Source organism: Amycolatopsis sp. PSD-21 (genome assembly GCF_055561455.1).
In genome coordinates this window covers 947,341-1,168,345 of sequence record NZ_CM145712.1, presented here as the reverse complement: position 1 = coordinate 1,168,345, position 221,005 = coordinate 947,341, and the positions used below count along the sequence as shown (strand labels likewise).

Annotated in this window: 237 protein-coding genes (2 of these 237 running past the window's edge); 127 read left to right on the top strand and 110 right to left on the bottom strand. The window is 68.8% G+C overall.

The window, feature by feature from the left end:
* The 3 genes in view from ACZ1DY_RS06080 to ACZ1DY_RS06070 are tightly spaced (at most 51 nt apart) and all read right to left on the bottom strand, a layout consistent with a single transcriptional unit that may run on beyond the window.
* On the bottom strand, positions 1–442 hold the 5' portion of the coding sequence (locus ACZ1DY_RS06080) for a PHP domain-containing protein (protein WP_126736336.1). Its footprint begins 422 nt before the window's first position; the window shows 442 of its 864 coding nt (coding positions 1–442); it begins with the start codon at positions 440–442; its stop codon lies beyond the left edge, outside the window.
* A gap of 51 nt (positions 443–493) precedes the next feature.
* On the bottom strand, positions 494–1,054 hold the full coding sequence (locus ACZ1DY_RS06075; RefSeq protein WP_034313292.1) for a PH domain-containing protein: 561 nt from the start codon (positions 1,052–1,054) through the stop codon (positions 494–496).
* Between the two features lie 24 nt (positions 1,055–1,078).
* On the bottom strand, positions 1,079–1,240 hold the full coding sequence (locus tag ACZ1DY_RS06070; protein WP_005167589.1) for a hypothetical protein: 162 nt from the start codon (positions 1,238–1,240) through the stop codon (positions 1,079–1,081).
* A 186-nt stretch (positions 1,241–1,426) separates the two neighbouring features.
* On the opposite strand from ACZ1DY_RS06070, the gene ACZ1DY_RS06065 reads away from it, so the two are divergent.
* On the top strand, positions 1,427–1,855 hold the full coding sequence (locus ACZ1DY_RS06065) for an NUDIX hydrolase (protein ID WP_465483823.1): 429 nt from the start codon (positions 1,427–1,429) through the stop codon (positions 1,853–1,855).
* A 125-nt stretch (positions 1,856–1,980) separates the two neighbouring features.
* Here the strand turns inward: ACZ1DY_RS06065 and ACZ1DY_RS06060 are convergent, their stop codons facing one another.
* Both ACZ1DY_RS06060 and ACZ1DY_RS06055 read right to left on the bottom strand, forming a co-directional pair.
* Entirely contained in the window at positions 1,981–3,084 is a 1,104-nt protein-coding gene (locus ACZ1DY_RS06060; RefSeq protein WP_465483822.1) for a DUF2332 domain-containing protein, read from the bottom strand.
* Between the two features lie 33 nt (positions 3,085–3,117).
* Entirely contained in the window at positions 3,118–3,696 is a 579-nt protein-coding gene (locus tag ACZ1DY_RS06055; protein ID WP_225949972.1) for a MaoC family dehydratase, read from the bottom strand.
* Positions 3,697–3,945: 249 nt separating this feature from the next.
* On the opposite strand from ACZ1DY_RS06055, the gene corA reads away from it, so the two are divergent.
* The 3 genes from corA (at position 3,946) to ACZ1DY_RS06040 (ending at position 6,701) form a co-directional block, all read left to right on the top strand.
* Positions 3,946–5,034, top strand: coding sequence for a magnesium/cobalt transporter CorA (gene corA / locus ACZ1DY_RS06050; protein ID WP_034313298.1), 1,089 nt, complete (start codon positions 3,946–3,948; stop codon positions 5,032–5,034).
* Between the two features lie 177 nt (positions 5,035–5,211).
* Entirely contained in the window at positions 5,212–5,859 is a 648-nt protein-coding gene (locus tag ACZ1DY_RS06045) for a metallophosphoesterase family protein (RefSeq protein WP_465483821.1), read from the top strand.
* Positions 5,856–6,701 carry a ParB N-terminal domain-containing protein gene (locus tag ACZ1DY_RS06040; protein ID WP_126736340.1) on the top strand — a complete coding sequence of 282 codons (846 nt, stop codon included), beginning with the start codon at positions 5,856–5,858 and terminating at the stop codon, positions 6,699–6,701. The genes ACZ1DY_RS06045 and ACZ1DY_RS06040 overlap by 4 nt, the downstream gene beginning before the upstream one ends.
* A 59-nt stretch (positions 6,702–6,760) precedes the next feature.
* On the opposite strand, the gene ACZ1DY_RS06035 is transcribed toward ACZ1DY_RS06040, so the two are convergent.
* Positions 6,761–8,287, bottom strand: coding sequence for an MFS transporter (locus tag ACZ1DY_RS06035; protein WP_257489037.1), 1,527 nt, complete (start codon positions 8,285–8,287; stop codon positions 6,761–6,763).
* A 122-nt stretch (positions 8,288–8,409) separates the two neighbouring features.
* Here ACZ1DY_RS06035 and ACZ1DY_RS06030 point away from each other — a divergent pair, with 122 nt between their 5' ends.
* Positions 8,410–9,087: a TetR/AcrR family transcriptional regulator gene (locus tag ACZ1DY_RS06030; RefSeq protein WP_257489038.1), complete on the top strand. Its 678-nt coding sequence runs from the start codon at positions 8,410–8,412 to the stop codon at positions 9,085–9,087.
* Between the two features lie 298 nt (positions 9,088–9,385).
* On the opposite strand, the gene ACZ1DY_RS06025 is transcribed toward ACZ1DY_RS06030, so the two are convergent.
* A complete protein-coding gene (locus ACZ1DY_RS06025) occupies positions 9,386–10,309 on the bottom strand; it encodes a hypothetical protein (protein ID WP_465483820.1) in 924 nt (307 codons plus the stop codon).
* A 199-nt stretch (positions 10,310–10,508) separates the two neighbouring features.
* Between ACZ1DY_RS06025 and ACZ1DY_RS06020 the strand changes: the two genes are divergently transcribed.
* Positions 10,509–10,709 (top strand): PspC domain-containing protein, encoded by a 201-nt coding sequence (locus ACZ1DY_RS06020; RefSeq protein WP_034313416.1) that lies wholly within the window; start codon positions 10,509–10,511, stop codon positions 10,707–10,709.
* A gap of 6 nt (positions 10,710–10,715) precedes the next feature.
* Here ACZ1DY_RS06020 and ACZ1DY_RS06015 read toward each other — a convergent pair whose 3' ends face one another.
* The 7 genes from ACZ1DY_RS06015 to ACZ1DY_RS05985 all read right to left on the bottom strand — a co-directional run bounded on the left by ACZ1DY_RS06015 (position 10,716) and on the right by ACZ1DY_RS05985 (position 18,133).
* On the bottom strand, positions 10,716–11,477 hold the full coding sequence (locus ACZ1DY_RS06015; RefSeq protein ID WP_465483819.1) for an NPP1 family protein: 762 nt from the start codon (positions 11,475–11,477) through the stop codon (positions 10,716–10,718).
* A 319-nt stretch (positions 11,478–11,796) separates the two neighbouring features.
* Complete coding sequence (locus ACZ1DY_RS06010; RefSeq protein WP_192746581.1) at positions 11,797–12,975, bottom strand: ABC transporter ATP-binding protein; 1,179 nt, start codon at positions 12,973–12,975, stop codon at positions 11,797–11,799.
* A gap of 3 nt (positions 12,976–12,978) precedes the next feature.
* On the bottom strand, positions 12,979–13,821 hold the full coding sequence (locus ACZ1DY_RS06005; protein WP_126736347.1) for a carbohydrate ABC transporter permease: 843 nt from the start codon (positions 13,819–13,821) through the stop codon (positions 12,979–12,981).
* The gene (locus tag ACZ1DY_RS06000) at positions 13,821–14,771 is read right to left on the bottom strand and encodes a carbohydrate ABC transporter permease (protein ID WP_257489041.1); all 951 of its coding nucleotides are present in this window, start codon (positions 14,769–14,771) and stop codon (positions 13,821–13,823) included. The genes ACZ1DY_RS06005 and ACZ1DY_RS06000 overlap by 1 nt, the downstream gene beginning before the upstream one ends.
* On the bottom strand, positions 14,768–16,090 hold the full coding sequence (locus tag ACZ1DY_RS05995; RefSeq protein WP_465483818.1) for an ABC transporter substrate-binding protein: 1,323 nt from the start codon (positions 16,088–16,090) through the stop codon (positions 14,768–14,770). The genes ACZ1DY_RS06000 and ACZ1DY_RS05995 overlap by 4 nt, the downstream gene beginning before the upstream one ends.
* Before the next feature lie 245 nt (positions 16,091–16,335).
* Entirely contained in the window at positions 16,336–16,851 is a 516-nt protein-coding gene (locus ACZ1DY_RS05990) for a YflT domain-containing protein (RefSeq protein ID WP_016331463.1), read from the bottom strand.
* A gap of 85 nt (positions 16,852–16,936) precedes the next feature.
* Positions 16,937–18,133, bottom strand: a complete 1,197-nt coding sequence (locus ACZ1DY_RS05985) for an acyl-CoA dehydrogenase family protein (protein WP_465483817.1) — start codon at positions 18,131–18,133, stop codon at positions 16,937–16,939.
* A 158-nt stretch (positions 18,134–18,291) separates the two neighbouring features.
* Between ACZ1DY_RS05985 and ACZ1DY_RS05980 the strand changes: the two genes are divergently transcribed.
* From ACZ1DY_RS05980 to ACZ1DY_RS05970, 3 genes are read left to right on the top strand one after another with little or no spacing between them, the layout of a single operon-like run.
* Positions 18,292–18,609 carry a DUF4190 domain-containing protein gene (locus tag ACZ1DY_RS05980; protein ID WP_465483816.1) on the top strand — a complete coding sequence of 106 codons (318 nt, stop codon included), beginning with the start codon at positions 18,292–18,294 and terminating at the stop codon, positions 18,607–18,609.
* Positions 18,610–18,640: 31 nt separating this feature from the next.
* Complete coding sequence (locus ACZ1DY_RS05975) at positions 18,641–19,015, top strand: DUF4190 domain-containing protein (protein WP_126736351.1); 375 nt, start codon at positions 18,641–18,643, stop codon at positions 19,013–19,015.
* 49 nt (positions 19,016–19,064) lie between these two features.
* Positions 19,065–19,715, top strand: coding sequence for a DUF4190 domain-containing protein (locus tag ACZ1DY_RS05970; protein WP_465483815.1), 651 nt, complete (start codon positions 19,065–19,067; stop codon positions 19,713–19,715).
* A gap of 18 nt (positions 19,716–19,733) precedes the next feature.
* On the opposite strand, the gene ACZ1DY_RS05965 is transcribed toward ACZ1DY_RS05970, so the two are convergent.
* The gene (locus ACZ1DY_RS05965) at positions 19,734–20,822 is read right to left on the bottom strand and encodes a hypothetical protein (RefSeq protein WP_465483814.1); all 1,089 of its coding nucleotides are present in this window, start codon (positions 20,820–20,822) and stop codon (positions 19,734–19,736) included.
* Positions 20,823–20,896: 74 nt separating this feature from the next.
* Entirely contained in the window at positions 20,897–21,727 is an 831-nt protein-coding gene (locus tag ACZ1DY_RS05960) for a slipin family protein (RefSeq protein WP_465483813.1), read from the bottom strand.
* 88 nt (positions 21,728–21,815) lie between these two features.
* On the opposite strand from ACZ1DY_RS05960, the gene ACZ1DY_RS05955 reads away from it, so the two are divergent.
* The 4 genes from ACZ1DY_RS05955 (at position 21,816) to ACZ1DY_RS05940 (ending at position 25,841) form a co-directional block, all read left to right on the top strand.
* Positions 21,816–22,727, top strand: a complete 912-nt coding sequence (locus ACZ1DY_RS05955) for an aminoglycoside phosphotransferase family protein (protein WP_465483812.1) — start codon at positions 21,816–21,818, stop codon at positions 22,725–22,727.
* A gap of 44 nt (positions 22,728–22,771) precedes the next feature.
* Positions 22,772–24,070, top strand: a complete 1,299-nt coding sequence (locus tag ACZ1DY_RS05950; RefSeq protein ID WP_126736355.1) for a magnesium transporter MgtE N-terminal domain-containing protein — start codon at positions 22,772–22,774, stop codon at positions 24,068–24,070.
* Entirely contained in the window at positions 24,063–24,572 is a 510-nt protein-coding gene (locus ACZ1DY_RS05945; RefSeq protein ID WP_465483811.1) for a DUF1003 domain-containing protein, read from the top strand. Before ACZ1DY_RS05950 ends, ACZ1DY_RS05945 begins: the two co-directional genes overlap by 8 nt.
* Positions 24,573–24,695: 123 nt before the next feature.
* Positions 24,696–25,841 carry an Mrp/NBP35 family ATP-binding protein gene (locus ACZ1DY_RS05940; RefSeq protein ID WP_257489049.1) on the top strand — a complete coding sequence of 382 codons (1,146 nt, stop codon included), beginning with the start codon at positions 24,696–24,698 and terminating at the stop codon, positions 25,839–25,841.
* 85 nt (positions 25,842–25,926) lie between these two features.
* Here the strand turns inward: ACZ1DY_RS05940 and tatB are convergent, their stop codons facing one another.
* Together tatB and ACZ1DY_RS05930 are read right to left on the bottom strand one after the other, a co-directional pair.
* Entirely contained in the window at positions 25,927–26,346 is a 420-nt protein-coding gene (gene tatB, locus ACZ1DY_RS05935; protein WP_126736358.1) for a Sec-independent protein translocase protein TatB, read from the bottom strand.
* 55 nt (positions 26,347–26,401) lie between these two features.
* Complete coding sequence (locus tag ACZ1DY_RS05930) at positions 26,402–27,931, bottom strand: S1C family serine protease (RefSeq protein WP_257489050.1); 1,530 nt, start codon at positions 27,929–27,931, stop codon at positions 26,402–26,404.
* A gap of 161 nt (positions 27,932–28,092) precedes the next feature.
* Here ACZ1DY_RS05930 and ACZ1DY_RS05925 point away from each other — a divergent pair, with 161 nt between their 5' ends.
* A complete protein-coding gene (locus tag ACZ1DY_RS05925) occupies positions 28,093–28,659 on the top strand; it encodes an LppU/SCO3897 family protein (RefSeq protein WP_465483810.1) in 567 nt (188 codons plus the stop codon).
* 9 nt (positions 28,660–28,668) lie between these two features.
* Here the strand turns inward: ACZ1DY_RS05925 and ACZ1DY_RS05920 are convergent, their stop codons facing one another.
* On the bottom strand, positions 28,669–29,343 hold the full coding sequence (locus tag ACZ1DY_RS05920; protein WP_126736361.1) for an anti-sigma factor family protein: 675 nt from the start codon (positions 29,341–29,343) through the stop codon (positions 28,669–28,671).
* Entirely contained in the window at positions 29,340–29,960 is a 621-nt protein-coding gene (gene sigE / locus ACZ1DY_RS05915) for an RNA polymerase sigma factor SigE (protein ID WP_034313360.1), read from the bottom strand. Before sigE ends, ACZ1DY_RS05920 begins: the two co-directional genes overlap by 4 nt.
* A 178-nt stretch (positions 29,961–30,138) precedes the next feature.
* On the opposite strand from sigE, the gene ACZ1DY_RS05910 reads away from it, so the two are divergent.
* Positions 30,139–30,789, top strand: coding sequence for an O-methyltransferase (locus ACZ1DY_RS05910; RefSeq protein WP_192746594.1), 651 nt, complete (start codon positions 30,139–30,141; stop codon positions 30,787–30,789).
* Positions 30,790–30,811: 22 nt separating this feature from the next.
* On the opposite strand, the gene ACZ1DY_RS05905 is transcribed toward ACZ1DY_RS05910, so the two are convergent.
* The gene (locus ACZ1DY_RS05905; protein WP_465485833.1) at positions 30,812–32,065 is read right to left on the bottom strand and encodes an MFS transporter; all 1,254 of its coding nucleotides are present in this window, start codon (positions 32,063–32,065) and stop codon (positions 30,812–30,814) included.
* 87 nt (positions 32,066–32,152) lie between these two features.
* Here ACZ1DY_RS05905 and ACZ1DY_RS05900 point away from each other — a divergent pair, with 87 nt between their 5' ends.
* Positions 32,153–33,037 carry a LysR family transcriptional regulator gene (locus ACZ1DY_RS05900; RefSeq protein WP_465485832.1) on the top strand — a complete coding sequence of 295 codons (885 nt, stop codon included), beginning with the start codon at positions 32,153–32,155 and terminating at the stop codon, positions 33,035–33,037.
* 69 nt (positions 33,038–33,106) lie between these two features.
* Complete coding sequence (locus ACZ1DY_RS05895; RefSeq protein WP_465483809.1) at positions 33,107–33,718, top strand: phosphatase PAP2 family protein; 612 nt, start codon at positions 33,107–33,109, stop codon at positions 33,716–33,718.
* A 7-nt stretch (positions 33,719–33,725) separates the two neighbouring features.
* Here ACZ1DY_RS05895 and ACZ1DY_RS05890 read toward each other — a convergent pair whose 3' ends face one another.
* Positions 33,726–35,180, bottom strand: coding sequence for a leucyl aminopeptidase family protein (locus tag ACZ1DY_RS05890; protein WP_465483808.1), 1,455 nt, complete (start codon positions 35,178–35,180; stop codon positions 33,726–33,728).
* A gap of 90 nt (positions 35,181–35,270) precedes the next feature.
* Positions 35,271–35,438, bottom strand: a complete 168-nt coding sequence (locus ACZ1DY_RS05885) for a DUF3117 domain-containing protein (RefSeq protein ID WP_005155393.1) — start codon at positions 35,436–35,438, stop codon at positions 35,271–35,273.
* 195 nt (positions 35,439–35,633) lie between these two features.
* Between ACZ1DY_RS05885 and ACZ1DY_RS05880 the strand changes: the two genes are divergently transcribed.
* Positions 35,634–36,428, top strand: a complete 795-nt coding sequence (locus ACZ1DY_RS05880) for an enoyl-CoA hydratase/isomerase family protein (protein WP_034324062.1) — start codon at positions 35,634–35,636, stop codon at positions 36,426–36,428.
* A gap of 258 nt (positions 36,429–36,686) precedes the next feature.
* On the opposite strand, the gene ACZ1DY_RS05875 is transcribed toward ACZ1DY_RS05880, so the two are convergent.
* Genes ACZ1DY_RS05875 through ACZ1DY_RS05845 form a run of 7 tightly spaced genes read right to left on the bottom strand, consistent with a single transcriptional unit; the run spans position 36,687 to position 40,300 of the window.
* On the bottom strand, positions 36,687–37,259 hold the full coding sequence (locus ACZ1DY_RS05875; RefSeq protein WP_465483807.1) for a DNA-3-methyladenine glycosylase I: 573 nt from the start codon (positions 37,257–37,259) through the stop codon (positions 36,687–36,689).
* Positions 37,252–37,701, bottom strand: a complete 450-nt coding sequence (locus tag ACZ1DY_RS05870; RefSeq protein WP_034324054.1) for an SRPBCC family protein — start codon at positions 37,699–37,701, stop codon at positions 37,252–37,254. The genes ACZ1DY_RS05875 and ACZ1DY_RS05870 overlap by 8 nt, the downstream gene beginning before the upstream one ends.
* Positions 37,698–38,000 (bottom strand): DivIVA domain-containing protein, encoded by a 303-nt coding sequence (locus ACZ1DY_RS05865; protein ID WP_039917099.1) that lies wholly within the window; start codon positions 37,998–38,000, stop codon positions 37,698–37,700. The genes ACZ1DY_RS05870 and ACZ1DY_RS05865 overlap by 4 nt, the downstream gene beginning before the upstream one ends.
* The gene (locus ACZ1DY_RS05860) at positions 37,997–38,668 is read right to left on the bottom strand and encodes a permease prefix domain 1-containing protein (protein ID WP_126736369.1); all 672 of its coding nucleotides are present in this window, start codon (positions 38,666–38,668) and stop codon (positions 37,997–37,999) included. The genes ACZ1DY_RS05865 and ACZ1DY_RS05860 overlap by 4 nt, the downstream gene beginning before the upstream one ends.
* Positions 38,665–39,315, bottom strand: a complete 651-nt coding sequence (locus ACZ1DY_RS05855; RefSeq protein WP_465483806.1) for a permease prefix domain 1-containing protein — start codon at positions 39,313–39,315, stop codon at positions 38,665–38,667. The genes ACZ1DY_RS05860 and ACZ1DY_RS05855 overlap by 4 nt, the downstream gene beginning before the upstream one ends.
* Positions 39,312–39,977, bottom strand: coding sequence for a permease prefix domain 1-containing protein (locus ACZ1DY_RS05850; RefSeq protein WP_257489055.1), 666 nt, complete (start codon positions 39,975–39,977; stop codon positions 39,312–39,314). The genes ACZ1DY_RS05855 and ACZ1DY_RS05850 overlap by 4 nt, the downstream gene beginning before the upstream one ends.
* Positions 39,974–40,300, bottom strand: a complete 327-nt coding sequence (locus ACZ1DY_RS05845; RefSeq protein WP_005155407.1) for a helix-turn-helix transcriptional regulator — start codon at positions 40,298–40,300, stop codon at positions 39,974–39,976. The genes ACZ1DY_RS05850 and ACZ1DY_RS05845 overlap by 4 nt, the downstream gene beginning before the upstream one ends.
* Before the next feature lie 140 nt (positions 40,301–40,440).
* Between ACZ1DY_RS05845 and ACZ1DY_RS05840 the strand changes: the two genes are divergently transcribed.
* From ACZ1DY_RS05840 to cydC, 4 genes are all read left to right on the top strand, one after another.
* Entirely contained in the window at positions 40,441–41,619 is a 1,179-nt protein-coding gene (locus tag ACZ1DY_RS05840; RefSeq protein WP_465483805.1) for a cytochrome ubiquinol oxidase subunit I, read from the top strand.
* 3 nt (positions 41,620–41,622) lie between these two features.
* A complete protein-coding gene (locus ACZ1DY_RS05835; RefSeq protein WP_465483804.1) occupies positions 41,623–42,615 on the top strand; it encodes a cytochrome d ubiquinol oxidase subunit II in 993 nt (330 codons plus the stop codon).
* Positions 42,616–42,624: 9 nt separating this feature from the next.
* Positions 42,625–44,250, top strand: coding sequence for a thiol reductant ABC exporter subunit CydD (gene cydD, locus ACZ1DY_RS05830; RefSeq protein ID WP_465483803.1), 1,626 nt, complete (start codon positions 42,625–42,627; stop codon positions 44,248–44,250).
* A 91-nt stretch (positions 44,251–44,341) separates the two neighbouring features.
* Positions 44,342–45,877, top strand: coding sequence for a thiol reductant ABC exporter subunit CydC (cydC, locus tag ACZ1DY_RS05825; protein WP_465483802.1), 1,536 nt, complete (start codon positions 44,342–44,344; stop codon positions 45,875–45,877).
* Here the strand turns inward: cydC and ACZ1DY_RS05820 are convergent.
* The gene (locus ACZ1DY_RS05820) at positions 45,866–46,768 is read right to left on the bottom strand and encodes a glucosyl-3-phosphoglycerate synthase (protein WP_465483801.1); all 903 of its coding nucleotides are present in this window, start codon (positions 46,766–46,768) and stop codon (positions 45,866–45,868) included. The genes cydC and ACZ1DY_RS05820 overlap by 12 nt on opposite strands.
* Before the next feature lie 51 nt (positions 46,769–46,819).
* On the opposite strand from ACZ1DY_RS05820, the gene ACZ1DY_RS05815 reads away from it, so the two are divergent.
* Positions 46,820–47,494, top strand: coding sequence for a lysophospholipid acyltransferase family protein (locus tag ACZ1DY_RS05815; RefSeq protein WP_037332183.1), 675 nt, complete (start codon positions 46,820–46,822; stop codon positions 47,492–47,494).
* Between the two features lie 452 nt (positions 47,495–47,946).
* Here ACZ1DY_RS05815 and ACZ1DY_RS05810 read toward each other — a convergent pair whose 3' ends face one another.
* The 3 genes from ACZ1DY_RS05810 to ACZ1DY_RS05800 form a co-directional block, all read right to left on the bottom strand.
* Complete coding sequence (locus ACZ1DY_RS05810; protein ID WP_126736402.1) at positions 47,947–48,525, bottom strand: LOG family protein; 579 nt, start codon at positions 48,523–48,525, stop codon at positions 47,947–47,949.
* Positions 48,525–49,310: an LOG family protein gene (locus ACZ1DY_RS05805; RefSeq protein WP_126736377.1), complete on the bottom strand. Its 786-nt coding sequence runs from the start codon at positions 49,308–49,310 to the stop codon at positions 48,525–48,527. Before ACZ1DY_RS05805 ends, ACZ1DY_RS05810 begins: the two co-directional genes overlap by 1 nt.
* A gap of 112 nt (positions 49,311–49,422) precedes the next feature.
* Positions 49,423–51,285, bottom strand: coding sequence for a glycoside hydrolase family 9 protein (locus ACZ1DY_RS05800; RefSeq protein ID WP_465483800.1), 1,863 nt, complete (start codon positions 51,283–51,285; stop codon positions 49,423–49,425).
* Positions 51,286–51,476: 191 nt separating this feature from the next.
* On the opposite strand from ACZ1DY_RS05800, the gene ACZ1DY_RS05795 reads away from it, so the two are divergent.
* From ACZ1DY_RS05795 to ACZ1DY_RS05780, 4 genes are all read left to right on the top strand, one after another.
* Positions 51,477–52,781: a helix-turn-helix domain-containing protein gene (locus tag ACZ1DY_RS05795; protein WP_465483799.1), complete on the top strand. Its 1,305-nt coding sequence runs from the start codon at positions 51,477–51,479 to the stop codon at positions 52,779–52,781.
* Positions 52,782–53,058: 277 nt separating this feature from the next.
* Positions 53,059–55,326 carry a M4 family metallopeptidase gene (locus ACZ1DY_RS05790; RefSeq protein ID WP_465483798.1) on the top strand — a complete coding sequence of 756 codons (2,268 nt, stop codon included), beginning with the start codon at positions 53,059–53,061 and terminating at the stop codon, positions 55,324–55,326.
* A gap of 88 nt (positions 55,327–55,414) precedes the next feature.
* Positions 55,415–57,004: a M28 family peptidase gene (locus ACZ1DY_RS05785; RefSeq protein ID WP_465483797.1), complete on the top strand. Its 1,590-nt coding sequence runs from the start codon at positions 55,415–55,417 to the stop codon at positions 57,002–57,004.
* A gap of 203 nt (positions 57,005–57,207) precedes the next feature.
* Positions 57,208–58,263 carry a chitinase gene (locus ACZ1DY_RS05780; protein ID WP_465483796.1) on the top strand — a complete coding sequence of 352 codons (1,056 nt, stop codon included), beginning with the start codon at positions 57,208–57,210 and terminating at the stop codon, positions 58,261–58,263.
* Positions 58,264–58,420: 157 nt separating this feature from the next.
* On the opposite strand, the gene ACZ1DY_RS05775 is transcribed toward ACZ1DY_RS05780, so the two are convergent.
* Complete coding sequence (locus ACZ1DY_RS05775) at positions 58,421–59,179, bottom strand: DUF3152 domain-containing protein (protein ID WP_465483795.1); 759 nt, start codon at positions 59,177–59,179, stop codon at positions 58,421–58,423.
* Between the two features lie 111 nt (positions 59,180–59,290).
* Between ACZ1DY_RS05775 and ACZ1DY_RS05770 the strand changes: the two genes are divergently transcribed.
* Together ACZ1DY_RS05770 and ACZ1DY_RS05765 are read left to right on the top strand one after the other, a co-directional pair.
* On the top strand, positions 59,291–60,544 hold the full coding sequence (locus ACZ1DY_RS05770) for a helix-turn-helix domain-containing protein (protein ID WP_465483794.1): 1,254 nt from the start codon (positions 59,291–59,293) through the stop codon (positions 60,542–60,544).
* The gene (locus ACZ1DY_RS05765) at positions 60,541–61,428 is read left to right on the top strand and encodes an aminoglycoside phosphotransferase family protein (RefSeq protein WP_465483793.1); all 888 of its coding nucleotides are present in this window, start codon (positions 60,541–60,543) and stop codon (positions 61,426–61,428) included. Before ACZ1DY_RS05770 ends, ACZ1DY_RS05765 begins: the two co-directional genes overlap by 4 nt.
* Here the strand turns inward: ACZ1DY_RS05765 and dapE are convergent.
* Positions 61,421–62,494, bottom strand: coding sequence for a succinyl-diaminopimelate desuccinylase (dapE, locus tag ACZ1DY_RS05760; RefSeq protein WP_465483792.1), 1,074 nt, complete (start codon positions 62,492–62,494; stop codon positions 61,421–61,423). The genes ACZ1DY_RS05765 and dapE overlap by 8 nt on opposite strands.
* A 48-nt stretch (positions 62,495–62,542) precedes the next feature.
* On the opposite strand from dapE, the gene ACZ1DY_RS05755 reads away from it, so the two are divergent.
* The 3 genes from ACZ1DY_RS05755 (at position 62,543) to ACZ1DY_RS05745 (ending at position 65,298) form a co-directional block, all read left to right on the top strand.
* Positions 62,543–62,932 carry a hypothetical protein gene (locus tag ACZ1DY_RS05755; protein WP_257489069.1) on the top strand — a complete coding sequence of 130 codons (390 nt, stop codon included), beginning with the start codon at positions 62,543–62,545 and terminating at the stop codon, positions 62,930–62,932.
* Between the two features lie 28 nt (positions 62,933–62,960).
* Positions 62,961–63,947 carry a 2,3,4,5-tetrahydropyridine-2,6-dicarboxylate N-succinyltransferase gene (gene dapD, locus ACZ1DY_RS05750; RefSeq protein ID WP_126736387.1) on the top strand — a complete coding sequence of 329 codons (987 nt, stop codon included), beginning with the start codon at positions 62,961–62,963 and terminating at the stop codon, positions 63,945–63,947.
* Positions 63,948–64,329: 382 nt separating this feature from the next.
* Positions 64,330–65,298 (top strand): CHAD domain-containing protein, encoded by a 969-nt coding sequence (locus tag ACZ1DY_RS05745; protein ID WP_257489070.1) that lies wholly within the window; start codon positions 64,330–64,332, stop codon positions 65,296–65,298.
* On the opposite strand, the gene ACZ1DY_RS05740 is transcribed toward ACZ1DY_RS05745, so the two are convergent.
* Entirely contained in the window at positions 65,274–66,677 is a 1,404-nt protein-coding gene (locus tag ACZ1DY_RS05740) for an FAD-dependent monooxygenase (protein WP_465483791.1), read from the bottom strand. The two genes, ACZ1DY_RS05745 and ACZ1DY_RS05740, sit on opposite strands and share 25 nt — an antisense overlap.
* 80 nt (positions 66,678–66,757) lie before the next feature.
* On the opposite strand from ACZ1DY_RS05740, the gene ACZ1DY_RS05735 reads away from it, so the two are divergent.
* Positions 66,758–67,366 (top strand): TetR/AcrR family transcriptional regulator, encoded by a 609-nt coding sequence (locus tag ACZ1DY_RS05735; protein ID WP_257489072.1) that lies wholly within the window; start codon positions 66,758–66,760, stop codon positions 67,364–67,366.
* Here the strand turns inward: ACZ1DY_RS05735 and dapC are convergent, their stop codons facing one another.
* The 3 genes from dapC to ACZ1DY_RS05720 all read right to left on the bottom strand — a co-directional run bounded on the left by dapC (position 67,367) and on the right by ACZ1DY_RS05720 (position 69,077).
* A complete protein-coding gene (gene dapC, locus ACZ1DY_RS05730) occupies positions 67,367–68,458 on the bottom strand; it encodes a succinyldiaminopimelate transaminase (RefSeq protein ID WP_465483790.1) in 1,092 nt (363 codons plus the stop codon).
* Positions 68,455–68,775 carry a ferredoxin gene (fdxA, locus tag ACZ1DY_RS05725; protein ID WP_016331413.1) on the bottom strand — a complete coding sequence of 107 codons (321 nt, stop codon included), beginning with the start codon at positions 68,773–68,775 and terminating at the stop codon, positions 68,455–68,457. The genes dapC and fdxA overlap by 4 nt, the downstream gene beginning before the upstream one ends.
* Before the next feature lie 110 nt (positions 68,776–68,885).
* Positions 68,886–69,077, bottom strand: coding sequence for a hypothetical protein (locus ACZ1DY_RS05720; protein WP_192746619.1), 192 nt, complete (start codon positions 69,075–69,077; stop codon positions 68,886–68,888).
* 53 nt (positions 69,078–69,130) lie between these two features.
* Between ACZ1DY_RS05720 and ACZ1DY_RS05715 the strand changes: the two genes are divergently transcribed.
* The 8 genes from ACZ1DY_RS05715 (at position 69,131) to ACZ1DY_RS05680 (ending at position 74,966) form a co-directional block, all read left to right on the top strand.
* Positions 69,131–69,865, top strand: coding sequence for a GNAT family N-acetyltransferase (locus ACZ1DY_RS05715; RefSeq protein WP_465485831.1), 735 nt, complete (start codon positions 69,131–69,133; stop codon positions 69,863–69,865).
* Positions 69,862–70,857, top strand: coding sequence for a 2-phospho-L-lactate transferase (gene cofD / locus ACZ1DY_RS05710; protein ID WP_126736393.1), 996 nt, complete (start codon positions 69,862–69,864; stop codon positions 70,855–70,857). Before ACZ1DY_RS05715 ends, cofD begins: the two co-directional genes overlap by 4 nt.
* Positions 70,850–72,187: a coenzyme F420-0:L-glutamate ligase gene (locus tag ACZ1DY_RS05705; protein ID WP_257489075.1), complete on the top strand. Its 1,338-nt coding sequence runs from the start codon at positions 70,850–70,852 to the stop codon at positions 72,185–72,187. Before cofD ends, ACZ1DY_RS05705 begins: the two co-directional genes overlap by 8 nt.
* Positions 72,184–72,729, top strand: a complete 546-nt coding sequence (locus ACZ1DY_RS05700) for an NUDIX hydrolase (RefSeq protein WP_465483789.1) — start codon at positions 72,184–72,186, stop codon at positions 72,727–72,729. Before ACZ1DY_RS05705 ends, ACZ1DY_RS05700 begins: the two co-directional genes overlap by 4 nt.
* A 30-nt stretch (positions 72,730–72,759) precedes the next feature.
* Positions 72,760–73,428 (top strand): hypothetical protein, encoded by a 669-nt coding sequence (locus tag ACZ1DY_RS05695; RefSeq protein ID WP_465483788.1) that lies wholly within the window; start codon positions 72,760–72,762, stop codon positions 73,426–73,428.
* A 64-nt stretch (positions 73,429–73,492) separates the two neighbouring features.
* Positions 73,493–74,287: a hypothetical protein gene (locus tag ACZ1DY_RS05690; protein WP_465483787.1), complete on the top strand. Its 795-nt coding sequence runs from the start codon at positions 73,493–73,495 to the stop codon at positions 74,285–74,287.
* A gap of 30 nt (positions 74,288–74,317) precedes the next feature.
* Entirely contained in the window at positions 74,318–74,725 is a 408-nt protein-coding gene (locus ACZ1DY_RS05685) for a GntR family transcriptional regulator (RefSeq protein ID WP_257489077.1), read from the top strand.
* A 52-nt stretch (positions 74,726–74,777) separates the two neighbouring features.
* Complete coding sequence (locus ACZ1DY_RS05680; RefSeq protein ID WP_126735153.1) at positions 74,778–74,966, top strand: hypothetical protein; 189 nt, start codon at positions 74,778–74,780, stop codon at positions 74,964–74,966.
* 38 nt (positions 74,967–75,004) lie between these two features.
* On the opposite strand, the gene ACZ1DY_RS05675 is transcribed toward ACZ1DY_RS05680, so the two are convergent.
* Positions 75,005–75,901 (bottom strand): DNA-3-methyladenine glycosylase family protein, encoded by an 897-nt coding sequence (locus tag ACZ1DY_RS05675; protein ID WP_465483786.1) that lies wholly within the window; start codon positions 75,899–75,901, stop codon positions 75,005–75,007.
* Positions 75,902–75,975: 74 nt separating this feature from the next.
* Here ACZ1DY_RS05675 and ACZ1DY_RS05670 point away from each other — a divergent pair, with 74 nt between their 5' ends.
* Both ACZ1DY_RS05670 and ACZ1DY_RS05665 read left to right on the top strand, forming a co-directional pair.
* Complete coding sequence (locus ACZ1DY_RS05670) at positions 75,976–76,428, top strand: adenylyltransferase/cytidyltransferase family protein (RefSeq protein WP_257489078.1); 453 nt, start codon at positions 75,976–75,978, stop codon at positions 76,426–76,428.
* A gap of 137 nt (positions 76,429–76,565) precedes the next feature.
* On the top strand, positions 76,566–77,066 hold the full coding sequence (locus tag ACZ1DY_RS05665; protein WP_185927248.1) for a hypothetical protein: 501 nt from the start codon (positions 76,566–76,568) through the stop codon (positions 77,064–77,066).
* A gap of 16 nt (positions 77,067–77,082) precedes the next feature.
* Here the strand turns inward: ACZ1DY_RS05665 and ACZ1DY_RS05660 are convergent, their stop codons facing one another.
* Both ACZ1DY_RS05660 and ACZ1DY_RS05655 read right to left on the bottom strand, forming a co-directional pair.
* Positions 77,083–78,123: a serine hydrolase domain-containing protein gene (locus tag ACZ1DY_RS05660; protein ID WP_465483785.1), complete on the bottom strand. Its 1,041-nt coding sequence runs from the start codon at positions 78,121–78,123 to the stop codon at positions 77,083–77,085.
* A gap of 58 nt (positions 78,124–78,181) precedes the next feature.
* On the bottom strand, positions 78,182–79,048 hold the full coding sequence (locus ACZ1DY_RS05655) for a glycosyltransferase family 2 protein (protein WP_257489080.1): 867 nt from the start codon (positions 79,046–79,048) through the stop codon (positions 78,182–78,184).
* Between the two features lie 128 nt (positions 79,049–79,176).
* Between ACZ1DY_RS05655 and ACZ1DY_RS05650 the strand changes: the two genes are divergently transcribed.
* Entirely contained in the window at positions 79,177–79,710 is a 534-nt protein-coding gene (locus tag ACZ1DY_RS05650; RefSeq protein WP_257489081.1) for a hypothetical protein, read from the top strand.
* Positions 79,711–79,914: 204 nt separating this feature from the next.
* Here ACZ1DY_RS05650 and ACZ1DY_RS05645 read toward each other — a convergent pair whose 3' ends face one another.
* The gene (locus ACZ1DY_RS05645) at positions 79,915–81,051 is read right to left on the bottom strand and encodes a glycosyltransferase family 4 protein (protein ID WP_126735334.1); all 1,137 of its coding nucleotides are present in this window, start codon (positions 81,049–81,051) and stop codon (positions 79,915–79,917) included.
* 103 nt (positions 81,052–81,154) lie between these two features.
* Complete coding sequence (locus tag ACZ1DY_RS05640) at positions 81,155–82,222, bottom strand: glycosyltransferase family 4 protein (protein WP_465485830.1); 1,068 nt, start codon at positions 82,220–82,222, stop codon at positions 81,155–81,157.
* A 19-nt stretch (positions 82,223–82,241) separates the two neighbouring features.
* On the opposite strand from ACZ1DY_RS05640, the gene ACZ1DY_RS05635 reads away from it, so the two are divergent.
* The 3 genes from ACZ1DY_RS05635 to ACZ1DY_RS05625 are packed head-to-tail and all read left to right on the top strand — an operon-like array spanning position 82,242 to position 86,780.
* On the top strand, positions 82,242–83,153 hold the full coding sequence (locus ACZ1DY_RS05635; protein ID WP_465483784.1) for a glycosyltransferase family 2 protein: 912 nt from the start codon (positions 82,242–82,244) through the stop codon (positions 83,151–83,153).
* 32 nt (positions 83,154–83,185) lie between these two features.
* Positions 83,186–85,699 (top strand): glycosyltransferase, encoded by a 2,514-nt coding sequence (locus ACZ1DY_RS05630; protein ID WP_465483783.1) that lies wholly within the window; start codon positions 83,186–83,188, stop codon positions 85,697–85,699.
* Complete coding sequence (locus ACZ1DY_RS05625; protein ID WP_126735159.1) at positions 85,692–86,780, top strand: glycosyltransferase family 4 protein; 1,089 nt, start codon at positions 85,692–85,694, stop codon at positions 86,778–86,780. The genes ACZ1DY_RS05630 and ACZ1DY_RS05625 overlap by 8 nt, the downstream gene beginning before the upstream one ends.
* A 19-nt stretch (positions 86,781–86,799) precedes the next feature.
* Here ACZ1DY_RS05625 and rfbD read toward each other — a convergent pair whose 3' ends face one another.
* Both rfbD and rfbB read right to left on the bottom strand, forming a co-directional pair.
* Positions 86,800–87,681, bottom strand: a complete 882-nt coding sequence (gene rfbD, locus ACZ1DY_RS05620; RefSeq protein ID WP_257489084.1) for a dTDP-4-dehydrorhamnose reductase — start codon at positions 87,679–87,681, stop codon at positions 86,800–86,802.
* Positions 87,682–87,685: 4 nt separating this feature from the next.
* Positions 87,686–88,669: a dTDP-glucose 4,6-dehydratase gene (rfbB, locus tag ACZ1DY_RS05615; protein WP_465483782.1), complete on the bottom strand. Its 984-nt coding sequence runs from the start codon at positions 88,667–88,669 to the stop codon at positions 87,686–87,688.
* A 150-nt stretch (positions 88,670–88,819) separates the two neighbouring features.
* Here rfbB and ACZ1DY_RS05610 point away from each other — a divergent pair, with 150 nt between their 5' ends.
* The 3 genes from ACZ1DY_RS05610 (at position 88,820) to ACZ1DY_RS05600 (ending at position 92,479) form a co-directional block, all read left to right on the top strand.
* Positions 88,820–90,355 (top strand): LCP family protein, encoded by a 1,536-nt coding sequence (locus tag ACZ1DY_RS05610; RefSeq protein WP_257489086.1) that lies wholly within the window; start codon positions 88,820–88,822, stop codon positions 90,353–90,355.
* A gap of 87 nt (positions 90,356–90,442) precedes the next feature.
* Positions 90,443–91,762 (top strand): LCP family protein, encoded by a 1,320-nt coding sequence (locus ACZ1DY_RS05605; protein ID WP_257489087.1) that lies wholly within the window; start codon positions 90,443–90,445, stop codon positions 91,760–91,762.
* A gap of 9 nt (positions 91,763–91,771) precedes the next feature.
* Positions 91,772–92,479 carry a TIGR03089 family protein gene (locus tag ACZ1DY_RS05600; protein ID WP_465483781.1) on the top strand — a complete coding sequence of 236 codons (708 nt, stop codon included), beginning with the start codon at positions 91,772–91,774 and terminating at the stop codon, positions 92,477–92,479.
* A 44-nt stretch (positions 92,480–92,523) separates the two neighbouring features.
* Here the strand turns inward: ACZ1DY_RS05600 and ACZ1DY_RS05595 are convergent, their stop codons facing one another.
* Positions 92,524–92,949: a DoxX family protein gene (locus tag ACZ1DY_RS05595; RefSeq protein ID WP_465483780.1), complete on the bottom strand. Its 426-nt coding sequence runs from the start codon at positions 92,947–92,949 to the stop codon at positions 92,524–92,526.
* Between the two features lie 134 nt (positions 92,950–93,083).
* Between ACZ1DY_RS05595 and ACZ1DY_RS05590 the strand changes: the two genes are divergently transcribed.
* Complete coding sequence (locus tag ACZ1DY_RS05590; RefSeq protein WP_465483779.1) at positions 93,084–93,536, top strand: hypothetical protein; 453 nt, start codon at positions 93,084–93,086, stop codon at positions 93,534–93,536.
* Here ACZ1DY_RS05590 and ACZ1DY_RS05585 read toward each other — a convergent pair.
* The gene (locus tag ACZ1DY_RS05585) at positions 93,484–93,912 is read right to left on the bottom strand and encodes a hypothetical protein (RefSeq protein ID WP_126735164.1); all 429 of its coding nucleotides are present in this window, start codon (positions 93,910–93,912) and stop codon (positions 93,484–93,486) included. The genes ACZ1DY_RS05590 and ACZ1DY_RS05585 overlap by 53 nt on opposite strands.
* Before the next feature lie 114 nt (positions 93,913–94,026).
* Here ACZ1DY_RS05585 and ACZ1DY_RS05580 point away from each other — a divergent pair, with 114 nt between their 5' ends.
* The 14 genes from ACZ1DY_RS05580 (at position 94,027) to ACZ1DY_RS05515 (ending at position 105,329) form a co-directional block, all read left to right on the top strand.
* A complete protein-coding gene (locus tag ACZ1DY_RS05580) occupies positions 94,027–94,278 on the top strand; it encodes a DUF3027 domain-containing protein (protein WP_465485829.1) in 252 nt (83 codons plus the stop codon).
* 752 nt (positions 94,279–95,030) lie between these two features.
* Entirely contained in the window at positions 95,031–95,564 is a 534-nt protein-coding gene (locus ACZ1DY_RS05575; RefSeq protein ID WP_465483778.1) for an SLATT domain-containing protein, read from the top strand.
* A 15-nt stretch (positions 95,565–95,579) separates the two neighbouring features.
* The gene (locus ACZ1DY_RS05570) at positions 95,580–96,452 is read left to right on the top strand and encodes an SMODS domain-containing nucleotidyltransferase (protein ID WP_465483777.1); all 873 of its coding nucleotides are present in this window, start codon (positions 95,580–95,582) and stop codon (positions 96,450–96,452) included.
* Positions 96,453–96,530: 78 nt separating this feature from the next.
* Positions 96,531–97,769 carry a helix-turn-helix domain-containing protein gene (locus ACZ1DY_RS05565; protein ID WP_465483776.1) on the top strand — a complete coding sequence of 413 codons (1,239 nt, stop codon included), beginning with the start codon at positions 96,531–96,533 and terminating at the stop codon, positions 97,767–97,769.
* A gap of 5 nt (positions 97,770–97,774) precedes the next feature.
* A complete protein-coding gene (locus ACZ1DY_RS05560; protein ID WP_465483775.1) occupies positions 97,775–98,335 on the top strand; it encodes a flavoprotein in 561 nt (186 codons plus the stop codon).
* Between the two features lie 105 nt (positions 98,336–98,440).
* The gene (locus tag ACZ1DY_RS05555; protein WP_093935085.1) at positions 98,441–98,737 is read left to right on the top strand and encodes a hypothetical protein; all 297 of its coding nucleotides are present in this window, start codon (positions 98,441–98,443) and stop codon (positions 98,735–98,737) included.
* Between the two features lie 20 nt (positions 98,738–98,757).
* Positions 98,758–99,219: a hypothetical protein gene (locus ACZ1DY_RS05550; RefSeq protein WP_465483774.1), complete on the top strand. Its 462-nt coding sequence runs from the start codon at positions 98,758–98,760 to the stop codon at positions 99,217–99,219.
* Positions 99,220–99,526: 307 nt separating this feature from the next.
* Complete coding sequence (locus tag ACZ1DY_RS05545) at positions 99,527–99,775, top strand: hypothetical protein (protein ID WP_276366786.1); 249 nt, start codon at positions 99,527–99,529, stop codon at positions 99,773–99,775.
* Positions 99,753–100,007 (top strand): AMED_5909 family protein, encoded by a 255-nt coding sequence (locus ACZ1DY_RS05540; RefSeq protein ID WP_465483773.1) that lies wholly within the window; start codon positions 99,753–99,755, stop codon positions 100,005–100,007. Before ACZ1DY_RS05545 ends, ACZ1DY_RS05540 begins: the two co-directional genes overlap by 23 nt.
* A 308-nt stretch (positions 100,008–100,315) precedes the next feature.
* Entirely contained in the window at positions 100,316–101,884 is a 1,569-nt protein-coding gene (locus ACZ1DY_RS05535; RefSeq protein WP_465483772.1) for an FtsK/SpoIIIE domain-containing protein, read from the top strand.
* Positions 101,881–102,267 carry a hypothetical protein gene (locus ACZ1DY_RS05530; protein ID WP_465483771.1) on the top strand — a complete coding sequence of 129 codons (387 nt, stop codon included), beginning with the start codon at positions 101,881–101,883 and terminating at the stop codon, positions 102,265–102,267. Before ACZ1DY_RS05535 ends, ACZ1DY_RS05530 begins: the two co-directional genes overlap by 4 nt.
* Positions 102,267–103,877, top strand: a complete 1,611-nt coding sequence (locus ACZ1DY_RS05525) for a replication initiator (RefSeq protein ID WP_465483770.1) — start codon at positions 102,267–102,269, stop codon at positions 103,875–103,877. The genes ACZ1DY_RS05530 and ACZ1DY_RS05525 overlap by 1 nt, the downstream gene beginning before the upstream one ends.
* A 10-nt stretch (positions 103,878–103,887) precedes the next feature.
* Positions 103,888–104,079 (top strand): helix-turn-helix transcriptional regulator, encoded by a 192-nt coding sequence (locus ACZ1DY_RS05520; protein ID WP_125789909.1) that lies wholly within the window; start codon positions 103,888–103,890, stop codon positions 104,077–104,079.
* Between the two features lie 83 nt (positions 104,080–104,162).
* Entirely contained in the window at positions 104,163–105,329 is a 1,167-nt protein-coding gene (locus tag ACZ1DY_RS05515; protein WP_465483769.1) for a tyrosine-type recombinase/integrase, read from the top strand.
* A 44-nt stretch (positions 105,330–105,373) separates the two neighbouring features.
* On the opposite strand, the gene ACZ1DY_RS05510 is transcribed toward ACZ1DY_RS05515, so the two are convergent.
* Positions 105,374–106,546 carry an acyl-CoA dehydrogenase family protein gene (locus ACZ1DY_RS05510; protein WP_185927251.1) on the bottom strand — a complete coding sequence of 391 codons (1,173 nt, stop codon included), beginning with the start codon at positions 106,544–106,546 and terminating at the stop codon, positions 105,374–105,376.
* Positions 106,547–106,651: 105 nt separating this feature from the next.
* On the opposite strand from ACZ1DY_RS05510, the gene ACZ1DY_RS05505 reads away from it, so the two are divergent.
* Positions 106,652–108,301, top strand: coding sequence for a class I adenylate-forming enzyme family protein (locus ACZ1DY_RS05505; RefSeq protein WP_465483768.1), 1,650 nt, complete (start codon positions 106,652–106,654; stop codon positions 108,299–108,301).
* Between the two features lie 3 nt (positions 108,302–108,304).
* Here the strand turns inward: ACZ1DY_RS05505 and ACZ1DY_RS05500 are convergent, their stop codons facing one another.
* The 10 genes from ACZ1DY_RS05500 to ACZ1DY_RS05455 form a co-directional block, all read right to left on the bottom strand.
* A complete protein-coding gene (locus ACZ1DY_RS05500; RefSeq protein WP_465485828.1) occupies positions 108,305–108,937 on the bottom strand; it encodes a DUF3558 domain-containing protein in 633 nt (210 codons plus the stop codon).
* The gene (locus tag ACZ1DY_RS05495; protein WP_465483767.1) at positions 108,921–109,634 is read right to left on the bottom strand and encodes a WXG100 family type VII secretion target; all 714 of its coding nucleotides are present in this window, start codon (positions 109,632–109,634) and stop codon (positions 108,921–108,923) included. The genes ACZ1DY_RS05500 and ACZ1DY_RS05495 overlap by 17 nt, the downstream gene beginning before the upstream one ends.
* A 2-nt stretch (positions 109,635–109,636) precedes the next feature.
* The gene (locus ACZ1DY_RS05490) at positions 109,637–109,990 is read right to left on the bottom strand and encodes a hypothetical protein (RefSeq protein WP_126735168.1); all 354 of its coding nucleotides are present in this window, start codon (positions 109,988–109,990) and stop codon (positions 109,637–109,639) included.
* Positions 109,987–110,295 (bottom strand): YbaB/EbfC family nucleoid-associated protein, encoded by a 309-nt coding sequence (locus ACZ1DY_RS05485; protein ID WP_465483766.1) that lies wholly within the window; start codon positions 110,293–110,295, stop codon positions 109,987–109,989. The genes ACZ1DY_RS05490 and ACZ1DY_RS05485 overlap by 4 nt, the downstream gene beginning before the upstream one ends.
* The gene (locus ACZ1DY_RS05480) at positions 110,292–110,714 is read right to left on the bottom strand and encodes a YbaB/EbfC family nucleoid-associated protein (RefSeq protein ID WP_465483765.1); all 423 of its coding nucleotides are present in this window, start codon (positions 110,712–110,714) and stop codon (positions 110,292–110,294) included. The genes ACZ1DY_RS05485 and ACZ1DY_RS05480 overlap by 4 nt, the downstream gene beginning before the upstream one ends.
* A 165-nt stretch (positions 110,715–110,879) precedes the next feature.
* On the bottom strand, positions 110,880–111,377 hold the full coding sequence (purE, locus tag ACZ1DY_RS05475) for a 5-(carboxyamino)imidazole ribonucleotide mutase (protein ID WP_126735171.1): 498 nt from the start codon (positions 111,375–111,377) through the stop codon (positions 110,880–110,882).
* A 13-nt stretch (positions 111,378–111,390) separates the two neighbouring features.
* Positions 111,391–112,575 (bottom strand): 5-(carboxyamino)imidazole ribonucleotide synthase, encoded by a 1,185-nt coding sequence (locus tag ACZ1DY_RS05470; RefSeq protein WP_457958046.1) that lies wholly within the window; start codon positions 112,573–112,575, stop codon positions 111,391–111,393.
* A 13-nt stretch (positions 112,576–112,588) separates the two neighbouring features.
* A complete protein-coding gene (locus ACZ1DY_RS05465) occupies positions 112,589–113,794 on the bottom strand; it encodes a glycosyltransferase 87 family protein (protein WP_465483764.1) in 1,206 nt (401 codons plus the stop codon).
* Entirely contained in the window at positions 113,769–115,121 is a 1,353-nt protein-coding gene (locus tag ACZ1DY_RS05460; RefSeq protein ID WP_126735174.1) for a glycosyltransferase 87 family protein, read from the bottom strand. The genes ACZ1DY_RS05465 and ACZ1DY_RS05460 overlap by 26 nt, the downstream gene beginning before the upstream one ends.
* An 81-nt stretch (positions 115,122–115,202) precedes the next feature.
* A complete protein-coding gene (locus ACZ1DY_RS05455) occupies positions 115,203–116,075 on the bottom strand; it encodes a PleD family two-component system response regulator (RefSeq protein WP_126735175.1) in 873 nt (290 codons plus the stop codon).
* 257 nt (positions 116,076–116,332) lie between these two features.
* Between ACZ1DY_RS05455 and ACZ1DY_RS05450 the strand changes: the two genes are divergently transcribed.
* The 8 genes from ACZ1DY_RS05450 (at position 116,333) to ACZ1DY_RS05415 (ending at position 124,439) form a co-directional block, all read left to right on the top strand.
* Positions 116,333–118,579 (top strand): sigma-70 family RNA polymerase sigma factor, encoded by a 2,247-nt coding sequence (locus ACZ1DY_RS05450; protein ID WP_465483763.1) that lies wholly within the window; start codon positions 116,333–116,335, stop codon positions 118,577–118,579.
* Between the two features lie 10 nt (positions 118,580–118,589).
* Positions 118,590–119,090, top strand: coding sequence for a GtrA family protein (locus tag ACZ1DY_RS05445; RefSeq protein ID WP_126735177.1), 501 nt, complete (start codon positions 118,590–118,592; stop codon positions 119,088–119,090).
* Positions 119,091–119,342: 252 nt separating this feature from the next.
* On the top strand, positions 119,343–119,882 hold the full coding sequence (locus ACZ1DY_RS05440; RefSeq protein ID WP_465483762.1) for a GtrA family protein: 540 nt from the start codon (positions 119,343–119,345) through the stop codon (positions 119,880–119,882).
* A gap of 247 nt (positions 119,883–120,129) precedes the next feature.
* Positions 120,130–121,488 (top strand): MDR family MFS transporter, encoded by a 1,359-nt coding sequence (locus tag ACZ1DY_RS05435; protein WP_465483761.1) that lies wholly within the window; start codon positions 120,130–120,132, stop codon positions 121,486–121,488.
* 11 nt (positions 121,489–121,499) lie between these two features.
* On the top strand, positions 121,500–122,336 hold the full coding sequence (locus tag ACZ1DY_RS05430; RefSeq protein WP_465483760.1) for an SDR family oxidoreductase: 837 nt from the start codon (positions 121,500–121,502) through the stop codon (positions 122,334–122,336).
* Between the two features lie 269 nt (positions 122,337–122,605).
* On the top strand, positions 122,606–123,253 hold the full coding sequence (locus ACZ1DY_RS05425; protein WP_126735181.1) for a response regulator: 648 nt from the start codon (positions 122,606–122,608) through the stop codon (positions 123,251–123,253).
* Between the two features lie 135 nt (positions 123,254–123,388).
* Positions 123,389–124,021 (top strand): helix-turn-helix transcriptional regulator, encoded by a 633-nt coding sequence (locus ACZ1DY_RS05420; protein ID WP_034304824.1) that lies wholly within the window; start codon positions 123,389–123,391, stop codon positions 124,019–124,021.
* Positions 124,022–124,025: 4 nt separating this feature from the next.
* Positions 124,026–124,439 (top strand): hypothetical protein, encoded by a 414-nt coding sequence (locus ACZ1DY_RS05415; RefSeq protein WP_465483759.1) that lies wholly within the window; start codon positions 124,026–124,028, stop codon positions 124,437–124,439.
* On the opposite strand, the gene ACZ1DY_RS05410 is transcribed toward ACZ1DY_RS05415, so the two are convergent.
* The 3 genes from ACZ1DY_RS05410 to ACZ1DY_RS05400 all read right to left on the bottom strand — a co-directional run bounded on the left by ACZ1DY_RS05410 (position 124,417) and on the right by ACZ1DY_RS05400 (position 126,982).
* On the bottom strand, positions 124,417–124,929 hold the full coding sequence (locus ACZ1DY_RS05410) for a hypothetical protein (RefSeq protein ID WP_321183683.1): 513 nt from the start codon (positions 124,927–124,929) through the stop codon (positions 124,417–124,419). The genes ACZ1DY_RS05415 and ACZ1DY_RS05410 overlap by 23 nt on opposite strands.
* Before the next feature lie 63 nt (positions 124,930–124,992).
* Positions 124,993–126,276 (bottom strand): ATP-binding protein, encoded by a 1,284-nt coding sequence (locus ACZ1DY_RS05405; RefSeq protein ID WP_126735183.1) that lies wholly within the window; start codon positions 126,274–126,276, stop codon positions 124,993–124,995.
* A 1-nt stretch (position 126,277) separates the two neighbouring features.
* Positions 126,278–126,982 carry a response regulator transcription factor gene (locus ACZ1DY_RS05400; protein ID WP_034304815.1) on the bottom strand — a complete coding sequence of 235 codons (705 nt, stop codon included), beginning with the start codon at positions 126,980–126,982 and terminating at the stop codon, positions 126,278–126,280.
* Between the two features lie 39 nt (positions 126,983–127,021).
* On the opposite strand from ACZ1DY_RS05400, the gene hisN reads away from it, so the two are divergent.
* A complete protein-coding gene (hisN, locus tag ACZ1DY_RS05395; protein ID WP_126735184.1) occupies positions 127,022–127,810 on the top strand; it encodes a histidinol-phosphatase in 789 nt (262 codons plus the stop codon).
* Between the two features lie 181 nt (positions 127,811–127,991).
* Here hisN and ACZ1DY_RS05390 read toward each other — a convergent pair whose 3' ends face one another.
* The 6 genes from ACZ1DY_RS05390 to ACZ1DY_RS05365 form a co-directional block, all read right to left on the bottom strand.
* On the bottom strand, positions 127,992–128,267 hold the full coding sequence (locus ACZ1DY_RS05390; RefSeq protein ID WP_037316053.1) for a hypothetical protein: 276 nt from the start codon (positions 128,265–128,267) through the stop codon (positions 127,992–127,994).
* On the bottom strand, positions 128,264–129,067 hold the full coding sequence (locus ACZ1DY_RS05385) for a TNT domain-containing protein (RefSeq protein WP_465483758.1): 804 nt from the start codon (positions 129,065–129,067) through the stop codon (positions 128,264–128,266). The genes ACZ1DY_RS05390 and ACZ1DY_RS05385 overlap by 4 nt, the downstream gene beginning before the upstream one ends.
* Positions 129,068–129,136: 69 nt before the next feature.
* Positions 129,137–129,718 (bottom strand): GNAT family N-acetyltransferase, encoded by a 582-nt coding sequence (locus ACZ1DY_RS05380; RefSeq protein ID WP_465483757.1) that lies wholly within the window; start codon positions 129,716–129,718, stop codon positions 129,137–129,139.
* Positions 129,715–130,647 (bottom strand): hydroxymethylglutaryl-CoA lyase, encoded by a 933-nt coding sequence (locus ACZ1DY_RS05375; protein WP_126735187.1) that lies wholly within the window; start codon positions 130,645–130,647, stop codon positions 129,715–129,717. The genes ACZ1DY_RS05380 and ACZ1DY_RS05375 overlap by 4 nt, the downstream gene beginning before the upstream one ends.
* Positions 130,647–131,222 (bottom strand): PH domain-containing protein, encoded by a 576-nt coding sequence (locus ACZ1DY_RS05370; RefSeq protein ID WP_126735188.1) that lies wholly within the window; start codon positions 131,220–131,222, stop codon positions 130,647–130,649. The genes ACZ1DY_RS05375 and ACZ1DY_RS05370 overlap by 1 nt, the downstream gene beginning before the upstream one ends.
* A gap of 97 nt (positions 131,223–131,319) precedes the next feature.
* Positions 131,320–132,144 (bottom strand): biotin--[acetyl-CoA-carboxylase] ligase, encoded by an 825-nt coding sequence (locus ACZ1DY_RS05365; protein WP_192746656.1) that lies wholly within the window; start codon positions 132,142–132,144, stop codon positions 131,320–131,322.
* Between the two features lie 80 nt (positions 132,145–132,224).
* On the opposite strand from ACZ1DY_RS05365, the gene ACZ1DY_RS05360 reads away from it, so the two are divergent.
* From ACZ1DY_RS05360 to ACZ1DY_RS05350, 3 genes are all read left to right on the top strand, one after another.
* Entirely contained in the window at positions 132,225–133,340 is a 1,116-nt protein-coding gene (locus ACZ1DY_RS05360) for a C40 family peptidase (protein WP_257489110.1), read from the top strand.
* A 65-nt stretch (positions 133,341–133,405) separates the two neighbouring features.
* Positions 133,406–134,017, top strand: a complete 612-nt coding sequence (locus ACZ1DY_RS05355) for a gamma carbonic anhydrase family protein (protein ID WP_465483756.1) — start codon at positions 133,406–133,408, stop codon at positions 134,015–134,017.
* A gap of 54 nt (positions 134,018–134,071) precedes the next feature.
* Positions 134,072–134,542: a hypothetical protein gene (locus ACZ1DY_RS05350; protein WP_465483755.1), complete on the top strand. Its 471-nt coding sequence runs from the start codon at positions 134,072–134,074 to the stop codon at positions 134,540–134,542.
* A 2-nt stretch (positions 134,543–134,544) separates the two neighbouring features.
* Here ACZ1DY_RS05350 and ACZ1DY_RS05345 read toward each other — a convergent pair whose 3' ends face one another.
* Positions 134,545–135,096 (bottom strand): histidine phosphatase family protein, encoded by a 552-nt coding sequence (locus tag ACZ1DY_RS05345; protein ID WP_465483754.1) that lies wholly within the window; start codon positions 135,094–135,096, stop codon positions 134,545–134,547.
* On the bottom strand, positions 135,075–135,905 hold the full coding sequence (locus ACZ1DY_RS05340; RefSeq protein ID WP_465483753.1) for an alpha/beta fold hydrolase: 831 nt from the start codon (positions 135,903–135,905) through the stop codon (positions 135,075–135,077). Before ACZ1DY_RS05340 ends, ACZ1DY_RS05345 begins: the two co-directional genes overlap by 22 nt.
* A 27-nt stretch (positions 135,906–135,932) precedes the next feature.
* Here ACZ1DY_RS05340 and ACZ1DY_RS05335 point away from each other — a divergent pair, with 27 nt between their 5' ends.
* The 5 genes from ACZ1DY_RS05335 (at position 135,933) to ACZ1DY_RS05315 (ending at position 138,546) form a co-directional block, all read left to right on the top strand.
* Positions 135,933–136,328 carry a nitroreductase/quinone reductase family protein gene (locus ACZ1DY_RS05335; RefSeq protein ID WP_465483752.1) on the top strand — a complete coding sequence of 132 codons (396 nt, stop codon included), beginning with the start codon at positions 135,933–135,935 and terminating at the stop codon, positions 136,326–136,328.
* A 42-nt stretch (positions 136,329–136,370) separates the two neighbouring features.
* A complete protein-coding gene (locus ACZ1DY_RS05330; protein WP_192746662.1) occupies positions 136,371–136,766 on the top strand; it encodes a MerR family transcriptional regulator in 396 nt (131 codons plus the stop codon).
* Positions 136,767–137,102, top strand: coding sequence for a thioredoxin (gene trxA / locus ACZ1DY_RS05325; RefSeq protein WP_126735194.1), 336 nt, complete (start codon positions 136,767–136,769; stop codon positions 137,100–137,102). It abuts the gene before it with no gap.
* Between the two features lie 338 nt (positions 137,103–137,440).
* Positions 137,441–138,064, top strand: a complete 624-nt coding sequence (locus ACZ1DY_RS05320; protein ID WP_465483751.1) for a LysE/ArgO family amino acid transporter — start codon at positions 137,441–137,443, stop codon at positions 138,062–138,064.
* 56 nt (positions 138,065–138,120) lie between these two features.
* On the top strand, positions 138,121–138,546 hold the full coding sequence (locus ACZ1DY_RS05315) for a VOC family protein (RefSeq protein ID WP_465483750.1): 426 nt from the start codon (positions 138,121–138,123) through the stop codon (positions 138,544–138,546).
* Here the strand turns inward: ACZ1DY_RS05315 and ACZ1DY_RS05310 are convergent.
* Genes ACZ1DY_RS05310 through ACZ1DY_RS05290 form a run of 5 tightly spaced genes read right to left on the bottom strand, consistent with a single transcriptional unit; the run spans position 138,543 to position 142,882 of the window.
* Positions 138,543–140,306, bottom strand: coding sequence for a S9 family peptidase (locus tag ACZ1DY_RS05310; protein WP_465483749.1), 1,764 nt, complete (start codon positions 140,304–140,306; stop codon positions 138,543–138,545). The genes ACZ1DY_RS05315 and ACZ1DY_RS05310 overlap by 4 nt on opposite strands.
* 4 nt (positions 140,307–140,310) lie before the next feature.
* Positions 140,311–140,748 (bottom strand): SRPBCC family protein, encoded by a 438-nt coding sequence (locus tag ACZ1DY_RS05305; RefSeq protein ID WP_457958083.1) that lies wholly within the window; start codon positions 140,746–140,748, stop codon positions 140,311–140,313.
* Entirely contained in the window at positions 140,745–141,062 is a 318-nt protein-coding gene (locus tag ACZ1DY_RS05300; RefSeq protein ID WP_126735347.1) for an ArsR/SmtB family transcription factor, read from the bottom strand. Before ACZ1DY_RS05300 ends, ACZ1DY_RS05305 begins: the two co-directional genes overlap by 4 nt.
* Positions 141,063–141,121: 59 nt before the next feature.
* On the bottom strand, positions 141,122–141,826 hold the full coding sequence (locus ACZ1DY_RS05295; protein WP_465483748.1) for a lysoplasmalogenase family protein: 705 nt from the start codon (positions 141,824–141,826) through the stop codon (positions 141,122–141,124).
* Between the two features lie 45 nt (positions 141,827–141,871).
* Positions 141,872–142,882 carry a GlxA family transcriptional regulator gene (locus tag ACZ1DY_RS05290; RefSeq protein WP_465483747.1) on the bottom strand — a complete coding sequence of 337 codons (1,011 nt, stop codon included), beginning with the start codon at positions 142,880–142,882 and terminating at the stop codon, positions 141,872–141,874.
* A 43-nt stretch (positions 142,883–142,925) separates the two neighbouring features.
* On the opposite strand from ACZ1DY_RS05290, the gene ACZ1DY_RS05285 reads away from it, so the two are divergent.
* From ACZ1DY_RS05285 to ACZ1DY_RS05250, 8 genes are all read left to right on the top strand, one after another.
* The gene (locus ACZ1DY_RS05285) at positions 142,926–143,696 is read left to right on the top strand and encodes an NAD(P)H-dependent oxidoreductase (protein ID WP_465483746.1); all 771 of its coding nucleotides are present in this window, start codon (positions 142,926–142,928) and stop codon (positions 143,694–143,696) included.
* A 68-nt stretch (positions 143,697–143,764) separates the two neighbouring features.
* Complete coding sequence (locus ACZ1DY_RS05280) at positions 143,765–144,916, top strand: sensor histidine kinase (RefSeq protein WP_465483745.1); 1,152 nt, start codon at positions 143,765–143,767, stop codon at positions 144,914–144,916.
* The gene (locus ACZ1DY_RS05275; protein WP_257489123.1) at positions 144,913–145,578 is read left to right on the top strand and encodes a response regulator; all 666 of its coding nucleotides are present in this window, start codon (positions 144,913–144,915) and stop codon (positions 145,576–145,578) included. Before ACZ1DY_RS05280 ends, ACZ1DY_RS05275 begins: the two co-directional genes overlap by 4 nt.
* A 179-nt stretch (positions 145,579–145,757) precedes the next feature.
* Positions 145,758–147,395 carry an acyl-CoA carboxylase subunit beta gene (locus ACZ1DY_RS05270; protein WP_126735203.1) on the top strand — a complete coding sequence of 546 codons (1,638 nt, stop codon included), beginning with the start codon at positions 145,758–145,760 and terminating at the stop codon, positions 147,393–147,395.
* Positions 147,392–147,610 carry an acyl-CoA carboxylase subunit epsilon gene (locus tag ACZ1DY_RS05265; RefSeq protein ID WP_016331339.1) on the top strand — a complete coding sequence of 73 codons (219 nt, stop codon included), beginning with the start codon at positions 147,392–147,394 and terminating at the stop codon, positions 147,608–147,610. The genes ACZ1DY_RS05270 and ACZ1DY_RS05265 overlap by 4 nt, the downstream gene beginning before the upstream one ends.
* A gap of 63 nt (positions 147,611–147,673) precedes the next feature.
* On the top strand, positions 147,674–148,507 hold the full coding sequence (locus ACZ1DY_RS05260) for a helix-turn-helix domain-containing protein (RefSeq protein ID WP_257489124.1): 834 nt from the start codon (positions 147,674–147,676) through the stop codon (positions 148,505–148,507).
* A gap of 197 nt (positions 148,508–148,704) precedes the next feature.
* Entirely contained in the window at positions 148,705–148,911 is a 207-nt protein-coding gene (locus ACZ1DY_RS05255; RefSeq protein ID WP_126735206.1) for a DUF397 domain-containing protein, read from the top strand.
* Positions 148,908–149,231: a hypothetical protein gene (locus ACZ1DY_RS05250; RefSeq protein WP_192746675.1), complete on the top strand. Its 324-nt coding sequence runs from the start codon at positions 148,908–148,910 to the stop codon at positions 149,229–149,231. The genes ACZ1DY_RS05255 and ACZ1DY_RS05250 overlap by 4 nt, the downstream gene beginning before the upstream one ends.
* A gap of 41 nt (positions 149,232–149,272) precedes the next feature.
* On the opposite strand, the gene ACZ1DY_RS05245 is transcribed toward ACZ1DY_RS05250, so the two are convergent.
* Positions 149,273–151,078, bottom strand: a complete 1,806-nt coding sequence (locus tag ACZ1DY_RS05245) for a glycoside hydrolase family 3 protein (protein WP_465483744.1) — start codon at positions 151,076–151,078, stop codon at positions 149,273–149,275.
* 167 nt (positions 151,079–151,245) lie between these two features.
* On the opposite strand from ACZ1DY_RS05245, the gene ACZ1DY_RS05240 reads away from it, so the two are divergent.
* Positions 151,246–151,872, top strand: coding sequence for a Maf family protein (locus ACZ1DY_RS05240; protein ID WP_465483743.1), 627 nt, complete (start codon positions 151,246–151,248; stop codon positions 151,870–151,872).
* Positions 151,873–151,972: 100 nt separating this feature from the next.
* Positions 151,973–153,334 (top strand): dicarboxylate/amino acid:cation symporter, encoded by a 1,362-nt coding sequence (locus ACZ1DY_RS05235; RefSeq protein ID WP_465483742.1) that lies wholly within the window; start codon positions 151,973–151,975, stop codon positions 153,332–153,334.
* Between the two features lie 145 nt (positions 153,335–153,479).
* On the opposite strand, the gene ACZ1DY_RS05230 is transcribed toward ACZ1DY_RS05235, so the two are convergent.
* Positions 153,480–154,163, bottom strand: coding sequence for a hypothetical protein (locus tag ACZ1DY_RS05230; RefSeq protein ID WP_465485827.1), 684 nt, complete (start codon positions 154,161–154,163; stop codon positions 153,480–153,482).
* Between the two features lie 83 nt (positions 154,164–154,246).
* Between ACZ1DY_RS05230 and ACZ1DY_RS05225 the strand changes: the two genes are divergently transcribed.
* The 6 genes from ACZ1DY_RS05225 to ACZ1DY_RS05200 all read left to right on the top strand — a co-directional run bounded on the left by ACZ1DY_RS05225 (position 154,247) and on the right by ACZ1DY_RS05200 (position 158,522).
* Positions 154,247–154,531 carry an SAV_915 family protein gene (locus ACZ1DY_RS05225; protein WP_126735211.1) on the top strand — a complete coding sequence of 95 codons (285 nt, stop codon included), beginning with the start codon at positions 154,247–154,249 and terminating at the stop codon, positions 154,529–154,531.
* A 108-nt stretch (positions 154,532–154,639) separates the two neighbouring features.
* On the top strand, positions 154,640–156,430 hold the full coding sequence (locus ACZ1DY_RS05220) for an acetyl/propionyl/methylcrotonyl-CoA carboxylase subunit alpha (RefSeq protein WP_465483741.1): 1,791 nt from the start codon (positions 154,640–154,642) through the stop codon (positions 156,428–156,430).
* Positions 156,431–156,747: 317 nt separating this feature from the next.
* The gene (locus tag ACZ1DY_RS05215) at positions 156,748–157,212 is read left to right on the top strand and encodes a DUF1707 SHOCT-like domain-containing protein (protein WP_126735213.1); all 465 of its coding nucleotides are present in this window, start codon (positions 156,748–156,750) and stop codon (positions 157,210–157,212) included.
* Between the two features lie 41 nt (positions 157,213–157,253).
* Positions 157,254–157,628 carry a DUF1707 SHOCT-like domain-containing protein gene (locus ACZ1DY_RS05210; RefSeq protein WP_465485826.1) on the top strand — a complete coding sequence of 125 codons (375 nt, stop codon included), beginning with the start codon at positions 157,254–157,256 and terminating at the stop codon, positions 157,626–157,628.
* A 37-nt stretch (positions 157,629–157,665) separates the two neighbouring features.
* The gene (locus tag ACZ1DY_RS05205) at positions 157,666–157,962 is read left to right on the top strand and encodes a cold-shock protein (protein ID WP_257489129.1); all 297 of its coding nucleotides are present in this window, start codon (positions 157,666–157,668) and stop codon (positions 157,960–157,962) included.
* Between the two features lie 29 nt (positions 157,963–157,991).
* Positions 157,992–158,522: a GNAT family N-acetyltransferase gene (locus ACZ1DY_RS05200; protein ID WP_126735215.1), complete on the top strand. Its 531-nt coding sequence runs from the start codon at positions 157,992–157,994 to the stop codon at positions 158,520–158,522.
* A 33-nt stretch (positions 158,523–158,555) separates the two neighbouring features.
* Here the strand turns inward: ACZ1DY_RS05200 and ACZ1DY_RS05195 are convergent, their stop codons facing one another.
* Complete coding sequence (locus ACZ1DY_RS05195; RefSeq protein WP_257489130.1) at positions 158,556–160,019, bottom strand: benzaldehyde dehydrogenase; 1,464 nt, start codon at positions 160,017–160,019, stop codon at positions 158,556–158,558.
* A 215-nt stretch (positions 160,020–160,234) separates the two neighbouring features.
* Positions 160,235–161,974, bottom strand: a complete 1,740-nt coding sequence (locus ACZ1DY_RS05190; RefSeq protein ID WP_465483740.1) for a glycerol-3-phosphate dehydrogenase/oxidase — start codon at positions 161,972–161,974, stop codon at positions 160,235–160,237.
* Between the two features lie 234 nt (positions 161,975–162,208).
* Here ACZ1DY_RS05190 and ACZ1DY_RS05185 point away from each other — a divergent pair, with 234 nt between their 5' ends.
* Both ACZ1DY_RS05185 and glpK read left to right on the top strand, forming a co-directional pair.
* Entirely contained in the window at positions 162,209–162,964 is a 756-nt protein-coding gene (locus ACZ1DY_RS05185) for an MIP/aquaporin family protein (protein WP_185927257.1), read from the top strand.
* A 13-nt stretch (positions 162,965–162,977) separates the two neighbouring features.
* Positions 162,978–164,489, top strand: a complete 1,512-nt coding sequence (glpK, locus tag ACZ1DY_RS05180) for a glycerol kinase GlpK (protein ID WP_465483739.1) — start codon at positions 162,978–162,980, stop codon at positions 164,487–164,489.
* Positions 164,490–164,571: 82 nt separating this feature from the next.
* Here glpK and ACZ1DY_RS05175 read toward each other — a convergent pair whose 3' ends face one another.
* From ACZ1DY_RS05175 to ACZ1DY_RS05160, 4 genes are all read right to left on the bottom strand, one after another.
* The gene (locus tag ACZ1DY_RS05175; RefSeq protein WP_465483738.1) at positions 164,572–165,138 is read right to left on the bottom strand and encodes a hypothetical protein; all 567 of its coding nucleotides are present in this window, start codon (positions 165,136–165,138) and stop codon (positions 164,572–164,574) included.
* A 65-nt stretch (positions 165,139–165,203) separates the two neighbouring features.
* Positions 165,204–165,833, bottom strand: coding sequence for a class F sortase (locus ACZ1DY_RS05170; RefSeq protein WP_465483737.1), 630 nt, complete (start codon positions 165,831–165,833; stop codon positions 165,204–165,206).
* A 75-nt stretch (positions 165,834–165,908) separates the two neighbouring features.
* Entirely contained in the window at positions 165,909–166,349 is a 441-nt protein-coding gene (locus ACZ1DY_RS05165; RefSeq protein ID WP_371878907.1) for a hypothetical protein, read from the bottom strand.
* A gap of 103 nt (positions 166,350–166,452) precedes the next feature.
* On the bottom strand, positions 166,453–167,856 hold the full coding sequence (locus ACZ1DY_RS05160) for an NAD(P)H-quinone dehydrogenase (RefSeq protein WP_063272373.1): 1,404 nt from the start codon (positions 167,854–167,856) through the stop codon (positions 166,453–166,455).
* A 127-nt stretch (positions 167,857–167,983) separates the two neighbouring features.
* Between ACZ1DY_RS05160 and ACZ1DY_RS05155 the strand changes: the two genes are divergently transcribed.
* Positions 167,984–168,436, top strand: a complete 453-nt coding sequence (locus ACZ1DY_RS05155) for a gamma-glutamylcyclotransferase family protein (RefSeq protein WP_185927259.1) — start codon at positions 167,984–167,986, stop codon at positions 168,434–168,436.
* A 42-nt stretch (positions 168,437–168,478) separates the two neighbouring features.
* On the opposite strand, the gene ACZ1DY_RS05150 is transcribed toward ACZ1DY_RS05155, so the two are convergent.
* From ACZ1DY_RS05150 to ACZ1DY_RS05125, 6 genes are all read right to left on the bottom strand, one after another.
* Positions 168,479–169,321: a DUF559 domain-containing protein gene (locus ACZ1DY_RS05150; protein WP_465485825.1), complete on the bottom strand. Its 843-nt coding sequence runs from the start codon at positions 169,319–169,321 to the stop codon at positions 168,479–168,481.
* A gap of 239 nt (positions 169,322–169,560) precedes the next feature.
* On the bottom strand, positions 169,561–170,859 hold the full coding sequence (locus ACZ1DY_RS05145) for an amidohydrolase (protein ID WP_257489134.1): 1,299 nt from the start codon (positions 170,857–170,859) through the stop codon (positions 169,561–169,563).
* A 238-nt stretch (positions 170,860–171,097) separates the two neighbouring features.
* Positions 171,098–171,406: a hypothetical protein gene (locus ACZ1DY_RS05140; RefSeq protein ID WP_126735222.1), complete on the bottom strand. Its 309-nt coding sequence runs from the start codon at positions 171,404–171,406 to the stop codon at positions 171,098–171,100.
* 57 nt (positions 171,407–171,463) lie between these two features.
* Positions 171,464–172,462 (bottom strand): methylmalonyl Co-A mutase-associated GTPase MeaB, encoded by a 999-nt coding sequence (gene meaB, locus ACZ1DY_RS05135; RefSeq protein ID WP_465483736.1) that lies wholly within the window; start codon positions 172,460–172,462, stop codon positions 171,464–171,466.
* Positions 172,463–172,465: 3 nt separating this feature from the next.
* Positions 172,466–174,634: a methylmalonyl-CoA mutase gene (scpA, locus tag ACZ1DY_RS05130; RefSeq protein WP_465483735.1), complete on the bottom strand. Its 2,169-nt coding sequence runs from the start codon at positions 174,632–174,634 to the stop codon at positions 172,466–172,468.
* Positions 174,634–176,514 carry a methylmalonyl-CoA mutase family protein gene (locus tag ACZ1DY_RS05125; RefSeq protein ID WP_465483734.1) on the bottom strand — a complete coding sequence of 627 codons (1,881 nt, stop codon included), beginning with the start codon at positions 176,512–176,514 and terminating at the stop codon, positions 174,634–174,636. Before ACZ1DY_RS05125 ends, scpA begins: the two co-directional genes overlap by 1 nt.
* Positions 176,515–176,744: 230 nt before the next feature.
* On the opposite strand from ACZ1DY_RS05125, the gene ACZ1DY_RS05120 reads away from it, so the two are divergent.
* Entirely contained in the window at positions 176,745–178,511 is a 1,767-nt protein-coding gene (locus ACZ1DY_RS05120) for a serine/threonine-protein kinase (protein WP_465483733.1), read from the top strand.
* Positions 178,512–178,599: 88 nt separating this feature from the next.
* On the opposite strand, the gene ACZ1DY_RS05115 is transcribed toward ACZ1DY_RS05120, so the two are convergent.
* Positions 178,600–179,292 (bottom strand): MerR family transcriptional regulator, encoded by a 693-nt coding sequence (locus tag ACZ1DY_RS05115; protein ID WP_257489138.1) that lies wholly within the window; start codon positions 179,290–179,292, stop codon positions 178,600–178,602.
* Positions 179,293–179,367: 75 nt separating this feature from the next.
* On the opposite strand from ACZ1DY_RS05115, the gene ACZ1DY_RS05110 reads away from it, so the two are divergent.
* Genes ACZ1DY_RS05110 through ACZ1DY_RS05100 form a run of 3 tightly spaced genes read left to right on the top strand, consistent with a single transcriptional unit; the run spans position 179,368 to position 181,542 of the window.
* Complete coding sequence (locus ACZ1DY_RS05110; protein WP_465483732.1) at positions 179,368–180,336, top strand: hypothetical protein; 969 nt, start codon at positions 179,368–179,370, stop codon at positions 180,334–180,336.
* Complete coding sequence (locus ACZ1DY_RS05105) at positions 180,333–180,764, top strand: ABA4-like family protein (RefSeq protein WP_126735228.1); 432 nt, start codon at positions 180,333–180,335, stop codon at positions 180,762–180,764. The genes ACZ1DY_RS05110 and ACZ1DY_RS05105 overlap by 4 nt, the downstream gene beginning before the upstream one ends.
* A complete protein-coding gene (locus ACZ1DY_RS05100) occupies positions 180,757–181,542 on the top strand; it encodes a purine-nucleoside phosphorylase (RefSeq protein WP_126735229.1) in 786 nt (261 codons plus the stop codon). Before ACZ1DY_RS05105 ends, ACZ1DY_RS05100 begins: the two co-directional genes overlap by 8 nt.
* A 68-nt stretch (positions 181,543–181,610) precedes the next feature.
* Here the strand turns inward: ACZ1DY_RS05100 and ACZ1DY_RS05095 are convergent, their stop codons facing one another.
* Positions 181,611–182,765 carry a glycosyltransferase gene (locus ACZ1DY_RS05095; protein ID WP_465483731.1) on the bottom strand — a complete coding sequence of 385 codons (1,155 nt, stop codon included), beginning with the start codon at positions 182,763–182,765 and terminating at the stop codon, positions 181,611–181,613.
* A gap of 29 nt (positions 182,766–182,794) precedes the next feature.
* Here ACZ1DY_RS05095 and ACZ1DY_RS05090 point away from each other — a divergent pair, with 29 nt between their 5' ends.
* The 8 genes from ACZ1DY_RS05090 (at position 182,795) to hisS (ending at position 190,456) form a co-directional block, all read left to right on the top strand.
* Entirely contained in the window at positions 182,795–184,432 is a 1,638-nt protein-coding gene (locus tag ACZ1DY_RS05090) for a phospho-sugar mutase (RefSeq protein WP_465483730.1), read from the top strand.
* A gap of 1 nt (position 184,433) precedes the next feature.
* Positions 184,434–184,886 carry a flavodoxin family protein gene (locus ACZ1DY_RS05085; RefSeq protein ID WP_126735231.1) on the top strand — a complete coding sequence of 151 codons (453 nt, stop codon included), beginning with the start codon at positions 184,434–184,436 and terminating at the stop codon, positions 184,884–184,886.
* A 338-nt stretch (positions 184,887–185,224) separates the two neighbouring features.
* On the top strand, positions 185,225–185,617 hold the full coding sequence (locus ACZ1DY_RS05080) for a helix-turn-helix domain-containing protein (RefSeq protein ID WP_126735232.1): 393 nt from the start codon (positions 185,225–185,227) through the stop codon (positions 185,615–185,617).
* Positions 185,614–186,135 (top strand): hypothetical protein, encoded by a 522-nt coding sequence (locus ACZ1DY_RS05075; RefSeq protein WP_126735233.1) that lies wholly within the window; start codon positions 185,614–185,616, stop codon positions 186,133–186,135. The genes ACZ1DY_RS05080 and ACZ1DY_RS05075 overlap by 4 nt, the downstream gene beginning before the upstream one ends.
* A complete protein-coding gene (locus ACZ1DY_RS05070) occupies positions 186,132–187,265 on the top strand; it encodes an MAB_1171c family putative transporter (RefSeq protein WP_465485824.1) in 1,134 nt (377 codons plus the stop codon). Before ACZ1DY_RS05075 ends, ACZ1DY_RS05070 begins: the two co-directional genes overlap by 4 nt.
* Positions 187,262–188,452, top strand: coding sequence for an amidohydrolase family protein (locus ACZ1DY_RS05065; protein ID WP_465483729.1), 1,191 nt, complete (start codon positions 187,262–187,264; stop codon positions 188,450–188,452). The genes ACZ1DY_RS05070 and ACZ1DY_RS05065 overlap by 4 nt, the downstream gene beginning before the upstream one ends.
* A 314-nt stretch (positions 188,453–188,766) precedes the next feature.
* Entirely contained in the window at positions 188,767–189,159 is a 393-nt protein-coding gene (locus ACZ1DY_RS05060; RefSeq protein WP_465483728.1) for a hypothetical protein, read from the top strand.
* A 10-nt stretch (positions 189,160–189,169) separates the two neighbouring features.
* Entirely contained in the window at positions 189,170–190,456 is a 1,287-nt protein-coding gene (hisS, locus tag ACZ1DY_RS05055; protein ID WP_257489146.1) for a histidine--tRNA ligase, read from the top strand.
* A gap of 48 nt (positions 190,457–190,504) precedes the next feature.
* Here the strand turns inward: hisS and ACZ1DY_RS05050 are convergent, their stop codons facing one another.
* Genes ACZ1DY_RS05050 through ACZ1DY_RS05040 form a run of 3 tightly spaced genes read right to left on the bottom strand, consistent with a single transcriptional unit; the run spans position 190,505 to position 192,914 of the window.
* Positions 190,505–191,506 carry an aldo/keto reductase gene (locus tag ACZ1DY_RS05050; RefSeq protein ID WP_465483727.1) on the bottom strand — a complete coding sequence of 334 codons (1,002 nt, stop codon included), beginning with the start codon at positions 191,504–191,506 and terminating at the stop codon, positions 190,505–190,507.
* Positions 191,507–191,532: 26 nt separating this feature from the next.
* Positions 191,533–192,516, bottom strand: a complete 984-nt coding sequence (locus ACZ1DY_RS05045; protein ID WP_257489148.1) for an aldo/keto reductase — start codon at positions 192,514–192,516, stop codon at positions 191,533–191,535.
* On the bottom strand, positions 192,513–192,914 hold the full coding sequence (locus tag ACZ1DY_RS05040) for a MerR family transcriptional regulator (protein WP_126735239.1): 402 nt from the start codon (positions 192,912–192,914) through the stop codon (positions 192,513–192,515). Before ACZ1DY_RS05040 ends, ACZ1DY_RS05045 begins: the two co-directional genes overlap by 4 nt.
* Before the next feature lie 84 nt (positions 192,915–192,998).
* On the opposite strand from ACZ1DY_RS05040, the gene ACZ1DY_RS05035 reads away from it, so the two are divergent.
* Positions 192,999–193,592, top strand: coding sequence for a TetR/AcrR family transcriptional regulator (locus tag ACZ1DY_RS05035; protein ID WP_126735240.1), 594 nt, complete (start codon positions 192,999–193,001; stop codon positions 193,590–193,592).
* A gap of 274 nt (positions 193,593–193,866) precedes the next feature.
* On the opposite strand, the gene ACZ1DY_RS05030 is transcribed toward ACZ1DY_RS05035, so the two are convergent.
* From ACZ1DY_RS05030 to ACZ1DY_RS05015, 4 genes are all read right to left on the bottom strand, one after another.
* Entirely contained in the window at positions 193,867–195,147 is a 1,281-nt protein-coding gene (locus ACZ1DY_RS05030; RefSeq protein WP_465483726.1) for a hypothetical protein, read from the bottom strand.
* A complete protein-coding gene (locus ACZ1DY_RS05025; RefSeq protein WP_257489789.1) occupies positions 195,144–195,737 on the bottom strand; it encodes an RNA polymerase sigma factor in 594 nt (197 codons plus the stop codon). The genes ACZ1DY_RS05030 and ACZ1DY_RS05025 overlap by 4 nt, the downstream gene beginning before the upstream one ends.
* Before the next feature lie 92 nt (positions 195,738–195,829).
* Complete coding sequence (gene upp / locus ACZ1DY_RS05020; RefSeq protein ID WP_034304667.1) at positions 195,830–196,453, bottom strand: uracil phosphoribosyltransferase; 624 nt, start codon at positions 196,451–196,453, stop codon at positions 195,830–195,832.
* A gap of 18 nt (positions 196,454–196,471) precedes the next feature.
* Positions 196,472–196,915: a protein-tyrosine phosphatase family protein gene (locus tag ACZ1DY_RS05015; RefSeq protein WP_465483725.1), complete on the bottom strand. Its 444-nt coding sequence runs from the start codon at positions 196,913–196,915 to the stop codon at positions 196,472–196,474.
* A gap of 105 nt (positions 196,916–197,020) precedes the next feature.
* Here ACZ1DY_RS05015 and ACZ1DY_RS05010 point away from each other — a divergent pair, with 105 nt between their 5' ends.
* The 5 genes from ACZ1DY_RS05010 to ACZ1DY_RS04990 are packed head-to-tail and all read left to right on the top strand — an operon-like array spanning position 197,021 to position 202,107.
* Positions 197,021–197,632 carry a DUF1707 SHOCT-like domain-containing protein gene (locus ACZ1DY_RS05010; RefSeq protein ID WP_126735368.1) on the top strand — a complete coding sequence of 204 codons (612 nt, stop codon included), beginning with the start codon at positions 197,021–197,023 and terminating at the stop codon, positions 197,630–197,632.
* A gap of 24 nt (positions 197,633–197,656) precedes the next feature.
* Positions 197,657–198,817, top strand: coding sequence for a serine hydrolase domain-containing protein (locus ACZ1DY_RS05005; RefSeq protein WP_465483724.1), 1,161 nt, complete (start codon positions 197,657–197,659; stop codon positions 198,815–198,817).
* A 19-nt stretch (positions 198,818–198,836) separates the two neighbouring features.
* Positions 198,837–199,811 carry a deoxyribose-phosphate aldolase gene (gene deoC / locus ACZ1DY_RS05000; protein WP_126735244.1) on the top strand — a complete coding sequence of 325 codons (975 nt, stop codon included), beginning with the start codon at positions 198,837–198,839 and terminating at the stop codon, positions 199,809–199,811.
* 3 nt (positions 199,812–199,814) lie between these two features.
* Positions 199,815–201,248: an aldehyde dehydrogenase family protein gene (locus tag ACZ1DY_RS04995; protein ID WP_465483723.1), complete on the top strand. Its 1,434-nt coding sequence runs from the start codon at positions 199,815–199,817 to the stop codon at positions 201,246–201,248.
* The gene (locus tag ACZ1DY_RS04990; RefSeq protein WP_465483722.1) at positions 201,241–202,107 is read left to right on the top strand and encodes an aldehyde dehydrogenase family protein; all 867 of its coding nucleotides are present in this window, start codon (positions 201,241–201,243) and stop codon (positions 202,105–202,107) included. The genes ACZ1DY_RS04995 and ACZ1DY_RS04990 overlap by 8 nt, the downstream gene beginning before the upstream one ends.
* Before the next feature lie 251 nt (positions 202,108–202,358).
* Here the strand turns inward: ACZ1DY_RS04990 and ACZ1DY_RS04985 are convergent, their stop codons facing one another.
* Positions 202,359–202,997, bottom strand: a complete 639-nt coding sequence (locus ACZ1DY_RS04985; RefSeq protein ID WP_257489154.1) for a TetR/AcrR family transcriptional regulator — start codon at positions 202,995–202,997, stop codon at positions 202,359–202,361.
* Positions 202,998–203,215: 218 nt separating this feature from the next.
* On the opposite strand from ACZ1DY_RS04985, the gene ACZ1DY_RS04980 reads away from it, so the two are divergent.
* Together ACZ1DY_RS04980 and ACZ1DY_RS04975 are read left to right on the top strand one after the other, a co-directional pair.
* On the top strand, positions 203,216–204,430 hold the full coding sequence (locus tag ACZ1DY_RS04980) for a cytochrome P450 (protein WP_257489155.1): 1,215 nt from the start codon (positions 203,216–203,218) through the stop codon (positions 204,428–204,430).
* A gap of 8 nt (positions 204,431–204,438) precedes the next feature.
* Positions 204,439–204,633: a ferredoxin gene (locus ACZ1DY_RS04975; RefSeq protein WP_126735249.1), complete on the top strand. Its 195-nt coding sequence runs from the start codon at positions 204,439–204,441 to the stop codon at positions 204,631–204,633.
* Positions 204,634–204,704: 71 nt separating this feature from the next.
* Here ACZ1DY_RS04975 and ACZ1DY_RS04970 read toward each other — a convergent pair whose 3' ends face one another.
* Genes ACZ1DY_RS04970 through ACZ1DY_RS04955 form a run of 4 tightly spaced genes read right to left on the bottom strand, consistent with a single transcriptional unit; the run spans position 204,705 to position 208,789 of the window.
* A complete protein-coding gene (locus ACZ1DY_RS04970; protein ID WP_465483721.1) occupies positions 204,705–205,520 on the bottom strand; it encodes a carbohydrate ABC transporter permease in 816 nt (271 codons plus the stop codon).
* The gene (locus tag ACZ1DY_RS04965) at positions 205,517–206,452 is read right to left on the bottom strand and encodes a carbohydrate ABC transporter permease (RefSeq protein ID WP_038519394.1); all 936 of its coding nucleotides are present in this window, start codon (positions 206,450–206,452) and stop codon (positions 205,517–205,519) included. Before ACZ1DY_RS04965 ends, ACZ1DY_RS04970 begins: the two co-directional genes overlap by 4 nt.
* The gene (locus tag ACZ1DY_RS04960) at positions 206,452–207,792 is read right to left on the bottom strand and encodes an ABC transporter substrate-binding protein (protein WP_465483720.1); all 1,341 of its coding nucleotides are present in this window, start codon (positions 207,790–207,792) and stop codon (positions 206,452–206,454) included. The genes ACZ1DY_RS04965 and ACZ1DY_RS04960 overlap by 1 nt, the downstream gene beginning before the upstream one ends.
* Entirely contained in the window at positions 207,785–208,789 is a 1,005-nt protein-coding gene (locus ACZ1DY_RS04955) for a zinc-dependent alcohol dehydrogenase family protein (RefSeq protein WP_126735252.1), read from the bottom strand. The genes ACZ1DY_RS04960 and ACZ1DY_RS04955 overlap by 8 nt, the downstream gene beginning before the upstream one ends.
* Positions 208,790–208,918: 129 nt before the next feature.
* Between ACZ1DY_RS04955 and ACZ1DY_RS04950 the strand changes: the two genes are divergently transcribed.
* On the top strand, positions 208,919–209,899 hold the full coding sequence (locus ACZ1DY_RS04950) for a sugar-binding transcriptional regulator (protein WP_465483719.1): 981 nt from the start codon (positions 208,919–208,921) through the stop codon (positions 209,897–209,899).
* 46 nt (positions 209,900–209,945) lie between these two features.
* Here the strand turns inward: ACZ1DY_RS04950 and ACZ1DY_RS04945 are convergent, their stop codons facing one another.
* Complete coding sequence (locus ACZ1DY_RS04945; RefSeq protein ID WP_126735254.1) at positions 209,946–210,305, bottom strand: winged helix-turn-helix transcriptional regulator; 360 nt, start codon at positions 210,303–210,305, stop codon at positions 209,946–209,948.
* Between ACZ1DY_RS04945 and ACZ1DY_RS04940 the strand changes: the two genes are divergently transcribed.
* Positions 210,244–210,972, top strand: coding sequence for an NADPH-dependent F420 reductase (locus ACZ1DY_RS04940; protein WP_465483718.1), 729 nt, complete (start codon positions 210,244–210,246; stop codon positions 210,970–210,972). The genes ACZ1DY_RS04945 and ACZ1DY_RS04940 overlap by 62 nt on opposite strands.
* Before the next feature lie 54 nt (positions 210,973–211,026).
* Positions 211,027–211,674 carry a hypothetical protein gene (locus tag ACZ1DY_RS04935; RefSeq protein ID WP_465483717.1) on the top strand — a complete coding sequence of 216 codons (648 nt, stop codon included), beginning with the start codon at positions 211,027–211,029 and terminating at the stop codon, positions 211,672–211,674.
* On the opposite strand, the gene ACZ1DY_RS04930 is transcribed toward ACZ1DY_RS04935, so the two are convergent.
* A complete protein-coding gene (locus ACZ1DY_RS04930) occupies positions 211,637–214,156 on the bottom strand; it encodes a DEAD/DEAH box helicase (RefSeq protein ID WP_465483716.1) in 2,520 nt (839 codons plus the stop codon). The two genes, ACZ1DY_RS04935 and ACZ1DY_RS04930, sit on opposite strands and share 38 nt — an antisense overlap.
* Before the next feature lie 152 nt (positions 214,157–214,308).
* Between ACZ1DY_RS04930 and ACZ1DY_RS04925 the strand changes: the two genes are divergently transcribed.
* The gene (locus tag ACZ1DY_RS04925) at positions 214,309–215,550 is read left to right on the top strand and encodes a primosomal protein (RefSeq protein ID WP_465483715.1); all 1,242 of its coding nucleotides are present in this window, start codon (positions 214,309–214,311) and stop codon (positions 215,548–215,550) included.
* A 21-nt stretch (positions 215,551–215,571) separates the two neighbouring features.
* On the opposite strand, the gene ACZ1DY_RS04920 is transcribed toward ACZ1DY_RS04925, so the two are convergent.
* Together ACZ1DY_RS04920 and ACZ1DY_RS04915 are read right to left on the bottom strand one after the other, a co-directional pair.
* Positions 215,572–216,780, bottom strand: a complete 1,209-nt coding sequence (locus tag ACZ1DY_RS04920; protein ID WP_465485823.1) for an MFS transporter — start codon at positions 216,778–216,780, stop codon at positions 215,572–215,574.
* 56 nt (positions 216,781–216,836) lie between these two features.
* A complete protein-coding gene (locus tag ACZ1DY_RS04915) occupies positions 216,837–217,946 on the bottom strand; it encodes an adenosine deaminase (RefSeq protein ID WP_465483714.1) in 1,110 nt (369 codons plus the stop codon).
* Positions 217,947–218,155: 209 nt separating this feature from the next.
* Between ACZ1DY_RS04915 and ACZ1DY_RS04910 the strand changes: the two genes are divergently transcribed.
* Positions 218,156–219,244: a PA containing protein gene (locus ACZ1DY_RS04910; RefSeq protein ID WP_257489163.1), complete on the top strand. Its 1,089-nt coding sequence runs from the start codon at positions 218,156–218,158 to the stop codon at positions 219,242–219,244.
* A gap of 462 nt (positions 219,245–219,706) precedes the next feature.
* Here ACZ1DY_RS04910 and ACZ1DY_RS04905 read toward each other — a convergent pair whose 3' ends face one another.
* Positions 219,707–220,990, bottom strand: a complete 1,284-nt coding sequence (locus ACZ1DY_RS04905; protein ID WP_465483713.1) for a thymidine phosphorylase — start codon at positions 220,988–220,990, stop codon at positions 219,707–219,709.
* On the bottom strand, positions 220,987–221,005 hold the 3' end of the coding sequence (locus tag ACZ1DY_RS04900; RefSeq protein ID WP_378277627.1) for a cytidine deaminase. It continues 371 nt past the right edge of the window; 19 of the gene's 390 nt are visible here — the last part of the coding sequence; its start codon lies off the right edge, out of view — the gene reads right to left on this strand; the stop codon is at positions 220,987–220,989. The genes ACZ1DY_RS04905 and ACZ1DY_RS04900 overlap by 4 nt, the downstream gene beginning before the upstream one ends.

Below are 221,005 nucleotides of genomic sequence, written 5' to 3'. Positions count from 1 at the left end.
CCCGCACCAGTGCCTGCGCGAGATGCGGCCGCCCGGCCGAACCGTCCTCCGGCAGTAGCGACATGACCTCGTCGGGATCGACGGGCAGGCCGTCGGCGGCCATCCGCTCGGCCATCACGCGCAGCCGCCATCGCCGCTCCGACCGCAGCCGCGTCTGCTCGGCCACGACCGACGGCGATGCCGGGTCGAAGAGGTACGCGAGCAGGTGGACGCTGATATGCCGTCCGGTCACCGGATCGACGGAGATCGTCGACAGCTCGGCGCCGGGGACCAGCGTGAGCCCCGGCGGAAGTGCCTCGGCGGCCGGGGCCCAGCCGGCCGTGGTGTCGTGATCGGTGATCGCGACTACGTCGAGGCCCGCCTTCGCGGCGGCGGCGACCAGCCCGGCAGGGCTGTCGGTGCCGTCGGAGGCGGTGGAGTGGGCGTGCAGGTCGATGCGCATCGCCGCTCAGTATCGACGATGCTCCAGGTCACAGCGACCCCGGGACCTGCGCTAACCGACCTTCTTCTTGCCGCGCGCCGCACGCTGCGCCTTGATCATCGAAAAGCGCTCGGCCTGCTTCTGCTTGTCGCCGAAGACGAGCTCGGAAATCGTGTCGTAGAACTCTTCCGGCTTCGGCAGGTAGTCGATGCGGTTCAGCGCCTGGATCTGACCGGCGGACTCGACCACCATGGTCCCGTACCCCATCATCCGGCCCCACGCCGAACGCTCGTAGGTGAGGTCGGTGACCTTGGTGATCGGCATCATCAGCACTTTCGTGGTGAAGACACCGGTGGTCATGACGAACCGCTTGTCCGTGACCACCAGGCGCTCGACCCACCACTCCATCACCACGTACGCGAAGCGCAGGATGATGAGCAACGCGGCATACCAGAGGATGTTCTGGATGACCCACGCGGCGGGCGGCAACAGGTAGGAGACCAGGACGCAGACGGCCAGCAACGCGGCCGTCTCGAAGGTTTCCCACAACAGCACAGCCCAGTGCCGGCGGATCCGGATGACCCGCCGCTCGGTGTCGAGGAGATACTCGTCTGGATCGCGTGGGGCGAACATACCGATAGAGTATCCGCTCCCCCGCTAGCTGAAGACGTTGCTGACGAAGGTGATCACCGATTCGGCCGAGTCACGCAGGAAGCCGATGATGTTTCCCACGAGGCCCGCGGCCTGACCTGGCTGCGCGATCACGAAGAACAGCACCAACGCGATTCCTGCGAAAGTGAGGAGCTTTTTCGCGTTCACAGCGATCAATCCTGTCTCTTACGGTGACTGACTGCGGATACTGACCATTCATTTTGTACCGCACCTTCCACCGGCGCGGGAGGGAAGTCCCGCGCTTGGGTCAGCCGGCGAGGGGAAGTGTACCGTACGGCTACTCTCCGTGTACAGGACAGCCATTGTCAGGAAGCCCGCGTCTACCATTCGGGAATGAACACCGTTTCGGACAGCACCGTCCGCTGCGTAGGCGGCATCGTCCACGACGAACGGGGGCGGATTCTGCTGATCCGGCGCGCGAATGAACCCGGACGTGGACTCTGGTCGGTTCCCGGCGGGCGGGTCGAACCCGGCGAAACGGACGAAGCGGCCGTGATCCGGGAGATGCGCGAGGAGACCGGGCTCGACGTGATGCCGGGCACACTCGTCGGCAACGTCCGCCGTGGCTCGTATGACATCCACGATTACGCCTGCGCGGTCACCGGCGGCACTCTCCGTGCCGGGGACGACGCCACCGACGCCCGGTGGATCGACGCCGGAACCTTGATCGAACTCGACGAACACGGCCACTTGGCCGAACTCCTGTTCGTCACTCTCCGCGATTGGGGAGTGCTGCCGACCGGCGAGTTCCCGCCGTCCTGACACCCGCTGTACACGATTCGGCAAAAGTCACCGGGATAAAGCAGCACAAGAGGTGAAAAGCGGCCTTCCCGACGCATTGCCGACATCTGCGGAGAGCCGAATGGGGAAACCTGGGCGTGGAGTGGCTAAACGGGCAACCAGGTCATCCGCTGCCCGTGCGGGGCCGTCCGGGCCAATGCCCGCACGTCCGGGACACCGGCATCCCAGCGGACCAGTCCAAGCACGGCCTGGTCCACCGGTTCGGCCAGATCGGCCCGGCCGGGCACCAAGGGTTCCAGCGCGGCGGCGTAGAACTCCTCGCTGACCCACCACAACGGCCGGTCCGCGGCGAGTTTCCGGAGCGCCTCGATGAAGTCGGCCCGCCGCTCCCCCAGGTACGCCAGCACGTGACTGGTCAAGACCACGAGCGGAGCGTCGGCGGGCAGGGTGGCCGCCGCGGCGGCGAGATCGTCGACCGCGTCGCCCGCGATCAACTCCGGCCGCTGCTTGCCCTGCGCCGCCGCGGCCGTGCGCAGGAGCCGGATCCGGTCCGGCTGGTCGGCCCAGACGCAGGCTTCGAGCCAGGCCAGTTCGTCCTCGTCGGCCAGGTCCACCGGCGCGCGGTCGAGGCCGGCGCGGGCGGTGATCGTCAGCTTCTTCGGCACCTTCGGCGTGACGGCACCGGGCGCGAGGTCCAGCGCGCAGTGCAGGCCGACGGCGGTCTTCGCGGGCCCGGCGGTGAGCTGTTCGCCGCCGTCGCATTGGTAGCGGTAGGCGTATTTGTCCATGCCGAGGAGCAGCCCCGCGCTGCAGCCGACCTCGAGCAACGCGATCTTGCCGCCCGCCTCCTTCGCCGCCGTCGTCATCGCGGGGTACAGCAGCGCCGCACGGCGGACCTCGTTGGTCTGCGTGTACCGCGAGGAGATGATCGACCTGGCCTTGTCCGCCCGTTCCAGCAGGAACGAGCGGAACAACGGCCACGTCTCCGAGTCCACGCCGTCGAAACCGCCGACGGACGGGTAGTACCGCGAGAGCGGGTGGATGGGGTCGGCCTGGATGAGCCGGTGCGCCGTCGCCATGAGCAGCGTTCCGCGCGCTTCACCGCCACGCGCGTCGGTCAGGAGCCCGGCGACGTCGTCGTCCTCGGCCGCCTTCGCCGCCAGGTGCTCGTACAGCGGCGAAACACCGGCCGCCTCGACCGTCGCGAACTTCCGCAGACGGTTCTTGATCTCATCCAGCCCGATGGGCATCGACGCGCTCCCTCTTCCCGTTCGTGGCACCTATTATTCGTGCGGAACCGGGCGGCCGGGCTGTTCACCGCCCCTGCTGTCACCGTATGACCGCTTCGGCACCATCACCTTGCGACGGAAGACACACACGATCGTGCCGTCCTGCTTGTAGCCGCGGGTCTCGACGTAGACGACACCGCGGTCGTCCTTCGACTTCGACGGCGTCTTGTCCAGGACCTCGGTCTCGCCGTAGATCGTGTCGCCGTGGAAGGTCGGCTTCACGTGCTTCAGCGATTCGACCTCGAGGTTCGCGATCGCCTTGCCGGACACGTCCGGCACCGACATCCCCAGCAGCAGCGAGTAGATGTAGTTGCCGACCACGACGTTCTTGCCGAAGTCGGTGGTCTCCTCGGCGTAGTGCGCGTCGAGGTGCAGCGGATGGTGGTTCATGGTGATGAGGCAGAACAGGTGGTCGTCGTACTCGGTGACCGTTTTGCCCGGCCAGTGCTTGTAGACCGCACCGACCTCGAACTCTTCGTAATAGCGACCGAACTGCACCCATTCCTCCTGCACGAGTAACGCGGCGTGAGCCTGGAACGACAGGCCTTCATGTTGAGGAGTACCCTCGACCATTGGTGTCGGGTCGTCAACGCGACCAACACCACTGCGTAACCGTCCGCCGAGCCAAGGAGGTGAGGAACCCGATGTCCAGTGGCGATAGTCCGCTTCCTAGTAGTCGCAGCGTTTCCGCCTTCACGTCTCGCCGGATCCCCACCTGGCAGGGCTGACGAAACCGGGAACGCTGGCCTAGCCGAGCGGCCCCCCGACCGCTTGGCCCGTCGTCTTCGCGCATCAACGCACGACGTCCGCCCAGGAGATCCCATGCCTGCCATTCCCTCGCTCGGCGGCCTTCGCGGCCGGAGCAACGGCCGCGCCAAGAGCGTCCCCGAACGCCCGCTGCCCGTCCCCCTGTCGGCGTATGTCGTCGATTGCGCGGTGTACGTGGAGGGCAAGCGCCTGCCCGGCCGCTGGACGCACGCCGAGGCCATCAAAGAGGTGCGCAAGCGGCACGCCGGGTTCGTCTGGATCGGCCTGCACGAGCCCGACGCCGTCCAGATCCAGGGCATCGCGGACACCTTCGGCCTGCACGAGCTGGCCGTCGAGGACGCGCTCGAAGCACACCAGCGGCCCAAGCTGGAGCGCTACGACGACACGCTGTTCATGGTGCTCAAAACCGTCCGGTACGTCGAGCACGAGTCGCCCGCGACGGCGAACGAGATCGTCGAGACCGGCGAGCTGATGGCCTTCCTCGGCCGCGACTTCGTGATCACCGTGCGGCACGGGAACCACTCGGGGCTCGCCCGGCTGCGCCGCGAACTCGACCAGGACCCGGAGCGGCTCGACCTCGGGCCGTCCGCCGTGCTGCACGCGATCGCGGACCATGTCGTCGACCACTATCTCGACGTCACCACCGCCATCGAGTCGGACATCGACGAGATGGAGACGCACGTCTTCGCGCCGCGGTCCAAGGTGAGCGCCGAGCAGATCTATTTCATGAAGCGCGAGGTGCTGGAGCTGCGCCGCGCGGTCATGCCGCTGGGGACGCCGCTGCAGCGCCTCGCCGAGGGGTACACGCGGCTGATCCCGGACGAGGTCCGCTCGTACTTCCGTGACGTCTCCGACCACCTGACCACCGTGGCGGAGCGGGTCGCGAACTTCGACGAACTGCTGACCACCCTGGTCGACGCGACACTGGCGAAGATCACCCTCCAGCAGAACACCGACATGCGCAAGATCACCGCCTGGGCGGCGATCATCGCGGTCCCCACGGCGCTGGCAGGCATCTACGGGATGAACTTCGACTACATGCCGGAGCTGCATTGGCGGTTCGGCTACCCGGTGGCGATGACGGTGATCTTCGGCGTCTGCATCCTGCTCTACCGAATATTCAGGAAGAACCGCTGGCTCTGACCTCTTCCCGCTTTCGGTAGTACCTGGAGTTCCCCATGCCAAGGATCCTGACCAACCTCAAGTTCTGGGCGCTGACGTTCTGCCTCGTCTGGCTCGGCATCGTCGTCGCGATCATCGCCAAGGACCCCGCGTTCGCGCACGGCCCGCAGTAGGCCGTCCGGCATTACGCTGGAGCGTATGAAAGCGCTGGTCGTCGCGGACGAGGTCGAAGAGCGGTTGTGGACGTCCGCCGTCCGCAACCACCCCGCCGACCTCGTGATCGGCGCCGGCGACCTGCCGTACGACTACCTCGAGTTCCTGGCGGGCGCGCTCGACGTGCCGTGCGTCTTCGTCCCCGGCAACCACGACCCCGACCTGTCCGGCTACACGCGTTACGGCGGACTGTCCATGAAGGACGGTTTCCCCGCCGTGTGGCCCGGGCCGGCAGGCGGGGTGAACGCGGACGGCCGGATCGTCGACGTCGGCGGGCTCCGGTTCGCCGGGCTCGGCGGCTCGGTCCGCTACAACGACGGCCCGAACCAGTGGACGCAACGCCAGCAGGCGAGGCGTGCCCGGCGGCTGGTGCGCCGGGCCCGGCTCCGCCGCTGGCGGGACGGACGGGACGTCGACGTCCTGCTCACGCACGCGCCGCCGCGGCACTGCGGCGACCGCGAGGATCCGCCGCATCGCGGCTTCGACTGTCTCCATCGCACGATCGAGTTGTTGCGCCCGAAGTGGTTGCTGCACGGGCATATCCACCCGCACGGTGAACCCGTGCCGGACCGGGTGGTCGGCGGGACCACGGTCCGCAACGTGGTCGGGCACCGGATCATGGAGTTCTCATGAAGGACACGGGCTTTCCCCGCGCGGACGCGGAGCACGACTTCCTCCGCGCGCGACGGCGTCAGGTGCTGTCCCGGCTGGCGAACTGGCTGCGCCGCGAACCCGACGACGTCAACATCATGCTGCCGTTCCACGAGGTGGTCGACGCGCTCGGCTATCTCGGCGAACGGAAGATCGGGGCGCGGGTGATCCGGCTCGATTCGATCGTCGGCAGCGTCGACCGCGGCCGCGACTTCGACCGGCGCTTCCGCCCGACATCCGGGCGGGTTCGCGAACGCTGGGAACGGCTGGCGCTGGCCACCCGGCGCGGCGAGTCGATTCCGCCGATCGAGGTGTACCGCGTCGGCGAACTGCATTTCATCATCGACGGGCACCACCGCGTTTCGGTGGCGCACGCGATGCGACTGTCCACAATAGAGGCGATGGTCACCGAGGTGCGGACCAAACTGGACCCGAGCGGGATCCGGTACCGCGGCGACCTGATCGTGAAGGACTACCGGCGGCTGTTCCTGGAACGCGTCCCCCTGTCGGGGCAGTCGCGGGCTTCGGTGGTGTTCACGGACCCGTGGGACTACGCGCGGCTCGGTGAGCACGTGGAGGCGTGGGGCTTCCGGCTGATGCAGGACGAAGGCGCGTACTCGGATCGCGCGACGCTGGCGCAGCGGTGGTTCGACGAGGAGTTCGTGCCGGTGGTGGCGATGCTGCGGCAGGCGGACCTGATCGGCTCGCGCACGGACGCCGAGGCGTATCTGTGGGTGGCTTGCGAACGGTACCGGCTTATCCGGACGCACCGGTGGGACGACGAGGTCTTCGAGGCCGTGCGGTCGCAGTCGCGGCCCACCTAGGTACGTGAAGGCCCCCTTCATGTACCTAGGCGCAATGAAGGGGGCCTTCACGTACTTGACTACATGTGCACGGCGACCGGCGCAGCGTCCGGAGAAGCGCCTTCAGGCGCCTTCGCCGGAGCACCCGAACGCAGCAGCAGCCCGCAGATCACCGCACCGATGACGAAGATCCACCCGCCCCACACGAAAGCGGTCGTGTAGCTGTGCACAGCCGCTTCGGCCGCCAGCTGCGGCGAAGGCGCCTTCCCAGCGGCGAACGACGTCGCGGCGTTGCCGGCCAGCGTGCTCAGCAGCGCGGTCCCGATCGAGCCGCCGACCTGCTGCGCGGTGTTGACCGCCGCCGACGCGACGCCGGCGTCGTGCGTGTCGACGCCGAAGGTCGCGACGCTCATCGCGGGCGCCATGGCGAGGCCGATGCCGACACCCATGACCATCAGCGGGAACAGCACCCCGCCGGCGTACGTGCTGGTGGTGTCGATGGCCGAGAGCCAGAACAGTCCGGCGCCGGCGATCAGCATTCCCAGTGACACCAACGGTTTCGCGCCGAACTTGGGCAGCAGCACGGCCGTCGCCGACGTCGCGCTCGCCATCAGGGTTGCCACCATCGGCAGGAACGCGACCCCGCTCTGCACGGGCGTGAACTGGAGGTTCAGCTGGATGTAGAAGGTGAGGAACAGGAAGATCGAGAACATTCCGATGGCGAGCAGGAACATCGCGAGGTAGGAGCCGCCGCGGTCGCGGTCGAGCAGTACCCGCAGCGGCAGCAGCGGATGCGAAACCCGTTGCTGGATCACGACGAACGCGGCCAGCAGGACGACACCGGCGGCGAGGAAACCCCACACCGACACCGAGGACCACGAGTCACGCTCGGCGTTCGCGAAACCGTAGACCAGCGCGAAGAGACCGGCCGACGCGGTGATCGTGCCCGGGATGTCGAGCTTCGGGCGCGGGCCATCGGTCTCGGAGTTCTTGAGCAGCACGGCCGAACCGGCGAACGCGATCACCGCGAAGATGATGTTGACGTACATCGACCAGCGCCAGTCGAGGTACTCGGTCAGCACGCCGCCGAGCAGCAGGCCGATCGCCGCGCCGCCACCGCCGATCGCGCCGAAGACACCGAACGCCTTGCCGCGTTCCTTCGGATCGGTGAACGTCGTGGTCAGCAGCGAAAGGGCCGCCGGGGCGAGAAGCGCGCCGAAGACACCCTGCGCGGCACGGGCGACGAGCAGCATTTCGATGCTGGTGGCGGCGCCGCCGATCGCGGACACGATGGCGAAGCCGGCGAGTCCGACGAGGAAGGCGCGTTTGCGGCCGAAGAGGTCCGCGAGCCGCCCGCCCAGCAGGAGCAGGCTGCCGAACGCGAGCGCGTAGGCGGTGACGACCCATTGGCGGGCGTCGTTCGAGAACTCGAGATCCTGCTGCGCCGACGGGAGCGCGATGTTCACGACGGTGGCGTCGAGGACGACCATCAGCTGGGCGAGGCCGATCATCACCAGGATCAGCCATCTCCTGGCGTGGTGCGGATTGGTGTGCTGCGCGGCCGCGTCCCCCGGCGGCGTGACGACAGCGGTGGATGAATCAGACATACGGGCGGTTTCCTCACCGATAGTGACGAAGAAGCTATGTGGAGTAGGTATCTCCCCTTTCCGCGCCCAAGGTACACAAGAAGTGGAGAAGTGTCCTCTACTTCGTTTGTTAAGCTGGACGGATGGCTCGGGAACTCGCTCCCGCCGCACCGGCGCGGCCGTTGCGGCGCGACGCTGAACTCAATCGGCAGCGCATCATCGCGGCGGCACACACCGTCTTCGGCGAGCGCGGGCTCGAAGCGACCCTCGACGACGTCGCGCATCACGCCGGCGTCGGCGTCGGCACGGTCTATCGCCGCTTCCCGAGCAAGGAACACCTGGTCGAGGCCATGTTCGTCGACCAGTTCGAGACGATCCGCGAGTTCGCCGAAGAGGCGCTTCGCGCCGAAGATCCCTGGGAGGGATTCGCGGGCTTCACGTGGCGCGCGGCCGAACTGCACGCCGGTGACCGCGGGTTACGCGAAGTCATGCTGTCGAACGTCTTCGGCCAGGAGCGCGTCGCCGAGGCGAAATCGCGCATGGTGCCGTTGATCACACAGCTCGTCGAGCGGGCTCAGACGGCAGGTGTCCTCCGCGCCGATTTCATGCCGACGGACATCCCGCTCCTGCACCAGATGCTCGGCTCGGTCATCGAGTTCACGCACGGTATCCAGCCGGATCTGTGGCGCCGATGCCTCGCGATGCTGCTGGACGGCCTGCGTGCCGAGCCCGGCCGCGCCACCCCACTGCCGCATCCGCCCCTCGACTTCGAGGCGCTGGACGAGGCGATGTGCTCCTTCCGCCTGCCCCGCCTGCGCTGACCCCGCGTTTAGTCCTCTGACTGCGGCGCCTTCACGTGCCCAGATGCGTAACTCGCGTGCTTGAAGGCGCAACACACGTGTCCAGAGGGACGGCACGCGCCGAACCCGACGTCAGACGTGTCGTCCGCCCAACCACGCGAGTTCCGCTCCCAAGCACGTGAGTTACGCCGTCAGTCACGTGAGTTACGCCTTCGAGCACACGGCCTGGAGTTGAGGGCCACGCGTTTAGTCCTCTGGATGCGGTAGTTGCGCGTGCAAGGACCGCATCCAGAGGACTAAACGCGTTGGGGGAAATGCGTCAGGGGAGCTTCGGGAAGACCGCGGCGGCGACCTCTCGCGCCGCCGCGCAGGTGGCGTCTTCCGGCGCCCCGTCGACGCCCACCACCGAGAGCGTCGCCTGCTCGACCCGGTCCGGGGTGCCCGGGATCGGCCGGTGCGTGGTCACCTGGCAGAACGCGCCGGACGTGGTGACCTGGACCTGCCGCCCGCCCAGCGCCTCCGTCGCGCCCGGCGTGGTGTCCGCGCCCACCGACAGCGAGAAACTCACCTTGCCGCGGATGCAGCTGTGCCCGGAAAGCGCCGGCGCCGGTTTGGTCTCCGGACCGGCGGCGGCGTCGAGCTCGTGTTGGTCGAGCTGCGCGCACGGAGCGACGCGGCCCCACGAACGCTGGTCCAGGTTCAGCCGCCCGGCCTTGCGCGCGGCGATCACCCCTGCCGCGCCGTCCACCGTCGCGTCGGCGATCCGGCAGCGGTCGGCCTGATCGGCGGGCGCCGTGTCGTCGGAGGTCACCGCGATGGACAGCCTGATCCCATCGGCGAAGGTGAGCAACCGGGTGCAGGCGATGTCCTCGTTGAACGTCGACCGCTGGACGCTGACGCCTTCCGGCAACGGCCCGGCGTATTCGTACGGCTGATTGTTCGGATCCTGGCCGGAAGTGATCGGGCCGGTGGTCACGGTGTAGCGATTCGCGCCCTCGACGAATTCGAGACGGCAGAACTCGAAAGAGGTCAACGGTGGTTTGACCGCGTTTCCGCCGCCGATGACTTTTCGCTGGTCGACGAGGCTGCAGTAATCGAGCGACGAGTATTCCCCGAGCGCTTCGGAAGCGGTCAGAGCCTCCTCACCCGCCGTGGTCGAAGGTGTCACCGCCGGTTCCGGCGTGGAACAGGCCGCGACGAGGAACAAACCGCAGATCACCGCGCTGAGTCTCTTCGAGGGCACCGGAGCAGTATCGTCAAAAGATCGCGGAACACCAGCCCCTACGGGCGAAGAACACAGGGTCCGTCACGTTTTCCCAGGTGACCGCCTTACCGCGATTTCACGCCCCTAAGGGTGCGTTTCGTTCCGCGGTGGGATGCGGCAGGGCCGTCACGAGACGACAATGGGTTTCACACACCGTGACGACCGAGAGGGAAATACCGTGACGAACCCCGTAGCCGCCCGCCTGACCCGACCGCGCCAGGGCCGCATGATCGGCGGCGTCTGCGCCGGTCTCGCCAAACGCTTCGGCACCACGCCGGGCAAGGTCCGCCTCCTCGCCGTGCTGTCCTGCCTGCTGCCCGGCCCGCAGTTCATCGTCTACCTCGTGCTGTGGCTCGCCCTCCCCGAGAGCGAGTACTGATCCGCCTCAGGCGTTGGGATCGAAGGGGATGCCCGCCGGTTTGGCCTTCCCCAGGTTGTATTCGAAGGAGCCGTCCTTGATCGCCAGGCTCGCGCTGCCGAAATCGGCGCGGACGAGCGTGTCACGGACACCGGGCGGGAACCCGTCCCAGCTGACGAGGTCCGGGTACTGCCAGGCGTTGTAGTGGTTCTCCGGCGGTTCGGTCGCGCTCGCGATGCGGAAGCAGTGGGTGCTCGCGCCGTCCTTGTGATAGACGATCTTCGGGTGGGTCCCCTCCCAGGCGACCTTGGAGCGGTCGTAGGTGGAGTAGTTGCCGTGCGCCGACGTCGAGACGTACCGGGCCTGGCCCTCGTTGACCCAGACGACGACGTGTTCGATGTCGTGCCGGTGCCCGCAGCAGTCGATGCCCGGGACGGCCTGGTCCTTCTCGAAGTAGAGGTCGTAGAGGTGGGCGCACCAGCCGTTGTTGCACTTCGACCGCGCGTAGGAGTTGGTGTTGTCGAGGTCCGACTGGTCACGGCACTGCCCGTTGAGGGCTCCGGAGTTCTTGAGCCCGGTGGCCACCGCGCCGGTCGGCGAGATCGCGGGCGTCGGGTAGCAGCCGTCGGTGTCGTAGTCGAACGCCGGCTGCCACTTGCGGTCGGCCTCGGTCGCGTTCGACGGCAGGGCCTGCGGGGGTTCGGCCCAGGCGACGGCCGGGGCGAGCGTGGTGATGAGGACCGCTCCGACCAGGCCCTGCAGGAGACGGCGTGTCGGCTTCTTCGGCAAGACAGGCACCCTTCTCTAGGTACCCGGAGGGTCCCCGATCACCCCAAGCGACGTAAACCGCCGAAGGTGGGGAATCCCCGATGTCCGAAGTGGACAATCGCGACCGGTCTCCGACACCGCACACGCGTGATTGAAGGCGTAACTCGCGTGATTGAAGGCGTAACTCGCGTGATTGGGCGGCGAACACGACCGAGGCCCGGCGGGACGGAGTCTTCCGGCTCAAGACACGCGAGTTACGGCTGGGCGCACGGGGCCGCGCGTGAAGGCCCCCTTCCCTCGGCTGAGCCGAGGGAAGGGGGCCTTCACGCGCTACAGGGGGTTAGTCGGTGTAGGTCAGGTTCTTGCCGCTGGCCCCGTCGAACAACTTGATCTTGTCCGCGTCGAACCACAGCTCGACGTCCTGATTCTCCGCCGCCGACGAGGCCGCCGACAGGCGGGCCACGATCTGCGACTCGGCGCCGGGGACGTCCGAGGAACCGCTGTCGGCGGCGAGATCCGCGAGGTCGGACGACGACGCGGCCTCACCTTCGACCGAGAAGTGCGCGAACTTCTCGGACCCCATCGACTCGAGGACGTCGACGTGGGCGGTGAACGTCGCGCCCTGGCGGGCGGCGGCGTCCACCAGCGCGGCGTCCTCGAAATGCTCCGGCCGGATACCGACGATGACCTCGCGCGGCGCGTCGGCGGCTTCGACCAGCCGCCGCACCCGGTCGGTGAGCGGGATGTCGCCCAGCGCGCTGCGGGCCGCCCCGTTCTCCAGCGTCGCGGGGACGAAGTTCATCGACGGGCTGCCGATGAACCCGGCCACGAACAGGTTCGCCGGGTTGTCGTAGAGGAACTGCGGCGACCCGATCTGCTGTACGTAACCAGCCCGGAGCACGACGACCCGGTCGCCGAGGGTCATCGCCTCGGTCTGGTCGTGCGTGACGTAGAGCGTCGTCGTGCCGAGCTGCTTCTGGATCTTCGACACCGACGTCCGCATCTGGCCGCGGAGTTTCGCGTCCAGATTGGACAGTGGCTCGTCCATCAGGAACGCCTTGGGGTTGCGGACGATCGCGCGTCCCATCGCGACCCGCTGCCGCTGACCACCGGAGAGGTTCGCCGGTTTGCGGTCCAGATGCCCGGTCAGATCGAGGATCTTCGCGGCTTCTTCGACCTTCGCCCGCACGGTCTTGTCGTCGACCTTGGCCAGCCGCAGCGGGAACGCCATGTTCTCCCGCACGCTCATGTGCGGGTACAGCGCGTAGGACTGGAACACCATCGCGATGTCGCGGTCCTTCGGCGCCTTCTCGTTGACGCGCTGGCCGTCGATGCGCAGTTCGCCGGAGGAGATGTCCTCCAGCCCGGCGACCATGTTCAGCGTCGTGGACTTCCCGCAGCCGGACGGGCCGACCAGGATGATGAACTCACCGTCGGCGATCGTGATGTCCACTTCGGACACCGCGAGGGCGCCGTCGGGGTACTTCTTGGACACTTTTTCGAGAACGATTTCAGCCATGGGTCAGCCCTTCACCGCACCGGACGTCAGCCCCGCCACGATGCGACGCTGGAAGAACAACACGAACAGGATGATCGGGACGGTGATCACCACGGCGGCCGCGGAGATCGTCCCGGTCGGGTCTTCGAACTGCGACGACCCGGTGAAGAACGACAACGCCGCCGGGACCGTGCGCGAGGCCTCGGTCGAGGTCAGCGAGATCGCGAACAGGAAGTCGTTCCAGCAGAAGATGAACACCAGGATCGCGGTGGTGAACACCCCCGGTGCCGCCAGTGGCGCGATCACCTTCCGGAACGCCTGCGCCGGGGTCGCGCCGTCCATCTTCGCCGCCTTTTCCAGCTCCCACGGGATCTCCCGGAAGAACGCGGACAGCGTGTAGATCGACAGCGGCAGCGCGAACGTGATGTAGGGCAGGATCAGCCCCGGCCAGGTGTCGAACAGGCCAAGCTCACGTTCGATGTTGAACAGCGGCGTCACCAGCGACACCTGCGGGAACATCGCGATCAGCAGCGACATCCCGACCAGCACCTGCTTGCCGGGGAAGTCCAGCCGCGCGATCGCGTACGCCGCCATCGTGCCGAGGACGACCGCGATCACCGTCGCGATGATCGCGATCCCGATCGAGTTCACCAGCGCCCTGATGAACTCCGTGGTCTCGAAGATGTCCGCGTAGTTCTGCCACGTCCATTCCGACGGGATGAAGTTCCCGTCGTCCAGTGTCTCCTTGGTCTTGAACGAAAGCGAGACCACCCAGAGCACCGGGAACAGCGCGAACACCAGCACGAGGATGTCGACTAGGCCCCACTTCAACTTGCGGCCGGGAGTGACCGCTCCACCGATCGCCATCAGCGCTTACCCCCGTTGTCGCTACCAGGTGCGGCCGTGCCGAACACCTTGATGAAGATGAACGCGATGATCGCCACCGTGATGAAGATCAGCACCGCCATCGTCGACCCGATCCCGAGGTTCAGCCCCTTGACCAGGTTGTTGTAGGTCTGCATCGACACCGACGACGTGTCCTGCGCGCCGTTGGTGAGCACGAAGATGTTGTCGAAGATGCGGAACGCGTCCAGCGTGCGGAACAGCAGCGCCACCAGGATCGCCGGCTTCATCACCGGCAGCATCACCTTCGTGAACCGCTGCCACGCCGTCGCGCCGTCCATCGCCGCGGCCTTCAACAGGTCGTCCGGCACCAGCGCGAGGCCCGCCATCAGCAGCAGCGCCATGAACGGCGTCGTCTTCCACACCTCGGCCAGCACGATGATCGCCAGGGACGGCCAATACTCGGTCAACGGCGCGCTGTCCGGGAAGAACAGGTTGGCCAGATAGCCCGTGTCCGGCGTCCAGGCGTAGTACCAGGAGAACGCCGCGACCACCGTCACGATGCCGTACGGGATCAGGGCGACCGTCCGCACGAGGCCCCGCCCGACCAGCGTCCGGTGCATGATCAGCGCCAGCCCCATACCGAGGACGAACTCGATCACCACCGAAACGATGGTCAACCCCATCGTCGTCCCGAACGCCGTCCACCAGTAACCGTTGGACAGCACCGCGATGTAGTTGTCGAGGCCGACGAACTCCTGCTGCGCCGGGAATCTGAGGTCGTAGCGCTGCAGGGAGAGCCAGATCGAGTAGATGATCGGGTACCCGGTGACCGCGATCATCACGATCGCGGCCGGGGCGCACAGCCACAGCCCGAGTCTGCGCTCGGCCTTCTTTCCTTCACTGAGAACGGGTTTCGCCTTCTTGCCCGGTTTGGCCGCGGTCGCCGAACCTGCGGTTTCCTGCACGGTCACGGGATCACCCCCTTCGACTGGAGCGCGTCGGCGAGTTCTTCTTTGAGTTTTTCCGCCGTCTTCCGCGGATCGATGGCGGAAGGCGGGGAAAGCACCTTCGACAACACCGTCGAGGCGTTCTGGTAGGCCGGGGTCAGCGGACGCACGGCGGCGTCCTTGAGGGCCTCCAGGATCGTTTCCCGCATCGGGTACTTCGTTTCCATACTCGGGTTGTCGTCACTCTGCGGTGCCGTCGCGTCGAGTGGCAGCGTGTCCGTGTAGAGGGATTCGATCGTCGGCGGGACACCGTCCTTGAGCGCGGAGAACTTCTGGTTCTTCGCGCTGCGCAGGCACAGCGCGACCTCGTAGGCCTCGGCCTTGTGCTTCGAGGTCGAGCTGACCGCCAGGTTGTAGCCACCGATCGTGGTCTTGGCGGGCTTACCCGCTTCGAACTCCGGGTAGGTGGTCCACTTGAAGTGCTGGAGTTCGTCCTTCTTCTCCTTGGCGTAGGAGGCGTAGACGAACGGCCAGTTCAGCTCGAAGGCGGCGTTGCCGCGCTGGAAGGCCTGGCGGACCTCGTCCTCCTTGGAGTTGGTCAGCGACGGGTCGGTGATCCCGGCCGTGGTGACCTTCTTGAGCATCTCCAGCGCCTTGACCGCGCCCTCGTCCATCACGACCGACTTGCCGTCGTCGGACAGGATCTTGCCGCCCGCCGACTCGACGAGCGTGTTGTAGATGACGACCAGGCCTTCGTACTGCGCGCCGGTGAACACGACGTTCGCCGGCTTGCCCTGTGCCTTGAGCGCCTGTGCCTGCTGGATCATCTCGTCCCAGGTCTTCGGCGGCGTCGGGGTCAGGCGGTCGTCGTACCAGAGCAGCTGGACGTTGGTGTTCTTGGTCGCCGCGTAGAGCTTTCCGTTCCACGTCGCGGTTTCGAGCGGACCCGGCAGAACACCGGCGGTCGCCTCCGCCTTGGCTTCACCCGTCCATTCGTCGACCCAGCCCGCCTCGGCGAACTCCGAGACCCAGGTGACGTCCAGCCCCAGTACGTCGAGCGAATCGTCCCCGGCGGCCAGCCGTCGCACCATCTGTTCCCGCTGGCCGTCGGCCGGGCGCGGGAGCTTGTTGTACACGACCTCGTACCGCCCGCCCGATGCCTTGGTGCAATCGTCCACAACGGACTGGAAATTGTCTTCGGGCGCGTAGTAGACATTGATCTTCAGCCCGGCGTCCGAACCGCAACCCGCCAGCAAGCCGGCCGTCAGCGCCACCGCGCCGAGTAGCGAGCCGGTGCGGCCTGGCGAGCGGCCCCTCCGGCTCGCGCTCATCCTCTTCCCCATGAGGCCTCCTCACCCGCGCACGCCCGGGGAACGGCGGCACTAGGACGCGTTGAAGAAGCCCGCGCGCCAGCACCCCGACGTGCTAGTGCTCGGGCGGACACGCTGGAGTACGCGACCGCCCGACTGGTGTTGTGCAACCTATTCCGGGCGATCACCGCCCGCAAGCAGTATCGGTAACGATTCAGCGGACCGCACGACGAACAGGTGAACGAGTACCGCCGAATGTCAGTGGCCCGGCCCCCGCGTCACCCGGTGGGACGGCCGCCCAACGCCAGCTGGGCGAGGAGCTCGCGCCCCTGTTCGGCCGAACGCGGCTGGCAGAGGACGTCGTACCGGCCCGCGACCAGCTGGCTCGCCGAGGAGAAGTCGCGGCGGGACATGCTGTAACTGATCGCCGCGAAGACCGTCCACGCCAGGATGCCGAGCACGAGCCCGCCGATCATGGGCTGCCAGGCGAAACCCTGGTTGTTGAACATGCCCAGCAGCAACCCGATGATCAGGCCGAACCACGCGCCGGACACCGCACCGGTGCCCAGCACCCGGCCCCAGCTCAGCCGTCCGACGACGCGCTCGACGAGCATCAGGTCGACGCCGACGATGGTCACGTCGGAAACGCCGAACTCCTTCTCCGCGAGGAAACCGACGGCTTGCTGGGCTTCGCCGTACGTCGCGTAGGAACCGATCGGCCAGCCGGTAGGCGGTGTCGGCAGCCTGGGCAGCCCGCCCGCGGCCCGGCCGCTTCCGCCAAAGGGAGCACTCACGTAATCACCTCTCGCCCGTCCTGGTCCATCTTCTCAAGGACGGGCGAAAGGCGCGAACGTGAGCTGAAGGACGCCTTCAGCTCCTTCAGGAGCGGGACTTGTACTCGCGGAGCAGGCCGCGGCTGATGATGGTCTTCTGGATCTCGCTGGTGCCTTCGCCGATGAGCAGGAACGGCGCCTCGCGCATGAGGCGCTCGATCTCGTATTCCTTGGAGTAGCCGTAGCCGCCGTGGATGCGGAAGGAGTCCTGGGTGACCTCGGCGCAGTACTCGCTGGCGATCAGCTTGGCCATGCCGGCTTCGACGTCGTTGCGTTCGCCGGAGTCCTTGAGGCGGGCGGCGTTGACCATCATCAGGTGCGCGGCCTCGACCTTGGTGGCCATTTCGGCGAGTTTGAACGCGACCGCCTGGTGCTCGGCGATGGCCTTGCCGAAGGTCTTGCGCTGCTGGGCGTACTCGACGGCGAGCTCGAACGCGCGGATCGCGATGCCGCAGGCGCGGGCGGCGACGTTGACGCGGCCGACCTCGACACCGTCCATCATGTACGCGAAGCCCTTGCCCGGCGCTTCGCCGAGGACCTTGTCCGCGCCGATCTCGAAGCCGTCGAACACGGCTTCGGTGGTGTCGACGCCCTTGTAGCCCATTTTGTCGATCTTGCCGGGGATGGTGAGGCCGGGTGCGACCTCGCCGAAGCCCTCGGGCTTCTCGACCAGGAACGTGGTGAGGTTCTGGTGGGCCTTCTCGGCGCCTTCGTCGGTCTTGACCAGCAGCGCGATCAGGTTGGAGCTGCCGCCGTTGGTCAGCCACATCTTCGAACCGTCGATGACGTACCCGTCGTCGGTCCTGCGGGCGCGGGTCTTGATCGCGGCGACGTCGGAGCCGAGGTCGGGCTCGGACATCGAGAACGAGCCGCGGACCTCACCGGTCGCCATCCGCGGCAGGAAGTGCTGCTTCTGCTCCGGCGTCCCGTGTTGCTTGATCATGTGCGCGACGATGAAGTGCGTGTTGATGACACCGGAGACGCTCATCCAGCCGCGCGCGATCTCCTCGACCACGAGCGCGTAGGTCAGCAGCGATTCACCGAGGCCGCCGTACTCCTCCGGGATGGTGAGCCCGAACAGGCCCATCTCCTTCATCCCCTCGACGATGTCGGCGGGATAGGTGTCGGAATGCTCCAGCTCCTGCGCGCGCGGGATGACCTCCTTGTCCACGAACTGGCGGACCGTGGCCAGGATTTCGGACTGCACGTCGGTCAAGCCGGCGGTCTGGGCGAGGCGAGCCATCGCTGCTCCTAAATTCGCGCGCACCGGGCTCCCGGCGCTGGGTTACCGGTGAGTATGACGGCTGACGTGGGACCTCGCTATGAGCGCAGTCACGCGTACGCCATCCGTGAGCATGCCACTACAGTGACAAGCCGATCACAGTCCGAGGGGGACGAAACGTGGCTCAGCAGCCCTTTGGCGGGTTCCCGCCGCAACAGCAGTACGCCTTCCCGAACCAGGCTCCGGCGCGGAGCAAGGATTCCGGTCTCGCGACGGCGGCACTGATCTTTTCACTCTTCGGGCTGATCGGGCTGGTGTCCGTGATCCCGGGGATCGTCCTGGGGCACGTCGCCTTCGCGAAGGCCCGGCGCGGCGAGGCCGGCGGCAAGGGCATGGCGCTCGCCGCGTTCATCGTCGGCTATCTGATGATCGTCCGGTACGCCATCGCGATCCCTGTCGCGCTGAACATCGCCGCGAAACACGGGGCTTTCCGGTAGCGATACGGTCCTCGTCTACGAGGGGACCAGCATGACGAATCCGCACGACCCGTACGGGCAGCAGCCGTCCGGGCAGTTCCAGCAGCCCTACGGACTTCAGCCGTACCAGCCGCCGCCTCAGCAGTACTACGTCCAGCAGCCCTACGTGCGGCCGCCGGACCAGGGCATGGCGGTGGCGTCGCTGGTGTGCTCGCTGATCGGGCTGATCATGTGCTTCCCCGCGATCCTGGGGATCATCTTCGGGCATATCGCGCTGTCGAAGGCCAAACGCGGCGAAGCGGGTGGCCAGGGCATGGCGCAGGCGGGGATGATCATCGGATACGTCGTCACCGCGCTTTGGCTGATCCCGGTCATCCTGTGGTTCGTTTTCGTGGTGCTCGCGATCGGAGCCGCGGGCGTCTCGTGACCCGTTCGGACGATACGGTGGTGTCCCGCACGAACCAGGGGGCAACCGGATGAGCAGTTCCGACTCGCAGGACACACCGTCGACGTCGTCCTACACCGACTCGAACACCTTCTCGGACCCGACTGTGGTGTCTTCGGCGCCCGAAACCGTGTCGGGCCCGCAGCCCTTTCAGCCACCGGAACCCTTCACCCCGCCCACGCCGTTCGAGCCGCCCGCTCCGTTCGAGCCGCCTTCGGCTTCCGCGCCGGATCCCGCTCCCGCTCCCGAGCCGGCTTCCGTTCCGGTTCCGGTCGAGACGTACGGGCAGGCCATCGACCCACTGACCGCCGAGCCCATGCCGCCGCCCTACGCGGCGCCGGAACCGCCGGTCCCGTCGGTGTACACGCCCGTGCCGTTGCCCGCGGCGTATCCGCCGCCGCAGCCGTACAACCCGTACGCGGCGGTCGCTCCCGCGCGGTCGCAGGACAACGGGATGGCGATCGCCGGGCTGGTGTGCTCGCTCGTCGGGATCTGCTCCTGTGTGACGGTGATCGTCGGGCTGATCCTGGGGCACATCGGGCTGGCGCGGGCGAACCGCGGCGAGGCGGGTGGACGCGGCATGGCGCTCGCGGCGGTGATCATCGCCTACGTCGTGATCGCGCTGTACGTCGGTTTCATCGGCACGATGATCATTCTCGGGGTGAACGGGGAGCTCGAGTAGCGGCACCGGCCGGGCTGTCTAGAGGTCGGCCGTCGTCACCGCGTTCTCCAGGGAGTGCAGGGAGACATATCGCTGCCGCTGCACGAAAGCCGAGCCTCGTCCGGTGCCGAGATGAGGCAGTGCCTGCCGTAGCTGCCGGTGGTCGGGATGTCCTGGAGCGGTCAGCAGGAAGACCTGATAGCGGCCATCCGTCCAGGTATCGTCCGACGTCTCGATGACCTTCGCGATCTTGCGGTCGAAGCGATCCTCCGAAGCGCCGAGCCGCGCTGCCTCTTCCGGAGACCACTCGACGTTGTCCCGGCGGTGAAGCACGGCGGGTACATCGAGCTTGACCTCACGGTCCGCGTAGAACGCAACACGCTCGATCGGCCGGAACGCCCGCCCGGATTGGCACACGTAAGCGGAGCAGGTCTCGTACAACGGCCAGGCGTGCTTCGCCGAAACGACGACGGTGTCGTCGACCGTGACCGGCCGCTGCGCGTAGACGGTCATCAGTCCGCTGCACCGCTTCAGCCAGCGCGCGGCATCCTTGTCGATGTACGCGGCCAGGTCGAAGATCTGGCGAAGCTCGAAGGGTATGTCGACGTTGATCGTCGAGTCGTGGTGCGCGAGCCGGTTCCGGAACTTGCGGACCCGCTCGACCGCGACGGCGACCTCCTTTCGCTTTCCCGACGAGTGCGGGAAGGCGCGATGAAGACAGTCGCGCCAGAGCTCCTCGTACTTGGGGCCGAGCAGACCTGACCAGAACCCGAAGCTCAATCCGGCGATGATCTGGTGCCGGGTTTCCTTTCGCTGGGGGCGCAGCCGCTCCCGCACGGTGGCCACGGCCTCCGCCACATTGTCCCCGCCGGGAGTCGGCAGCAAGAACCACGGGATGCCGCACTGGTCCTCTCGGAAATGCTCGCGAAGACACCGATCCAGAGCGTTACGAAGGAGCACCTCGAGATGGCCGACGACCTCGAAAGCGGCGGAGGATGTTCGCGCGCTCCATTCGTACAGCCGCAGGGCCGCGACCTTGTCCCCCGACGCTGCTTCCAGGTAGGGAGCCATCCGGGGTTCGGACAGCAGATTCCAGACCATGGGCTCTTCGGTCTCGACGGACGGCACCCGAAGATGCTACCGTCAGTGACGAACGCCCCAGTGTCGCCTCTGATGCAAGCGCCTGGGGCTTCTTCATGCGCTCAGCTGCCCTCCCTGGGCGCCGGCGCCACCTGACCGTTGCCCTCTGAAACCTCCGGCTCCTCCGAAGGCGTCTCCCGCCTCGGCGTGTTCGCGTCGAGGAAGCGCAACAGCTCCACCGGGAACGGCAAGACCAGCGTCGAGTTCTTCTCCGCCGAGACCTGCACGACGGTCTCCAGCAGTCGCAGCTGCAACGCCGCCGGGGTGTCGGCCATGGTCGCGGCCGCCTGCGAAAGCTTGTGCGACGCCTGCAGTTCGCCGTCGGCCGAGATGACCCGTGCCCGCCGTTCGCGTTCGGCTTCGGCCTGGCGCGACATCGAGCGTTTCATCGACTCCGGCAGCGCGACGTCCTTGATCTCGACGCGGTCGATGTGGATGCCCCAGTCCAAGGCCGGGCTGTCGATCATCAGCTCCAGGCCCTCGTTCAGCCGTTCCCGGTTCGACAGCAGGTCGTCGAGGTCGCTCTTGCCGATGATGGACCGCAGCGAGGTCTGCGCGACCTGGCCGACGGCCGAGCGGTAGTCCTGGACGTTGACCGCGGCCAGCACCGGGTCGATCACCTTGAAGTACACGACCGCGTCCACCCGCACGGTGACGTTGTCGCGGGTGATGCCGTCCTGCGCGGGGATCGGCATCGTGACGATCTGCATGTTGACCTTCTGCAGCCGGTCCGCGATCGGCACCAGCAGCGCGAGCCCCGGCTGCCGGATGGCGGGGCGCACCCGCCCGAACCGGAACACGAGACCGCGTTCGTACTGTTTCACCACGCGAAGGCTGGTCGCGAGCCAAGCACCGCCCGCGACGGCGATCGCACTGAGAATCTCCACCACCATGGCTGCTCCCGGGGTTGTTCTCGCTGTTCACGGTACGCCCGGCGGGTCACGAGGGAAACACGGTGGACAGGCCTGCCAAGGTGGGTTCGTGACCGGTTTCAAGATCCCGCCCAAGTTCCTCGACCGCGCCGCCGACCTCGGACCGGGAGCCGCCGAGTGGCTCGATTCCCTCCCGTTCCTCGCCGAGAAGTACACCGCGAAGTGGCAGCTGGAATACGACGGCGAGGCCATGCACGGCTTCGTCGGCGTCGCGCAGCCCGTGCGCCGCACGGACGGCTCCCCCGCGATCCTCAAACTCGGCTGGCCGCACGAGGAATCCGACGACGAACCGCTCGCACTGTCCACTTGGGCCGGTCAGGGCGCGGTCCTGATGTACGACAACGTGCCCGAGGACGGCGTCCTCCTCCTGGAGCGGCTCGACGCGAGCCGGTCGCTCGAAACCGAGCCGATCCAGGAGGCCGTCGAGACCGTCGGCGCCCTGGCGCGACGGCTGGCCGTCCCCGCTCCCGCCACGCTGCGGCGTTCCCTTCGCGAGGAAGCCGCGGAACTGGTCGCGGAACTCCCGGAGACCTGGAGCGAACTGGGGGAACCGTTCGATCGCGAATACATCGACGCCGCGGTGGAGATCTGCGCGCGGCTCGGACCGGAGGCCGGTGAGCTGATGGTGAACGAGGACCTCCATTTCGAGAACGTCCTCGCCGGGGACCGTGAACCGTGGCTGGTGATCGACCCGAAGCCGCTTTCGGGCGATCTCGAGTTCGGCGCGATCTCGATCCTCTGGAACCGGGCAGAAGAGTCCACAATGGACGAAAAGCTCGCGTGGTTCGCCGCGGCCGCCGGGGTGGACGCCGGACGTGCGCGGGAGTGGACGCTGGTCCGCGCGGTGCAGAACTGGACCTGGCTGTACGAAGACCTCGCCGAGGGCGCATCGCCCGAAAGTCTCGCCGAAGACCCGGCCTACGCCGCCGTTCCCGGAATCGCCGCCTGGGCATTGCGGTGATCACACGAATCGTCTCCGGCCCCGGGAGCGGATAACCTTCGGGCATGGCAGCCGTGAACAGGGTATTCGCAGCTCAGCTGGCCGGTTTGCCGGTTTTCGGCCCCGATGGTGAATCGATCGGCAAGGTGCGGGACCTCGTGGCGGGCCTGCGCCTGGACCAGCAACCGCCACGAATCCTGGGCATCGTCGTCGAGCTGACGACGAGGCGGCGGGTGTTCGTGCCGATGTTGCGCGTGACCTCGATCGAACCCAGCGCGATCACGCTCGCCACCGGATCGGTGAACATGCGGCGGTTCCACCAGCGGCCCAACGAGGTGCTGGTGGTCGGGCAGCTGTTCGACGCGCACGCCACCCTCGCCGGCTCGGACACCCGGGTCACCGTCGTCGACGCCGGCATGGAGCCGACGCGCACGCGGGACTGGGTGCTCGCCAAACTCGCGATCCGGGAACGGTCGAGCAGGCTCGGCCTCGGCAGACGACGATCGGCGATGCAGGTGCTGCCGTGGGCGGAGGTGTCCGGGCTCGGCCTCACCGACCTGACCGGCCAGACCCAGGGCGCGGCGCAGCTGCTGATGCTGTTCGACACCATGCGCGCGGCCGACGTCGCCGCCACGGTCCGCGACCTGCCGCTCAAACGACGGCACGAGGTCGCCGACGCGATGGACGACGAACACCTCGCCGACGTCATCGAGGAGCTTCCCGAAGACGACCAGAAGGAACTGCTGTCCTACCTCGCCGAGGAACGCGCCGCCGACATCCTCGAAGCGATGGATCCCGACGACGCCGCCGACCTGCTGGCCGAGCTGGCGCCCGCCGAGCAGAACCGGTTCCTGGAGCTGATGGAACCCGAGGAGTCGGCACCGGTGAAGCGGCTGCTGGAGTACTCCTCCGACACCGCGGGCGGCTTGATGACCCCGGAGCCGGTGGTGCTGACGCCGGACGCCACGGTCGCCGAGGCGCTCGCGCACATCCGCAACGCCGACCTCCCGGTGGCGCTGGCGAGCATGGTGTTCGTCTGCCGTCCGCCGACCGAGACGCCGACCGGGCGGTTCGTCGGCGTCGTCCACTTCCAGCGGCTGCTGCGCGAACCACCCGCCGAGATGGTGGCGAGCGCCATCGACTCCCAGCTGCCCGCGCTGAAGCCGAACGCTTCGCTGTCCGAGGTCACGCGGTACTTCGCCGCCTACAACCTCACCTGCGGGCCGGTGGTGGACGCCGAAGACCACCTGCTCGGCGCGGTCACCGTCGACGACGTCCTCGACCACCTGCTCCCGGAGGACTGGCGCGAGACCGGGCTGCACGACATCACCGGCGAGATCACCGAGGAGACCGAACGTGCCTGAACTTTTGTCCGGGCGGCGGCTGGACCAGCCCCGCGGCCAGAGCCGGTTCAGGCTGAACATCGACCCCGATTCGTTCGGCCGGTTCACCGAACGGATCGCGCGGTTCCTCGGCACCGGCAAGTACCTGTTCTGGCAGACGCTGATCGTCATCATCTGGATCGTGCTGAACCTGGTCGCGGTCTCACTGCGATGGGACCCGTACCCGTTCATCCTGCTGAACCTGGCGTTCTCGACGCAGGCCGCGTACGCCGCGCCACTGATCCTGCTGGCGCAGAACCGGCAGGACGACCGCGACCGCGTCTCCCTGGAGGAGGACCGGAACCGCGCCGCGCAGACCAAGGCCGACACCGAATACCTCGCGCGGGAGCTGGCGTCGCTGCGGATCGCGCTCGGCGAGGTCGCCACGCGGGACTTCCTGCGGGGCGAACTCGACCGGCTCCGCGAGGATCTCGACGCCAAGCCGCGCAAGGCCAAACCCGACCGCGCGCCTACCGGTACTTGATCTTCGGTAACCAGGGCGCCAAGCAGTCACTTCTTACCCTCTGGACGCCCTGCCGCCGTGATCCCGAGGTTTTCGGCCAGGCGGGTTCGACCAGCTTCGCCTACCGGTACGTAACATGGACCTGTGACCAGTACGCAGCAACTCCCCAGCGTCGACGATGTCCGCACCGCGCTGAAGGCCGTGTACGACCCGGAGATCAAGAAACCGATCACCGAACTCGGCATGGTCAAGGACGTGGAGGTCGGCTCGGACGGTGTGGTCACCGTCGGGATCTACCTGACGGTCGCCGGCTGCCCGCTGAAGGCGACCCTGACCAACGACACCACCGAAGCCGTCAAGAAGCTCCCCGGCGTCAGCGACGTCCGGGTCGAGCTCGACGTGATGAGCGACGAGCAACGCACGGAGCTGCGGAAATCGCTGCGCGGTGACGCCGCGGAGCCGGTGATCCCGTTCGCGCAGCCGGGCTCGCTGACGCGGGTCTACTGCGTCGCGTCCGGCAAGGGCGGTGTCGGCAAGTCCTCGGTGACGGTGAACCTCGCGGCCGCGATGGCCGAACGCGGGCTTTCCGTCGGCGTGGTCGACGCGGACATCTACGGGCACTCGGTGCCGCGGATGCTCGGCGCGCGGGAGAAGCCGACCAAGGTCGACACCATGATCATGCCGCCGCAGGCGCACGGCGTGAAGGTCATCTCGATCGGCATGTTCACCCCGGGCAACCAGCCCGTCGTGTGGCGCGGGCCGATGCTGCACCGCGCGCTGCAGCAGTTCCTCGCCGACGTGTTCTGGGGCGACCTCGACATCCTGCTGCTGGATCTGCCGCCGGGCACCGGCGACATCGCGATCTCGGTGGCGCAGCTCATCCCGAACGCGGAGATCCTGGTCGTCACCACCCCGCAGCAGGCGGCCGCCGAGGTGGCCGAGCGCGCGGGCGCGATCGCGCTCCAGACGCGGCAGCGCGTGGCCGGGGTCATCGAGAACATGTCGTGGCTGGAGACGCCCGACGGCCAGCGGATGGAGATCTTCGGCTCCGGCGGCGGGCAGTCCGTGGCCGACTCGCTGTCGAAGTCGGTCGGGTCGACCGTGCCGCTGCTCGGGCAGGTCCCGATGGACCCGCGGGTGGTCTCCAACGGCGACGCCGGGACGCCGATCGTGCTGGCCGAGCCGGACGCGCCGGCGTCGCTCGTGCTCAAGGAGGCGGCGAAGAAGCTGACCGTCCGGGCGCGCGGGCTGGCCGGGATGATGCTGAACGTCACCCCCGCGGGCCGCTAAGCACCCGCTGCTTACGCATTCAGTCCTCTGGACGCGGTACTTGCACACGCAAGGACCGCATCCAGAGGACTGAATGCATGAGGGGTCAGGTGGCGTCCGGGTCGACCGGCGGGCGCTCCCCCGGCTTCAGCGGCTCGGGCTGCGAAGCGGTCGCCGGGTAGCCGTTGGGCTTGGCGGCACCGTTGGTCCCGTTGGCGCCATTGGTGCCGTTGATGTTGTTGATCCCCAGCGGATCCGGGTCACCGTCGAACAGGTGCTGGGTGACGACCCGCTTCGGGTCGAAGTTCCGCAGGCCCCTCAGGTCCTCCAGCGGCTTGCGCAGCTGATCGAACTCCGGGCCCATCTCCTCGCGCAGCTGCGTCTTGGCGCCGGTCGCGAAGTCGCGGACCTTGCGGACGCTCTTCGCCACCCAGGACGCCGCTTCGGGCAGCCGTTCCGGACCGAGGATGAAAAGACCCGCGACGACGATGATGAGGATCTCTCCCCAGCCGACACTCTCGAACACCCGTGTGAACCTCCGCCTCGGCGTCTTCCCCGTTCAGGGTACCCGCCCGAACCCGCTAGTCCGAGGCCAGTTTCACGTCGACGACGAGAGAAGACCCATCGCGGACAAGGCGGACAGGGACGACTTCGCCGACTTCGCGGGCGCGGACCGCGACGAGCAGTTCCGCCGAGTCGCGCACGAGCCGTCCGCCGACCTCCGTGATGACGTCGCCTTCTTTGATCCCGGCGGCGGCCGCGGGGCCGCCAGGGGCGACGTTGCGGACCTGTGCGCCCATGGTGCTGGAGCCCGCGACGGTCGACGAAGCGTTGATGCCGATGTCGGGGTGGACGACCTTGCCGTCCTTGATCAGTGTTTTCGCGATCTTCACCGCGTAGTCACTGGGGATGGCGAACCCGATGCCGATGCTGCCGCCTTCGGCGCTGGACGAGCGGATCGCGGAGTTGATCCCGACCAGCGCGCCGGTCGCGTCGACGAGCGCGCCGCCCGAGTTGCCGTGGTTGATCGCGGCGTCGGTCTGGATGGCCTCGTAGATCACCGGCGCGCTGCCGCCGTCGCCACCGGCGGTCACCGGGCGGTTGAGCGCGCTCACGATGCCCGCGGTGACCGAGTTCTGCAGCGCCAGCGGCGAACCGACGGCGATCACGGAGTCGCCGACGGCGAGGTCGGACGACTTCCCGACCTGCAGCGCGGTCAGGTTCTTGACGTCGACCTTGACCACGGCGAGGTCGGTCTTGGGGTCGGCGCCGACGACCTTCGCCTCGACGCGCTTGCCGTCGAAGAACACGGCGGTGACCTTGGTGGCCGCGTCGGCCGTCGCGGCGGAGATCACGTGTTCGTTCGTGAGCACGTAGCCCTGGGTGTCGATGACGACGCCGGAGCCCTGCTGACCGGCTTCGGCGCCGGGTTTGAACACTTCGAGCGAGACCACGGTGGGCGCCACCCGGTGGGCGATGTCCGCGATCGAGCCCGCCGGACGTTCCTTGGCCGCGTCGGCTTCGGAGATGCTGGCCTGTCCGGTCAGTTCGGTACCGGTGTCGGCGAACCACCAGCCGATCAGCCCGCCGGCGGCACCGATGACGAGCGCGACCGCGGCGAGCATCGCCAGCGCCTTCGTCTGCACACGCCGCCCGAAAAGGACCTCCGGAAGGCTCAGCAGCGCGCCTTGCGGGCGCTTGGCGTCCTTCTCCTCATCCGAGTCCTGGTGCACGGCGGGCCCGGCCAGCACCGCGCCGGACGACGGGTCGCGCCAGGGATCCGAGGTCGTGGTCCAGAGCGGGCCTTCGGCGCCGTTCGCGGACGGTTCGGCGCCGTTGGTCCCGTGCGGCCGCTCCAGCACGACACCTTCGGCGCCCGGTGGGCGGCGGAAGGCCTCGGCGAGCGATTCCGGCGTCGGGGGCGCGAGGTTCAAGCCCGGCGCGGACTGACCGTTGGTGCCGGGCTGGTACAGCTTGTCGAAGGCACCGTCGACACCGCGCGGCCTGCCGAACGTGGCCGCCTGCGCCGGATCGACGGCGGGCCGGGCCAGCGGGCGCGGCGCCAGCCGATCCCCAGGCTGCTGCGGATTCGCGTTCGGCTGCTCGGTCATCATTCCCCGGGGCTGAGATCAGGTTGGCCGGACGCGAGAGTACGCCAAGCCTCACCCGGGATTCTGCCGTGACCACGGTGAAGTGCGCGTTGATTCCCCGAACCCGGCGAGAAATGTGACACATGAGGAAACCGTGTATCGGGTCTGGCAGTCTCACGGGCATGTCGGAGCAATGGTCACAGCAGCCGCCGAAGAAGAAGGGCTTCTCCTTCAAGGTCCAAATGATCCTGTTCGCCGCCTCGCTCGTCGTGGCCGTCGGCGGGTTCGCCGTGATCATCACGCTGAACAACATCGCGGGGCCGGAGAAGCAGGCCAAAGCGCTGACCGAGGGCGACTGCGCAGTGCTGACCGGATCCGGCGAGGAGGCCGACGCGGTCCCGGCTCCGTGCGATTCACCGGGAGTGCCGTACACGGTGGGCATCGCCGGGGTCGACGAAGGCGACTGGAACTGCAAGGAAGGCTTCTACAAGTACGCCGTCCAGACGCCGCTGCGCGGGAAAGGCGTCGGCCTGTGCCTGGCGATCAACGCCCAGGTCGGGTTGTGTTTCGACGATATCGGGACGAAGACCCCGCCGCCGCTGAAGGACTGCGGGTCGGCGCGGCTGAGGATCAGCGAGGTCTTTCCGGAGAACAGTCCGTGCGCCGAGGGCACGACGGAAGTCGTCTCCTACGCGAACTACGGGACCTCGAAGTTCAAGGGCGCGACGATCTGCTTCGTCACGCCCTGACGGAGCGGATCAGCGGGCGGACACCGGCATGGGCACGCTGGACGTGCTCGGACTCGGCGTGGTGCTGCGCGGCGGCTCCGGCTGGGCGCCGCCCAGCTGCGCGGGCAGCAGCCCGGCGTTGACGCCTTGCGGCGGGGTCAAACCGGTGTTCGGCTGCTCTTCGGTGCCGTCACCCGAGGTCGCGACGAGGGCGAGCGCGCTCAGCACCAGACCCGAAACGACGACTCCGGCGCCCTGCGCGTACTTCCGCCGGGCGAGGCCGAACCGCCCGCCGCCGAGCACGTTCGGCGACTGGCCCAGCGGCGCCGTTGATCCCAACGGCGCGGTCCCGCCCAGAACCCCGGTGTCGCGAAGGCCGGCGACCCGGTCGGGCCGCTGGATGGCGACCAGCTGACCGTCGGCGGTCATCGCCAGGTTGTCCGGGGTGCCGGGAAGTTCGGTGTTCTGCGGGATGGAGCAAAGGCTGGCCAGGAAACCCGCCGACATCGACGGGGCTCCCGCCTGCTTCACGGCCGCGACGGCCTGGCGCTGGGCGGTCACTTCGGCGGCGCAGGACTGGCAACGGGCGATATGCGCCGAAGCCCTGTCCTGGGCGCCGAGGGACAGCTCGCCGTCCACGAAGGCGACGATGGCGTCCGGAAGCAGATGCGACTCGGGGAGTCCCCAACCTCGCGGTGCGGTCATACCCCCACCTTCGCAGACTCCTGCGCCGCGGCGCGACGACGCTCCAAAGAAGCGCGAAGCGCCTGGCGGCCGCGGTGGATCCGGCTGCGCACGGTGCCGAGCTTGACACCGAGGGTGGCGCCGATCTCCTCGTACGAGAGGCCTTCGACGTCGCACAGCACGACCGCGGCACGGAACTCGGGCGGCAACTCGTCGAGCGCGGCCTGCAGGTCCGGGTCGAGGTGCGTGTCCGAATAGACCTGCTCGGGGCTCGGGTCGTCACCGACGATGCGGTCGGTGTCCTCGGGGAGGCCTTCCATCCGCACACGCGAGCGGCGGCGGGCCATGTCGAGGAAGAGGTTCGTGGTGATGCGGTGCAGCCAGCCTTCGAACGTGCCGGGCTTGTAGGAGGCGAGCGAGCGGAAGACCCGGATGAAGGTCTCCTGCGTCAGGTCCTCGGCGTCGTGGGCGTTACCGGTCAGGCGGTACGCCAGCCGGTACACGCGGTCGGCGTGCTCACGCACGACCTCGTCCCACGAGGGCGGCGTCCATGCGGCCTCGTCCACCGTCACCGGCGTGACCTGGTCCGCGTGCTGGTCCTGCATCGTTTCCTGCATCGGGGAAGTAGGCACCTCCATCAGCGTCTTCTCCCAACTACTCCACCCAACGCGGGCGATGAGCACGGTGTTCCCGTTGTCGAGGACCAGTCTGTCCGGCCTGCTTATGTTTCTAGTGAGACTGGACTGAGAGGAGGCTGAGAAGTCGGTACCAGGGAGTCTTCGCTCTTTTGACGATAGGCAGCGCTAACCTCCGCGTGTGAATTCCGGGACGCATGCGGGCTCGCCTGCCGAGGCCGCCGACGCCGACCTCGTCGACGGCTACGTCCCCGACGACGAGGTTCTGGCCGCCGCGCGGGCGCGGTCGGCCGATCTGGGATGCGGCCCGCTGAGCGCGGGCGCGGGTGCGACTCTGCGGTTTCTCGCCACGACGCTGCGGGCGAAGGCCGTCGTCGAGGTCGGGACCGGGGCCGGGGTGAGCGGGTTGTGCCTGCTCGGCGGCATGGTCGACGACGGGATCCTCACCTCGATCGACATCGAGCCGGAGTACCACCGGGCGGCGCGGGCGGCGTTCCGCGAGGCCGGCTACGCGCCGGGGCGGACCCGCCTGATCATGGGGCGCGCGCTCGACGTCCTCCCCCGGCTCACCCCCGGCGGCTACGACCTGGTGTTCGTCGATTCGGCGCCGGTCGAGTACCCGAGTTGCTACGAGAAGGCCGTCTCGCTGCTGCGGCCCGGCGGGATACTGGCGTTCCACAACGTCTCGGGGACCAGGGTGACCGATCCCTCACGACGTGATCCGGACACCCTCGCGCTGCGGGAGGTCGCGCGGGCGTTCCGCGAGGACGAGCGGCTGGTCCCGGCGCTGTTGCCGGTGGGCGGCGGGCTGCTGGTCGCCGCGATCGCGTAGCAAGGGACCTTTGCTACCGCTTTCAGACGCGTTCCGTGAAGGCCTCCTTGAGGGACCCAGAGTCCCGCAAGGAGGCCTTCACGGACTTGGGGACCACCGCGACCACGGCCACCGCGGCGGCGGCGAGCCAGGCGGCGGTGAGCACGATCAGCCAGGTCCAGCCCGCGTGCCCGTAGACGGTCGCGCCGACGGCGCCCCCGACGCTGCTGCCGAGGTAGTACGAAAGCGTGTAGAGCCCGCCCACCTGGCCTCGTGCGTTCTCGGGCGCCTCCGCGGCGGCCCAGCCGTTGGCGACGGCGTGCGCGGCGAAGAACGCGCCGGTCAGCACCACGAACCCGGCGACGACCATGGGCAGCGAGTCGGACAGTGTCAGCGCGGCGCCCGCGATCGTGAGCAGCAGGGCACCGACGAGCGCGCGGCGGCGGCCGAACCGGCCGACGAGCTTGCCCGCCGTCGCCGACGAGACCGAGCCCATCGCGTACGCGAGGAAGACGAGCGACGCGATCGCGGGCGAGAGGTTCAGCGGCTCGCCGGTCAGGCGGAATCCGGCGGCGTTGTACAGCGCGACGAACGAGCCCATCGCCAGCAGCGCGACCGCGTACTGGGCCAGCAGGACCGGCTTCCGCACCGCCGCGCCGAGCCCGGCCAGCACCGCCCTGGCCTGCTCGCGCAGCCGCTCTGACCTGCGGCGATCCGCGAAAGTGGTAGCAAAGGTCCCTTGCTCCCCCGGCGGCAGGGCCAGCACCGTGACCACCGTGCAGACCAGCCCGATCCCCGCGACCACGATCAGCGCGCCGTGGTAGCCGAACGGTCCGGCGGTGAACCCGGCGGCGAGCCGTCCGATCATGCCGCCGATGGTGTTCCCGGCGATCATCGCGCCCACCGCCGCCGCGAGCCCGGCCTTGCCGAGCCGTTCCGCGAGGTAGGCGGCGGCCACTCCGGGGAACCCCGCGATCGCGACCCCTTGCAGCGCCCGGAGCACGAGCAGCGCCGGATAGCTGGGCGCCAGCGGCAGCAGGAAACCGAACACGACCGACGCGATCACCGAAGCGATGATCACCGGACGCCGCCCCACGACCTCCGACAGCGCCGCGATGGGCAGCACGGCGATCGCGAGCGCACCGGTCGCCACGCTCACCGCGAGCGAAGCGCCACCGGGGTCGAGGTGATACTGCTCGGCCAGCTGCGGCAGCACCGGCTGCGGCGCGTAGAGCAGCGCGAACGAGGAGATCCCGGCCGCGGCGACGGCGATCGTCACGCGGCGGGTGGTTCCGATGGCAGGCACGGATCCGAAGCTAAGCCTGGCTAAACGATACGTCTAATACGCTCATCTGCCACAATCGATACCGTGCTGAATGAAAGGATGACCGCCCAGCTAGCCCCACAGCTCGCTCTGCTCACCGCACTCCGCCGCACGACGAACGTCACACGCGCGGCCGAACTGCTCGGCGTCCCCCAGCCCACGGTAAGCCGCCGGATCTCGGCGCTCGGCGACGCCCTCGGCGCCCCGCTCACGGTCCCCGACGGACGCGGCATCCGGCTCACCCGGGCCGCCGAGCTGCTGGCCGATGCGGCCGAACGCGCGCTCGCCGCCGTCGACGCCGGAGTCCGCCAGGCCCGCGAAGAGGTCGACCCCGAATCCGGCCACGTCGTCCTCGGCTTCCTGCACCTGCTCGGCAGGTCGCTGGTCCCCACGCTGCTCCGCGGCTATCGCGCCGACCATCCGGGCGTCCGGTTCACCCTGGTCCAGGGGTCACGTCAGGACATGGTCGACCGGCTGACCAGCGGCGAGCTCGACCTCGCGCTGCTCGCGCCCGCCCCCGTCGACGACCCGCTGCTCGACGCAGCCGTCCTCACCGAGCAGGAGATCTTCCTGTCCGTGCCGACGTCGCACCGCCTCGCGGACCGGCCCAGTGCCGCCATCGAGGACCTCGAGGACGAGGAGTTCGTGCTCCTCGAAACCGGCTACGGCCTCCGCACCATCACCGACGAACTGTGCGCCAAGGCCGGCTTCGAACCGAAGATCGCGTTCGAGGGCCAGGAGTCCGACACCGTCCGCGGCCTGGTCGCGGCCGGGCTCGGCGTCGCGCTGCTCCCCCGTTTCGAGCCGGGCAGCCCGGCGGGGGTCGTCGAGGTCCCGCTGGTGCCGCCGGTCGGGCGGACCATCGGACTGGCCTGGCGCCGCGATGTCGTCCTGCCGCCCGCCGTCCTGCGCTTCCGTGAGCGGGTCCGCGCGCAACGTTGGTGACGATCGTCAGGGTCGATCATCGACGTTCGTCCACCACGCGGGCACGTCGTTTTCGCTAACTTCGGGTGAATGTACGACGACATCGTGGAGCTGGCGGGTGAGAGCCCGAACTGGCTTCAGGCGACAGGAATCCTGTTCACCGAAGCAGGACTGCTCGTCTTCGCGGGGCTCTTCGCCTGGATGTTGTGGCGGGCGCGCACCTCGCCCGTCCGGATCGCCATGGCGCTGCTGCCGCCTGCCGCGACCGCGATCGCGTACCTGATCAGCGAGGGCCTGAAGAGCGTGATCCAGGAGGACCGGCCGTGCCGGAACCTCGTCACGCTCGTCGACTGCCCGCCGGCCGGTGACTGGTCCTTCCCGAGCAACCACTCCACGATCGCCGCGGCCGCCGCCGTCGGCCTGGCACTCGCCTGGCGCCGGCTCGCGCCGTGGGTGCTCCCGGGCGCCCTGCTGATGGGCTTCTCACGAGTCTTCGTCGGCGCGCACTATCCGCACGACGTGCTCGCCGGGCTCGTCCTCGGCTCGGTCACGGCGTGGCTCGTGTTCCGGTACCTGACCGGACCCGCGACCGGGATCGCCCGACGGCTCACCGCCCATGCCGGGGACGCGCCGACCCAGCCCATGCCCAAGGTCGACCTGCGGAGCGGTAGCAAAGGTCCCTTGCTCCCGCCCCGCAGGTAACCGCAGGTCAGGCGTAGGAGGCGACCAGTTCGACCAGTGTCCGCGCCGCGAAACCGGTGGCCCCGGGCACGACGTCGGCGTAGGTCTTGTCGGCCCGCGCGGGGCCGGCGATGTCGAGATGTGCCCACGGCACGTCGCCGACGAACTCCCGCAGGAACAGCGCCGCGACGATGCCGCCGGGGCCACCCGGCGCCTGCCGGACGTCACCGAGCGAGCTCTGCACGGTCTCGGCTAGGTCCTCCAGCAGCGGCATCCGCCACCACGCCTCGCCGACCCGCTCGCCCGCCTTCGTGATCCGGTCCGCGAGCGCGTCTTCGGTGGCGAAGACGCCGCCGGTGCGGACGCCGAGCGAGACCTTCATGGCGCCGGTCAGGGTCGCCGCGTCGATCACCGCGTCCGGTTTGTGCTTCTTGATGCCGTAGACGAGCGCGTCGGCCAGGACCATGCGGCCCTCGGCGTCGGTGTTGCCCACCTCGGTGGTCTTGCCGCCGTAGTGCCGGACGATGTCGCCAGGCCGGTACGACGAACCGGACACGTGGTTTTCGGCGGCGGGCACCAGCCCGGTCACCTTCACCGGCAGGCGCAGCGCCGCGATCGCGCGGACCGCGGCGATGATCGCCGCGCCGCCCGCCATGTCGGTGCGCATGAGGTGCATGCCATCGGCGGGTTTGATCGAAAGACCGCCGGTGTCGAAGGTGATGCCCTTGCCCACCAGCAGCAGATGCGTCGTCGCCCCGCGCGGCCGGTATTCCAGCTCGATCAGCCGCGGCGGCGCGGCCGACCCGCCGCCGACGGCGAGGACGCCGCCGAAGCCCTGCTCGGCCAGCCACTTCTCGTCCCGTGCCGTCACGGTCAGGTTCGGGATGCCACCGGCGACCCGGGCGGCCGTGTCGGCGAGCCAGGCCGGCGTCTTGACGTTCGACGGCGTGTTCGCCAGGTCGCGCGCGAACGCGGCGGCCGCGGCGAGTTCGCGGACCCGATCCAGGTCGACCTCGTGACGTGTGATCAAGCGCACGGTCCGCAAGGTCGGCTTCGGCTCCTCGGCCGTCACCGTGAACCGGTAACCGCCGAGCAGCAGCCCGAACGCGAGTTCCTCGACGTGCTCGGTGCCCGCGTCTTCGGGCAGCTCGACGGCGAAGGCGCGGAACGCCTTCTCCCCCGCCTTGACGTCTTCTTCCAGCGCCGACGAAACGGCGCGGACCAGCGCGGCACCGGCCTTGCGGTACTGCTTCGGCTCACCGTCGCCGACACCCGCCAGCCAGCGGACGGCGCCCGTCGGCACGGTCTGCACGTCACCGGCCTTGCCGGTGGGCCGCACGCCGCCGATCTCCGCGAGTCCGGCGTCACCGTCCTCTTCGGACGGCGCGGCGATCAGCGTGGCCAGCGGCGTTCCGCGCCGTAGGTCGTCCGAGACCTCGAGTTCGAGCAGCTTCCCCGGAACGGGGGGTAGCGGGTTACGCACAGTGAGCGACCTCCGGGCGCAGATGAACCGCGACCCCGGCCTCCGAAGGGAGACCGGGGTGCGGGTGGTTGAACGTTGGTGCGGTCCGGCTCAGCCGGTGACCTCCTGCAGGGCCGCGCCGAGATCCTTCGCTTCTTCCGCGGAGAGTTCGACGACGAGACGCCCACCACCTTCGAGTGGTACGCGCATCACGAGGCCCCGCCCCTCCTTAGTCACTTCGAGGGGACCATCTCCGGTCCGGGGCTTCATGGCCGCCATAGCGTGCTCCCTCCGTCTCAACCGGCGCGCCCGGGTCGCGCTCGTCAAAGCCAGCCGGGTCTACTGTCCATTGTCCCTCATCAGCGGCCGAGCGCGAACGCGGACCGATCTTTTGCCGCCGTATCGGTGCTGGTATGCGGCTCGCGAGGCTGAAAGACTCCTCTCAGACCGCAGTTTCGCCGACTAGGAGATCCCGTGACCACATCCGACGTTCTGCTGACCGCCGACGCCGACGGCGTGCGCACCTTCACGCTGAACCGGCCGCAGGCGTACAACTCGCTGACCGTCGAACTCAAGGAACTGCTGCTGGCGGGCCTGACCGAGGCCGCGGCCGACGACAGTGTCCGGGCGGTCGTGCTGACCGGTTCGGGCAAGGCGTTCTGCGCCGGGCAGGACCTGAAGGAGCACGTCGGGCTGCTGCAGGCGGGTGACCCCGCGCCGCTACACACGGTCAAGGAGCACTACAACCCGATCGTCAAGACGATCGTCGGGATGCCGAAGCCGGTCATCGCGGCGGTGAACGGCCCGGCGGCCGGCGCGGGCGCGGCCTTCGCGTACGCGAGCGACCTCCGGATCGCCGCGACCTCGGCGAACTTCCTGATGGCGTTCGCGAACGTCGGCCTCGGCCCGGACTCGGGCGCCTCGTGGACGCTGCAGCGGCTGATCGGTCTCGGCCGTGCGGCCGAGCTGATGCTGCTGGCGCGCACGGTCGACGCCGCCGAGGCGCTGACGCTCGGCCTGGTCAGCGAGGTCGTCCCCGACGAGGAACTGGCCGCCCGCGCGCAGAAGGTCGCCGCGAAGCTCGCGGCCGGCCCGACGGTCGCGTACGCGAAGATCAAGAACGTCCTGTCGGTCGCCGCGGAGTCGTCCCTCGAAACCGCGCTGGCGGCCGAAGACGAGGCCCAGACCGCGCTCGGCGCGACCGCCGACCACACCGAGGCCGTCGAGGCCTTCGTGGGCAAGCGCAAGCCGAACTTCCAGGGCAAGTAACCCTCGTGAGCCGCTAGGACGGCTCTATCGAGGGGTAAGGCAAAACGTGGCGCAGGGGGTCACCGCGCTCTGCCGGTCCGTGAAGGCCTCCTTGCCTACTCTGAGGGTAGGTAAGGGGCCCTTCGCGGGGCGTCCGCCTGCCGAACGCGTCGCGAAAGCCACTTTCGGGACATCAGGCGTCGCGAAAGTGGCTTTCGCGACACGGGCGCCGGCGACCACGACACCGTTGACTTACCCCTCGACAACCGTCCCAGCCACTCACGAGCCGGCCCGGAAGCAGTCCTTCACGTGGTCGTCGACCATCCCCGTCGCCTGCATCAGCGCGTAACAGGTCGTCGGCCCGAGGAACACGAAACCGCGCTTCTTGAGTTCCTTCGCCATCGCCTTCGACTCGTCGGTGATCGCCGGGACGTCGGCCATCCGCCGCGGCCGGGTGTGCGAAGAGGGCGCGAACGACCACAGCAGGTCGTCCAGCGAACCGTCGAGTTCCTCGATCGCCCGCGCGTTGTTGATCGCCGCCAGGATCTTCGCCCGGTTCCGCACGATCGAAGCGTCTTCCATGAGACGAGCGACGTCGTCGTCGGTGAAGGCCGCGACCTTCTCGGGCTTGAACTTCTCGAACGCCTTCCGGAACGACTCCCGTTTCCGCAGGATCGTGATCCACGAAAGCCCGGACTGGAACGACTCCAGGCACAGGCGTTCGTACAGTTCTTCGTCGCCGTGGAGCGGGAAACCCCATTCGGTGTCGTGGTACTCGGCGTAGTCCGGGGCCGAGTTGCCCCACGAACACCGCTTGATCCCGTCCGCGCCCAGCAGACCCGCCTCAGCCAACCCGGTACCCCTCCGCGTACTTCACGAATCTCTGCAGGCACAGCCGCAGTCCCAGTTCGAAGCCCGGCTTCGCGACCGGCCAGCCGAGCCGCCCGACGACGCCGAACGGCGGCCTCAGATGCTCCGCCCAGACGAAGGTCGACGCGTGCGGCCCCTTCTCGATCACCTGGAACACCCCGGTGCCCTGCACGATCTTGCCGGTATGCCGCACGACGCAGCGCAGCGGAGGTTCCCAGCCGGTGATCTCCATGGTGTCGGTGAACCCGATCCCGGCCACGCCGGTGAACGCCGACAGCTTCGAGCCCACGCTGCGCCCGTTGCCTTCGACGACCTCGACCTCGGTGCCGAGCATCCATTCGCCCTGGCGTTCCCAATCGGTCAGGGCGAGCCAAGCCGTCCCGGCCGGTACCGCGACGTCGACGGAGACGACGACATCGGTCACCTGGCGCCCTCGCGTTCGGCCTCCAGCTCGGCCACCTTGGCGCGCAGCTCCTCGATCTCGACGCCGAGCCGCCGCATCACCCAGTCCACTTCGGACATCTTGTAGCCGCGCAGCACCATCTGGTAGCGGACGGCGTGGACGTCCTCGGCGGTGATGTCCTCGGCGGGCAGCCTGGTCGGCGAGCTGCCGGGCGGCAGCGGGGCCAGCTCCTCACCCCGGCCGAACACCACGGCGGCCAGCAGGAACACCACCGCGGCCACCAGCAGCATGACTACGAGATAGATCAGGGCGGTCGTCACGCGACGATCGTGGCACACGAACGCCACGATCGTCGCGCCAGCAAGGCGAGTCGCACGCTGACCACGACCCAGAGCACCATGAGGATCCCGCACGGCACGGACAGGAACAGCCTCGACGCGTCGATGACGCCGGTGGCGATCACCAGCAGCGCCACCGAAAGCAGGTTCAGGCCGACGGCCTCGCCGATCAGCACGCCGGCGGTCTTGACCAGCCGGGCACCGTCCATCCGCCGGGAAAGCCAGCGCATGGAGACGAGGGCGATCACGCCCAGCACCGGCACGATGAAGACCGAACCGTGGGTGAACTGGGCGATGTACTTGTACCAGCCCGGCGTCGGCGCGAGCTGCGACCACTCGCCGAAGGTCCATTTCCGGGCGAACTCCCAGGCGAGCTGCATCAGCGGCACGCCGAGGATCAGTTTCCAGAGGGTGCGGGTGCCGCTGTGCATCCCCAGTTCGGCCTGGTAGTCCCTGGCGATCAGGTGCACCGGCCCGAAATCGGCGACAGCACGCCGCTGCGCCTCTTGTTCGCTCCAGCCGCCGTCGCGGTACGCGTCCGCGGCGTCGTCGAGCCCGTCCCGCGCTTCGCGCAGCAGATCCCGCTTCGCCGACGCCGGGCCGTCCAGCCGGGCGCGCAACTCCCCGAGATAGGCCTCGATCACCGTCATGCCGTGGTTCTCCAACTCCGCGCGGCGACCGTGAGCCGCATGCTGAACAGGATCCAGATTCCGGACAGGGCCGCGCACGGCACGCTGACGAGCATGCGCCCGGGCTCCAGCAGCCCGGTCGCGCCGCCGTAGGTCGCGACCGCGACGAGGTTCAACCCGACGGCCGCGGCCAGGGTCCACGAGACGGCGCGCGCGACCCGCGGACCGGCCGTCCGCCGCGAAACCAGCCTTGCGGCGAGCAGCCCGGCGATCGCGACGGCCGGGGACGCCGCCGCCAGCGTGTCGGCCGTGCCGATCGCGCGGTGGTACCAGGACGGTGCGGCGCCGAGCGCCGACCAGTCGGCGAAGCCCCGCGCGAGATCCCAGGCGAGAATCAGCAGCGGGACACCGGCGATCAGCTCCCACAGCACGCGGATGTCTCGCCGCAGCCCCAGTTCCGCCTGGTAGTCGCGGGCGATCAGGTCGGCGGGGCCGAAGTCGGCGACGGCACGGCGTTCGGCTTCCGCTTCGTCCACACCGCCCGCGCGGTAGGCGTCGGCCGCGTCGACCAGACCGTCCCTCGCTTCGGTGAGCAGATCGGCTTTCGCCGACCGCGGCCCGGACAGCTGGGCGTCGAGTTCGCCGATGTAGGCCTCGATCGCGTTCATGCGGCGAGCGCGGGCCGGGGCCGGAAAGCCGGTGAGAGCAGCCAGAAACTGAAGGCGACCCAGCCGAGCGCCACCAGGTTGCACACGAGGCTCACGTTCATCCTCGACGGATCGAGGACCGCGGTGCTCACGGTGAGCAGCAGCAGCGCCAGCAGGTTCGTGCCCGCCGCGGCACCCACCGTCCACCGCGTCACCTTCCCCAGGCTCACGCTGTCGAGCCTGCGCCCCAGCCGCCGGGCCCCGAACAGCGACACCGCGCCGATCACGGCCGGAACGAGGACCAGGACGCCGAAGATCTCGATGACGGCCGTGAACCACTCCGGATTCGGCTTCCCCGAACGGCTCCAGTCGCCATAGGTCCAGATCCGCGCCAGCTCCCAGGTCACCTGGATCACGGGCACACCGACGATGACCTTCCACAAGGTGCCGATGTCGCCGCGCAACGCCAGCTCGGCCTGGTACTCGCGGGCGATCACCGCGGCCGGGCCGAAGTCGGCGACGGCACGGCGTTCGGCTTCCGCCTCGGCGGCACCGCCTTCGCGGTACGCCTCGGCCGCGTCGGCCAGACCGTCCCTTGCCTCGGTGAGCAGATCGGTCTTCGCCCTCGCCGACCCGTTCAGCCGCCTGTCCAGGTCGCCGATGTAGGCCTCGATCGTGCTCATGCCGTGCTCCCCCCGAGGACACCACCGATCACGGTGGTGAACTCCTGCCACTCCGCCCGTTCCGCGGCCAGCGCCTTTTGCCCTGAGCGCGTGAGCTTGTACGTACGACGTTTGCGGCCGGACACGACGTCCCATTCGCTGGCGAGGAATCCGGCGCGCTCCAAACGGCGAAGCGCCGGGTAGACGGTGCCCGTCGGCAGGTCGAGCGCGCCGTCACTGCGGAGCTGGAGCGCCTCGATGATGGCGTACCCGTGCAGCTTCCGGCCGTCGAGGACGGCGAGGAGCAGCGCGTCGAGGTGCCCGCGCAGGCTGTCGGCCTTCATAGATAGACAGTCTACACATCGCCGCATACCAGGGTAGCCGGGACTTTCCCGGACCGGCCTCAGGGAATGTCCCCGAGATCACCCCGGTTTCATAGATTTAGTGGCTACATGTAGCCAGCCTACGTATACAGTGCTTCGACATGGACGCACTCCCGATCGCGAGACTCCAGTTCGCGACGACGACCTCGTTCCACTTCCTGTTCGTGCTGCTCACACTGGGGCTCGTGACACTCGTCGCGGTGATGCAGACACGCTCCGCGTTCGGCGGCAAGCCGGAACTCACGCGGATGACTCGCTTCTGGGGCAAGCTTTACGTGATCAATTATGCGCTGGGAATCGTCACCGGAATCGTGATGGAATTCCAGTTCGGGCTCACCTGGACCGGCCTGTCCGCGGTCGCGGGCGACGTCTTCGGCGCACCGCTGGCCATCGAGACGCTGGTGGCCTTCTTCGCCGAATCGACCTTCCTGGGGCTCTGGATCTTCGGCTGGGGGCGGCTGAACAAATGGGTCCACATGACGCTGATCTGGCTGGTCACGCTGACCGCGTACGCCTCGGCGCTGTTCATCATGGTGGCCAACTCGTTCCTGCAGAACCCGGTCGGCACGCACGCCGAGAACGGTGTGCTGAAACTCGACGACTTCGGTGCGCTGTTCACCAACCCGGCGCTGACGGCCTCGCTGCCGCACGTGCTGAGCGCGGCGCTGATGACCGGTGGTTTCTTCGTGGTCGGCGTCAGCGCGTACCACTTCATCAAGCGCACGAAGGAGATCGAGTTCTTCCGGCGCTCGATGCGGATCGGCGTGCTCGCCTCGCTGGCCGGCAGCACGATGGTGATCGGCTTCGGCTTCGCCCAGTTCGGCCCGCTCGGGGAATACCACCCCGGCAAGCTGGAAGGAGCGGATCCCATCGTCGGTGTCTCACTGGGCTTCATGATCCAGATCGGGTTCATCGCCTTCCTGGCTTCGATCCTCGGCACGCTGCTGCTGTTCCGGAACTGGATCACCAAGGTCCGGCCGCTGCTGTACGTGATGGTGCTGGCCATCCCGTTGCCGTTCATCGCGGCGATCCTCGGCTGGCTGGTGCGGGAGATCGGGCGTCAGCCGTGGCTGATCCGCGGGCAGCTGACCACCGCCGACGCCGTCGCGGCGATCCCGGCGGGGCAGATCCTGTTCTCCTTCATCGCTTTCACGCTGTTGTTCCTGGTGCTCGCGATCGCCGACTGGGTGCTGATGTCGCGGGTCGCCAAACGCGGCCCGGACGCGGTCGAAGAGCCCGCCGCGCCGCGTGCCGAACTTCCCGTCCTGAGCGGAGTCTGACCGATGGTGATCCTCTGGTGGTGTGTGCTCGGTTTCCTGACCGCGGGCTATTTCGCGCTGGCGGGCTACGACTACGGCGTCGGCATGCTGCTCGGCAGGCTGGGCCGTGACGAGGCCGGACGACGGCGCGTGCTCGGCGCGTTCGGCCCGTTCTTCCTGGCCAACGAGGTGTGGCTGGTGGCCGCGGTCGGCGTCCTGTTCGGCGCTTTCCCGCACCTGGAAGGAAAAGTGTTCGCCGGGGCGTACATCCCGGTGGTGACCCTGCTGCTCGGGCTGGTCACCTTCACCGCGGCGGTGCAGCTGCGCAGCAGGCGTCCGGACGCGCGCCGCGGTGCCTGGACGCTGGCGATCACCGTCGGCGCGTGGGTGACGGCGGTGTCCTGGGGCGTGTTCCTCGGCAACCTCGTCCTCGGGCTCCCGCTCGACGCGGCCGGTAAACCGAGCGGCGACGTCCTCGCGGTGTTCAGCCCGTACGCGCTGCTCTGGGGCGCGGGGTTCGTCGCGCTGTTCGCCTTGCAGGGAGCGGCTTTCCTCGCCGTCCGGGCACCGGCGGAGTTCACCGCCCGCGCGAACCGGATCGCCAAGGCCCTGCTCGCGCCGGCGCTCGCGTTCCTGGTCGTGGCGGTCGGCTGGGGTGCCGTCGAGACCACCGTTTCGTGGTCCGTGCTGCCCGCGATCGTGCTGGCGTTCGGCGCGCTGGGCGTCGCCTGGGCGGCCTTGCGCTCCGCGCGGCACAAGACGGCACTCGTCGCCACGATGACGCTGTCGGCGTCACCGGTGCTCGCCGTCGGGACCGCGCGCCTGCCCGACACGTTGGTGTCCTCTGTGGACGGAGGCTTCTCGCTGAGCCTGACGGAAGCGGCCACCAGCACCGAGATGCTCGGTCTGCTCACGTTCGTCCTGCCTCCCGCGCTCGTGGCGATCGCCGCCGTGCAGTGGGTGACGTGGCGCAGGCACGACACCCGCGTCGACCAGCGTTCGCTGCTGCACTTCTAGGAGCCCGGCATGCCACCCCTTCCCGGACTGCGCCGCCATTTCGGCCTACTGGCCGTCCTCGGCACGCTGACCGCCGCGGCGATCCTCGTCCAGGCCGACGGCCTCGCGACGCTGCTCACCGGCGGCGGCGTCACCTGGACCCTCGTGGCCGCCATCGCGGTACGGGCGTTGCTCGCGGGTGTCCAGGGGTCCGTCGGCGGCCGGTTCGCGGCGAAGGTCAAGGCCGGGCTGCGCAAACGGCTTCTCGGCGCGGAGGCGGAGAACCCCGGCGCGGTCGCGACCCTGGTGACCAAGGGGATCGACGCGAGTGACGCCTATCTGACCGGGTACCTGCCGACGGTGGTGCTGTCGGCGATCGTGCCGGTCGCGGTGCTCGTCCGGCTGTTCGCCGCGGATCTGTCGTCGGCGCTGATCATCCTCGCGACGCTGCCGCTGATCCCGGTGTTCGCGATCCTGGTCGGACAGCACACGAAGGCGAAGACCGCCAAGCAGTGGTCACTGCTTTCCAAGCTGGGCGGGCATTTCCTCGACGTCGTGCGCGGGCTCGGCACGCTCAAGGTGTTCGGCCGCGCCGAAGCGCAGGCGAAGACCGTGCGGGCGATGGCGGACGCGCACACCGACGCGACGATGCGCACGCTTCGGGTCGCGTTCCTGTCCGCGCTGGTGCTGGAACTGGTGGCGACGCTTTCGGTGGCGCTGGTCGCGGTGCCGATCGGCTTCCGGCTGCTGGAAGGCGGCATGGTCGTGCACACGGCGGTACTCGTGCTGCTGCTCGCTCCCGAGGCGTACCTGCCGCTGCGGGCGGCCGGGGCGAAGTTCCACGCCAGCGCCGAAGGGCTCGCCACGCTGCGCGAGGCGCTGGCCGTGCGCTCGGAGGACGTCGTCCGGGGTTCGCGGGTGGCCCGCCGCGGTGCGCCGCGGATCGTGCTGGAGAAGGTGAGCGTCGCGTACGGCGGCGAAGCCGTACTGTCCGAAGTGGACATGACGATCGAGGCGGGCGAGCACGTCGCGCTCGTGGGGCCCAGCGGTTCCGGGAAAAGCACGCTGCTGGCGGTCCTGCTGGGCTTCGTCACGCCGACGTCCGGCCGGGTCCTGGTCGACGGCGTCGATCTGGGCGAGCTGGATCCGGCTGTGTGGCGAGCGGGGACGGCGTGGGTGCCGCAACGGCCGACGTTGTTCACCGGGACCGTCGAGGAGAACATCGCCATGGGCCAGGTGCCGGACGTCCAGGCGGCGGCACGCGCGGCGGCGTTCGACGAGGTCGTGCGCGGGTTGCCCGACGGCTACCGCACCCGGATCGGCGAACTGGGCGCGCCGCTTTCGGCCGGTCAGCGGCAACGGCTCGGCCTCGCCAGGGCGCTGGCCCGTACCGAGGCGGGTCTCGCGCTGCTCGACGAGCCGACCGCCAGGCTCGACGCGGGAACCGAAGCGGCCGTGCTCGGCGCGACCCGTGAACTGCTCACCGGCCGGACCGCGGTGCTCGTGGCACACCGGCCCGCGATGGCCGCGCTGGCCACCCGCGTCCTCGAAGTCCACGATGGCGCCGTACGAGCAGTCGGCGGAGCTGAAGATGCACCTCGGGCGGTGACCCCGCTATCGCGGTGGCGGGACGCCACCGCCGCATCGGCGAGGTGAATGACCGACCAGCGTCCTGCCGACGTCGATCGCGGACGCGGGTTCACCGACGAACACTGAGAGAACGGGAACTGGTGTGAACGTCTGGGGCGTGTCCACGAAGGATGTGGTTCGGCTGGGCCGAGCCGGGCTGATCGGGGCCGGGGCGGAGATCGCCGGGCTGGCGTTGATGGCCACCGCCGCATGGCTGCTGTTGAAGGCGGCCGAGCAGCCGCCGCTGGCGTCGCTCACCGTGGCGATCGTCGCCGTCCGGACGCTGGCGTTGCTGCGCGGCGGGTTGCGGTACGCGGAACGGCTCGCCGGGCACGAGGTCGTCCTGCGGTATCTCGGCGCCTTGCGGACCCGCGTGTACACGTCATTGCTGCCGCACCGGGTCTCGCGGCATTCAGGCGGCGATCTCGTCACGCGACTGGTGTCCGATGTGGACGCGGTGCAGGACGCGATCCTGCGCTGCCTGCTGCCCGCCGGTGTCGCGGCCTTCGTCGGCGCGGTGTCGACGACGGTCGCGCTGATCGCCAGCCCTGCCGCCGGGCTGGTGCTGGCGCTCGGACTCGCCGTCGCGGGGATCGGGCTGCCGTGGCTGTGCGTGCGGATCACCCGCGCGGCGGCGGAGAAGAGCGCTCCGGCCCGCGCCGACCTCGCCGAACGGTCGGTCGAGCTGATCACCGGGCGGCGGGAGCTGATCGCCTACGGCGTCCATGAGTCCACTGTGGACGCCGCACACAACGCTGTCGACGCACTCGCTTCGCGGGATCGGGCGACGGCGAACCGCACCAGCCTGCTGACCGCGGCCGGGATCCTCGTCCAGCTGCTGACCTGCGTGGCGATCGCCCTGGCCGCCGGGGTTTCACCACCACTGACCGCGGCCCTCGCGCTGGGCTCGTTGGCCGTGTTCGAGCTGGTCCTCCCGCTGACGGCGGCCGCCCAGCGCTGGGTCGAGGTCCGCGCGTCGGCCGAGCGGGTGCGTGCGCTGCTGACGGAACCGCCGCCCGAGCGCGGCACCGTGGCGCCCGAGCCCGGGCATCTGCGGCTCGAAGGCGTCGGCGTTCGGTTCGAGGGCAGGGCCCCGGCGCTGGACGGCGTCGACCTCGACCTTCCGCCGGGCAAACGCGTCGGGATCGTGGGGCCGAGCGGGGCCGGGAAGACGACGCTGCTGAACGTGCTGCTGGGTGCCGTGGCGCCGACGTCCGGGCGCGCTCTGCTGAACGGGAAGCCGCTGGAGACCTACGATCCGACGCTGCTTCCGTCGGTGATCTCGGGCGCGCTCGCGGACGCGCACGTCTTCCACACGACGGTCCGGGAGAACCTGCTGCTCGCGGAGCCCGGCGCTTCGGATGCGGAGCTGCTCGCCGCCTGTGCCACGGCCGGTTTCGACCTGCCGCTGGATCGCGAAGTCGGCTCCGACGGCGACACGCTGTCCGGTGGGCAGCGCCAGCGGCTCATCCTCGCGAGAGCAGTGCTCTCGGCTCCGCCGGTCCTCGTGCTGGACGAGCCGGTCGAGGGTCTGGATCCGGAACACGGCGACGCCGTCCTGGCCGATGTGCTCGCCGCCGCGCGCGGCACCGTCGTCCTGGTGACGCATCGCGAGTCGCAGGTGGCCGGGTTCGACGAGGTCCTACGGCTGTAGGCCGCGCACTTCACGCATCGGCGGCCGGTCGCTGACCGACACCTCGGCGACCTCCGGCAGCCATTCGTCACCTACTTGCGCGAACTGGGTGAGCTGGGCGGGGTCGTCGGACTTGATGCCGCAGCGCGCGAGCGCCGTCCCGAGGATCTGGCGCGCCATCACCCCCAGCTGGAGCAGCGAGCGGTTGCGATGCTTGCGTACGCCGAGGTTGACCTGGGCGAGCCCTTCAAGGCCGTAGCGCGCTTCGGCGTCGAGGATGAGCCCGATCTCGACGCCGTACCCGGCCGCGAAGGGCACTGACTCGAGAAACTCGCGCGTCGCGGCGTACTCGCCTCCCAGGGGCTGAATGAGCCCCGAGAGTGATGGGCGCAGCGCCGAGAGGACCGGTCGCGCCAGCAACTCGGTCACCCGGCCGCCGCCGCTGCTCTCCAGCCGGAGCGGCCGCCGGTAGAACCCCTTGACCAGGTGGACGCCGCTCTCGCAGAGCAGGGGGCCGAGCAGGGTCGGCACGAACGCCGGATCCGGGTCGACGAGGTCGGAGTCGAGGAACACGACGACGTCACCGGTCGTCGCGGCCAGCGACCGCCACAGCACCTCGCCCTTGCCCGGCACCGGTGGCAGGTCGGGGAGCACGTCCTCGCGATGCACCACGCGCGCGCCGGCGCGGGCCGCGAGCTCGGCGGTGGCGTCGGTGGACCCGGAGTCCATCACGACCAGCTCGTCGACGACCGTGCCCAGCAGCGGCCGGACCGTCCCGACGACCTCGGCGACGGTGTCCTCTTCGTCGAGCGCCGGTAGCACGACCGAAACCGTCCGGTCACCCTTCGCAGCGACGATGTCTTCGACCGTCCAGCCGGGGTTCTGCCACGTACGCCGCTCGAACCAACTCATGAGTAGTGATCGTGCCATGCTGGAGTCCGACACCCTGTCGATGGAGGAACCTTGCTACCGCTACTCGTCCGATTCGTGCTCGGACCGCTGGTCAGAGCGCTGTACCGCCCCGAGATCCGCGGCGTGGAGAACATCCCCGCCACCGGGCCGGTGCTGCTGGCACCCAACCATCGGGCGGCGCTGGACACCGGCGTGATCACTTTCACGGCGATGCGGCAGGTCAAGTTCCTCGGCAAGGCGGAGTACTTCACCGGCCGCGGGCTCAAGGGCAAACTGATGGCCGGTTTCCTGGGCGGCCTCGGCTACGTCCCGGTCGAACGCGGCAACGCGCAGGCCGGTCTCGCCGCGCTGGAAGCGGCGCGGAAGGTGCTCGACGCGGGCGGCGCTTTCGCGATCTACCCCGAGGGCACCCGATCGCTGGACGGGCGGCTGCATCGTGGGCACACCGGTGTCGCGGCCCTGGCACTGGCGACCGGCGCGAAGGTCGTGCCCGTCGCGCTTACCGGGACCGAGAACCTGCAGCCCGCCGGGAAGCGGATCCCGCGGCGGGCGAAGATCACCGTCACCTACGGTGCGCCGCTGGACTTCTCGCGGTACGAGGGGCAGGACTCGTCGCCGGCCATCCGGCGCTCGGTGACCGACGAGATCATGTACGCGATCCTGGAGCTTTCAGGGCAGGAGTACGTCGACTCGTACCACAAACGGCCTGATCAGAGCGCTGCCTGACGGTTCTTGCGGGGCCGGGGTGGTAGCAAAGGTCCCTTGCTCCCCCGCGGCTCGCACCAAGGGACTCTTCGCGCATTCCGGTGCAGCTGGGCCAGGGGAAGTGCCGTGAAGGCCTCCTTCCCTACCCTCAAGGTAGTGAAGGAGGCCTTCACGGACCTGGGTCCGTCAAGGGGCCCTTCACGGACTTCGACGGTCACCTCACGGAGCCCAGGTGCCCCAATGACCCCACTCGTCACGAGCAGCGCGCGTGAAGGCCCCCTTCCCTCGGCTGAGCCGAAGAAACTCGCCCTTCGCGGCGCCCCAAGTACATGAAGGCCCCCTTCACGGCGCTAGGCGCAATGAAGGGGGCCTTCATGTACCGAGGGCAGCCAGGCAAACACGGCAACAGCGCGTGAAGGCCCCCTTCCCGCGGCTGAGCCGGGGGAAGGGGGCCTTCACGCGCTACCCAAGCCCTACTTGGCCCACTTAGGCCGAGGCGGCGGCACGTAGTCCGCGAAGCCGTCCAGAAGCACCGAAGCGTCCGAGTCGATCGAGAGCATGTCCCGGTACCCCGCCGACAGGAAGCCCTCCGACACCATGTGGTCGGCGAACTTCAGCAGCGGCGCGTAGTACCCGCCGACGTCGACCAACCCGATCGGCTTCTCGTGCAGCCCGAGCTGCGCCCACGTCCAGACCTCGAACAGCTCCTCCAGCGTCCCCGCGCCGCCGGGCAGCGCGAGGAACCCGTCGGACAGCGCGGCCATCTTCGCCTTCCGCTGGTGCATGTCGGCGACGACGTGCAGTTCGGTCAGGCCGGCGTGCGCGATCTCGACGGAGCCCAGTGCCTCGGGGATCACGCCGATCACCTCGCCGCCCGCGGCCAGCGCCGCGTCCGCGACGACGCCCATGGTCCCGACCGAAGCCCCGCCGTAGACCAGCCCGATGCCCCGCGACGCCAGCAACGTCCCCAGGGCACGAGCCTCCTCGGCATACCGCGGGTCGAAGCCCATCGAGGAACCGCAGAAGACGCAGACCCGGCGCGGCGCCGCCATCAGTGGGTGTCCTCCCATGCCTGGTACGACTCCTGGACGACGCGCACGGCGTCGTCGATGTCGTCGGTGACGTGCAGCAGGTCGAGGTCCTTCTCGCCGATCTTGCCCTCGGCGAGCAGCGTCTTGGCGATCCAGTCGTACAGCCCACCCCAGTAGTCGCTGCCGAACAGCACGACCGGGAACTTCGTGACCTTCTTCGTCTGCACCAGGGTGAGCGCCTCGAACAGCTCGTCGAGCGTGCCGAAGCCACCGGGCAGGCAGATGAACGCCTGCGAGTACTTGATGAACATGGTCTTGCGCGCGAAGAAGTACCGGAAGTTGACGCCGAGGTCGACCCACGGGTTCAGGCCCTGCTCGAACGGCAGCTCGATGCCGAGGCCGACCGAGAACCCGCCGGCCTCGTTGGCGCCGCGGTTCACCGCTTCCATCGCGCCGGGGCCGCCGCCGGTCATCACCGCGAAGCCCGCGTTCGCGAGCGCGCCGCCGATCTTGCGGCCGAGTTCGTACTCCGGGTGGTCCCGCTTGGTCCGCGCCGAACCGAACACCGTCACCGCGCGCGGTACCTCGGCGAGCGCGCCGAATCCCTCGACGAACTCCGCCTGGATCCGCAGCACGCGCCACGGGTCGGTGTGCACCCAGTCGCTCGGGCCCCGCGAGTCCAGCAGGCGCTGGTCGGTGGTGCTGCCCTGGTCACGGCGATCCCGCCGCAGCACGACCGGGCCCTTGTGGCGCTCGATCGGACGTTCCGGGTACTGGCCGTCGGGGAACTCGCTTGTCTCACTCACCCCGCCAAGCCTACGACGTCGTCACCGTCCGGAGCGGCGGCATCGCCGCGAACAGGAGTTGTCGGATACGCGAACGCGGGGCCCGCCGTCGAGCGGGCCCCGCGATCACGCCTCAGGAACGGCCGGTCAGCGCGAACGCGAGCATGGCCGTCGAGGTGAAGTCGATGGCGGGCTCGTTGCTCGGCCACGACGCGAGGTCGTCGGCGTAGCGGGACTCGGGGGTGTCGAACGCTTCGAAGGGCTTCCTGCAGTCCTTCGATCCGGGCGGGAGCTCCATGTGCTCGAAGTTCTCCGCCCCGTTGGGGCCGTTCACGACGGCGCCGTAGAGCAGCTTCTCCTCGCCGGCGAGGTTCGCCGCCTGGTGGTGCGGGCACCGCGGATACGTGGTGCCGACACCGACGACCAGCGAGATTCCCCAGGCGTTCGAGCCGAGGGTGAAGTTCCGCTGCTGCGAGCCGAACGCCGCGTACCGCCGGTCACCGGTCAGGTCCGCGTACAGCCGCTCGGTCGCGGCGAATCCGAAGCTCTTGCTGGCCGCGTCGAATTCCTTCACCGAGACGGCGGTCCGGAAAGGACTCTGAGCCGCGCTCGCGACACCTTCGTCCAGCTGACGCCGCAGATCGCCGATCAGTTCCTTCGGGCCGAGCGCCGCGCCCGGGACACCGTGCCGCAGGAGCTTCGCCAGTTCGGCGTGCGCCAGCGCGCTGGTGTCGTACAGGTTGAGCGTGCTCTTCTCCTCGACGTCGATGTAGGCCTTCGCCCAGTGCGCCGCCTGCCGCGTCCAGTCGGCGGCCCGCGGGTCCCGCAGGGCCTTGGCCGCCAGGGCCAGCTGCGTCGCGCCCAGTTCCATGTCGTCTCGCCAGGACGACTCCGGGTAGTACGCGTGCGGGAACGCGGTGACCAGTTCGCCGACGTTCTCGGTCTTGGCCTGCGCGAAGACCGACGAGGCTTCGGCGAGGTATTCCCTTGCCAGCGCGGGGTTCCGCTTCGCCTCGACCTGGGCGCCGAGCGCGAAGGCGGCGGCCACCCGGCCGGCGAGGTTCGGGCTGAGCCCCGATCCGCCGGGGTTCGCGGGGAAGACCGGCCGGTGCTTCACGAAATACTTGGGGTCACCCGGCTTCACGTCGAGCGGGTCGTCGTCGTGCGGGTTCCGCCAGACGTCGTGGTCGCCGAGGAAGCCGAACTTGTCGCTGCCCGTGCCGATCCCGACCTGGGCGTAGAGCGTCTTGCTCTTCTCGTCCCACATCTTGTCGAGCCAGTCGAGGCCGAGCTTGACCTCCGCGGCCAGCGCCCGGTCGTAGTCCTCGCGAAGCACGTAACCCAGCTCGGCCAGCGAGTACGCCGTGTTCGACGTGAACTTGACGAAGTCGCCCGCGTCGACCCAGCCGCCCTCGACGTCGATCGGCCCGCCCGCCGGCTTCAGCGGTTCGGTGATCTCGTCGCCGAATTCGCCGCCGAACGCGGGCCATTCGTAGACCGTGGCCTGTTTGTCGGCCAGGTGCGAGGGTTTGCGGTCGAGACGGCCCGGGATGATGTCGTCGCCGTCGCGCTGTGCCTGGAAGAACTCGTTGGTGGCCCGGACGAGCGGCGTGAAGAGCCGGTCCTTGGTGTCCACCCGGAACGTCGGCGACGTCGCCTTGGTCTCGCCGGTGACCTCGATCCGGTACTTGCCCGGCAGCCAGACCTTCGACAGGTCGAGCTGGTACACCGCCGGGTACTTCGCGTTCCACGCGCCGAGCGACTGCCCGGTCCGTCCACGATGGACGGTCCGGCCACGTTCGTCGACCACCGAGAACGAACCCGGCGCGCTGGAGAGGAGATAGGCGTGCTTGGTCTCGGTGATGCCGTAGCCGACCTGGTCGACCCGGACCTCACCCTGCACCGCCGCCGCGGCCGAAACCGCCGGAACCGTCAAACCCCCGAGGACCAGTGCCGAAACCGCGGCCACCGTCCGGGACCAGGAACTCACCATCATCGGCGCCCCGCTCACATTTAGTTAAGAAAGTTTCCTTTTTATTGCGCACGACGCTAGCTCGCCGAGCGCCACCAGTCAATATGTCCGTTTCGCCGGTCGGAAGTCACCGGATCCGGCCGTTGTTGGCGGATATCCGTCCGGCTCGGCCCGATGCCCGGCGGGAAATCGTCTACCGTGGATCGGTGCCGTCCATGGCTGAACCACTCGGCGCGCGGATCCGGCGGTTGCGCCGGGCACGCGGGCTGACTCAGCGTGAGCTCGCCGAGCCGCGCTACGACCGCGGTTTCCTCGCCAAGGTCGAGTCCGGCCGCCGCCTGCCCTCGGACGACGTGCTCTCCCACCTCGCGCGACGGCTCGGCCTCACCGCGGACGAACTCCGCTTCGACCGGCCACCCGGCGCCGCCCAAGAACTCGGCGACGCGCTCGAGGCCGCGTATCGCGAGTTACAGAAGGGCGGGCTCGAAGCCGCCGAGCGCGAGTTCGCCCGGGTGGAACGCCGAGCGGCGGAGTACCGGCTGCCGGACATCCAATGTCACGCGCGTTTCCATCTCGGCGAAGTCCACTGGCAGCGCTATGACATCCCGTTGGCGGACAAGAGATTCGCGCACGCCATGGAACTCGCCGATGCCGCGTCGCCCCGCCTGCGCGCGATGATCGTCAACCGCGTCGCCGCCTGCCGCGCGCTTTCGGGTGACCTGGGCGCGTCGGTCGCGCTCGTGGAGAACGCGCTCGCCGATCTCCGCGCCACCGGCGCGAGCGATCCCGATGCCGAACTGGCGCTGGTGACCGCGTTGATCCACCCGCTGATCGAAATGGGCGCACTCCGCCGAGCCCGCCGGGCCGCCGAGGAAGGCCGCCGCGTCCTCCCTTCCGCCCGTCATGCGGACATCGCCGCGCGCTATCACCGGCAGGCCGCGCAACTGTGGCAGGAGATCGGCCTGGCCGACCGCGCGGAGAAGGATCTTTCGCGGGCACTGCGCCTGTTCACCTCACTCGGTTACGACCGCGACGCCGCCCGATGTCGCTGGGCGCGCGGCTTCCTGTGGCGACGGCTGGGCAAACTCGACGAGGCGCACGCCGAACTGCGGCTCGCCCGCGACCTCCTGGCCAAGGCCGGTTCACGCGAGGGCGTACTCGGCGCGACCATCGAACTCGCCGATGTCCGTCGCCGCCAAGGGAAACTCGACGAGGCGGCCGAACTCGCCGAAGGGATCCGCCCGCTTCTGGATCGATCCCCCGACATCGAGGCGAGGACCGAGGTTCTCCGGCTACTGGGACTCATCGCCCGCGCGCGCGGCGACCTGCCCGAGGCCACCGCGCTCCTCGAAGAAGCCGCCACCGCACAGGAAAAGTCCGAACTGCGCGGCGCGCTGGTCGCCACCTCACTGCATTTGGGCGACACGTTGCGCGCCCGCGGATTAATCGAAAAAGCCGCGGAGGCCTATCGCCGCGGCGTGCGCGCGGCCGCTATGTCCGATTTCGGGCCGACCGGCTGAAAACCATACGAAAGTCGCCATATATCGCACATGGCGCGAAAAACTCTTACTACACAGGCATTTCATTCCCCGCATGTGGATCTTCGCCCGCGTCGCTAGGCCATCCGGCCCATTGACGCACCTCGTGACCGGCTCCTTTACTCGGACGTGTCCATCGGGATAACTCCAGTTATCCGAATGGGCACGCTCCCCGTCCCCGCCGTGCGCCCGCCAGGTCGAATTCCCCGCCGCGCCTGAAGGCCGGACGGGTACACGGTCCTGCCCATGGAAGGTTCACATGACCGTTCAGCGAGGGCTCAGAACAGGGTTGGCGGCCGTCGCCGGCCTTGCCCTGAGCATGACGTTCCCGGTGACCCCGGCGAACGCGACCACCGCCACCGTCCAGCCCGCGAGCCCCGACGCCGTGGCCGCGAGCGCGGCCGACCGGGCCGCCGCGACTGGTGTAGACCAGCTGCGGAAGGGCGCGCAGGAAGACTTCCGCCGCGTCGGGCTGACCCCCGGTGGCGGAGGACTCTTCTACGCCGCCTACGAACGAACCTATCGTGGCCTGCCCGTCGTGGGCGGGGACGCGGTGGTGGTCGCCGACGGCGCCGGGCGCGTCCGCGGCACCAGCGCCGCGGAGACCGCGGCGATCTCGGTCGACACCAAAGCCAGGATCTCCGCGGCGAAGGCGACCGAGGTCGCACGCGGCCAGCTGTCCAAAGTAGACAGCGTGGTCGCGCCGAAGCTCGTCGTGCTGGCGGGGAACTCCCCCAAGCTCGCCTACGAGGTCGTCGTCGCCGGCACCAAGGCGGCGAACCCGAGTAACCTGCACGTCTTCGTGGACGGCGCGACCGGCGCGGTCCTCGAAACCCGTGACGACGTCAAGATGTCCAACTTCCCTGCCGCCGCACCGAAGGCGACGGCGAACGAAGTCGGCACGCTGGGCGCCGGGAACAGCTACTACGCCGGCAACGTCACCATCGACACGACGAACTCCGGCGGCACGTACACGATGCGCGACCCGCAGCGGACCAACATCAGCTGCGCCCGCCAGAACAGCTCGCCCTTCAGCGGCCCGGACGACAACTGGGGCAACGGCTCCGGCACCGACCTGGAAACCGCCTGCGTCGACGCGCTCTTCGGCGTGCAGACCGAGTGGAAGATGCTGGGCGAATGGCTCGGCCGCAACGGCATCAACGGCAACGGCGGCGGCTTCCCCGCCTACGTCGGCCTCAACCAGGCCAACGCCTACTGGAACGGTTCCTCGACCACCTACGGCCGCTCGTCGGACAGCCAGCGCCAGGCCACCCCGATGGACGTCGTCGCGCACGAATACGGCCACGCCATCTTCCAGACCACGCCGGGCGGCGCGGGCAGCGGCAACGAGAACGGCGGCCTCAACGAGTCCACCGGTGACATCTTCGGCGCCATCACCGAGCACTACGCCAACAACGCCAAGGACACCCCCGACTACGACGTCGGCGAGGGCGTGAACCTGGTCGGCCGCGGGCCGATCCGCTACATGAACCAGCCGAGCCGGATCTCCGGCAACCCCGACTGCTACTCGTCGTCCATCCCGAACACCGAGGTGCACGCCGCCGCCGGACCGCAGAACCACTGGTTCTACCTGCTGGCCGAGGGCACCGCGCCGGTCGGCAAGCCGGCCAGCCCGACCTGCAACAACACCTCGATCACCGGGATCGGCATCCAGAAGGCCGGGAAGATCTTCTACAACGGCCTGCTGAAGAAGACCTCCAGCTGGAACCACAAGGCGGCCCGCAAGGCCACCCTGGAAGCGGCGCTCGCGCTGTACCCGGGTTCCTGCACGGAGTTCAACACCACCAAGGCGGCGTGGGACGCCATCAGCGTCACCGCGGCGACCGGTGAGCCGACCTCGTGCACCCCGCAGGGCAACGACTTCTCGGTCGGCGTCACCCCGACGGCGGGCTCGGTCAAGCCGGGCGAGTCGGCCACGGTCACGGTGAACACCGCGACCACCAACGGCACGGCGCAGTCGGTTTCGCTCAGCGCGAGCGGCCTCCCCACCGGGGCGACCGCGACGTTCAACCCGGCTTCGGTGCAGTCCGGCGCCTCCTCGACGCTCACCATCGCGACGTCGGCGAGCACCCCTGACGGCACCAGCACCATCACGGTGACCGGCACCGGGGCCAGCGGCGCGCGCACCGCGCAGTACAAGCTGACCGTCGGCACCGGCGGTGACGTGCGCACCTACACCAACGACACCGACTACGCGCTGAACGACTACGGCACGGTGAACAGCCCGATCACCTCGACCGCCACCGGCAACGCGGTTTCGCCGGTGAAGGTGTCGGTCACCGGGACGCACACCTGCTCCGAGGACCTCCGCATCAGCCTGAAGGCCCCCGACGGCAGCACGTACTCGGTCAAGCCCACCGGTTCCCTGCCCTGCACCGATCTGGGCACCCGGAACTACTCGGTGAACGTGACCAACGAGGTCGCGGCGGGCACCTGGACCCTCGTGGTCTACGACGCCTACGCGCAGGACACCGGCACGCTCTCCAGCTGGTCCATCACCGTCTGATCCCCGTTCCGCGAAGGCCTCCTTCCCTACTTTCAGCGTAGGGAAGGAGGCCTTCACGGACCATCACCTCGGAAAGGAAGACCCCGGCATGAAGTGGGGAAAGCGAATAGGAGCGGCCATCGTCGGCATGGCCGCCGTACTGGGTGTCGTCACGGCGCCCGCGCAGGCGGTCACGGCCGCCGCCGCACCGGACATCTCGCTCGCCAACGTCAAGGCGCATTTGAGCGCGTTGCAGACCATCGCCAACCAGAACGGCGGCAACCGCGCCTCCGGCCGTCCGGGCTACCCGGCGTCGGTGTCCTATGTGGCGCAGAAGCTGCGCGACGCGGGCTACAACGTCACGCTCCAGACGTGCACGAGCTGCGCGGGTTCGAACCAGAACATCATCGCGGAATGGCCGCAGGGTGACGCCAGCCAGGTCATCATGCTCGGCGCGCACCTCGACAGCGTCAGCGCCGGCCCCGGTATCAACGACAACGGCTCGGGCTCGGCCTCGATCCTCGAAGTCGCGCTGACCCTGGCCCGCGAGAATCCCACGATGGCCAAGCGGGTCCGCTTCGGCTGGTGGGCCGACGAGGAGTCCGGCCTGCGCGGGTCCAGGTTCTACGTGAACAGCCTGCCGCAGACCGAGCGCACGAAGATCAAGACCTACCTGAACTTCGACATGATCGGCTCCGACAACTGGGGCTACTTCGTCTATGACGACGTCGCTTCGGTCAAGGCCGTGTTCGACGAGTACTTCCGCACGATCGGCATCCAGACCGAAGGCGACACCGAGGGCGACGGGCGTTCGGACCACGCTTCGTTCAAGAGCGCGGGCATCCCGGTCGGCGGTCTCGCGACCGGCGCCGGATACACGAAGAGCGCGGCACAGCAACAGAAATGGGGCGGCACCGCCGGGCGGCCGTTCGACAGCTGCTATCACCGCGCGTGCGACACGCTGTCGAACATCCCGGACACCCCGCTGGAGAAGAACAGCGACGCGATCGCGTACGCGCTGTGGAAGCTCGCCGTCGGCACGTCGACGGGTCCCGACTTCTCGCTCGGCCTCTCGCCGTCCTCCGGCACCGTCCAAGCGGGACAGTCGACCACCGTCACGGTCAACACGGCGACGACTTCCGGTGCGGCGCAAGCGGTTTCGCTGAGCGCGAGCGGCCTCCCCGCCGGGGCGACCGCCACGTTCAACCCCGCTTCGGTGCAGTCCGGCGGATCCTCGACGCTCACCATCGCGACGTCGGCGAGCACCCCCAACGGCACCAGCACGATCACGGTGACCGGTGACGGGACCTCGGTGGACCGCACCGCGCAGTACACGCTCACCGTCGGCGACGTCAGCGTGCGCACGTTCACCAACGGCACCGACTTCGCGCTGAACGACTACGCGACGGTCAACAGCCCGATCACCTCCAGCGCGACGGGCGCGGCGACCTCGCCGGTGAAGGTGTCGGTCACCGGGACGCACACCTGCTCCGAGGACCTCCGGATCAGCCTGAAGGCGCCGGACGGCAGCACGTACTCGGTCAAGCCGACCGGTTCCCTGCCCTGCACGGATCTCGGCACCAGGACGTACTCGGTGCCGGTGACCAACGAGGCCGCTTCCGGCACTTGGACGCTCGTGCTCTACGACGCCTACGCGCAGGACACCGGCACGCTCGACAGCTGGACCATCACCGTCTGACCATCCGAATGGCGAAGGCCATCCCACGAGGACACCCGGCCTCGTGGGATGGCCTTCGTGCGTGAGAGGGATTTTCGGACAACTCTTCGATATCTGGTCTAGACCACCCGATCGTCGGTAGCGTGGGCCGGGTACCGCGACCTATGTTGAGCCGAACGGCCGCTTCCTGTTCGTTCAAACCGCTTTCGAGATGGGAGCTGGGTATGTTCGGTCGCGTCTCACGGCTGCTCGCAATCACCGGCGCGGCGGTACTCGCCGTCACCACCCTCGTCGCACTGGGCTCGGCGCAGGCGTCACCCGACGCCGAGGTCTGCGCGGTCAAATCGAAGCCCGCGGGCAAGGTCCTGCAGGGCTACTGGGAGAACTGGGACGGCGCGTCGAACGGCGTCCATCCGCCGCTGGGCTGGATCCCGATCACCGACGCCCGCATCAAGGCCAACGGGTACAACGTGATCAACGCGGCCTTTCCGGTCATCCTGTCCGACGGAACGGCAAAATGGGAGGACGGGATGGACGCGACTGTGAAGGTCGCGACCCCGTCCGAAATGTGCGCCGCGAAGGACGCCGGTGCGACCATCCTGATGTCCATCGGCGGCGCCACCGCGGGGATCGACCTGAATTCGGCCACCGTGGCGGACAAATTCGTCGCGACCATCGTGCCGATCCTGAAGAAGTACAACTTCGACGGGATCGACATCGACATCGAAACCGGCCTCACCGGCAGCGGGAACATCACCACGCTTTCGGCTTCGCAGAAGAACCTCATCCGCATCATCGACGGCGTCCTCGCCGCGATGCCGCCGAACTTCGGGCTCACCATGGCGCCGGAGACCGCGTACGTCACCGGCGGCAGCGTCGTCTACGGCTCGATCTGGGGCGCGTACCTGCCGATCATCAAGAAGTACGCGGACAACGGCAGGCTGTGGTGGCTGAACATGCAGTACTACAACGGAAGCATGTACGGCTGCTCCGGCGATTCGTACCAGGCCGGGACCGTGCAGGGCTTCGTCGCGCAGACCAACTGCCTCGACAAGGGCCTGGTGATCCAGGGCCAGACGATCCGCGTCCCCTACGACAAGCAGGCCCCCGGCCTGCCCGCGCAGGCAGGCGCCGGCGGCGGCTACATGTCGCCGAGCCTGGTTTCCCAGGCGTACCGCAGCATTCCGGCCCTGAAGGGCCTGATGACCTGGTCGATCAACTGGGACGGCTCGCGGAACTGGACCTTCGGGCAGAACGTGAAGTCGCTGCAGGGCCGCTGATCCTCGTGCCGTCCGTCTGATCACGTGAGTTACGCCTTCAATCACGCGAGTCACGCCTTCGATCACGCGAGTCACGAGTTCCATCACGCGGGCTCGCCGTGCGGAACCGGCGAACTCGCGTGATCAGAGGCGTAACTCGCGTGATCGGGGGCGTAACTCACGATTCGCCGGTCGGGATCGGATCGTCGTACTCCCCCGAAGGACCCGAGTGCTGCTTCCCGTCGGGGTAGGGCCATGGGTTCGGGGCGCAGCCGTGCAGGCCGAGCGTCTGCTGCTGCATCACCGGCGCGAGCGCGCCCGGCACGGGGCATTTCTCGTGGCCGCGCCCGAGCCGGTGCCCGACCTCGTGCGTGACCATGTACTGCCGATAGACCGTCAGCGGCGCACCGTAACCGGGCACGCCGTTCGCCCAGCGCGCGACGTTGAGCACGACGTTGTTCCCGTTGCGGCACGAGGTGTAACCGTCGGGCCTGCCGCACAGCACGTCCCGGGTCCCCGGTGTGGCGAGGTGGATCGTGAAATCGGCCGGACCATCCGGGCCGACCCGCTGCAACCGCCATCGTCCGCCGGCGGTCCAGCCTCGCGGATCCGCCAAAGTGAGCTCGACAGTCTTGGTGAAGCCGTCGACGCTCACGCCCGCGATGTCGGCCTCGACGGCGAGGCGGTACCGCAGCAACCTCCCGGTCTGCCCGGCGACCGGACCTTCGCCGAGCGGGAACAGCCACCTCCCGGATCCCGTCCGCGGGAAGGTGATTTCGGCGGACGGCGGCGCCAGCACCGGCTTCGGCGCGGAGGACGACGTCGTCGTCGAGGGAACGACGACCGGTGTCACGACGGGAGGGGCGACCGCATGGGTTTCGCAGCCGGCCGCCACCAAGGCGCACACGGCGAGAGCCAGTGCCCGGCGCGCGGTCATCGGCCCTCCCGGAGATCTGCGGTCACATCCAGGAGTACGAGCAGGCGCCTGGAGAAGTTGTGGGACCGCGCGCGCAACCTTTCGGCGCGCCCGCCCGTATCGTTCTCGGTCATGGGCGAGGAGGTCGGCGGACGGCTACGGCGACTCCGCGCCGAACGCGGCCTCACCCAGCGTGAACTCGCCGAACCGCACTACACCGCCGCGTACGTGTCGTCCGTCGAGACGGGCGCGCGGACACCCTCCGGTGACGCGATCCGCCATTTCGCCGCGCGACTCGGCGTGGACACCGGCGAACTGCTCGGCGTGACGTCGCCCCGCGACGACGTCCGGCTCGATCTGGACATCGCGGCCGCCGCGGCGGACTTCCTGACAGGGAAGGGTTCGGCACCGAAGATGCGGCGGCTGGCCCGGCGGGCCGAGAAGATCGGCCGCGACCGCCAGGCCGGACTCGCCTGGCTGTGGCTCACGCGGTTCACCGACGGCGACGCCAGGGCGCGATCGGTGGCCGCCGCCGAAGCCGCGCTCGCCGGCGACATCCCGCCGTACCGCGAACTGGCCGCCGCGTTGCGGGCGAATGTCCTGATCGACCGGGGCGAGCCGCATCACGCGATGCACCTGCTCTGGACGGCGCTCGACGCGAGCCTCGACCGTCATCCGCATCCGGTGCTGCTCCTGACCCTGCACGCGTACCTCGCCGACGGGCAGCTCCGCCTCGGCGAGAACGCTCTGGCCGCGCATCACGCGGGAGAGGCACTTCGGCTCGCTCGCGGCGGCGAGGAGATCCTGGCCGAGCTCGCCGAGAACCAGCGACGGCTGGCCGAGTCCTATCTCGGCGACGGACGGCTAGCCGACGCCGTCGCCGCCGTGTCGGCGCTGCACGACCTGCTCCACGAACGCGCGCTGCGGCCCGTACTGGCGCGGTGTCTGTTCGCGCGGGCGCTGCACCGGCGTGCCGACGACCTCGAAGGCGCTCTCGCCGACCTTCGCGCGTCACGCGCGGCCGCGCCCGATCACGCGGTCACGCTGGAGCTCGCCGACGTCTGCCGCGAACTCGGTCGCCTCGACGACGCCGCCGCGCTACTGTCCGAAGCGACCGAAGCCATCCCCGAGAACTCGCCGCTGTCCGCTTCACTCACGTTCCAGCAGGGCTCGCTGGCCCTGGCCCGTGGAGACCTCGAAGCAGCCGAAGCAGGCTTCGCGCATGCCATCGACGTAGCCGCCCTCCACGACACTCGCGGCGTCCTGGCCGCTTCGATCGACAAAGCGGGAGAGCTCCTTCGCGATCAGGGGCGCTTCGAAGAGGCCGCGGACCTGCTGCGGCATGGACTGCTCCTTCTCGGAGCCGAGGAGGACGTTTCCCAGTGACCGAAGTGGACTTGGACGACATCAGTGCGCGTTTGGTGAACCGGTTCGGCGCCGACGCCGACGGATGGCTCGCCGGGGTCCCCGCCCTCGCCGCGCGGCTGGCCGCCCGATGGGACTTCGAGCTCGGCGAACTGTTCGAAAGCGGGGCTTCGTCCGTCGTCCTGCGCTGCCGTTGGTCCGACGGGACACCGGCGGTGCTCAAACTCAGCCCGGACGGCGGGCTGCTGACCAAGCAGCTCGAAATGCTGCGAGTGTTCGCGCCCTCGGGCCGGGTGCCCGCCGTCCTCGCCGCCGACCCGGACGCCGGCACGATGGTGCTGGAAGAGATCCGGCCGGGCACCCCGGCCGAGGATCTGCCGCCGTCGGCCCTGCCGGGACAGTGGGGAGGACTGCTCACCGCGCTGCATTCCGTCGCCCCGCCCGCGGACTGGCCGTGGAGCCTGCGCGGCCGGTTCGAGGAGTCCTTCGACCGGATCGGCAAGCGGATCGCCGAACCGGCCATCGCCGCCAGGATCGGCCCGGACACGTGGCGGCGGGCGATCGAGCGCTGCGAGAAGCTGCTGGACACACAGACTGGAGTCGTGTTGCTCCACGGCGATCTGCATCTCGGCAACGCCTTGGACGGCGGATCACGCGGGCTGATCGCGATCGATCCGAAGGCGTGCGTGGGTGATCCGTGCTTCGACGCCGTCGACTACGTGGTGAGCGGCGCCGGGCACGAAGGCGTCGAGGCTCGTTGCCGTTCGGTGGCGGACGCGTGCGGGCTCGACGAGGACAGGTTGTACGCCTGGAGCCGCGTGGTCGCCCCCATGTTCGCCATCTCGCATTTGACCTACGGCGGCCCGGAGCAGGCCCTCGGCGAATGGCTCGCCCTGGCTAGCTGAGGAATTCGCGCAGCACCGCGGCGACCTGCCGGATCTCGCCCGCACGCACGTTCTCCTGCCGGGTGTGCGCCAGCGTCGGGTCGCCGGGACCGAAGTTCACCGCCGGAATCCCGAGAGCCGCGAAGCGCGCGACGTCGGTCCAGCCCAGCTTCGCGACCGCCTTGCCCCCGGCCGCGGCGACCAGTTCGGCCGCGGCGGGAGCGCTCAACCCGGGCAGCGCACCAGGCGACAAGTCGACAATCTTGACGTCGTAACCCTCGAAGACCTCGCGAAGGTGCGCCTCGGCTTGTTCGGCGCTCCGGTCGGGCGCGAACCGGTGGTTGATCGTGAGCACGGCTTCGTCCGGGACGACGTTGCCCGCGACACCGCCGCCGATCTTCGTGGCCTGCAAGCCTTCGCGGTAGGTCAGACCGTCGATTTCGACCACGCGCGGCGTGTACTCGGCCAGCCTGCGCAGCGGTTCGGCGAGACCGTGGATCGCGTTGACGCCCATCCAGCCGCGCGCGGTGTGCGCCCGGACGCCGTCGATGCGGATCTCGATCCGCATCGTGCCCTGGCAGCCGCCCTCGATCCCGCCGTTCGACGGCTCACCGAGGATGGCGAGATCGGCTCGCAGCCACTCGGGCAGCTCGCGCTCGATGCGGCCGAGTCCGTTCTTCGTCGCTTCGATCTCTTCGCAGTCGTAGAACACGAAGGTGATGTCGTGCCTCGGCTCCCGGAGCGCGGCGGCGAGGTGCAGGAAGACGGCGTCGCCGCTCTTCATGTCGACGGTGCCGAGACCGTGCAGGATCTCGTCGTCACCGGTCCCCTCACGACGCACGGGCAGGTTCTCGTTGACCGGAACGGTGTCGAGATGCCCGGCCAGCAGCACCCGCGAGGGGCGGCCGAGGTTCGTGCGCGCGAGCACCGCGTCACCGTTGCGGATCACCTCGAGATGCGGCGCCTGCGCCTGGAGCGCGGCCTGCACGGTGTCCGCGATCACCTTCTCCTGCTCCGAGACGCTGAAGATGTCCACCAGCGCGGCGGTGAGGTCGACGGGATCGGCGTGCAAGTCGAGCGAAGGCATGCCCGCACCGTACCGCCGGGGGCCCGGGACTACCGTGAAGGAGTGCGCATGCGAACGATCTTGGTCGCCCTCCTCCTGGTGCTCAGCGGGTGCGGATCGAGCGAAGTCCCGGTGAAGGTCCGGCCGACCCAGAGCACCGGGCCGGACGTGCTGCCGATCAAGCTCAAGGCGCTGACCACCGATCAGTGCTATGTCGCGCCAGGGACCGAGTCTCCCAAGGGCTGTCAGAAGTACGTGACCGAGCTCTTCAGCGCCGCGGGCACCATCCGCAAACGCCGCCCGGACCTGGCGTCGCACGCCGACGCGCTGGAGCGCCCGATCGCCGCCTTCCGCACCGCGAACTGCCAGGACCAGGCGGCCCCCGGCGGCCCGTGCGGCCAAGCGCTCGGCGACATGGCGACGGCGCTGACCAGTGTGAAGAGCCTCGTCGACGGCTGAGGCCGGTCACTGGGTTACCGTTCAGGTCGTGAGCGAGCAGACCCCTGACCCCGAAACCACCGGCGCCACCGGCGTCGGACTGGCCACCGTCACGACCGACGGCACGGTACTGGACACCTGGTTCCCGCTGCCCAAGCTGACCGACGGCACCGACAGCGAGGCCGGCACGGTGCGGCTGACCGCCGAAGAGGCCTCCGAGGCCCTCGGCGAGGCCGCGGCCGCCCAGCTCGGCCCGGACACCGATCGCGGTGTCGAGGTCGTCGCGGTCCGCACCACCATCGCCCGGCTCGCCGACGCCCCCGGCGACACGCACGACGTCTACCTGCGGCTTCACCTGTTGTCGCACCGGCTGATCCGGCCGCACGGCGCGAGCCTCGACGGGATCTTCGGCCTGCTGGCGAACGTCGTGTGGACCAACCACGGGCCGTGCCCCGTCGAGGGCTTCGAGGCGACCCGGCTGCGGCTGCGGGCGCGCGGCAACGTCACCGTCTACGGCGTGGACAAGTTCCCGCGGATGGTGGACTACGTCGTGCCCGCGGGTGTCCGCATCGCCGACGCCGACCGCGCCCGGCTCGGCGCGCACCTGGCCAACGGCACCACGGTCATGCACGAGGGCTTCATCAACTTCAACGCCGGCACGCTCGGCGCCTCCATGGTCGAAGGCCGGATCTCGGCGGGCGTCGTGGTCGGCGACGGCTCCGACGTCGGCGGCGGCGCGTCGATCATGGGCACGCTGTCCGGTGGCGGCAAGGAGACCATCTCGATCGGCGAGCGCTGCCTGATCGGCGCGAACGGCGGCGTCGGCATCTCGCTCGGCGACGACTCGGTCGTCGAAGCGGGCCTGTACGTCACGGCGGGCACGAAGGTGACCTTCGAAGGCAAGGTCGTGAAGGCGCTGGAGCTGTCCGGCATCTCGGGCGCGGTGTTCCGGCGGAACTCGGGGACCGGCGCCGTCGAGGTCGTCGCGCGCACCGGCGTCGGCATCGAGCTGAACGCGGCCCTGCACGCCAACTGACCTGCGGAAAGAGAGCAAGGGACCTTTGCTACCGCGCGGGCAGGGGTGTGTGGAGATAGAGACGTTGACTGTCCCTATTTCCACACACCCCTCACCCCGCGTAGCGACGCTGACTGACAGTGTGGGCTTGGGACGCTAGACGTCCCGGTCCGCTTCGCGCGCGGGAGCGAGGGACCTTTGCTACCGCCTGGGTCCCTCGGGCGTCGCGAAAGCCACTTTCGCGACGCCTGATGTCCCGAAAGTGGCTTTCGCGACATCCTCGGCGGCACCAAAAAGAGAGCAAGGGACCTTTGCTACCACTCTCCCCCGGAGGGCGGTAGCAAAGGTCCCTTGCTTCTCTCACGGCCTGGACCACCTTGCCGGTTCACCTAGAATTCATCTTGTGACAGCCGAGACCCTGCCGCGCAAGAACGCCCCTTCGACCACTCCGGCCGCGCTCGGGCTCGGCGACCGTCCCGCGAAAGCCGGGCCGGACGATCCGGCGGCCACCCACGTCCGGGTCAAACTCGACGTCGAGATCCGCGCGCTCCTCGCGCACGAACCGGGCACCAAGTCCGGCGCCGACCCCGAGGATCTGCACCAGATGCGGGTCGCGCTGCGCCGCATGCGGAGCGTCCTCAAGCTCTCGGGCCGCCTCGTCGGCCCCGACGCCGAGCCGGTGCGCGCCGAGCTCGGCTGGCTCGGCCAAAGCCTCGGCGACGTGCGCGACTACGACGTCCTGATCGGGCATCTCCGCGAGGTCGTCGCCGAGTTCGAGGTGCGTGACCAGCCTGCCGCGCGCCGTCTGGTGTCGAAGTTCGTCACCGAGCGCGGCGTCGCGAAGCGGCGGCTCACCCGCGCGCTCGCCAGCCCCCGGTATGCCTCGCTGCTCCAGGACATCGGCCGCCTCGCCCGGCAGCCCGCCACCGAGGAAGACGTCGAAAGTCCCCAGACCTCGGCCGACCTCGTCGCCGGGCTGGCGAAGCCGCATCGAAAGCTCGCGAAGGCCGTGAAGGCCCTTCCCGCCGATCCCCCGGATGACGACCTTCACGCGCTTCGTATCTACGGCAAGAAACTCCGCTACGCCGCCGAGATGGCCAAGCCCGCCGCGAAGAAAAAGCAGGCGGAACGGATCCAGCGGCTGATCAAGGCCACGAAGAACTTCCAGACCGTGCTCGGTGACCACCAGGACGCCTGTGTCGCCGCCGATCGGATGCGCGGCGTCGTGTCCTCCGTCGACGCGGAGGTCGCCTTCATCGCCGGCCGGATCGCGGAGAAGGAACTGCTGCGCCGCGCCGAGGTCCGTGCCGTGTGGCGCGACGTCTGGGCCGAAGTCGACCAAGCCGCTCAGGCGGTGAGCGCGCGGATGTAGCCATCCGGGCGGATCTGCACCTGCCGCCCGCTCCCGGCTTCATACGCGGCGAAGGCATGCCCGCCGACGTCCTCGAAGTCCGCGTCGGACAGCGCGCTGCCCGCGGGCAGGATCCGCCGCGCGCCTTCGGGTGCGGGACCGTCGCCGAACACCAGCACCGTCGCCTGCGGGCCGCGCAGAAGCTCGAACAGCCGGACGGACTTGCCGTTCGCGTCCTTCAGCGGCGCGTCCGGCGCCCGATCGCCGGGCCGGATCCGGCCGGTCGACGCGGGCGCGAGAGGGCCGCCGCGATACCCGATGTCGAGCTGACGCGTGTTCTCCCCACGGTCGTGTGCGTCGTCCGCGCCTTCCTTGTACTTCTCGAGGATTTCGGTGCTGATCTTCAACACCCGCGCGGCGACCCCGCGCCGTTCGGGCTCGTAGCTGTCGAGCAGTTCCGGTGAACCGTCGGCGAGCTTCCAGCCCAGGTTGTACGCGTCCTGGACGCCGGTGTTGAGCCCCTGCCCTCCGGTCGGCGGATGGACGTGCGCGGCGTCACCCGCGAGGAAGACCCGGCCCTCCCGGAACCGCTCGGCGAGCCGGATGTTGGGCCGCCACACCGTCGACCAGGCGAGATCGTGCAACCGGACCCCTCCGCCGGACAGTTCGTCGAGCCGGGCCTGCAACGTGCCGAGCGACGCCTCGACCTCCTCTTCGCCCAGCGGCGCGGCGAACTGGAAGTGCGGTACGCCGGGCAGCGGCGTGAGCCCGATCCCCGACATCGGGTCTTCGGGCTTCGCGAACCAATGCCCGTACGCGCGATCGAGCCCCTCGGCCTGGACATCGCCGAGCAGCATGCGGATCGATTCGTCGGTGGTGCCCTCGAACGCGATCCCCAGCGTCTTGCGCACGAAACTCTTCCCGCCGTCGGCGCCGACGAGGTGATCGACCCGCACCCGCTCGCCCGGCAGTTCGGCCGTCACACCGCCGGCGTCCTGCTCGAAACCGAGCAACGGCGTGCCGAGCTCGACCTGGACGCCGAACTCGGCGAGCCGGTCGCGCAGGATCCCTTCGGTCCGCGACTGGCCGAGGAAGAACCCGTTCGGATACGGCACGTCCGGAGTCGGCTCGACGAGTTCGGCCATCATCCGCTCCCCGACGACCTCGCCACCGAGGTGGATCCGTATCGGCACGGGTACCTGCCCGGCGGCCAGCACCGCGTCCAGCACGCCGAGATCCTCGAAGACCTCCAGCGTGCGCGGTTGCAGCCCGTCGCCGCGCGAGCCCTCGAAGAACGTCTCGGCCTTCTCCACGATCCGCACGCCGACGCCCCGGCGCGCGAGATCGATGGCAAGCGTGAGCCCGGTCGGACCGGCTCCCGCGATCAAAACCTCGGCCATCTTCCCCTCCGATGAATTTTAATTCAGTGAATCTTGATTCAGTTTGCTCGTTGCTAGCCTTCCGTGTCAAGGAGGTGCCGATGACGGCGACGAGCCGCAAGGAGAAGGCGGCGGAGACCGAGGCCGCGCTCAAGGAGGCGGCGAAGCGCGTATTCGCGGCGAAGGGGTACCTGAACACCAAGATCACCGACATCACGGCGGAGGCCGGACGTGCGGCGGGTTCGTTCTACAACCACTTCTCGAGCAAGGAAGAACTGCTCGAAGCGCTCCTCGAAGACCTAGCGGCGGAGAGCGACGTCAACGCGGCCTCACCGGAGCACATGCCCGACTTCAGCGACCCGCAAGCCGTGCACTGGCACGTCTGCGAGTACTGGAACTTCCACCGCGACAACGCCGCGACGATGCTCGCGCTGCGCCAGGCCGCGATGGTCAGCGACGAGTTCGCACGCACCTACGCGCGCTTCGGCGCAGCTCAGGCGGCGGACCTTCTCGACCACCTCGGGTACATCACCGCGGCAGGAATGGAACTCCCGGCGTCGGAGCGGGTCACGCTCGCGATGATGGCCGAACTGGTCAACGGATTCGCGCACACGTGGCTGCTGGACCCGTCGTCGGTGTCCGAGGAGGAAGCCATCGAGGCGCTGACGCGATTCATCTACCGGGGCTTCACGGGCCGCGACGTGTCCTGATCAGGAGGCGAGCCGCTCCACGGCCGCGTCGATCCGCTCGTCCGTCGCGGTCAAGGCGATCCGGACGTGCCGCCCACCGGTCGGCCCGTAGAACGTGCCCGGCGCGGCGAGGATGCCGCGATCGGCCAGCCAGTCCACGGTGGCGAGCGCGGACTCCCCGCGCGTGGACCAGAGATACAGCCCGGCCTCGGAATGCGAGATCTCGAAACCGCTGTCCAGCAATGCCTTCCGCAGCACCAGCCGGCGGCGGGCGTAGCGTTCCCGTTGCACGGCAAGCGCTTCGTCGTCCTTCAGCGCGGCGACCATGGCCTCCTGCACCGGCCGCGGCACGATCAGCCCGGAGTGTTTGCGGATCTCCAGCAGCCCGGCGACGAGCTTCGGGTCACCGGTGACGAATCCGGCGCGGTAGCTGGCGAGGTTCGCGGATTTCGACAGCGAGTGGACGGCCAGCAGACCGTCGAGGGAGCCGCCGTGCACGGACGGGTGCAGGATCGACACGGGCTCGCTTTCCCAGCCCAGCGCCAGATAACACTCGTCGGAGACCACGACGACATCGCGTTCGCGCGCCCATTCGACGACCTTGCGCAGGTGGTCGACACCGAGCACGCGTCCGGTCGGGTTGGACGGCGAGTTGATCCACAGCATCGCGGGCCGCTGCGGGCCGAGCGCGACGGTGCTGTCCGCGCGCAGCAGGTAAGCACCCGCCAGCAGCACGCCGACCTCGTAGGTCGGGTACGCCACCTCGGGGATCACGATGAGATCGCCGGGGCCGAACCCCAGCTGCCGCGGCAGCGAAGCGACCAGTTCCTTGGAACCGATCGTCGGCAGCACGGCCGCCTCGGGAATCCCCTCGATGCCGTGCCGCCGCGAAAGCGCCTCGATCGCGGCGGCCCGGAGCTCAGGAATCCCGTGCGTGGTCGGGTACCCCGGGATCTCCGACACGGACGCGAGCGCCGCGCGGATGCTCTCGGGGACCGGGTCCACCGGCGTGCCGATCGACAGGTCGACGAGGCCGCCGGGATGTGCCTGGGCCTTCGCCTTCGCCTCGGCGAGGGAGTCCCAGGGGAAATCGGGAAGAGCGACCCGGCTCATTCGCCCTGCGGGGGAAGAGCCTTGATGAAGGCGGGGTCGTGACTGGTCTTGCCGACCTTGGAGGCGCCACCGGGCGAGCCGAGTTCGTCGAAGAAGTCGACGTTGGCCTTGGTGTAGTCGTTCCACTCGTCGGGGACGTCGTCCTCGTAGTAGATCGCCTCGACGGGGCAGACCGGCTCGCAGGCACCGCAGTCGACGCATTCGTCCGGGTGGATGTACAGCATGCGGTCACCCTCGTAGATGCAGTCCACGGGGCACTCGTCGATACACGCCTTGTCGAGCACGTCGACGCAGGGCTCGGCGATCACGTAGGTCACTGCGTACTCCTGCTTTATCTCTGCTTCACCAGTCTGCAACGGACATTACGCGCCCACGGGCGCCACCGGCCCGCTTAGGCCACCCTTATCCGTACCCGGAGTATGGGCGTTCAGCGGTCTTTCCGGCGCGGCGGCGGAGTGGCCCTGCTGTCCCCGGTGATGACGAACTTCGGCGCGGCGGGCTTCGCCGCTTCTGTGTCCGTCTCGACGGCTTTTTCCGCGCCCAATGCCCGGTTGAAGCCGTCCGAGATCTCGCGGACGAGGTCTTCGTTGTGCCTGTCGTCCTTGCGCGCGATGCTCATCGGGGTCCCTCCACTGCCTTCCTTGGCACAATCTAACCGTGAACAGTGCGGAAATGCTCGAGCTCACCTGTAGCCGGGCTTGGACTCCCCTGCTGGAGAGCCGGATCGGTGACTGGAGGCTCCGCTGGGCGGACGGGTTCACCGCCCGGGCCAACAGTGCCCTGGCGATCGGTGACCCGGGAAAACCGCTGCCAGACGCCTTGCGGGCGGTCTGTGACTTCGCCCACGATCATGCCATCCCGCCCGTCGTTCAGGTGATCCAGAACACGTCCCTGGAGGACGGCATCGCCGCCTGCGGCTGGGTCCAGTATGTGGAACACCGTCCCGCCCACGAGGTCCGCGTCCTGACCGGGCCGCTCTCGCCGGGGACCTCGGCGGGAGCGGTGATTCTCGACGAGCCGACGTCCGGATGGTGGGAGCTGACGACGGGCGGCGCGGATCCGGCGGAGGCGCCACGGCATGTCCTCGGCACCGGCAAGGTCGGCTTCGGCATCGCGGAACTGGACGGCGTCACGGCCGGCGCGGTGCGCGGAGCGGTCGTCGGCGAGTGGCTGCACATCGCCCGGCTGGAGATACGGCCGGAGTTCCGGCGGCGAGGGCTGGCACGCGGGCTGATGAACGCCGTGGGCGCCTGGGGTGCCGCTCAGGGCGCGACCGGGATGGTGCTGCAGGTCGCGGTGGCGAACTCCGGCGCGCTGAAGCTGTACGAAAGCCTGGGCTGTACGGAGCACCACAGGTACCGCTACTGGGCCCCGGCTCCGGGGGCGTGCGAGGATCGCCCGTCGTGAAGGTCGTCATTTTGGTCGGCGGAGTGGGCGGGGCCCGCTTCCTGCTGGGGGTCAAACAAGCACTCGGTCTGCCCGCGAGGAGTTCCACGCCGGAATCGCCGCACGAGGTGACCGCGCTGGTGAACACCGGGGACGACGTGTGGATGCACGGTCTGCGCATCTGCCCGGACCTGGACACCTGCATGTACACCCTCGGCGGGGGGATCGACGAAGAGCGCGGCTGGGGCCATTCCGGGGAGACCTGGACGGTCAAGGAGGAGCTCGCCGCCTATGGCGCCGAGCCGACCTGGTTCGGCCTTGGCGACAAGGACATCGCGACGCATCTGATCCGTTCGCGGATGCTGCGCGCGGGCTATCCGCTGTCGCAGGTCACCGAGGCGCTGTGCGATCGCTGGCAGCCGGGTGTGCGCCTGCTGCCGATGTCGGACGACCGCGTCGAAACGCATGTCGTGATCGACGATCCGGAGGATCCGGACCAGCGCAAGGCGATCCACTTCCAGGAGTGGTGGGTGCGCTACCGCGCCGAGCCGAAGGCGCATTCGATCATCGCCGTCGGCGCCGACGAGGCCAAACCGGCGCCGGGCGTGCTCGACGCGATCGCGGCCGCCGACATCGTGCTGTTCGCGCCGTCCAATCCGGTGGTCTCGGTGGGTACGACGCTCGGCGTGCCGGGAATCCGCGACGCACTGCGGAAGACGCGCGCCAAGGTCGTCGGTGTCTCGCCGATCATCGGCGGGAAGCCGTTGCGCGGCATGGCGGACGCGTGCCTGAGCGCGATCGGCGTGGAGACTTCGGCCGAGGCCGTCGGACGGCATTACGGCTCCCGCAAGGAATCCGATGGCGTCCTCGACGGGTGGCTGGTCTCCGAGGGCGAGACCGTCGACGTGCCGGGGGTCGCCGTCCGCGACGTGCCCCTGCTGATGTCCGATGTGGACGCGACGGCGGCCATGGTGCGCGCCGCTTTCGATCTGGCAGGAGTTTCCGTTGAGTGACCACGCTTCCGCGAAGATCGAGATCCTGCCGGTCGACGGCCTGCCGGAGTTCCGTCCCGGCGACGACCTGACCGGCGCGATCGTCGAGGCGGCCCCATGGCTGCGTTCGGGCGACGTCCTGGTCGTCACCAGCAAGATCGTCTCCAAGGTCGAGGGCATGCTGATCCGCGTCCCCGCCGATCCGGAGGAGCGCGACGCCGCCCGGCGCAAGCTCGTCGAGGAGGAGTCCGTCCGGGTGATCGCGCGGATCAACCGGACGGTGATCACCGAGAACAAGCTCGGCATCGTGCAGGCCGCGTCCGGCGTGGACGCGTCGAACGTGGCCTCCGGCGAGGTCGCCCTGCTGCCGTCCGATCCGGACGCTTCCGCGCTCGCACTGCGGAACGGGTTGCGTGAACGGCTCGGCGTCGAGGTCGCCGTCGTCGTCACCGACACGATGGGCCGCGCGTGGCGGGTCGGGCAGACCGACGCCGCGATCGGTGCTTCCGGCCTTCGGGTGCTGCACTCGTACGCGGGCGAGGTCGACAGCCAGGGCAACGAACTCGCGGTCACCGAGGTGGCGATCGCCGACGAACTCGCCGCCGCGGCGGATCTGGTCAAGGGCAAGCTCGGCGGGACACCGGTCGCCGTCGTGCGCGGCCTCCAGCCGACCGACGACGGTTCGACCGCCCGCAAGCTGCTGCGCCCGGTCGAGGAGGACCTGTTCCGCCTCGGCACCAACGAATCCATCGCACAGGGTCGCCGGGAAGCCGTGCTCGCGAGGCGTTCGATCCGGTCGTTCACCGGCGAACCGGTCGATCCCGAGGTGCTCCGCCGTGCGGTCGGGACGGCGCTCACGGCGCCCGCGCCGCATCACACGAAGCCGGTCCGGTTCGTGTGGCTGCGCGAGGAAGGCTTGCGCCGCAAGCTTCTCGACGCGATGAAGGCCTCGTGGCAGGCCGATCTCGAAGGTGACGACTTCACGCCCGAGCAGGTCGCGAAACGGCTCAGCCGCGGCGACATCCTGTACAACGCGCCCGAAGTCGTGGTGCCGTTCCTCGTCGCCGAGGGCGCCCACACCTATCGCGACGAGCGCCGGAACGCTTGTGAGCACACGATGTTCACCGTCGCCGGTGGCGCGGCCGTACAGGGCCTGCTGGTCGCGCTCGCCGCCGAAGACCTCGGTTCGTGCTGGATCGGCTCGACCATCTTCGCGGCGGACATCGTGCGCGACGTCCTCGGCTTGGACGAGCGCTGGGAACCGCTCGGCGCCGTCGCGATCGGCCATCCCGCCGAGCTTCCGCCCGCGCGCGGTCCCGTCGAACCCGGTGAAGGACTTCTCGAACTGTGACCCTGCGCGACGACGTTGTGTCCACTTTGTCCGGTTGGCGGCCTGCGGACGCGGCTCAGGAATCCTTACGCCAGGCCTATCTCGGCTTCCTCGCCGCTCGCGACGACGTCTGCCGCCGGGAATGCGCGGCCGGGCACATCACCGCGTCGGCCGTCCTTCTCGACGCCGACGCGGAAAACGTGCTCCTGACCCTGCACCCGCGGGTCGGTCGCTGGCTGCAGCTCGGCGGGCATTGCGAACCCGGCGACGCGACGCTCGCCGACGCCGCTCTCCGCGAGGCACGAGAGGAATCCGGCATCGAAGACCTCGTCATCGATCCGGCCCCGGTGCATCTCGACGTCCACCCGATCACGTGCTCGCTCGGCGTGCCGACCCGGCATTTCGACGTGCGTTTCGTGGTGCGCGCGCCCCGCGGAGCACAACCGGTCCAAAGCGACGAATCGGACGATCTTCGTTGGTGGCCGGTGGATTCCCTGCCGGAAGGGTCGGAAGATCTCGCCGAACTGATGGAAGCCGCCGTGGCCGTGGCGCCCGGCCGTTAGGGTGTCGGCTGACGTCCTAAAGGGGGAATGATGCTGACGGCGCTGACGCCATATCTCGACCGGGTCCGGGTCCACAGCAGCGGTGACGGTGACGGCTTCGGCTGGTTTCTGCTGGCCCTGGCGATCATCGTCATCATCATCGTGATCGTGGTGATCATCGTGAAGGTCAACCAGGCGAAGAAACCGCCCATGACCTTCCCGCAGAACCCGAACTTCGGCGGTGGCGGCCCGGCCCCCGGCTTCCCGCCGCCTCCCCCGCCCGCCGGTGGCCACGCCCCGCAGGGCAACTGGCAGCAGCAGCCCGGTTTCCCGCCGCCTCAGCCTGCTTACGGCCAGGCGCCCGGGTTCCCGCCCCCTCCGGCTCCGGCTGGCTTCACGCGGCCGCCCGGTGCCCCGGCGCCCAACCCGTTCGCCGCCGCCCAGCCGCCCATGCCCGGTTTCCCGCCGCCCGCCCCGCAGGCCGGGCCGCCGATCGACGGCAGCGCGGACCGCACGCAGGTGGTGTCCTCGCAGCAGCAGGCGGCCGCGGGCGCCGACCGCACCCAGGTGGTCTCCCCCGCCGGCGCCGACCGCACACAGGTCGTTTCGCCGGTCGCGGACCGCACCCAGGTCGTGTCGCCCGCGAACGCCGACCGGACGCAGGTCGTCTCCCCAGCAGGCGACGGCGACCGCACGCAGGTCGTGCCGCCTCGCCAGTAAACCTTGTCTTTGTATCAGTAATTGTGCCATCATGGCGATACGATCATTGATACAAGGGGGCGCTGTGGTGATTCTCGACGAATCCCAGCAGCTTCAGCTGACCAGGATGAAGCTGCGGAGCAGGATCAAGGCACAGACGGCCGGGGTGGCACTGGCCCTGCTCGGGGCCACGTGGGGCGGTTGGTTCTTCCTGAGCCAGGATTTCTTCCTCGAACGCTCGGGGACCGTCCCCGAACTCATGTCACGCCGAAAAGCGGAGTGGCCGAGACTTTCCGAATCGGCCTCTCTCATCGCGATCCTCGTGACCTTCGTCGTCCTGGCCGGTCTTGTCTGGTGGGCGACCCTTCGGATACGCAAGGCGGAACAGCGGCTGGCACGATCGGTGCCACGCCGGATCGCGCACGGAAAGCGACTCGGCGTGCGCGAGGTGGCCGGTACCGGGACGGTCACGCTGTGGCTGGTCAGCTCCGTCGGTGGCATCGGTCTCGGCCTGACCATCGGTTTCCTCGCCGAGTCCGCCGAAAACCAGCTGGTCGGCTTCACCTACGCGAGCGGAATCGCCGTCCTCGGCGTCTTGTCCGTCGCACTGGCCCGGCAGGTGATCAGGCAGCCCAGCCTGGCCGTCGACGAGCTCTCCCTGCGCACCGACGACATGCTTCGCAAGAAGGACGCGCAACTGCCCCTGGTGCCCGCCGGGGTCTTACTGGCCATCCCCTTGGCCTCCGCGATACAGGAGTTCGCCACGTGGCTGTGGGTCTACGTCCTGGGGAGCCTCGCGATCAGCCTGCTCGCTACGCTCGTAGTCCGGCTTCACCGGGCACCGCTGGACTCCCCACCACCGGGAAACGCGGTCTTCTGATCGGCCGCGAGCCAGAACCAGGAGCACGAAGTGATCATCAGCGTCGACACCAACTCACCGATCCCCCCGTACGAGCAGGTGCGTTCAGCGTTCGCCGCCCAGATCAAGGATCGGACGCTGCCGGTCGGCACGAAGCTTCCGACAGTCCGCAAACTGGCCGAAGATCTCGGCATCGCGCCCAACACCGTCGCCAAGGCCTACCGTGAACTCGAAGAGGCCGGCCTGATCGAAACCCGTGGCCGGGCAGGCACCTTCGTCGGGGACTCGGGGGACCAAAACCGGAAGCTGGCCCAGAAGGCCGCCGCCGAGTACGCCGCCATCACCCGAAAGCTGGGCTTGAGTCAGGGAGAGGCGATCGCCATCGTCGACGCCGCGCTGGCCGCGAACGTCGCGGCCTACCGGACGAACCCGCGGCTGCGGGAGCGCCCCGCCCACTGAGCCCGGATCCCACCACCGGGTCGGCGACAGGGCTTCCGGTTAGGCTCTCGGCATGGTCTTCCTCTTGGTACTGGTGGTCGGCGCCCTGATCCTGGCCGGGGTCGGCGTCGGCATCTACTTCCTCGTGAAGTCGAACAGCAAGCCGCAGCCGCCCGCTCTGCCGTACCACCAGTACCCGCAGCAGCAGCCGCAGTACCCGAGCCAGCAGCAGCCTTACCCGCCGCAAGGCTGGGGCAACTGACGGCCGCATTCAGAGGACCGAATGCGGCGAAAGCGCGATCACATCGCGCGGTAGTCGCGGAGTTCGATCTTCGGACCGAACCTCGGGCGGCGGAATCCGGCCGTCGAGAGGTAGCGCACCGCGCGCTGCCGCTGCGGTGAATACGGCGCCAGCACCTCGGACATCCCGGCGTCGTCGAGTTTCGTGCCGACCAGCGCGTGCCCGACCATCGACGGGATGTTGTAGTCGCCGAAGCTCACCGCGTCCGGGTCTCCCCAGGCGCGTTGCGCGATCTCCGCCGCGGTCCACACGCCGATGCCGGGCACCTTCCGCAGCCAGGCCCGGCCTTCGACACCCTTCAGTTCCACAGCCTTCTCCAGCCGCGACGCGACGCGGGCCGCGGCGATCAGCGTCGTCCGCCGCTTCAGGTCCACCCCGGCGCGATGCCATTTCCAGTCCACAATGGATCGGATGGCGACGGGCGTCGGCGGCACACACAGCCGCGCCGGGCCCGGCCCCGGCGCCTGCTCCCCGAACCAGCGGCACAGCTCGCCCCACGACCGCAGCGCCTCCGTGCTGGTCACCTTCTGTTCCAGCACGGCGAGCACCAGCGCGTCCCACACCCGGCCGGTCGAGCCGAGACGCAGCCCCGGGTTGCGGCGGCGCGCCGTCGCGATGACGTCGTGGTGCGCGACGAATTCGGAGTCGTCGTCGTGCGCGCCCAGCATCGCCGGAACGCCTTCGAGCAGCCTGTCCGCGCCGGGCCCCCAAGCCTCCGCCTCGATCTCGCCGTCCGCGCGCCGCAGCAGCGCGAGCGTGCCCGCGCCGTCCGCTGTGTTGGCGGCCACCCAGGTGACCCCGCTCTCGGTGCGGACGACGTTGGGCGACCTCGAGCCACGGCTCAGCGGGCCCAGAACCGTGTCCAGGTCCAGCTCGAAGGCAGGACGGAATCGCACACACCGAACCTACCCGGCACTCGGCTAGGGTGAGCGGGCCACCTGAACCCGTAAGCCTATGGAGGACACCGACGATGACCGAGCGACCGGCGAAGGCCTCGATCGTCAGCGGGTACTTCAACCCGCTCCACCAGGGCCACCTCGATCTGTTCGAGGCCGCGCAGGCGCGGTCCGGCTACCTGATCGTCATCGTCAACAACGATCACCAGCAGGTCCTCAAGAAGGGCAGGGTGATCCAGACCGAGGACGTCCGCGCCCGGATCGTCCGCGCGCTGCGCATCGTCGACGACGTGTACGTCGCCGTCGAGCAGGGGCCGGGCATCAACGAGTCGTTCGACCAGATCCGCGCGGCGTACCCCGACACGGAGCTCGAGTTCTGCAACGGCGGCGACCGGCGCAACGTCGACGAGCTCCCGGCAGACGAAGTCGAGGCAGGGGCCCGCAACAACATCTCGATGATCTACGGCATCGGCGGCACGGACAAGGCCGACTCCAGCACCCGGATCCTTTCGGACATGGAAGCCTGAGACCTGGCGGCCCGCCAACTTTTGTCGGAAGACGTTTGCGGGTCTGCTGACGGCAGCCGCACCTAGGGCCTACCCTAGACAACACACAGTCGGCCCTGATCCCAGAGGGCCCCAGGTCAGTCGGGAGGCCTAGGGGAATGGACCCCCGTGCTCGGGCGGACGCCTTGCTCGCACGCGCAAGCGCGCGTGGAGCCTTCGTCGTGACACCGGACAACGCGACGTCTCCGATGGACTCCGCGAACACCCAGCAGATCCCCCGATCGGTGGTCGCCGAGATCGACCGTTCCTCGGACCCGGATACGACCACTCAGCTACCGGCTTCGTTGATCGCCGAGAACGATCACCCGCTCGCGGGGCCCGAACCGACGACGCGGCTGGACCTGCCACCGGCTCGGGGCGAAGGCTCGACTCAGCCGCAGCCGTACCCGCGCCGCCCCGGCGCTCCGCAGCAGACCAGGCCTTTGCCGCAGGCGACGACCCCGCTCACCCGGCGGCCGCCCGCCGCGCCGGTGCAGAGCCCGCTGATCGAGCAGCCGGAGCCGGAGACCGTCGAGAACGAGGTCGGCGGCCTGGTGCCGACGGTGAAGCAGAACCCTTCGGGGCGGTCGAACCTCTCACGCCGCCTGGACGGTATTTAGCTCCATCACGTGCCTCTCAGGAAGCGCGGACAACCCGGTCGATCTCCTTGATCGCCGCTCCCCCGCCGTACGTGGCGTTGGACAGCATCGCGACGTCCAGCTCCTCGGCGGGGTAGTGCCGCATCAGCGAGCAGACGCCGACGTTCCCGCCGTCCTTGTAGTAGTGCCGCACCGAGCCGTCCGATGCCAGGACGAATTCGAGGCCGAAGCCGTACCAGACGCCGCTGCGGTGAAGCACCTGCGGCGTCAGGAACTCCTTCGTGCGCGCAGGACTCAGGAGCAGTTCCTCCCGGATCGCCCGCAGCAGCCGGACGAGGTCGCCGACGGTGCAGCACAGGCCACCATCGGGTGAACCGATCGGCGGGTAGCTGAAGATGTTCTGCTTCCAGCCCGTGACCCGCTCACCGTCGAGGATGGGATCCCAGCCCTCGGCGACCCTCGGCTCCGGATCACGGCGGTCGAAGAAACCCGAATCGGTCATCCCCGCTCGGTCGAGCACGGCCTCGCGGACGTGGTCGCGATAGGGCCGTCCGGTGATCTCCTCGATCACCAGCCCGGCGAGGACGTATCCCGAATTGCAGTACCGGCAGCCCTCGCCCGGCGCGAAATTCGGTGCCCGGTAAGCGAAATTCGGCAGATGATCCCGGGTGTGGACCACCGAGTACACCGGCTTGTCGACCCACAACGCCTCGTAACTCTCGCCGGCTTCCTCGTCGGCGTCGTCGGCGATCCCGGACGTGTGCGTGAGCAGGTGCCGCGTCGTCGCCCCGGTCGCGATCGCCGTGCCGGCGAGGTCGACGAGCTCGCCGATCGGGCGGTCGAGGTCCAGCCGTCCCTCGTCGGCCAGCCGCAGTGCGGCGATCGCGGTGACGACCTTGGTGATCGACGCGGTGTCGTACCGGACGTCCGGCGCGTTCGGCACCGACCAGCGTCGGCTGGCCAGGCCGTATCCGTGTTCGAACAGTGTCTCGTCTCCGCGCCGGATCAGCACGACGCCGGAGAAGCGGTCCTCTCCGGCGCGTTCCGTCAGCCAGGTGTCGAGTGCGGCGAAGTCCATGCACCGACGGTAACGACGGCAGGCAGCCGAGTCGCGCGAATTCCGGTGGCCGGAACGGCTACTTCCGGCGCGTTTCGAGCTTGAGACGCAGCGCGAGACCGGCCTTGACCGCGAGCATGACCGGCTTCCACAGGAGACCGCGGTGACGGTCCGCGAGGTAGCGGTACGCGCTGTCGTGGTGTGCGCGCAGCATCTTCGCCGAAGCCTTCGAAGTCGAGTGCCCGCCGATGTGCATGACACTGGACGAAGGCGCGTACACGTTCAGCCAGCCCGCGCGGGTCAGCCGATCACCGAGGTCGACGTCCTCGAAATACATGAAGTAGCGCGTGTCGAACCCGTCGACCGAGTCGAAGGCCTCGCGGCGGAACAGCTGGCAGGACCCGGAAAGCCAGCCCGCCGTGCGCTCGACCGGGGTGCCGGTCTCCTGCCGGTACTGCCGCGTCCACGGGTTGCCCGGCCAGATCTTGCCGAGCGCCGCGTGCCCGATCCCCCGGCCGAAGGACGGAAGGAGCCGCGCCGACGGGTAGACGGTGCCGTCGAGATCGTGGATGAGCGGCCCGAACGCGCCACCGCGCGGCCAGCGCCCGGCCACCTCGAGCAACGCGTCGAGCGAACCGGGTTCCCATTCGACGTCCGGGTTCACCACGGCGACCCAGCCGTAACTGTCGTCGAGTTCCGCGACACCCCGGTTGGCGGCCGTGCCGTAACCGACGTTCTCGCCGATCCTGAGCAGCTTGACGTTGTCCCGGCGGGCGGCCTTGTCCAGCGCGTCGTCGCCCGTGGAGTCGTTGTCGGCGACGACGACCTGGACGTCCCGGTCCGTCGCCTTCTCGAGCGTGTCGAGGAACTTCTCCAGGGTTTCGCCGGGGAAGTACGTCACGGTCACGACGGCGAGCCCGTCGCCGTAGCTGGGGTGCTCAGTCACGCGGCCATTGTCCACCCGTCACCGAACGCGATCGCGCCGCACCCACCCCGACGCCTAGGGTTGCACGGTCGCAACTGCACGTGTGCACCCCGCTTCGCTCCGTGATCGTCGCCGGGCAGAATGGACCGATGCCCGTGCACGCCTTCATCGACGAATCGGTGCGAGATCAGCGATATCTCCTGTGCATGACCCTGGTCGCCCCCGCACAGCTCGCGCCCTCGCGACGAGAGTTGAGCTCGTTGCTGCTTCCTGGAGCACGGGAACTGCACTTCAAGAAGGAAAAGGAACCCCGGCGAAGGCAACTGATCGACCGTATAGCCGCGTTGAAGGTCACGACGGCCATCTACCTGGGCTCGTGCACCCGGAAAACAGAGGAAGTGACGAGACAGAAATGCCTCGAACGCGCTGTCACCGACCTACTCGCCAAGAACGCTCACCGGCTGGTTCTGGACTCGCGTGACCATCGAGATCTCCACGATCGCCAGACCATGCAGAGAGCCCTCGGCCACCGGCCGTCCAAGACCGAGCTCACCTACGAACATCTGAATTCGACCGCCGAACCCCTGCTGTGGATTTCCGACGCGGTGGGCTGGTGTTTCGGCGCGGGCGGTGATTGGCGCCGAAGAGCGAGCAGGCTCATCGACTCGATCATCGAATCCTGAACGGCGAAAAGCCCGCGAGACGACCGTCCGGACGCGTCACGGGCTTTCATACTCGGCCCCACCGGGGCCTCGCACCTCAAGCATACCCCACGAGCCGCATGCGGCTCCCCGGCAGAGACACGACCTCGGCATCGAACGCGACCCCGCCGGAGGCGGTAGCAAAGGTCCCTTGCTCCCCGACACGCACGAGGCCGGAAGCGATGGTCAGCCGGCCCGCCGCCGCGCATGCCGGTGCCAGGCCTTCGCGTAAGCCTCCCGATGCCGCTCCGCGGTCGTCGCCCACGAGAACTCCTTCGCCCGCCGAAGCGCGGCTTCGGCCAGCTCCGCCCGTCGAGCCGGATCGTCGAGGAGCTCCGAGATGGCCGCCGCGACGTCTCCAGCGCCGACCCCGCAGTAGGCGACCGCGTCCCCGCCGACCTCCGGCAGCGAAAGCCGCCGGGTCGTGAGCACGGCCGCGCCGCACGCCATCGCCTCCAGCACCGGCAGCCCGAATCCCTCGCCGAGGCTCGGGTACGCGACCAGTTCGGAGCCGCCGAGGAAGCCGGCGAGCGTGTCGAACGGCAGATATCCGGCCCGGATCACGCGCAGCCGGTGCGGTACTGCGTCGAGGGCGCGTTCGACCTGCGAATCCCAGCCCGGTTGCCCGGCCAGTACCAGTGCCGGCGGGTTCGGCCTGCCGGTCACGGCGTGTGCGAAGCCGCGGATCAGCGCGGGCACGTTCTTGCGCGGTTCCAGCGCGCCGAGGAAGGCGACGTACGGAGTCTTCCCGAGCCCGACGGCCTGGCGCGCCGCCTCGATTTCGGCGGGCGAGGGCGGATGGAACCGGTCCGGTTCGACACCGTGATGGATGATCTCCAGTTCCGCGTTGCGCACTTGGCCGACGCGCTCCAGCTCGGCGGCCGTGGCGATGCTCGGCACGATGCACAGCGTCGCGCGGCGAAGTGCCGTCGCGGTCCAGGCGCGGAAGAAGCGCGCTTTCACCGAAGAGTGCAGCACCGCGTCGGTGAAGAAGGTCGCGTCGTGCAGCGTCACCACCGAAGCGGCCGGGCTGGCCAGCGGCATCGTGTAGTGCGGGGAGTGGACGACGTCGGCGGCAAGCCGCCGGACCAGCCGGGGCAGGGTCGCCTGCTCCCAGGTCAGCCTGGCCGTCCTGGTCGACGTCGACGGCGAGGTGGGCACGATCCGCGCGCCGGGCGCCAGCCGGTCGTACAGCACCGCGTCCCGCGGCTGGCAGACGACGGTGATCCGCGCGCCGTCCTCGTCCAGCGCCGCGACCAGCGAATCCACGTAACGTCCGACGCCACCCCGGTCCGCGGGGACGGCGGTCGCGTCGATCAGCACGCGAGGGTCATCGGTCACCCTAGGAGGGTACGGCGGTGCCCTGGGTCCGCGGTGGGGAACCGACAGATTGCCGCCGCGCGAGGAAAACTCCGGCTGAATCCGGTCAAGCAACCCGCTGCCGCAGGTGAAGACCCCAGACGGCGGAAGCGGCGCGCTGCCAGGTGAACTCACTCGAACGGCCGAGGCCGCTGTCACGCAGCGTTGCCGCACGCTCCGGACGGTCGAGTACGTCGCGAAGGGCGTCCGCAAGCGCTTGCGCATCGCCGACAGGGACCGTCACGCCCGCTCCCCCGGCCACCTCGACCAGAGCCGGGACGTCCGAGTGCACCACCGGCACCCCGGCCGCCATCGCCTCGATCAGCGGCAGCCCGAATCCCTCCGCCCGGCTCGGCATCGCCAGCACCGACGCGCCCCGCAACGCGAACGCCAGTTCCGCGTCGCTCACCTTCCCCAGCACCCGGACGTCGGCGCCGTGCTCGCGCGCCAGCGCCACCGGGTCGATGCCGCCCCAGCCCGGCTGGCCCGCCAGCACCAGCGACACCCCGATCCGGCCGGCCGCGTCGATCAGCACGTCGAGGCCCTTGCGCGGCTCGATGGTCCCGATCGCGAGCACGTACCGCTCCGGCAGCGCGACCTCGGCGAACCCGGCGGGCGGCCGGACACCGTGCGGGATCACGCGCAGCGGCACCGAGACCGGGACCAGCGCGGTGAGCTCGTCCGCAATCGCTTGCGTCGGCACGGTCAGCGCGGTCGCCCGCACGGCGGCCCGCGCGATCACCGCCTTGTGCCACGAGACGCCGCGCGGGGTCAGCGTCTCGGGATGCGTCCAGGGCACGGTGTCGTGCACGGCGACCGACAGCGTCCGCCCCTTCGGCACGCGGGCGGGCGCGAGCGGTGTCGGCGCGTGGACAGCGTCGCCGCCCGGCCACCACGGCAGGCCCAGCTGCCACGCGGCGATCAGCGCCCGGGGCGGGATCGGCAGCACGCGCGGCCCCGCGACTCCTTCGACGATCGCCGCGTCGATGTCGGCGTGCCGCGCGACCACGCTCGACACCGTCCAGCCCGGCGGCGCCGTCTCGGCGAGGGCGCGCAGCAGCTCGCCGGTGTAGCGGCCGGTCCCGCCGGGGACGGGCGCCAGCAGCTGCTCCGCGAGCACGACCAGTTCGGGCATGGTCTCTATTCTCTCTGGCATGACCAGCACCACCGTCGTCGTGGTCACCTGGCGCGGCGCCGCGCACATCACCGCCTGCCTCGACGCGCTCGCCGCGCAGACCCGCCCGCATCGGACGCTGGTCGTCGACAACGCCTCCGACGACGGAACGGCCGCCCTGCTCGCCGCCCATCCGTCGAAGCCCGAGGTGCTCCGGCTGCGGCACAACACCGGTTACGCGGGCGCCATGGCCGCCGCGCTGGACGAAGTCGGCACCCCGCTGATGGCCTGGCTGAACGATGACGCCGCCCCGGCCCCGGACTGGCTCGCGACCTGCGAAGACACTCTCGCCAAGGCTCCGCTCGCCGCGGCCGTGAGCGCCCGGCTGACGCTGGCCGACGGGACCGTCCAGTCCACCGGCGTCCGCCTGACCGCCGACGGCCACGGCGCCGACCTGCCGGAACCCGCCGACGAGATCTTCGGCTTCTGCGGGGGCGCGGCCGTGCTCGACGTCGAGGCGCTCCGTTCCGTCGGCGGCGTCCCGGCCTCCTATTTCTGCTACTACGAGGACACCGACACCGCGTGGCGGCTGCGGCTGGCGGGCTGGGACGTCGTCGGCGCCGATGCCGAGGTCACCCATCGGCATGGTGCGAGCACCCGGCCGGGTTCGGTCCCGTTCCACCTGTGGAATGAACGCAACCGCCTGCTGACCCTCCTGCGGTGTGCTCCGCGCGCGGTGGCGGTCCGTCAGCTGGTGAAGTTCACGATCTTGACCGCGATACTCCCCCTCCGCGGGAAACCGGACGCCCCGAACTTCCGTCTGAGCCTCCGGTGCCGGGTGCTGGGCGCCGTCGCCGCCCGGCTGCCGCGCACGCTGCTCGAGCGGCGGGCCATCGGGCGCCGGGCGACACTGGGCCGAGGCGCGGTCTGGGACGCGTGGGCGGGCAATTAAGCTTGCCCCAATCGAGAGCAGGGAGTACGGCTTTGGCGCAGGGGGAAACGCAACCGGTCGTCTCGGTGATCGTGGTGAACTACCGGGGAGCGGCCGACACCGTCACCTGCCTGCGCGCGCTCGCCGAACACGATTACCCGAACCTCGAGGTCATCTGCGTCGACAACGCCTCCGGCGGCACCGACGTGGCCGAGATCAAGGCCGCTGCCCCGGGCGTCACGCTCGTCGAGTCCCCGGTGAACTCCGGCTTCGCGGGCGGCTGCAACCTCGGCGCGCGGCACGCGACGGGCACCGTCCTCGCCTTCCTCAACAACGACGCCCGCCCGGCTCCCGGCTGGGTCGGTACGGCCGTGGCCGAACTGCGCGCGCAGCCGACCGTCGCCGCGGTGGCCAGCAAGGTCCTCGACTGGGACGGCACCGGCACCGATTTCGTCGACGCCGGCCTCACCTGGTTCGGCATGGGCTACAAGCGCCACGCCGGCAGTCCGCTGTCCGACGTCCCCGCCGCCGAACACGAGATCGCCAAGGACGTCCTGTTCGCGACCGGTTCGGCGATGTTCGTCCGCGCCGGGGTGTTCGCCGAACTCGGCGGCTTCGACGAGCGGTTCTTCATGTTCTACGAGGACGTCGACCTCGGCTGGCGGCTGAACCTGCGCGGCTGGCGCGTGCGCTACGTGCCGGAGTCGCTGACCTACCACCGGCACCACGCCACGATGTCCACAGTGGACGCTCCAGACTCCGGTCGTGAGACGTTCCTGCTGGAGCGCAACGCCTTGGCGGCGCTGTACAAGAACCTTTCCGACGAGACGCTGACGCGCGCGCTGCCCGCCGCGCTGGCGCTGGCCGTCCGCCGGGCGACCGCGCGCGGCGACCTCGACGCCACCCGGTTCGATCTCGCCAAGGGGGTCGGCCCGGCCGAAACCGGACCGGTCGAGGTGCCGAGGACGACGCTGGCCGGTGTGCTGGCGATCGACCAGTTCGTCGAACTGCTGCCCTCGCTCGCCGAGTCGCGCGCCGCCGAACAGGCCGCCCGCGTCCGCACCGACGCCGATCTGCTTCCCTTGCTGCGCAAGGCATTGGAGCCCGCATATCCGCTGCCTCGTTATCTCGCCGCGCACGAAATCCTGGTCGAGACGTTCGGTATCGACGCGCTCTTCGGCCAGCGCCGCAAGGTACTGGTGATCACCGGCGACGCGATCACCGAACGCATGGCGGGCCCGGCGATCCGCGCGTGGAACATGGCCGCGACGCTGGCCACCGAGCACGACGTCCACCTGGTGACGGTCAATCCGCTCGCCGATCCGCCGCCCGCGGCGTTCCGGGTCAGCGCGGCCACCCGGCGTGACCTGGAGACGCCGATCGCCTGGGCCGATATCATCGTCCTGCAGGGCCACGTCCTGGAACTCGCGCCCTCGCTGAAGAAGCAGTACGCGCACAAGATCGTGGTCGCGGATCTGTACGACCCGATGCACCTCGAACTGCTCGAACAGGGCAAGGGCGTTCCCGACGACAAACGGGCACTGGACCTCATCGGGGTCACCAAGGTACTCGACGCGCAACTGGAACGCGGCGACTTCTTCCTCTGCGCCTCGGACCGTCAGCGCCACTTCTGGCTGGGCCACCTCGCCGCGATGGGCAGGCTGTCGCCGCGTCTGTACGACGCCGACCCGACCACGCAATCGCTGCTGTCGATCGTCCCGTTCGGCCTGCCGTCGCAGGCCCCGGTGCGCACCGGCCCCGGACTCCGGTCCACTTTGGACGGAATCGGCGAGACCGACCACGTCGTGCTGTGGGCGGGCGGCGTCTACAGCTGGTTCGACCCGCTGACCCTGGTCCGCGCGATCGAACTGCTGCGGCAGCGCCGCGGCGACGTCCGGCTGGTGTTCCTCGGCATGAAGCATCCCAACCCCGAGGTCACCGAGATGGACATCGGCGCGCGGACGATGCTGCTGTCCGACACGCTCGGCCTCACCGGCAAGCACGTGTTCTTCAACCAGCAGTGGGTGCCCTACGAGGAGCGCCAGAACTGGCTGCTCGACGCGAACTGCGGCGTCACCACGCACTACGAGCACGTCGAGACGACCTTCGCGTTCCGGACCCGGGTGCTGGATTACCTGTGGGCCGGGCTGCCGATCGTCACCACCGACGGCGACTCGTTCGCCGACCTGGTCCGCGAGGAACGGCTCGGCGTCGTCGTCCCGGCCGAGGACGTGGACGCGCTCGCCGACGCGCTCGAAAAGGCGTTGTACGACGAGGAGTTCGCCGCGGGCTGTGTCGAGCGGATGGCGGCGGTCGCCCGGCGTTACGCCTGGCCGGAGGCGCTGAAACCGCTGGTGGAGTTCTGCCGGAACCCGCGCCCCGCCGCCGACCGGCTGCCCGGCTCCAGCGACCTCGTGGTCTCCGAACCGGTGCGGGGCAAGGAAATGCTGCGCCGCGACGTCGACCTGATCCGCGAGTACCTCGCCGACGGCGGCCCGAAGGAGCTCGCGCGCCGCGTCGGCGGCCGCGTGGTCAAGGTCGCCAAGCAGAGGCTCGGCCGTGGCTGACCGCCCCTTGCGCGTCCTGCTCGACGGGACCCCGCTGCTCGGTGCCAGGACGGGTATCGGCCGGTACACCGTCGCGCTGTCCGAAGAGCTCGCCTCGATGTCCGAAGTGGACACTCGTGCGGTCGCGTTCACGTTGCGCGGCTGGCGAAGGCTGCGGCACGTGCTGCCGCACGGCGTCCGGGCACGCGGTATGCCGGTGGCGGCGCGGCTGCTGCGCAAGGCATGGCTGCGTTCGCAGCTGCCCCCGGTGGAGCTGTTCGCCGGGCCGACGGATGTCGTGCACGGCACCAATTTCGTACTGCCCGGCCGGTTCCGCGCCGCGGGCGTGGTGACCATCCATGATCTGGCCTTCCTGGACGCTCCCGAAGAGCTCGCGCCGAGCGATCACGAACTGCCGCGGCTGGTGCGGCGTGGCGCCCGGCTCGCGGACGCGATCTGCACGCCCACCAACGCCGTCGCCGACCAGGTCGCCGAACGGCTCGACGTGGACCGCGGCAAGATCATCGTGACCCCGCTCGGCGTGAACCCGGCCTGGTTCACCGCGCGCCCGCCGGACCCGGAACGCCGCAAGGAACTCGGACTCCCGGACAAGTACCTGCTCTTCGCCGGCGCCCCCGGGCCCCGGAAGGGCCTGCACTGGCTCCAGCAGGCGCACGAGGCGGCACCGGATCTGCCGGATCTGGTGTTCGTCGGTCCTGGTTCGTTCGCGGTGGGCCCTCGTTCGCGCCACGTCGGGTATCTGTCGGATGTGAACCTCCGGCGCGTCGTCGCCGGGGCCAGTGCCCTGGTGCTGCCGTCGCGCGACGAGGGCTTCGGGCTCCCGGTGCTGGAGGCGCTGGCGTCGGACGTCCCCGTGGTGTGCACGGACATCCCGGCGCTGCGCGAGGTCGCGGGGAACTGCGCGAGCCTGGTGCCCTACGAGGACGTCGACGGGCTCGTGGAGGCGTTGCGGATCGCCGTCAGCGACCCGCACGCCGTCGCCACTTCGGCCGCGCGCCGCGCGCACGTCGCGAACTTCACCTGGCGGGCGTGCGCCGAACTCACCGTCGCCGCCTACCGCCAGGCGAGCACTAAGCACTGACCTCCCGCATTTCGAGAGATCAGGAAGCGAAGTAGGCCTTCAACGCCTCGGGCCAGCCCCTCAGCGGCGTGAGGCCCGCCTCGCGCCATGACGCGTTCGACAGCACCCCGTACGCCGGGCGCGCCGCCGGACGCGGGAACTCCGCCGTCGTACAGGGCTTCACGCGCGCCGGATCCGCGCCCAGCTCCGCGAAGATCGCCTTCGCGAACCCGCACCACGTCGTCGACCCGCCACCCGTGCAGTGCAGCACCCGCTGCGACGGCCCGTCACCGGCGGCGACCCGGCCCGCCAGCTCCAGCAGGCCCGCGGCGAGGTCGCGGGACCAGGTCGGCGAACCGGTCTGATCGTCCACTACGGACAGTTCGTCGCGCTCTTTTTCCAGCCGCGCCATGGTCTCCACGAAGTTCGACCCGGTCTTCCCGTACACCCAGGACGTCCGGACGATCCACGAACGGGCACCCGAACCGAGCAGCGCGTCCTCCCCGGCGGCCTTCGTCCGGCCGTAGGCGTTGAGCGGGCCCAGCAGGTCACCGGTCTCGTACGGCGAGGTCGCGTCGCCCGCGAACACATAGTCCGTGGACACGTGGATGAGCGGCACTCCGCGCGACGAGCACGCCGCGGCGAGCACCCGGGGACCGTCGGCGTTCACCGCGAACGCCCGCTCCTCGTCGGTTTCCGCCGCGTCGACCGCGGTGTAGGCCGCCGCGTTGATCACCACCGGCGACCTCCCCGCTGCCCGCGCCCGGCCGGCCAGCTCGGTCACCGCGGCGACGACCTGGCCGGTGTCGCGCACGTCCAGCTCGGAGGACGACGGGGCCGTGACGGCGATGGCGTCCGCGGCCAGCGCCGCGAGATCACGCCCCAGTTGCCCGGATCCGCCCGGTACGAGAATGCTCAGCACGTCTTCACTCCCCCGCACGCTTCTTCAGCGGCTCCCACCACGATCGGTTCCCGCTGTACCAGGCCACCGTCTCGGCCAGACCGTCCTCAAAGGACTTCCGCGGCGCGTAACCGAGCTCCCGCGAGATCTTCGTGATGTCGACGGAGTACCGGCGGTCGTGCCCCTTGCGGTCCACGACCGGCTCGACGCTGTCCCAGCCGGCGCCGACGGCGGCCAGGAGCCGCTCGGTCAGCTCGCGGTTGGTCAGTTCCGTTCCACCACCGATGTTGTAGACCTCTCCCGGCCTTCCACCGTCGGCGACGAGCTGGATGCCGTTGCAGTGATCGTCCACGTGCAGCCAGTCACGCACGTTGAGCCCGTCGCCGTAGAGCGGGACCTTCTTGCCGTCGAGCAGGTTGGTCACGAAGAGCGGGATGACCTTCTCGGGGAATTGGTACGGACCGTAGTTGTTCGAGCACCTCGTGACACAGACGGGCAATCCGTGCGTGCGGAAGAACGAACGGGCCAGCAGATCCGAGGACGCCTTCGACGCCGAGTACGGCGAATTCGGCTCCAGCGCGTGGTCCTCGTCCCAGGACCCCTTGTCGATCGAGCCGTAGACCTCGTCGGTGGACACGTGGACGAACTTGCCGACCCCCGCCTCCAGCGCGGCCTGCAACAGGGTCTGCGTGCCGAGCACGTTCGTCAGCACGAAGTCGGCCGCGCCTGCGATCGAACGGTCCACATGGGACTCGGCGGCGAAGTGCACGACCAGGTCGATCCCCCGCATCAGCTCACCGACCAGTGCGGCGTCACAGATGTCGCCCTTTTCGAACCGGTAGCGCGGGTTCTCGCGCACGAGCTCCAGGTTCGCCTCGTTGCCCGCGTAGGTCAGCTTGTCGAGCACGATCAGCTCGGCGTCGGCCAAGCTCGGGTACGCACCCGTCAGCACCTGCCGGACGTAATGCGACCCGATGAACCCGGCGCCACCGGTGACCAGCACTCGCATGCCGCGATCCTCCCTCTGCTCCTTCATGACCGGCCGAGTGTGTCACGACCGGGGCAACCTTTCACCAGCCTACGGACGTCTAACACGAGACTCAGTAGAGTCATGGACGAGGCACGCGTGTGCCCTGGGGAGATTCGTGGAGGACCGCACGTGACCGAGTGGCCCGGGCCACCCATTCCGGCGCGCCGTGGTGGCGGCGTCGTGGTGTTCGCCCGCCGTGGCGTGAAGGTCGTGTTCAGCCTGGTCTCGATCACGATCCTGGCGCTGACCTGGTGGGGCTGGCAGTTCATCGGTGACCCGTCCCGGGGCTTCGCGACCACGAACATCTTCGAGGACAACGGCCATCCCCCGGCGAAACCGCTGGACGGCGCGATCGACATCCTGCTCGTCGGCCAGGACAGCCGCACCGACGCCCAGGGCAACCCGCTGCCGCGCGAGGTCCTCGACATGCTGCACGCCGGTGTTTCGGACGGCGAGCGCCAGACCGACACGATGATCCTGGTGCACATCCCCCAGAACGGTAAGAAGGCGGTCGCGATCTCCTTCCCCCGTGACTCGTGGGTCGAGATCGCCGGGGGTTTCGGCAAGCACAGGCTCAACAGCGCGTACGTGTACGCCTACAACGACACGTCGAAGACGCTGCAGCAGCAGGGCAACACCGACCTCAAGGACGTCGACGCCAAAGCCAAGGACGCCGGCCGCAAGAACCTGATCGCGACGCTGGAGAAATTCATCGGCAAGCCGAAGATGATCGACCGGTACGCCGAGGTGAACCTGTCGAGCTTCTACGAGATCACCAAGGCGATCGGCGGCGTCGAGGTCTGCCTCAACAACGCGGTCAAGGAGAAGAAGTCCGGCGTGGACCTGCCCGCCGGGAAGTCGACCGTCGAGGGCGTCCAGGCGCTCGCGTTCGTCCGCCAGCGCTACGACCTGCAGAACGGCGACCTCGACCGAATCGCCCGGCAGCAGGCCTTCCTGTCCGGGCTGGCGAACAAGGTGCTCTCGTCGGACGTCCTGATCAACCCGGCGAAGATCGCGGACCTGATCGAGGCCGTGAAGAAGTCGGTCGTGCTGTCGGCAGGCTGGGACCTGCCGGAGTTCGCCGCCCAGATGCGCGGGCTGACCAGCGGAAACGTCGAATTCCACACGATCCCGACCCAGGGCGACGCGATCATCGGCGGTGCCGCCGTGCTCCGCGTCGACCCGGCGCAGGTGCAGGCCGAGGTCGCCCGCCTGACTTCCGAGGGCGAGCCGGCGCCGTCCGAGACCCCGGCCACCCTGCCGGGCGCGGAAGCGGTGACCGTCGAGCTCTTCGACGGGACCGGTTCGCCCACGGTGGCCACCGAGACCCGGAACCTGTTGCAGGGCAAGGGTTTCAAACTCGCGGCCGATACCAAGCTCAGCACCCGGAACTCGACGGTCGTCCGGCACGCGCCCGGCGACGAAGCCGCGCTGGCCCTGATCAAGCAGGTCTTCGGCCCGGCGGTGCTGGCCGAGGCGGACCGTGACGTCGCGCCCGGCAAGGTGCGGGTCCTGCTCGGCAAGGACTTCAAGGGCGCGTCCGCCGGAACGGCCACGCCCCCGTCGAAGACGTCGGAGCCCCCGAAGCCGGCTCAGCCGCCCGCCAGCGCTCCGGCGCCCACCACGAAGCCGATCGTCGCGGGCAATGTGCCCTGCGTCAATTAATTCCGGGCACTCAGCGTGGCCACCCTCACGGTGGCTTAGCCTTCTCCTACTATCGAACAGCTACCGCGCCAGGGGAGGTGAACAGGGATGAGCGACGAGGACAAGACCGTCAACGACCGTTCTGAGCACTTGGACGCCGAAGAACCGAAGTCCGAAGAGGACGTCGATTCGGACACCGAGAGTGACGAAAAGCTCGTCCCGACGCCGTACCCGCGGAATCCGCCACTCCCCCAGCCGTCGGCCCCCGCCGAGGACGAAGACGAGCCGGTCTCGGGTGTGCTCGACGTGCCCGAGCGCCCGCTGCGCCGCGCCGGCCGGTACACCCGGCGGATCGCGGTCGGCCTCGTGTCCCTGCTCGCCCTCGGTACGACGGGCTACGCGTACGTCACCAAGGACCAGCTGCAGAACAACGTCCCCACGACGAACGCCCTGAGCAAGCCCGACGACCCCGCCGCGCCGCCCGCCGACGACGGCGCGACCGACATCCTCCTGGTCGGCAGCGACGCGCGGACCGACGCGCAGGGCAACCCGCTGCCACTCCGCGTGCTCAAGCAGCTGCGCACCGAGGAGAAGGCGGGCGTCAACACCGACACCATCATCATCCTGCGCATCCCGAAGAACGGCGGGAAACCGTCCGGCGTCTCGATCCCGCGCGACACCTGGACCGACATCCCCGGCCGCGGCCCGAACAAGATCAATTCGGCGTACGGCTTCGCGAAGACCAACTACGCGAACGCCCATCGGGGTGAAACCGATCAGGCGAAACTCGAACGTGATTCCGACCAGGAAGGCCGCAAGGCTCTGGTCCAGACCGTTCAAGAACTGACGCAGATCCGCATCGACCACTACGCCGAGGTCAACCTGCTCGGGTTCTACCTGCTGACCGAGGCGCTGGGCGGCGTCAAGGTCTGCCTGAACCACGCGACCGAGGACAAGGACTCGGGCGCGAACTTCCGGCGCGGCGAACAGACCGTGTCGGGCGGCGAGGCGCTTTCCTTCGTCCGGCAGCGGAAGAACCTGCCGCGCGGCGACCTCGACCGCATCGTGCGGCAGCAGACGTTCCTGTCCTCGGCGCTGAACCAGGTGCTTTCGGCGGGGACGCTCACCAGCCCGTCGACGATGTCGGGCCTGATGGACGTCGTGCGCCGGTCGATCGTTCTCGACGAGGGGCTGGACCTGCTGGAGTTCGCGCAGCAGGCGAAGGGGATCGCGTCGGGCGATCTGACTTTCACGACCATCCCGGTGGTGAACATCAACGGCCGCAGCGCGGACGGCCAGAGCGTCGTCGAGATCGACCTCGCCGCCGTGCGGTCCTTCATCTCCGGTCTGGCGGGCCGGGGCGGCGGTGGCGGCGCTCCCGGCGCGGCTGGAGTGCTCGCCGCGTCGAGCGTTCCCTGCGTGAACTAACGTCGTGGTGTGAGCCTCACCGAACTGCTGCTGCGGCCCGTGCTCGGGTCGCCCGCGAAACCGCTGATCACGCACTACGACGACAAACAGGGCAGCCGGGTCGAACTGTCCGTGGCGACCACGGTGAACTGGGCGGCCAAGACGGCGAACTGGCTGGTCGACGAGTTCGACGTCGAACCGGGCGACGAGGTCGCCGTGGTGCTGCCGTCGCATTGGCAGACCGCCGGTGTCCTGCTGGGCGCGTGGTGGTGCGGCGCCAGGGTGGTGACGGAGACCGCGGGCGCGCGGGTGGCGTTCGTCGCGCCGGGCGGCACGTCCGACGCGTCCGCCACGGCCGTCGTCTCGCTGCACCCGATGGGCCTCGGGCTGCCCGCCGGTTCCGTGCCGGACGGGGCGCTGGACTACCTGACCGAAGCCCGGCTTTCGGGTGACCAGTTCAGCCCGCTGTTCCCCGTGCCCGGCGACACTCCGGCACTAGGACCGTCCACTGTGGACGAAGTGCTCGCCGAAGCCCGCTCTCGCGCTTCTTCCGCGAGCCTGTCCGCCGAAGATCGCGTTCTGTCCACTGTGGAGTGGGAGGGCGAAGAAGGGATTCTCGCGGGGTTCCTGACGCCGCTGGCGGCGGGTGCGCATCTGGTCCAGGTCACCGACGCGGATCCGGCCAAACTCGCCTCCCGGCGCGAAGCCGAGCGGACGACGGCAGATCTCCAGCCCTGACGTGAGATGAAGGGGCCTTTCGGAAGGCCCCTTCATCTCGAGGGTCAGGCGTCCTGGAGCTGCTTCGCCTCACGCTTGCGCCCGAAGAGCGCGTGGTCGAGCGACAGCTTGCCGGCGTTGAAGCCGAGCGCGAGCCCGGCGACCGCCAGGACGAGGACGAGCTCGTAACCGCCCTGGCCAGTGAGGCCGTTGTCGAGGTGCACCGAGAGCAGGGCGCCGACGGAGACCACGACGAAGCCGAGGCCCACCAGCGGCATCAGGAAACCGACGATGAACAAGATCGCGCCCACGATCTCCACCGCGATCGCGAAGATCGCCGCGAGCGTCGGCAGCGGGATTCCGGTCTGCTCGAAGAACTTCGCGGTGCCGTCGATCCCGTTTTCCCACTTCTCCAGGCCGTGTGCGAGGAAGACCACACCGACACCGATCCGGCCGAGCAGGAGGGCGACATCCTTGAAACGAGCGAACATCGGGTATCAGCTTTCTGGTCGGTGAATATTCAACTTACCCGGATCACGGTAGGGCACCGGACGCCTCCGACGGCACCTCCGGAGCGTGATCGACAGGTACCCGACAGGAAGCGGCGTACGGCAGACTCTTGTCCGTGACGGACGAACGGCTGACCGGCCTGTGGTCGGATGAAATCCTGCATCCGGGCAGCGTCGAGTACGTCGACCTGGTGTTCCGCCGCGACGGCTCCGGATGGTTCTACTGGAAGAGCTGGAGCACCGGGTTCTCGGTGTCACGCTTCACCTGGGCGACTCCGGACGCACTGGTCGTGAAGTTCCATCGCACCCTCGATGGCAGGTGGTCGGTCGACAACGGTGTCACCCGCCACGAGGTCGAATCCGACGAGGAGGACGAGTCCGTCATCGAGCTGGGGTACGAAATCGCGCCTGGCGAAGACCCGTTCGGGACCCCGGTGACCCTGCTCTCGCTGGACCGTCCGCTGATCGCGTATCTGGCGGGTTCGCAGTTCGCCTGGGTCGAGAAACCGGAGTCGCTCAGCGACCCGTCCGCCGGTGCTCCGCGGCCAGACCCGTCCAGCCGCCGCTGACGGCCAGCACCTCGAGCACCCGCTCGGCCTGCTCCGCGAACCCGGCCAGATCGGCGTGCAGCAACGCTATCCGCTCGGCGTCGAGCGGGACCTCGTCGTCGGCCCACAGTTCGATCACCGTGCTGACGGTCCACACGAGGAACTGGATGATCCGGATGAACCCCTCCGACGGCTCGTCGACGGCCTCGCGGTAACCCGTCTCGATCTCGTCGCACGCCGAGACCAGCTCACGCAGCGGCCGGACGACGTCGGCCGCCGTCCCGTCCCACGCGGCCGACGGCCACGTGCGATCCCCGAGTTCGAGCCACAACCGCCAGCCGGCGATCAGCTCGGCCTCGTCGTGCGGTGTCCACGACACCGGTGCGAACCAGAACATCTTTCGAGAGTGACACCGGCGGTCCATGATCGCCGTACTTCCGTGAAGCATCTCACCGAGGGGTAATCGATCGCCTGCCTCCCCCGGCGTCTCTAACCTGACACCGTGCCCGCCATGAATCCGCCCTGGTCGGGCGACGACGAGAAGTTCAACCGCGCCTGCCACGCGCGCTGGCGCGAGCGCCTCAACCGAGAAGCGCACGGCGAGCAATGCGGTGGATGCGTGTTCTGGGTCGCCCTGCACGGACGACTCGGCCAGGACTACGGCGCCTGCACCAACGCACACTCCATCTTCGATGGAATGGTTCGGTTCGAGCACGACGGCTGCACCGCTTTCGCGGACCGCGGCGACGGCTCATTCGGCTGATCCATCACATGAGCCGTAAGTACATGAAGGCCCCCTTCCCTCGGCTGAGCCGAGGGAAGGGGGCCTTCACGCGGGAATGAAGTCAGCCCTTGAGCAGGGCGCGTGCCATGACCATGCGCTGGATCTGGTTGGTGCCTTCGTAGATCTGGGTGATCTCTCGGCCGGTTTCGGCCCATCTGGCGATCATGCTTGAGAACGGCCTCTGAGCTGCTGAAACGTCTCTCGACAGTTCTCGGTGGATCTTGGCCCTACCCGACGTCTGACGGCCTGTAGACGGCCTGGCGAACCCTGCCCACACCTCTCCCTTCATCCCGATACGAAGCCAGCACGCGGCCGGTGGCATCGGGTCAAGGCACGCTTTCCAGCCTTGACGCGGTGTTACCGGCCGTTGTCACGATCAGGCATCGGGGTGAAGGGGGACCCCCGACTCGGCGTAACAGGTGGCGATACATCGACGACCGGTATGTCACGACGTTCGTTGAGGAGGGCCAACGTTGGCTATGGGGACTTGTGCGCTGCCGCTGGGTGGCGCTGCGCAAGGTGACCCGCTGGCGGCCGCGTCGCCCGGCCGGTGGGCGGAGCGGAGCGGCAGCCCGCCGTGTCGGGAACCGGCGCGGCCGCCCAGGCGAGGGGCTACCTACGCGCCCGGCGCGCCGCCCGGCGGCGGCGCGCCCTTGATCCCATAGAGCCAATTTCGGCAACCGCTAGAGCCGAGTCTCCGACACCTGCATCGATCGAACCAGGGGGTCACCTTGGAGCCTGAACTGTCGCTGATTTCGCGTAAACGTAACGCGATTGACGAGGAGCTATCCCGCCTCGAAGAAAGTGCCAAGTACAGTGCACAGGGACAGTTTGAGCAAGCCAAACGATGGCGAGCCGTTAACCTAATTTTGGGCCTTCCCGCTAGCGTGCTAGCTGCATTAGCAGGTGCAGCCGCACTAGCCGACACAACAGGCAGAATCGTGGCAGGAATCCTTGCCTTAGTTGCTTCAGGCTTTGGCGCAGTGCTTACAACCGTAAACGCGTCACATAAGATGAATCAGGCATCCGCCGCAGCCAATGCGTATCTTGAGATTCAAACGGCAAGCAGGCAGTTACGTGAAATTGACTTACCAGAACTAGACATCGAAGAAGCTAGAGCACAACTGGCGGAGCTAACAGCACGACGCGATGAACAGAACAAAACAGCAGAGCCGATCAGTCGCGGTGCATACAAGAAGGCCGGAAAGAACATCTCCTCAGGCGGACAAACTTACAATGTCGACGAACAGAAGAATGGCTCATGAATCGAGGTAGTCAACATGGCTCGCACAGTGAATCAAGGATTTATCGACTTTCTTGAGAGACTTACCCCACTGGAGTCGCAAAGGATTGCTTCCGCGCGGCACCGCCAAAGAGTAGAGACGTCGCTACAAAATTCGTTGGATATCAAGGTCTTTCGAGAGACTGGCTCATTTCAGCACGGAACAGGCGTACGACACCACTGTGACGTGGACCTCCTAGCAAGCATACGGAACCCACAGCCTGGCTCATCCGACACCGCTCTCGGCTGGGTCAAAAATGCGCTGAGCTCAAGCTTTCCGAGTACGACTGTTCGAATCAGTCGACCGGCCGTAGTGGTTGAATTTGCCGGAGGTGACGAGACCTGGGAAGTGATTCCAGCGTTTATAACGCCTAAGGGCGATGCAGGCGTTTACATCTACGAGATACCAGGAGCTTCGAGCGGCTGGATGGAATCCGCCCCTCTTGAGCATTTGGCGTACGTGAACGAGATAAATCGCCAAAGCAACATAGCAGGAGGCGCCAAGAAGTTGGCGCGCCTAGCGAAGGCATGGAAGTACTATCGCGATGTACCCATCTCTTCATTTTACCTGGAGATGCGAGCCGCGAAGTACATGAGCAGCCAGGCTTCCTACAGTCACATATACGACACGGCCGGCTTCTTTGAATATTTGGAAAACATCGACTTAGCATCGATGAACGATCCTAAAGGTGCAGGCAGCAGATTCTACCCTTGCTCATCAACAGCAAAAGAAGAAGAAGCACGCTCGAAGACAAGGACGGCATCCACGCGAGCAGGTAACGCACTGTCAGCCTACATTAGAGGAAATACCTCAGAAGCTTTCGATTGGCTGGATAAACTATTCGGAGGAAGATTTCCGTCACAGTACTAAATATGAGAAGACTTCCATTGTCCATCGCCGGAGGCAGCAACGCGCGCTAGGTACGCGTGGTCACTGTAGCCTGAGTACATGCGTGGTGCGGGTGATCAGCTCAGCATTGGGGAGCGTATTGCCTTCTACCGGCGGCGGCGTGGTCTGTCGCAGGCGGTTCTTGCGGATCTGGTGGGCCGGACTGAGGACTGGCTGAGCAAGATCGAGCGCGGCGAACGCGAGATCCGGCGCCTCGACGTACTGGCCGACGTAGCGCGGGGCCTGCGGGTGACGCTGGGAGACCTCCTCGGCGAACCCGTCCTCATGGAAGACGAGGACAAGAACGACGACGTCCCGGCCATCCGAGACGCGCTCATGGCTCCCCGACGGCTATCCCGCACCCTGTTCTCCTCGGCCATGTCGCCGGAGTACATCGACCCGGCCCCCGTGGCGCAACTGGTGGAAGGTGCCTGGTCCAGCTATCAGAAGGGCGACCTCGGCCGTGTCGTCGCCGCCCTGCCGGGCTTGATCAAGACCAGCCAGGGCATGGAGTCCGCTTCGGCCGATGACGCGGCCTACCGGCGGGCCTGCGCGGCGGTGTCGGCCCGCGTCCACCATCTGGCCGCGACGACGCTGAGCAAGATCGGTGAAGCTGACCTCGCGTGGATCGCGGCAGAGCGCGCCATGCAGGCCGCCGACGAGGCAGACGACCCGCTGGTGCTGGCCTCCGCTGCCCGTTCCGGTACTCACGCGCTGCTGGCTGTCGGCCGGTTCGACGATGCGCTTGAGCTGGGCGACGTGGCCGCGAAGTGGCTGGTCCCGAGGATGCGCGATGGTGATCCGGCCGCGCTGAGCCTCTACGGGATGCTCTACCTCCGGACGGCCGTCGCCGCTGCCCGGCAACAGGACCGGTCGACGGCCAACGAGCTGCTGTCTCACGCAGGCCGCGCGGCTGATCAGCTCGGCACGGACGCGAACCACTGGCAGACCGGATTCGGCCCGGCCAACGTTGAACTGCACCGCCTATCGGCGGCCCTGGATCTGGGCGACATTTCACAGGTGATCGAGTCGGCCCCGAGGATCAGCGTCGACCACCTGCCCGTGGAACGGCAGGTCACGCACCTGATCGACTTCGCGCGGGCGTTGAGCCTGGTCGCGAAGGATGACGAGGCGTTGTCGGCGCTGTTGACGGCTGAGCAGAAAGCGCCGGGGATCGTCCGGCACAGTACGGCGGTCCGGGAGGTCGTGCGGTCGATGTATCGCCGTGCCCCGGCGACGGCTGGTAAGAAGTCCTCGCCCTTGTTGGCGTTGGCTGAGCGCTGCGGCGCGGTGAGGTAGGTCGGGTGGCGTCGCGTGTTCTGGGCCTGGTGGGCTCGGGTGCTGGTGGTGTTGAGGAACTTCTTCCGCGCGTGATCCGGCCTCTCCAGGAGGACGGCTGGACGGTCGCGGTGACCTTGACCCCGACGGCGGGGCGCTGGCTGGACGAGAACGGCGGCCGCGCTGAGATCGAGGAGGCCACCGGGTTCGCGGTCCGGGTCGAGCCGCGCTCGCCGGCCGAAACAAGCCCGCATCCGGCCCCGGACTGCTACCTGGTCGCGCCCGCCTCGGCGAACATGGTCGCCAAGCTCGCGATGGGCATCGCCGACAATCAAGCCCTCACGCAGGTCAACGAGGCCATCGGCACACACAACCTGCCGGTCGTCGTCTTCCCGCGCGTGAACGCCGCGCACGCTCGTCACCCGTCCTGGGAAACCCACATCGACGCGCTGCGGCGTGCTGGCGTGCGTCTCGTGTACGGGGACGACGTGTGGCCGCTGCATGAACCGCGGAGCGCTCCGGGCCGTGAGCTGCCCTGGTCAGCGGTGCTTTCCGCGGTGAACGAGGCCGTTCCTCTCCCCCGCTAGTCCCTACCCGGACAGTTTGTCCGGGGTGAGGCTCCTCACTGGGTGTCTCCTGTGTCCAGCGCGCCCGACCGGGCTCGCCGAGACCGAGACACCGGGAGAGCACACATGGGCATTCACGTGGTGATTCAGCCCCTCGTCGGCTACGGCGCGGCGGTGGTCTCACCATCTCCTGGCGTTCGTCAGCTCGTCGCCGGAAGCGAAGAAACCTCCTTCATCGTCCAGGTGCCCGCCCGTATCGGCGGCCTGATGGACACCGCACGGTTCGCGCAGAGTCTCGCGGCCGCTGCCAGCGAGTTCAGCGAGTGGTGCGAAACCCAGCACCGAACGCGCTCGCATTCCTCTTCCTTCACCGATCACTGGTCCGACGCTGCCGACGAAACCGTCACGCGCAAGAACGACTGATCACACACCTAGGAGCAACAATGGCTATCTACAAGGGTTTCCGGTTCCCCATCGAGTTCGACGAGGCGTTCGGCCAGGGCTTGGTCATGGTCGGTGAGGTGTCGCCGGACAACGAGTACCAGTCGCGAGAGGACAGGTCGGCGGGTCGTCCGGCTCGTCAGCGGGTCGACGAGGTGACGGGCAAGCGCCAGTGGAAGGTCACGGTGACCGACCCGGACGAGGTCAAGGCGAAGCGCGCGTCGTTCGAGATCACGTTGCTGGCCGACGTGCAGCCGGTGCCGACCACGTCGGAGGTGCTGCCGGGTATGCGGCCGATCGAGCTGGAGGGCCTGACGGCTGAGCCGAAGGTGGCTGGTCAGGGCGAGTTCAAGTACCAGTCCTACATGTTCCGCGCGACCGGCTTCAAGGCTGCCGCTTCGGGTGGGGCGTCGAAGTCGTCGCGGACCTCGGGCGCTGCTGAGTCGACGCCCAAGGCTGCGTGATGCCGGGCGGGATAGCCGTCGGGGAGCCGCCGTGTGGCCGTGGTTCCCCCGCACCTGGTCCAGGCGTGGGAGATGGCCTATCGCCACTACAGTGCACTGACGGCCAGGACGGCATCCGGCGCTGATGCTTTGGCGGCTCATGACCTGGCCGTCGCCTCGGTCGCGGTGGCGTCGTCCTGGCGAGACCTGGCCGCTCATGTCCAGTTGCCGTGGTGGGTTCTCGCGGCCGTGACGGCTGCGGCGGAAGGTTTCGAAGAGAACGCGCGGTCGTGGGAGATGCGCGCTTACAGCGAGGAAGGGCAAGGCCGTGGCGTTCAACGCGATGTGGAAGCCGGGGCCGCAGGCGGTCGCGGGAATGCAGGGCAATGGTTCGGCGAACCCGGCTCTGGTGATCTATCTGGATCCGGACAGCCTGGCGATCCTGCCGCCGTCCGACCCGGCCGCGTGGCCGGAATTCATCCGGCTCCTTCGCCAAATCCGCGACAGCGCGGACGAACTGGCCGTGTTCCTCGACAAGCACAAGGCGGTGCGCAATGACGACGCTCGGCCGGAATGAGCCGCAGACCCTCCAGGAGGCGCACGCGCTCGTCTCGGCTCGCAGGCCGAAGCGGGAGGCGAATCTGGAGACGTGGCTGAAGTTCCATCAGGCCAACGCCCGCGCGTATCAGGCGGCGTCCGATGTGGACCGCTGGCACCACCACGAACTCAAGTACTGGGTGGGCTACGAGGAGCGGAAGGCCAGGGAGGTGGCCGCGCAGATCCAGAAGGAGAAGTCGCAAGCCAGCTGAAAACTGAATGACAGAGCGAAAAACGCACGTGAGGACGTGCGACGTACAAACACGTCCTCAATCGCTTTTCTTGTCCTGTAAGGCGCAGAAGCGGAATCCGGCTACCAACCTTGCCGCTCCTGCGCTGTCCACAACCTCTGGAAGTGAACAATGACAACGCTAAACGATGGCAACAAGCGGGCGCTAGACGGGGTCACCCGAACGCGCTGCACGGTCTGTAAGCGGTTCGCGAAGCTGCTGCCCGGCGAGACGGAATGCTCTCCCTGTCAGGGAATGCTGCCGCTGGACCTGACCGGCGGTGGTCGTCGATGAACACGAACGGGATCAGTGTCCTTCTCATCGGCGGCGGAGTGCTCGGCGTGGCAGTGTGGCTGCTGCACAAGATCGGTCGCGCGCTCGCCACGATCCTGGAAGTCCTGGCGGCGGCCGCGCTGGTCTTCATCTCCCTGTGGTGGCTGCTCAAATCGTTGCTGTGGCTGGCAAAGCAAGTCGTCACGCGCTGGCGGACCAGTCTCACAGTGGTGGCGATCATGGCGTGGTCGCAGTACCTCGGGTGGCTGTCCCTGGCGATCGTGACGGGCTCGGTCGTCGCCGTGCTGGCGTCGTGGCGGCTGCTCGACGTGGTGTCCTATGACCACCACTGCGGCCGGTTCCTCCGGTCCTGGTGGATGCGCTGGGCGGTCTACGCGCGCAAGCTCCCGGCCTGGCTGCACGCCTGCGGGCTGAGCATCCGGGACGAGACGCTGCCCGTGGAAGTGACGGTGAATCTGGTCGGCCGTCGACGTTTGCTGTCCCGTAAGGCCGCGTCGGCATCACGGGCCGTGCAGGTGCCGAAGGTGCTCAAGGTTCGGTCGGGGTCGTCGTGGGATGAGGTTCGGGTGCAGCTCGTTCCGGGGCAGAAGCCCGAAGACTTCGATGAGGCCGCGCGGGCGCTGGCGGTGGCGCGCAAGGTCAAGCGGTGTCAGGTACGGGAACTGGAGCCCAACGTGGTCTCCATCGACTTCCAGCGCCGTGACCTACTCAAATCCGCGGTGACCTCCCTGTCGGTTCCTGACCTGGTGTCCCCCGACGGGCTCGGCGTGGATCTGCGGCATGTGTGGTCCGGGACCACGGAGTACGGCTCGGACTGGCGGGTTCCGCTGGTCGGCTCGGGCGCGCACTGCCTGACCGCTGGCGCGACCGGATCGGGCAAGAACTCGGTCATGTGGTGCCCGCTGGTGTCGGCCGCACCCGCGATCCGGTCCGGCGTGGTCCGGGTGTCCGGCATCGACCCCAAGGGGATGGAACTCGCCTACGGACGCGGGATCTTCGCCCGGTACGCGGTGACCGGCAAGCAGGCGCTCGAACTCCTCGACGGCCTCCTTGAGGAGATGGAAGCCCGCAAACACGAGTTCGCCGGACGCGTGCGCATGATCCCGATCAGCGTCGAGCATCCGCTAGAGGTTCTGGAGTTCGACGAGATCGGCGCGCTGACCAAGTACACCGACCGCAAGACCCGAGACGCGATCGTAGAAAAGGTCGCACTCCTCACCACGCAGGGCCGGGCCTTGGGGATCACGGTGCGCGGCTACGTCCAGGAACCCACCAAGGACACCGTCCCGGTTCGCGAGCTGTTCCCCCGCCGTGTCTGTCTGCGGGTGACCTCCAAGACCCACGTCGGGATGGTCCTCGGTGACGGCGCTTACGAACGCGGCGCATGGGCGAACCGGATCGGCGATTCCGAAGCCGGGGTCGGCTACGTCTGGGGCGAAGGTGTCCGCGAACCCCTGCGCGTCCGGGCTGGCTGGGTCGCCGACGAGGAGATCAAGGCCCTGGAGACCTACGTGACCAACTGTGGCGCTCACGTAGTTGGACTCTCCGAGGGGAGGGCAGCGTGAACCGGCTGATGGTCTTCCTCGACGCGATCCGCGACCACCTCGACTCGTTCGCGCTGCCTCCGGCCGCGTCCGTGCGGGTTGGGGTGGGTCCTGATCCGATCACGGTGCAACTCGACTCCGACCGCCTGGAGGACGTTGCCCGTGGCCTGCTCACCTGGGCTGCCTCCCTCGACGACGTGACGGCATCCCTGTGGCGTCCTGCGGGCGGCGGGTCGGTGCACCTGGAACTCAGCGGCCGAACTCCCTGCGGCATCCCAGTGGTCGTCTACGGTGGCGTCTGGTTCGACGACGCCACGTTCCCGGACCTGCCTGTGAGGATGCGGCAGGAGATGACGGTGTTCGTGCTGCGGCAGTGGAACCGCCCTGGGGAGGTGGCCGCCTGATGAGCACCCAGGAATCCGCGGTGACCATGCCGGCCAAAACTCGGGCCGCCCGGATGCGTGAGCCCCTGGCGTCGGACGTGGTCAAGGCGACCGCTGAGAAGCATGGGGTCTGTGTCCGGCCGTTCACGATGGAGGTCGGCGACACCGACACCGGAGAGCTTCGCTACGTCCCCGTCCCCTGCGGCTCGACGGTCGAATCGGTGTGCCTGCCGTGTGCCCGGAAGGCGAAGGCGCTGCGGCAGGTCCAGTGCCGCGAGGGCTGGCACATCGACACCGAACCGGACTTCACCCCGGAACCACCGACCGAGACCCAAACAGAGCTGCTGGCGTTCCGGGCTGACCTCGTCGCCGCCTACCGCGAAGTGAGCGACCAGGCCGAGGCGGAGGAACTGCGGGAGGAGATCCAGGGAGTCGACGAGGAACTTCGGCAACTCGGGATGCGGGGCCGTCTCCCCTCGATCGACCTGCCCACGAAGAAGGCGGTGAAGCGGTCGACGAAGCGGCGGCAGGACGCGCCGAACCTGCCTCGACGCAAGGTCGCCAAGACCACCGTCGGCCGGGAATACGCGGGACGGTTCCGGCCGTCGATGTTCGTCACGCTCACCTGCGACACCTACGGCCCCGTCCACTCCGACGGCGCACCGGTCAACCCGGCGACCTATGACTACCGGCGGGCGGCTCGGGACGCAGTGCACTTCTCCGCGCTCGTTGACCGGTGGTGGCAGAACCTCCGGCGGGTCGTGGGCTGGGACGCGCAGTACTTCGCCACCGTCGAACCCCAACGGCGGGCAGCTCCGCACCTGCACGCGGCGATACGGGGATCGGTCCCGCACGACGTCATCCGCCAAGTCACCGAAGCGACCTATCACCAGGTCTGGTGGCCTGCGCACGACGAAGTGGTCTACGTCGACCGGATGCCGCTGTGGGACGGCGACCGCCGGGTGTTCGTCGACCCGGACACGCGAGAGCCGCTGACCGAGTGGGACGACGCAGTCGAGGCCGTAGAAGACCCGGCGCACGTGGTCACCTTCGGCCGCCAGGTCCACTCCAAGGGCATCCTCGGCGGGACGGAAGAAGCCGGGCGGCACATCGGCTACCTGACCAAGTACCTCACCAAGTCCACTGGAGAAGTCGTCGAAGCCGACACCGCGCGGCAGAAGGATCACCACGACCGATTGCACGCGGAACTGTCCGTGACGCCCTGCTCGCCTCGCTGCGCGGTATGGCTGCTCTACGGCATCAACCCCAAGGGTGCCAACGGAAAGACCACACCAGGCCACTGCAAAGGAAGGGCTCATCGGCGGACCACGCTCGGGCTTCCCGGCCGTCGGGTGCTGGTGTCGCGCAAGTGGTCCGGGAAGACGCTCGTCGACCACAAAGCCGACCGGAAAGCCTTCGTCTTGGAAGCGCTGGCGGCGGTCGGGATCGAGAAACCAGCACCCGATCCGGCTCGGCTGGTCTGGCGAAAGGTCGACTCCGGCGACCCGTCCGTGCCACCTCGGGACCACCTGGTGATGCACGCCATCTCCGAACGCATCACCTGGAAAGCCGAATACGACAGAGCGCTATTAGCCGCACAGGATCTTTCGGCAACTCCACTAGCAGCTTGAGGAGGACGAGATGGACAACGTGAGCAATGTGGACCGGCTGTGGTCGGTCGAAGACGTCTCGGCCTACCTCGGGGTACCGGTCAAGACTCTCTACCAGTGGAAATGGCTCGGTGAGGGACCGCCGGTACGGAAGATCGGCCGTCACCTCCGATACGACCCGACCAAGGTCCGCGCCTGGAGCACAGACGAGGCGGCGGCCTGATGGGACACATTCAAGATCGCTGGTATCGCCCCGCCCGTGACGAGGAGACCGGAAAGGTCATCCTCAACGGGCGGGGCAAGCCCGTGCTCGAAAAGACCGAGCTGTACGGCATCGGCATGCGGTACAAGGTCCGCTACCTCGATCCCGACAACGAAGAGCGCTCGAAGTCGTTTCCGGACAAGCAAAAGAAGCGCGCAGAGAACTTCCTAATCGGCGTGGAGGCCGACAAGCGCGAAGACAAGTACATCGATCCGCGGGCGTCATCGAAGGTCTTCCGTAAGCAGGGCGAGAACTGGCTCAAGGCCACCTCACCTGACCCGGCCACCCGCGAGATTCTGCGTAGCCGCCTGGAAAGCCAGATCTACCCGACCTTCGGGCACCTGAAGTTCAGCCAGATCAAGCCGTCCACCATCCGTGACTGGGTGGGCGACATGGACGAACGGGGCCTGTCGTCGAACTATCAGGTTGTCCTGTTCACCATCGTGGCCGGCGTGCTGGACTCGGCGGTGGATGACAGGCTGATTCGAGAGAACCCCTGTCATGCCAAGACGGTTCGCCGACCTGTCGGGGAAAGCCCGCCGGTGGTCGTGTGGCCGGAAGAGCGGGTACACAAGGTGCGGAAAGGGCTCGCCGAGCGGTTCCGAATCGCCGTCCCGCTGGGCTCCGGGCTGGGCCTGCGGCAAGGGGAAATCCTCGGGTACTCCCCGGACGACATCGACCGGGACGCGATGGTCGTGCATGTTCAGCGGCAGATCAAGACCGTCAAGGGCGTGATGATGTTCGCCCCGCCGAAGGGTGGCAAAACGCGAACTGTGCCGCTCTCCCCCGCCATGCTCGCCGAGATCGACGACCACGAGGACCGGTTCCCATCCGTCGCGGTCACGCTTCCCTGGCGGAAGCCAGACGGCGAACCTGTGACGGTCCGGCTCCTGATGACAGGAGATGAGGGGCGGCTCTACACAGGAGACCTGTTCACCAAGGTGGTCTGGCAGGGCGCGTTCAGGGCGGCTGAGATCGCCTACCGTGGCCGGGCGGACGGCATGCACGCGCTTCGGCACTTCTTCGCCTCGACGCTGCTGTCTCGCGCCGTGTCGATCAAGGAACTCGCCGAGTACCTCGGCCACTCCGATGCCGGGTTCACCCTGCGGACGTACACGCACCTTGTCCCGTCGAGCCACGAGCGGGCTCGGCAGGCCATCGATGCGGTGTTCGGGCGGCCTGGTGCCCATGACGGCCTGGAGGCGGCCTGATCATGAGCAGCCAGCGCCGCCCGAACTACCGGATCAAGATCAAATCAGCCCTTGAGCAGGGCGCGCGCCATGACCATGCGCTGGATCTGGTTGGTGCCTTCGTAGATCTGGGTGATCTTCGCGTCGCGCATCATGCGCTCCACCGGGAAGTCGCGCGTGTAGCCCGCGCCACCGAAGAGCTGCACGGCGTCCGTCGTCACCGACATCGCGATGTCCGACGCGTACGCCTTCGCGGCCGCGGCCATGTAGCCGCCGCGCTTGTCGCCACGCTCGGTCGCCGCGGCGGAGGCGTAGACGAGGTTCCGGGCGGCCTCGATCTTGATGCCCATGTCGGCCAGCATGAACTGGACGCCCTGGAACTCCGAGATCGACTTGCCGAACTGCTTGCGCTCCTTGACGTACGCGATCGACGCGTCGAGCGCGCCCTGCGCGATGCCCAGCGCCTGCGCGCCGATGGTCGGGCGGGTGTGGTCGAGGGTGCGCAGCGCGGTCTTCAGTCCGGTGCCGGGCTCGCCGATGATGCGGTCGGCCGGGATGGTGCAGTTCTCGAAGTGGATCTCGCGGGTCGGCGAGCCCTTGATGCCGAGCTTCCGCTCCTTCGAGCCGACGGTGAAGCCGGGGTCGTCCTTGTGCACGACGAACGCGGAGATGCCGTTGGCCTTCTTCTCGGCGTTGGGGTCGGTCACCGCCATCACGGTGTACCAGGACGATTCACCCGCGTTGGTGATCCAGCACTTGGTGCCGTTGAGCACCCAGTGGTCGCCGTCGAGCTTCGCGCGGGTGCGCATCGAGGCGGTGTCCGAGCCGGCTTCGCGCTCCGAGAGCGCATACGACGCCGAGGCTTCGCCCGAGGCGATCGACGGCAGCACCAGCTTCTTGAGGTCTTCCGACGCCGAAAGAATGATCGGCACCGTGCCCAGCTTGTTCACCGCCGGGATCAACGACGCCGACGCGTCGACCCGCGCGACCTCCTCGATCACGATGCAGGCGGCGATGGCGTCCGCGCCCTGGCCGTCGTAGGCCTCGTCGATGTGGACGGCGTTGAAACCCGACTTGACCAGCGCGTTGTACGCCTCGATCGGGTAACGCTCGTCCTCGTCGACCTCGGCCGCGTAGGGCTCGATCTCCTTCTCCGCGAGGGCACGCACCGCGGCCCGCAGCTCCTCGTGCTCTTCGGCAAGCTGGTACAGACCCGGGCCGTCAGACACCTTCGTCACCTCTTCTAACCGCGTTTGGGAGTTTGACCGATGTTAGCGCTCGTTCACATTGTGCGACATCGCGAGCGCTTGTGTCTTTGACCGCAAAGTCCGTACGTTCGAGTGATGGAGCTCACCCCGTTCCCCCGGTCGCTCGATTATCCCGAGGTCCCGGTCGGCTCGGTGCTGGCAGGCGCCGCTGCTCGCTGGGGCGCCCGCACGGCCTTCGCCCACGGAGACCAGAGCCTCACCTTCGCCCAGACGTACAGCGCGGCCTGCCGCTTCGCGAACGCCCTGCGTGCCGAGGGCATCGGCAGCGGCGACGTCGTCGCACTCCACTTGCCGAACTGCCTGGCGTACCCGGTCGCGTATTACGGGACGCTGCTCGCCGGGGCCACCTTCAGCCCGGCGAATCCGCTGCTCCCGCCCGACGACCTCGCCTTCCAGCTCGCCGCCGCCGGGGCGGTCGCCGCCGTCACCGTCGGCCCCGTCGCCCGCGTGCTCGCTTCGGTCCGTGACCGGACGTCGGTCCGGCTGAGCATCGTCGTTCACCCGCCCGAGGCCTTGGCGCCGGGAGAGGTCGAGTTCACCGAGTTCTACTCCGCTCACTCGGACGAGCGGCCGGACGTCGAGATCGACATCTACCGCGATCTCGCCCATCTGGCGTACACCGGCGGCACCACCGGACGCTCGAAGGGCGTGTGCCTGCCGCACCGGAACGTCGTGGTCAACAGCCTCCAGAGCTCCTGCTGGCGGCTGGGCGCGGTCCCCGCTGTCGACGCGTCAGGCGAGGTGATCGTCGAGCAGCTCGGCGGCCCGGAGGAATGGCCGTCCCGGATCGGCACCGGCGTCGCCCTCAACCTGACCCCGTGGTTCCACGCCATGGGCACCATCGCCGCGCTCAACGTCCCGTTGCTCGACGGCGGCACCGTCGTCCTGCACGACCGCTTCGACCCGGCCGCGTACGTGGCCGACGCCGAACTGCTGCGGGTCACCACGATCGGCGGGGCGCCGGCGTTGTTCGCCGCCTTGCTCGCCTGCCCCGAGTTTCACACAGCCGACCTGTCTTCGGTACTGACCATCGGTTCCGGCGCGGCGCCGATGAACCACGAGATGATCCGCGCCCTGCAGAAACGCTTCCCCGGCGTGATCATCACCGAGGGATACGGCCTCACCGAGGTCACCATGGGCGCCGTCATCGCGCCGTCGTATCGCTCCGCCACCCGGAAGGTGGGCTCGGTCGGGCTTCCGCTGCCCGACACCGAGATCAAGATCGTCCCGGCCGAAGGCGGCGAAGATCCGTTGCCCGCCGGGGAAAGCGGGGAGGTCTGCCTGCGCGGCCCGCAGGTGATGACCGGCTATCGCAACCGCCCCGAGGAGAACGCGGCCGCGCTCGTCGACGGCTGGCTGCACACCGGCGACATCGGCATCCTCGACGAGGACGGCTACTTGTCCATTGTGGACCGCAAGAAGGACATGCTGCTGTACAAGGGATACAACGTTTTCCCGCGCGAGCTCGAAGAGCTGCTGATCACCCTGCCCGGCGTCTCCGCGGCGGCCGTCGTCGGCAAACCGGACACCGAGGTCGGTGAGCTGCCGGTCGCGTTCGTGGTGCGCAGCGACGAGAACGTCACCGCCGAGCAACTCCTGGAGGCCGTCGGCGCCCGCGTCCTGCCGTACAAACGGCTGCGGGCGATCCATTTCGTCGACCAGATCCCGGTCTCGGCGGCCGGGAAGGTACTGAAACGGGAGCTGCGGAAGCAACTCGCCGACTGACGCTCAGCGGCCGCGGAGGTTGCCGATCACGAACTCCGCGGCCTTGCGCGCCCCGGCGCACGAATCGTTTCCCCAGTACTGAGAACCACTCGGGCCGTTCACGACATACTCGACAAGCATCATTTCCGTGTCGCTGATACCCAAGTACAGATCACAAGCCCCAGAAATATACCGCGGCGTGTACTCGACCACGGGTATTCCATCGATGGACAACTCGCGCCAGCCTGGATACTGTTGCGGATTCCCGTCCTTGACCTCAACCAGTTCTGCCAGGTTGTTCGGCTTCACTATGGCGTGATAGATCCCCAGGCTCGGACTGTTCGGAGCGCTCCACGTACATCCGAGCATACCGTCCTTGCCACCACCCCTGGTCACCTTCTCCGGCGGGTCGACGATGAACGCGGCAACCTGCTCGGGCTGCAATATCCCACACGGGAACCGGGAAAAGTCGGCACTGCGCAGGGGCTTTTCAACGGGGGTGATCGGGATCGCAGGCCCGGCTTGCGCCGCCGCCGGCTGGCCGCTCAGGATCGGCTTCGGCTTCCCGATCCCACAACCCGCAACGAGCAGTACTCCCGCGAGAATGCCTGCGATGCGAGCAGGTTTTCGCTTTTCACCGTCACTCGGGAACAGCATCAGGCTCAATCTTCCACTGCTTCTGGTCATCCACTCCCGAACTCGGTGACATATCCGGTATTTCGAAGAAATTGGTCGCGATCTGCTGGAACCCGACGGCAGCCCCGTAGAATTTGCCCGTCTGCTCGACCGCCGCCCCTAGCAAAGCAAGGAAGTTCTCGACCAACGTGCCGAACGCCTCGACGATGGTGTCGATCACGTCGCTCCACACGATCGCGTTAAGCCCCGGAACAACCGAGGCGGCGGCCGCCAGCAGCATCTTGATGTCGATCGTCGCGAGCCGTCCGGCGCAGACACCGAGGAATTCGATCGCCCTCGCGTAAGTATCAATGACAACCTGGGCGACTCCCACCAGAAGGCCGGACAACGTGCCGACGGCCTCCTGCTCCTTTTCAAGTGCGCTCGTCACCCTGGACGCGTAGGCCGAGAACTGGTCCGCGGCGCGCCCTGTCCAAGTACCCGCCAATGATTGGGTAGCACTTTCGAAATCACTTCGAGCGTCGTGAATCGTCTTGTTGTTCGCGAACTGGAGAGCCATCTCCTGAATTCGCACAGGGTTACCAAGAAGTCGATCTCGAACATCATCCAAGAGCTGCAGGATATCCGGGCGCCCGACGAAGGGAAGGTTGGCGAATTCGCGAATCTTGGCATCGGCGGCGTGCGGATATTCCGGCGGAGCACTGACCTGGCCACTCATGGTCAATTCGCCTCCTTTTCAATATCGCGGAGTCGCTTGTAGTACTCTTCGTCCTGGGCTTCGTAGTAGTCCGCAGCCTTATCCAGCGAGCCACCCAGTGATATCAAGCGATCGAAGTTCCTCCTGCTCTTGTCCTGCAAGTCGACTATCATGTCGCCGAACGCCTGCACGACATTCACCCGGTCACCGAGCATGCCGACGTCTTGTGGGCCCAGAACCAGCCCACCCAAATCGCGGTCGGCGAAATCGCGGAGCAGACCAGCCGCGTGATAGACGTCCTCTGTTGTCTTGCGCAGCGATTCCGGGTAGACCTCGTAACCTGAATCGCTGGACCCGAGCGGGTCGGGGAAAGTCAACTCTCCACCCCCTTGGAAGCTTTCGCGATCATCTCTTCACGTCGGGCGGATGCCGCGTTTTCCGCATCGTTGATCGCCCGAAGGACGTGGCCGGCAAGGCTGGCACCGGTTTGCATCACTGCCGTATCCCGATCGAGATCGACTGAAATCAGCGCTCCAGAGCCGTCTACGGTAACGGTGCCCAGCCCGGCTCCGATTTCCCTGCTCAACGGCATCGCACGACCGCTTTCCGCGGCCCGTTCAACGGCAGTGACGCGTGCGTCGATCTCCTTGGCGAGGTTGTAGAGCCGATCGTAAGGGTTCACCAGCGACCATCCGAGTCGTCGTCGGAGAGGAAGTCCAGCTCCTCGTAGCTCTCCTCGTGAATGGGGTCATCGGCTGCTCGCCGCCGCGGACTCGACGTGGGCTCGGGCCGCACTGGCTCCGGCTCAGGCGGCGACCAGGATCGAGCCGGCTCCCGCGTTGGCGGTGGCTGCAAACCGAACAGCGCACTGAGCTCAGGCACAGACGCCTCGTGCGCCACACCACGAGCCGCTCGGACCGCCTGCACGATGCTGCTCCCGAGATTTCGTATATGTGCTCCGTCGAGTGCGAAATCGGCGATTCGCAGGTCGACCAGCGCCCCTCGACCGGTAACGGTGACCGTCACAGACCGATCGATGGACTGACTGGTGTGCCTGGCGGCGGCCAGACGGGCATCCAGCTCACCGGCTTGCGCGCGCATCGCTCGAAGATCTCGTGGCGCATTCACGCGCGCATCACGACGTATGGCATTACGCTCCCTCCCCCACTACGGCCCTTAGACCGATAGTGCCCGGATCGCACTTTACCGTGACGATCTTCGAGCGCAAGTGTGTGCGAAAAGCCCAGGAGAGGACGAAATGCAGATTCAGCCTTCGACGCGTTTGCGCAAAGCGGCGTCCTTGTCGAGCACCAGCTGCTCAAGATCCGCCTGGAACCGCGCCATCTTCGCCTGAAGCTCCTCATCGGACGCGGCGAGGATGCGCACCGCGAGCAGGCCCGCGTTGCGCGCTCCGCCGACCGAAACCGTCGCGACCGGGACGCCCGCGGGCATCTGCACGATCGAGAGCAGCGAGTCCATGCCGTCGAGGTACTTCAGCGGCACCGGCACACCGATCACCGGCAGCACCGTCGCCGACGCGACCATGCCCGGCAGGTGCGCGGCACCGCCGGCGCCCGCGATGATCACGCGCACACCGCGCGAAGCGGCCGAAGTCGCGTAGTCGAGCATCCGCTGCGGAGTGCGGTGCGCCGAGTAGACCCCGACCTCGTACTCGACGCCGAACTCGGCCAGCGCCTGCCCGGCCGCTTCCATCGTCGGCCAGTCCGAATCGCTGCCCATGATCAGGCCAACCTGCGGCGACATACTCAGTAACTCCCTAGTGGATCTCGTAGCCGTCGAGCCAGACGGCGTGGGAAAGCCAGTGCGCGGCGAGCAGCGCGCGGTCGCGCAGCTCTTCCATGCGGTCGCCGACGAGGTTGACGTGGCCGAGTTTGCGGCCTGGACGCTCGCCCTTGCCGTACAGGTGGACACGGACGTCTGGGTACCGCGCGAACAGGTGGTGCAGCCGTTCGTCCGGGCCCATCGCCGGGGCCTCGGGCGCGCCGAGGACGTTCGCCATCACACAGGCGGGAGCGATCAGGTCGGTCACGCCGAGCGGATAGTCGAGCACGGCACGCAGGTGCTGCTCGAACTGCGAAGTCTTCGAGCCGTCCTGGGTCCAGTGGCCCGAGTTGTGCGGGCGCATGGCGAGTTCGTTGACCAGCAGGCCTTCGTCGGTCTCGAACAGCTCGACGGCGAGCAAGCCGGTCACGTTCAGCGTCGCGGCGATCCGCAGCGCCAGGTCCTGCGCCTCCTGCGTGCGCTCGCGGCTCAGCCCCGGTGCCGGGGCGAGCACCTCGGTGTTGATCCCGCCGGACTGCACGGTCTCCACCACCGGCCACGCCGCGCCCTGCCCGAACGGCGACCGCGCCACGAGCGCGGACAGTTCGCGCCGCATGACGACCTTTTCCTCGACCAGCAAGGGGGTTCCGGCGTCGAGCAGTTCGGGGACGGTCTCGCGGGCGTGCTGCGCGGTGTCGAGCATCCAGACACCGCGGCCGTCGTAGCCGCCTTGCGCCGCCTTGAGCACCACCGGCCAGGAGTGCTTGTCGCCGAAGGTGATCACGTCGTCCACAGAGGACACTTCGGCGAAGGCTGGGCCGGGGATCTCGAGCCCGGCCATCATCTCGCGCATGACGAGCTTGTTCTGCGCCATCGACAACGCGGCCGGGTCGGGCCGGATGGTGACGCCTTCCATCGCGAGCGTCAGCAGATGCTCGCCGGGCACGTGTTCGTGGTCGAACGTCAGCACATCGACCCCGGCGGCGAACGAGCGCAGCGCTTCGAGGTCGGTGTGGTGCCCGTGCACGACCTCGCCCGCGACGAGGCCGGCGGATTCGTTCTCCCCGGCGGCCAGCACGCGCAGGGACTGGCCGAGGGAGATCGCCGCCTGGTGGGTCATCCTGGCCAGCTGTCCGCCGCCCACCATGCCCACGATCGGAAGACCGGTTCGTTTGTCCATAACGGTGTGCAGATTACTTGGCCGCCACCGCCACGACCTGGGCGGACCCGCGTCGCAGCTCCCGCACCGCCAGGCCTGTGATGGCGATCGCAGCCGTGAGGACGTAGACGTTCCCGAGCAGCGACCAGCCCAGCCCCCAGCCGAACTCGGTCTCCCCGCCGTTGGGCACGAACATGATCAAGCCGCTCGCGAACAGCACCGCGACACCCGCGGCGGGCACCCACGATCGGCGGACGACGAGCAGGACGAGCAGCGGCACCGTCCACACCCAGTGGTGTGACCACGACACCGGCGAGAGCAACAGCCCGTAGAACGCGGTCACCAGCAGCGCGCCGACCGGGTCGCCGCGGCGGTGCAGGCGCACGACCAGCCAAACGGCGGGGACGGCCAGGACGGCGGCGACGGCGATGGCGACCGCCAGTGACCACGACGCGAGTTCCGAAGCGCGGTTCACCAGTCCGTTGAGTGACTGGTTGAAGATCCAGTGCACGGAGCCGACCCGGCTGGGGTCGGTCGCCGATTCGGTCCAGAACCGGACGGCGTCACCGGGGATCACCGCGAACATCACGGCTTCGAGCGCGACGAACGTGCCGAGCGCCCGCAGCGCGTCCTTCCAGCGGCCGGTGAACAGCAGATGCGGCACGAAGATCAGCGGGGTCAGCTTGATCGCCGCCGAGATCCCGATCAGCACCCCTGCCCAGCGCGAACCGCGCGCGGAAAGCACGAGGACGTCGAGGACGATCAGCGCCATCAGGATGAGGTTGATCTGCCCGAGGAAGATCGTCTTCCACACCGGTTCCAGCGCCAGCGCTCCCGCCGTGGCCAGCGGCAGTACCCACCACCGGGTGATCGGGGCGCCGCAGGCACGGGCGGCCACGGAGATCACGACGCTCAGGCAGACCACGGAGAGCGCGCCGACCACACCCCAGGTGAGCCCGGCCGGGACGATCGCGAGCGGCAGGAACAGCGGCGCCGCGGCCGGGGTGTAGGTGAACGGCAGCAGCACCCACGGAGGCAGCGTCGTCAGCGCCTCGCGGGTGTAGAGCGGTTCACCCTTCAGCAGCGTGAGCGCGCCGGCGCGGTAGACGGCACTGTCCGCGCCGAGGTGCCATTCGCCGAGCCACGCGACGACGCCGAGCGCGAGCATCGCCAGAGCGAGCGCACCCGCCAGCGTGATCCCGACGAGCCGGGCCTCAGCCGCCGGACGCGACTTCAGCATGCTTTTCGGTGTCCGCGGTGCCGCGCTTCCGGCGCAGGTACCACCAGCGCCCGGCCAGCGCCGCCGCCAGCACGAGCGGCATGAAGATGTACGCGCTGCCGAGGATGTTCTGCCACACCTGCCAGTGCAGCTCGACGTTGCGGCCGTTCGGCAGGATCAGCAGCACACAGCTGATGAAGACGAAGAACACCGCGAACGTGCCGAGCCAGCGTTTCCACGCGGTGGCGGGCGTCGTCTTCGGCAGCCGCGAGACCAGCAGGACGACCAGCGGCGCCACCCACACCCAGTGATGGGTCCAGGAGATCGGCGAGATCAGCAGGATCCAGAAGGCCGTCACCAGCATCGCCGCGAGCGCCTGGCCCTTGCGGTGGAAGCGCAGCACCAGCCAGATCGCCGGGATCGCGAGCAGCGCGCCGATCCCCATCGCCGCCTTCGACGCCCAGGGCGCGAGCTCGGTGAAGCGGTTCATCAGCGCGTTCAGCGACTGGTTGCCCGCCCAGTGCACCGGGCCGATGCGGCCGGTGTCGGGCAGCGTGTAGGTCCAGTACCGGGCCGCGTCGTGCGGGATGATCAGGAACATCAGGCCCTGCATCGCGACGAACGTGACGAGGCCGCGGACGGCGTCCATCCGGCGGCCGGTGATGAACAGATGCCCGAGGAACACGATCGGGGTGAGCTTGACCGCGGCCGCGACGCCGACGAGCACGCCGCCCCAGCGGCTGCCCCGTGCCCCGATGACCAGGATGTCGAGCATCACCAGCGCCATCAGGATGATGTTGATCTGGCCGAGGAAGATCGTGCGCCACACCGGCTCGAGGCCGAGGAAGACGAGGAAGAACGCGATCGTCGACCGGGCGGGCGAGGCCCACCAGCGGGGGCCGTCGGTCGACGGCTTCGGCAGCGCGCCGATGGCGATCCGGACGCACAGCGCCAGCGCGAGCAGCGAGACCGCGGTCAGGAGCCCCCAGGCGACCTGCGTCGGCACGATCGCGAGCGGGATGAACAGCAGCGCGGCGGTCGGCGGGTAGGTGAACGGCAGCAGCGCCCACCACGGCTCCACCGGAAGTGTGTTCGCGTCGTACAGCGGGTCGCCGTTCAGCAGCGTCTCGGCGCCGGCGCGGTAGACCGCGCTGTCCACGCCCAGCACCCACTCGTGCTGCCAGCCCCAGATACCGAAACCGATCGCGACCAGCGGGATCACCGACAGGATCAGGATCGATCTCGGCCGGACGGACAAGCGGGCGAGCGACTTCCGCAGCGACAATCGATGCTGCGGGCGGCTCGCCGAAACGTCGCCGTTGGCGTCGGCGGGAACAGTCCGGGTCACGCGAACAGGAAATCATGAACCGGGTCGTCCCTGGTCGACAGGGTCGGCCGTGACCTGGAGAACGTCTTACGCTACTCCGCGTCAGGAGCGCGCGAGCGTGCCGAGGAGATCGCACGCCAGTTCGTAGGTCGCCGGGAGCCGGACCGCCGAAATCTGCGGACGGCCGGTGTCCCGCAACTGGGCGTCCACGGAAAGCCGCTCGTTGAGCGCCCTTCGCAGCGCGACGCCGGACGAAGCGAGCCGCACGTCCTTCGGCACGAGGGCGCCCGCGACCGAAGGCCCGATCGAGGCGACGCTCTCCCCGCCGTCGAACACCTGCTTGAGCGCGTCCGCGACCAGGATCATCCCGGTCAGCCGCGGCCAGCCCGCGACCGAGCTGAAGTCCATCGAGACCACGAGCAGCGTGTGCGCCTCCGCGACCGGCCGCTCTTCGCGGCGGGCCTGGCGGTACAGCTCACTCAGCCGGGTCCTCAGGTAAGCGGCGGTGGGCAGCCCGGTGAGGGGTTCGGTGACCTCGGTGTTCACCAGCTGATCGGTCGCGACGTCCGCCCAGGCGAGCGCCGTCACCCTCAGCAACCGGGAGGGGGTGGAGTCGACATCCGGCGCGAGGAAACCGTCCACGGCGTCCGGGTCGGCGAGCACGGCGTGCAACGCCGCGAGGTCCGCGAGCGTTTCGGCGAGCCCGGCACCCGCGGCGGCCCGTGCCCGGCCCAGTCCCGCGAGGGCGGTCTCCGCCACTTCGGCGGGCGCGACCCGGCCGTTCTTGATCACCGCAGCGCAGACGGCGTCGACCTCGGGGAGACCCCAGTCACTCGGGAAACGCCAGCCCGCGGCCAGGCTGGCGGTCCGCCAGCGGGCCCGCAGTGCGCGGAGCGTGCGATCTCGTTCGAACCGGTTCCAGGCGGCTTGCCCATCGGATCCCCCGGACGGCGCACCGGTGGCCGGTACGTCCACTGCCCACCGCCCCTTTCCGTTCCGATCTTTTCGATCTTGCGATCGCTTCACGGTGGGGACGCCCGTCGACGCCGCGCGTGACGGCGTTTTTCAAGGATCTTTCCGAACTCTTCGGTAACCCAGGGCGGGTGATGGCGTTGCGCCCTCCGGGTCATCGAAGGGACCGCGAGGTGACGTGCGTCGCCCTGTCCGTCACACTGAGCGTGTTCGGGCGTTTAAGACAGTAGACCCGCCGAACCAGCAGATGAAGGAGCCCCGTGTCCACCGTTCCCGCCGATCTCTCCGGTAAGAGTGACGCCGAGCTGATCGCCGAGGTGCGTGACGGGAAGATCGCGTCTTACGGAACCCTTTACGAGCGCCACGCCGGCGCGGCGCACAACCTCGCCCGTCAGCTCGCCCGCTCGAGTTCCGAGGCCGACGACCTCGTTTCGGAAGCCTTCGCGAAGGTGTTGGACACGCTGCGCGGCGGCAAAGGCCCCGACGCCGCGTTCCGCGCGTACCTGCTGACAGCGCTCCGGCACACCGCTTATGACAAGACGCGCAAGGACAAACGCGTCGACCTGAACGAGGACATGTCCGACGTCGGCGGTGCCGTCGGCGAAGCGCTGACCGTCCCCTTCTCCGACACCGCCGTCGCCGGGCTCGAGCGCACGCTCGCCGCGAAGGCGTTCGCCAGGCTGCCCGAGCGGTGGCAGGCGGTGCTGTGGCACACCGAGATCGAGGGGCAGACGCCCGCCGAGGTCGCCCCGCTGCTGGGCCTGACCGCGAACGGTGTCTCCGCGCTCGCCTACCGCGCCCGTGAAGGTCTGCGGCAGGCCTATCTGCAGGTCCACCTGGCCGAGAACTCCGCCGAACGCTGCCGCGCGAGCGCGGACAAGCTCGGCGCCTGGACCCGGGACGGGTTGTCCAAACGCGAACGGACCCAGGTGGAGAACCACCTGGACGAATGCGAGAAATGCCGCGCGCTGGCCGCGGAACTGGCCGACGTCAACACCGGTCTGCGCGGGATCATCGCGCCGATCGTGCTCGGTGGCGCGGCTCTCGGTTACCTGGCGACGACCGGGGCGGGCAAGGCGGGCGCGGTCACCGCGGCCGCGACGGCCGCCGCGGCGGGTTCGAGTTCGGGCGCCGCCGGTGCCGCCGCAGCCGGACCGCGCCAATTCGCGGGTGTGGCCGGATCGGGCGCGGCCATCGTCGCCGCCGTCGCGGTGGCGCTCGCCGCCGGTGGCGGCACGCAGGAGATCCCGGCCGCCGCCGCGGTCGCGCCGCCCGCCGCGGCGCCCGCACCCCCGCCGGCCGCTCCGCCCCCGGCGCCTCCGGCCGCCCCACCCCCGGCACAGCAGCCCGTGCCGCCCGCTCAGCAGGCGCCGCCTCCGGCCCAGGCCCCGGCGCCTGCTCCGGCTCCGGCTCCGGCTCCCGCACCTTCGCCGACGGACCCGGCGCGTCCGTCGATGTCGGCGTCGACCCCGGCCGGTGGGGTCCAGCTCAGGCCCGGTGAACCGGCCAACCTGCCGATCACCGTGCGCAACGACGGTGGAGCGAAGTCCGAGCCCGTGGCGGTCTCCCTGAATCTTCCGCAAGGTGTGCGGGCCGTTCCCGCCGGAGGTGGCGGCGCGATGGGCGCCGACGGCTTCCGGCAGCAGGCGCCCGCCACGATCGCGGTGAGCTGCCCCGGCGGCACGGGAACGGTGACCTGCCGGACCGGTACCGGCCTCGAACCGGGCCAGTCCGCGGTGCTGACGTTCCGGCTGCTCGCGGACGAGACGGCCAAGGACGGCAGCGTGGTCCGAGGATCGGTGACGGCGGGGGCGCAGATCAACGTCCGGGTCGAGGTGCAGGTCAAGGTGCCGGCACCACCGAAACCCCCGGAGCCGCGGGACGACCTCACACTCACGGCCAGGAGCGTCGGCCTGTCCGGGTTCCCCTGGAACCGCAACCCACTGCTGAACATCAGCGTGAAGAACACGGGCGAGACGACGAAGCCGGTGACGATCACGCTCGATCACCGCATTCTCTACTCGTCGAGCTTCTCCGGCATCCGATGCACTCCGACCGGCGAAGGTGCGTCGTGCACTTCGCGTGGCTCGCTGGCTCCGGGGCGCCAGGCGAACTTGATGGTGACGTTGAAGGGCCGTCCGCCGGCGCATGTCCCGGTGACGGTGAACGCCACCCTCGGCGCTGCTAAGGCGAAGCCGGTCGAGGTCTACTTCGACTGCTGGCACCACTGGTGTGACGACGACGCGCTGCTTCCGTCGACCACGGTGCCTTCGCTGCCTTCGGTCACCTCGAAGCCTTCGGGCGCTCCGGATACGACGAAGCCCGGGCGGCCAGGGTGGCCTGTTCCGACGAAGAAGCCTCAGACGTCCGTGTCGCCTTCGGCGCCTGCACAGCGGGAGCCGTCCCAGCCGGCGGAGACGACCACGACCACGAGCGCGCCGCCGCAGCCCGGCAAGTCCAAGCCGTCCACGCGGCCCAACGGAGTGGTCGACCGCATTTTCCAGTAGCGTCGCCCGCATGCGGGGGAAGCATCGCGAACTGCTGCGGTTCGTACTGGTCGGTGGCGCGAGCTTCGTCATCACGATGACGATCACCTACGGGCTCAAGTTCACCGTGCTGACCGACAAACCGGTCACCGCGCTGGTCATCGGCGTGCTGGTGGCGACCGTTTTCTCGTACGTCGCGAATCGCGAATGGTCCTTTCGCAGCCGCGGCGGACGTGAGCGAGCCCATGAGGCGGCGCTCTTCTTCCTGCTCAGCGCGATCGCGCTCGGCCTCAACGCGCTTCCGCAGCTGGTTTCGCGGTACGTGTTCAAGCTGGAGCAGCCGTATGTCGGGCTGCTGACCCAGGAGATCGCCGACTTCGTCAGCGGCGTGATCGTCGGCACCCTGCTCGGCACGGCTTTCCGCTGGTGGTCGTTCAAGAAATGGGTCTTCCCGGAGGCGGACGCGCGGCCGCGGCTCTTGCGCGGTGGCGGCCGGGAGATTTCCGGCATTCCCGACGATTCGGCCGCCTGACCTGTCAAGTGGTAGCAAAGGTCCCTTGCTCTCTTTTCGCAAGGCGAGGCACGTCGCGAAAGCCACTTTCGCGACGTCTGATGTCCCGAAAGTGGCTTTCGCGACATGATCGCCGGGGCAGGGGCGGGGCGAGCGACGTTGCGAAGCGAGCGGGTCAGTCAGGGTCGCCACCGAATCGCCCAAAGCGTCATATATCGCGCTGTCCATCCCCTGCCGACCCGTTCGGCGGGCGACGCGAATTAGACTGATCTGGTGACCATGGTCGAATCCGTCCTTTCCAGGACGCCCGAGCCGCTCCGATCCGTGCTGATCAAGCACCGTGAGCTGTTGAAGTTCGCGATCGTGGGCGGCACGACGTTCCTGGTCGACAACGGCGTCTGGTACCTGCTGAAACTCAGCGTGCTGGAGTCGAAGCCGACCACGGCGAAGGCCATCGCGATCATCGTCGCGACGATCGTGTCCTACATCCTCAACCGCGAGTGGTCGTTCCGGACCCGCGGCGGCCGCGAACGGCATCACGAAGCGGCGCTCTTCTTCGTGATCAGCGGCATCGCCGTGGTGGTCAACCTGATCCCGCTCTACACGTCGCGCTACATCTTCGACCTCGAAGTGCCGCACGTGACGCGGTTCGTCCAGGAGCTGGCGGACTTCACCAGCGGGTCGATCATCGGCATGCTGCTGGCGATGTTCTTCCGCTTCTGGGGTTTCAAGAAGTGGGTCTTCCCGGATGAGCTGGGCAAACGCCGCCGGGACAGCGACGAGCCGGACGACGACGTCGTTCCCCTGCGCTAAGTACTTGTCACAAGACATGTGATTGTCTAAGGTCATCCATGTCAACGTTCCTTCACTGATGACGCCGGCCGGGTTCGTACGGTCGAGCGGGACGAATCCGAGGTGATCGCCAAGCGCGAAGAGGACCGCATCCGGTTCGGATGACGGTTGAGCCTTTTCCCGTCTTGGCGGGGATCCGGGGCTGCTTTCGAGCACTGCTCCGCGTCCCTCGCGTTCCCTCGTTTCTTCCAGTGAATGGATCTCTTCCTTGAGCACCGCTCTCGGCGCGCCGCCGCGCGCCCGAAACACCCTTGCCCTGGTCGGGCTCTTCGCCGCCGTCTTCCTGGCGATGCTCGACGCCCAGGTCGTCGCGACCGCGCTGCCGCGCATGGTCGGTGAACTCGGCGGCGCCGCGTCGTTCGCCTGGGTCACCACCGCCTACCTGCTCGCGGGCAGCGTCAGCGCGCCCGTCCACGGAAAACTCGGCGACCTCTTCGGCCGCAAGCGCGTCGTGCTCGCCGCGATCGCGCTGTTCGTCCTCGGCTCCCTCGCCTGCGCGCTCGCGCCGACGATGCCGCTACTGATCACCGCCCGCGTACTTCAGGGCATCGGCTCCGGCGGCCTGTTCGTCGCCGTCGCCGCGATCATCGGCGAACTGTTCCCTGGACGCGAAGGCGCCCGCTACTTCGCCTGGTTCTCGATCTGCTTCGCCGGCTCCTCGCTCGCGGGCCCTATCGTCGGCGGTGTCCTGACCGACCTCGCGGGCTGGCGGTCGATCTTCGGCCTCAACGTGCCGATCGGGCTGGCCGCGTTCGGTGTCGTCGCGCGCTGCCTGCGCCTCGAACGACGCCGGACGACCGCGCCGTTCGACCTCGCGGGCATCGTCGTGCTCTCCGGCGCGATCGTCGGCCTGACCCTGGCGACGCCGCTGTCGGCCACGATCGGCGCGGCGCTGCTCGTCGCCTTCCTGCTCATCGAACGCCGGGCGGCCGAACCGGTGATCCCGCTCCGGCTGTTCCGCTCCAGGACGTTCAGCCTGAGCGTGCTGGCCAGTGCCGCCGCCGGGTTCGTCTTCCTGGGTTCGGTCAACTACCTGGCGCTCTTCCTGCAGACCGCGGGCGGCGCCGGGCCTTCGGAAGCCGGGCTCCTGCTGCTGCCGATGACGCTCGCGGTCGCCGCGTCGTCGATGGTCGCGGGCCGGGTCATCGCCAAGACCGGCGCCTACCGCTGGGCACCGATCCTCAGCATGGTCCTCGGCCTCGCCGCCGCGCTCGCGATGTCCACAATGGACGAAATGACGCCGCTGCCGCTCGTCGTCGCCTACCTCGTCGTGTTCGGCGCGGCGGCCGGGCTCAACATGCAGGTGCTCTCCATGGCGGCGCAGCAGAACGTCGCCAGGACCGATCTCGGCGCGGTTTCGGCGACCGTCGGTTTCCTGCGATCCCTCGGCACCACGGCCGGGCTGACCGTTTTCGGCGCGGTGTTCACGAACGCCTTCACCGACGACAGTCCCGCCGGTTACTCGTCCGCGCTGAACGGCGTGTTCTGGGTGATGGTCCCTGCCCTGGCCTCCGGGCTCGCCGCCTCCCTCTTCCTGCCGCGCGTTTCGTTGCGGCACCACCACTAAGGAGTCCTTCGATGATCCTCGTTCTCGGTTCCACCGGCAAAATCGGCCGCGAGCTCGTCCCCGCGTTGCTGGACAGGGGCGCTCGCGTGCGCGCCCTGACGCGCGACCCCGCCCGCGCCCGGATCGATCCGCGCGCCGAGGTCGCCGCCGGTGACCTCGACGCCTTCGACCCCGCGCTGCTCGACGGCGTCGACCGCGTGTTCGTCTTGACCTCCGGGCACGGCTCGGACCCGCTCACCCAGGAGCGGGCCGTCCTCAAGGCCGCCACCGGCGTCTCTCACGTCGTCAAGCTCTCCACGACCGGCGTCCACTTCGGACAGACCGACCCCATCTCCCTCGTGCACGCCGAGGCCGAACGAGCCGTCCGCGAAGCCGGGCCGGACTGGACGATCCTGCGCCCCGGCACGTTCATGGACAACCGGTTCGCGTGGCTGCACGCCGTGCGCGGCGACGGGGTCGTCCGCGTCCCCGAAGGCGACCCGGCGTCCGCACTGGTGCACGTCCGCGACATCGCCGAAGTCGCCGCGACCGTGCTGACCACCGACGGTCACGCCGGCAGGACGTACCCGATCACCGGCGGCGAAGCGCTCACGACGCGGCGGCAGGTCGAGATCCTCGGCGAGGCGCTCGGGCGGCCGCTGACGTACGTCGAAGAGCCCGAAGCCGCTTCGCGGGCCAGGATGCTCGGGTACGGCTGGCCCGCTTCGGCGGTCGATGGGCTCTTCGAGCTCAAACGGCAGTCGGCCGGCAACGAGGAGGTCGTGTTCGACACCGTTCGCGAGCTGCTCGGGCGGGAGCCGCTGACGTTCGCGGACTGGGCTCGGGAGCACGTCGGCGTCTTCGCCTGACCTGCGGAAAGGGAGCAAGGGACCTTTGCTACCACCTGGCTCCCGCCTGTCCGTGAAGGCCTCCTTACCTACCTTCAGGGTAGGCAAGGAGGCCTTCACGGACTTGAGACCTGAACTTGCGCCGAAAGGGTTAATGGGTTGGGCGAGCCACCGCGATACGCGATACTCATCAGGCGTTTAATTTCCGCCGGTCCGCTGTCCGGACCACGCGTTGTCCGCCGAGCGGCCCTCTCGCTAACGTGCCGCGTCGGGGAGACAGGGGGAACCGTATGAACGAACGCCTTCGCGTGCTCGTGGTCGACGACCATCCGCTGTTCCGGTTCGGGGTCTGCACACTGCTCGCCAACGAACCGCTGGTCGACGTGGTCGGTGAAGCCGCGAGCGGCGCGCACGCGATCAGCGCGGCGAGCGCGCTCAGGCCCGACGTCGTGGTCATGGACCTGCATCTGCCCGATATCAGCGGCGCCGAAGCGACCCGGCACATCGTCGCCGAACGGCCGGAAGTCGGTGTGCTCATGCTGACGATGGCGGACGAGAGTGAATCCGTTTTCTCGGCGATGCGGGCCGGAGCCCGCGGATATCTGCTGAAGGACGCGGAGCCCGACGAAATCATCCGCGCCGTTCACGCCGTCGCGAGGCGCGAAGCGATCTTCGGGCCGGACATCGCGACGCGCGTTCTCGGCTTCTTCAACCACGCGCAGCCGAGCACGGACACGGTGTTCCCGGAACTCACCGTCCGCGAACGAGAGGTCCTCTCCCTCATCGCGGGCGGGCACAGCAACACCGCCATCGCCAGCACTCTCTGTCTCAGCCCGAAAACCGTGCGGAACCATATTTCGAACGTCTTCAGCAAGCTCCACGTCGCGGATCGCGCCGAAGCGATCGTCCGTGCCCGCGAAGCGGGGTTGGGCCGGTGAAAAAGCGACCCCGATAAGGGCGGCTTTTCGGGCAATTCCGGGACTGGAGTCCCATGCGCTCGGGACACCTCACCCGGCAGGGTGAGTAGCGCGAGGGGTGGGACCCTCGCACCGTTCGAGGGGAATGGGAATCACATGTTCGAACCGAACAGGACACCGGTGGTCGTCCGCGCCACCGATCCGATTTTGCACAACGGCGTCTGCATGACGCTCCGCTCCCGTGACGACGTCTGGCTGGTGGACGGGGAGACCGCCGACCCGACCATGGTGGCCCTCCTGGTCACCGACCGCCTCGACGAGGCCATGACGCAACTGCTGTCCGCACTGCACCACCAAGGATTCACCCGCATCGTGCTCATCGCGGGTGAAGTCGACGACAACGAGATCCTCAGCGCCATCGAGCACGGTGTCTGCGCGGTCGCCCGCCGGTCCGAAGCGGGCGCCGACGTCCTGGTCCGGCTGATCAAAGCGGCCGCGGCAGGCGAAGGCGCGCTGCCGCCCGACCTGCTCGGCAGGCTGTTGCACCGGGTCTCGCGGCTGCAACGCCAGGTGCTGCAGCCGCGCGGCCTGCATTTCGGCGGCATGAGCAGCCGGGAGACCGAGGTGCTCAAGCTGGTCGCGTCGGGGTTCTCGACGCAGGAGATCGCCGACCAGCTCTGCTATTCGCAGCGCACGGTGAAGAGCATCCTGCACGACGTGACCAACCGGTTCCAGCTCCGGAACCGCTCGCACGCGGTGGCCTACGCACTGCGTGAGGGATTGATCTGACCCCGTGATCAGCCAGGTCGACGAGGCGTTGTGCCTGCTCATCGCGCCCCATCTGCCGGAGGGGACGGTGGTCCGGCTGGATCCGCCGAAACCCACCTGGCAGACCGAGACGCGGGTGTCGAGCGTCGACCTGTTCCTCTTCGCCCTGCACGGCGCCGGCCCGGGAACCGGCGCCGTGCGGGGGCAGCGGTGCGAACTGTCCTATTTGGTCACCGCGCAGGCGGACAAGGTCCGGGACGAGCACACCCTGCTCGACCGCTCGCTGCGGATCCTGCTCGGGACGGAGTTCCTCATGGTCGGCGACCAGCAGGCGCGGATGGCGCTCGGGCGAACCGATCCGACCGGGCTGTGGGCGGGCCTCGGCCTGCCCGCCCGGGCGGCGTTCGTCGTCACGGTCACGGCGGAGTACCGAGACTGAGCACCGAGGACCGCCGCAGGACCACCCCGCCGATGGACGAGAGCTGTCCGCCGAAGAGCTCGCACCATTCGGCGGCCGTCTCGGGCAGGCCGCATTCACCGGCCCGCTTCGCCCATCCCGCGCGGACTTCGAGGCGGTAGCCGAGGATGCCGGTCAGGGTCAGCCCGTTCCGGCTGGCGCCGACGCCGCACATGCCCCGGTAGAGCCGGGCGTCCGGCGGCCGGAATTCGGCGCTCTGCTGGACGAACCGGTGTCCCGCCGCCCCGGTCACGGTCGCGACCGGGGTGTCGATCCCGCTGACGAACAGCCCTTTCGACAACAGATCCAAGGCTTCCGCCTCCATCCGCTCCACCACGCCGGGCGGGCGGCGGCACGCGTACAGCGCACCGTCGAAGGACAACCCCACGGTGACCGCCACCTTGCCGATCTCCAGGGTCGCCGCGGCCACCGGACTCACCGGCGGGTGGTACCGGAACGCCGTCGCACGCACCCCTCGAAGGTAGGTCGGCGCGCTTCCGTGGGCTTGCCCGATCGGGACGTCCTTGGGGAGGTCTTAGCGCGGGACCCGCTCGGCAGGCCAGCGCACCTCGGCCACGTCGCCCGGCCGGGGCACCTTCAGGAAGAGGCTGAACACCGCGGGCTGCTTGCTCGACAGCTCCAGCCTGCCGCCGTCCGCCTCGATGAGCGCGCGGGCGAGCGCGAGCCCGACACCGGTCGACCCGCCGCCGGAGAAACCGCGTTCGAAGATATGCGGCGCGAGTTCGTCGGGCACTCCCGATCCGGTGTCGGCGACCTCGACGACGACGGTGCCTTCCGTGTCGCCGCGCCGCGCGGCGAGCGTCACCGTTCCCGCGCCGTGGCGCAGCGCGTTGTCGAGCAGGACGCCGACGACCTCACGCAACCGGCCCGGTGTCGCCCTCGCCCTCAGCCCGTCGGTGACGCGGATCCGCAGATGCCTTCCTTCGGCGCGAAGCAGCTGTCGCCACTCTTCGGAGACTTCGGGAAGCACTTCCTGCAGGTTCACCGGTTCGGCGCCGACCTCGCGTGCCGCGCGTGCGGCGGCCAGCAGTTCGTCGAGGGCCTCGGCGAGCCGGTCGGCCTGTTCTTGCGCGGCCTTCGCCTCGTCGACGACGTCCTGGTCGGAATGGATGGTGAGCGGTTCGAGCCGCAGCTGCAACGCGGTCAGCCTGCTCCGCAGCTGATGGGAAACGTCGCCGACGAGCTGTCGTTCGCGCTGGACGAGCTGCGCGAGCGCCGAACCGGACGCGTCGAGCGCCTCGGCGACCATGTCGAGTTCACCGACGCCGTAGCGTTTGGGATCCGGCCGGAAATCGCCACCGCCGAGTTTGACCGCGCGATCCGCGACGTGTCTCAGCGGTTTCGCGAGCCTTCGCGCGGTCACCGTCGCGACCACCGTGCCGGTGCCCACCGACAGCACGACCAGCAGCACCACCAGCAGGGTGACCTGGGTCTGGCGCGTGCGCATCGGCCCGGCGGGCACGGCCAGCTCGACCTCGCCGTGCAACGCGATCGGCGCCTTCTCGGACACCACGTCGGAACCCGGGTCGGAGCCGTACCGTTTCTCGATCTGCCCCTGGGCGCGGACGGTCAGCAGCCCGCCCTGCGGGACGCCCACGCGGACCAGGTCGAGGTTGATCGGCTGGCCGACGGCGATCTCGTTGTCCAGCGTCGCCGCGATCCCGCGTGCCGAAGAGGCGAGGTTCTCCCGGTTGAGGTTCTCGACCAGCTGCCACGCGGTGATCCCCAGCGGGATGCCCAGCACCGCCGCGGTGACCGCGACGGCGAGCAGGATCGCCAGGAGGATGCGGCGGCGCATGCTATTCCGCGTTGAAGCGGAAGCCGACGCCGCGGACCGTGGCGATCCGCCGTTCGCCGTCGCCGTTCCCGCCGGGTTTGCCCGCCCGGCCGGCGGCTTCGTCGGCCGCGATGGCGAGCTTCCGCCTGAGCCAAGACATGTGCATGTCGAGCGTCTTCGAGGTCTTCGATTCGAGGTCGTTCCACACCTCGGCGAGGATCTCGTCGCGGCTGACCACCTGGCCCGCGCGGCTCATCAGGACGCGGAGCAGCTCGAATTCCTTGTTCGCCAGCTGCACCTCGTGCAGGTCCACGGTGACCATCCGGGCGCCGAGGTCCATCCGCACTCCCCCGGCTTCGAGCACGTCGGGCGCCCGGCGGCGGAGCAGCGCACGGATGCGGGCCAGCAGTTCGGCCAGCCGGAACGGCTTGGCGACGTAGTCGTCGGCGCCGGCGTCGAGCCCGACCACGAAGTCGACCTCGTCGGTCCGCGCGGTGAGCATCAGCACCGGCACCTCGGTGCCGCTGGCACGCAGGCGGCGGCACACCTCGAGCCCGTCCATCCCGGGCAGGCCGAGATCGAGGACCAGCAGGTCCACCCGGTCGCTCTCGGTCGCGTCGAGGGCGGCGGGCCCGTCGCCGACGACCCGCACGTCGTACCCCTCCCGCTGGAGTGCGCGGGAAAGCGGATCGGCGATGGCCGGGTCGTCCTCGGCGAGTAGCACCATGCTCACCTGGCCAACTCTACGACTGCCGGGCGTGAAACCATCGTCACCGTGCCTGGCTACGAGAATGATCTGGAACTCGCCACCCGGCTGGCCGACGCCGCCGACGCCATCACCACCGCCCGGTTCCGCGCGCTCGACCTCGCGGTGGAACGCAAACCGGACCGGACACCGGTCACCGACGCGGACACCGCCGTCGAGGACGCCATCCGCGCGATCCTCGCCGCGGACCGGCCCGACGACGCGGTGCTCGGCGAGGAACGCGGCGGCACCGCGGCGACCGGCCGCGCCTGGGTGCTCGACCCGATCGACGGGACCAAGAACTTCCTGCGCGGGGTCCCGGTCTGGGCGACGCTGATCGCGCTGGTCGAAGACGGCACGCCCGTGGTGGGCATGATCAGCGCGCCGCTGCTCGGCCGCCGCTGGTGGGCCGCCGACGGCGACGGCGCCTGGATGAGCGACTCCGCCGGGGCACGCCGCATCTCGGTGTCGAAGGTCGCGTCGCTCGAAGACGCGTATCTGTCCACAACGGACCTGAACTCGTGGGTGGAGTACCACTCCCGCGAGAAGTACCTCGACCTCGTGAACGCCTGCTGGGAAAGCCGCGCGTTCGGCGATTTCTGGCACCACTGCCTGGTGGCCGAGGGCGCACTCGACGTCACCGCGGAATGCATCGTGAACCCGTGGGACGTCGCCGCGGCGCAGGTGCTGATCACCGAAGCCGGTGGCCGGTTCAGCGACCTGAACGGCGAAGCGCGCTACGACAACGGCTCGGCGCTTTCGACGAACGGTCTGCTGCACGATGAGGTCTTGGCGATCCTGAAGCGCTGACGCGCGTGGCGTGTCGCGAAAGCCACTTTCGGGACATCAGACGTCGCGAAAGTGGCTTTCGCGACACCGGGGCTGCCGGGCTGGCTGGGAAGGTGCTCCAAGGGAGCGCAGGTTGCGAAAGCCACTTTCGCAACCTTCAACGTTGCGAAAGTGGCTTTCGCAACGCCTCGGCCAAGACGGGTCACTGCGCCCCGGGCAGCAGGCCGACGGCCCCGCGCGCGACCTGCGACCACGCGAGACGCCCGAAGAGGTAATGGCAGGCGACCTGTTCGCTGGTGAACCGCGCCCAGTCGTACCGGTTTCCCTGCTCGCGCCAGAAGACCTCCCAGGCCGGTTCGGCGCCTTCCTCCTCGGTGCGCATGAGGCACCACGCGTTGTCCGTCTCCGCGCCGACCGACACCACTTCGGGCGGCACACCCAACGCGGCCAGCCACCGCAGGATCGTCCCCGTGTTCACCGAACCTCCCCCGTGACGTCCGCCAGGAAGCCCAGCGTGACGAGCTCATCGGCGCCCAGCACCGTGCGGAAGCACACCCCGCCGCCGGGCTGGCCGAACCATCCCGCGGTCACCGAGCGCCAGGCCGGCAGTGCCCGCGCGACGCGGTAACGCCGGTACGAGGCGACCTGACCGGGTGGCAGCGAGCGCATCGAAAACAAGGTCGCGTCCTCGGCGAACACCCGGCCGTGCGGATCTCCGAAGCGGTCGAGGTGGGTGCCCACCTCGAGCATCACCGGCCTCGCCGGAACGGCGTCGTCGGGCCACAGGAAACCGGTCTCAGTCACGAAACGCGCTTTCCAGTCCTCTTCGGACATTCCGCCCCACGGATCGTGGCCCCTGGTCAACTCGGCCGGGGGCGCGACGCCCGGAGCCGTCGGCGAGCGCCGGAAACCGCTGCTGACGTGGGACAACGCGTCCAGGTCGTCGAGCACGTCCGCCTCGGGATGATCCTGCGGGCCGGAACCGCCCTCGGGGAGCGGCAATTGGCGCGCGGGTTTCCCCATCGCCACCGGTAGATGCCCGATGGGGAACATGTGCACGAGGAACAGCGCGATCACGCTCTCCCGCTCGGTCCGCAAGGCCCCCATCGGAGGTGGAGCGGCGGGCTGGGGCGGAGGGAACGGCACGCGCAGCGGCGCCACCGCGGGCGGCCACGGCGAAGGCGCGTACGCGGCACGCACCCCGTGCGGCGGGGTCGGGGCGTCGTACTCGGCAGGCAGCCGGATCGGGCCCGTTCCGGCCTCGCTCGGATCGGTCACCGCAACTCCCCCAAGGATTCGGACCCCACCGGTGAACGGGGGAGGCAGCGGACAGGACGCGTCACGACCTTAGCGCCGTCCGGCGTTCTCGTCGGCGGATACCCGAAAGCGCATCAAGGCCCGCGCGGGCTGACGGCGTTCGACGAGGTCGAAACCCGCCTTCGCGAACATGCTCACCGTGCCGTGGTACAGATCCGCACCCGGTCGCTTCCCCAGTACCTCGACGGGGTAACCCTCGACGACGCGCGCCCCACGCTCGGCCGCGAAGTCGACCGCCGCCCGCAACAAGGCGGTCGAAAGCCCTTGGCGACGGCTCTTCCGGCCGACGTAGAAGCACGTCACCGACCAGACCCCGGCGTGGTCTCCCGCCGACGCCGCGACCGGTGACCTCGCCAGCCGCGGGTTGTCCGGCCGGGGCGAGACGGCGACCCAGCCGAGCGGCTCGTCGTCGGCCAAGGCCAGCAGCCCCAACGGTTTCCCGGCGGCGACTTCGGCACGGACGTGCGCTTTGCGGCCGTCCTTGCCCGCCTGTTCGAACGCGGGTCCCGTCAGCCGGAAGAAGGCACACCAGCAGCCGCCCTGCACACCTCCGGGCCCGAACAGCCGCTCGAACAGCGGCCAGGTCTCGTCGGTGAGTTCGGCGAACCTCATCCGGCGAGCGCGTTGACCACCCGGGACGGGCTCGGCCTGCCCAGTTTCCCTGCCATCCACTTGCTCGTCGCCACCAGCGCGTCGAGATCGACACCGGTTTCGACGCCGAGACCGTCGAGCATCCAGACGAGGTCTTCGGTGGCGAGGTTCCCGGTAGCCGATTCGGCGTACGGGCAGCCGCCGAGCCCGCCGGCGGAGGAGTCCACAGTGGACACGCCGCAGCGAAGGGCGGCGAGCGTGTTCGCCAGTGCCTGGCCGTAGGTGTCGTGGAAATGGACGGCCAGGGTGCCGACGTCGGCGAACTGCCCGATCAGCGCCTCGACCTGGCCCGCGGTGGCGACGCCGATGGTGTCGCCGAGCGAGAGCTGCGAGCAGCCGAGGTCGAGGAGCCGTTTACCCACCCCGGCGACCTGCGCGGCCGGGACGGCGCCCTCCCACGGGTCGCCGAAGCACATCGACACGTACCCGCGGACGTCGAGACCTTCGGCCCGCGCCCTGGTGACGACCGGCTCGAACATCGCGAACTGGTCGTCCACCGTCGAGTTGAGGTTCTTCTTGGCGAAGGTTTCGGTGGCGCTGGCGAAGATCGCGATATGCGAGACCCCGGCCTCCAGCGCCCTGTCCAGCCCGCGCTCGTTCGGGACGAGCACCGGATACCGGACGCCTTCGCGCTTTTCGAGCCCGGCCAGGAGCTGCTCGGCGTCGGCCAGCTGCGGCACCCACTTCGGGCTCACGAAACTGGTCGCTTCGAGCGTGGTCAGCCCGGCGGCGGCGAGTTTGTCCAGGAACTCCAGTTTGACCTCGACCGGGACGATCGACTTCTCGTTCTGGAGACCGTCACGCGGGCCGACCTCCCAGATCGTCACCCGCTCCGGCAGCGCGTCGGCCGACGGGACGCGGTCGGGCAGCCCCAGCTCTCGCGTGCCCATCAGCGGCGCCGGTTTCCGCGCGGCGGGTGCCCCTGCGGCGGAAGCGGCTCGGTCTGCTGCGGCGCACCCGGCGCGAAGTCGTCGTACGGGTTGTCGTTGACTTCGCGGTAGATGACCGTGTGCACCCGCTCGACCTTGGGGATGTCGTCGAACTTCAGCGGTTCGTCCGAAGCGGACTCGATCACCAGCGTGCCGCAGCCGAACACGCGGTCCAGCAGCCCGTGCTCGAACTGGACGCTGTTGATCCGCGACAGCGGGATGTCGATCCCGGTCCGCTTGAGCACGCCTTCACGGGCGATCAGCCGGTCCGTGGTCACGATGAAATGCGTCGTGCGCCAGCGGACGAACGGCGCCAGGAAGAGCCACACGACGAGACCGAGCCCGACCGCGGCGATCGCGATCTCGGAGATCAGGTCCCACGGGGCCGTCGCGTCCTTCGCGACGACGGCCAGCCAAATGCCCACGCCGAGCGTCACGATCAGCGCGAGGAACGGGAAGATCAGCATCTTGAAATGCGGGTGACTGTGCACCACGACGTGCTCGTTTTCGCTGAGCAAATCGTCCGGATAGGCCACGACGGACGCTCCCAAAGTGTGTTCGGCGCTGGTGAGCTCACCGTACCGGCGAACGGTCCCCGCGGAAGAGGAGACGCCGGAAATCGAGACGCACGGATCAGGCCTTGGCGGGCCGCACGTGGACGACGTCGCCGGCGAACACCGTGTACCGCTCACCACCCGGAACGTCGACCTGGAGCTGGCCCGCGGGATCGATGTCGGCGGCGCGCCCGGTCAGCGCCGAGCCGTCGGGCAGCTGGACCTCGACGTCCTGGCCCAGCGTGGCGCAGTACCGCCGGTAGTCCCCGAGCAGCCCGGCCTCGGCCAGCGACCCGCCGGCGAGCCGCCAGCGGCGTTCGAGCTCGTCGAAACCGGTGAGCAGCCGCGAGGCGATCTCGGCGCGATCGGTCTCCGTCGCGCCCTGCTCGGCCAGCGAGGTCGCGGGCAGGCCGCCGGGCCCGGCCGGGACGTTCTCGCCGAGCGGCAGCACGTTCAGGCCGATGCCGAGGATCACGGTGGTCTCGTCACCGGCGACGGCCTCGGCCAGGATGCCCGCGCATTTGGCGCGCTCGGGGCCGGCGAGGACGTCGTTCGGCCACTTGAGGACGGCGTCGACGCCGATGCCCGCGGCGACCTCCCGCACCGCGAGGCCCGCGACCACGGAAAGTGAACCCAAATTGGCGAACGGGACGCCGCCGGGACGCAGCAGGACACTGACGTAGAGGCCCGATCCCTTCGGCGACGCCCACTGCCGCGCGCGGCGGCCGACCCCGGCCGTCTGCTCTTCGGCGATCAGCACGGTGCGGTCTTCGGCGCCCTTCGCGGCGGCTTCCCGCAGGTCGGCGTTGGTGGACCCGGTGCTCTCCACGACCTGGATCGCGGCGTACCGGCCGGACAGCGTGGCACTCAGGCGCCCGGCGTCGAGCGCTCCCGTCTCACTCATTCGTCCAGAATATGAGAGTCCCCCTAACGTGCAAGGCGTTCGCTCGTTACGCAGAGGTGGTCTCCAATAACCTGGACGGCGTGACTGAGCCCGACCCGGCCCCGAGCGCGCCCGAAACCAGCCGGAAGAAGTCGTGGGCGCACGGCGTGGCGATGCGCGGCCTGGTCGCCCTCCCCCTGGTCGCGGGGCTCGCGACGGCGGGCTGGCTGCTCGCGGGCGGCAACGATCCCGCCCCTGCCGACGGGCGCCAGCCGATCCCCGTTCCCGCCGCCAAGCAGGATCCGGCCACCGTCGGCGGCGGCGCGGGTCCGTCGGTGCTCGAAGTCAGCGCGCCGGTGAAGGCGCAGGAGACGCCGAAGGGCGCCCGGCCGCTCGAAGAGTGGGCCGGCAAGCTCGCCGGGGCGCTCGACATCCCGGCGAAGTCGCTCATGGGATACGCGAACGGCGAACTGGCGCTGCGCGGCGAGCAGCCGAACTGTCACCTGTCCTGGGTCACCCTCGCCGGGATCGGCGCGGCGAGTTCGAACCACGGACGCGGCGGCGACAACCCGCTCGGCCTGTCGGCGCAGCAGTGGAAGAAGCACGGCGCGTCGATCCCCGGTATCGCGAAACCCGCCATCACCGATCCCGACTCCGCGTCGGTCGCCGCCGGCCGCGCCCTGTGCGCCTCCGGGGCCGACCTCGGCGGCGGCAACGGCTGGTGGAAGGCCATCGCCGGCTACCAGGGCGGCAAGGGCAACGACGCCGAACTGTTCCGCCAGCGCGTGCTCGGCAACGCCCAGCTGTACGCGACCCTGTCCCTCGACCCGGCGCGGGCCGGCAGCCCCGCCGTGAAGGCGACCCGGTTCGCCCTCGGCCAGCTGGGCCTCCCGTACGTGTGGGGCGGCAACGGCCCGGAGGCGGGCGCGGCGGGCTTCGACTGCTCCGGGCTGACCAAGAAGTCCTACGACGAAGCCGGGATCTCGCTCCCCCGGACCGCGGACAGCCAGTTCCGGGCGCTGCCGCAGGTCTCCGGCGAGCCGAAACTCGGCGACCTCGTGTTCTACGGGAACCCGGCGACGCGGATCCACCACGTCGGGCTGTACCTCGGGAACGGGCTGATGATCAACGCGCCCACCCAGGGCCAGGCGATCCAGATCCACACGTATCACTCGAAGGGCGACGACTACACCGGCGCGGGACGGCCCGCGAATTAGGCCGCGCCGGACGCCATGTCGGAAAACCGCCAGCCACGCCGGTGATCCTTTCGTAGCGTCCGGATATGCGCATTCGACATCGTGACCGGGAGCCCCGGGTACACGCCGACGCCTACGTCGCACCGACCGCGACCCTCATCGGGGACGTGGAAGTGGCCGCCCACGCCCGTGTTCTGTCGGGCGCCGTGCTGGACGCCGAAGGCTCGCGGGTGACGGTCGGCGAATACAGCATCATCGGCGAGCACGCCGTGCTCCGCGCGTCCGCGGTGGCCGGACCGCAACCGGTCGACGTCAGCGATCACGTACTCGTCGGCCCACACGCGACCTTGCTGGGGTGCACGGTCGGCCGGTGCTCCTACCTGGCGACCGCGGTGACCGTGCTGCAGACCGCGCGGCTCGGCGAGGGCACCACCGTCGCGGTCGGTGCCCTGGTGCACGCGCGCACCGAGACCCCGGCCGAGTACTTCGTGCCGCCCTTCACGGTCGCGCTGGGCGACCCGGTCCGGCTGCTCGCCGCCGGCGACCCGGCCTTGCCCGACGCCATCCGCGACGTGGGCTTCGCCGAAACCGCGTTCGGGGCCACGGCGACGTGGACCGACCGGATCCGGCGCGCCGAACACGCCACCGAAACCCGCTCGGCCGAGTTCGGTGTCCATCGGGACGACGTCGTGCTCTGACCTCAACCGGCCAAGCCACCCTTGGGCCCCGGCACCGGCGGTTACCGTGGCGCCATGCGTTCGATCGAGTTCCGCAGGATCTCCACGAGACCGGCCGGGCGGGAAACGTCGCTTCAGTTCCTGATCGACGGCGTTTCGTTCCTGGAGCTCGTGCGCGAAGCCGAACTTCCCGGCGCGCTCGCGGAACAGAAGGAGAGCATCGAGGAATGCCCGTCGGAGCCCGCACCCCTGCTCGCCGGGGATTACGCTCCCTCGACGAGGCTTTCCGCCGAGCATCTCCTCGGCGGGGCGCCGGATCGCGTTCCGCAAGGCGTCGAAGACGACGAGCACCTCCTGCTGGGGTGCACTTGCGGTATCGACGACTGCTGGGCGTTGGTGGCGAAGATCGTGGCCGCCGAGGACACGGTGACCTGGTCGGCTCTGCGTAATACGTACCGCGACTGGGATTACGGCAGCATCGGTGATCTGACGTTCTCGCGGCAGGACTACGAGAGGTCGCTTCGCGCAGCTTTCGGCGATGGGTAGCGCTAGTGGGGCCGGCGCAGCCGGTGGACGGCGGGCATCGGCATGTCCCGGGAGAACGGCCAGCCGATCCCCGGCCGGATCCCGGCCAGCAGGCGGGACACGAAGGTCCCGTGACTGCCCACCAGCACGACACCGCCGTCATGCTCCTCCGCGAGCCGATCGACGGCGGCCATCGCGCGCGCCGTCAGCTGCCGCAGGCTCTCCGCGCCCGGACGCGCGAAATCCGGATCCGCCCAGCATCGCTCGTAGTGCGCGGCGTAGTCCGGTGTCGGCTCCAAGCCCGAGTCCCACTCACGTAGTTCCCAGCGTGTCGTGACTTCGAGCCCGGCCTGCCTGGCCGCGGGCTCGACCGTCGCGACCGCTCGCCGGTACGGACTCGACACGACCGCCGTCGGGTTCATCGCGGCGAGTTCGTGCGCGAGCAGTTCAGCGGCGGCGACGCCGGCCGCGGTCAATGGCCGCTCCGGATCGTCGGGCCTCCCCGGTGATGGCGGAACGAACTCGGCGTGCCGGACCAGGACGACCTCGCAGCTCACGCCCGCTCGGCCAGCCACTCGAGCGCGGCCTCCCCATGACGGAGCACCGAGACGTGCCCGTCCTCGGGAAAGACGCGCGACTCCGCCGTCGCGCACTGCCGGGCCAGCCATTCGCCGTGCGCGGGCGGCACGATCCGGTCCGCGCCACCGTGCAGGTGCAGGACCGGCGCCCGGACGTCGGACGGCGCGAACCCCCAAGGGGCGACGTACGCGAGGTCGTCGTCGATCAGCCCGCCCGGCCCGCCCTCGACCGCGGGACCGACCACGTCGAGCACCCACCTCCAGTCGCCCGCCAAGGCCGCGTGATCCGCCGGGGTGAACATCTCGGCGTCGTATTCGGCGGTCGCCTCGTACCGCTCCTTTTCCGCCCGGCCCGCCGCGGCCGCCCTCAACGAGGCGGCTCCCGCCGCGCCCATCCCCGCGAACCAGTCCAGCCCTTCGGCGTCGTACGGAGCCAGGCTCGCGACGCAGACCAGCGCCGACACCCGTTCCGGCACCAGGGCCGCGCAGGCGAGGGCGTGCGGCCCGCCTCCGGAATGCCCGAAGACCGCGAACCGCTCGATCTCCAGGGCGTCGGCGATCTTCGCGACGTCCGACGCCGCCGACGCGACATCCCGGCCGGGCCGCGGCGAAGAACCGCCGTAACCGGGCCGGTCGTAGGAGACCCACCGCAGCCCGAGCCGCTCGGCGGCCGCGAACAGCGGGACCGGCGGGGCGCCGATGTTCGGGGTGCCGTGGTGCCAGAAGACCACCGGCCCGGCCCCGCCGGTGTCGTACGTGTGAAGCGTGGTCCCGTCCCCCAGGTCCACGTCGGACTCGCTCACCATGGCCCGAGCGTAGGGCACCCTGGAGCCATGTCCCGCTATCACGAGATCAAGCACCGCGTGGCGACGACCTTTCAGCGCCACGTCGGCAACCCGATCCTCGGCCGCCTGCCGTCCCAGCCCATCCTGGAGACCACCGGCCGCAGATCCGGGCGGTCGCGGAGCACGCCGATCGGTGGCCGCCGGGTGGGCCGCTCGTTCTGGATCGTCTCGGAGTTCGGCGAGAAGTCGCAGTACGTCCGCAACATCCAGGCCGATCCGCGGGTCCGGCTCCGGCTCAAGGGGCGGTGGCACACCGGCACGGCGCGCCTGCTCCCCGACGACGACGCCCGCGCCCGGCTGAAGACCCTGCCCACGGTCAACAGCGCCGCCGTGCGGGCGATCGGCACGAACCTCCTCACCATCCGGATCGATCTCGACGACTGAACGTTTGCCTTGACGCCAAGGGCAAGGTTTACGCTCGGTTCCATGCGGATCGGCGAACTCGCCGCGCGTACCGGAACCACCACCCGCGCGCTGCGTTTCTATGAGTCACAAGGGCTTCTCGACGCACGGCGCGCGTCGAACGGCTACCGGGAGTACGACGAGGACGACTACCGCCTGGTGAACGAGATCCTGACCCTGCAAGCGGTCGGGCTCAGCCTCGAAGACACCAGGCCGTTCGTCGAGTGCCTGCGCGCCGGGCACGAGACCGGTGACTCGTGCGCCGATTCGATCGAGGTCTACCAACGCAAACTCGCCGAGGTGGACGCCTGTCTGGCCCGGCTCAACGACGTGCGGGAAAGCCTGCTGACGAAGCTGGCGGGCGCGCTGAAAACGCCGCCGGGGCCGTGCGTCGTCGTGCCGCGAAACGAGGAGGCCTGAATGTCCCTTTCCGTCGTCACCGACGAAACCTTCCAAGAGCTCGTCCTGGATCAGGACACGCCCGTCCTGGTGGACTTCTGGGCGCAATGGTGCCCGCCGTGCCACATGATCGCGCCGGTGCTCGAACAGATCGCCGAAGAGCGGGCGGGCTCGCTGCTCATCCGCAAGCTCAACTCCGACGAAAACCCGCTCACGGCACGGAATTATCAGGTCATGTCGCTGCCGACGCTGATCCTTTTCCGGGGCGGGAGTCCAGTGTGGACGACCGTCGGGGCCCGGCCGAAGGCCAAGCTGCTGGCCGACCTGGACGCCGCTCTGCAGCCCGCCCTCTCGTGAATGGTGAGGGTTAAGGCAGCCGTGTCGGCGTTGCGAAAGCCACTTTCGCAACGTTGAAGGTTGCGAAAGTGGCTTTCGCAACCTCGGCGCCTCCCGGTGCCCTGGCGGCATGTCGCGAAAGCCACTTTCGCGACGTCTGATGTCCCGAAAGTGGCTTTCGCGACACGAGCACCGGAGCCGACGAACCGCTGAAGTAATTGTGTTGCGCCGCGCCCCGTCCGTTCGCATCCTTCTCCCATGACTTCGACCCGCGCCTTCCTGAACCCGTCCTCCGTCGTCCGACGGGTGCGGGTGCAGCAGCAGGCCGGGCCCTGGCGGAGGCCGACTCCAGTCCGGCCGTGAGCGCCGCGCTCGTCGCGGGCCTGCTCGCCGGGTACGGCATCGCCATCCCGGTGGGCGCGGTCGCGACCTATCTCGTGGTGCTGACGGCGAGATCGGGCCTCAAGATCGGCGCGTACGCCGCGCTCGGCGTCGCCACGGCCGACGGGTTGTACGCGCTGGCCGCGGTTCTCGGCGGCGGCGGGCTCATCCCCGTCATCGAACCGATCGCCGTACCGCTGCGCTGGGCGTCGGTGGTGGTCCTGCTCGCGCTGGCCGTCCACATCGGACTCAGCGGGATCCGGAACTTCCGCGCTCACGCGAAAGCCGAGGTGACCCAGCCGGTCGCGATCGGGCCGCTGAAGGCGTACCTGAGCCTTCTCGGGATCACCCTGCTGAACCCGATGACGGTGGTCTACTTCGCGGCACTCGTACTCGGCAGCGAGGACATGGCCGCGGCGAGCGGAGCGGAACACGTGGTCTTCGTGACGGCGGCGTTCGCCGCCTCGGCCAGCTGGCAATTGTTCCTCGCCGGTGGCGGCGCCGTGCTCGGCAAGGCGTTGACCGGACGCCGCGGGCGGCTGGTGACCGCGCTGGCGTCGAGCGCGCTCATCACCGTGCTCGGGCTGCGACTGCTCTGGTGAGAAACGGTCGCGAATCGAGGACCGTGGTTGTCCGCGTCGGTTGCGAGGCTGTGCCCATGACCGAAACCAAGGAACGCCCCGCCGACCTCCACACCTACCTCGCCTACCGCGACGCCCCCAAGGCCCTGCGCTGGCTCGAACGCGCCTTCGGCTTCGAGACCGTCGTGGAATACGCCGACGACAGGGGCCTGATCCTGCACTCCGAACTGCGGCTCGGCGAAGTCAGGATCATCGTGTTCAGCGCGGAGGAGGACTACGACCGCCCGGTACGCAAGGGCGAAACCGTCGGACACGGTCTGTACGTGAGCCTTCCGACGCAGGAAGCCGTGGACGCCGTGTTCGCCTCCGCCATCGAAGCCGGCGCGACGTCGGTCTGGAAACCGGAAGACACCGAATGGGGCAACTACCGCTTCCGCGTCGACGACCTCGAAGGCTACGAATGGACTTTCGGCACGTACGTCCCCGGCGAACCGCAAAGCTAGAGCAGCCGCGCGAACCACTCGCGAGAGCGGCGAAGCAGATCCAGCTGGTGATCACGTCCGCGGAGCGAATGCCCTTCGCCGGGATAAACGACGAGGTCGTGTTCGACGCCGAAGTGGCGTAGTGCGCGGTGGAAGAATTCCGCCTGAGACAAGGGAACGTTCGTGTCTTCCGCACCGTGCACGATCAGCACGGGGGTCTCGATCTTCGACGCGTAGGAGATCGGGCTGAGCCGATCGTGCCGGTGCGGTCCCGTTCCTTCCCAGCCGATACTCCCGCCGTGCCCGGCTTCCACCACCGGACCGAGTTCACCGGTCGCGGCGAGCATTCCCCAGTCACAGATCCCGGCGACCATCAGCGCCGCCTTGAACCGGCGGGTCTGCCCGACGGCCCAGGCCGTCATGAATCCGCCGTGGCTCCCGCCCGCGATCCCGAGCCGCTCCGGATCGGCCACACCTTCGGCGATGAGGAGATCGATCCCGGTTTCGATATCGCTCCATTCCTCCAGGCCTACCCGTCCCGCGACGGAAGCGGCGAATTCGTGCCCATGGCCTTGTCCCCCACGGGGATTCGGCAGGAAGACGGCGTGCCCAGCCAGGGCCAGCCACTGCGCCGACGGGAACCAGCCCAGCATGAAGCCGTCCGCGTGCCGGTCATACGGTCCGCCGTGAACCCGCGTGACCAGCGAGAAAGGTCCGTCGGCCCGAGTCTTTCCCGGCGGGAGAACAAGCAGGCCGTCCAACGCGAGGCCGTCGGACGCCTTGTAGGACAACCGTTCCTGGGAGCCCCACGAAATCCCGGCGAACTCCGGCGCCGTTTCACTCACCCGTTTCAGCGGGCCGCCGATGGGTCCACAGTGGACATCCTTGGGCCGATACGCGGTGCTCAGCACGGTGACCACGATTTCGCCGTTCGAGGCCAGCGCATCGGCATGCCCGCGCCAGAACGCCACCTCGCCGTCACCGAGCCGATGGAGGGCCGTGTCGAGCCCGTCGGCCACGAGCACCAGAGGAGCACCGGAATCGACCTGCGCGAGCTTGTCCGGGCAAGCCGATTCCGGTGTCAGGTTGCGATGTTCCCCTTTCTCCACGGGAACATCGAAGACCGCCCTGCCGCCCACCACTTCCGGATTCCCGAGGTACGCGACGTGCCAGCCGCCCTCGTCCCGCCACCAAACCGGGGAGGTGGCTTCGAACGTCGCCTGGCCCAGCTCACGACGTTCACCGGTTTCCAGGTCCAGCACGGAAAGCCGAGGTTCGAGACCACCGGAATCGAGTTCGGGCGTCGGCCAGGTGACCACGGCGAGCGCCCCGGCGTCCTGACGTCGGGCCACGTCGACCACGTGGTCCTCGACCAGTGTCGTGATCTCACCGGTTCGCGGGTCGAAGCTCCGCAGCCGTGCCGGACGGAGACTCTCGCTCCAGACCCGGATTTCCGCGGCGGGCGTCTCGTCTTCGGCGATGAACACGATCCGCTCACGCATCGACAGGAACGCGGTGATCTCACTCCGCCAGGCGAACAGCGGCCCGTCCTCCGTGTGAATCAGCCCGTCGCGGAGGAAATGGAGAGAATCCGGCGACCACCGGGGCGAGGAACCTTCAGCCACCTTTCGCGGCTTCTCGCCGCCGTCCACAGCGGCGAGCCAGATCTCGGGGACGCCCTTCGCGATGGTCGAGACCTGGTAGGCGATCCACCGCCCGTCCGGGGAAAGCGCCGGGTTCGACGGGACACGGCTGTCGACGATCAGCTCAGCGGTCAGCATGCGTTCATACTGCCGACAATGCCTTCCCCAGCGCATCGAGCCAGTCGGCCGTGCCCTGTTCCCGCCACGCCGGCTCTTCGTGACCGTCGAGGAAGGTGCCCTGTTCGGTCAACGTCAACCGGGTGCCGCCCTCCTCGGCTTCGAGCAGGATCGTCGTGACCGACACCGTCGCCAGGACGTCGTCCGCGGAGAGCCTTCCCGCGTAGACGATCCGCTCGTTTTCCGCGATGTCCTCGTAGCGGGCTTCGAAGACCGGCCGCTTGCCGTCGCCGGGACCGCTGATGACCTCGCGGCCGCCGACCCGGAAGTCCAGGGAGTGCCCGCCGCCGGGCACGGTGATCCAACCGGCCTTCGCGGCCGGATCCGACCAGGCGGCGAAAACGCGTTCCGGCGGCACGGGGTAGACGCGCTCGAGGGTGAAAGTGGCGTGTTTGACGGTCATGGCCTTTTCCCTTCGTCGGTGTCCAGAAAGCCGCCAAGGCGATCGAGCCGGTGTTCCCAGCCGGTGCGCTGCCCGCCGAGCCAGTCCTCGGCCATCCGCAGCCCCTCCGGTTCGAGGTGGCAGGTGCGGACGCGCCCCGCCTTCTCCGACCGGACGAGCCCGGCGGATTCCAGCACCTGGAGGTGCTGCATCACGGCGGGCAGCGACATCGACAACGGCTGTGCGAGCTCCCCCACCGAGGCGGGTCCCCGGGTGAGGCGCTCGATCATTTCGCGGCGCGTCCCGTCGGACAGCGCCTTGAACACCTGGTCCATGCGTTGGTTAGGCACATGCTTAACTATCCGCCCGGGCCGGACGATAGTCAAGCAAGTACTTAACTTTCCGCCGTCATGCCTTCGACGAGCAGCCACTGCGACGCGAGGTACGACGTCAGCACGAAGGTTTCGAGGTTGGCCCGCACCCGCTCGCTGGTGACGAAGTTCCGGCGGATCAGGATCGCCAGATCCGACGCGGAGAACAGCAGCGCGCCGGCCGCGATCCAGGTGCGGCGGTCACCCGACGGGACCACCATCCCGCCCGAGACCTTGGCCTTCGGCGCCAGCACCGGGTCGGCCGCGAGGGTCGACGTCGTGCTCAGCAAGCCGCCGTAGACCGAGAGCACCGAAGAGACCGGAGAGGGCTTCGGCAACGCCATCGCGACCGCGGCCGCCGCCCACGCCGCCAGCCTGGGCGGCGCCGTCGCCGCGCGCGGGCGAGCACCGCGGCGCCACAACAGCGCGGAATACAGCACCTGCATGACACCGAACGACGTCGCACCCCTGATCAGCTGGCCGTCCTCGTCGGACCTGCCCATGAAGTGGTCGCCCGCGCCCGCCGCGATCAACGCGGTGACGAGTAGGCCCTTCTCCCCCGGCGCGAGCCCACGCGCACGCGCGACCCTGGCGGCGAGCACCGGGACCGCGGCCGGTTTGGTCGCGAGTCGCAGCTTCCGATTACCTGTCCGCGCGGAGTACACCGTGCCGATCGCGGCACCGGCGAACAACACCCGTTCGGCGAATTTGAGGGCCTTCACAACCACCTCCGGAACTTATCTCCGGGTAAGTTACCAGGCGGTCAGCTGAATTCAGACGGCTTCGCGGAAGGTGTTCCGATAAGCGCTCGGCGAGACCCCCAACGCCGCCTGCAGATGCTGGCGCAGCGACGCGGCGGTGCCGAAACCCGCTTCGGTGGCGACCTTGTCCACCGGCAGATCGGTCTCTTCGAGCAGCTGACGGGCGCGTTCGATCCGCTGCTGGGTCAGCCACTGCAACGCCGAGATCCCGACCTCGTCGCGGAACCGCCGCGTGAACGTCCTCGTGCTCATCGCCTCTTTCGCCGCGAGTTCGCGCAACGTCAACGGCCGGTCGAGGTTCTCGAGCGCCCAGGCCCGCGCGGCCGCCGTCGAGGAGGACTGCGGGTCCGGCACCGGCCGCCGGATGAACTGCGCCTGCCCGCCCTCGCGGTGCGGCGAGACGACCGTTCCGCGCGCGACCTCGTTCGCGATCGCGGCACCGTGGTCGCAGCGGATCATGTGCAGGCAGAGGTCGATGCCGGACGCGACGCCCGCCGCGGTCAGGACGTTCCCGTCGTCGGTGTAGAGCACGTTGGGATCGAGGTCGACCTTCGGGAACTTCGCCTGGAAGTCCAGCGCCGAACGCCAGTGCGTGGTCGCCTTCCGGCCGTCGAGCAGGCCGGCGGCGGCGAGTACGAAGGCACCCGTGCAGATCGACGCGATCCTGGCTTCCGGCCGGATCAGTTCCAGCGCCCGCGCGAGCGGCTCGGTGAGGTCGTGCCCCGACGGTTCGTATTCGGTGGACGACGCCGGGATGACCACGGTGTCGGCCTCGGCCAGCACCTCCGGCCCGTGCGCGACCGAGATCGTGACGTCGGCGTCGGTCCGGACCTGGCCGGGCTCCGGCGTGCAGGTGACGACCTCGTAGAGCGGCTCGCCGTCGGCGGATTTGGCCGTGCCGAACAGGCGGGTGACGATGCCGAGCTCCATCACCAGCATTCCGTGGCGGACCAGCACGGCGACCCGATGGCGGCCGGGATGCGCGAAAAAGCCCATGGCTCGATTCTTGCACATGTTGTCCATCGGGCCACTCGTCCCGGCCCGGAGAACGCGCGACGGTGGGATCATGAACGTGCTGTGGATCTACGCCCATCCGGAACCCCGTTCCCTCAGCGGCTCGTTGCGCGACGAGGGGTTGCGCGCCCTCCGGGCGCAGGGCGCCGACGTCCGGGAATCCGATCTGTACGCGATGAAGTGGAAGGCCGTGGTCGACGCCGACGACTTCGGCCGGGCAGCTTCCCCGGACCGGCTCATCGTCGGCTCGACGTCGAAGAACGCCTTCGAGACCGGCGAACTCGGCGAGGACATCCGCGCCGAGCACGAAAAACTGGCGTGGGCGGACACCGTGATCGTCCAGTTCCCGCTGTGGTGGTACGGAATGCCCGCCATCCTCAAGGGGTGGTTCGACCGCGTCTTCGTCAAGGGTTTCGCTTACGGCGTCCAGCGTCCCGACGGCCGGACGGCGCGCTACGGCGAGGGAGCGCTGGCCGGGAAACGCGCCATGGTCGTGCTGACCGCGGGCGCGCCGGAGGCCACGATCGGCCCGCGCGGAGTGAACGGCGAAATCGGCGATCTGCTGTTCTCGTTGCAGCACGGGACACTCTGGTACGCGGGCATGTCCGTCCTTCCCCCGCTGACGATCTGCGGCGCCGACCGCGTCTCGCCCGAGCACTACGAAGCCGCCGTCGAGGCGCTGCGCGAACGGCTGCGGACACTGTCCACTCAGGAACCGATTCCGTTCCGCCACCAGAACGGGGGCGATTACGACGACGATCTGGTCCTGCGCCCGGAGCTCGCGCCGGGGCGCGGCGGGATCGGCGTCCATCTGTCCCGCTGATCTCCACCCTGGGGTTGACCTCCGCCGGACGGACGCGCACGCACCGCACGTCCGGTTAAGTTCGCCGTATGAAACAGCCGTCGGCGCTCCCCCAACGGGTGGCGTACACGATCGACGCGCTCCTCGCGCTGGTGCTCGTCGTGGCCGTCGGCGGGAACCTGGGGGCGCGGACCTGGACGTTCCTCGTCCCCATCCCGATGTGGCTCGCCTGGGCGACGGTGGCCGCCAGCGGGATCGCGATCGCGCTGCGGCGCCATCGGCCCCTGGTCGCCTACGGCCTCGGCCTCGGCAGCCTGGTCCCCGCCCTGCTCGCCGGAAACGGGCTCGGCCCGGCCGCGCTCCTGGCCACCGCCTGCACCCTGTACACGGTGGCGCTGGAACACCCGCGCGCCCGTTCGCTGATCGCGATGGGTCTCGGCCTGGTCGTCGTCATGATCTTCGAGTTCCTGCGGCTGGGGCCGAACACGATCGCGTCGACGGCCTTCGCGGGCGGCGGGGTGGCGGGCTCGTGGGCGCTGGGCTGGATGACGCGGCAACGGCGCGCGAACCTGGCCCAGCTCGCGGAAACCCAAGCCGATCAGGCGGTTTCCGACGAACGGCTGCGGATCGCGCGCGAGATGCACGACGTCGTCGCGCACAGCATGAGCCTGATCGCGGTCAAGGCGGCCGTCGGCAACCACGTCGCGAAGGAACAGCCGGAAGAAGCCCGCGAAGCGTTGCGGGTCATCGAACTCACCAGCCGCGAGACGCTCGTCGAACTCCGGCGGATGCTCGGCGTCCTCCGTTCCGGTGATGGGACGCCCGAGGCCGCGCTCGGCCCCGCGCCGAAACTCGCCGACCTGCGGACCCTGGCCGAACGCGCCGGACAGGCCGGAGTGCGCGTCGAGCTGTCCGGCGAGGCGGTGGACGACCTGCCCGAAGGTGTCGCGCTTTCGGTCTACCGCATCACGCAGGAGGCGGTGACCAACGTCGTGAAGCACGCGGGACCGTCGGCCTGCCGGGTCACGATCACCGAAGGCCCCGGCGAGGTCAGCGTCGAGATCGTCGACGACGGGCGCGGCGAGGTCTCGCCGCCCGCCGCGGGCGGGCACGGCTTGATCGGCATGCGCGAACGCGTCGCCGTCTACGGTGGTGACTTCGAAGCGGGCCCGTTGCCCGCCGGGGGATTCCGGGTGTTCGCGCGGTTGCCGTACGCCGCCAAGGAAGTGGGGACACGATGATCCGCGTACTGATCGCCGACGACCAGGCGTTGCTGCGGGGCAGCTTCCGCGTGCTCGTCGACAGCGCGCCGGACCTCGAAGTCGTCGGGGAGGCGAGCGACGGCGCGGAGGCCGCGGAACTCGCCGAGAAGGAACGCCCCGACGTCGTGCTGATGGACGTCCGCATGCCCGAGCTGGACGGGATCGAAGCGACCCGGCGGATCTGCGCGTCGGCCACCACCGAAGGCGTCCACGTGCTGATGCTGACCACGTTCGACCTCGACGCCTACGTCTATTCGGCGTTGCGCGCGGGCGCGAGCGGATTCCTGCTGAAGGACACCCCGCCCGCCGAACTGCTGAGCGCGATCCGCGTCGTCGCGGCGGGCGAAGGTCTGCTCGCCCCTTCGATCACGCGAAGGCTCATCGCCGAGTTCGCGCGGCTGCCCGACCCCGGTCAGCGCGTGGCGGCTTCGCTGGACAACATCACCACGCGCGAACGCGAGGTCCTGAGCCTGATCGCGCGCGGCCTGTCGAACGACGAGATCGCCGGGACCCTGCACCTCGGACTGGCGACCGTGAAGACGCACATCGGTCACCTCCTGCACAAACTCGCGGCGCGGGACCGGGCGCAGCTGGTGATCGCGGCGTACGAATCGGGGCTGGTGCGCGCCTCCGTCCAGTGACCAGGTGCGTCGCCGGTACCGCGTGGGTCAAGTTGGTCGTGAGTGGCGTTTCGGGTTAGAACCCGAAACGCCACTCACGACCACCCCGACCCATCGGCCCCCGCACGCGCCTCCGTCCAGCCACGGACGTTGCCTACGCCACACGCGAAGTGACCGTCGAGTAGCTAGGCTGCGCTTTCATGAGCAGTGCGACGGAGCCGCTCGGGACGCCGCCCGAGGACGAACCGGACATCCACACCACGGCCGGCAAGCTGGCCGACCTGTACCGCCGGTATGACGAGGCGGTCCACGCGGGTTCCGCGAGGGCGGTGGAGAAACAGCACGCCAAGGGCAAGAAGACCGCCCGCGAGCGGATCGACCTGCTGCTGGACGAGGGCTCCTTCGTCGAACTCGACGAGCTCGCGAAGCACCGCTCGGTGAACTTCGGCCAGGAGAAGAACCGGCCCTACGGCGACGGCGTCGTCACCGGCTACGGCACCGTCGACGGGCGTCCGGTGTGCGTGTTCAGCCAGGACGTCACGGTCTTCGGCGGTTCACTCGGTGAGGTGTACGGCGAGAAGATCGTCAAGGTGATGGACCTGGCGATCAAGACCGGCCGCCCGATCATCGGCATCAACGAGGGCGGTGGCGCGCGGATCCAGGAAGGCGTCGTCTCGCTCGGGCTGTACGGCGAGATCTTCAACCGCAACGTCAAGGCGTCCGGCGTCATCCCGCAGATCTCGCTGATCATGGGCGCCAACGCGGGCGGGCACGTCTACTCCCCCGCGCTGACCGACTTCGTGGTGATGGTCGACAAGACGTCGCACATGTTCATCACCGGTCCCGACGTCGTGAAGACCGTGACGGGTGAAGAGGTCTCCTTCGAGGAGCTCGGCGGCGGGCGCACGCACAACACCCGTTCGGGCAACGCGCACTACCTCGGTTCCGACGACGAGGACGCGATCGCCTACGTCAAGGAACTGCTCTCGTTCCTCCCGGCGAACAACCTGTCCGAGGCGCCGCTCTTCGAGACCGGCTCCGCGCCCGGTGGATTCTTCGACGACGTCACCGAGTCCGACCGCGAACTCGACACGCTGATCCCGGACTCGCCGAACCAGCCGTACGACATGCACGAGGTCATCACCCGCATCGTCGACGACGGCGACTTCCTCGAGGTCCACGAGCTGTTCGCGCCCAACATCCTGGTCGGCTTCGGCCGGGTGGACGGGCGCAGCGTCGGCATCGTGGCGAACCAGCCGACCCAGTTCGCCGGCTGCCTCGACATCGACGCGTCCGAGAAGGCCGCGCGGTTCGTGCGCACCTGCGACGCGTTCAACATCCCGGTGCTGACCTTCGTCGACGTCCCCGGCTTCCTGCCCGGCACCGACCAGGAGTGGAACGGCATCATCCGGCGCGGCGCGAAGCTGATCTACGCCTACGCCGAAGCGACCGTCCCCCTCGTCACCGTCATCACCCGCAAGGCGTACGGCGGCGCGTACGACGTCATGGGTTCGAAGCACCTCGGCGCGGACATCAACCTGGCCTGGCCGACGGCGCAGGTCGCGGTCATGGGCGCGCAGGGCGCGGCGAACATCGTGCACCGCAAGACCCTCGCCGCGGCCGCCGCCGACGGCAAGGACGTCGACGCGCTGCGCGCCGAGCTGATCCAGGAGTACGAGGACACGCTCCTGAACCCGTACGCGGCGGCCGAACGCGGCTACGTCGACTCGGTGATCGTGCCCGCGCACACCCGCGGCCACATCGCGAAGGCGCTCTCGCTGCTCCAAGGCAAACGGGAGACGCTGCCGCCCAAGAAGCACGGGAACATCCCGCTGTGACCGCGCCCGAAACCCCGCTGCTGCGCGTCGTCCGGGGCAACCCGGACGACGCCGAGCTCGCCGCGCTGACCGCCGTCGTCGCGGCGGCGGCCGGTGCGCGGGCGCCGGAACCGGCCCCGAAACGGGATTCCTGGTGGGCGGACAAGGCTTCGCTCGTACGGGCGCCGCTCGCGCCCGGCGAAGGGGCTTGGCGGGCTTCTGCGCTGCCTCGCTGAAAGCGGCTTCGCGGGCTATCGTGACGGATCCGCCGACCGCGATCGCCCACTGGAAAGCCGTGCGTGACGAACCAGGACCAGCTCTCCACCGAATTGCGCCGTCTGCGCAAAGCCGCCGGGTTGACCGGTACCGAAGCGGCCAGGCTCACCGGCCTCAGTCAGTCGAAGGTCTCGCGGGTCGAAACCGGCGCGTTCATGCCGACGGAGGACCAGGTCGTCGCGCTGTGCCGCGTCTACGGCGCGCCCGCGAAGGTCCGGCGGGCGCTCGTCGCGATCACGCGGGACCTCCGTGAGGAGGCGTCGTCCGCCCGCGTCGTCCTCCAGCGCGGTGCCTGGCGGATGCAGCAGCGCATCGGCAAGATCGAGACGGCGTCCGCCCGTATCCGGAGTTTCCAGCCGACCATCGTGTTCGGCCTGCTCCAGACCCGCGACTACATCACCGCCCTGTTCGGTGATTCGCTGCCTGACGGCGAACGCGACCAGACGGTGGAGGCCAGGCTGGAGCGCCAGCGGATCCTCGACTCGAACCGCGAGTTCCACTTCGTGCTCACCGAAGGCGCCCTGCGGTGGAACATGGGCGGCGCGGCGACGATGCTGGCCCAGCTCGATCACCTCGTCGAGGTGTCCCGGCGCGGCCGGGTGCGCCTGGGCGTGATCCCGTGGACCACCCCGGTTTCGGTCCCGGTCCTCCACGGTTTCGACATCTACGACTCGCGCGCGGTGCTCCTCGGCACCCAGACGGCCACGGCGCTCGTCACGGACGAACGCGAAGTGGCCGACTACGAGGAGAACTTCACCGAAGTCGAGCACTACGCGACCTACGGCGATGTCGCCTGCTCTCATCTGACGCGGATCGCCGCCGACTACCGACAGCTCGCGGCCGATTCACTTCGGTGACCTAAGACCCTTTGCGTTATGCACTCCGAGAGTGCATCGTGAGTAAAGCAGTTGTCGGTGAAGGCGCCTTTTCGTGCGCCGAACGCGATCACCGAAGCCGTTCACCGACCAGCGGGCGCAGATCACCCGATCTCGCCAACCTTACTGCCGCGCAACCCGTCTACTTGCCGAAACAGTCACTGGGGAAAGGGCCTCCGATGACCACCTGGCACGAGAACATGACCGGCTGGCACAAGTCGACCTACACGCACTGGGAAGAGAACGCCTGCGTCGAGGTCGGCGCCGCACCCGGCCTGGTCGGGATCCGCGACACCAAGCAGTGGGCGATGCCGGACGAGATCCGGCCGATCCTGGTGCTCCCGGCCGAGTCCTTCGCCGCGCTCCTCGAGCACCTCGGACGATGAACGACGTCGCCGAGCCGTACATGGTCCACGATCCGCGGGAGATGGCGGGCCAGCTGATCAACGGCAACTGGATCGTCGCGCGGTGGGAGCACCTCGGCGAGGACGAGGACCTCGACCACTGGACGGCCGTCCTGCGGAGCCACTGCGAGGAACTCGACGTCGATCCGTACGTCATCAACATCCCGAGGAAGAGCCTGACGATCGTCTTCAACGGCGCGCTCCCCGCGCCGACGTTCGAACAGCTCGAGAAGTCGATCGCGGCCATCGAGTACCACCGCTTCGTCGAACGCGAAATCGGGCCGAGACCCCTGACCTCGTGAGTGGTAAGGACGGTTAGAACCGTCCTTACCACTCACGAGGCCTACCGGCGGTACCGCAGGCCGTAGCCGTACGGGTACAGCGCCTTCTTGCCGTCACCGACGTTCACCGGTTCCTGCGCCGCACTGGCCGGCCAGCTGAACGTCAGCTTCCCGGTCGGGTTGTAGTCGCCGTAAAGGACATCCGCGACACCGGCGCCTTCGCTGCCCGGGAGCCAGGCGGCGAGGAGCCCGTCGAACTGCGGCAGCTGCGCGGCGATGTCGAGCGGGCGCCCGGACACGGTCACCACGACGACCGGGACCCCGGAAGCCTTCAGTTTGGCGATCGTGGCGAGGTCTTCCGCGTCGAGTCCGAAGCCGTTCGGCCGGTCTCCCTGTCCTTCCGCGTACGGCGTTTCGCCCACCACGGCGAGGGCGACCTGGTAGCTGCCGTCGATTCCGTTACCCGCACGGTCATAGGTCACCGTGGTTCCCTTCCCCGCCCCCGACTTGATGCCGTCGAGGATGGTCGTGCCCGGGATCACCGGGCCGCTCTGCCCTTGCCAGGTGAGCGTCCAGCCACCCGCCTGGTTGCCGATGTCGTGCGCGTTCTTGCCCGCGACGAAGATCTTGTTGTTCTTCTTCGCCAGTGGCAGCACACCGTCGTTCTTCAGCAGCACCTGGGATTCGCGGACGGCCTGCCGGGCCAGTTCACGATGTTCCTTGCTGCCGAACGTCTTCTGGAGCGAACGGTCGGTGTACGGGTGCTCGAACAGGCCGAGCTTGAACTTCTCCGCCAGGATGCGGCGGTTCGCGTCGTCGATCCGGTCGCGCGGAACACGGCCCGCTTCGACTTCCGCCTTGAGATAGGAGATGAACTGCGGCGCGTCCCACGGGACCATGAACATGTCGATACCCGCGTTGACCGAGAGCCGCACCTCTTCGGGAGTGAAGCCTTCCTTGCCGTCGATCTGGTTGATCGCGTTGTAGTCCGAAATCACCAGGCCGGAGAACCGCAGTTCTCGCTTGAGGACGTCGGTGATGAGGTACTTGTGGGCGTGCATGCGCACACCTTGGAAGCTGGAAAACGAGATCATCACCGAGCCGACGCCGCGGTCGATCGCCTCGCGGAACGGCGGCAGGTGGATCTGGCGCAGTTCGCGTTCGCTGACCTCGGTGTTGCCCTGGTCGACGCCGTTCGTCGTGCCGCCGTCGCCGATGTAGTGCTTCGCCGTCGCGAGCACCGATCCCGGTTTCTCGCCGAGCCTGCGCCCCTGGAGACCGGTGATGGCCGACGCGTTGACGATGGCGTCGCGCGGGGATTCGCCGAAGGATTCGTAGGTCCGGCCCCAGCGATCGTCACGGGCGACGCACAGGCACGGCGAAAAGTCCCACTGCGGACCGGTTCCCGCGACTTCCAGCGCCGTCGCGCGGCCGATCTTCTCGACCAGGCGCGGATTGCCGGCCGCACCGAGGCCGATGTTGTGCGGGAAGATCGTGGCGCCGTAGACATTGTTGTGGCCGTGCACGGCGTCGACGCCGTAGAGCGTGGGAATTCCGAGCGGCGTCGAGATCGCGGCCTTCTGGTACGAGTCGACCATGTCGGCCCACCCGTTCGGCGTGTTGCTGGCGGGCACCGAGCCACCGCCGGAGAGCAGGGACCCCAGTTTGAGCGCGGCGGCCTGGTCGGGGGTGACCGCGCCGCGTTCGGCTTGGGTCATCTGGCCGATCTTGTCGTCGAGACTCATCCGCTTGAGCAGGTCGTTCACCCGCGCGGACGTCGAAGCGTGGGGATTCTTGTAGACCGGTCCGGGGGCGGCCGATGCCACCGGGGCCAGGGCCGAACCGGCGAGGAGCAGTCCTGCGAGCACTGTGGTTTGCGTCGTGCGAAGAGATCTTCTGACGCGGAGGCGGGACGACATTGGTTCCTCCGTAGCTCGAACAATCCATATGTTGCGCGCCACAACAAACTAGCTCCACGTCCGGGTGTCCCAGGTCACAATTAGGCAACAGCGGGCCGTCGAGTACCTTTCGTCAGGTGCGTTTCGTCCTCGCTTCCCAGTCCCCCGCCCGCCTCGGCGTCCTGCGTTCCGCCGGCTTCGACCCGAGCGTCGTCGTGTCCGGCGTCGACGAGGACGCGGTCGCCGCGTCCCTGACCGATCCGGCTCCCGAGGAGCTGGTCCGCGCGCTCGCCTCCGCGAAGGCCGAAGCGGTTTTCGAGGCGCTCGGCGGCCACGGCGACATGGTCATCGTGGGCTGCGATTCGATGCTGTCGATCAACGGTGAAATGGTCGGGAAACCGATCACGCCGGAGGCCGCGCGCGAACGCTGGGCGGCGATGGCGGGCAAAACCGGTGAACTCCTGACCGGCCACGCGATCATCCGCGTCGAAAACGGCGTGAAAACGAAAGAAACGTCCGGAACCGAAGGCACCACTGTTCGCTTCGGCACACCTTCTCAAGAAGAGATCGAGGCGTACATCGCGTCCGGGGAGCCGCTTCAGGTCGCAGGCGGATTCACCCTCGACGGGCTCGGCGGCTGGTTCATCGAGGGAATCGACGGCGACTTCTCGAGCGTCATCGGAATCAGCCTGCCGCTGACCCGGCGTTTGCTGGCCGAGGTCGGCGTGAGCGTCATCGATCTGTGGACGCGTCCCGCATCCTGAGACGACTCCCACACGAACGGGTGATCCGGAAGAGTCCTGCCTCGCCGAACGTTCTTCACGTTCGGGAAATCAGGAAACCTTCACGCACCGGAGTCGCCCCGTGTCTTTCATTCGGACCTATACAAGGCCAAAGGTCTTCGCGGCGGCGGTCCTCGGCTCGCTCGTCGTGGGCGCCCTGCTCGGCGTGCTCGCCAGGACGACCGAGGCGAGCTGGCTGACCGACCTGCTCGACCAGATCGGCACCATCTTCACGACGCTGCTGCAGATCGCGGTGATCCCGCTGGTCTTCACGGCGATCGTGGTCGGCATCAACAGCCTGCGCAATCTCGGCGGCGGCAGGAAGGCCGCGCGGCTGGGCGGCAAGACCGTCCTGTGGTTCGCGATCACGTCGTTCATCGCGTCGCTGATCGGCATCGCCGTCGCCAAGCTGTTCAACCCGGGCAGCGGCGGTCTCGGCGAGGGCGTGGCCGCGACGGCGAAGAACGCGGACAAGGCCGCCAAGAGCACCGAGAACTGGGGTTCCTGGAGCGCTTTCGTCGAAGGCCTGCTGCCCAAGAACTTCTTCACCGCCTTCACCGAGGGCGAGACGCTGCAGGTGCTGTTCCTCGCCGTGCTCATCGGCGCGGCCGCCTACAGCCTCGGCGACAAGGCCAAGCCGTTCGTCGACTTCACCACCAGCGTCTTCGAGATCATCCAGCGCTACCTCGGCTGGATCGTCCGGCTCGCCCCGATCGGCATCATCGGCCTGATCGGCGCCGCGGTCTCGAACTACGGTGACGCCCTGTTCCGGCCGCTGTTCACCACCACGCTCGCGGTGTACGTCGGCTGCTTGCTGGTCCTGTTCGTGGTCTACCCGATCCTGCTGCAGTTCGTGGCGAAGGTCAGCCCGCTGAAGTTCTTCTCGAAGGCGGGCACGGCGATCCAGTTCGCGTTCGCTTCGCAGTCTTCGGCCGCGACGCTGCCCCTCACCCGGCAGTCCGCCGTGAACCTGGGCGTCCAGCCCGCGTACGCCGCCTTCGCGACTCCGCTGGGCAGCGCCACGAAGATGGACGGCTGCGCCGCGGTGTTCCCCGCGATCGGCGCCATCTTCATCGCGAACCTTTCCGGTGTCTCGCTGAACATCTGGCAGTACGTCGGGATCGTCGTGGTCGCCGTGCTCGGCGCGCTGGCCACCGCGGGCACCACCGGCTGGCTGACCGCGCTGACCCTGACCACCGCGTTCATCGGGCTCGACGCGCAGCAGGTGGCGCTCGGGATCGCGCTGATCTACTCGGTGAACCCGATCATGGACATGATGCGGACCGCGACCAACGTCGCCGGCCAGATCGTCGTGCCGGTGGTCGTCGCCCGGGGCGAAGGCCTGCTGGACGACGACGTGCTCAACTCGCCGACGGACCCTGCGCCTACTGCTGACGGCGAAGCGGCTACTTCCGCGAAGGAGCCTGCCACCGCGGGTGCGTGACGCCTCTTTGAGCGCGTGAAGGCCCCCTTCCCTCGGCTGAGCCGAGGGAAGGGGGCCTTCACGCGCTTGGGCTCTTTCGCAGGCGGGGCGGTGACTGTGTGGGTTTCTCCCGCCAGAAGTGGTAGCAAAGGTCCCTTGCTCCCCCTCAGGGGCAGGCCCGCAGATCCGCCTTCGTCAGCCGCACATCCGGCCATCCCCGAAGCTCCGACGGCGCGGTGTACCGGCGCGTGCAGCCCACCGAGCCGCGCGCGACGTCGTAGACCTCCGCGAGCACGGGCGCCGCCTGGCACCGCGCCGAGCCGGACTGCGCGCCCGGGCATTCGTGCCGCACGACGATGACGTCCGCGATCCCGTCGGCGGTCACGTCGTTCAGGGCGACCGTCCCGGCGTCGGAGAAATAGGGCTTCCCGGTGTCCCGCCAGATCCCGCCGCGCGCGACGAACAACTCGCCCGCCGAGCCACCGCCCACGTCGCCGCGCACCAGGCACACCGGCGTCGCGCCGTCGACGCAGCGCAGAGAATCGCCCTTCAGGGTGACCCCCCGGTCGTTGAGCATCAGCGGGTACACGGAGTCCGCCCCGATCCGGAGCACCCCCTGTTTGCCCGCGTCGTCGGCCAGAAGCACGACGGGCAGCCCGCCGACGGTCATCGCGCCGATCTCCCGGCAGGCCGCCGCGCCGCAGTTGACGCCGGGCGCGCTCGGGACACCGTCGGACACCGGAGGCACGCCGGGGTCGCCGGCGGGGGTCGGCGCGGCGGGCCGGAGCAGGACGACGGCCACGATCACGCCCGCCGTCACCACCACCGCCAGCAGCGCGGTGAGCAGCACGGATCGCGGCGCCCCCGCTTCCTGAGTCCGCATATCCGAGAGCGTAAGTGATCTAGCGCAGAGTGCACGTCTATGTTGTTCCTGTGACGAACCCCGCACTGCCCAGCGCACTGTTCCTCCCGACGGCGAAGAAGCCGAAGGACTTCACGAGCGCGGAGATCGAACTCCGCGCGACCAAGGACGGCCGGATGGCGCTGATCGCCTTCAGTTCCGTGCAGCGGCTGGTCGAGTGCTGCGGTCCGCATCAGCCGTGGGCGCTGGTCAAATCCGAGCACCTCGGCCGGGTCCACCAGGCCCAGCCGTACGACCTGATCGTGCTCGATTCCGACCTTCCGGAAGAACTGCGGCACCGCTCCGCGCTGGTATAAACAAAGGTCACTGGGTGGCCTTGCTCTCATTAATCGGAGCGCGAACTTCCGTAAACTGCTGCGGAGCCGCATCGGGGCGGCCCGACGTGCGAACGCAGGAGGTACGGCGTGACCGAGCAGGCCGGCACAGGTGGTCCGGTGACCAAGATCCTGATCGCGAACCGCGGGGAGATCGCGGTACGGGTGATCAGGGCGGCGAAGGACGCCGGGCTGACCAGCGTGGCCGTCTACGCCGACCCGGACCGTGACGCACCCCATGTCCGTCTCGCGGACGAGGCCTTCGCCCTCGGCGGCACCACCGCGGCCGAGAGCTACCTCGTCTTCGACAAGCTGCTCGACGCCGCCAAGCGGTCGGGCGCGGACTCGGTCCACCCCGGCTACGGGTTCCTTTCCGAGAACGCGGACTTCGCCCAGGCCGTGATCGACGCCGGGCTGACCTGGATCGGGCCGAGCCCGCAGTCCATCCGCGACCTCGGCGACAAGGTCACCGCGCGCCACATCGCGCTCCGCGCCGGTGCCCCGCTCGTGCCCGGTACGAAGGACCCCGTCGCGAACGCCGACGAGATCGTCGCCTTCGCCGACGAGCACGGCCTGCCGGTCGCGATCAAGGCGGCGTTCGGCGGTGGCGGCCGCGGGCTGAAGGTCGCCCGCACCCGAGAAGAGATCCCGGAGCTCTTCGAATCCGCGACGCGCGAGGCGGTCTCCGCCTTCGGCCGCGGCGAATGCTTCGTCGAGCGCTACCTGGACAAGCCGCGTCACGTCGAGGCGCAGGTCCTCGCCGACCAGCACGGCAACGCCATCGTCGTCGGCACCCGTGACTGTTCGCTGCAGCGCCGCCACCAGAAGCTGGTCGAGGAGGCGCCCGCCCCCTACCTGACCGACGAGCAGCGCAAGCGCATCCACGAATCCGCGAAGGCGATCTGCAAGGAAGCCGGCTACTACGGCGCCGGGACCGTCGAGTACCTCGTCGCCGTCGACGGCACGATCTCGTTCCTCGAGGTCAACACGCGGCTCCAGGTCGAGCACCCGGTGTCCGAGGAGACCACGGGCCTCGACCTCGTGCGCGAGATGTTCCGCATCGCGCGCGGCGAGAAGCTGCGCATCACCGAGGACCCGGAGCCCCGCGGCCACTCGATCGAGTTCCGCATCAACGGCGAGGACGCCGGCCGCGGCTTCCTGCCCGCGCCCGGCACCGTGACGAAGTTCGTCGCGCCGAGCGGCCCCGGCGTCCGCGTCGACTCGGGTGTCGAGTCCGGCAGCGTGATCGGCGGCCAGTTCGACTCGATGCTCGCGAAGCTGATCGTCACCGGCTCGGACCGGCAGAACGCGCTCGAGCGCAGCCGCCGCGCGCTGGCCGAGATGGTCGCCGACGGGATGGCGACGGTCCTGCCGTTCCACCGCGTGATCGTGGAAGACCCGGCCTTCGTCGGCGACGAGAACGGGTTCAGCGTGCACACCCGCTGGATCGAGACCGAGTTCGAGAACACCATCGAGCCGTTCGTGGCACCGGAAGCCGCCGAGACCGAAGAACCGCCCCGGCAGAACGTCGTCGTCGAGGTCGGCGGCCGCCGTCTCGAAGTGTCGCTCCCCGGTGGTTTCTCGCTCGACGCCGGCGGTGCCGGCGGGACGGCCGTCAAGGCCAAGCCGCGCAAGCGCGCGGGCGGCACCAAGGCGGCGGTGAGCGGCGACGCGGTCACCGCGCCGATGCAGGGCACCATCGTCAAGGTCGCCGTCGAAGAGGGCCAGCAGGTCGAAGCGGGCGAACTGGTCGTCGTGCTCGAAGCGATGAAGATGGAGAACCCGGTCACCGCGCACAAGGCGGGCACCGTGACCGGCCTTTCGGTCGAGGTCGGCGCCGCGGTGACGCAGGGCACCCAGCTGTTCGAGCTGAAGGACTGACCACGTTCCCGGTGAGTCCACTGTGGACTCACCGGGAGCGCCGGGTCAGCAGTGGACGCCTCAGCCGCCGCCATTCGGTGCCGGGCTTCGGTCCGTTCGAGTCGAACGTGCGGATCGCACCGTGCCCCAGATCTTGACGGCGCGGCGACCGCGATCCCGGCCGCCAACGCGACCTTGGTTTCTCGTTCCCGTCCGATTGCCGGACGCGTGACCAGGGTCGAGGGCATAGCGCGACCGCGACAGCACGTTCGCGCCGAGGCGAAAAGCCTGACGAATATCGTGGTTGACCGGGCCTCACCCGGCCTATTCTCGAAAGGGTGAGCGAGGTTCCGTCTCCGCGGCTGCGGATCAGTGATCAGGATCGCGAGTCCGCGCTGACCGCGCTCGGCGAGCACATGAGCGTCGGCAGGATCGACATCGACGAGTTCGGCGAGCGGTCCGCCCGGGTCACCACCGCCAAGACGCGCGGCGAGCTGTCCGAGATCTTCGCCGACCTGCCCGAACCGCATCCGCGCTACGACACGCCCGGGACCGCCGTCGCTGAACCGGAGAAACCGGCATCACCCTGGGCGGGGATCTCCCCGCTACAGCGCGTCATGGGCGCGCTCCTGCCGATCCTGTTCATCGCCACCATCGCGGTCATCATCACCACCGGCATCACCTGGTGGTTCATCCTCGTCCCGATCGGGATCAGCGCTGTCGGCGAGGGCATCTGGGGCAAGGGCTGGGAGAACTCCCACAAGAAGCTCGGGAAGCAGCGCCGACGGGAACTCGACGGCTGATCCGGCCGTAGACTCGGGACGTGAGTGCCGAGAGACCGGACATGCGGCTGAGCGACGCCGAACGCCAAGACGCGCTCGAAGCGCTGGAAGAGCACGTCCGCACCGGCAGACTCGACCTCGACGAGTTCGGCTCGCGGTCGGCGAAGGTCAGCGCGGCCAGGATGGTCAGCGAGCTCGAACCGCTGTTCACGGACCTGCCCTCGCCCCGCCCGAGCGCGCTGCTCCCCCTGCCTCCGATGCCCGGCGTCGCGCAGGCGTCCGCGAGGAACGAGGTCCAGCCGTCCAAATGGCTGACGGCCAGCGCGGTGCCGATCGCCGCCGCGGTCGCGATCGCGCTGTTCTTCTTCACCCGCGGGACGTTCCTCGTCTTCCTGCTGCCGCTGGCGGTCGCGCTGATCATGAGCCGCCGCCGCTGATCCGGAAGCCTCACCGCCGAGCTTCGGAGGAATCGTCATGGCCGAGGGGATCGTCCTCTGGTTCGACTCGGAGAAAGGCGTGGGTGCCGTCAGACCGGACGGCTGGGCCACTCCCCCGGTCCCACGTCGGCGCTGGTGGCGCGGCCGCCGGAACTCGACGGCACCGCCCGCCGGCCCGGAGGAGATCCCCGTTCACTACTCCGAGATCCAGATGCGGGGCTTCAAGGATCTCAACGCCGGTCAGCGCGTGTCGTTCGCGATCGAGCAGGGCCCGAGCGGACCGATGGCGACCCGCGTGACCCCGCTCAGCGGCCCGTGGCCCTACGAACCTTGATCTCCGGCCGGGGTGGTTACCCTCGAAGGGTGGAACCGGTGGAGATCAACGCGGGTGAGTACTACCTGCGGCAACTTCGGGCGGACAAGGCCCTCGACGACCGTCCGGCGCTGGTCGCGGCCTTCGCCGATCCGACGCACCGCAAGTACGTCCTGAACTATCGCCTGCGGGACCTCGACGAGGCGACCGAGTACGTCGCGCTGCGCGCCGCCCAGTGGGCGGGTGACGAGCGCTGTTCCTGGGCGGTGGCCGAGCCGACGACCGGGGATCTGCTGGGCGAGGTCGGTCTGCGGGACCTCGATCTGGACGCCGGGTACGCGGAGGCGTCGGTCTGGGTGCGCGCGGCGTCGCGGGGCAAGGGGATCGCGAGCACCGCGCTCAACGCGGCCCTGCGTTTCGGTTTCGGCGGGCTCGGCCTGCGTGAGGTCAGCTACCGCTACGAGGAGACCAACGAGGTGTCCGCCTCGGTCGCCCGCAAATGCGGGTTCACCCTGGTCGGGCCCGAACTCGACCCGGCCCCGACCGGGGAACGCCTCATCCGCTGGCGCCGCACCGCCTGACCTGCGTTTAGCGGGCTAAACGCGATCCGCCCGTCAGAAGGGGTAGGTGGGCGGCGGGTTCCGGACGGTCACCCAGCGGGTCTCGGTGAACGCCTCGATGTTCGCCGCCGCGCCGCCGAAGCGGCTTCCGGTGCCCGAAGCGGCGACGCCGCCGAAGGGGCTGTTCGCCTCGTCGCTGACCGTCTGGTCGTTGATGTGCACGATCCCGGTCGGGACGCGGTCGGCGAGTTCCAGTCCTTTGAGGACATCGCGCGTGACGATCCCCAGCGAGAGCCCGTACTCGCTCGCCGTCGCGAGGCGGACGGCCTCCTCCGCGTCGGAGAACCGCACGACCGGCGCGACCGGGCCGAAGATCTCCTCGGCCACCGCGGGCGCCGTCGGTGGCACGTCGGCGAGCACCGTCGCGGCGTAGAACAGGCGGTCGTACTCGGCGCCGGCGGCGACCCGCGCCCCCGCCGAGACGCTGGCGGTGACCAGCTCGTGGATCTTGTCCCGCTGCCCGGCGTCGATGATCGGCCCGAGCGCGACCTCCTCCCGCGCCGGGTCGCCCACCCGCAACGCGGCCGCCTTCGCCGCCAGCCGCTCGACGAAGTCGTCGTAGAGCCGCTCGTGCACCAGATGCCGCCCGGTGGTCATGCAGATCTGGCCCTGGTGGAAGAAGGAGCCGAACGCGGCGACTCCGGCGGCTTCGTCGACGTCCGCGTCGTCGAGCACGATGAGCGCGGAGTTCCCGCCCAGTTCGAGATGTGCCCGCTTCAGGTGCTTCCCGGCGAGTTCGCCGACCTTGCGCCCGGCGCCGGTCGACCCGGTGAACGAGATGACCCGGACCGCCGGATGCGTCACCAGCGTCTCGCCGACGTCGGCGCCGCCCGGCAGCATCTGCAGCACCCCCGGCGGCAGGCCGGCTTCCTCGAAGATCCGCGCGAGGACCACGCCGCCGGTGACGGCGGTGCGCGGGTCCGGCTTCAGGATGACCGCGTTCCCCAGTGCGAGCGCCGGGGCGACCGAACGGATGCCGAGGATGATCGGCATGTTGAACGGCGAGATCACCGTGACGACACCGGCCGGGACGCGGCGCGCCATCGAAAGACGCGGCTCCTCACTCGGCAGGAGCTCGCCGTACGGGCGTCCGGGCAGAGCCGCCGCTTCGTAGCATTCCTGCTCCGCGACGTGCAGCGAGAAGCCCGCGACACCCGGCACGGCGCCGACCTCGCGGACGTTCCACCAGCTGATCTCGTCGGCGTGCTCGGACCACAGCCGCGCGGCTTTGCGCAGGACCGCGGCCCGCTGGACGTGCGAGGTCGCCGCCCAGGCCCGCTGCGCCTCGGCCGCCGTCTCCGCCGCTTTCGCGGCGTCTTCGGCCGAGGCGATCCCCACGCTTCCCAGCACCGCTCCGGTCGCGGGCTCCGTGACGTCGCGGATGCCACCGGTCCCGGGCACCCAGGAACCTCCGGCGAAGATCCGGTCCGTCCACGTCGCCGAGTCGAGAAACACCACAGGGCCGCCTTCCGTATCTGTGCCTGATCAAGGAGCCCGCGGCCGCGATCGACGTCGGCAGGGCGCTGATCGAACTTCTCCCGTTCGCGGCCAAGGCCCTGCCACCGCGATAGCGGGACCTTCGGCCGCGCGGGCTGGGACGGCCGACGCTATGCCAGATTCACCGGATCAGGCAATGATCCTTGCGCGCGTGGCACACCACGCGGCATGGACGATCAACTCACCGGCTCGATGATCCCCGAACGCGCTTCCGGCGCGGCCGAGCGCAACGCGTCGGCGGCCTCGTCACTCGGCTGCGACTGGGACTCCCGTTCCGCGTCGACCCGCGCCTTGTACACCTCGACTTCGCGGTTCTCCTCGTCCTTCGACCAGCCGAGCACCTCGCCCGCCAGCGCGGCGACCTGCGCGGCGCAGTCGACGCCCCGGTGCGCGTACTCGATCGAGATCCGCGTCCGCCGCGCGAGCACGTCTTCCAGGTGGAGTGCGCCCTCGTGGCTGGCCGCGTAGACGACCTCGACACCGAGGTAGTCCGGAGCGTGCTCCAGCGGCTTCAGCAGTTCCGGACGTCCTTCGCCGAGCGCGAGGACCTCGTGCACCATCGAGCCGTACCGGTCGAGCAGGTGGCGCACGCGGTACGGGTGCAGCCCGTGTTCGCTGGCCAGGTGGTCGGCCTGATTGACCAGCGCGTGGTACCCGTCGGCGCCCAGCAGCGGCACCTTGTCCGTGATGGACGACTGCGGCCTGCCGGGGAGGTCGATGGCCGCGGCGTCGACGGCGTCGGCCGCCATCACCCGGTACGTCGTGTACTTGCCGCCCGCGATCGCGACCAGCCCCGGCGCGACGCGCGCGACCGCGTGCTCACGCGAAAGCTTCGACGTCTCTTCGCTTTCCCCCGCGAGCAACGGCCGGAGTCCCGCGTAGACGCCCTCGATGTCGTCGTGCGTCAGCGGCGTCGCGAGCACGGTGTTGACGTGTTCGAGGAGGTAGTCGATGTCGTGCTTCGTCGCGGCGGGATGCGCGAGGTCGAGGTTCCAGTCGGTGTCGGTGGTCCCGACGATCCAGTGGTTGCGCCACGGGATGACGAACAGCACGGACTTCTCGGTGCGCAGGATCATGCCCGATTCCGAGACGATCCGGTCGCGCGGGACGACGATGTGCACGCCCTTGCTCGCCCGCACGCGGAATCGGCCGCGGCCGCCGGAAAGGCGCTGCAGCTCGTCGGTCCACACGCCGGTGCAGTTGACCACCGCGGAGGCGTGGATCTCGGTCTCGCGGCCGTCCTCGACGTCGCGCACGCGGACCCCGGAAATCCGGTCCGCCTCGCGGAGGAAACCGACCACCTGGGTGGAGGTGCGCACCACGGCGCCGTAGTGCGCGGCGGTGCGGGCGACGGTCATCGTGTGGCGCGCGTCGTCGGCTTGCGCGTCGTAGTAACGGATCCCGCCGATCAACGCGGACCGCTTCAGCGCCGGGACCATCCGCAGCGCGCCCGCGCGGCTCAGGTGTTTCTGGCCGGGCACCGACCGCGCCCCGCCCATCGTGTCGTACATCAGCAGGCCGGCCGCGGTGTACGGGCGCTCCCAGACCCGGTGGGTCAGCGGGTACAGGAAGCTGACCGGCTTCACCAGATGCGGGGCGATCGTCGTCAGCATGAGCTCGCGTTCCCGCAGAGCCTCCCGCACCAGACCGAATTCCAGCTGTTCGAGGTAACGGAGCCCGCCGTGGAAGAGCTTGCTGGACCGGCTCGACGTGCCAGAGGCGAGGTCGCGCGCTTCGACGAGGGCGACCCGCAGGCCGCGTGTCGCGGCGTCGAGCGCCGTGCCCGCCCCGACCACTCCGCCGCCGATGACGACGAGGTCGAACTTGTCCTCACCCAGCCGCTGCCAAGACTCTTCCCGCTTGAGCGGTCCCAGCCGGGCGGGGCTGTTTTCGGCTTCGCGCTGAGAGCTTGCCACGTGACATTCCTCCTTGTGCCGCTGTGGCTCCAGCATCGCACGATCGGCCGCGACCGGTCCGTTATGCGGGTGACACGTGTGGCGTAACCCTCGTCGATCTTGGAAGGATTGGTTCGCGCGATGCCTGGAAGGAACAAATACGCGACGGTAACGTGCCACGGACGTGGGTCGGCAAGGGCGCCGTAGCACACCGTGTTCGACCCTGCGCGGAATGTCCAAAGTGGAGGTCAAGCGGTGAGTGCAGGAGCCATATTCGTCTGGGAGCTGCTGGGAACGGCGGTCCTGATCCTGTTGGGTAACGGCGTGGTCGCCAACCACGTGTTGCGCAAGAACAACGGCCACAACGGCGGCGTCGTGATGATCACCCTCGGGTGGGCGTTCGCCGTCTTCGCCGGTGCCAGCATCGCCGCGCCGAGCGGCGCGCACCTGAACCCCGCGGTGACACTGGGCCTCGCCATCGCGGACAAGACGAAGTGGGCGGACGTCCCGATCTACTTCGCCGGTCAGATGGTCGGCGCGATCCTCGGCGCCGTGCTCTGCTGGGCCGCCTACAAACTGCAGTTCGACGACCACCCGCAGCGCGACGAAACACTCGGCATCTTCTCGACCGCGCCCCAGATCCCGAACAAGGCGTGGAACCTCGTCACCGAGATCATCGGCACCTTCGTGCTGGTCGCGTGGATCCTGCTCAGCCCGGTCTACGCCAACGCCACGGGTGAGGGCGGCACCCCGACCTTCGGCAACTCCGCGCTCGGTTACGCGGGTGTAGCGTTCGTCGTGCTGGTCATCGGCCAGTCCCTCGGTGGCCCGACCGGTTACGCCATCAACCCGGCCCGCGACCTCGGCCCGCGCATCGCGTACGCGTTCCTGCTGCCCATCAAGAACAAGGCCAACCCGAACTGGGGCTACTCCTGGGTCCCGGTCGCCGGCCCGCTGGTCGGCGGTGCCCTGGCCGCCCTGCTGTTCCTCGCCGTCCACAACCTGACCTGAGACTGGAGCTTCGATGACTTCGTACGTAGCCGCGATCGACCAGGGCACCACGTCGACCCGCTGCATGATCTTCGACCACTCCGGCCGGGTGGTCGCCGTCGACCAGCGGGAACACGAGCAGATCTTCCCGAAGGCCGGCTGGGTCGAGCACAACGCCGAGGAGATCTGGGAGAACACGCGGGCCGTCGCCGCGGGCGCGCTGGCCAAGGGCGACCTGGTCGCGAGCGACATCGTCGCGGTCGGCATCACCAACCAGCGCGAGACCACGCTGGTCTGGGACCGCACCACCGGCAAGCCGGTGTACAACGCGATCGTCTGGCAGGACACCCGCACCGACAAGATCGTCGCCGACCTCGGCGCGCTCGGCGGCGGGCAGGAGCGCTACCGCGCGAAGGTCGGCCTGCCGCTGGCGACCTACTTCTCCGGCCCGAAGATCAAGTGGATCCTCGACAACGTCGACGGTGCCCGCGCGAAGGCCGAAGCCGGTGACCTGGTCTTCGGCAACATGGACACCTGGGTGCTGTGGAACATGACCGGCGGGGTCGACGGCGGCGTGCACGTCACCGACCCGACCAACGCGTCGCGGACCATGCTGATGGACCTCGACACGCTGACCTGGGACAGCGAGATCGCCGAGGAGATGACGATCCCGCTGTCGATGCTCCCGGAGATCCGGTCGTCTTCGGAGACCTACGGCAAGGTCCGGGAGAAGGGCGCGCTGGCCGGGGTCCCGATCTCGGGCATCCTGGGCGACCAGCAGGCGGCGACCTTCGGGCAGGCGTGCCTTTCGCCGGGTGAAGCCAAGAACACCTACGGCACCGGCAACTTCATGCTGCTCAACACCGGCACCGAGAAGGTCATGTCGGACAACGGGCTGCTCACCACGGTCTGCTACAAGATCGGCTCGAACGACACGGTGTACGCGCTCGAAGGCTCGATCGCGGTCACCGGTTCGCTCGTGCAGTGGCTGCGGGACAACCTCGGCCTGATCGGTTCGGCGGCCGAGGTCGAGCAGCACGCCCGCACCGTCGAGGACAATGGCGGCGCATACTTCGTGCCGGCGTTCTCGGGTCTTTTCGCGCCGTACTGGCGTTCCGACGCCCGCGGCGCGATCGTCGGCCTCACCCGGTTCGTCAACAAGGGGCACATCTCGCGGGCGGTCCTGGAGGCGACGGCCTTCCAGTCGCGCGAGGTGATCGACGCGATGAACGCCGACTCCGGTGTGCCGCTGAAGTCGCTGAAGGTCGACGGCGGGATGGTCGTCAACGAGCTGCTCATGCAGTTCCAGGCCGACATCCTCGGCGTGCCCGTGATCCGGCCGGTGGTCAACGAGACCACCGCGCTCGGCGCCGCCTACGCGGCAGGTCTCGCGGTCGGGTTCTGGGAGAGCGAGGACGACATCCGCAACAACTGGGCGCAGGACAAGCAGTGGGACCCGTCGATGGACGAGGCCCGCCGCGAGTCCGAGTACCGGAACTGGAAGAAGGCGGTCACGAAGACCTTCGACTGGGTCGACGAAGACTGACCTGCGTTTCGCGCGTGAAGGCCCCCTTCCCTCGGCTGAGCCGAGGGAAGGGGGCCTTCACGCGCTTGGCGCATTCAGGGGACTAAACGCCGCCGCCGGTTTGCGGAGCACCGGCGGGCGTGACCTTCACCTGGGGCGGCTTGCCCGGCGTGCCGCACGGCTTCGTCAACGCGGCCGGGGCGACCCGTGCCGAACTCGACGACGGCACGCTGCTGGACGGCGGTTGGCTGCTGGACGGAGGCTTGCTGCTCGACGGCGGCGTGGTGGGCGTGGTCGTCTTCGGTGGCGGGCAGGCGATCTCGAACTCGGCGGTCGCCGTCCCACTGGCGCCGGGCCGGCCCGGCCAGCCCTCACAACGGAAACTCGCCTTGAACTTGCCGCTCTTCGCCGCGGCTTTCCCGTACCCGGCATGGTTTCCCGAGCCCGGGCGTCCGCCGAGCGTGACCGGACCGGTCAGGCCCGCCGACGTCACGGCGGTGAACGTGCCGAAGCAAGTGGCGCTGAATCGCAGCTCCTCCCCCGGCAGGACCTTCGCCGGGCGGACCGACAGTTCCGGCGGCGGCGCGGTGGCCGACGCCGGAGGAGCGAGGAGCACTCCCGCCGTCATCGCGAGCAGACCGGCGCTCGCGACGATTCCCTTCATTCCCATGATCTTTCTCCCTCGATGCGAGCCCTCGCATCGAGAACACCATCGGGAAGGGGAATCGGTTGCCTTCAGCGCGCGAGCAACCGGGCGAAAACGATGATGTTGTCGAGATAGTTGCGCGACGCCTTGTCGAAGACCCCGCCGCAGGTGATGAGCCGCAGTTCCGGCTCGGCGGTGTCGCCGTAGACGGCGTCGGTGGGGAACTTGTCCTTCGCCACCCGCTCGACCTTCGTCACCGCGAACTCGGCCGTGGTTCCGTCCTTGCGAGCGACCGAAACCTTGTCTCCGGGCGCCATTTCCTTCAACCGGAAGAAGATCCCTTTCTGCTGGTTCCCGTCCACGTGCCCGAGGATCACCGACGGCCCGACCTCCCCCGGGGTCGGCCCGTGCACGTACCAGCCCGCCTGCAACGGCTGGGTGATCGGCGGTACCTCGATGGTGTTGTCCGCGTTGAGCCCGAGCGGGATCAGGCTGGACCTCGCCTCGATCTTCGGCACGTCGATCGACACGGGATCGGCCTTCGGCATCCCGGCGGACGTTTCCGGCTCGGCACTCGGCTCCACCGAGGCCTGCCCCGCACTCACCGGAGGTGCGGCTGTCTCCCTTGGACCGGACAAGACGATCGCCAGTGTCGCCAGGACGGCCACCAGGACGACCGCGAGCACCAGCGGTGCCCGTCGCCACCATTTCGCTGTCATGTCCACCTCCCGCGGCACGCCACTCCTGACAAACGCCGCGCCCGGCCGGACGGTTGCCCCGGCCGGGTCACGAAGTCAGGACGCCATGCTGCCGTCGCCCGCGTGAGCGGCACCGGAAGGCACCGCGCTCACCTGGCGGGGAGGAACGGTGAACGTTGCCGTATAAGACTTTCCGTTGCAGTCGACGGTCAGCGGATAGCTGCCGGGCGCCGTGCCGTCCTTGAGCTCGACCTCGGCGCTGACGTTCGCCGGGACCCCGATGAGCGGGCCGTAGTCGTACTTCCCGATGCTCAGCACCGGCGAGGAGAACGTCGTCGACGCCGGAGCCTTCAGCCCGTCGCCGCCGGGGCATCGCGCCAGCGCCACGTTGGAGTCGCCGTGGACGTACTTGTTGACGAGCCCGAGTTCGTAGGCGGTGTCGTCGTTGAGCTGCACCGTGACCCCGGGATCCGGCTCGGGCTGCTGAGCGAAACCGGCGGGCGACCCCGCCAGCACCGTCGCACCGATCGCCACCACTCCGGCGAGAACCCTGCGAATCACGGAAACCCCTAGCTGTCAACGAAACCCCGACACGCGCTAGACGCGGGCGCCCCCGCGCTGGTTGCTTCGCCGGGCGCGATCAGTCCAAGTCGTCGTGGCGCATCAACTGGCGGCCCGCCTCGGTGATCGATCCCGACAGCGACGGGTACACCGAAAATGTCAGTGCCAGATGTTCCACTGTGAGCTGGTTCTGGACGGCGAGCGCGATGGGAAGGATGAGCTCGCTCGCCGTCGGCGCCACGACCACCCCACCGACGACCACGCCGGTGGCGGGGCGGCAGAACAGCTTCACGAAACCGCGTCGCAGGCCTTCCATCTTCGCGCGGGCGTTCGTCGCGAGCGGGAGCATGATGGTGCGGGCGGGCACCTCACCCGAGTCGATCGCCTGCTGGCTGATGCCGACGGTCGCGATCTCGGGGTGGGTGAACACGTTGGCGGCGACGGTCTTGAGCTTGATCGGCGCGACACCCTCGCCGAGCGCGTGCCACATCGCGATGCGGCCCTGCATGCTGGCCACGGAAGCGAGCATGAGCACCCCGGTGCAGTCGCCCGCGGCGTAGATGCCGGGCGCGCTGGTGCGGGAAACGCGGTCGACGCCGATGAAGCCGCCGGGGCCGGGCTCGATGCCGACCTTCTCCAGGCCGATGTCGGTGGTGTTGGGCACCGAGCCGACGGTCATCAGCGCGTGGCTGGCTTCGATCACGCGGCCGTCGGAGAGGTGGATCTCGACGCCCTTTTCGGTGCGCTCGACCTTGTCGGCGCGGGCCTGCTTGACGACCGTGGTGCCGCGCTGCGAGAAGACCTCTTCGAGCACGGCGGCGGCGTCGGCGTCCTCGTGCGGGAGCACGCGGTCGCGGCTGGACACGACGGTGACCTTGACGCCCATCTCGGTGTAGGCCGAGGCGAACTCGGCGCCGGTGACACCCGAACCGATGACGGCCAGGTGTTCGGGCAGCTCGCGCAGGTCGTAGAGCTGGCGCCAGTCGAGGATGCGCTCGCCGTCCGGCACGGCGCCGGGCAGCACCCGCGGGGTGGCGCCGGTCGAGATGAGGACGACGTCGGCGTCGAGCACCTCGGTCGAGCCGTCGGGGGCGGTGACGGCGACCTTGTGCGTGGCGAGGCCGGTCTCTTCGTCGTCGAAACGGGCCTGGCCGATGACCACGCGGACGCCCTCGCGCTGGACCCGGGCGCGGATGTCGGCGGACTGCGCGAGCGCGAGGCCCTTCACCCGGCCGTGGACGGTCGGCAGGTCGACGCTGGTGTCGGCCATGTCGGTGTTGATGCCGAGCTCGCGGAGGTCGTGCATGTTCGCCAGCGCGCCGGAGGAGGCGATGAACGTCTTGGACGGGACGCAGTCGTAGAGCACGCACGCGCCGCCCAGGCCGTCACGTTCGACGATCGTGACGTCGGCTCCGTGCTGTGCCGCGACCAGTGCCGCTTCGTAACCGGCGGGGCCTCCGCCCATGATCACGATCTTGGTCACTGGTCTCCTCCTCGCAGCGGTGTCTGTGACTGCGTTTACCGTACGCGGGCGACCGTTGGGCGGATTGAGTGGCCGGACACGGCATGTGCGTCCAGCCGGGTGACCGCCGGGTCGCTAGGCTGTGGCCGTGCCGTTGTATGCCGCGTATGGATCCAATATGGAGCCCTCCCAGATGTTGGAGCGCGCTCCCCACTCGCCCATGGCCGGCACCGGCTGGCTGGAGGGCTGGAGGCTGACCTTCGGGGGCGAAGACCTCGGCTGGGAAGGCGCGCTGGCGACCATCGTCGAAGACCCGGGCTCCCGGGTCTTCGTGGTGCTGTACGACGTCACCTCCCTGGACGAACCCAACCTCGACCGCTGGGAAGGCGGCGAGCTGGGCATCCACTCCAAGATCCGGCTCCGCGTGCAGACCATGGACGGCTCCGTGCTGGCGTGGCTGTACGTCCTGGACGCCTACGAGGGCGGCCTCCCGTCCGCGCGGTACCTTGGCGTGCTGGCCGACGCGGCCGAGGCGGCGGGCGCCCCCGCCGACTACGTCGACGCCCTCCGCACCCGCCCCTGCCAAGGCATCTCCGGCTGACCCGCCGAGTTACGCCTTCAATCACGTGAGTTACGCCCCCAATCACGCGAGTCGCGCCGTACGACGCTCGAACGCTCCGCGTAACTCCGCCAGCAACCGCCCTGGATCCCGCAGATCAGCCGCTGTCGCGCGGATCGTGATCCACCCGCGCGCCGCCATCCGGGCGTCCCGCTCCGCGTCGTAGTCCTTCCTGCCCTCATGTGCTGCGTAGCCGTCGTACTCCAGGGCGATACGCAGCTCAGGCCACGCCAGGTCGAGCACGTACAGCTTTCGCCCATCGATGGTGGCCACCTCGTACTGGGCGACCGGAACCGGCAGTCCGGCCTCCACGACGATCAAGCGAAGAATGCTCTCCGACGGTGATTCGGCCTCGCCCGTCGCGTGCGCGAGCAGCATCTGTGCCCTGTGGATACCTCGCCGGTCCCGGCGGTCGAGGATGCGATCCCGGACGTTGGCGCGTAGGACTCCCCGGTGGTCCGGCGCGAGGTTGTGCAGCGCCTCTTCGAGCGCGGCGAACGCTGTTCGCTTGTCGCCGTCGCAGAGGTGGTCGGCCAGCGCGCGGTCCAACGGGAACACGGGAAGCCCGTCCAGTTCGAGCACGTCGGCCGGGTGGAATTCCGCCCTGTGCACCATCAGCCCAGACCTCGATTGGACTCGTCTCGAGTAGGGCACGGTCAGGTGGACGACCGTGCTGTCGGCAGCCGAAATCCCATGCAGGGCAAGAGAAGTGGCGCCGGAAAGCACCGCTGGTGGCCCGACCGCGAGCAGTGCCGCCTGCGCCAGAGTCGGCAACTTGAGCAGATCTGCCGCGTGGACTATCACGCCTCGCCAAGGCTGAGCCAGCACACCACGCTCCAGCCCTTCGACGACGGCACGTCGCCCCAAGATCTTGTCGGCCTCGCTACGCAAGACCGCCCCATGTAGTCCTCCCCAGTTGATCACATCTTCGAGAATCGGCGACGGGATCAGTCTTGGGAAGGGCACGTTTCCCGAGCTGTGGATAACTCGGTCAGCCTGTGGACAACTCTGTGCACGGGTGTTCGGGTCCGACAGGACCGAACACCCGTGCACAGGGACGTAACTCGCGTGATTGGGGCCGTAACTCGCGTGATTGAAGGCGTAACTCAGGCCAGGGTGGCCAGGGCGGTGTGGACCAGCGTGCGGACACCGCACAGCAGCGAACGCTCGTCGAGGGTGAAGGTCGGGCGGTGGATGTCGGCCATCGGGCCTTCACCGGACCAGACACCGAGGCGAGCGAAGGCGCCCTGGACGTGCTCCAGGTACCACCCGAAGTCCTCGCCGCCGGACGACTGCTCGGTCCCGGCCACGGCGGTTTCGCCCAGCGCGGCCTCGACGCCGGCCCGCATCAGCGCGTGCGACTCCGGATCGGAGACGACCGGCGGCACGCCGCGGCGGTAGTCGAGCGAGAACCCGACCCCGGTCGGCGCGAGCAGCGACTCCACCGAAGCCGCGACGAGCGGCTCCAGCATCGTCCAGACCTCGTGGTCCGCGGTGCGGAGCGTGCCGCGCAGCACCCCGTCCTGCGGGACGGCGTTGGCGGCCTGCCCGGCGTGCACCGCGCCCCAGACCAGCACGGTCCCGGATCGGGGGTCGACGCGGCGCGAGAGCACCGCGGGCAGCGACGTGATCACGGTGCCCAGCGCGTGCACCAGGTCCGCGGTCAGGTGCGGCCGCGAGGTGTGCCCGCCCGGCGAGGTGAGCCGCAGCTCGATGAGGTCGGCGGCCGAGGTCAGCGCGCCTTCGCGCAGGCCGACCTTGCCGACCTCGAGCCGCGGGTCGCAGTGCAGCCCGTAGATCCGCTCGACGCCTTCCATCGCGCCCGCGGCGATCATGTCCAGCGCGCCGCCGGGCATGACCTCCTCGGCGGGCTGGAAGATCAGCCGCACGCGGCCGGGCAGCTCCGGCGCGCCGGCCAGCGCCCGCGCCGCGCCCAGCAGGATCGCGGTGTGCGCGTCGTGCCCGCACATATGCGCGGCGCCGTCGGTCTTGGAGGCGTACGGGAGCCCGGTGGCCTCGGTCAGCGGCAGGGCGTCCATGTCGGCGCGCAGCGCGACGCAGCGGTCGCCGCTGCCGATGTCGCAGACCACGCCGGTGCCCGTGGGGAGCACCCATGGCTTGAGCCCGACCGAGCGGAGCAGGGACATGACCAATTCGGTCGTGGCGAACTCGTGGCGGGAGAGCTCCGGGTGCGCGTGGATGTGACGGCGCCACGCGACGACGTCGGTGGCGTTCGCGCGGAGCCAGTCGTCGAGCCAGAAGGGGCCGCGTCCGGCACCAAGGTCATGCACAGGTGCCATGCTGACGCCGGCCTCGGAAATCAGCGCGGTGGGCGCCTCTATAGGGGCAACGACGCGACCCTCGGGGTCGCCTGGAATGTCCGGACGTGAATCGAGCACCGTCACGCCGCACCTCCTCCCGCGACACTGTCACCTTCGTCTACCACCGTACGAGTGGTCGCTGAAGGCACGCTGGGTGCCGTTCGATCTGTGATACGCATTTGCGGTAGATCGTGCACCATGCAGATGACAAGCCGCTCGTCGAGTGATCGAGGCGGAGACGGCCGGTAGTGGATCTGCGATGAACGGCTGCGAGAGTTCGGCCCGGGCTAAGCGGAGAGTCCTTCTACTTACCGGTAGCGGTTCAGGACTTCTTCTTCTTGGAACGCGCGCGCCTGCCGAGGATCACCAGACCGAGCAGGATGGCCGCGGCGACGCCCGCGATGATCTTCCGCTTGGTCTCCTGGCTGTTGGCCTTGTCGGTCTCGGCGGGGTCGAGCACCGGCCCCGGAGGCGCCTGAGACGGCACCTCGTGCACGCCCGCGGCCTGCGCGATCACCGGCGCGGATGCCTGGATCTCCGAGAACGGCGCAGCCTGCGCGACAGGCGCGCAGACGACCAGCCCGGCGGCGACGAGCCCGGCAAGCTGCCCGAGACGAGACCTTTTCGGCATGACTCCCTTTCGACGGCGTGGCGCGAACCCGATTCTGCACTCTGCCGGGTTCCGGCGTCAGCCGCCACGCGGAGGACCGGAGAACGCCTCCAGAATCCGTTGCGCGGCCAGCGTCGGCGTCAGTTCACCGTCCCGGACCGCCCGTTCGACGTCCGGAACGACCGCTCGCACGTCCGGATGCGAAGCGAGCCGTCCGAGTAGCTGCTCGCGGACCATCGACCAGGTCCACTCCACCTGCTGCCGCCGTCGCCGTTCGTCCAGTTCACCCGAAGCGGTCAAGACGTCGCGGTGGCGGCCGATTTCGGCCCAGACGTCGTCGAGTCCGATGTCGGTGAGCGCGCTGCAGGTCAGCACCGGGGGCGTCCACTCGGCGTCGCGCCCGTAGATCATCCGCAGCGCGCCGGCGAGCTCGCGGGCCGCGCGTTTCGCGTCGCGTTCGTGGTCGCCGTCGGCCTTGTTGACCGCGATGACGTCCGCCAGTTCGAGGACACCCTTCTTGATGCCCTGCAGCTGGTCGCCGGTGCGGGCCAGGGTCAGGAACAGGAAGTGGTCGACCATGTTCGCCACGGTCACCTCGGACTGCCCGACCCCGACGGTCTCGACCAGCACGATGTCGTATCCGGCCGCTTCCATCAGCACGATCGTCTCGCGGGTCGCCCGCGCGACGCCGCCGAGCGTGCCCGAAGTCGGCGAAGGGCGGATGAACGCCTTCGGGTCCACCGCGAGGCGCGCCATCCGGGTCTTGTCGCCCAGGATCGAGCCGCCGGTCCGCGTCGACGAAGGGTCGACGGCCAGCACGGCGACCTTGTGCCCGGCCCCGGTCAGATCCGTGCCGAGCTGGTCGATGAAGGTCGACTTGCCGACACCGGGGACGCCGGTGATGCCGACGCGCCGCGCACCGCCCGCGTGCGGGAGCAGCTCGACCAGCAGCTCCTGCGCCTGCGCCCGGTGGTCCTCCCGGTTGGACTCGACGAGCGTGATCGCCCGGGACAACAGGCCGCGGTCACCCGCGAGGACGCCTTTGGCGAGCGCCCCGACGTCGATCTTGCGCGGCAAGGTTCAGGACTCCTGGGCGGTCAGCTGTCCGATGAGGTCGATCGCCGCTTCGGCGATCACCGTGCCGGGGCCGAAGATCGCCGCCGCGCCCGCCGCGCGCAGCTCTTCGTAGTCCTGCGGCGGGATGACACCGCCGACCACGACGATGATGTCCTCGCGGCCCTGCTCGGCGAGCTCGGCGCGCAGCGCGGGGACCAGCGAAAGGTGCCCGGCCGCCAGCGACGAGACGCCGATGACGTGCACGTCGGCCTCGATCGCCTGCCGCGCGACCTCGCCGGGCGTGGAGAACAGCGGGCCGACGTCGACGTCGAAGCCGATGTCGGCGAAGCCGGTCGCGATCACCTTCTGGCCGCGGTCGTGGCCGTCCTGGCCCATCTTCGCGACCAGGATCCGGGGACGGCGGCCCTCTTCCTCGGCGAACTTCTCGACCAGTGCGCGCGCCTGCTCGACGTTCTCGGCCTTGCCGACCTCCTCGCGGTACACACCGGAGATGGTACGAATCTGGCCGGAGTGGCGCCCCCAGATCTTCTCCAGCGAGTCGGAGATCTCGCCGACGGTGGCCTTCGCCCGCGCCGCGTCGATGGCCAGCGCGAGCAGGTTCCCGTCGGATTCGGCGCCCGCCGTGAGCCGCCGCAACGCGTCCTGCGTGGCGTCCTCGTCGCGCTCTTCGCGCAGCCGCCGCAGCTTCTCCAGCTGCTGCGCGCGCACACCCGCGTTGTCCACTTTGAGCACGTCGATCTGCTCGTCGTCGGTGACCTGGTACTTGTTGACGCCGATCACCGGCTGGCGGCCGGAGTCGATCCGCGCCTGCGTCCGCGCCGCCGCCTCTTCGATGCGCAGCTTCGGGATTCCGGCGCCGATCGCCTTCGCCATCCCGCCGGCCTGCTCGACCTCGGTGATGTGGCCCCATGCCTTGCGCGCGAGGTCGTAGGTCAGCTTCTCGACGAACGCGCTGCCGCCCCACGGGTCGATCACGCGCGTGGTGCCGGATTCCTGCTGCAGCAGCAGCTGCGTGTTCCGCGCGATGCGCGCGGAGAAGTCGGTCGGCAGTGCCAGCGCCTCGTCGAGGGCGTTGGTGTGCAAGGACTGCGTGTGTCCCTGGGTCGCCGCCATCGCCTCGACACAGGTGCGGACGACGTTGTTGTAGACGTCCTGCGCGGTCAGCGACCAGCCGGACGTCTGCGAGTGGGTCCGCAGGCTCAAAGACTTGGAGCTCTTGGGCTCGAAGCCCTTCACCAGCTTCGCCCACAGGAGCCGCGCCGCCCGGAGTTTCGCGACCTCCATGAAGAAGTTCATCCCGATCGCCCAGAAGAAGGACAGCCGGGGCGCGAACTTGTCGACGTCCAGCCCGGCTTCGACCCCGGCCCGGATGTACTCGACGCCGTCCGCGAGGGTGTACGCCAGCTCCAGGTCGGCGGTCGCCCCGGCCTCCTGCATGTGGTAGCCGGAGATGGAGATCGAGTTGTACTTCGGCATGTTCCGCGAGGTGAACGAGAAGATGTCCGAGATGATCCGCATCGACGGCTGCGGCGGGTAGATGTAGGTGTTGCGGACCATGAACTCCTTGAGGATGTCGTTCTGGATGGTCCCGGCCAGTTTGTCCGGCGTGACACCCTGTTCCTCGGCCGCGACGACGTACAGCGCGAGCACCGGCAGGACGGCGCCGTTCATGGTCATCGAAACGCTCATCTTGTCGAGCGGGATGCCGTCGAACAGCTGACGCATGTCGTAGATCGAGTCGATCGCGACGCCCGCCATGCCGACGTCACCGGCGACGCGCGGGTGGTCGGAGTCGTAGCCGCGGTGCGTCGCGAGGTCGAAGGCGACCGAAAGGCCCTTCTGCCCGGCTGCGAGGTTCCGGCGGTAGAAGGCGTTCGATTCCTCGGCGGTGGAGAAACCCGCGTACTGGCGGATGGTCCACGGCTGGTTGACGTACATCGTCGGGTACGGGCCGCGCAGGTACGGCGCGATACCCGGATACGTGCCGAGGAAGTCCACTCCGGACAGGTCGTCGGCGGTGTAGACCGGCTTGACGCCGATGCCTTCCGGCGTCTCCCAGGCGAGCGCGTCCGGGCCCTTGCCGGTGGCGGCGTGCAGTGCTTCGGTCCACTGAGGACGGTCGGCGGGGTCGGGGCCGCCCAGCTCGATTCCGGCGAAGTTCGGGATGGTCATCACTGCACTCCGAGCTCGGTCAACGTGCCGGTCAGGATTTCCAGGGCGTCGCAGCCCGTGTACAGGTAGCCCGTGACGTCCGGGTGGTCACCGGGTTTCCCGGCGAGCAGCACCGACGTGGCACCGGCTTCCTTCAGTGCCTTCGCGACGCTGTCGGCTTCCTCCGCGTAGGAGGTGTTGCTTCCGCAGAGGCAGGCGATCTTCGTTCCGCTGGCCTGGAATTCCGCTACGACGGTTGGGATGTCCTTGGGCGCGCCGGGGTTCACGGCCTCGATCCCGCCCGCCTGGAACAGGTTCGCCGCGAAACTCGCCCGCGCGGTGTGCGCCGCGACCGGGCCGAGCGTGGCGAGGAAGACGCGAGGACGGCTCGGCTGCGCGTCCGCCCGGTCCCGCAGGGCCTCGAACGCTTCGGCGTACCGATGCCGGGGCAGGCCGCCGCCCGGCAGGTCTTCGATGGCGTCGCGGACGACGGTTTTCTCCGTCAGGTTGGGGAATTCGCTGACGCCGGTGATCGGATCACGCCGGGTCGCGAGGCGCTTCGACCGCTTCTCCCAGGTCTCGGCGAGCCGTGCGGCGAGCGCGCCGGAGGCCAGTTCGGCCTCGATCCCGCCCGCCGCCTCGATGGCGGTGAACTCGCGCCACGCGGCCTTGGCCAGGTCTTCGGTGAGGTTCTCGACGTACCAGGAGCCGCCGGCCGGGTCGATGACACCGGCCAGTTTGGACTCCTCCAGCAGCACGGCGTGCGTGTTGCGCGCGATCCGCGCGGAGAACGCGTCCGGCTGGCCGATCGCGGCGTCGAACGGGAGCACGGTGATCGCGTCCGCGCCACCGACCCCGGCACCGAAACAGGCCAGCGTGGTCCGCAGCATGTTCACCCACGGGTCGCGCTGGGTCAGCATCGCGGGCGAGGTGACCGCGTGCTGCCGCATGCCGGACGACTTGCCACCGGAGACCTCGGTGACGCGCGCCCACAGCCGCCGCGCGGCACGGAACTTCGCGATCGTGAGGAACTGGTCGGCCGTTGCAGCGAGCCGGAATTCGATCTGCGCGGCCGCGGTGTCGACGTCCAGCCCCGCTTCGGTGATCGCCCGCAGGTACGCGACACCCGCGGCGATGGTCGCGCCGAGTTCCTGCGCGTCCGAACCGCCCGCCTCGTGGAACGGGAGACCGTCGGCGACGATCGTCCGCACCTTCGGGTGACTGACGGCGACCCGCGCCGCCAGTTCCGCGGCGGGGGCGAGCGGATGCGCCGAACCGGTGCGCGCGGCCGACCCGATCGGGTCGGCGCCGAGCGTCGCGGTGACCGCGCTCGCCGGGATCTCGCGTTCGACGAAAAGGGCGAACAACTCATTCGCGGCGGCTTCGTACTCGTCACCCGCGTCGAGGACGACGGGTGCGAGGTCGATGTAGACCTCGTTCAGCGCGTCACCCAGATCGGCGACGGGTACGCCATGCGCACCGGCGCGCAGCCAGATGGAGCTGACGCCGCCTTCGAGGTCGGCGAGGATCGCGGCGTTCGTGGCCTTGGCGTCACGGCGCGCGTACCGGGCGCGGACGTCCCAGCCGGTCGTCACCGCGCCCTCGGGCCGGGCGCTTCTCACGAACGGCGGAAGACCGGGGAAACCCGTCCCCTCGACGGCGTCTTCGGCGGTGTAGAGCGGCTGGATCTCCAGGCCGTCGTACGTCCGGGTGACGAGCTTGCTTTCGGGCAGGCCGTCGAACGACTCGTCGATGGCGCCGCTCTTGCGCAGCACTCCGGCCACGAGTTCCCGCCACTGGTCCCGGCTCGCTTCCGGGAACTCCGCCGCGAGCTCCAGCTCCTCGGGCGCGTCGGGCTCGCCGCGGGTCGGCACTGACTCCGTCTCGGCCACTTCCGTCATAGCCACCGATGCTAACGGCCCACAAGTGGCGTCACCTGTGACGCTAGTCGCGCCTGAGGGGCCGGCCCGGGCGGCGGCGTGGTGGGTCGTGAGTGGCGATTCGGGTTCTAACCCGAATCGCCACTCACGACCACCTGGACCGGCTCCGTACCGGTGTTCCAGTGGCTTCGTTCACTCCGACAGGGCACGGCGCATGGGTCCCTCACACGGGCATACGACACAATTGGGCCGTGCCGTCCGACACCCCCGAGCCCAGCGAGAGTCCCGGCGACGAGAAGCGAGTGGTCGCCGGCCGATACCGGTTGCGCTCGGTCATCGGATCAGGGTCGATGGGCACGGTCTGGTCGGCCTACGACGAGTTCCTGCACCGTCCCGTCGCGGTCAAGGAGGTCCGCCTCCCGCCCGGCGTCCCGGCCTCGCAGGCCGACGAGCTGCGCGAACGGACCCTGCGCGAAGCCCGTGCGATCGCCGTCCTGAGTCACCCGAACGTGATCATCCTGCACGACGTCGCGCGCGAGAACGACGAGCCGTTCGTGGTCATGGAGCTGCTGCCGTCACGCAGCCTCGCGCACATCCTGCGCGACCACGGGCCGCTGACGGTGGAGCAGGCGGCGGCGGTCGGTATCGCGGTGGCGTCCGCGCTCGAAGCCGCGCACGCCGCCGGCATCACCCACCGTGACGTCAAACCGGGCAACGTCCTCGTCGCGGGTGACGGCCGCATCAAGCTCACCGACTTCGGCATCGCGCGCAACGTCTCCGAAGCCACCATGACCAGGACCGGGATGATGCTGGGCTCGCCCGCCTACATCGCGCCCGAGGTCGCGTCCGGCGGCGCCGTCGTCCCCGCCGCCGACCTGTGGGGTCTCGGCGCGACGCTGTTCGCCGCCATCGAGGGCTCGCCACCCTACGACGCCGACGGCGACCCGCTCGAAACGGTCGGCAAGGTCGTCAACGGGAAGGTGCCGAAGCCCGCCCCCGGTCCGCTGGCCGACGTGATCGGCGCGCTCATGAAGAAGGAGCCGTCGAAGCGCATTACCCTGCGCGAGGTGCGGCGACGGCTGTATCCGTTGCAGGCCAAGACGCTCATCGACCTCTTCCCCGCCGAGCTGTTCCACACGCCCGACGGCAAGAAGACCACCGCGCATCTCGACGCGACCGACACCCAGGTGATCAAGCCGGTCGCGCCGGAGAAGCCGGGCGAGGGCACGAGTTCCGAACTCGCCGCCGACCCCGGCCCGCTGCCGTTCCTGAACCAGCCCGCGCCGGCGCCTCCCGTCGAACTCGCGCCGATGCCGACCGTCACGCCGGCCCCGCCTCGCCCGCCTGGCCGGTCCACCGTGGCCACGGTGGTGCTGGCGCTCGCGTCGATCGTGCTCTTCCTGCTGGCCGCGGGCGGCGGGTTCGTGCTGGCCAGGGCCGTCGGCGGACAGGACCTGCGGCCACCGGAGAAGGTGCAGCAGGGCGACACGATCGTCACTCAGCCACCGCCGAAACTGATCACACAGCAGGGTGACGCCAGCACGGTGAACGGCCTCAAGGGCGGCCGGTTCAGCATCGGTGTCCCGGAAGGCTGGCTGAAGTTCGTCGCGCCGCACGTCACCCGGGGGGTGCCGAGCACCGTGGTCCAGTACGTCTCGCCGGACGGCCGCCAGGTCATCCGGGTCGAGCGGCTGACCGGTTTCCTGGCCGACAGCCCGCCGCCCGCCTACTTCGGCTGGCTGAAGAGCCAGCATCCGGAGATTGCCCCGATCGGCGACCCCGCCACCGTGCCCGGCCGGGGCGAGGGCAGCCAGCGGTACACCTACCGGACGACCGAGCGCGCCGCCGGGGGCCGCGACGCCGTGAACGAGAGCATCACGCGCACGACGTACATGGACCTGTTCGCCGGCGGCACGGATCTGTGGATCCTCTCGGTGACGTCGCCGATCGAGCAGGAGAACTCGGCGAAAACGGGGATCTTCGAGCCGGTGGCGCTGTCGTTCATCGTCGACGGCTAGCCCGATCTCGCGTGATCGAACACGGAACTCGCGTGTCTGAAGCCGTAACTCGGAGTTCGGTCTCCAATCACGCGAGTTACGTCCCCAATCACGCTTGATCGGCTTCGCCGTCGGCGTGCTGGGCGAAGTAGGCCTTCGAGGCACGCTGCTGCGCCAGCCTCCGCAACACCGAGAGCAGCCTGTCGCCGAGAAGCGTCTCCACGACGGCGATCTCGATGATCTGTTCCAGCGACTCGAGCCCGGCGATCGCTTCGAAGTCCAGGTCGGCGGTCCGGTCGGCGATCTCGGCGTAGTCGTCAAGGTGGTCGAGGTACCAGCCGTGCCCGACCTCGCGGATCGTGCACAGGACGCCGACCAGCGCCTGGATGACCAGGTCGTCCTCCTTGCAGGGCCAGCCGCGGCGCTCGGTGAGGTCACGGACCGTCGCGAGCGCCCATTCGCGGGCTTCGTCGTCGGCGACCTGCCGCGGGGGCGTGATGCTCTGCTGGGCGATGCCGAGGATGTGGTGGGGGCTGGCCTCCCCGGCGTCGACCGCGGCGAGCACCTCGCCGACCGTCGCGAGCGACAGGCCGCCGACCTCCATCAGCGCCCTGATCAGCTTGATCCGCTGGACGTGCCCCTCGCCGTACTTCGCCTGGTTGGGGCTGGTCCGCTCCCCCGGCGGGAGCAGCCCTTCCCGCAGGTAGTACTTGATCGTGGCGACCGGGAGCCCGGCTTTCTCGCTCAGTTCGGCCATCCGCACGCGTGCGTTCTCCGATCTCGGGGACGGTTCCAGGGTCATCCCTGAAGATTTCTCAGGATGGATAGCTTAGGTTCCCATAACGGAGAGCTTGACTATCCATTCTGGGAGGGACCCATGACCATCTTGACCGATCTCCGCGAGAGAACCCGCACCTGGCACCGCGGTTCGTATCGCCTGGCCCAGGCCTTCGCCGTGATCACCGTGCTGTGCGTGCTGGCCATGCTGATCGACCAGCGGACGCTGAACGGCGCGCCGCTCTGGGCGAAACTGTTCAAATTCGCCGTCTCCGCGGCGCTGTACTTCTTCACCTGGAGCTGGCTCGTCTCGCTCCTGCCGAAGTTCCGGCGGACCGCGTACTGGCTGACGAACATCCTCGTCGTGTGCTTCACCATCGAGTACGCGCTGATGGTGGTCCAGACCGTCCGCGTCCGCGCGAGTCACTTCAACAACGAGACCCCGCTGGACGCCATGATCTTCGCCGTCATGGCCGGGACGATCGCCGTGCTGTGGGTGGTCAATCTCGTGCTGACGATCGCCGTCCTGTTCCTCCGGCTCCCCGATCGGGCGACGGCGTGGGCGGCCAAGCTCGGCGCGATCCTCGGCGTGCTCGGGCTCTCGCTGGCGACGCTGATGACCAGCCCGACCCCGGACCAGCAGGCCATGCTCGACGCGACCGGCCAGTCCGCGATGGTCGGCGCGCATACCGTCGGGCTCCCCGACGGTGGCCCCGGCCTGCCGATCCTCGGCTGGAGCACGGTCGGCGGCGACCTGCGGATCCCGCATTTCCTCGGCCTGCACGGGCTTCAGGTCCTCCCCTTGCTCGCGTTCGCCCTCGGCGTCCTGGCGGCGCGCTACCCGCGGCTTCGCGACGACGTCCTCAGGCTGCGGCTCGTGGTGATCGCCGGCGTCGGTTACGCGGGCCTTCTCGCCCTGCTCACCTGGCAGGCGCTGCGCGGCCAGTCGATCGTCGCCCCCGACTCCCAGACCCTGACCGCCTTCGCCCTGCTCGTGGCGGGCGTCGCCTTTAGCGGGCTAATCGCGATCGGGCGGCCGGCGCGGGAGCTGGAGGCATCGTCGCGATGAGCGTCGAGACGCTGTTCACCTGGACCTTCCCGCTGGCGACGCCGTTCTGGCTGCTGATGATCTTCCTGCCGGGCTGGTCGTGGACCCGCCGGATCATGTCCTCGCCGTGGACGCCGCTGCTGCCGCTGATCCCGTACTTCGTGCTTGCCATCGCGCATCTCGGCGAACTCTGGACCGCGGTGAGCAGGCCCGACCTCGACGTGCTGAGCGCGTTCACCGGCACGCCGTACGGGGCGGCCACGATCTGGGCCCATCTGATCGCCTTCGACCTGTTCATCGCCCGCTGGATGTACCTCGAATCCCGCGAGCACCGGATCCACCCGCTGGTGACCGGCCCGATCCTGGCGCTCACGATCTTCCTGTCCCCGTTCGGGCTGGTGGCGTTCCTGCTCGTGAGAACCGTCCGGATACGCTCGTCGCATGAGTGAGAACGAGGTCGCGGCGGCCGCCGCCATCGCCGAACGCACCGGCGTCGAGAAGCACGACATCGCCGTCGTGCTGGGTTCGGGCTGGCGCCCGGCGGCGGACGTCATCGGGGAGCCCGAGGCGGAGATCCCGCTGGGCGAACTGCCCGGATTCGTCGCGCCTGGCGCGGTCGGGCACGGGGGCACCGTCCGGTCGGTCCGCGTCGGCGAGAAGCGCGCGCTGATCCTGCTGGGCCGCACGCATTTCTACGAGGGCAAGGGGATCGACCCGGTCGTGCACAACGTGCGCACCGCCGCGGCGGCGGGCGCCAGGACGGTGCTGCTGACCAACGCCGCGGGCGGCCTGCGCGAGGGCTTCCGGGTCGGGCAGCCGGTGCTGATCTCCGACCACCTGAACCTGACCGCGCGCTCGCCGATCGTCGGCGCGAACTTCGTCGACCTGACTGATCTGTACGCGAAGCGGCTGCGCGACCTCGCCCGCGAGATCGACCCTTCGCTGGAAGAAGGGGTCTACGCGGGGCTGACCGGGCCGCATTTCGAGACGCCGGCGGAGATCCACATGCTGCGGACGCTCGGCGCCGACCTCGTCGGCATGTCGACGGTGCTGGAGGCCATCGCCGCCCGAGCCGCCGGGGTCGAGGTGTTCGGGCTTTCGCTGGTGACCAACCTGGCGGCCGGGATGACCGGGGAACCCCTGAACCACGAAGAGGTCCTGGAGGCGGGACGCCAGTCCGCCACCCGCATGGGCACCCTGCTCAAGGAACTCGTCGCCCGCGCCTGACAACCCCTTTGCGCGTGAAGGCCCCCTTCCCTCGGCTGAGCCGAGGGAAGGGGGCCTTCACGCGCTTCTCAGCCGGCGAACTCGGGAAGCCGCTGAGCGACCTCCGCGGGTGACGGCATCGCGGCGACCTCGTCGGCGAGTTTCCGCGCCGCGCCGAGGACCGTTTCGTCGGTGAGCAGCTTTCGCGCCTGCTCGAAGATGACGTCCTCGACGGCGTCGCCACCGAGCAGCCGCGCGCCCACACCGGCCGCGACCACGGCTTCGGCGTTCGTGAACTGGTCCGCCCCCTGCGGCAGCACCAGCTGCGGCAGCCCGGCGCCGAAGGCCCCCAGCGTCGTCCCGCTGCCGCCGTGGTGGACCACGAGATCGACGTGCGGCAGGAGGTCGACCTGCGGCACCCACACCTCGACGCGGACGTTGCCGGGGACTTCACCCAGCTGCTCCGGCTGCACCGTGGGCCCCGCCGCGACGATGACGTCCGCGTCGATCCGCGCCAGCCCGCCGATAGCCCGCTTCAACACGTCCTCGTCACCGAAAGCGGTGCCGAGGGTGAGATAGATCAGCGGACGGCTCGTGTCCCGCCCCGCCACTCCCGCCGGGAGATCTCCCGGCTCCGCCCAGCCGACGGGACGCAACGGGATCCTGTTCGCTTTCGCCAGGAAATCGGGCGCCTGCACCGATTCCGGACAGATGTCGACGACCGGGTCGCCGAAGGACGGCAGCGTCACGCCCTCGAAACCGACTTCCGCCGCGAATTCCGCGAGACGGCCGTGGATGATGTCCATGACCTCGCCCGGCGAGAACCGGCCGAAACCGTGCCCGATCGCGGGGATCCCGGCGAGCCGGGCGGCGATGGCGCCCCCGGCGTTGCCGCTTTCGTAGACGACGAGATCGGGGCGGTGCCGTTCCAGCACCGGCGTGAGATCGGCGACGAACCGCCGCGGCAGCACGTTCCCGAAAACCTGCCCGATGACCGGATAGAAGGACTCGGGCGGGGCGTCCTTGGCACGGGGCTGGGCGTCGGGGCCGAAGAACGAGGCGAACGCCTCGTGCATGCCGAATCCGGCGCTTTCCGCGGCCAGCCCGGCCTTTTCGACCACCGGGAGCATGTCGTCACCCGTGGCGAACAGGACTTCGTGCCCGGCGTCGCGAGCGGCGACGGCGAGCGGTAGTAGGGGATAGAGATGACCATGACTCACCAGAGAAGTGAAGATCAATCGCACCCTCCCCAACGTACCCGTAGGCTGACTCGGTGACGACTTCCTTGACTTCGGAGCTGCGGGATCGGGCGTTCCGCTGGATCGCCGACGACCCGGACGACGATTCCCGCGTCGAGCTGCAGAACATCCTCGCGCGGGCGATGGGCGGCGAAGCCGGTGCGGCGGACGAGCTCGCGGACCGGATGGCGGGCCCGCTCGAATTCGGCACCGCCGGGCTGCGCGGCCCGGTGCGCGCGGGCCCCAACGGGATGAACGTCGCGGTCGTCACCCGGACCACGGCCGGGGTCGCGGCCTGGCTGGCCGCGCAAGGACATTCGGGCGGGGCCGTGGTGGTCGGCCGCGACGCGCGGCACGGTTCGGAGGCCTTCGCCAAGGCCGCCGCCGAGGTGCTGACGGCCGCCGGGTTCGCGGTGAAGACGCTGCCCGGCCCGCTGCCCACCCCGGTGCTCGCGTTCGCCGTGCTGGAACTCGGCGCGGTCGCGGGCATCCAGATCACCGCGTCGCACAATCCCCCGGCCGACAACGGCTACAAGCTTTACGACGCGTCCGGCGGACAGATCGTCCCGCCATCGGACGGGCTCATCGAGCGGGCCATCGAAGCCGCTCCCCCGGCGATCAGCGTGCCCCGCGAGCCGGGCGCCGAGGTGCTGGGCGACGAACTCCTGGACGCGTACCTCGCGAAGGTCGCGCTTCTGCCGCGTGGCCCGGAGCGCGAGGTCAAGATCGCCGCGACGGCGTTGCACGGCGTCGGCGCGGAGACCCTGCGCGCCGCGTTCGAACGCGCCGGTTTCGGCGACCTCCACCTGGTGGCCGAGCAGGCCGTACCCGATCCCGACTTCCCGACGGTCGCCTTCCCGAATCCGGAGGAACCGGGCGCGACGGACCTTTTGCTGGCGCTGGCGTCCGAAGTGGACGCGGAGCTGGCGATCGCGCTCGACCCCGACGCCGACCGCTGCGCGCTGGGCGTGCGCGAGCGGGACGGTTCGTGGCGGATGCTGCGCGGCGACGAAACCGGTGTCCTCCTCGGCTGGCATGTTCTGTCCACTGTGGATAGTACGGATCCGCTGGTGGCCACGACGATCGTGTCGTCGTCGATGCTCGGCGAAATCGCGAAGGAATCCGGGGCGCGCTACGCGGAGACCTTGACCGGGTTCAAATGGCTGGTCCGCGCGGGCGAAGGGCTCGTCTTCGCTTACGAAGAAGCTCTCGGCCTCTGCGTGAACCCAGGTTTCGTGCGCGACAAGGACGGCATCGCCGCCGCCGTGCTCGCCGCGTCGTTGACCGCGTCCCTGCGCGCCGCCGGCCGCGGGCCACTGGACGTCCTGGACGAGCTGTCCGTGAAGCACGGGGTGCACGTGACGGATCAGGTCTCGTTGCGGGTCACCGATCTGTCGGTGCGGGAGCGGCTGATGGCAGGCCTGCGCGCCACTCCCCCGGTGTCCTTGGGCGGCACCGACGTCACGATGGAGGACCTCCTTCCCGACGCCGACGTCCTCCGCCTGACCGGCGAGGGCCTGCGCGTCGTGATCAGGCCGTCCGGGACCGAGCCGAAGCTGAAGGCGTACCTGCAGATCAAGGAGCCGGTCTCCGGCGATCTCGCCGAGGCGCGCGCGGCCGCGGACGCGCGGCTGTCCGCGCTGCGAACCGACATCGAGTCCCGGCTGGCCTGACATGCCGAAGCTGCTGATCGTCCACCACACGCCGTCGCCCTCGACGCAGGCGATGTTCGAAGCCGTGCTTTCCGGCGCGAACCATCCGGACATCGAGGGCGTCGACGTCGTGCGCCGCGCGGCGCTGGGCGCGACCGTGCCCGACGTCCTGGAGGCCGACGGTTACCTGCTCGGCACCCCGGCGAATCTGGGGTACATGTCCGGCGCGCTGAAGCATTTCTTCGACACCGTCTATTACCCGTGCCTGGATTCCACGCGCGGTCGGCCGTTCGGGTTCTTCGTGCACGGCAACAACGACACGTCCGGCACCGTGCGCGGGATCGAGGCCATCACGACCGGACTCGGGTGGGAGAGCGCGGCTTCCCCGGTGCTCGTCACCGGCGAACCGGGCAAAGCGGAACTGGAAGCCTGTTTCGAACTGGGCGGCACCCTGGCCGCCACCCTGATGCCCTGACGCGTTTCGGGAGAAAAGTAAGGGGCCTGTCACCGGAAGCCCTGGGGGTCGACCTCCGGCAACAGGCCGAGACCAAGGGTTCGCCGTGACGGCGATCGACCTTGGCCGCCTCAGCGTACTACATCCGGCACGATCTTGTGCACCCACCGGGAACAACGGCTCTCACTCCGGCGTCCGTACACCCCCAGGGCACGGATTCCGGAGTGAGAGACCGGACACGGCACGAAACCGCTTGACAACTGTAAACCACTGCATACATGCGCTGTCAACAGCTGCGGACAGGCTGTATCGCGTTACACTCCCACTACGGAACGGGACCAGTGAACGGATGGGGGGTCATGTCGCCGTACCAGACCTTCGCCCAGAAACTGAGCGCGCTGATCGATTCGGCGCGCGCGAACGAAGGCGCCCCGCACAGCTATCGCGAGCTGTCCGCGGCGATCGATCGCGCCGGCGGGCCCACCATGTCGCCCGCGTACCTCCAGCAGCTCGCCACGGGTAAACGCGTCAATCCGAAGATCCACTACGTCGAGGCGCTGGCGAAACTGTTCGGCGTTCCGATCACCTATTTCTTCGAAGACCAGGAAGCGCAGCCCGTCGGAGAGGCGAAGCTCATGGCCATGCGCGCGCAGGAGCTTTCCCCGCAGGGCCGTCGCCAGGTGATGGACCTGCTGGAGCTCGTCGAGCGATACGAACGGGCCGAGCGCGACCAGCCGGACGAAAGCCGATGAAGGAACGGGAGCTCCGCAAACGCTGCCGCAAGATGTTGAACAAGCTCGACATCGAGCCGCCGCTCGACGTCGGCGTGCTCTGCGAGCGGCTCGGCGAACAGCGGGGCAGGCCGATCCGGCTGATGCCGTATCCGCTGGAGGTCCCCGGCCCGTTCGGCTGCTGGATCGCCACCGGTTCGGCGGACTACATCTTCTTCCAGCAGGAGACCACGAAGTCCCACCAGGATCACATCATCCTGCACGAACTCGGGCATATGCTCGCCGATCACCATCCCGGCGGCGACGCCGAACCCGCCGACTTCCTGCGTGGCCCCGCCACCGGGCTCGACGGCGACGCGGTACACCGCGCCTTACGCCGCACCTCCTACGATGAGGCGCACGAATGGGAAGCCGAGACCGTGGCGACCATCATCCTCGAATGGGCGTCGGTCTTGAACTACACGATTCCCCGTCGCGCCGACGACGATGACGTCCGCCGTGTCCAAGGCGCGCTGGGCGACCATCAAGGGTGGCTGTGACCTCACTGTTCTCCCCCATCAACGTCGTGGCGATGGTGCTGTTCGCGACCGCGCTCGCCTGGCGGATCTATCAGACGTACCGGGCGCCGCGGCTGCTGCCGAACTGGGCGATCACCATCACGATCGTCTGCGTCGCCGGCTCCTTCCTCGCCCAGCAGAAGGTGATCGTCGCCTGGCTCGACGGCCTGACCGGCAAGGGCACGGGCCGCCTGGTCAACAACATCCTGCTCGCCATCGGGGTGTGCGCGCTGCTGATCGTCTTCCTCGGCTCCGCGCTGGGCCCGCGCCGCCCGAAGCGCGTCCTGTTCGAACTGATCCCGCTGTCCGGCGCGATCGCGCTGATGCTGGTCGCCATGTCCCTTACCCCGCCGGAGGTGCGCGGGCTCGCGCTGAGCCCGAAGCTCGTTCACATCCCCGGCGTGGCGCTGTTCTACCTGGGCGCCGGGATCTACCTGATCTACGGCCTCTCCGCCTGCGCCTGGTGGATCTTCCGCTACATCCGCACCGCGGACCGCCATCTGAAGACCGGATTGAAACTCAGCGCCGCCGGGCTGATCTGCCTTTCCGTCGGCAGTGTGTTCCGCGCGCTCTACATCGTGATCGCGTGGGCGTTCGGGCCGTCGATCCCGCTGCTGCTCACCGTCGCCGTCCCGCTGGTACTCCTCGGGATCGTGCTCTTCCTGGCCGGGATCACCTATCCCGGCGCCCGTGCGCGGTTCGCCGCGCTACGACGCCGCCGTCAGCACCGGCGTCACCACGACGAACTCACCCCGTTGTGGACCGCACTGGCCGGGGTCTACCCGAACATCGTGCTGCGGACCACGCCACAGGGCAGGTGGGAGCGGTGGCGCCCGCGTACGGTCCACCGCCGGTACTACCGTCGCGTGATCGAGATCCGGGACGGGCTCGTGCAGCTGAGCCCTTATCTGGAAACGGATCTCACCGCGCTCGCCGCCGACGATCCGCGGGCGGCGGCGGAAGCGCTGAAGACGGCGATCGCCAGGCAGACCGCCGGCGAGGAGACCGACGGGCGGGCGAAACTCGTGCTCCCGGGCGGCGCCTCCGACATCGAATCCGACGTCCGGCCGCTGCTCGCCTTGTCCGCCGCCGTCTCCAGGAGCGAGGCATGACCGCACAACTGCTGCTGACGGCCGGCCGCGTCCTGCCGCGCCCGAGCACGCCGGTCGAAGACGGCGCGGTTCTCGTCGAGGGTGGCCGGATCCTCGCGGCAGGCCCTCGCGCCGAGGTCGTGGCCCAGTCGTCGCCGGACGCCGAACGGCTCGACTTCCCCGGTGCGACTTTGCTGCCCGGCCTGTTCAACGCCCACGTGCACCTGGCCTTCGACGCATCCCGCGAGATGCTGCCGAACTTCCTGGCGAGCGACGACGACACCCTCCGAGCGGGCGCCAAGGAGCGGTTGGGACAGCTGCTGCGCAGCGGCGTCACGACGGTGCGGGATCTCGGCGATCGTGACGCGCTGGGCGCGCGGGTCCGAGCCGAGCTCGAAGGATCCGCCGCGCCGCGCCTGCTGACCGCGGGAGCACCACTGACCGTCCTCAAAGGACACTGCCATTTCTTCGGCGGCGAGGTCGGCGGCGACGACGCGATCCGGGCCGTGATCGACGCCAACGCGGCCGCCGGCGCGGACGTGATCAAGGTGATGGCCAGCGGCGGCCAGATCACCGAGGGCGGCGCGGACATGTGGGAATCGCAGTTCGACGTCCGGGCGCTGCGGCTGATCGTCGAGCACGCGGCGCGCCACGGGCTCCCGGTCGCGGCGCACGCCCACGGCTCCGACGCGATCGAGGCGTCGGTCGAGGCGGGTGTCCGCACGATCGAGCACTGCACCTGGATGACCGGGCCCCAGCGCCAGGACCGGCGCGAGGGCGTCGCCAAGCGCATGGCCGCCGAGGGCATCGCGGCGTGTTCGACGAGCAGCCGCAACTGGCGGATGCTGGCCGAGCGCATGGGCGAGGAACTCGCGAAGACCGTCTACGGACGGCTGTCCTGGCTGGAGGAACTGGGTGTCCCGCTGCTGGCGGGGACGGACGCCGGGCTGCCCGGGTCGGTCTTCGACGATCCCGTCGGCGCCCTCGAACTCTACGAATGGCTCGGTTTCGGCAGGCGCCGGATCCTCGAAATCGCGACGGAGGACTCCGCCGCCGGGCTCGGCCTCTCCGACGTCACCGGGCGGCTCGCCCCCGGTTTGAGCGCCGACGTCCTGGTGGTCGACGGCGATCCGCTCGCCGACCTTTCCGCGCTCCGGAACGTTCGTCTGGTCCTTTCGCGCGGAGTGGTGGCGAGCGGCTCGGCTTGATCGAGTCCGGCCTACTCGGCGCCGACGGGTGGCTCGTGGACAAGACGTGTCGCGAAAGCCACTTTCGCGACGCCTGATGTCCCGAAAGTGGCTTTCGCGACACCAGCACCGCGGCCGCGGGGGACACAGGGGATCCCCGCGTCCGATGCAGCGAAAGTCCCCCTCGCCACACCCGGCAGCGTCTTGACGGCAAGAGAACCTGAATCGCCACTCACGACCAACCCGACCGGCTCCCGAAAGCGGGACGACAACTTTGGTGACAGCGTTTTAAAACAGTGTTATCATTGGCCTCCCCTGCGGCGAAAGGAACAACCATGGAAGGCCCGATCAGGCTCTTCACCGTCATCGCGCTCGTTTCCCTGCCCACGGTGATGTACGGCGGCTACGCGCTGATGGGTGTCCTGCATGACCGGAAACTGACCGAACACCAGCGCGGGATGTTCCGCGCCGGCCACGCGCACGCCGGCGTCCTGCTGGTTCTCGCGCTGGTCGCGCTGCAGATCCTGGGGCAGACAGGGCTCCCGAGCACCGCGCTGTGGATCGTCTGCTTCCTGCTGCTGTTCGGCGTGCTCGCCCAGTCCGGCGGCTTCTTCCTGCACCTGGCACCGGGCAAGGGCAAGCTCGGCGGGCGGGTCACCAGTGCCGGTGCGGTGCTGCTCGGAGCGGCGATTCTGACCACCGCGTACGGCGTCGCCTTCGCTGGTTAAGCTTGTTGACGTGCCTGAATACCTGCCGACAGCCCCCGCCAAGGGGACCCGCGACTTCCTGCCCGCCGAGATGTCCGTCCGGACGCAGGTGTTCGGCCATCTCTACGACGTGCTCGAACTCCGGGGTTTCCTCCGCTACGACGGGCCGATCCTCGAACCCGCCGAGATCTACGAGCGGAAGTCCGGGCAGGAGATCGCGGACCAGCAGCTGTACACGCTGACCACCAAGGGCGGCGAGCGGCTGGCGCTGCGCCCGGAGATGACGCCGTCGGTCGCCAGGATGATCGCGGGCAACGCCAAATCGCTGCAGTTCCCGGTGCGCTGGTACAGCCACCCGAACTGCCACCGCTACGAGCGGCCGCAGCGCGGGCGGGTCCGCGAGCACTGGCAGATCAACGCGGACATCTTCGGTTCGGACAGCGCGAACTGCGAGATCGAGATCTTCGAGCTCGTCCACGACATGATGAGCGCGCTCGGCGCCACGCCGGACATGTTCCAGGTGCGGGCCAACGACCGGAATCTGCTCTCTTCGGCGCTCACCGACATCGTCGGCGTGACCCCGGAGCAGCTGCCGCAGGTGTTCACCCTGGTGGACCGCTGGGAGAAGTCGGACCGCACGAAGCTGAGCGACACCGCCGCCGAGATCGGGCTGACCGACAAGCAGTTCGAGAAGCTGACCGAGATCCTGACCTCCGGCGCGGCCCTGCTCGACGAGCTGCCGGAGCAGGTCAAGGAGAACTCGAACCTGGTCAAGGTGCTGAACAGCGGCGCCGCGGACCTGATCACGTTCGATCCGATGATCGTGCGCGGGCTGGCGTACTACACATCGACCGTGTTCGAGGTCTTCGACACCTCTCCGGAGAACCGTCGCGCCCTCTTCGGCGGCGGCCGGTACAGCGACCTGGCGTCGTTGTTCACGTCGCAGCAGATCCCCGGGATCGGCTTCGGCATGGGCGACGTCACGCTGATCGACTTCCTCGACACCCACGGCCTCACCCCGAAGCCGCGCAGCGAGGTCGACGTCGTGGTGATCCCGGTGATCGAAGAGCTCACCGACGCCTCGCGCGAGGTCGCCGGACGGCTCCGGAAGGCCGGGCTGCGCACGTCCACGCCCGTCGAGCTCCGCAAGCTGGGCAAGGAGCTCACCCGGGCGGACAAGGCCGGGGCCCGTGCCGTGGTGATCGTCGGCCAGGAAGACTGGGACGCCGGAAACGTGACCGTTCGCGGGCTCGCGACCCGCGAACAGCAGACCGTGGCCGTCGACGGTGTCGTCGACGCGGTCAATTCCCTGCTCTGACAACGAAAAGCCGGCGCCCCTCGAACGGGGGCGCCGGCTTTGCCGTGTTCAGCGGGACAGCAGGCGCATGGCCGCTTCGGGGTAGCGTTCCCCAGCGACCGCGTCGGCCGGGACCGCCGCCTCGATCGCGGCGACGTCCTCGGCGGTCAGCTTCAGGCCGACGGAAGCCACGTTCTCTTCCAGGTACTTGCGGCGCTTGGTGCCCGGGATCGGCACGACGTCGTCACCCTGCGCCTGCACCCACGCGAGCGCGAGTTGACCGGCGGTGACGCCCTTCTGCTCGGCCAGCGCGCGCAACGCCTCGACGATCGCCAGGTTCCGTTCCAGATTCCCTTCGGCGAACCGAGGCTGCGTCGTCTGCCGGAAGTCCCCGTCCGCGAAGTCCTCTTTGGACTTGAAGCGGCCGGTGAGGAAACCGCGGCCCAGCGGGGAATACGGCACCAGCCCGATGCCGAGCTCACGGCAGACCGGGACGACCTCGTTCTCGATGTCGCGCGACCACAGCGACCATTCCGTCTGCACCGCCGTCACCGGATGCACGGCGTGCGCCCGCCGGATGGTGTCCGGACCGGCCTCGGACAGCCCGATGTGCCGGATCTTCCCCTGCTCGACCAGCGAGGACAGGGCGCCCGCGGTCTCCTCGATCGGCACGTCCGGGTCGACGCGGTGCTGGTAGTAGAGGTCGATGTGGTCGACGTTCAACCGGCGAAGCGAAGCCTCGACCTGTTGGCGCACATAGAATTCGTCGCCCCGGATCCCGCGTTTCGCGGGATCCGCCTCGTCGCGCACGATGCCGAACTTGGTCGCCAGCACGACCTGATCCCGCTTACCCGCCAAGGCGCGGCCGACCAGTTCCTCGTTGCGGCCGAAGCCGTACATGTCGGCGGTGTCGATCAGGGTGACGCCCAGTTCGATCGCGCGGTGGATCGTCGCGATCGATTCGGTGTCGTCGCCCTGGCCGTAGAACTCGCTCATGCCCATGCAGCCGAGCCCCTGCGCGCCGACTTCCAGCGTGCCGAGCCTGCGGGTGGGCAGGGTGGAACCCGTCATGATCTCTCTCGCAATTCTGTGGGGTTTTACTTACCGGCGGCGCGGGCGAGCCGCTCCGGGTAACGCTCACCGGCGAACGCCTCGGCGGGCGCGGCCTTTTCGATGGCTTCGATGTCCACTTCGGACAGTTTCAGCTCCGCCGCGGCGGCGTTCTCTTCGAGGTACTTGCGGCGCTTGGTGCCCGGGATCGGCACGACGTCGTCACCCTGCGCCTGCACCCACGCGAGCGCGAGTTGCCCGGCGGTGACGCCCTTCTGCTCGGCCAGCGCGCGCAACGCCTCGACGATCGCCATGTTGCGCTCGAAGTTGCCCTCGGCGAACCGGGGCAGCCCGCGGCGCAGGTCGTCCGCCGGAAGTTCCTTCACCGACGTCACGCCACCGGTGAGGAAACCGCGGCCCAGCGGCGAAAACGGCACGATGCCGATGCCCAGCTCGCGAACGGTCGAGAGGATCTCGCCTTCGATGCCGCGAGTCCACAGCGACCACTCGCTCTGCAACGCCGTCACCGGGTGGACGGCGTGGGCGCGGCGGATCGTCTCGGCGCTGGCCTCGGAGATCCCGGCGTAACGGATCTTGCCCTCTTGGACCAGCTCCGCGAGCGCGCCCCAGGTCTCCTCGACCGGCGTGTTCGGATCGACCCGGTGCTGGTAGTACAGGTCGATATGGTCGACGTTCAGCCGTCGAAGGGACTCTTCGCAGCTCTGCTTGACGTACGCCGCGTCGCCGCGCGCGGACATCCCGCCGTCCTGATCCCAGACGATGCCGAACTTGGTCGCCAGGACGACCTGGTCCCGCTTGCCCGCGATCGCGCGGCCGACGAGCTCTTCGTTCGCTCCGGCGCCGTAGACGTTCGCGGTGTCGAGCAGGGTCACGCCCAGTTCGAGGGCGCGGTGGACGGTGGCGATCGACTCCGTGTCGTCGTCGCGGACGCCGTAGGCCTGGCTCATCCCCATGCAGCCGAGACCCTGGGCCCCGACCTCCAGGCCGCCGAGCCTCCTGGTGCTGATCACGCTGAAATTCCCTCCACGGTGGCTCCGGTGCCGAGCACCTTGCGTTCCACCTGGTCGTAGTGGTCGATCTTGTAGTCGAGGATGTCGAGGCAGGTCTGCAGCTCGGCGATCCGGTCGGCGACCGATTTGCGCTGGTCGACGAGGATCGCCTTGCGCCTGCCCGCGCTCGCCGCCCCGTGGTGGCGCAGGGAGGCGTACTCCCGCATCCGCTTGATGGGCATGCCGGTCAGGCGGAGCTTGGTCAGGAACGCCAGCCACCCGAGGTCGTCATCGCTGTAGGCGCGGCGCCCGGCCGCGTCCCGCGCCGGGGGCTCGACGAGTTTGATGCGCTCGTAGTACCGGAGAGTGTCGATGGACAGTCCGCTACGTCGCGCGGCTTCCGCTATCGAGTAGCTCATGCGAACGACACTACGACCTGGAGTGCGCTCCAGGTCAACTCCGAATCCGAGCGATCGATAACAGCGTTGCGATACCCTCCGCGCATGCCCCGTCCCAGGACGCACGACGAGAACCTCCGGCTGAAACTGCTGGACCGCGCCGGTGAGCTCATCTCGGCCGACGGCCCCAAGGCGCTGAGCCTCCGCAAACTGGCCGCCGACGTCGGCACGTCCACCACCGCGGTCTATTCACTCTTCGGCGGGAAAACGGACCTCGTCAGCGCCCTGTTCACCGAGGGCTTCCGCCGCTTCGGCCGCCGGATGGCCGGGGTCACGCTGAGCGGCGACCCGGTCGAGGACCTGGTGCGGCTCGGCGTCGCGTACCGGGAAAGCGCGCTGGCCGACCCGCATCTCTACGCGATCATGTTCACGAAGTCGGTGCCGGGTTTCGAACCGGCGGAGGAGATGTCCGAGCGAGCCCGCGCCACGATGGCGCCGCTGGAGGGGACGATCCGCAAGGCCGTCGCCGACGGCGTCTTCCTCGACGTGCCGCCCGAGGTCGTCACGGTGGCCTGCTGGGGATTCGTGCACGGGCTCGTGTCGCTGGAGCTGAACGGGAACCTTCCAGAGCAGTACACCGTGAGCACGGCTTACGAGACCGCGCTGCGGGTGAACGCCTCCGGCTGGCTGCGCCGGTGACCCGCGTTTAGCGGGCTAAACGCGATCTGTGCTGGACTGCCCCCCGCTGCGGATGCCGTGAAGGCCTCCTTGCCCACCTTCACGGGCGAAGGAGGCCTTCACCACCTCGGCAGCCGTCACCGGATCGCGTTTAGCCCGCTAAACGCAGGTCCGCCCGGCCACGCCCAAGTACATGAAGGCCCCCACCCTTGCGCCTAGCTCCGTGAAGGCCCCCTTCATGTACTTCCCGTGCACCCCAAGCAGGCCGGATCGCGTTTAGCCCGCTAAACGCAGGTCAGTAGAGCGGAAGGGTGCCTTCGTGGAGTGTCTTCCCTTCTGCATCGAGGACGACCACGCCCACCTGCCCATTCGGGTCCATCGCCCCGGGGAGCTCCGGGCGCCAGACCGCGAAAGTCCCGTCGGTGACGACCGCGTCGACCTTCTTGCCCGCCCCGAAATCGAGCTTCACCGTCGCCGCGGTCCGCGGAACGATCCCGATGAACGGGCTCTTCGCGCTGCCGGCCCCACCCTGCTCGGATCCGCCGAGGGTTTCGGTCGACAGTTTGCCGACTGACCGCGGGGCGGCGTCCGGCTGGGTGAAGACGCGGTAGTACTCGCTCGTTCCGTCGCGATACCCGAGCCCGCCCTGGCAGACGACGAACCTGTCGCCGAACCGGGCGACGACCACCTTGACGTCATCGCCTTCGAGCAGCGTCCCGGTCTCGTACACATCGACGTCGGGCAGCGGTTCGGTCGCTCCCTCCACGCAGGTCTGGAAGAACATTCCCGCCGGTGTGCTCCGGTCCGGCACCACGGGCGGGATGCGATCGATGACCGTCACAGCCGGTTCGGGCGCGGGCCGGAGGCCGTGCGGAGCGACGTTGACGCCGTCGCCCGGCTCGCCGGTATACGGCCCGACCGAATACGTGGTCCGCGAGGGTTTGGACTGCGAAAGCACCACGAAGAGGTTCCCGTTCCGGAAGATCGGCACCTCGGACGAGGCCGTCGAATCGGCGGTCCGGCTGAAGAGTTCCATCTTCTCCCAGCCGGGGTCGGCCACCCCGGCGACCGTTCCGGCGCGGCTCATCAGCAGTGCCGCGGCCTTGGTCCCCGTGGCGTAGGTGGGGGCGGCGTCCGGATCGGACACCGTCGCCGTGATCGACGTGGTCTCACAGAAGAAGACCTTGCCGCCGGCGCGCACCGCGACCACCGTCACGGACGTCCAAGAAGGGGCGACGGTGAACTGTGGCATCCATTCCTCACGGGCGGAGAAGCCACCGGCCCTGCCGTGAGACTGGAGCGCCGCCCAGCACCGGTTCATCGCCTCCTCCGCCTTCGGCCAGTCGAGGGAGAAGTCAGGGTTCGCGACGACGGGACCCTGCCCGTCCGGTTCCCGGATGAGCACGGTCGTGACCAGAGCGCCCGCGAGGACCAGCACGACGGCGGCCGCGGCTGCGACGATCGGCCATCGCCGCCGTTCGGGTTTTCCCATTCCCTCGCGCAGGGACATCCGCAGGTTGTCGAGCACTTCCGGGGGGAGTTCGCGCCTGCCGGGCAGGCCGAGGTCGTCGGTCATTTCTCCTCCAGGGCGGCCCGCAGCTGCGTACGGGCCCGCGAGATGTGGGCGCGAACGGTCACCTCGGCGACGCCGAGCAGTTCGGCGGCGTCGGCGAAGGAGAGATCGCCGAGCAGGCAGAGTTCGACGGCTTGCCGCTGCGATTTCGGCAGCTTCGCGACCAAGGCGAGCACCTGCCGAAGGCGGTCTTCGCCGTCGAGCTGGTCGACGACGCTGTCGGCGTGGTCGGACACCGACCGGGGCTCCGGCAGGCGCCGGACGAGCCGGAGCCGCCGCCCGGTGCTGCGGTGTTCGCTGCGCGCGAGGTTGCCCACGACGGTGTACAGCCAGGGCAACGCGCTGTCGCGGATGAGCGTGATGTCCGCCCGGCGTCGCCAAGCGGTGAGGAACGTCGTCGACGTCAGGTCTTCGGCCGACGCCCACGATCCGGTGAGCCGGTAGGCGTGGTTCCACACCGGCTGCACATGCCGTTCGAACAGCTCGGTGAACGCCGCGTGGTCACCGCCCGCGGCCGCCCGCCAAAGCTCCGTGTCGCTCCTGTCGGGAGGAGGTTCGCACGAGTCCACCGGCACCCCCACCGTTCCGGTCACTGTTCTGGTCACATCTGTCAGTGGCCGGCGACGGCGGAGTTGTTGCGAACCGGCCGGATCGCGTTTAGCGGGCTAAACGCGATCCGGCGGCGTCAGACGGCCCCGTACTGCCGGTCCCCGGCGTCACCGAGACCCGGCACGATGAACCCGGAGTCGTTCAGCCGCTCGTCGATGCTCGCGGTCACCACCCGCAGCGGCAGCCCGGTCTTCTTCAGATGCTCGATGCCTTCGGGAGCCGCCAGCGCGCAGATCGCGGTGACGTCGGTGGCGCCGCGGTCGGTGAGCAGCCGGATCGTGTACTCCATCGACCCGCCGGTCGCCAGCATCGGGTCGAGCACCATCACCGGCCGGTCGGCGAGCGATTCGGGCAGCGACTCGAGATACGGCGTCGGCTTGAGCGTCTCCTCGTCGCGCGCGAGACCGACGAAGCCCATTTGGGCGTCCGGGATCAGCTTGTGCGCCTGGTCCGCCATCCCGAGCCCGGCCCGCAGCACCGGCACGAGCAGCGGCGGACTCGCCAGCGCGTAGCCGTCGGTGCGCGCTACCGGGGTGTGGATCCGCTCGATCCGCACGGGCATGTCGCGCGTGGCTTCGTACACCAGCATGACGGTCAGTTCGTGCAGCGCCGCGCGGAAGGCGGCGCTGTCTGTGCGCGCGTCGCGCATGGTGGAGAGCCTGGCCTTGGCCAGCGGGTGATCAACGACGTGCACATCCATGCCGGTCAATTTAGCCCGTCACGTCTGCCGCGCGAACCAGCCGACCCAGCGGCGCTGCCAGGGCGTCTCCACCGAACGCTTGTCGTGGTTGGCCCGCGCCCACGCCACCGCCTCGTCGGCGCTCAGCCCCGAAAGGGTGGCGAGACAGGACAGCACCGTGCCGGTCCGCCCCACTCCGCCGTAACAGGCGACCTCGACGCCTTCGCCCGCCGCCGCCCGGGTGTGCAGGTCGACGATCCGGCGTCGCGCGTCCGCCCAGTCCGTCGGCAGGAGGAAGTCGGGCCAGCGGATCCACGCCCGCTCCCAGTCCATTTTGTGATCGTGCTTCCGGCGCAGCTTCGCGCCGCCCAAATACAGTCCGAAATCCGGCGAGGGCCCTTCTGGCCAGGGGCGACCCAGGCCCCGTCCGCGCACCTTGATCCCATCCGGCAGCTCGACGGCGCCGGGTAGTGAGTTCCCCATCACCGGAGGATGCCACTGTCGACCAGAAGATGGACGCTTGGCCTTCTCCTCGGCGCTAGGCTCCTCCAGGTGAGTGAAGAGCCGGCCCTGCCGGGCCCCGAACAGATGCGCATCTCCGACGCCGACCGCGAGCAGGTCGCGCAGGTGCTGCACGCGGCGATGTCCGAAGGGCGCATCACCATCAACGAGCTGGAAGAACGGCTCACCGTCGTCTACGCGGCCAAGACCGTCGGAGACCTCAAACCGGTCACCGCGGATCTGCCGCAGCATTCGCGGTCGGCGATCGAGCCGGCGACCTCGCGCGCGCTGGGCCTGCCCGACGACCGGATCGGCGGGCATCCGGGCTCCGGCGCCTCGATCGCCGTCATGTCGGGCGCGTCGCGCAAGGGCAGCTGGGTGGTCCCGCCGCAGCACAACAGTTTCGCGTTCTGGGGCGGCGCCGAGCTCGACCTGCGGCACGCGCGGTTCGCCGAGAAGCATTCGACGATCACCGCGGTCGCGATCATGGGCGGGATCGACATCATCGTGCCCGACGACATCAACGTGGACGTCACCGGAATCGGCTTCATGGGCGCCTTCGAACTGGAGGATCGTGCCGGGACTCCCCCGGCGCCGCCGACGGCGCCCACCGTGAAGGTCACCGGCCTGGCATTCTGGGGTGGGGTCGTCGTGAAGCGGAAGCCACGCAAGAAGGACGTGCCTGGAATCGAAGGCTGAACACACACTGGGGGGGATGGTCCGATGCGCCGAAGTTTCGTCGCGATCGTTTGTGCCGCAACGCTTTCCGTCACCGCCTTCCCGGCGGTGGCCGCCGAGGACGCCGATCCGCGCCAGACCGCGATGGACGCGGCCGTCGCCGCGGGCATCCCCGGCATGGTCGCCGTCTCCGACGGATTCCGCGGCGTGAGCGGCGTCGCGGACATCGACCGGCCGGGCAAGCCCGACGCGTCGGGCCGCTGGCGGATCGCGAGTGTGTCGAAGGTGTTCGTCGCGACGCTGGTCCTGCAGCTCGTGGCGGAAAAGCGCGTCGGGCTGGACGAGCCCGTGCGGCGCTACCTGCCTGGGCTGCTGCCGTATCCGGAGCCGATCACCGTCCGCCAGCTGCTGCAGCACACCAGCGGTCTACCGCGTGATCTCGCCCCCGAGGACACCTGGGCGTCCGGGCCGGAGGTCGACACCGAACGCTTCGAGCACTTCGACAGCGACGACCAGATCCGCTTGAGCGTCACGAAGCAGCAGCTGCAGTTCAAACCCGGAACGGGCTGGGCGTACTCGAACACCGGCTACAACGTCCTCGGCCTGCTGGTCGAGAAGGTCACCCGGAAGCCGCTGGAACGCGCGCTCGCCGAGCGCGTCACCGGGCCTCTGCACCTGCGCGACACCTCGCTCCCCCGCGACCTCCCGTTCCTGCTCCGCCCGGCAGCCCGCGGCTACGAGCAGCTGTACGACGCGCCGCGCGGCCTCACCGACGTCACCACCTACAACTACTCGCGCTACTTCGGCGCGGGCGGCATGGTGTCTTCGGCCAAGGACCTCAACCGCTTCTTCGAGGCGTTGCTCGGCGGGCGCCTGCTGCCCGCCGATCTGGTGGCCGAGATGAGGAAGACGGTCCCGGTGGGCGGCGGCATGGAGTACGGCCTCGGCCTGATGAAGCTGAACCTCAAGACGGCGGGCGCCTGCGCCGAGGACATCTCCGTCTGGGGACACGGCGGCGATCTGCCGGGGTTCGCCACCCTCAGCTTCCACGACGATTCCGGCAAGAACATCTCCACGCTGGCCACCGTGGACCTCACAGCGTCGCCGGAGGCCGCGCTCAAACGTCAGCTACCGATGATCTCCGAGTTCTGCTCGCCGGTGGTCCCGACCAGGGCGGCCGCCCAGGCCCCGGTGCCCAGCCTGTAGGCCGCTTACACTCACCCGTATGACAGCTACGACCAGCTCGTCAGCGGCGACGGACACCCCGTCGCCGCTGGCGGACGCGACTCGCGACGAGGCGAGCCTGCGCCGGTTCCTGCACGGGCTGCCTGGTGTCGACCAGGTCGGCGTCGAGCAGCGGGCCGCGGGACTCGGCACGCGCAGCATCAAGAAGGCCGCCAAGCTCTGGGCGATCGACACCGCCATTTCGATGGTCGACCTGACGACCCTCGAAGGCGCCGACACCCGGGGCAAGGTCCGTGCGCTCGCCGCGAAGGCCATGCGGCCGGATCCGGAACGCCCGGACACCCCGCGGGTCGCGGCCGTGTGCGTGTACCCGGACATGGTCGAAACGGCTGTCGAGGCGCTTCGCGGCACCGGCATCCACGTCGCGAGTGTGGCCACCGGCTTCCCGGCCGGCCGCACGAGCCGCGAGATCAAGCTGGCCGACACCAAGATCGCCGTCGACGCCGGCGCCGCCGAGATCGACATGGTGATCGACCGCGGCGCGTTCCTGGAAGGCCGGTACCTGGAGGTCTTCGAGGAGATCCAGGCCATCAAGGCCGCCTGTGGCAGCGCTCACCTCAAGGTCATCCTCGAAACCGGTGAGCTCGCCACCTACGACAACGTCCGCCGCGCGTCCTGGCTCGCGCTGCTGGCGGGCGGCGACTTCATCAAGACCTCCACCGGCAAGGTCTCGCCCGCCGCGACGCTGCCGGTCACCCACGTGATGCTGCAGGCCGTCCGCGACTGGTTCGTCCAGACCGGTGAACTGCGCGGCGTCAAACCGGCCGGTGGCATCCGGACGACCAAGGACGCGATCAAGTACCTGGTCGCGGTGCACGAGGTCGCCGGCGAGCAGTGGCTGAACCCGGATCTGTTCCGGTTCGGGGCGTCCAGCCTGCTCAACGACCTCCTGCTGCAGCGCCGCACCCAGGCCGACGGCCACTACAGCGGTCCCGACTACGTGACGGTGGACTGATCCATGGGCATCTTCGAGTACGCGCCCGCGCCCGAATCGCGCGACCTCGCGAACCTCAAACCGCATTACCGGCCGTTCGTGAACGGCGAATTCGTCGACGGCTCGGGTGAGCCGCTCAAGACGATCAACCCGGCCACCGAGGAGGTGCTCGCCGAGGTCGGCACCGCGTCGGTGTCCGATGTGGACAGTGCGGTTAAGGCCGCACGCAAGGCGTACACAGGCGTCTGGTCCAAGATGCCGGGCTCCGAACGCGCCAAGTACCTGTTCCGCATCGCGCGCCTGATCCAGGAGCGGTCTCGGGAACTGGCCGTGCTGGAAAGCCTCGACAACGGCAAGCCGATCAAGGAATCGCGCGATTCCGACGTGCCGACGGCCGCCGCGCACTTCTTCTACCACGCCGGCTGGGCCGACAAGCTCGACTACGCCGGCTACGGCCCGAACCCGAAGCCGCTCGGTGTCGCGGGCCAGGTCATCCCGTGGAACTTCCCGCTGCTGATGCTGGCCTGGAAGATCGCGCCCGCGCTGGCCACCGGCAACACCGTGGTGCTCAAGCCCGCGGAGACCACGCCGCTGACCGCGCTCGTGTTCGCGGAGATCTGCCAGCAGGCCGAACTCCCGCCCGGCGTGGTGAACATCCTGCCCGGCGCGGGGGACATCGGCGCCGCGCTGGTGGGCCACGGCGACGTGAACAAGGTCGCCTTCACCGGGTCGACCGAGGTCGGCAAGGCCATCCAGCGCCAGATCGCGGGCACTGCGAAGAAGCTGACGCTGGAGCTGGGCGGCAAGGCGGCGAACGTCGTCTTCGACGACGCGCCGCTGGACCAGGCCGTCGAGGGGATCGTCAACGGGATCTTCTTCAACCAGGGCCACGTGTGCTGCGCGGGCTCGCGCCTGCTGGTGCAGGAGTCCATCGCCGAAGAGCTGCTCGAGAAGCTGCGCTACCGCGTCTCGACGTTGCGGCTGGGCGACCCGCTGGACAAGAACACCGACATCGGCGCGATCAACTCCGCCGAGCAGCTCGCGAAGATCAAGGGACTCGTGGAGTCCGGTGACGCCGAGGGCGCGCAGCGCTGGACCAGCCCGTGCCCGGTGCCGGAACGCGGTTTCTTCTTCGCTCCCACCGTGTTCTCCGATGTCCAGCAGTCGATGCGCATCGCCCGCGAGGAGATCTTCGGGCCGGTGCTTTCGGTGCTGACCTTCCGCACTCCGGACGAGGCCGTCACCAAGGCGAACAACACGCCGTACGGGCTTTCGGCCGGAATCTGGACCGAGAAGGGTTCGCGCATTCTCTGGATGGCGAACCAGCTCCGCGCCGGCGTCGTCTGGGCCAACACGTTCAACCGCTTCGATCCCGCCGCGCCGTTCGGCGGCTACCAGGAGTCGGGTTTCGGCCGCGAAGGCGGACGCACCGGACTGGAGGCCTACCTCGATGTCTGACCGTATTTCGGTGGCGAAGACCTACAAGCTCTACATCGGCGGCAAGTTCCCCCGCTCGGAATCCGGCCGCGTGTACCCGGTCACCGACAGCAAGGGCAAGTTCCTGGCGAACGCCTCGCACGCGTCCCGCAAGGACGTCCGTGACGCGGTTTCCGCCGCCCGCAAGGCTTTCGGCGGCTGGTCGGCGGCGACGGCGTACAACCGCGGCCAGGTGCTGTACCGGGTGGCGGAGATGCTGGAAGGCCGCCGCGACCAGTTCGTCACGGAGGTTTCGGCGTCCGAAGGCGTCGCAGCGAAGAAGGCTCAGTCCATTGTGGACGCATCGATCGACCGCTGGGTCTGGTACGCGGGCTGGACGGACAAGATCGCGACCGTGCTCGGCGGGGCCAACCCGGTCGCGGGCCCGTACTTCTCCTTCACCGTGCCGGAACCGACCGGTGTCGTGGGCGTGCTCGCGCCGCAGCAGTCGTCGTTGCTGGGCCTGGTGAGCGTGCTGGCGCCGGTGCTGGCGACCGGCTCGACCGCGGTGGTCGTCTCCAGCGCGGACCGGCCGCTGCCCGCGATCACGCTTTCGGAGGTCCTGGCGACGTCCGACCTGCCCGGCGGGGTCGCGAACATCCTGACCGGCCGCGCGTCGGAGCTGGGCTCGTGGCTCGCGTCGCACGGGGACGTCAACGCCCTCGACCCGACCGGTGCCGATCCGTCCGCGCGGGCGGATCTGGCGCGGGAGGCCGCGGGGACCGTGAAGCGGGTCCTGACCGTTCCGGACACCGAGCCGGACTGGACCGCGGACGCCGATATCGCGCGGCTGCGGCGGTACCTGGAGGCGAAGACCGTCTGGCACCCGCTGGGCGTCTGACCCACCCCTTTCGGACAGTTGGACACCTGAAGTCCGTGAAGGCCTCCTTCACTCCTTTGCCGGTCTTGAAGGAGGCCTTCACGGTGTCGGGGTCGCACCAGTGTCGCGAAAGCCACTTTCAGGACATCAGACGTCGCGAAAGTGGCTTTCGCGACATGGCTCGACGACCGCCGGCGTTGCGAAAGCCACTTTCGCAACGTTGAAGGTTGCGAAAGTGGCTTTCGCAACCCGCATCACGGCCGGCCAAGACCTCACGGATCCAGATCGGCCCCGGTCAGCGCCCGCCCCGGCAGCGGCTCGTTCGTGCCGACGGCCCGAAGGCCGTCGATCATGATCCCGATGCATCGCCTCGTCGCCATCCGCGCGACCTCCTCGCCCTTGCCCGGCATCTGCCGCAGCAACGTCGCGAACAGGATGGCGACGTCGCCGGTGGCGACGTCCGTCCGGAGCCTGCCCTCCGCCTGCGCTCCCCGGACGAAGGCGTCCATGACCAGGAGCAGCTCGTCACGCAGGGCCTTGATCGCGGGATCGCTCTTCAGGATCGCCAGCGCCCGGGGCGACACCATCGCGAGCTGGATGCTCAGCTGCAACTCCATCGACTGGTGCAGCAGCCGGATCAGCGCCTCCCAATCCGAGGCCTCCTGATCCCTCGCGGCCTTCGCGTCCCTGAGGACCCGGTCGAAGTTGTCGACGGCGACCGCCCGGATCAGCGCGTCGCGGTCCGGGAACCGCCGGTACAGGGTGCCGACGCCGACACCGGCCGAGCGCGCGATCTCCTCCATCGGGACCTCGGCGCCTTGGGCGGCGAAGATGACTCTCGCGGCGGCCAGGATCTGATCCCGGTTCCGGCGCGCGTCGGCGCGCAAGCGGGTCTCGGGGTCGGCTGTCATGATCCTCGCCTCTCGAAGGGTCCTTCAGGGCCGTGATTCTCGCACGTAAGGGCGTGCCCTTCACGCCTCCCGGGAAACCACCCCTTCGCGAGTGGACGACCCGCCTCCGCTTGAGTACCTTGGTGACATAAGCGGAATGAATCCATCCGCATACGTTTTTTGGGGCCCCCTGTCCGATTTCGCCCGAACCCACCCGACATCTGGGGAAGGACAACCCGATGACCGACGTCGAGGAAACCACCGCGACCTTGCCACTGGCCCGGAAATGCCCGTTTTCGCCGCCGCCCGAATACGAGCGGCTTCGCCGGGAAAGTCCGGTTTCCCGGGTCGGTCTCCCTTCCGGGCAAACGGCTTGGGCACTCACCCGGCTCGAAGACATCCGCGAAATGCTGAGCAGCCCGCATTTCAGTTCCGACCGGCAGAGTCCGTCGTTCCCGCTGATGGTCGCGCGGCAGATCCGCCGCGAGGACAAGCCGTTCCGCCCGTCCCTCATCGCGATGGACCCGCCGGAACACAGCAGGGCCAGGCGGGACGTCGTCGGGGAATTCACCGTCAAGCGCATGAAAGCGCTTCAACCGCGAATTCAGCAGATCGTCGACGAACATCTCGACGCCCTGCTCGCCGGACCCAAACCCGCCGATCTCGTCCAGGCGCTTTCCCTGCCGGTTCCGTCCCTGGTGATCTGCGAACTGCTCGGCGTCCCCTATTCGGACCACGAGTTCTTCCAGTCCTGCAGTTCCAGGATGCTCAGCCGGGAGGTCACCGCCGAAGAACGGATGACCGCTTTCGAGTCGCTCGAGAACTATCTCGACGAGCTCGTCACCAAGAAGGAAGCGAACGCCACCGAGGACGACCTCCTCGGCCGTCAGATCCTGAAGCAACGGGAAACGGGCGAGGCCGACCACGGCGAACTGGTCGGGCTGGCGTTCCTGCTGCTCATCGCCGGGCACGAGACCACGGCGAACATGATCTCGCTCGGCACGGTGACCCTGCTGGAGAACCCCGACCAGCTGGCGAAGATCAAGGCGGACCCGGGCAAGACCCTCGCCGCGATCGAGGAACTCCTGCGGGTCTTCACCATCGCGGAGACGGCGACCTCACGCTTCGCCACGGCGGACGTCGAGATCGGCGGAACGCTCATCCGCGCGGGTGAAGGCGTCGTCGGCCTGAGCAACGCCGGCAACCACGATCCTGACGGCTTCGAGAACCCGGACACCTTCGACATCGAACGCGGCGCGCGCCATCACGTCGCCTTCGGATTCGGGGTGCACCAATGCCTCGGGCAGAACTTGGCGAGGTTGGAACTCCAGATCGTCTTCGATACGTTGTTCCGGCGAGTACCGGGCCTCCGGATCGCCGTTCCGGTCGACGAACTGCCGTTCAAGCACGATTCGACGATCTACGGCCTCCACGCCCTTCCGGTCACCTGGTAGGAGGAGCCATGAAGATCATCGCGGACACCGGGAAGTGCGTTGGCGCGGGCCAGTGCGTGCTCACCGACCCCGACCTGTTCGACCAGAGCGAGGACGACGGGACGGTCATCGTGCTGAACGCCGAGCCCGAAGGCGAAGAGGCCGAGGAGAACGCCCGCACCGCCGTGCACATCTGCCCGGGGCAGGCCTTGTCGCTTGCGTGAGGCGTGGGGGTCGTGAGTGGCGTTTCGGGTTCTAACCCGAAACGCCACTCACGACCACCGCGACCGAGGCGCTACTTGACCGCGCCCATCGACAGGCCCCGCACCAGGTGGTTCTGCGCGATCCAGCCGACGATCATCACCGGCAGCGACGCCAGCAGCGCGGCCGCGGAGAGCTGCGCCCAGTACAGGCCCTCGCTGGTGATGAACCCGACCAGGAACACCGGCACCGTCCCGGCCCGCGCGGCGGTGAGGTTGACCGAGTAGAAGAACTCGGTCCACGAGAAGATCACGCAGATCAGCGCGGTCGCGGCCACCCCGGGCGCGACCACCGGCATGATGATCTTCCGCAGCAGGATCGGCAGCGTCGCCCCGTCGATCCGCCCCGCCTCGATCATCTCGTGCGGCACCTCCAGGAAGAACGACCGCATCATCCAGATCGCCAGCGGCAGGTTCATCGAGGTGTACAGGATGATCAGCGCCCACACGTTGTCCAGCAGCTGGGTGTTCTGCGAGATCACGTAGAGCGGGATGATCGCCGCCACGATCGGCAGCATCTTCGTCGACAGGAAGAAGCCGAGCGCGTTGCTCGTCCCCTTCACCGGCGCCAGCGAAAGCGCGTACGCCGCCGGGATTCCCAGCAGCAGCACGAAAACCGTCGAAACGACGGTCACGAACGCCGAGTTCGACAGGTACGGCAGGAAGCCGCGTTCGAGCACGCCCGCGAACTGGTCGAGCGTCGGGGTGAAGAACAGCCGAGGCGGGTCGGTGTAGGCGTCGGCCTCCTGCTTGAAGGCCGTGAGGATCATCCACAGCAGCGGGAACACGAACAGGATCGCGATCACCCAGGTCGCGACCGTCAGCGCGCCGGGGCCGAAACGGCTTTTCATTTCGCGCCTCCCTGTACCGAGAACGTGCGGAACATCAGCCGCAGCGCGAAGGTCGCGACGATCATCGTCAGGATCACGACGATCACGCCCATCGCGGACGACTGCCCGATGTCGAAACCCTGGAACGCCCGCTGGTAGATGTAGAACGGCAGGTTCGTGCTGGCCGTCCCCGGGCCGCCTTGCGTCATCAGGAAGATCGCGTCGAAGCTGTTCACGATGTAGATCGCGCCCAGCAGCGTCGCCAGCTGCAGGAACCGGCTCAGATGCGGCAGCGTGATCGCGGTGAACGTCCGCCAGCGGCCGGCGCCATCGACCGACGCGGCCTCCAGCACGTCCTTCGGCTGGCTCTGCAACCCGGCCAGGATCAGCAGCATCATGAACGGCGTCCACTGCCAGACGACCTGCGCCATCACCGCGGCCAGCGGGAACTCCGAAAGCCAGTCGACGTCGGTGCCGAAAACGAAGTGCAGCAACCCGTACGTCGGGTCGAACATCGTCGTCTTCCACAGCAGCGCGCCCGCCGCGGGCAGGATGAGGAACGGCGTGATCAGCAGGGTGCGGACCACACCGCGGCCGAGAAACTTGCGGTCCAGCAGGATCGCCAACCCCAGGCCGAGCAGCAGCGAGAAGAACACGCACACGACCGTCAGCACCACGGTGTTCAGCAGCGCCCCGAGGAACGTCGAGTCGGCGAAGACGTCGATGTAGTTCTGCAGCCCGACGAAATGCCGTGAACCCGGCCGCACCAGGTTCCACGACTGGAACGAGTAGAACACCGTCAGCACGAAGGGCAGCTGCGTCACGGCGACGACGAACAGCAGCGCGGGCAGCAACGGCAGCCGTCGTTTGAACGGCGTATCGGTGCCGCGTTTCGGAGCCGCCTTCTTCGCGTGGGCGGGCTCCGGGCGGGCAGGAGCGGAGATCGTGGCCATCACTGCACCTCCTGATACGACTTGCCGACGGTCTGCGCGTACTCCTGTGACTGTTCGAGTGCTTCGTCCACGGTGATCTGCCCCGCGATCGCCGCGGAAAGCTGCTGGCTCACGCGGGTGCCGAGATCCTGGAACTCGGGGATTCCTACGAACTGGATTCCCGGGTAGGGCACCGGATTCACCATCGCCTTGCGCTGGTCGGCGTCCGCGATCCCGTCCAGCGTCGGCTGCGCGTAGGCCTTGGCGGCCTCGCGGTACTGCGGGATGTCGTAGGTCGATTTCCGCACGCCCGGCGGGACGCGGTTCCAGTCGCCGAACTCCTTGGCGACCCGCTGCACGTACGCCTTGTCGGTCATCCAGGACATGAACTTGAAGGCGATGTCCTTGTGCTTCGCGACCTTCGGGATCGCCAGCGCCCAGGTGTAGAGCCAGCCGCTGGACTGCGTCTTCTCCACCGGCGCCGGGGCGTAGCCGGACTTCCCGACGACCTTGCTGGCCGACGGATCCTCGTTCGTCCCCGCCATGACCGTGGCGTCGTACCACATGGCGGCCTGGCCCTGCGTGTACCGCGTTCCGCATTCGGAGAAGCCCGCGCTCGACGCGCCAACCTCGCCGTGGTTCCGCACCAGGTTCACGTAGAACTCGGCGGCGGCCTTGAACTCGGCGCTGGTCAGCTTCGCGTTCCAGTCCTTGTCGAACCACTGCGCGCCGAAGGTGTTGGCGACCGTGGTGAACGGCGCGAGGCTCTCGCCCCAGCCGGGCTTGCCGCGCAGGCAGATCCCGGCGATGCCCTTGGCCTTGTCGTCGAGTTTCGCGGCGTACTCGGCGATCTGCGTCCAGGTCGGCTTGGCGGGCATGGTGATCCCGGCCTGCTCGAACAGATCCTTCCGGTAGGCCAGGAACGACGACTCGCCGTAGAACGGCACCGCGTAGAGCGATCCGTTGTGCGACAAGGATTCCTTGATACTCGGGATGAAGTCGTCCGCGTCGTACGCGGGGTTCGCCGCGATATGCGGGCCGAGGTTCTCGAGCCAGCCGTTCGCGGCCCACTGCGGCGCCTCGTAGTTGCTGATCATGACGACGTCGAACTCGCCGCCTTCGGTGGCCGTCGACGCGGTGATCTTCGCGCGCGCCTGGTTTTCCGGCAGCGACACGAATTTGAGGCTGACGCCGGGGTTCGCCTTCTCGAACTCGCCGGAAAGCTCGATGGCGTCCTTCATCTGCGGGTTCGCGACGATCGCGACGACGAGCGTCCGGTCACCGGTCCCGAGCGCGCCCGCACCGGCGCATCCGGTGAGGGTCAGCAAGAGGACCGAGAGCAGAGCGGCTGCTTTACGCACCTTCGCCTCCCGGTATTACCTGCACCTTCAGGCCGGCGCCGCTGCGCATGAGGGCGAGGGCGTCGGGGTACTGCTCCAGCGGCAGGGTGTCGGTGAGCAGTGCGGCGGTGTCGACGGCGCCGTCGGCGACCAGGTCGAGCGCGGCACCGAAGCTGTTCATGACGGCCATCGAGCCGACGACGGTGATCTCGTCGTTGTAGATCCGGAACGGCGAAAGCGCGACGCGTGCTTCGGCGGGCGCGACACCGAAGACCAGTAGGCGGCCTCCGCGCTGAAGCGAGTCGAAAGCGGCTTCGATGGCGGGCGCGGCGCCGGTGCAGTCCGCGGCGGCGTCGAACTTCTCGTCGTCGAGGTCCTTCACGTCGCCCGCGACCGCGGCCGCGCCGAGGTCCATCGCCCGGCCGAGCCGGGAAGTGTTGCGGTCGACCACCGTGACGTGGGCGCCCGCGCGCTGCAGCAACTGCTGCATGATCAGCCCCATCGTGCCCGCCCCGACGACGAGGAACCGCTCACCCGCCTCGACGCCGATCCGGCGCACGCCGTGGACCGCGCAGGAAACCGGCTCGACGAGGGCGCCCTGTTCCCAGGTCATCGTGTCCGGCATGCGGTAGCAGTTCGCCGAGGGGACGGCGACGTACTCGGCGAAGGCACCGTTCACGGTGTCGCCGGTCGCGTTCCAGTTCTCGCAGAGGTTGCCGCGGCCGGACCGGCAAGGCTTGCAGTAGCCGCAGAACAGCGACGGGTCGACGGCCACCCGGTCGCCGATCTTCCAGCCGCCCGGCACGTCCGCGCCGAGTTCGACGATCTCGCCGGCGAACTCGTGGCCGGGGACGATCGGATAGGGCGTCGGCGGGAAGTGCCCGTCGGCGATGTGGAGGTCGGTCCCGCAGATCCCGCAGGCACCCACCTTGACGACGACCTGGCGATCCCCCGGTTTGGGATCGGGTACCTCGCCGACCCTGATCTCCCCGGGCTTGTCCACGATCGCGGCACGCATGCCAGCTCCTCTTCTCTCCGCTCAAATGAGCGGGACGGGCCTATGCTTCGGACTGCATGTCCAGGCATGGTGAACTTTTCCCTGTTGTTACGTCAACCTTTCGGGTTGATTTCGCGGTATAGTGCTCAGATGAGCGGGAAGAAGCAGGGTCCCGGCCTGGTGGAGTCGCTTCGCCTGGCCGCGGTGGCCCGGCGGTTCTACGAGCAGGGCGCGTCGAAGCTCGAGATCGCCGACGAGTTCGGGATCAGCCGGTTCAAGGTCGCGCGAATGCTGGACACGGCCAGGGAAAGCGGCATCGTCCGGGTCGAGTTCCGGCTGCCGGCGCCGGTCGATCTCGTGCTGTCCGAGGAGATCCGCGCGGCGTACCGGCTCGACCGGGTCCTCGTGCTCGAACGAGCGCCGGAACCGGAATCCCGCGAAGTGGCCCGTCGCAAGATCGGCACGCTCGCCGCCCGCCTCCTGACCGAGATCGTCACTCCCGGCGACGTCCTGGGCCTGTCATGGGCACGTTCGGTGAACGCGATGACCGACGCGATCGAGTCACTGCCGAAATGCCCGATCGTGCAACTGTGCGGAGTGCAGGCGGGGATGGACATGCGCGACCGTTCGGTGGAGACGGTCAGCCGCGTCGCGTCGGTGTCCGGCGGCGAGCCGTACCCGATCTTCGGCCCGCTCGTCCTCCCCGACCGCCGCACCACCGAAACGCTGCGCAGACAGCCCGGCATCGCGGAGACGTTCGGACAGTTCAAGAACCTGACCAAGGCCGTCGTCAGCATCGGCGCGTGGAAACCCGAGGAGTCGACGGTCTACGACGCGCTCGACGAGGCCGAGCGGAGCGCGATCGCGAAACGCGGCGCCAAGGCCGAGGTCTCCGCGCGCCTGTTCGACGCCGACGGGACCCCGATGTCCACCGGGCTGGCCCACCACGTGCTGGCGATCAGCGCCGAGGACCTGCTCGCCGTCCCCGAAGTGATCGCGCTGGGCTACACGGAACCGAAGGCCGAAGCGATCGACGCCGTCCTGCGCTCGGGCATGGTCTCGACGCTGATCACCGACGCCGCCGCGGCCGTCCCGCTGCTCAAGCTGGCCGAGGCGCGCCCGCTCCCCTAGCCGATCACGCGAGTTACGCCTCCAATCACGCGAGTTACGCCTTCAATCACGCGAGATCGCGTAACCGGGTCGCCTCGTCCTGCGCCGCCATCACCTCGTCACCGTGCCGGAACGCCCACTCCCCGAAGGCCTCGATAGGCCCCAGCAACGTGGCCCCGAGATCGGTCAGCGAGTACTCGACCTTCGCCGTCCGCCCGCAGTCGCGCCTGCTGACCAGGCCGTTGAACTCCAGCCGCCGGACGGTCTCCGTGAGCACCTTCGTGCTGATCCCGCCGAGCCGTCGCCGCAGTTCGGCCGGGCGCAGCGGCCCTTCGCGCAAGGCCCACAGCACGACCGGGTTCCACGTGTTCGCCATCAGGTCGAAGGCCAGCCGGGCCCGGCAATCGGCGAGGAAGACGTCGTTCATCGGACCTCCGGTAACCATTCGGTACCCGCGCGGCTTTCTACCGTCGTGCTGTCCACTCGATCTTAGGGAGCAGCACATGCGTATCGGTATCTTCGGCGCGGGCGGGATGGCGGAGGCGCTCGGCGGCCAGTGGGCCAGGGCCGGGCACGAGGTGATGGTCGCCGCCCGCGACCGGGCCAAGGCCGCCAGGATCTCCCCGCTGGTGGGGAATTGGGAGGAGACCGCCCGCGCCAGCGACGTGATCCTGCTGGCCGTTCCCGCCGCGTCGGTACCAGAAGTCCTTGCCGCCGCGGGGAATCTCGCCGGGAAGGTCTTGATCGACTGCACCAACGCGGTCGGCCCGGGCGCCACGCTCACGGTCCCCGACCAGGCCGTTCGGATCGCCGCCGCCGCACCGGACGCGCACGTGGTCAAGGCGTTCAACCTGTGCCACGTGGACGTCTGGCGGATGACGCCCCCGGTGTTCGGCGGCCGTCCGCTGGCGGTGCCGATCTGCGGCGACAAGGTCGGCGAAGTGAGCGAACTGATCCGCGACATCGGCTGCGTTCCGCTGGTCGCGGGCGGCCTCGACCGGGCCGCGCTCATGGAGGCGACGATGGCGTTCACGGTCGGGCTCTGGTTCGACGGCCACGACGCCCAGGCCTGCTTCCCGCCCCTTCCGGTGTGATTTCAGGGTCGTCCCCGATGCGCCGGGCCGGTGGTTCAGGCGACCGTGTCCGGCATGGGGACGAGGACCTGGCGGCAGCTGACCGTATGGCTGCACGTCGTCACTTCGGTCGGCTGGATGGGACAAGCGCTGGCGCTGTTCACCCTCTTGGTGATCGGCCGCACGAGCGAGGACGGCGGGATCCGCGTCGCCGCGACGTCGATGGCGCACGAGATCGACACGTTCCTGCTGGCGCCGCTCGCCAACGCGTCCGCGTTCACCGGTTTCATGCTCGCCGCGGCGACGGCGTGGGGATTCGCCCGGCACTGGTGGGTGCTGGCGAAGTTCGCGATCACGCTCGTCCAGCTCTACGCCGGGATCTTCCTGCTGTCGGGCGCTTTACGGGATTCCGTCGGCAGTGAGCCGCCGCCGCTGGCATTGACCGCCGGGACGGCGCTGATGGCGAGCGCTTTGGCGTTCCAGGCGTGGCTTTCGGTGGCGAAGCCGTGGGGCAAGGTCCGCTCGGGCGCGAAGCTGCCGACGGCGCCGACGTGGGTGTTCGTCGTCGCCGTCCTCGCGCCGCTCACCGACATCACGGTGGGCCTGCTCCTGGGCTATCCGCTGCCGGCGTTGTCGCTGATCGTGCTGATCGTTCAGCTGGTCCGGCGCCGGCGGCTGCTGCTCGTCACCCGGCCGAAAGCCCCAGCTGGTCCACCGCCGTGATCCGGATGACCGCCGAGCCGGCCTCGTCCGAAGCCGCCAGATCGACCTCCGCGCTGATGCCCCAGTCATGATCGCCTGCCGGATCGTCGAAGATCTGCCGCACCCGCCAGACCTCCTTCTCCTGCTCGATGATCAGCAGCTTCGGCCCGCGCGCGTCCGGCCCGATGCCGAGCGTTTCGTGCTCGTCGAAGTAGTCCTCGATGGCGTCTTCCCACGCGTCCGCGTCCCAGCCCGAAGCGGCGTCCAGCTCGCCCAGTGTGTCGTAGGCACGCCGCGACGCCAGCTCCACCCGGCGGAACAACTCGTTGCGCACCAGCACGCGGAACGCCCGCTCGTTCCGCGTGACCGCGGGCGGCTCGGACGGCGGCCGCGTCGAAACCGGGCCTTCCTCTTCAGGGTGCCGCAAGGCTTCCCACTCGTCGAGGAGGCTGGAGTCGACCTGGCGCACCAGTTCGCCGAGCCATTCGATGAGGTCCTGCAACCCCTCGTTCTTGGCCTCGTCGGGCACCGTGTGCCGCAGCGAGTCGTAGGTGTCGGTGAGGTACCGCAGCACCAGCCCTTCCGAGCGGGCCAGCTGGTAGAAACCGATGTACTCCACGAAGTTCATCGCGCGCTCGTACATGTCGCGCACGACGGACTTCGGCTTGAGCTCGTAGTCCTCGACCCACGGATGCCCTTGCCGGTAACGGGAATACGCCGCCTCCAGCAGCTCCTCCAGCGGCTTCGGGTACGTGACGTTCTCGAGCAGTTCCATCCGCTCGTCGTACTCGATGCCCTCGGCCTTCATCGCCTGCACGGCCTCGCCGCGCGCCTTGAACTGCTGCTGCGACAGCACCGGCCGCGGGTTGTCCACAGTGGATTCCACAATGGACACGACGTCGAGCGGATAGGACGGCGAATCGACGTCGAGGAGCTCGATCGCCGCCAGCGCGAACGGCGAAAGCGGCTGGTTCAGCGCGAAGTCGAACTGCAGGTCCACGGTGAGCCGGACGATGCGGCCCTGTTCGTCGGGCTCGTCGAGCCGTTCCACGACCCCGGCCGCGAGCAGCGCGCGGTAGATCGCGATCGCGCGCAGGATCAGTTTCCGCTGGGCGGGACGGTCGGAATGGTTGTCCTCCAGCAGATGCCGCATCGAGTCGAACGCGTTGCCCGGCCGGGAGATGACGTTCAGCAGCATCGAGTGGCTGACGTGGAAACTCGACGTCAGCGGCTCCGGCTCGGCCGCGATCAGCCGGTCGAAGGTGCTCTCCGTCCAGTTGACGAACCCTTCGGGCGCCTTCTTGCGGACGATCTTCTTTTTCTTCTTCGGATCGTCGCCGGCCTTCTCCAGCGCCTTGGCGTTTTCGACGACGTGGTCCGGCGCCTGCACGACGACGTAGCCATCGGTGTCGTAGCCCGCGCGGCCCGCGCGGCCGGCGATCTGATGGAACTCGCGCGCCTTGAGATGCCGCTGCCGCACGCCGTCGTACTTCGTCAGCGCCGAGAAGACCACTGTGCGGATCGGTACGTTGATGCCGACGCCGAGCGTGTCGGTCCCGCAGATCACCTTCAGCAGCCCGGCCTGCGCGAGCTGCTCGACCAGCCGCCGGTACTTCGGCAGCATCCCGGCGTGGTGCACGCCGATCCCGTGCCGGACCAGCCTCGACAGCGTCTTCCCGAACCCGGCCGAGAACCGGAAGTCGCCGAGCATCTCGGCGATGGCCTCCTTCTCCGCCTTCGAGGTGACGTTGATGCTCATCAGCGTCTGCGCGCGCTCGATCGCCGCGGCCTGCGAGAAGTGCACGACGTACACGGGCGACTGCCCGCCGTTGAGCAGCTCGGACATCGTCTCGTGCAACGGCGTCAGCGCGTAGCGGAAGGTCAGCGGCACCGGCCGCTGCGCCGAGGTCACCACCGCGGTCGGGCGGCCGGTCCGGCGGGTGAGATCTTTTTCGAAGAACGAGACGTCGCCCAGCGTCGCCGACATCAGCACGAACTGCGCTTTCGGCAGTTCCAGCAGCGGCACCTGCCAGGCCCACCCGCGATCCGGCTCCGAGTAGAAGTGGAACTCGTCCGCGACGACCTGGCCGACCGGCGCGTCGGCACCGAACCGCAACGCCATGTTCGCCAGGATCTCCGCCGTGCAGCAGATGATCGGCGCGTCGGCGTTCACCGCCGAGTCACCGGTCATCATGCCGACGTTCTCGGCGCCGAAGATCTCGATGAGCTGGAAGAACTTCTCCGAGACGAGCGCCTTGATCGGGGCCGTGTAGTAGCTGCGGCGGCCGTGCGCGAGCGCGGTGAAGTGCGCTCCGACGGCGACCAGGCTCTTTCCCGAGCCCGTCGGCGTCGACAGGATCACGTTCGCTCCGGAGACCACCTCGATGATGGCCTCTTCCTGCGCGGGGTACAGCTCCAACCCGCGCTCGGCCGTCCAGGTGGAGAAGGCTTCGAACAGCGAGTCGGGGTCGGGATCCGCAGGCAGGAGGTCTGTAAGTGTCATCAGAAGACCTATCGTGCCATCCGTTGGTCGCTTCTTGCCCAGGGGTGATCGCGCCCTCCGCCGGAAACCCGTAGGCTTCGCGGTACCGCGCACCTATCGGGCAGCATCACCCGGTCGCGCGCACACAGGCGGTAATCCGAGAGGGCTTAGGAATGGCACAGGACATCATCCCGATCGAACTCGGCCTGCCTCAGGGTGACGTCGTCACCCTCTGGGCGCCGCGCTGGCGGGAAGACGGCGAGGAGTGGGAAGCCTTCCTCGGCGACGAGGAAGACCTGTATGCCTTCCCGGACGCCGCGCATCTCGCCGCCTTCGTGCGGACCTCCGAGCAGCACGACCTGCTCGACCACCCCGCGTGGGAGGTCGTCCCGGCGCTGAACGTGCCCGAGCTCATCCCGGACGACGACCACACCTACGACCTGGTCGGCGTCCCCGAGCTGGTCGCCGAGAAGCCGGACCAGTGGACGCTCGGCGAGCTGGCCGAGATCATCGGCATCGTGCGTTCGCTCGCGGACGTGTGCGAGCTCGAAGAGGTCCACGAAGTCCTCGACGCGCACGAGAGCTTCTCGCTGCTGGACCAGGGCACGCTGCCCTTCTCCGGCCGTGACGGCGAGCGCCTCTGGGCGGACCTGTCGCAGGCGGTCTCCGAGAAGTGGGACACCGTGCTCGACGCGATCGACGGTCTCGTGACCGTCCCCGACGTCGACGAGAAGGTGCTGGAGCAGACGGCGGAGGAGCTCGCGACCTTCCTCGCGGAGTCCGCCGAGGCCGAAGCGGCCGCCGTCGACGAAGACCTCGTGGACGTCGACGACGAGGACGAGGAAGACGACGAGCCCGTCGGCTTCTGGGGCGAGGTCGGCATCGACCCGATCAAGATCATCACCTCCGGCGCCGAGTACTACACGCTGCGCTGCTACCTCGACGACAAGCCGATCTTCCTCGGCAGCGAAGGTGAGATCGACGTCTTCACCTCCGAGAAGGCCCTCATCCGCGCGATCGCGGACGGCAAGGAGCTGGCCGGCAACGACCTCGCCGAAGTGTCCACTTGGGACGAAGTGACCACGAAGGCCACCGCGGGCGAGCTCGAGATCGAGGTCGACACCGAGAACACCTACGTGCTGAACGGGATCGCCGAGGACATCGCCGAGGGCCCGGAGGCGATCGACCCGACGCAGCTGGAGCTGGCCGTCGAGCTGATCACCGACGCCGCCGAGTGGGCCGACGACGACAGCGTCGAAACCGCGCTGGCCGCCAACGAAAGCCTCGGCTGGCTGGTGTCGTTCGTGCTGCGGCCGGACCCGTCGCGCCTCGAGCCGAGCGCTCCGTTCGACGCCGAGCAGTCGGAGTGGCGCAAGCTCGTCGAGACCTTCGAGAACCGGCTCACGGTCATCTGATCCATCCCGCGAAAGGGCCCCTCAGGTTCGCCCTGAGGGGCTCTTTTCGTGTCTGACGGGCACCAGCGCCACGGCCAGGGCGGGGAAGACCGCGGCCACGCAGAACGCCAGCGCGTACCGCGAATCGCCGATCACCAAGCCCAGCAGCGGCGGTGTCAGTGCCGCGGCGATGTTCTGCCCGGTGTTCTGCGTGCCCATCGCCCGCCCCGCCCAGGCGAGCCCGGCCATCTCCGCCGACGCGGTGAACCCGAGCCCGTTGTCGGACACTGTGATCACCGCGGCCAGCACGAGCGCGAGGAGCACCAGCCACGGCCACGTCGCGTCCCCGAGCGCGACCAGCAGCATCACCGCCGCGCTCGCGACCGCCAGCTGCCGCATCGGCCGCAGCCTGCTGCCGGCGCGGTCGGACCAGTAGCCCGACGCGATCCGGCCCAGCGCGCCGAGGATCTGGACGGCGCCGGCGAACCAGCCCGCGGACGCCGGCGTCCAGCCGTGCACCGTCACCAGGTACACGGGGGTGAACGCGGACACCGCAAACTGCGGGACGACGAGCAGCGCGCTCGCGCCGTGGACCCGCCACAAGGCCGGCTTCCGGTACGGCGACGGCGGTTTCTCCGTCTTGCCCGCCGGGGCCTCCGGTCGCGGCGGATCGACCAGCAGCCAGGCGACCAGGAGTGCGACACCGATCGCGGTCAGCGCGGGCAGCATGAGCGAGACCTGGAAACCCCAGCGGTCCGCGAGCGGCGGGAGCCCGAAGGCCGCGACGCCCACCCCGAGCGGCTGGGCCATCTGGCGGATGCCCATCGCGAGGCCGCGTTCGGCCGGACGGAACCAGCCGAGGACGGCCCGGCCGCTCGCGGCGTTCACTGACGCGGTGCTCGCGCCGGCGAGCAGGAACACCCCAAAGAGGGTCACGAGCGAGTGGTCACCGATGGCCGCGTACACGAGGAGTAACCCCGAGACGCCGAGCCCGATGGCCATTACCAAACGCTCTCCGTAACGGTCCGCCGCCGCACCCCACAAGATCAAGGTGAACAACAGGCCAAGGCTCGGCGCCGCGACCACGGTGCCCGCTTCGGCCAGCGAGAGCCCCTCCGCACGCTGCATCGACGGCACCAGGAACGGGATCCCGTAAAGGAACGAACAGCTCGCGGTCTGCGCGGCGAGGCCGAGCGCGAGGATGAGCCAGCGTCGTTTGCCGCCGATCCTCACGTCCACGACCTGCGTCATCTTCGCCACCGTTTCACTATATGGGAATCAACTCCTACATAGTGAACAATAGTTGGCTATGCTAACGAACGCAAGGACGCGTAGCCGGGCTTGATGACCGTGTTGATGATGTCGAGCCGCTGGTCGAAATCGAGGAAGGCGGATTTCATCGCATTGATCGTGAACCACTCGAGATCGGCCAGTCCGAAGCCGAAGGCCTCGCTCAGTGCCGCGAATTCGCTGGTCATCGAGCAGCCGCTCATCAGCCGGTTGTCGGTGTTGACGGTGACCCGGAACCGCAGCCTGGCGAGCAGTCCGATGGGATGTTCGCCGATCGAGCGCGCCGCTCCCGTCTGGACATTGGACGTGGGACAGATCTCGAGCGGGATCCGCCGGTCGCGGACGTAGGCGGCCAACCGTCCCAAATGGACCGTGCCGTCGCTGTCGGTCTTGATGTCGTCGACGATGCGCACGCCATGGCCCAGCCGCTCCGCGCCACAATGCTGAATCGCCTCCCAAATGGACGCGAGCCCGAACGCCTCCCCGGCATGAATCGTGAAATGCGCATTATTCGTCCGCAGGAACTCGAATGCGTCGAGATTTCTGGTCGGCGGAAATCCGTCTTCCGGTCCGGCGATGTCGAACCCGACCACACCGGCGTCGCGGTAGCGGACGGCGAGCCCGGCGATCTCGAGTGCCCTGGCGTGCTGGCGCATCGCGCAGAGCAACGTCCCGACGCGGATCCGGCCGCCGCCGTCCGCCACTCTCCGTTCACCTTCGGCGAATCCGGCCTGAACGGCCTCGACCACCGCATCGAGTGACAGACCGCGTTCGACGAAGAGTTCGGGGGCGTAACGCACCTCGGCGTAGACGACGCCGTCGGCCGCGAGGTCTTCCACCGCTTCGGCGGCCACTCTGACCAGCGCTTCCTCGGTCTGCATCACGCCGCAGGTATGCGCGAACGTCTCAAGGTACGAGACGAGGGAGCCGGAATCGGCCGCGTCGCGGAACCAGCGGCCCAGTTCGACGGGATCGCCGGTCGGCAGAGCCTGATACCCGGTCTGCTCGGCGAGCTCGGCGACCGTGGCCGGCCGCAATCCGCCGTCCAGGTGGTCGTGGAGGAGAACCTTGGGAGCGCGGGCCAGTACCGCCTCCGGGACGCGTGGTCTGCTGCTTTCAGAGGACATACGTAACGGTAACCAGCCTGTCATTCCCCTACATGGCGGTAAGTCTCATGCTTGACTTAACCCTCGGCTTTGTGGATCACCGGCTGAATCGGCCATCAGGGCAGAGCTCGGCATTGTCCGATACCCGGGGGCCATACGCAGAGCAATTCCGCAATGGATAAGCTTCACGTCACGTCCCTCCCATTTCCCCGCCCACGAAGGACACCGCAGTGACCACTGACAACCACATTGCAGCCCCGTCCTTCGACCGGATGCGCAACATGCTGGTGCGCGCGGCCGAAGTGCGTGAGAGCGAACAGCAGCAGATCTTCGACGCGCTCGACGACATCTACGCACGTCTGGCCCCCGTCGACTCGCTCGGCGCGGTGCGCAAGCGGCTCTCGGAGATGCCCGACCGCACCGAGACCAGCGTGCTCGCCGAACGTCTCGACGAGACCATGTCGCGGCTCGAAGCGCAGGACACCGCGATCGCCGCGCTGACCCGCGCCGTCGAAAGCATCGTCGACAAGCTGGCCAAGCCGTTCGCTCAGCTCGACGGCCGCCTCGACGGGATGGCCGCGCGCCTCGAAGGCGTCGGGGGCCGGATGGACGGGCTCGAGGACAAGCTCCAGAACATCCACCGCCGTCTCGACGAGCTCGGCGCGCACCTCGACAAGCAGGACGTGAAGACCGACGCGCTACCGCAGTCGGTGATCGGCCCGGTGCGCGAGCGCGTCGAGCAGGCCGAGTCGACCCTGCGGGACCGCGTCGACACCGTCGACCGCGAGCTGCGCACCCGCGTCGAGAACCTCGACAAGGCGACCAAGGAAAGCCTCACCGCGAACACCGAGGCGCTGAAGACCGCGCTGACCGAGACCGGCGAGATGATCGACGCGTCGGAGCGGCTCGACGGCCTCGGCGACCGCCTCGAGAAGGTCACCTCGCGGCTCGACGACCTGGCCGAGCGGCTCGACAAGGTCGAGGACGGCTTCACCGGGCGCCTCGGCGACCTCGACGGCTCCATCCGCTCCGGCCTGTCGAAGGTCGAGAGCACGCTGCAGAAGCAGCCGGACACCGACTCGGTCGACTCGCTGGTGCGCAAGAGCAACGACGAGTCGGTGCGCCGCATCGGTGGTCAGCTGGACGAGGCCATGGCGACCTTCGCGGAGCTGATGCTCGGCGGTGGCCCGGCCATGCAGCAGATCTCGCCGCCGCCGCCCGCCCCGCGTCAGCCGCGCCGCAGCTCGCGCAACGGCCGGGCGCCCAAGGCGGCCGACGCCAAGGCGAAGGCCGACGGCGCCGACGAGACCACCGACTGACGCTCTCTCGCTTCGCGCGATGAAGGCCCCCTTCCCACGGCTTCGCCTGGGACGGGGGCCTTCACGCTTCTCGGCCCCCTCCGCGCCGACCTGCGTTTAGCGGGCTAAACGCGATCCGCAGGGCCCTGACGTTGCGAAAGCCACTTTCGCAACGCTGAAGGTTGCGAAAGTGGCTTTCGCAACGCGTCGGGCCCGGGAGGCGCCACCCGAACGTCCCTCCCGCCGCACAGATCGCGTTTAGCCCGCTAAACGCAGGTCGGCGCCGGGGGCGCTGGGCCGGGAGGGCGGCCGTGGTGAGCGGACGCTGGTCGTCTCAAAGGTGCCCTTCGGGGCATCGGGCCGAACGCCAGGCGGAGCACACCAGAAGTACATGAAGGCCCCCTTCCTGTACCTAGGCGCAAGGAAGGGGGCCTTCATGTACTTCCAGGCCCACCGGATCGCGTTTAGCCCGCTAAACGCAGGTCAGGGCCGCACGGTCTCCAGGACGAGCGAAGCGGAGGCCGAAGGCCCAGCGGAGCTGACCGCGTAGGCGTCTTCGAGCGCAGCGAGAGCCGAAGGAACAGCGTCCGGCGTATCCGTGTGCAGCTCCAGCAACGGCTGCCCGGCCGACACGGCATCGCCCGGCTTCGCCAGGCACAGCACGCCGGCCGCGGCCTGCACCGGGTCCTCCTTGCGCGCCCGCCCGGCGCCGAGCCGCCAAGCGGCGACCCCGACCGCATAAGCGTCCAAACGCGACAAAACCCCATCGGCGGGCGCCGGAACCACGTGCACATGGCGAGGCCGCGGCAAAGCGGCCTCCGGATCCCCGCCCTGAGCGGCGATCATCCGGCACCAAGTCTCGTAAGCGCGGCCAGAAGCCAGCACCGACGCCGGGTCCACATCGGACAATCCCGCCAGCGCCAGCATCTCCCGCGCCAAAGCCACGGTCAGCTCGACGACGTCGGAAGGGCCGCCGCCGCGCAGCACCTCGACCGACTCCGCGACCTCGATCGCGTTGCCGACGGCATGCCCCAAGGGCACGTTCATGTCCGTGATCAGCGCCGTCGTCGCGACACCGTGCGCGGTACCGATCTCCACCAACGTCCGCGCGAGTTCACGGGCCTGCGGAAGCGTCTTCATGAACGCGCCCGAACCCGTCTTCACGTCGAGCACGAGCCCGGCCGAACCCTCGGCGATCTTCTTGCTCATGATCGAGCTCGCGATCAGCGGGATCGACTCCACCGTCGAAGTCACGTCCCGCAGCGCGTACAGCTTCTTGTCCGCCGGAGCCAGCCCTTCAGTGGCCGCACAGACCACCGCGCCGACCTCGTCGAGCTGCCGGACGATCTCCGATGTCGACAAAGAGGCACGCCAGCCGGGGATCGACTCCAGTTTGTCCAGCGTCCCGCCGGTGTGCCCGAGCCCGCGCCCGGACAGCTGCGGCACGGCCGCGCCACAAGCCGCGACGAGCGGAGCCAGCGGAAGCGTGATCTTGTCGCCGACGCCGCCGGTCGAATGCTTGTCGATCGTCGGACGGCTGACCTTCAGATCCAGCCGCTCCCCCGACGAGATCATCGCGCCGGTCCAGCGCGCGATCTCGCCGGAATCCATCCCCCGCAGGAAGATGGCCATCGCGAGCGCGGCCATCTGTTCCTCGGCGAGGTCGCCGCGCGTGTACGCGTCGATCGTCCAGTCGATCTGCTCGTCGGACAGCCGTCCGCCGTCCCGCTTCGCGCGGATGACGTCGACGGCGGCGAACCCGTTCACGGCAGGTCGTCCGGC

What these genes read in the sequence shown, in the direction of transcription:
- ACZ1DY_RS05005 (WP_465483724.1), top strand. Translation starts at nt 197,657, where the DNA reads ATGCGCCGAAGTTTCGTCGCGATCGTTTGTGCCGCAACGCTTTCCGTC.
- corA (WP_034313298.1), top strand. Translation starts at nt 3,946, where the DNA reads ATGCCTGCCATTCCCTCGCTCGGCGGCCTTCGCGGCCGGAGCAACGGC.
- ACZ1DY_RS05140 (WP_126735222.1), bottom strand. Translation starts at nt 171,406, where the DNA reads ATGCCGAAAAGGTCTCGTCTCGGGCAGCTTGCCGGGCTCGTCGCCGCC.
- ACZ1DY_RS05205 (WP_257489129.1), top strand. Translation starts at nt 157,666, where the DNA reads ATGGCCGAGGGGATCGTCCTCTGGTTCGACTCGGAGAAAGGCGTGGGT.
- rfbB (WP_465483782.1), bottom strand. Translation starts at nt 88,669, where the DNA reads ATGCGAGTGCTGGTCACCGGTGGCGCCGGGTTCATCGGGTCGCATTAC.
- ACZ1DY_RS05740 (WP_465483791.1), bottom strand. Translation starts at nt 66,677, where the DNA reads ATGGCCGAGGTTTTGATCGCGGGAGCCGGTCCGACCGGGCTCACGCTT.
- ACZ1DY_RS05810 (WP_126736402.1), bottom strand. Translation starts at nt 48,525, where the DNA reads ATGGCGGCGCCGCGCCGGGTCTGCGTCTTCTGCGGTTCCTCGATGGGC.
- ACZ1DY_RS05970 (WP_465483815.1), top strand. Translation starts at nt 19,065, where the DNA reads ATGAGCAGTTCCGACTCGCAGGACACACCGTCGACGTCGTCCTACACC.
- ACZ1DY_RS06040 (WP_126736340.1), top strand. Translation starts at nt 5,856, where the DNA reads ATGAAGGACACGGGCTTTCCCCGCGCGGACGCGGAGCACGACTTCCTC.
- ACZ1DY_RS04975 (WP_126735249.1), top strand. Translation starts at nt 204,439, where the DNA reads ATGAAGATCATCGCGGACACCGGGAAGTGCGTTGGCGCGGGCCAGTGC.
- ACZ1DY_RS05820 (WP_465483801.1), bottom strand. Translation starts at nt 46,768, where the DNA reads ATGAGTTGGTTCGAGCGGCGTACGTGGCAGAACCCCGGCTGGACGGTC.
- ACZ1DY_RS05695 (WP_465483788.1), top strand. Translation starts at nt 72,760, where the DNA reads ATGCTGACGGCGCTGACGCCATATCTCGACCGGGTCCGGGTCCACAGC.
- ACZ1DY_RS06045 (WP_465483821.1), top strand. Translation starts at nt 5,212, where the DNA reads ATGAAAGCGCTGGTCGTCGCGGACGAGGTCGAAGAGCGGTTGTGGACG.
- ACZ1DY_RS05770 (WP_465483794.1), top strand. Translation starts at nt 59,291, where the DNA reads ATGGGCGAGGAGGTCGGCGGACGGCTACGGCGACTCCGCGCCGAACGC.
- ACZ1DY_RS05405 (WP_126735183.1), bottom strand. Translation starts at nt 126,276, where the DNA reads ATGCGCCGCCGCATCCTCCTGGCGATCCTGCTCGCCGTCGCGGTCACC.
- ACZ1DY_RS05985 (WP_465483817.1), bottom strand. Translation starts at nt 18,133, where the DNA reads ATGGCTCGCCTCGCCCAGACCGCCGGCTTGACCGACGTGCAGTCCGAA.
- ACZ1DY_RS05425 (WP_126735181.1), top strand. Translation starts at nt 122,606, where the DNA reads ATGAACGAACGCCTTCGCGTGCTCGTGGTCGACGACCATCCGCTGTTC.
- ACZ1DY_RS05375 (WP_126735187.1), bottom strand. Translation starts at nt 130,647, where the DNA reads ATGGGCACGCGAGAGCTGGGGCTGCCCGACCGCGTCCCGTCGGCCGAC.
- ACZ1DY_RS06055 (WP_225949972.1), bottom strand. Translation starts at nt 3,696, where the DNA reads ATGGTCGAGGGTACTCCTCAACATGAAGGCCTGTCGTTCCAGGCTCAC.
- ACZ1DY_RS05895 (WP_465483809.1), top strand. Translation starts at nt 33,107, where the DNA reads ATGTACGACGACATCGTGGAGCTGGCGGGTGAGAGCCCGAACTGGCTT.
- ACZ1DY_RS05850 (WP_257489055.1), bottom strand. Translation starts at nt 39,977, where the DNA reads ATGAGCACGATCGAGGCCTACATCGGCGACCTGGACAGGCGGCTGAAC.
- scpA (WP_465483735.1), bottom strand. Translation starts at nt 174,634, where the DNA reads ATGACCATCCCGAACTTCGCCGGAATCGAGCTGGGCGGCCCCGACCCC.
- ACZ1DY_RS05080 (WP_126735232.1), top strand. Translation starts at nt 185,225, where the DNA reads ATGTCGCCGTACCAGACCTTCGCCCAGAAACTGAGCGCGCTGATCGAT.
- ACZ1DY_RS05715 (WP_465485831.1), top strand. Translation starts at nt 69,131, where the DNA reads ATGCTCGAGCTCACCTGTAGCCGGGCTTGGACTCCCCTGCTGGAGAGC.
- ACZ1DY_RS05680 (WP_126735153.1), top strand. Translation starts at nt 74,778, where the DNA reads ATGGTCTTCCTCTTGGTACTGGTGGTCGGCGCCCTGATCCTGGCCGGG.
- ACZ1DY_RS04930 (WP_465483716.1), bottom strand. Translation starts at nt 214,156, where the DNA reads ATGACACTTACAGACCTCCTGCCTGCGGATCCCGACCCCGACTCGCTG.
- ACZ1DY_RS05075 (WP_126735233.1), top strand. Translation starts at nt 185,614, where the DNA reads ATGAAGGAACGGGAGCTCCGCAAACGCTGCCGCAAGATGTTGAACAAG.
- ACZ1DY_RS05800 (WP_465483800.1), bottom strand. Translation starts at nt 51,285, where the DNA reads ATGATGGTGAGTTCCTGGTCCCGGACGGTGGCCGCGGTTTCGGCACTG.
- ACZ1DY_RS04985 (WP_257489154.1), bottom strand. Translation starts at nt 202,997, where the DNA reads ATGACAGCCGACCCCGAGACCCGCTTGCGCGCCGACGCGCGCCGGAAC.
- ACZ1DY_RS05670 (WP_257489078.1), top strand. Translation starts at nt 75,976, where the DNA reads ATGACCGAGCGACCGGCGAAGGCCTCGATCGTCAGCGGGTACTTCAAC.
- ACZ1DY_RS05855 (WP_465483806.1), bottom strand. Translation starts at nt 39,315, where the DNA reads ATGAACGCGATCGAGGCCTACATCGGCGAACTCGACGCCCAGCTGTCC.
- ACZ1DY_RS05995 (WP_465483818.1), bottom strand. Translation starts at nt 16,090, where the DNA reads ATGGGGAAGAGGATGAGCGCGAGCCGGAGGGGCCGCTCGCCAGGCCGC.
- ACZ1DY_RS05975 (WP_126736351.1), top strand. Translation starts at nt 18,641, where the DNA reads ATGACGAATCCGCACGACCCGTACGGGCAGCAGCCGTCCGGGCAGTTC.
- ACZ1DY_RS04970 (WP_465483721.1), bottom strand. Translation starts at nt 205,520, where the DNA reads ATGAAAAGCCGTTTCGGCCCCGGCGCGCTGACGGTCGCGACCTGGGTG.
- ACZ1DY_RS05355 (WP_465483756.1), top strand. Translation starts at nt 133,406, where the DNA reads ATGCGCATTCGACATCGTGACCGGGAGCCCCGGGTACACGCCGACGCC.
- ACZ1DY_RS06005 (WP_126736347.1), bottom strand. Translation starts at nt 13,821, where the DNA reads ATGGCGATCGGTGGAGCGGTCACTCCCGGCCGCAAGTTGAAGTGGGGC.
- ACZ1DY_RS05115 (WP_257489138.1), bottom strand. Translation starts at nt 179,292, where the DNA reads ATGACCCTGGAACCGTCCCCGAGATCGGAGAACGCACGCGTGCGGATG.
- ACZ1DY_RS05640 (WP_465485830.1), bottom strand. Translation starts at nt 82,222, where the DNA reads ATGCCCGAACTGGTCGTGCTCGCGGAGCAGCTGCTGGCGCCCGTCCCC.
- ACZ1DY_RS05835 (WP_465483804.1), top strand. Translation starts at nt 41,623, where the DNA reads ATGGTGATCCTCTGGTGGTGTGTGCTCGGTTTCCTGACCGCGGGCTAT.
- ACZ1DY_RS04945 (WP_126735254.1), bottom strand. Translation starts at nt 210,305, where the DNA reads ATGAACGACGTCTTCCTCGCCGATTGCCGGGCCCGGCTGGCCTTCGAC.
- deoC (WP_126735244.1), top strand. Translation starts at nt 198,837, where the DNA reads ATGACAGCTACGACCAGCTCGTCAGCGGCGACGGACACCCCGTCGCCG.
- ACZ1DY_RS05660 (WP_465483785.1), bottom strand. Translation starts at nt 78,123, where the DNA reads ATGGACTTCGCCGCACTCGACACCTGGCTGACGGAACGCGCCGGAGAG.
- ACZ1DY_RS05505 (WP_465483768.1), top strand. Translation starts at nt 106,652, where the DNA reads ATGGAGCTCACCCCGTTCCCCCGGTCGCTCGATTATCCCGAGGTCCCG.
- ACZ1DY_RS05210 (WP_465485826.1), top strand. Translation starts at nt 157,254, where the DNA reads ATGCGGCTGAGCGACGCCGAACGCCAAGACGCGCTCGAAGCGCTGGAA.
- ACZ1DY_RS05840 (WP_465483805.1), top strand. Translation starts at nt 40,441, where the DNA reads ATGGACGCACTCCCGATCGCGAGACTCCAGTTCGCGACGACGACCTCG.
- ACZ1DY_RS06010 (WP_192746581.1), bottom strand. Translation starts at nt 12,975, where the DNA reads ATGGCTGAAATCGTTCTCGAAAAAGTGTCCAAGAAGTACCCCGACGGC.
- ACZ1DY_RS05595 (WP_465483780.1), bottom strand. Translation starts at nt 92,949, where the DNA reads ATGTTCGCTCGTTTCAAGGATGTCGCCCTCCTGCTCGGCCGGATCGGT.
- ACZ1DY_RS05400 (WP_034304815.1), bottom strand. Translation starts at nt 126,982, where the DNA reads ATGGTGCTACTCGCCGAGGACGACCCGGCCATCGCCGATCCGCTTTCC.
- ACZ1DY_RS05330 (WP_192746662.1), top strand. Translation starts at nt 136,371, where the DNA reads ATGCGGATCGGCGAACTCGCCGCGCGTACCGGAACCACCACCCGCGCG.
- ACZ1DY_RS05525 (WP_465483770.1), top strand. Translation starts at nt 102,267, where the DNA reads ATGAGCACCCAGGAATCCGCGGTGACCATGCCGGCCAAAACTCGGGCC.
- ACZ1DY_RS05500 (WP_465485828.1), bottom strand. Translation starts at nt 108,937, where the DNA reads ATGCTGTTCCCGAGTGACGGTGAAAAGCGAAAACCTGCTCGCATCGCA.
- ACZ1DY_RS05550 (WP_465483774.1), top strand. Translation starts at nt 98,758, where the DNA reads ATGGCTATCTACAAGGGTTTCCGGTTCCCCATCGAGTTCGACGAGGCG.
- ACZ1DY_RS05635 (WP_465483784.1), top strand. Translation starts at nt 82,242, where the DNA reads ATGACCAGCACCACCGTCGTCGTGGTCACCTGGCGCGGCGCCGCGCAC.
- ACZ1DY_RS06035 (WP_257489037.1), bottom strand. Translation starts at nt 8,287, where the DNA reads ATGTCTGATTCATCCACCGCTGTCGTCACGCCGCCGGGGGACGCGGCC.
- sigE (WP_034313360.1), bottom strand. Translation starts at nt 29,960, where the DNA reads ATGGAGGTGCCTACTTCCCCGATGCAGGAAACGATGCAGGACCAGCAC.
- ACZ1DY_RS05535 (WP_465483772.1), top strand. Translation starts at nt 100,316, where the DNA reads ATGAACACGAACGGGATCAGTGTCCTTCTCATCGGCGGCGGAGTGCTC.
- ACZ1DY_RS05960 (WP_465483813.1), bottom strand. Translation starts at nt 21,727, where the DNA reads ATGGTGGTGGAGATTCTCAGTGCGATCGCCGTCGCGGGCGGTGCTTGG.
- ACZ1DY_RS05930 (WP_257489050.1), bottom strand. Translation starts at nt 27,931, where the DNA reads ATGACCGAGCAGCCGAACGCGAATCCGCAGCAGCCTGGGGATCGGCTG.
- ACZ1DY_RS05250 (WP_192746675.1), top strand. Translation starts at nt 148,908, where the DNA reads ATGAACGACGTCGCCGAGCCGTACATGGTCCACGATCCGCGGGAGATG.
- ACZ1DY_RS05920 (WP_126736361.1), bottom strand. Translation starts at nt 29,343, where the DNA reads ATGACCGCACCGCGAGGTTGGGGACTCCCCGAGTCGCATCTGCTTCCG.
- ACZ1DY_RS05015 (WP_465483725.1), bottom strand. Translation starts at nt 196,915, where the DNA reads ATGGGGAACTCACTACCCGGCGCCGTCGAGCTGCCGGATGGGATCAAG.
- ACZ1DY_RS05465 (WP_465483764.1), bottom strand. Translation starts at nt 113,794, where the DNA reads ATGCTGAAGTCGCGTCCGGCGGCTGAGGCCCGGCTCGTCGGGATCACG.
- ACZ1DY_RS05585 (WP_126735164.1), bottom strand. Translation starts at nt 93,912, where the DNA reads ATGTTCTGGTTCGCACCGGTGTCGTGGACACCGCACGACGAGGCCGAG.
- ACZ1DY_RS05290 (WP_465483747.1), bottom strand. Translation starts at nt 142,882, where the DNA reads ATGGACAACATGTGCAAGAATCGAGCCATGGGCTTTTTCGCGCATCCC.
- ACZ1DY_RS04980 (WP_257489155.1), top strand. Translation starts at nt 203,216, where the DNA reads ATGACCGACGTCGAGGAAACCACCGCGACCTTGCCACTGGCCCGGAAA.
- purE (WP_126735171.1), bottom strand. Translation starts at nt 111,377, where the DNA reads ATGTCGCCGCAGGTTGGCCTGATCATGGGCAGCGATTCGGACTGGCCG.
- ACZ1DY_RS05720 (WP_192746619.1), bottom strand. Translation starts at nt 69,077, where the DNA reads ATGAGCATCGCGCGCAAGGACGACAGGCACAACGAAGACCTCGTCCGC.
- ACZ1DY_RS05420 (WP_034304824.1), top strand. Translation starts at nt 123,389, where the DNA reads ATGTTCGAACCGAACAGGACACCGGTGGTCGTCCGCGCCACCGATCCG.
- ACZ1DY_RS05790 (WP_465483798.1), top strand. Translation starts at nt 53,059, where the DNA reads ATGACCGTTCAGCGAGGGCTCAGAACAGGGTTGGCGGCCGTCGCCGGC.
- ACZ1DY_RS05495 (WP_465483767.1), bottom strand. Translation starts at nt 109,634, where the DNA reads ATGAGTGGCCAGGTCAGTGCTCCGCCGGAATATCCGCACGCCGCCGAT.
- ACZ1DY_RS05665 (WP_185927248.1), top strand. Translation starts at nt 76,566, where the DNA reads ATGGACCCCCGTGCTCGGGCGGACGCCTTGCTCGCACGCGCAAGCGCG.
- trxA (WP_126735194.1), top strand. Translation starts at nt 136,767, where the DNA reads ATGTCCCTTTCCGTCGTCACCGACGAAACCTTCCAAGAGCTCGTCCTG.
- ACZ1DY_RS05365 (WP_192746656.1), bottom strand. Translation starts at nt 132,144, where the DNA reads ATGAGTGAGACGGGAGCGCTCGACGCCGGGCGCCTGAGTGCCACGCTG.
- dapE (WP_465483792.1), bottom strand. Translation starts at nt 62,494, where the DNA reads ATGCCTTCGCTCGACTTGCACGCCGATCCCGTCGACCTCACCGCCGCG.
- ACZ1DY_RS05315 (WP_465483750.1), top strand. Translation starts at nt 138,121, where the DNA reads ATGACCGAAACCAAGGAACGCCCCGCCGACCTCCACACCTACCTCGCC.
- ACZ1DY_RS05430 (WP_465483760.1), top strand. Translation starts at nt 121,500, where the DNA reads ATGATCCTCGTTCTCGGTTCCACCGGCAAAATCGGCCGCGAGCTCGTC.
- ACZ1DY_RS05795 (WP_465483799.1), top strand. Translation starts at nt 51,477, where the DNA reads ATGGCTGAACCACTCGGCGCGCGGATCCGGCGGTTGCGCCGGGCACGC.
- ACZ1DY_RS04990 (WP_465483722.1), top strand. Translation starts at nt 201,241, where the DNA reads ATGTCTGACCGTATTTCGGTGGCGAAGACCTACAAGCTCTACATCGGC.
- ACZ1DY_RS05280 (WP_465483745.1), top strand. Translation starts at nt 143,765, where the DNA reads ATGAAACAGCCGTCGGCGCTCCCCCAACGGGTGGCGTACACGATCGAC.
- ACZ1DY_RS05540 (WP_465483773.1), top strand. Translation starts at nt 99,753, where the DNA reads ATGACGACGCTCGGCCGGAATGAGCCGCAGACCCTCCAGGAGGCGCAC.
- ACZ1DY_RS06075 (WP_034313292.1), bottom strand. Translation starts at nt 1,054, where the DNA reads ATGTTCGCCCCACGCGATCCAGACGAGTATCTCCTCGACACCGAGCGG.
- ACZ1DY_RS05755 (WP_257489069.1), top strand. Translation starts at nt 62,543, where the DNA reads ATGCGAACGATCTTGGTCGCCCTCCTCCTGGTGCTCAGCGGGTGCGGA.
- ACZ1DY_RS05845 (WP_005155407.1), bottom strand. Translation starts at nt 40,300, where the DNA reads ATGAAGGCCGACAGCCTGCGCGGGCACCTCGACGCGCTGCTCCTCGCC.
- ACZ1DY_RS04935 (WP_465483717.1), top strand. Translation starts at nt 211,027, where the DNA reads ATGGGGACGAGGACCTGGCGGCAGCTGACCGTATGGCTGCACGTCGTC.
- ACZ1DY_RS05650 (WP_257489081.1), top strand. Translation starts at nt 79,177, where the DNA reads ATGCCCGTGCACGCCTTCATCGACGAATCGGTGCGAGATCAGCGATAT.
- ACZ1DY_RS05340 (WP_465483753.1), bottom strand. Translation starts at nt 135,905, where the DNA reads ATGGTGAGCGAGTCCGACGTGGACCTGGGGGACGGGACCACGCTTCAC.
- ACZ1DY_RS06030 (WP_257489038.1), top strand. Translation starts at nt 8,410, where the DNA reads ATGGCTCGGGAACTCGCTCCCGCCGCACCGGCGCGGCCGTTGCGGCGC.
- ACZ1DY_RS05125 (WP_465483734.1), bottom strand. Translation starts at nt 176,514, where the DNA reads ATGACGGAAGTGGCCGAGACGGAGTCAGTGCCGACCCGCGGCGAGCCC.
- ACZ1DY_RS05925 (WP_465483810.1), top strand. Translation starts at nt 28,093, where the DNA reads ATGTCGGAGCAATGGTCACAGCAGCCGCCGAAGAAGAAGGGCTTCTCC.
- ACZ1DY_RS05305 (WP_457958083.1), bottom strand. Translation starts at nt 140,748, where the DNA reads ATGACCGTCAAACACGCCACTTTCACCCTCGAGCGCGTCTACCCCGTG.
- ACZ1DY_RS05050 (WP_465483727.1), bottom strand. Translation starts at nt 191,506, where the DNA reads ATGACGGGTTCCACCCTGCCCACCCGCAGGCTCGGCACGCTGGAAGTC.
- ACZ1DY_RS05300 (WP_126735347.1), bottom strand. Translation starts at nt 141,062, where the DNA reads ATGGACCAGGTGTTCAAGGCGCTGTCCGACGGGACGCGCCGCGAAATG.
- cydD (WP_465483803.1), top strand. Translation starts at nt 42,625, where the DNA reads ATGCCACCCCTTCCCGGACTGCGCCGCCATTTCGGCCTACTGGCCGTC.
- ACZ1DY_RS05885 (WP_005155393.1), bottom strand. Translation starts at nt 35,438, where the DNA reads ATGGCGGCCATGAAGCCCCGGACCGGAGATGGTCCCCTCGAAGTGACT.
- ACZ1DY_RS05775 (WP_465483795.1), bottom strand. Translation starts at nt 59,179, where the DNA reads ATGACCGCGCGCCGGGCACTGGCTCTCGCCGTGTGCGCCTTGGTGGCG.
- ACZ1DY_RS05860 (WP_126736369.1), bottom strand. Translation starts at nt 38,668, where the DNA reads ATGACGGTGATCGAGGCCTATCTCGGGGAGTTGCGCGCCCGGCTGGAC.
- ACZ1DY_RS05040 (WP_126735239.1), bottom strand. Translation starts at nt 192,914, where the DNA reads ATGAGCTACTCGATAGCGGAAGCCGCGCGACGTAGCGGACTGTCCATC.
- ACZ1DY_RS04965 (WP_038519394.1), bottom strand. Translation starts at nt 206,452, where the DNA reads ATGGCCACGATCTCCGCTCCTGCCCGCCCGGAGCCCGCCCACGCGAAG.
- ACZ1DY_RS05735 (WP_257489072.1), top strand. Translation starts at nt 66,758, where the DNA reads ATGACGGCGACGAGCCGCAAGGAGAAGGCGGCGGAGACCGAGGCCGCG.
- ACZ1DY_RS05785 (WP_465483797.1), top strand. Translation starts at nt 55,415, where the DNA reads ATGAAGTGGGGAAAGCGAATAGGAGCGGCCATCGTCGGCATGGCCGCC.
- dapC (WP_465483790.1), bottom strand. Translation starts at nt 68,458, where the DNA reads ATGAGCCGGGTCGCTCTTCCCGATTTCCCCTGGGACTCCCTCGCCGAG.
- ACZ1DY_RS05065 (WP_465483729.1), top strand. Translation starts at nt 187,262, where the DNA reads ATGACCGCACAACTGCTGCTGACGGCCGGCCGCGTCCTGCCGCGCCCG.
- ACZ1DY_RS04950 (WP_465483719.1), top strand. Translation starts at nt 208,919, where the DNA reads ATGAGCGGGAAGAAGCAGGGTCCCGGCCTGGTGGAGTCGCTTCGCCTG.
- ACZ1DY_RS05605 (WP_257489087.1), top strand. Translation starts at nt 90,443, where the DNA reads ATGAGCGACGAGGACAAGACCGTCAACGACCGTTCTGAGCACTTGGAC.
- ACZ1DY_RS05085 (WP_126735231.1), top strand. Translation starts at nt 184,434, where the DNA reads ATGCCGAAGCTGCTGATCGTCCACCACACGCCGTCGCCCTCGACGCAG.
- ACZ1DY_RS06065 (WP_465483823.1), top strand. Translation starts at nt 1,427, where the DNA reads ATGAACACCGTTTCGGACAGCACCGTCCGCTGCGTAGGCGGCATCGTC.
- ACZ1DY_RS04995 (WP_465483723.1), top strand. Translation starts at nt 199,815, where the DNA reads ATGGGCATCTTCGAGTACGCGCCCGCGCCCGAATCGCGCGACCTCGCG.
- glpK (WP_465483739.1), top strand. Translation starts at nt 162,978, where the DNA reads ATGACTTCGTACGTAGCCGCGATCGACCAGGGCACCACGTCGACCCGC.
- ACZ1DY_RS05105 (WP_126735228.1), top strand. Translation starts at nt 180,333, where the DNA reads ATGAGCGTCGAGACGCTGTTCACCTGGACCTTCCCGCTGGCGACGCCG.
- ACZ1DY_RS05035 (WP_126735240.1), top strand. Translation starts at nt 192,999, where the DNA reads ATGCCCCGTCCCAGGACGCACGACGAGAACCTCCGGCTGAAACTGCTG.
- ACZ1DY_RS05950 (WP_126736355.1), top strand. Translation starts at nt 22,772, where the DNA reads ATGGCAGCCGTGAACAGGGTATTCGCAGCTCAGCTGGCCGGTTTGCCG.
- ACZ1DY_RS05350 (WP_465483755.1), top strand. Translation starts at nt 134,072, where the DNA reads ATGCGTTCGATCGAGTTCCGCAGGATCTCCACGAGACCGGCCGGGCGG.
- ACZ1DY_RS04955 (WP_126735252.1), bottom strand. Translation starts at nt 208,789, where the DNA reads ATGCGTGCCGCGATCGTGGACAAGCCCGGGGAGATCAGGGTCGGCGAG.
- ACZ1DY_RS05110 (WP_465483732.1), top strand. Translation starts at nt 179,368, where the DNA reads ATGACCATCTTGACCGATCTCCGCGAGAGAACCCGCACCTGGCACCGC.
- ACZ1DY_RS05900 (WP_465485832.1), top strand. Translation starts at nt 32,153, where the DNA reads ATGACCGCCCAGCTAGCCCCACAGCTCGCTCTGCTCACCGCACTCCGC.
- ACZ1DY_RS05780 (WP_465483796.1), top strand. Translation starts at nt 57,208, where the DNA reads ATGTTCGGTCGCGTCTCACGGCTGCTCGCAATCACCGGCGCGGCGGTA.
- ACZ1DY_RS05565 (WP_465483776.1), top strand. Translation starts at nt 96,531, where the DNA reads ATGCGTGGTGCGGGTGATCAGCTCAGCATTGGGGAGCGTATTGCCTTC.
- ACZ1DY_RS05445 (WP_126735177.1), top strand. Translation starts at nt 118,590, where the DNA reads ATGCGGGGGAAGCATCGCGAACTGCTGCGGTTCGTACTGGTCGGTGGC.
- ACZ1DY_RS05060 (WP_465483728.1), top strand. Translation starts at nt 188,767, where the DNA reads ATGGAAGGCCCGATCAGGCTCTTCACCGTCATCGCGCTCGTTTCCCTG.
- ACZ1DY_RS05010 (WP_126735368.1), top strand. Translation starts at nt 197,021, where the DNA reads ATGCGCATCTCCGACGCCGACCGCGAGCAGGTCGCGCAGGTGCTGCAC.
- ACZ1DY_RS05030 (WP_465483726.1), bottom strand. Translation starts at nt 195,147, where the DNA reads ATGACCGACGACCTCGGCCTGCCCGGCAGGCGCGAACTCCCCCCGGAA.
- ACZ1DY_RS05310 (WP_465483749.1), bottom strand. Translation starts at nt 140,306, where the DNA reads ATGCTGACCGCTGAGCTGATCGTCGACAGCCGTGTCCCGTCGAACCCG.
- ACZ1DY_RS05100 (WP_126735229.1), top strand. Translation starts at nt 180,757, where the DNA reads ATGAGTGAGAACGAGGTCGCGGCGGCCGCCGCCATCGCCGAACGCACC.
- ACZ1DY_RS05175 (WP_465483738.1), bottom strand. Translation starts at nt 165,138, where the DNA reads ATGGGAATGAAGGGAATCGTCGCGAGCGCCGGTCTGCTCGCGATGACG.
- upp (WP_034304667.1), bottom strand. Translation starts at nt 196,453, where the DNA reads ATGGATGTGCACGTCGTTGATCACCCGCTGGCCAAGGCCAGGCTCTCC.
- ACZ1DY_RS05270 (WP_126735203.1), top strand. Translation starts at nt 145,758, where the DNA reads ATGAGCAGTGCGACGGAGCCGCTCGGGACGCCGCCCGAGGACGAACCG.
- ACZ1DY_RS05520 (WP_125789909.1), top strand. Translation starts at nt 103,888, where the DNA reads ATGGACAACGTGAGCAATGTGGACCGGCTGTGGTCGGTCGAAGACGTC.
- ACZ1DY_RS05580 (WP_465485829.1), top strand. Translation starts at nt 94,027, where the DNA reads ATGAATCCGCCCTGGTCGGGCGACGACGAGAAGTTCAACCGCGCCTGC.
- ACZ1DY_RS05285 (WP_465483746.1), top strand. Translation starts at nt 142,926, where the DNA reads ATGAACGTGCTGTGGATCTACGCCCATCCGGAACCCCGTTCCCTCAGC.
- ACZ1DY_RS04920 (WP_465485823.1), bottom strand. Translation starts at nt 216,780, where the DNA reads ATGACGCAGGTCGTGGACGTGAGGATCGGCGGCAAACGACGCTGGCTC.
- ACZ1DY_RS05570 (WP_465483777.1), top strand. Translation starts at nt 95,580, where the DNA reads ATGGCTCGCACAGTGAATCAAGGATTTATCGACTTTCTTGAGAGACTT.
- ACZ1DY_RS05335 (WP_465483752.1), top strand. Translation starts at nt 135,933, where the DNA reads ATGTCCCGCTATCACGAGATCAAGCACCGCGTGGCGACGACCTTTCAG.
- ACZ1DY_RS04925 (WP_465483715.1), top strand. Translation starts at nt 214,309, where the DNA reads ATGGCACAGGACATCATCCCGATCGAACTCGGCCTGCCTCAGGGTGAC.
- ACZ1DY_RS05555 (WP_093935085.1), top strand. Translation starts at nt 98,441, where the DNA reads ATGGGCATTCACGTGGTGATTCAGCCCCTCGTCGGCTACGGCGCGGCG.
- ACZ1DY_RS05480 (WP_465483765.1), bottom strand. Translation starts at nt 110,714, where the DNA reads ATGCGCGCGCAAGCCGGTGAGCTGGATGCCCGTCTGGCCGCCGCCAGG.
- ACZ1DY_RS05275 (WP_257489123.1), top strand. Translation starts at nt 144,913, where the DNA reads ATGATCCGCGTACTGATCGCCGACGACCAGGCGTTGCTGCGGGGCAGC.
- ACZ1DY_RS05170 (WP_465483737.1), bottom strand. Translation starts at nt 165,833, where the DNA reads ATGACAGCGAAATGGTGGCGACGGGCACCGCTGGTGCTCGCGGTCGTC.
- ACZ1DY_RS05255 (WP_126735206.1), top strand. Translation starts at nt 148,705, where the DNA reads ATGACCACCTGGCACGAGAACATGACCGGCTGGCACAAGTCGACCTAC.
- ACZ1DY_RS05470 (WP_457958046.1), bottom strand. Translation starts at nt 112,575, where the DNA reads ATGGACAAACGAACCGGTCTTCCGATCGTGGGCATGGTGGGCGGCGGA.
- ACZ1DY_RS06060 (WP_465483822.1), bottom strand. Translation starts at nt 3,084, where the DNA reads ATGCCCATCGGGCTGGATGAGATCAAGAACCGTCTGCGGAAGTTCGCG.
- ACZ1DY_RS04915 (WP_465483714.1), bottom strand. Translation starts at nt 217,946, where the DNA reads ATGTCCTCTGAAAGCAGCAGACCACGCGTCCCGGAGGCGGTACTGGCC.
- ACZ1DY_RS05380 (WP_465483757.1), bottom strand. Translation starts at nt 129,718, where the DNA reads ATGAGGTTCGCCGAACTCACCGACGAGACCTGGCCGCTGTTCGAGCGG.